The organism is Streptomyces sp. NPDC005374 (genome assembly GCF_042872225.1).
Lineage (GTDB): Bacteria > Actinomycetota > Actinomycetes > Streptomycetales > Streptomycetaceae > Streptomyces.
In genome coordinates this window covers 1-225,470 of sequence record NZ_JBIAKA010000012.1, presented here as the reverse complement: position 1 = coordinate 225,470, position 225,470 = coordinate 1, and the positions used below count along the sequence as shown (strand labels likewise).

210 protein-coding genes and 1 pseudogene (1 of these 211 running past the window's edge) are annotated in these 225,470 nt (G+C 71.2%); 112 read left to right on the top strand and 99 right to left on the bottom strand.

The window, feature by feature from the left end; translation table 11 throughout:
- On the top strand, positions 1-1,204 hold the 3' portion of the coding sequence (locus ACFYRX_RS29770; RefSeq protein ID WP_389106074.1) for a PP2C family protein-serine/threonine phosphatase. 233 nt of this gene lie to the left of the window's left edge; the window shows 1,204 of its 1,437 coding nt (coding positions 234-1,437); its start codon lies off the left edge, out of view; it ends in the stop codon at positions 1,202-1,204.
- Between the two features lies 1 nt (position 1,205).
- Here the strand turns inward: ACFYRX_RS29770 and ACFYRX_RS29765 are convergent, their stop codons facing one another.
- Positions 1,206-1,646 (bottom strand): ATP-binding protein, encoded by a 441-nt coding sequence (locus ACFYRX_RS29765; protein WP_389106071.1) that lies wholly within the window; start codon positions 1,644-1,646, stop codon positions 1,206-1,208.
- Positions 1,647-1,908: 262 nt separating this feature from the next.
- Between ACFYRX_RS29765 and ACFYRX_RS29760 the strand changes: the two genes are divergently transcribed.
- The 3 genes from ACFYRX_RS29760 (at position 1,909) to ACFYRX_RS29750 (ending at position 3,926) form a co-directional block, all read left to right on the top strand.
- Positions 1,909-2,784, top strand: coding sequence for a helix-turn-helix domain-containing protein (locus ACFYRX_RS29760; protein ID WP_389106069.1), 876 nt, complete (start codon positions 1,909-1,911; stop codon positions 2,782-2,784).
- Complete coding sequence (locus ACFYRX_RS29755) at positions 2,781-3,032, top strand: DUF397 domain-containing protein (RefSeq protein ID WP_328744315.1); 252 nt, start codon at positions 2,781-2,783, stop codon at positions 3,030-3,032. Before ACFYRX_RS29760 ends, ACFYRX_RS29755 begins: the two co-directional genes overlap by 4 nt.
- Before the next feature lie 75 nt (positions 3,033-3,107).
- Complete coding sequence (locus ACFYRX_RS29750; RefSeq protein ID WP_389106066.1) at positions 3,108-3,926, top strand: SAM-dependent methyltransferase; 819 nt, start codon at positions 3,108-3,110, stop codon at positions 3,924-3,926.
- A gap of 65 nt (positions 3,927-3,991) precedes the next feature.
- On the opposite strand, the gene ACFYRX_RS29745 is transcribed toward ACFYRX_RS29750, so the two are convergent.
- Positions 3,992-4,537, bottom strand: a complete 546-nt coding sequence (locus tag ACFYRX_RS29745) for a GNAT family N-acetyltransferase (RefSeq protein WP_389106280.1) — start codon at positions 4,535-4,537, stop codon at positions 3,992-3,994.
- Between the two features lie 99 nt (positions 4,538-4,636).
- On the opposite strand from ACFYRX_RS29745, the gene ACFYRX_RS29740 reads away from it, so the two are divergent.
- Positions 4,637-5,377, top strand: a complete 741-nt coding sequence (locus tag ACFYRX_RS29740; RefSeq protein WP_389106063.1) for an SDR family NAD(P)-dependent oxidoreductase — start codon at positions 4,637-4,639, stop codon at positions 5,375-5,377.
- Between the two features lie 18 nt (positions 5,378-5,395).
- Here ACFYRX_RS29740 and ACFYRX_RS29735 read toward each other — a convergent pair whose 3' ends face one another.
- Positions 5,396-6,634, bottom strand: coding sequence for an ROK family protein (locus ACFYRX_RS29735; RefSeq protein ID WP_389106278.1), 1,239 nt, complete (start codon positions 6,632-6,634; stop codon positions 5,396-5,398).
- A gap of 262 nt (positions 6,635-6,896) precedes the next feature.
- Here ACFYRX_RS29735 and ACFYRX_RS29730 point away from each other — a divergent pair, with 262 nt between their 5' ends.
- Genes ACFYRX_RS29730 through ACFYRX_RS29715 form a run of 4 tightly spaced genes read left to right on the top strand, consistent with a single transcriptional unit; the run spans position 6,897 to position 13,214 of the window.
- A complete protein-coding gene (locus ACFYRX_RS29730; RefSeq protein ID WP_389106061.1) occupies positions 6,897-8,276 on the top strand; it encodes an extracellular solute-binding protein in 1,380 nt (459 codons plus the stop codon).
- The gene (locus tag ACFYRX_RS29725) at positions 8,273-9,205 is read left to right on the top strand and encodes a carbohydrate ABC transporter permease (protein ID WP_389106058.1); all 933 of its coding nucleotides are present in this window, start codon (positions 8,273-8,275) and stop codon (positions 9,203-9,205) included. The genes ACFYRX_RS29730 and ACFYRX_RS29725 overlap by 4 nt, the downstream gene beginning before the upstream one ends.
- Entirely contained in the window at positions 9,205-10,098 is an 894-nt protein-coding gene (locus ACFYRX_RS29720; protein WP_389106055.1) for a carbohydrate ABC transporter permease, read from the top strand. The genes ACFYRX_RS29725 and ACFYRX_RS29720 overlap by 1 nt, the downstream gene beginning before the upstream one ends.
- Positions 10,099-10,139: 41 nt before the next feature.
- Positions 10,140-13,214 carry an alpha-mannosidase gene (locus ACFYRX_RS29715; protein WP_389106052.1) on the top strand — a complete coding sequence of 1,025 codons (3,075 nt, stop codon included), beginning with the start codon at positions 10,140-10,142 and terminating at the stop codon, positions 13,212-13,214.
- Between the two features lie 218 nt (positions 13,215-13,432).
- On the opposite strand, the gene ACFYRX_RS29710 is transcribed toward ACFYRX_RS29715, so the two are convergent.
- Together ACFYRX_RS29710 and ACFYRX_RS29705 are read right to left on the bottom strand one after the other, a co-directional pair.
- Complete coding sequence (locus ACFYRX_RS29710) at positions 13,433-14,542, bottom strand: sensor histidine kinase (RefSeq protein WP_389106049.1); 1,110 nt, start codon at positions 14,540-14,542, stop codon at positions 13,433-13,435.
- Positions 14,535-15,230 (bottom strand): response regulator transcription factor, encoded by a 696-nt coding sequence (locus tag ACFYRX_RS29705; RefSeq protein ID WP_389106046.1) that lies wholly within the window; start codon positions 15,228-15,230, stop codon positions 14,535-14,537. Before ACFYRX_RS29705 ends, ACFYRX_RS29710 begins: the two co-directional genes overlap by 8 nt.
- 87 nt (positions 15,231-15,317) lie before the next feature.
- On the opposite strand from ACFYRX_RS29705, the gene ACFYRX_RS29700 reads away from it, so the two are divergent.
- The 4 genes from ACFYRX_RS29700 (at position 15,318) to ACFYRX_RS29685 (ending at position 20,023) form a co-directional block, all read left to right on the top strand.
- Positions 15,318-15,974, top strand: coding sequence for a M15 family metallopeptidase (locus tag ACFYRX_RS29700; RefSeq protein WP_389106044.1), 657 nt, complete (start codon positions 15,318-15,320; stop codon positions 15,972-15,974).
- Between the two features lie 23 nt (positions 15,975-15,997).
- Positions 15,998-17,080 carry an endonuclease/exonuclease/phosphatase family protein gene (locus ACFYRX_RS29695; RefSeq protein ID WP_389106041.1) on the top strand — a complete coding sequence of 361 codons (1,083 nt, stop codon included), beginning with the start codon at positions 15,998-16,000 and terminating at the stop codon, positions 17,078-17,080.
- A gap of 268 nt (positions 17,081-17,348) precedes the next feature.
- A complete protein-coding gene (locus ACFYRX_RS29690; protein WP_389106039.1) occupies positions 17,349-18,470 on the top strand; it encodes an arabinogalactan endo-beta-1,4-galactanase in 1,122 nt (373 codons plus the stop codon).
- Between the two features lie 155 nt (positions 18,471-18,625).
- A complete protein-coding gene (locus tag ACFYRX_RS29685) occupies positions 18,626-20,023 on the top strand; it encodes a cytochrome (RefSeq protein ID WP_389106036.1) in 1,398 nt (465 codons plus the stop codon).
- 81 nt (positions 20,024-20,104) lie between these two features.
- On the opposite strand, the gene ACFYRX_RS29680 is transcribed toward ACFYRX_RS29685, so the two are convergent.
- The 3 genes from ACFYRX_RS29680 to ACFYRX_RS29670 form a co-directional block, all read right to left on the bottom strand.
- Entirely contained in the window at positions 20,105-20,773 is a 669-nt protein-coding gene (locus tag ACFYRX_RS29680; protein ID WP_389106034.1) for a YceI family protein, read from the bottom strand.
- A gap of 106 nt (positions 20,774-20,879) precedes the next feature.
- Complete coding sequence (locus ACFYRX_RS29675; RefSeq protein WP_389106031.1) at positions 20,880-22,472, bottom strand: cation acetate symporter; 1,593 nt, start codon at positions 22,470-22,472, stop codon at positions 20,880-20,882.
- Positions 22,466-22,822: a DUF485 domain-containing protein gene (locus ACFYRX_RS29670; protein WP_389106028.1), complete on the bottom strand. Its 357-nt coding sequence runs from the start codon at positions 22,820-22,822 to the stop codon at positions 22,466-22,468. Before ACFYRX_RS29670 ends, ACFYRX_RS29675 begins: the two co-directional genes overlap by 7 nt.
- A 592-nt stretch (positions 22,823-23,414) precedes the next feature.
- On the opposite strand from ACFYRX_RS29670, the gene ACFYRX_RS29665 reads away from it, so the two are divergent.
- The 6 genes from ACFYRX_RS29665 to ACFYRX_RS29640 all read left to right on the top strand — a co-directional run bounded on the left by ACFYRX_RS29665 (position 23,415) and on the right by ACFYRX_RS29640 (position 33,647).
- Positions 23,415-24,956, top strand: a complete 1,542-nt coding sequence (locus ACFYRX_RS29665) for an acyl-CoA carboxylase subunit beta (protein WP_389106025.1) — start codon at positions 23,415-23,417, stop codon at positions 24,954-24,956.
- A gap of 25 nt (positions 24,957-24,981) precedes the next feature.
- Positions 24,982-26,682 carry a fatty acyl-AMP ligase gene (locus ACFYRX_RS29660; RefSeq protein ID WP_389106023.1) on the top strand — a complete coding sequence of 567 codons (1,701 nt, stop codon included), beginning with the start codon at positions 24,982-24,984 and terminating at the stop codon, positions 26,680-26,682.
- Positions 26,679-30,623, top strand: coding sequence for a beta-ketoacyl synthase N-terminal-like domain-containing protein (locus ACFYRX_RS29655; RefSeq protein ID WP_389106020.1), 3,945 nt, complete (start codon positions 26,679-26,681; stop codon positions 30,621-30,623). The genes ACFYRX_RS29660 and ACFYRX_RS29655 overlap by 4 nt, the downstream gene beginning before the upstream one ends.
- A 22-nt stretch (positions 30,624-30,645) precedes the next feature.
- Positions 30,646-31,569 (top strand): alpha/beta hydrolase, encoded by a 924-nt coding sequence (locus ACFYRX_RS29650; RefSeq protein ID WP_389106017.1) that lies wholly within the window; start codon positions 30,646-30,648, stop codon positions 31,567-31,569.
- Between the two features lie 122 nt (positions 31,570-31,691).
- A complete protein-coding gene (locus ACFYRX_RS29645) occupies positions 31,692-32,924 on the top strand; it encodes a PucR family transcriptional regulator (protein ID WP_389106013.1) in 1,233 nt (410 codons plus the stop codon).
- 81 nt (positions 32,925-33,005) lie between these two features.
- Positions 33,006-33,647 carry a cutinase family protein gene (locus ACFYRX_RS29640; RefSeq protein ID WP_389106010.1) on the top strand — a complete coding sequence of 214 codons (642 nt, stop codon included), beginning with the start codon at positions 33,006-33,008 and terminating at the stop codon, positions 33,645-33,647.
- Between the two features lie 64 nt (positions 33,648-33,711).
- Here ACFYRX_RS29640 and ACFYRX_RS29635 read toward each other — a convergent pair whose 3' ends face one another.
- Together ACFYRX_RS29635 and ACFYRX_RS29630 are read right to left on the bottom strand one after the other, a co-directional pair.
- On the bottom strand, positions 33,712-35,424 hold the full coding sequence (locus ACFYRX_RS29635) for a hypothetical protein (RefSeq protein WP_389106007.1): 1,713 nt from the start codon (positions 35,422-35,424) through the stop codon (positions 33,712-33,714).
- A 96-nt stretch (positions 35,425-35,520) separates the two neighbouring features.
- The gene (locus ACFYRX_RS29630) at positions 35,521-36,480 is read right to left on the bottom strand and encodes a helix-turn-helix transcriptional regulator (RefSeq protein ID WP_389106004.1); all 960 of its coding nucleotides are present in this window, start codon (positions 36,478-36,480) and stop codon (positions 35,521-35,523) included.
- A 209-nt stretch (positions 36,481-36,689) separates the two neighbouring features.
- On the opposite strand from ACFYRX_RS29630, the gene ACFYRX_RS29625 reads away from it, so the two are divergent.
- Positions 36,690-37,061 carry an ANTAR domain-containing protein gene (locus tag ACFYRX_RS29625; protein WP_389106001.1) on the top strand — a complete coding sequence of 124 codons (372 nt, stop codon included), beginning with the start codon at positions 36,690-36,692 and terminating at the stop codon, positions 37,059-37,061.
- Positions 37,062-37,270: 209 nt separating this feature from the next.
- On the top strand, positions 37,271-38,452 hold the full coding sequence (locus ACFYRX_RS29620; protein WP_389105998.1) for an alanine--tRNA ligase-related protein: 1,182 nt from the start codon (positions 37,271-37,273) through the stop codon (positions 38,450-38,452).
- Between the two features lie 3 nt (positions 38,453-38,455).
- On the opposite strand, the gene ACFYRX_RS29615 is transcribed toward ACFYRX_RS29620, so the two are convergent.
- Positions 38,456-40,804 carry an ABC transporter permease gene (locus tag ACFYRX_RS29615; RefSeq protein WP_389105995.1) on the bottom strand — a complete coding sequence of 783 codons (2,349 nt, stop codon included), beginning with the start codon at positions 40,802-40,804 and terminating at the stop codon, positions 38,456-38,458.
- Positions 40,804-41,484, bottom strand: a complete 681-nt coding sequence (locus tag ACFYRX_RS29610) for an ABC transporter ATP-binding protein (protein WP_389105992.1) — start codon at positions 41,482-41,484, stop codon at positions 40,804-40,806. Before ACFYRX_RS29610 ends, ACFYRX_RS29615 begins: the two co-directional genes overlap by 1 nt.
- A gap of 226 nt (positions 41,485-41,710) precedes the next feature.
- On the opposite strand from ACFYRX_RS29610, the gene ACFYRX_RS29605 reads away from it, so the two are divergent.
- Both ACFYRX_RS29605 and ACFYRX_RS29600 read left to right on the top strand, forming a co-directional pair.
- Positions 41,711-43,009, top strand: a complete 1,299-nt coding sequence (locus tag ACFYRX_RS29605) for a sensor histidine kinase (RefSeq protein ID WP_389105990.1) — start codon at positions 41,711-41,713, stop codon at positions 43,007-43,009.
- 84 nt (positions 43,010-43,093) lie between these two features.
- Positions 43,094-43,834 (top strand): response regulator, encoded by a 741-nt coding sequence (locus ACFYRX_RS29600; RefSeq protein WP_389105989.1) that lies wholly within the window; start codon positions 43,094-43,096, stop codon positions 43,832-43,834.
- Here the strand turns inward: ACFYRX_RS29600 and ACFYRX_RS29595 are convergent.
- Entirely contained in the window at positions 43,831-44,292 is a 462-nt protein-coding gene (locus ACFYRX_RS29595) for a flavodoxin family protein (protein ID WP_389105986.1), read from the bottom strand. The two genes, ACFYRX_RS29600 and ACFYRX_RS29595, sit on opposite strands and share 4 nt — an antisense overlap.
- Positions 44,293-44,391: 99 nt before the next feature.
- Here ACFYRX_RS29595 and ACFYRX_RS29590 point away from each other — a divergent pair, with 99 nt between their 5' ends.
- From ACFYRX_RS29590 to ACFYRX_RS29575, 4 genes are all read left to right on the top strand, one after another.
- Positions 44,392-45,030, top strand: coding sequence for a class I SAM-dependent methyltransferase (locus tag ACFYRX_RS29590; protein ID WP_389105983.1), 639 nt, complete (start codon positions 44,392-44,394; stop codon positions 45,028-45,030).
- 85 nt (positions 45,031-45,115) lie between these two features.
- Positions 45,116-45,910: a serine/threonine protein kinase gene (locus tag ACFYRX_RS29585; RefSeq protein ID WP_389105980.1), complete on the top strand. Its 795-nt coding sequence runs from the start codon at positions 45,116-45,118 to the stop codon at positions 45,908-45,910.
- Positions 45,911-46,040: 130 nt separating this feature from the next.
- The gene (locus ACFYRX_RS29580; RefSeq protein WP_389105977.1) at positions 46,041-46,415 is read left to right on the top strand and encodes an SH3 domain-containing protein; all 375 of its coding nucleotides are present in this window, start codon (positions 46,041-46,043) and stop codon (positions 46,413-46,415) included.
- 29 nt (positions 46,416-46,444) lie between these two features.
- A complete protein-coding gene (locus tag ACFYRX_RS29575) occupies positions 46,445-46,828 on the top strand; it encodes a peptidase M23 (RefSeq protein WP_389105974.1) in 384 nt (127 codons plus the stop codon).
- 379 nt (positions 46,829-47,207) lie between these two features.
- Here ACFYRX_RS29575 and ACFYRX_RS29570 read toward each other — a convergent pair whose 3' ends face one another.
- From ACFYRX_RS29570 to ACFYRX_RS29560, 3 genes are all read right to left on the bottom strand, one after another.
- A complete protein-coding gene (locus tag ACFYRX_RS29570) occupies positions 47,208-47,654 on the bottom strand; it encodes a hypothetical protein (protein ID WP_389105971.1) in 447 nt (148 codons plus the stop codon).
- 533 nt (positions 47,655-48,187) lie between these two features.
- Entirely contained in the window at positions 48,188-48,424 is a 237-nt protein-coding gene (locus ACFYRX_RS29565; RefSeq protein ID WP_389105969.1) for a hypothetical protein, read from the bottom strand.
- 280 nt (positions 48,425-48,704) lie between these two features.
- Entirely contained in the window at positions 48,705-50,234 is a 1,530-nt protein-coding gene (locus tag ACFYRX_RS29560) for a helix-turn-helix domain-containing protein (protein WP_389105966.1), read from the bottom strand.
- 238 nt (positions 50,235-50,472) lie between these two features.
- Between ACFYRX_RS29560 and ACFYRX_RS29555 the strand changes: the two genes are divergently transcribed.
- From ACFYRX_RS29555 to ACFYRX_RS29540, 4 genes are all read left to right on the top strand, one after another.
- Positions 50,473-51,093 carry an L-threonylcarbamoyladenylate synthase gene (locus tag ACFYRX_RS29555; protein WP_389105964.1) on the top strand — a complete coding sequence of 207 codons (621 nt, stop codon included), beginning with the start codon at positions 50,473-50,475 and terminating at the stop codon, positions 51,091-51,093.
- Between the two features lie 122 nt (positions 51,094-51,215).
- Positions 51,216-51,971, top strand: a complete 756-nt coding sequence (locus tag ACFYRX_RS29550; RefSeq protein ID WP_389105962.1) for a dienelactone hydrolase family protein — start codon at positions 51,216-51,218, stop codon at positions 51,969-51,971.
- A 241-nt stretch (positions 51,972-52,212) separates the two neighbouring features.
- Positions 52,213-53,604: a DEAD/DEAH box helicase gene (locus tag ACFYRX_RS29545; protein WP_389105960.1), complete on the top strand. Its 1,392-nt coding sequence runs from the start codon at positions 52,213-52,215 to the stop codon at positions 53,602-53,604.
- A 250-nt stretch (positions 53,605-53,854) separates the two neighbouring features.
- On the top strand, positions 53,855-54,670 hold the full coding sequence (locus tag ACFYRX_RS29540) for an SAM-dependent methyltransferase (RefSeq protein ID WP_389105957.1): 816 nt from the start codon (positions 53,855-53,857) through the stop codon (positions 54,668-54,670).
- 133 nt (positions 54,671-54,803) lie between these two features.
- Here the strand turns inward: ACFYRX_RS29540 and ACFYRX_RS29535 are convergent, their stop codons facing one another.
- On the bottom strand, positions 54,804-55,436 hold the full coding sequence (locus ACFYRX_RS29535; protein ID WP_389105955.1) for a TetR/AcrR family transcriptional regulator: 633 nt from the start codon (positions 55,434-55,436) through the stop codon (positions 54,804-54,806).
- 45 nt (positions 55,437-55,481) lie between these two features.
- Between ACFYRX_RS29535 and ACFYRX_RS29530 the strand changes: the two genes are divergently transcribed.
- The 3 genes from ACFYRX_RS29530 to ACFYRX_RS29520 all read left to right on the top strand — a co-directional run bounded on the left by ACFYRX_RS29530 (position 55,482) and on the right by ACFYRX_RS29520 (position 57,981).
- Positions 55,482-56,360: an ABC transporter ATP-binding protein gene (locus ACFYRX_RS29530; RefSeq protein WP_389105952.1), complete on the top strand. Its 879-nt coding sequence runs from the start codon at positions 55,482-55,484 to the stop codon at positions 56,358-56,360.
- Positions 56,347-57,108 (top strand): ABC transporter permease, encoded by a 762-nt coding sequence (locus tag ACFYRX_RS29525; protein ID WP_389105949.1) that lies wholly within the window; start codon positions 56,347-56,349, stop codon positions 57,106-57,108. The genes ACFYRX_RS29530 and ACFYRX_RS29525 overlap by 14 nt, the downstream gene beginning before the upstream one ends.
- A gap of 102 nt (positions 57,109-57,210) precedes the next feature.
- A complete protein-coding gene (locus ACFYRX_RS29520) occupies positions 57,211-57,981 on the top strand; it encodes an alpha/beta fold hydrolase (protein WP_389105947.1) in 771 nt (256 codons plus the stop codon).
- Between the two features lie 50 nt (positions 57,982-58,031).
- Here ACFYRX_RS29520 and ACFYRX_RS29515 read toward each other — a convergent pair whose 3' ends face one another.
- Positions 58,032-58,817, bottom strand: coding sequence for an SDR family oxidoreductase (locus ACFYRX_RS29515; protein WP_389105944.1), 786 nt, complete (start codon positions 58,815-58,817; stop codon positions 58,032-58,034).
- A gap of 275 nt (positions 58,818-59,092) precedes the next feature.
- On the opposite strand from ACFYRX_RS29515, the gene ACFYRX_RS29510 reads away from it, so the two are divergent.
- The 3 genes from ACFYRX_RS29510 to ACFYRX_RS29500 all read left to right on the top strand — a co-directional run bounded on the left by ACFYRX_RS29510 (position 59,093) and on the right by ACFYRX_RS29500 (position 62,715).
- Entirely contained in the window at positions 59,093-59,980 is an 888-nt protein-coding gene (locus ACFYRX_RS29510; protein WP_389105941.1) for an MHYT domain-containing protein, read from the top strand.
- A gap of 104 nt (positions 59,981-60,084) precedes the next feature.
- Positions 60,085-61,587, top strand: a complete 1,503-nt coding sequence (locus ACFYRX_RS29505) for a metallophosphoesterase family protein (protein WP_389105938.1) — start codon at positions 60,085-60,087, stop codon at positions 61,585-61,587.
- 99 nt (positions 61,588-61,686) lie between these two features.
- Positions 61,687-62,715 (top strand): LLM class flavin-dependent oxidoreductase, encoded by a 1,029-nt coding sequence (locus ACFYRX_RS29500; protein ID WP_389105936.1) that lies wholly within the window; start codon positions 61,687-61,689, stop codon positions 62,713-62,715.
- A 74-nt stretch (positions 62,716-62,789) separates the two neighbouring features.
- On the opposite strand, the gene ACFYRX_RS29495 is transcribed toward ACFYRX_RS29500, so the two are convergent.
- Positions 62,790-63,755: a TauD/TfdA dioxygenase family protein gene (locus ACFYRX_RS29495; RefSeq protein ID WP_389105934.1), complete on the bottom strand. Its 966-nt coding sequence runs from the start codon at positions 63,753-63,755 to the stop codon at positions 62,790-62,792.
- Positions 63,756-63,960: 205 nt separating this feature from the next.
- Here ACFYRX_RS29495 and ACFYRX_RS29490 point away from each other — a divergent pair, with 205 nt between their 5' ends.
- Both ACFYRX_RS29490 and ACFYRX_RS29485 read left to right on the top strand, forming a co-directional pair.
- Positions 63,961-64,791, top strand: coding sequence for an aldo/keto reductase (locus ACFYRX_RS29490; protein WP_389105932.1), 831 nt, complete (start codon positions 63,961-63,963; stop codon positions 64,789-64,791).
- Positions 64,792-64,933: 142 nt separating this feature from the next.
- A complete protein-coding gene (locus ACFYRX_RS29485) occupies positions 64,934-65,368 on the top strand; it encodes a cupin domain-containing protein (RefSeq protein ID WP_389105930.1) in 435 nt (144 codons plus the stop codon).
- A 23-nt stretch (positions 65,369-65,391) separates the two neighbouring features.
- Here the strand turns inward: ACFYRX_RS29485 and ACFYRX_RS29480 are convergent, their stop codons facing one another.
- The 11 genes from ACFYRX_RS29480 to ACFYRX_RS29430 all read right to left on the bottom strand — a co-directional run bounded on the left by ACFYRX_RS29480 (position 65,392) and on the right by ACFYRX_RS29430 (position 75,330).
- On the bottom strand, positions 65,392-67,746 hold the full coding sequence (locus ACFYRX_RS29480; RefSeq protein ID WP_389105927.1) for a SpoIIE family protein phosphatase: 2,355 nt from the start codon (positions 67,744-67,746) through the stop codon (positions 65,392-65,394).
- Positions 67,747-67,810: 64 nt separating this feature from the next.
- Entirely contained in the window at positions 67,811-68,278 is a 468-nt protein-coding gene (locus ACFYRX_RS29475) for a peroxiredoxin (protein WP_389105924.1), read from the bottom strand.
- Positions 68,275-68,655, bottom strand: coding sequence for a MauE/DoxX family redox-associated membrane protein (locus tag ACFYRX_RS29470; protein WP_389105921.1), 381 nt, complete (start codon positions 68,653-68,655; stop codon positions 68,275-68,277). The genes ACFYRX_RS29475 and ACFYRX_RS29470 overlap by 4 nt, the downstream gene beginning before the upstream one ends.
- Before the next feature lie 83 nt (positions 68,656-68,738).
- On the bottom strand, positions 68,739-68,885 hold the full coding sequence (locus ACFYRX_RS29465; RefSeq protein WP_389105918.1) for a hypothetical protein: 147 nt from the start codon (positions 68,883-68,885) through the stop codon (positions 68,739-68,741).
- A 181-nt stretch (positions 68,886-69,066) separates the two neighbouring features.
- Positions 69,067-69,582, bottom strand: coding sequence for a MarR family winged helix-turn-helix transcriptional regulator (locus ACFYRX_RS29460; protein WP_389105916.1), 516 nt, complete (start codon positions 69,580-69,582; stop codon positions 69,067-69,069).
- Between the two features lie 150 nt (positions 69,583-69,732).
- Complete coding sequence (locus ACFYRX_RS29455) at positions 69,733-70,920, bottom strand: NAD(P)/FAD-dependent oxidoreductase (protein ID WP_389105913.1); 1,188 nt, start codon at positions 70,918-70,920, stop codon at positions 69,733-69,735.
- A complete protein-coding gene (locus tag ACFYRX_RS29450) occupies positions 70,917-71,111 on the bottom strand; it encodes a ferredoxin (protein WP_389105910.1) in 195 nt (64 codons plus the stop codon). The genes ACFYRX_RS29455 and ACFYRX_RS29450 overlap by 4 nt, the downstream gene beginning before the upstream one ends.
- Before the next feature lie 54 nt (positions 71,112-71,165).
- Positions 71,166-72,398 carry a cytochrome P450 gene (locus tag ACFYRX_RS29445; protein WP_389105907.1) on the bottom strand — a complete coding sequence of 411 codons (1,233 nt, stop codon included), beginning with the start codon at positions 72,396-72,398 and terminating at the stop codon, positions 71,166-71,168.
- A gap of 240 nt (positions 72,399-72,638) precedes the next feature.
- Positions 72,639-73,361, bottom strand: coding sequence for a response regulator transcription factor (locus ACFYRX_RS29440; protein WP_389105904.1), 723 nt, complete (start codon positions 73,359-73,361; stop codon positions 72,639-72,641).
- A 95-nt stretch (positions 73,362-73,456) separates the two neighbouring features.
- Positions 73,457-74,107, bottom strand: coding sequence for a TetR/AcrR family transcriptional regulator (locus ACFYRX_RS29435; RefSeq protein WP_389105902.1), 651 nt, complete (start codon positions 74,105-74,107; stop codon positions 73,457-73,459).
- A gap of 2 nt (positions 74,108-74,109) precedes the next feature.
- A complete protein-coding gene (locus ACFYRX_RS29430) occupies positions 74,110-75,330 on the bottom strand; it encodes a cytochrome P450 (RefSeq protein WP_389105899.1) in 1,221 nt (406 codons plus the stop codon).
- Positions 75,331-75,464: 134 nt separating this feature from the next.
- Here ACFYRX_RS29430 and ACFYRX_RS29425 point away from each other — a divergent pair, with 134 nt between their 5' ends.
- From ACFYRX_RS29425 to ACFYRX_RS29405, 5 genes are all read left to right on the top strand, one after another.
- Positions 75,465-76,949 carry an MFS transporter gene (locus ACFYRX_RS29425; RefSeq protein ID WP_389105897.1) on the top strand — a complete coding sequence of 495 codons (1,485 nt, stop codon included), beginning with the start codon at positions 75,465-75,467 and terminating at the stop codon, positions 76,947-76,949.
- A 374-nt stretch (positions 76,950-77,323) separates the two neighbouring features.
- Positions 77,324-78,007 carry a response regulator gene (locus ACFYRX_RS29420; RefSeq protein WP_389105895.1) on the top strand — a complete coding sequence of 228 codons (684 nt, stop codon included), beginning with the start codon at positions 77,324-77,326 and terminating at the stop codon, positions 78,005-78,007.
- 271 nt (positions 78,008-78,278) lie between these two features.
- Positions 78,279-79,259 (top strand): ATP-dependent DNA ligase, encoded by a 981-nt coding sequence (locus ACFYRX_RS29415; RefSeq protein ID WP_389105892.1) that lies wholly within the window; start codon positions 78,279-78,281, stop codon positions 79,257-79,259.
- 154 nt (positions 79,260-79,413) lie between these two features.
- The gene (locus tag ACFYRX_RS29410; RefSeq protein ID WP_389106275.1) at positions 79,414-80,187 is read left to right on the top strand and encodes an NPP1 family protein; all 774 of its coding nucleotides are present in this window, start codon (positions 79,414-79,416) and stop codon (positions 80,185-80,187) included.
- 101 nt (positions 80,188-80,288) lie between these two features.
- Complete coding sequence (locus ACFYRX_RS29405; protein ID WP_389105889.1) at positions 80,289-81,314, top strand: questin oxidase family protein; 1,026 nt, start codon at positions 80,289-80,291, stop codon at positions 81,312-81,314.
- Here the strand turns inward: ACFYRX_RS29405 and ACFYRX_RS29400 are convergent.
- A complete protein-coding gene (locus ACFYRX_RS29400) occupies positions 81,311-82,315 on the bottom strand; it encodes a DUF5937 family protein (protein WP_389105887.1) in 1,005 nt (334 codons plus the stop codon). The two genes, ACFYRX_RS29405 and ACFYRX_RS29400, sit on opposite strands and share 4 nt — an antisense overlap.
- Before the next feature lie 123 nt (positions 82,316-82,438).
- On the opposite strand from ACFYRX_RS29400, the gene ACFYRX_RS29395 reads away from it, so the two are divergent.
- Together ACFYRX_RS29395 and hemC are read left to right on the top strand one after the other, a co-directional pair.
- Positions 82,439-83,650 carry an MFS transporter gene (locus ACFYRX_RS29395; RefSeq protein WP_389105885.1) on the top strand — a complete coding sequence of 404 codons (1,212 nt, stop codon included), beginning with the start codon at positions 82,439-82,441 and terminating at the stop codon, positions 83,648-83,650.
- A gap of 120 nt (positions 83,651-83,770) precedes the next feature.
- Positions 83,771-84,706 (top strand): hydroxymethylbilane synthase, encoded by a 936-nt coding sequence (gene hemC, locus ACFYRX_RS29390; RefSeq protein ID WP_389105882.1) that lies wholly within the window; start codon positions 83,771-83,773, stop codon positions 84,704-84,706.
- A gap of 12 nt (positions 84,707-84,718) precedes the next feature.
- Here hemC and ACFYRX_RS29385 read toward each other — a convergent pair whose 3' ends face one another.
- The 4 genes from ACFYRX_RS29385 to ACFYRX_RS29370 form a co-directional block, all read right to left on the bottom strand.
- Positions 84,719-85,234 (bottom strand): hypothetical protein, encoded by a 516-nt coding sequence (locus tag ACFYRX_RS29385; protein ID WP_389105880.1) that lies wholly within the window; start codon positions 85,232-85,234, stop codon positions 84,719-84,721.
- Positions 85,235-85,426: 192 nt separating this feature from the next.
- Positions 85,427-86,278 carry an ABC transporter permease gene (locus tag ACFYRX_RS29380; RefSeq protein ID WP_389105877.1) on the bottom strand — a complete coding sequence of 284 codons (852 nt, stop codon included), beginning with the start codon at positions 86,276-86,278 and terminating at the stop codon, positions 85,427-85,429.
- A complete protein-coding gene (locus ACFYRX_RS29375) occupies positions 86,238-87,059 on the bottom strand; it encodes an ABC transporter ATP-binding protein (protein ID WP_389105874.1) in 822 nt (273 codons plus the stop codon). Before ACFYRX_RS29375 ends, ACFYRX_RS29380 begins: the two co-directional genes overlap by 41 nt.
- A complete protein-coding gene (locus ACFYRX_RS29370) occupies positions 87,056-87,511 on the bottom strand; it encodes a MarR family winged helix-turn-helix transcriptional regulator (RefSeq protein ID WP_389105871.1) in 456 nt (151 codons plus the stop codon). The genes ACFYRX_RS29375 and ACFYRX_RS29370 overlap by 4 nt, the downstream gene beginning before the upstream one ends.
- A gap of 257 nt (positions 87,512-87,768) precedes the next feature.
- On the opposite strand from ACFYRX_RS29370, the gene ACFYRX_RS29365 reads away from it, so the two are divergent.
- On the top strand, positions 87,769-88,560 hold the full coding sequence (locus ACFYRX_RS29365; protein WP_389105869.1) for an RNA polymerase sigma factor SigF: 792 nt from the start codon (positions 87,769-87,771) through the stop codon (positions 88,558-88,560).
- Between the two features lie 16 nt (positions 88,561-88,576).
- Here the strand turns inward: ACFYRX_RS29365 and ACFYRX_RS29360 are convergent, their stop codons facing one another.
- Positions 88,577-88,909, bottom strand: a complete 333-nt coding sequence (locus tag ACFYRX_RS29360) for an ANTAR domain-containing protein (protein WP_389105866.1) — start codon at positions 88,907-88,909, stop codon at positions 88,577-88,579.
- A gap of 170 nt (positions 88,910-89,079) precedes the next feature.
- Here ACFYRX_RS29360 and ACFYRX_RS29355 point away from each other — a divergent pair, with 170 nt between their 5' ends.
- Positions 89,080-89,883: a VOC family protein gene (locus tag ACFYRX_RS29355; RefSeq protein ID WP_389105863.1), complete on the top strand. Its 804-nt coding sequence runs from the start codon at positions 89,080-89,082 to the stop codon at positions 89,881-89,883.
- Positions 89,884-89,902: 19 nt separating this feature from the next.
- Here the strand turns inward: ACFYRX_RS29355 and glgX are convergent, their stop codons facing one another.
- Positions 89,903-91,999, bottom strand: a complete 2,097-nt coding sequence (gene glgX / locus ACFYRX_RS29350) for a glycogen debranching protein GlgX (RefSeq protein WP_389106273.1) — start codon at positions 91,997-91,999, stop codon at positions 89,903-89,905.
- Positions 92,000-92,043: 44 nt separating this feature from the next.
- Entirely contained in the window at positions 92,044-92,538 is a 495-nt protein-coding gene (locus ACFYRX_RS29345) for a pep a2 (protein WP_389105861.1), read from the bottom strand.
- 260 nt (positions 92,539-92,798) lie between these two features.
- On the opposite strand from ACFYRX_RS29345, the gene ACFYRX_RS29340 reads away from it, so the two are divergent.
- From ACFYRX_RS29340 to ACFYRX_RS29315, 6 genes are all read left to right on the top strand, one after another.
- Entirely contained in the window at positions 92,799-93,098 is a 300-nt protein-coding gene (locus ACFYRX_RS29340; protein ID WP_389105859.1) for a DUF5133 domain-containing protein, read from the top strand.
- 76 nt (positions 93,099-93,174) lie between these two features.
- On the top strand, positions 93,175-95,151 hold the full coding sequence (locus ACFYRX_RS29335) for an alpha-1,4-glucan--maltose-1-phosphate maltosyltransferase (RefSeq protein ID WP_389105856.1): 1,977 nt from the start codon (positions 93,175-93,177) through the stop codon (positions 95,149-95,151).
- Positions 95,148-96,866: a maltose alpha-D-glucosyltransferase gene (treS, locus tag ACFYRX_RS29330; protein WP_389105854.1), complete on the top strand. Its 1,719-nt coding sequence runs from the start codon at positions 95,148-95,150 to the stop codon at positions 96,864-96,866. Before ACFYRX_RS29335 ends, treS begins: the two co-directional genes overlap by 4 nt.
- Positions 96,867-96,892: 26 nt before the next feature.
- The gene (locus ACFYRX_RS29325; protein WP_389105851.1) at positions 96,893-98,260 is read left to right on the top strand and encodes a maltokinase; all 1,368 of its coding nucleotides are present in this window, start codon (positions 96,893-96,895) and stop codon (positions 98,258-98,260) included.
- 3 nt (positions 98,261-98,263) lie between these two features.
- Positions 98,264-100,471, top strand: a complete 2,208-nt coding sequence (gene glgB / locus ACFYRX_RS29320) for a 1,4-alpha-glucan branching enzyme (protein WP_389105848.1) — start codon at positions 98,264-98,266, stop codon at positions 100,469-100,471.
- Positions 100,472-100,579: 108 nt separating this feature from the next.
- Positions 100,580-101,668 carry a glutamate--cysteine ligase gene (locus ACFYRX_RS29315; RefSeq protein ID WP_389105846.1) on the top strand — a complete coding sequence of 363 codons (1,089 nt, stop codon included), beginning with the start codon at positions 100,580-100,582 and terminating at the stop codon, positions 101,666-101,668.
- 3 nt (positions 101,669-101,671) lie between these two features.
- Here the strand turns inward: ACFYRX_RS29315 and ACFYRX_RS29310 are convergent, their stop codons facing one another.
- Positions 101,672-101,905 carry a DUF6480 family protein gene (locus tag ACFYRX_RS29310; protein WP_389105843.1) on the bottom strand — a complete coding sequence of 78 codons (234 nt, stop codon included), beginning with the start codon at positions 101,903-101,905 and terminating at the stop codon, positions 101,672-101,674.
- Between the two features lie 152 nt (positions 101,906-102,057).
- Here ACFYRX_RS29310 and ACFYRX_RS29305 point away from each other — a divergent pair, with 152 nt between their 5' ends.
- Together ACFYRX_RS29305 and ACFYRX_RS29300 are read left to right on the top strand one after the other, a co-directional pair.
- Complete coding sequence (locus ACFYRX_RS29305) at positions 102,058-103,962, top strand: AMP-dependent synthetase/ligase (protein ID WP_389105840.1); 1,905 nt, start codon at positions 102,058-102,060, stop codon at positions 103,960-103,962.
- A 107-nt stretch (positions 103,963-104,069) separates the two neighbouring features.
- Complete coding sequence (locus ACFYRX_RS29300; RefSeq protein ID WP_389105839.1) at positions 104,070-104,531, top strand: ATP-binding protein; 462 nt, start codon at positions 104,070-104,072, stop codon at positions 104,529-104,531.
- Between the two features lie 15 nt (positions 104,532-104,546).
- Here the strand turns inward: ACFYRX_RS29300 and ACFYRX_RS29295 are convergent, their stop codons facing one another.
- Positions 104,547-104,906, bottom strand: a complete 360-nt coding sequence (locus ACFYRX_RS29295) for a PRC-barrel domain containing protein (protein ID WP_389105836.1) — start codon at positions 104,904-104,906, stop codon at positions 104,547-104,549.
- A 268-nt stretch (positions 104,907-105,174) separates the two neighbouring features.
- Between ACFYRX_RS29295 and ACFYRX_RS29290 the strand changes: the two genes are divergently transcribed.
- From ACFYRX_RS29290 to ACFYRX_RS29280, 3 genes are all read left to right on the top strand, one after another.
- The gene (locus ACFYRX_RS29290; protein ID WP_389105834.1) at positions 105,175-106,551 is read left to right on the top strand and encodes an NAD(P)/FAD-dependent oxidoreductase; all 1,377 of its coding nucleotides are present in this window, start codon (positions 105,175-105,177) and stop codon (positions 106,549-106,551) included.
- 94 nt (positions 106,552-106,645) lie between these two features.
- Positions 106,646-106,858 carry a DUF4287 domain-containing protein gene (locus ACFYRX_RS29285; RefSeq protein WP_389105831.1) on the top strand — a complete coding sequence of 71 codons (213 nt, stop codon included), beginning with the start codon at positions 106,646-106,648 and terminating at the stop codon, positions 106,856-106,858.
- Positions 106,859-106,921: 63 nt separating this feature from the next.
- Positions 106,922-109,153: an FUSC family protein gene (locus ACFYRX_RS29280; RefSeq protein ID WP_389105828.1), complete on the top strand. Its 2,232-nt coding sequence runs from the start codon at positions 106,922-106,924 to the stop codon at positions 109,151-109,153.
- 10 nt (positions 109,154-109,163) lie between these two features.
- On the opposite strand, the gene ACFYRX_RS29275 is transcribed toward ACFYRX_RS29280, so the two are convergent.
- The 5 genes from ACFYRX_RS29275 to ACFYRX_RS29255 all read right to left on the bottom strand — a co-directional run bounded on the left by ACFYRX_RS29275 (position 109,164) and on the right by ACFYRX_RS29255 (position 112,258).
- Positions 109,164-109,595: a hypothetical protein gene (locus tag ACFYRX_RS29275; protein ID WP_389105825.1), complete on the bottom strand. Its 432-nt coding sequence runs from the start codon at positions 109,593-109,595 to the stop codon at positions 109,164-109,166.
- A 28-nt stretch (positions 109,596-109,623) separates the two neighbouring features.
- Entirely contained in the window at positions 109,624-110,457 is an 834-nt protein-coding gene (locus ACFYRX_RS29270; RefSeq protein ID WP_389105822.1) for a DUF1206 domain-containing protein, read from the bottom strand.
- Between the two features lie 53 nt (positions 110,458-110,510).
- Positions 110,511-110,729: a DUF5133 domain-containing protein gene (locus tag ACFYRX_RS29265; RefSeq protein ID WP_389105819.1), complete on the bottom strand. Its 219-nt coding sequence runs from the start codon at positions 110,727-110,729 to the stop codon at positions 110,511-110,513.
- Positions 110,730-110,734: 5 nt separating this feature from the next.
- Complete coding sequence (locus tag ACFYRX_RS29260) at positions 110,735-111,610, bottom strand: SigB/SigF/SigG family RNA polymerase sigma factor (RefSeq protein ID WP_389105817.1); 876 nt, start codon at positions 111,608-111,610, stop codon at positions 110,735-110,737.
- Positions 111,611-111,814: 204 nt separating this feature from the next.
- A complete protein-coding gene (locus ACFYRX_RS29255; RefSeq protein ID WP_389105816.1) occupies positions 111,815-112,258 on the bottom strand; it encodes an ATP-binding protein in 444 nt (147 codons plus the stop codon).
- A 215-nt stretch (positions 112,259-112,473) separates the two neighbouring features.
- Between ACFYRX_RS29255 and ACFYRX_RS29250 the strand changes: the two genes are divergently transcribed.
- The 3 genes from ACFYRX_RS29250 to ACFYRX_RS29240 all read left to right on the top strand — a co-directional run bounded on the left by ACFYRX_RS29250 (position 112,474) and on the right by ACFYRX_RS29240 (position 114,935).
- The gene (locus ACFYRX_RS29250; protein ID WP_389105813.1) at positions 112,474-112,683 is read left to right on the top strand and encodes a hypothetical protein; all 210 of its coding nucleotides are present in this window, start codon (positions 112,474-112,476) and stop codon (positions 112,681-112,683) included.
- A 59-nt stretch (positions 112,684-112,742) separates the two neighbouring features.
- On the top strand, positions 112,743-114,221 hold the full coding sequence (locus ACFYRX_RS29245; protein WP_389105811.1) for an aminotransferase class I/II-fold pyridoxal phosphate-dependent enzyme: 1,479 nt from the start codon (positions 112,743-112,745) through the stop codon (positions 114,219-114,221).
- A gap of 258 nt (positions 114,222-114,479) precedes the next feature.
- Complete coding sequence (locus ACFYRX_RS29240; RefSeq protein WP_389105808.1) at positions 114,480-114,935, top strand: cyclic nucleotide-binding domain-containing protein; 456 nt, start codon at positions 114,480-114,482, stop codon at positions 114,933-114,935.
- A 95-nt stretch (positions 114,936-115,030) separates the two neighbouring features.
- On the opposite strand, the gene ACFYRX_RS29235 is transcribed toward ACFYRX_RS29240, so the two are convergent.
- Both ACFYRX_RS29235 and ACFYRX_RS29230 read right to left on the bottom strand, forming a co-directional pair.
- Positions 115,031-116,329, bottom strand: a complete 1,299-nt coding sequence (locus tag ACFYRX_RS29235; RefSeq protein WP_389105805.1) for an MFS transporter — start codon at positions 116,327-116,329, stop codon at positions 115,031-115,033.
- Positions 116,330-116,439: 110 nt separating this feature from the next.
- Positions 116,440-117,057, bottom strand: coding sequence for a LysE/ArgO family amino acid transporter (locus tag ACFYRX_RS29230; protein WP_389105802.1), 618 nt, complete (start codon positions 117,055-117,057; stop codon positions 116,440-116,442).
- Between the two features lie 69 nt (positions 117,058-117,126).
- Here ACFYRX_RS29230 and ACFYRX_RS29225 point away from each other — a divergent pair, with 69 nt between their 5' ends.
- The gene (locus ACFYRX_RS29225; protein ID WP_389106271.1) at positions 117,127-118,020 is read left to right on the top strand and encodes a LysR family transcriptional regulator ArgP; all 894 of its coding nucleotides are present in this window, start codon (positions 117,127-117,129) and stop codon (positions 118,018-118,020) included.
- A 19-nt stretch (positions 118,021-118,039) separates the two neighbouring features.
- Here the strand turns inward: ACFYRX_RS29225 and ACFYRX_RS29220 are convergent, their stop codons facing one another.
- On the bottom strand, positions 118,040-118,813 hold the full coding sequence (locus tag ACFYRX_RS29220) for a TetR/AcrR family transcriptional regulator (protein ID WP_389105799.1): 774 nt from the start codon (positions 118,811-118,813) through the stop codon (positions 118,040-118,042).
- A gap of 107 nt (positions 118,814-118,920) precedes the next feature.
- Here ACFYRX_RS29220 and ACFYRX_RS29215 point away from each other — a divergent pair, with 107 nt between their 5' ends.
- On the top strand, positions 118,921-120,141 hold the full coding sequence (locus tag ACFYRX_RS29215; protein ID WP_389105796.1) for a saccharopine dehydrogenase family protein: 1,221 nt from the start codon (positions 118,921-118,923) through the stop codon (positions 120,139-120,141).
- 108 nt (positions 120,142-120,249) lie between these two features.
- On the top strand, positions 120,250-120,504 hold the full coding sequence (locus ACFYRX_RS29210; protein ID WP_389105793.1) for a WhiB family transcriptional regulator: 255 nt from the start codon (positions 120,250-120,252) through the stop codon (positions 120,502-120,504).
- A 30-nt stretch (positions 120,505-120,534) separates the two neighbouring features.
- Here ACFYRX_RS29210 and ACFYRX_RS29205 read toward each other — a convergent pair whose 3' ends face one another.
- From ACFYRX_RS29205 to ACFYRX_RS29190, 4 genes are read right to left on the bottom strand one after another with little or no spacing between them, the layout of a single operon-like run.
- Positions 120,535-122,340, bottom strand: coding sequence for a sensor histidine kinase (locus tag ACFYRX_RS29205; protein WP_389105790.1), 1,806 nt, complete (start codon positions 122,338-122,340; stop codon positions 120,535-120,537).
- Positions 122,337-123,044, bottom strand: a complete 708-nt coding sequence (locus ACFYRX_RS29200) for a response regulator transcription factor (RefSeq protein ID WP_389105788.1) — start codon at positions 123,042-123,044, stop codon at positions 122,337-122,339. Before ACFYRX_RS29200 ends, ACFYRX_RS29205 begins: the two co-directional genes overlap by 4 nt.
- Positions 123,045-123,062: 18 nt before the next feature.
- Positions 123,063-123,806 carry a L,D-transpeptidase family protein gene (locus ACFYRX_RS29195; RefSeq protein ID WP_389105786.1) on the bottom strand — a complete coding sequence of 248 codons (744 nt, stop codon included), beginning with the start codon at positions 123,804-123,806 and terminating at the stop codon, positions 123,063-123,065.
- A gap of 41 nt (positions 123,807-123,847) precedes the next feature.
- Positions 123,848-125,224 carry a M1 family metallopeptidase gene (locus ACFYRX_RS29190; protein ID WP_389105783.1) on the bottom strand — a complete coding sequence of 459 codons (1,377 nt, stop codon included), beginning with the start codon at positions 125,222-125,224 and terminating at the stop codon, positions 123,848-123,850.
- A gap of 142 nt (positions 125,225-125,366) precedes the next feature.
- Here ACFYRX_RS29190 and ACFYRX_RS29185 point away from each other — a divergent pair, with 142 nt between their 5' ends.
- On the top strand, positions 125,367-125,717 hold the full coding sequence (locus tag ACFYRX_RS29185; protein ID WP_389105781.1) for a DUF488 domain-containing protein: 351 nt from the start codon (positions 125,367-125,369) through the stop codon (positions 125,715-125,717).
- A gap of 16 nt (positions 125,718-125,733) precedes the next feature.
- On the opposite strand, the gene ACFYRX_RS29180 is transcribed toward ACFYRX_RS29185, so the two are convergent.
- Together ACFYRX_RS29180 and ACFYRX_RS29175 are read right to left on the bottom strand one after the other, a co-directional pair.
- Positions 125,734-127,407 carry an FAD-binding dehydrogenase gene (locus tag ACFYRX_RS29180; RefSeq protein ID WP_389105778.1) on the bottom strand — a complete coding sequence of 558 codons (1,674 nt, stop codon included), beginning with the start codon at positions 127,405-127,407 and terminating at the stop codon, positions 125,734-125,736.
- A 17-nt stretch (positions 127,408-127,424) separates the two neighbouring features.
- On the bottom strand, positions 127,425-128,063 hold the full coding sequence (locus tag ACFYRX_RS29175; protein ID WP_389105775.1) for a TetR/AcrR family transcriptional regulator: 639 nt from the start codon (positions 128,061-128,063) through the stop codon (positions 127,425-127,427).
- Positions 128,064-128,185: 122 nt separating this feature from the next.
- On the opposite strand from ACFYRX_RS29175, the gene ACFYRX_RS29170 reads away from it, so the two are divergent.
- From ACFYRX_RS29170 to ACFYRX_RS29160, 3 genes are all read left to right on the top strand, one after another.
- Entirely contained in the window at positions 128,186-128,815 is a 630-nt protein-coding gene (locus tag ACFYRX_RS29170; protein ID WP_389105771.1) for an alpha-ketoglutarate-dependent dioxygenase AlkB, read from the top strand.
- A 175-nt stretch (positions 128,816-128,990) separates the two neighbouring features.
- Positions 128,991-129,737, top strand: coding sequence for an MBL fold metallo-hydrolase (locus ACFYRX_RS29165; protein ID WP_389105770.1), 747 nt, complete (start codon positions 128,991-128,993; stop codon positions 129,735-129,737).
- Between the two features lie 41 nt (positions 129,738-129,778).
- Positions 129,779-131,020: a DUF4032 domain-containing protein gene (locus tag ACFYRX_RS29160; protein ID WP_389105768.1), complete on the top strand. Its 1,242-nt coding sequence runs from the start codon at positions 129,779-129,781 to the stop codon at positions 131,018-131,020.
- A 1-nt stretch (position 131,021) separates the two neighbouring features.
- Here ACFYRX_RS29160 and ACFYRX_RS29155 read toward each other — a convergent pair whose 3' ends face one another.
- Positions 131,022-131,894: a universal stress protein gene (locus tag ACFYRX_RS29155; protein ID WP_389105765.1), complete on the bottom strand. Its 873-nt coding sequence runs from the start codon at positions 131,892-131,894 to the stop codon at positions 131,022-131,024.
- A gap of 60 nt (positions 131,895-131,954) precedes the next feature.
- Between ACFYRX_RS29155 and ACFYRX_RS29150 the strand changes: the two genes are divergently transcribed.
- The 5 genes from ACFYRX_RS29150 (at position 131,955) to ACFYRX_RS29130 (ending at position 138,965) form a co-directional block, all read left to right on the top strand.
- A complete protein-coding gene (locus ACFYRX_RS29150; RefSeq protein ID WP_389105763.1) occupies positions 131,955-132,308 on the top strand; it encodes a VOC family protein in 354 nt (117 codons plus the stop codon).
- 123 nt (positions 132,309-132,431) lie between these two features.
- Positions 132,432-134,108, top strand: coding sequence for an FAD-dependent oxidoreductase (locus ACFYRX_RS29145; protein WP_389105760.1), 1,677 nt, complete (start codon positions 132,432-132,434; stop codon positions 134,106-134,108).
- Positions 134,105-135,562, top strand: a complete 1,458-nt coding sequence (locus ACFYRX_RS29140; protein ID WP_389105757.1) for an ATP-binding protein — start codon at positions 134,105-134,107, stop codon at positions 135,560-135,562. The genes ACFYRX_RS29145 and ACFYRX_RS29140 overlap by 4 nt, the downstream gene beginning before the upstream one ends.
- Entirely contained in the window at positions 135,559-135,912 is a 354-nt protein-coding gene (locus ACFYRX_RS29135; RefSeq protein ID WP_389105754.1) for a UBP-type zinc finger domain-containing protein, read from the top strand. The genes ACFYRX_RS29140 and ACFYRX_RS29135 overlap by 4 nt, the downstream gene beginning before the upstream one ends.
- Before the next feature lie 113 nt (positions 135,913-136,025).
- Positions 136,026-138,965, top strand: coding sequence for an AAA family ATPase (locus tag ACFYRX_RS29130; protein WP_389105752.1), 2,940 nt, complete (start codon positions 136,026-136,028; stop codon positions 138,963-138,965).
- Positions 138,966-138,972: 7 nt separating this feature from the next.
- On the opposite strand, the gene ACFYRX_RS29125 is transcribed toward ACFYRX_RS29130, so the two are convergent.
- The 4 genes from ACFYRX_RS29125 to ACFYRX_RS29110 are packed head-to-tail and all read right to left on the bottom strand — an operon-like array spanning position 138,973 to position 145,510.
- Positions 138,973-140,178, bottom strand: coding sequence for an SGNH/GDSL hydrolase family protein (locus tag ACFYRX_RS29125; RefSeq protein WP_389105750.1), 1,206 nt, complete (start codon positions 140,176-140,178; stop codon positions 138,973-138,975).
- Positions 140,175-142,508, bottom strand: a complete 2,334-nt coding sequence (locus ACFYRX_RS29120) for a glycoside hydrolase N-terminal domain-containing protein (protein WP_389105748.1) — start codon at positions 142,506-142,508, stop codon at positions 140,175-140,177. Before ACFYRX_RS29120 ends, ACFYRX_RS29125 begins: the two co-directional genes overlap by 4 nt.
- A gap of 20 nt (positions 142,509-142,528) precedes the next feature.
- Entirely contained in the window at positions 142,529-144,307 is a 1,779-nt protein-coding gene (locus ACFYRX_RS29115) for an alpha-galactosidase D (protein WP_389105746.1), read from the bottom strand.
- A 30-nt stretch (positions 144,308-144,337) separates the two neighbouring features.
- A complete protein-coding gene (locus ACFYRX_RS29110) occupies positions 144,338-145,510 on the bottom strand; it encodes an ROK family protein (protein WP_389105744.1) in 1,173 nt (390 codons plus the stop codon).
- Positions 145,511-145,601: 91 nt separating this feature from the next.
- On the opposite strand from ACFYRX_RS29110, the gene ACFYRX_RS29105 reads away from it, so the two are divergent.
- From ACFYRX_RS29105 to ACFYRX_RS29075, 7 genes are all read left to right on the top strand, one after another.
- Positions 145,602-146,795, top strand: a complete 1,194-nt coding sequence (locus tag ACFYRX_RS29105; RefSeq protein WP_389105741.1) for a serine hydrolase domain-containing protein — start codon at positions 145,602-145,604, stop codon at positions 146,793-146,795.
- An 87-nt stretch (positions 146,796-146,882) separates the two neighbouring features.
- Positions 146,883-148,307, top strand: a complete 1,425-nt coding sequence (locus ACFYRX_RS29100) for a CAP domain-containing protein (protein ID WP_389105739.1) — start codon at positions 146,883-146,885, stop codon at positions 148,305-148,307.
- Positions 148,308-148,397: 90 nt separating this feature from the next.
- Positions 148,398-149,075 carry an AIM24 family protein gene (locus ACFYRX_RS29095; protein WP_389105736.1) on the top strand — a complete coding sequence of 226 codons (678 nt, stop codon included), beginning with the start codon at positions 148,398-148,400 and terminating at the stop codon, positions 149,073-149,075.
- A gap of 169 nt (positions 149,076-149,244) precedes the next feature.
- Entirely contained in the window at positions 149,245-150,285 is a 1,041-nt protein-coding gene (locus ACFYRX_RS29090) for a tetratricopeptide repeat protein (protein WP_389105734.1), read from the top strand.
- Positions 150,282-151,271, top strand: a complete 990-nt coding sequence (locus ACFYRX_RS29085; protein ID WP_389105732.1) for a polyprenyl synthetase family protein — start codon at positions 150,282-150,284, stop codon at positions 151,269-151,271. Before ACFYRX_RS29090 ends, ACFYRX_RS29085 begins: the two co-directional genes overlap by 4 nt.
- Before the next feature lie 72 nt (positions 151,272-151,343).
- Positions 151,344-152,303 carry a threonine/serine dehydratase gene (locus ACFYRX_RS29080; protein WP_389105729.1) on the top strand — a complete coding sequence of 320 codons (960 nt, stop codon included), beginning with the start codon at positions 151,344-151,346 and terminating at the stop codon, positions 152,301-152,303.
- A 164-nt stretch (positions 152,304-152,467) separates the two neighbouring features.
- Positions 152,468-154,111 (top strand): serine/threonine protein kinase, encoded by a 1,644-nt coding sequence (locus ACFYRX_RS29075; protein WP_389106269.1) that lies wholly within the window; start codon positions 152,468-152,470, stop codon positions 154,109-154,111.
- Between the two features lie 8 nt (positions 154,112-154,119).
- Here ACFYRX_RS29075 and ACFYRX_RS29070 read toward each other — a convergent pair whose 3' ends face one another.
- The gene (locus ACFYRX_RS29070; protein WP_389105726.1) at positions 154,120-155,547 is read right to left on the bottom strand and encodes a serine hydrolase domain-containing protein; all 1,428 of its coding nucleotides are present in this window, start codon (positions 155,545-155,547) and stop codon (positions 154,120-154,122) included.
- An 87-nt stretch (positions 155,548-155,634) separates the two neighbouring features.
- Between ACFYRX_RS29070 and ACFYRX_RS29065 the strand changes: the two genes are divergently transcribed.
- The 4 genes from ACFYRX_RS29065 to ACFYRX_RS29050 all read left to right on the top strand — a co-directional run bounded on the left by ACFYRX_RS29065 (position 155,635) and on the right by ACFYRX_RS29050 (position 159,085).
- Entirely contained in the window at positions 155,635-156,606 is a 972-nt protein-coding gene (locus ACFYRX_RS29065) for an LLM class F420-dependent oxidoreductase (RefSeq protein WP_389105724.1), read from the top strand.
- A gap of 94 nt (positions 156,607-156,700) precedes the next feature.
- Positions 156,701-157,792 (top strand): hypothetical protein, encoded by a 1,092-nt coding sequence (locus tag ACFYRX_RS29060; protein ID WP_389105721.1) that lies wholly within the window; start codon positions 156,701-156,703, stop codon positions 157,790-157,792.
- 61 nt (positions 157,793-157,853) lie between these two features.
- Positions 157,854-158,291, top strand: a complete 438-nt coding sequence (locus ACFYRX_RS29055; protein WP_389105718.1) for an SsgA family sporulation/cell division regulator — start codon at positions 157,854-157,856, stop codon at positions 158,289-158,291.
- Between the two features lie 110 nt (positions 158,292-158,401).
- On the top strand, positions 158,402-159,085 hold the full coding sequence (locus ACFYRX_RS29050; protein WP_389105716.1) for a DUF2238 domain-containing protein: 684 nt from the start codon (positions 158,402-158,404) through the stop codon (positions 159,083-159,085).
- Here ACFYRX_RS29050 and ACFYRX_RS29045 read toward each other — a convergent pair.
- Both ACFYRX_RS29045 and ACFYRX_RS29040 read right to left on the bottom strand, forming a co-directional pair.
- Positions 159,006-159,491 carry a DUF6328 family protein gene (locus ACFYRX_RS29045; RefSeq protein WP_389105713.1) on the bottom strand — a complete coding sequence of 162 codons (486 nt, stop codon included), beginning with the start codon at positions 159,489-159,491 and terminating at the stop codon, positions 159,006-159,008. The genes ACFYRX_RS29050 and ACFYRX_RS29045 overlap by 80 nt on opposite strands.
- Before the next feature lie 84 nt (positions 159,492-159,575).
- Entirely contained in the window at positions 159,576-160,559 is a 984-nt protein-coding gene (locus ACFYRX_RS29040) for an aldo/keto reductase (RefSeq protein ID WP_389105711.1), read from the bottom strand.
- Positions 160,560-160,761: 202 nt separating this feature from the next.
- Here ACFYRX_RS29040 and ACFYRX_RS29035 point away from each other — a divergent pair, with 202 nt between their 5' ends.
- A complete protein-coding gene (locus ACFYRX_RS29035) occupies positions 160,762-162,408 on the top strand; it encodes a cholesterol oxidase substrate-binding domain-containing protein (RefSeq protein WP_389106267.1) in 1,647 nt (548 codons plus the stop codon).
- Here ACFYRX_RS29035 and ACFYRX_RS29030 read toward each other — a convergent pair.
- From ACFYRX_RS29030 to ACFYRX_RS29020, 3 genes are all read right to left on the bottom strand, one after another.
- A complete protein-coding gene (locus ACFYRX_RS29030) occupies positions 162,405-162,989 on the bottom strand; it encodes a TetR family transcriptional regulator (protein WP_389105710.1) in 585 nt (194 codons plus the stop codon). The two genes, ACFYRX_RS29035 and ACFYRX_RS29030, sit on opposite strands and share 4 nt — an antisense overlap.
- Positions 162,986-164,464, bottom strand: a complete 1,479-nt coding sequence (locus ACFYRX_RS29025; RefSeq protein WP_389105708.1) for an MFS transporter — start codon at positions 164,462-164,464, stop codon at positions 162,986-162,988. The genes ACFYRX_RS29030 and ACFYRX_RS29025 overlap by 4 nt, the downstream gene beginning before the upstream one ends.
- An 85-nt stretch (positions 164,465-164,549) precedes the next feature.
- The gene (locus ACFYRX_RS29020; protein WP_389105706.1) at positions 164,550-165,806 is read right to left on the bottom strand and encodes an FAD-dependent monooxygenase; all 1,257 of its coding nucleotides are present in this window, start codon (positions 165,804-165,806) and stop codon (positions 164,550-164,552) included.
- A 783-nt stretch (positions 165,807-166,589) separates the two neighbouring features.
- Here ACFYRX_RS29020 and ACFYRX_RS29015 point away from each other — a divergent pair.
- A complete protein-coding gene (locus ACFYRX_RS29015) occupies positions 166,590-167,042 on the top strand; it encodes an SRPBCC family protein (RefSeq protein WP_389105704.1) in 453 nt (150 codons plus the stop codon).
- Between the two features lie 33 nt (positions 167,043-167,075).
- Here ACFYRX_RS29015 and ACFYRX_RS29010 read toward each other — a convergent pair whose 3' ends face one another.
- The 3 genes from ACFYRX_RS29010 to ACFYRX_RS29000 all read right to left on the bottom strand — a co-directional run bounded on the left by ACFYRX_RS29010 (position 167,076) and on the right by ACFYRX_RS29000 (position 169,269).
- Entirely contained in the window at positions 167,076-167,771 is a 696-nt protein-coding gene (locus ACFYRX_RS29010) for a ribonuclease H (RefSeq protein ID WP_389105701.1), read from the bottom strand.
- Between the two features lie 202 nt (positions 167,772-167,973).
- Positions 167,974-168,774: a VOC family protein gene (locus ACFYRX_RS29005; RefSeq protein WP_389105699.1), complete on the bottom strand. Its 801-nt coding sequence runs from the start codon at positions 168,772-168,774 to the stop codon at positions 167,974-167,976.
- 87 nt (positions 168,775-168,861) lie between these two features.
- Positions 168,862-169,269 (bottom strand): STAS domain-containing protein, encoded by a 408-nt coding sequence (locus ACFYRX_RS29000; RefSeq protein ID WP_389105697.1) that lies wholly within the window; start codon positions 169,267-169,269, stop codon positions 168,862-168,864.
- A 234-nt stretch (positions 169,270-169,503) separates the two neighbouring features.
- Here ACFYRX_RS29000 and ACFYRX_RS28995 point away from each other — a divergent pair, with 234 nt between their 5' ends.
- From ACFYRX_RS28995 to ACFYRX_RS28985, 3 genes are all read left to right on the top strand, one after another.
- Complete coding sequence (locus ACFYRX_RS28995) at positions 169,504-170,178, top strand: response regulator transcription factor (protein WP_389105694.1); 675 nt, start codon at positions 169,504-169,506, stop codon at positions 170,176-170,178.
- 28 nt (positions 170,179-170,206) lie between these two features.
- Positions 170,207-171,868, top strand: a complete 1,662-nt coding sequence (locus tag ACFYRX_RS28990; RefSeq protein WP_389105691.1) for an ATP-binding protein — start codon at positions 170,207-170,209, stop codon at positions 171,866-171,868.
- A gap of 82 nt (positions 171,869-171,950) precedes the next feature.
- Complete coding sequence (locus ACFYRX_RS28985; RefSeq protein WP_389105688.1) at positions 171,951-172,850, top strand: SGNH/GDSL hydrolase family protein; 900 nt, start codon at positions 171,951-171,953, stop codon at positions 172,848-172,850.
- Positions 172,851-172,867: 17 nt separating this feature from the next.
- Here the strand turns inward: ACFYRX_RS28985 and ACFYRX_RS28980 are convergent, their stop codons facing one another.
- Positions 172,868-173,347 carry a VOC family protein gene (locus tag ACFYRX_RS28980; RefSeq protein WP_389106265.1) on the bottom strand — a complete coding sequence of 160 codons (480 nt, stop codon included), beginning with the start codon at positions 173,345-173,347 and terminating at the stop codon, positions 172,868-172,870.
- 124 nt (positions 173,348-173,471) lie between these two features.
- On the opposite strand from ACFYRX_RS28980, the gene ACFYRX_RS28975 reads away from it, so the two are divergent.
- The 3 genes from ACFYRX_RS28975 (at position 173,472) to ACFYRX_RS28965 (ending at position 176,024) form a co-directional block, all read left to right on the top strand.
- Complete coding sequence (locus ACFYRX_RS28975; RefSeq protein WP_389105685.1) at positions 173,472-174,674, top strand: epoxide hydrolase family protein; 1,203 nt, start codon at positions 173,472-173,474, stop codon at positions 174,672-174,674.
- A 122-nt stretch (positions 174,675-174,796) separates the two neighbouring features.
- Positions 174,797-175,420: an ATP-dependent Clp protease proteolytic subunit gene (locus ACFYRX_RS28970; RefSeq protein WP_389105683.1), complete on the top strand. Its 624-nt coding sequence runs from the start codon at positions 174,797-174,799 to the stop codon at positions 175,418-175,420.
- Position 175,421: 1 nt separating this feature from the next.
- Entirely contained in the window at positions 175,422-176,024 is a 603-nt protein-coding gene (locus ACFYRX_RS28965; RefSeq protein WP_389105680.1) for a ClpP family protease, read from the top strand.
- A 16-nt stretch (positions 176,025-176,040) separates the two neighbouring features.
- Here the strand turns inward: ACFYRX_RS28965 and ACFYRX_RS28960 are convergent, their stop codons facing one another.
- The gene (locus ACFYRX_RS28960) at positions 176,041-176,484 is read right to left on the bottom strand and encodes a helix-turn-helix domain-containing protein (protein ID WP_389105678.1); all 444 of its coding nucleotides are present in this window, start codon (positions 176,482-176,484) and stop codon (positions 176,041-176,043) included.
- A gap of 594 nt (positions 176,485-177,078) precedes the next feature.
- Between ACFYRX_RS28960 and ACFYRX_RS28955 the strand changes: the two genes are divergently transcribed.
- Complete coding sequence (locus ACFYRX_RS28955; RefSeq protein ID WP_389105675.1) at positions 177,079-177,975, top strand: RNA polymerase sigma factor SigF; 897 nt, start codon at positions 177,079-177,081, stop codon at positions 177,973-177,975.
- 82 nt (positions 177,976-178,057) lie between these two features.
- On the opposite strand, the gene ACFYRX_RS28950 is transcribed toward ACFYRX_RS28955, so the two are convergent.
- Together ACFYRX_RS28950 and ACFYRX_RS28945 are read right to left on the bottom strand one after the other, a co-directional pair.
- Entirely contained in the window at positions 178,058-178,516 is a 459-nt protein-coding gene (locus ACFYRX_RS28950) for an ATP-binding protein (protein ID WP_389105672.1), read from the bottom strand.
- Between the two features lie 96 nt (positions 178,517-178,612).
- Positions 178,613-179,860, bottom strand: coding sequence for a DUF6777 domain-containing protein (locus tag ACFYRX_RS28945; protein WP_389105670.1), 1,248 nt, complete (start codon positions 179,858-179,860; stop codon positions 178,613-178,615).
- 171 nt (positions 179,861-180,031) lie between these two features.
- Here ACFYRX_RS28945 and ACFYRX_RS28940 point away from each other — a divergent pair, with 171 nt between their 5' ends.
- Both ACFYRX_RS28940 and ACFYRX_RS28935 read left to right on the top strand, forming a co-directional pair.
- Positions 180,032-181,309: a streptophobe family protein gene (locus ACFYRX_RS28940; protein WP_389105667.1), complete on the top strand. Its 1,278-nt coding sequence runs from the start codon at positions 180,032-180,034 to the stop codon at positions 181,307-181,309.
- Positions 181,310-181,353: 44 nt separating this feature from the next.
- A complete protein-coding gene (locus tag ACFYRX_RS28935) occupies positions 181,354-181,770 on the top strand; it encodes a nuclear transport factor 2 family protein (RefSeq protein WP_389105665.1) in 417 nt (138 codons plus the stop codon).
- A 45-nt stretch (positions 181,771-181,815) separates the two neighbouring features.
- Here the strand turns inward: ACFYRX_RS28935 and ACFYRX_RS28930 are convergent, their stop codons facing one another.
- The 4 genes from ACFYRX_RS28930 to ACFYRX_RS28915 form a co-directional block, all read right to left on the bottom strand.
- Entirely contained in the window at positions 181,816-182,793 is a 978-nt protein-coding gene (locus ACFYRX_RS28930) for a serine/threonine-protein kinase (RefSeq protein WP_389105662.1), read from the bottom strand.
- Positions 182,783-183,328 (bottom strand): hypothetical protein, encoded by a 546-nt coding sequence (locus ACFYRX_RS28925; protein ID WP_389105660.1) that lies wholly within the window; start codon positions 183,326-183,328, stop codon positions 182,783-182,785. Before ACFYRX_RS28925 ends, ACFYRX_RS28930 begins: the two co-directional genes overlap by 11 nt.
- A gap of 6 nt (positions 183,329-183,334) precedes the next feature.
- Positions 183,335-185,668: an FHA domain-containing protein gene (locus ACFYRX_RS28920; protein WP_389105657.1), complete on the bottom strand. Its 2,334-nt coding sequence runs from the start codon at positions 185,666-185,668 to the stop codon at positions 183,335-183,337.
- A gap of 67 nt (positions 185,669-185,735) precedes the next feature.
- Positions 185,736-186,146: a hypothetical protein gene (locus tag ACFYRX_RS28915; RefSeq protein WP_389105654.1), complete on the bottom strand. Its 411-nt coding sequence runs from the start codon at positions 186,144-186,146 to the stop codon at positions 185,736-185,738.
- Positions 186,147-186,476: 330 nt separating this feature from the next.
- Between ACFYRX_RS28915 and ACFYRX_RS28910 the strand changes: the two genes are divergently transcribed.
- Both ACFYRX_RS28910 and ACFYRX_RS28905 read left to right on the top strand, forming a co-directional pair.
- Positions 186,477-186,860, top strand: a complete 384-nt coding sequence (locus tag ACFYRX_RS28910; protein WP_389105651.1) for a nuclear transport factor 2 family protein — start codon at positions 186,477-186,479, stop codon at positions 186,858-186,860.
- A gap of 70 nt (positions 186,861-186,930) precedes the next feature.
- Positions 186,931-187,215: a DUF1905 domain-containing protein gene (locus ACFYRX_RS28905; RefSeq protein WP_389105650.1), complete on the top strand. Its 285-nt coding sequence runs from the start codon at positions 186,931-186,933 to the stop codon at positions 187,213-187,215.
- A gap of 31 nt (positions 187,216-187,246) precedes the next feature.
- Here the strand turns inward: ACFYRX_RS28905 and ACFYRX_RS28900 are convergent, their stop codons facing one another.
- From ACFYRX_RS28900 to mgrA, 3 genes are all read right to left on the bottom strand, one after another.
- Entirely contained in the window at positions 187,247-188,698 is a 1,452-nt protein-coding gene (locus ACFYRX_RS28900; RefSeq protein WP_389106263.1) for an NAD-dependent succinate-semialdehyde dehydrogenase, read from the bottom strand.
- Between the two features lie 2 nt (positions 188,699-188,700).
- Entirely contained in the window at positions 188,701-189,969 is a 1,269-nt protein-coding gene (locus ACFYRX_RS28895) for an aspartate aminotransferase family protein (protein ID WP_389105647.1), read from the bottom strand.
- Between the two features lie 146 nt (positions 189,970-190,115).
- Entirely contained in the window at positions 190,116-191,111 is a 996-nt protein-coding gene (gene mgrA, locus ACFYRX_RS28890) for an L-glyceraldehyde 3-phosphate reductase (RefSeq protein WP_389105644.1), read from the bottom strand.
- Between the two features lie 124 nt (positions 191,112-191,235).
- On the opposite strand from mgrA, the gene ACFYRX_RS28885 reads away from it, so the two are divergent.
- The 3 genes from ACFYRX_RS28885 to ACFYRX_RS28875 all read left to right on the top strand — a co-directional run bounded on the left by ACFYRX_RS28885 (position 191,236) and on the right by ACFYRX_RS28875 (position 194,818).
- Positions 191,236-192,114, top strand: coding sequence for a LysR substrate-binding domain-containing protein (locus ACFYRX_RS28885; protein ID WP_389105641.1), 879 nt, complete (start codon positions 191,236-191,238; stop codon positions 192,112-192,114).
- A 127-nt stretch (positions 192,115-192,241) separates the two neighbouring features.
- On the top strand, positions 192,242-193,747 hold the full coding sequence (locus ACFYRX_RS28880) for a carotenoid oxygenase family protein (protein WP_389105640.1): 1,506 nt from the start codon (positions 192,242-192,244) through the stop codon (positions 193,745-193,747).
- 561 nt (positions 193,748-194,308) lie between these two features.
- The gene (locus ACFYRX_RS28875) at positions 194,309-194,818 is read left to right on the top strand and encodes a DinB family protein (RefSeq protein WP_389105637.1); all 510 of its coding nucleotides are present in this window, start codon (positions 194,309-194,311) and stop codon (positions 194,816-194,818) included.
- On the opposite strand, the gene ACFYRX_RS28870 is transcribed toward ACFYRX_RS28875, so the two are convergent.
- Both ACFYRX_RS28870 and ACFYRX_RS28865 read right to left on the bottom strand, forming a co-directional pair.
- Positions 194,806-195,879 carry an adenosine deaminase gene (locus ACFYRX_RS28870; protein ID WP_389105635.1) on the bottom strand — a complete coding sequence of 358 codons (1,074 nt, stop codon included), beginning with the start codon at positions 195,877-195,879 and terminating at the stop codon, positions 194,806-194,808. The genes ACFYRX_RS28875 and ACFYRX_RS28870 overlap by 13 nt on opposite strands.
- A 36-nt stretch (positions 195,880-195,915) precedes the next feature.
- Complete coding sequence (locus tag ACFYRX_RS28865) at positions 195,916-196,308, bottom strand: VOC family protein (RefSeq protein WP_389105632.1); 393 nt, start codon at positions 196,306-196,308, stop codon at positions 195,916-195,918.
- A gap of 180 nt (positions 196,309-196,488) precedes the next feature.
- Between ACFYRX_RS28865 and ACFYRX_RS28860 the strand changes: the two genes are divergently transcribed.
- The 3 genes from ACFYRX_RS28860 to ACFYRX_RS28850 all read left to right on the top strand — a co-directional run bounded on the left by ACFYRX_RS28860 (position 196,489) and on the right by ACFYRX_RS28850 (position 198,297).
- On the top strand, positions 196,489-197,196 hold the full coding sequence (locus tag ACFYRX_RS28860; RefSeq protein ID WP_389105630.1) for a dienelactone hydrolase family protein: 708 nt from the start codon (positions 196,489-196,491) through the stop codon (positions 197,194-197,196).
- 55 nt (positions 197,197-197,251) lie between these two features.
- Positions 197,252-197,662 carry a hypothetical protein gene (locus tag ACFYRX_RS28855; protein WP_389105628.1) on the top strand — a complete coding sequence of 137 codons (411 nt, stop codon included), beginning with the start codon at positions 197,252-197,254 and terminating at the stop codon, positions 197,660-197,662.
- Between the two features lie 179 nt (positions 197,663-197,841).
- Positions 197,842-198,297 carry a pyridoxamine 5'-phosphate oxidase family protein gene (locus ACFYRX_RS28850; protein WP_389105626.1) on the top strand — a complete coding sequence of 152 codons (456 nt, stop codon included), beginning with the start codon at positions 197,842-197,844 and terminating at the stop codon, positions 198,295-198,297.
- A 4-nt stretch (positions 198,298-198,301) separates the two neighbouring features.
- Here the strand turns inward: ACFYRX_RS28850 and ACFYRX_RS28845 are convergent, their stop codons facing one another.
- Both ACFYRX_RS28845 and ACFYRX_RS28840 read right to left on the bottom strand, forming a co-directional pair.
- Complete coding sequence (locus ACFYRX_RS28845; protein ID WP_389105623.1) at positions 198,302-199,207, bottom strand: aldo/keto reductase; 906 nt, start codon at positions 199,205-199,207, stop codon at positions 198,302-198,304.
- A gap of 82 nt (positions 199,208-199,289) precedes the next feature.
- A complete protein-coding gene (locus ACFYRX_RS28840) occupies positions 199,290-201,077 on the bottom strand; it encodes a bifunctional sugar phosphate isomerase/epimerase/4-hydroxyphenylpyruvate dioxygenase family protein (RefSeq protein ID WP_389105620.1) in 1,788 nt (595 codons plus the stop codon).
- 270 nt (positions 201,078-201,347) lie between these two features.
- Here ACFYRX_RS28840 and ACFYRX_RS28835 point away from each other — a divergent pair, with 270 nt between their 5' ends.
- Positions 201,348-202,124, top strand: a complete 777-nt coding sequence (locus tag ACFYRX_RS28835) for an IclR family transcriptional regulator (RefSeq protein ID WP_389105617.1) — start codon at positions 201,348-201,350, stop codon at positions 202,122-202,124.
- A gap of 178 nt (positions 202,125-202,302) precedes the next feature.
- On the top strand, positions 202,303-204,306 hold the full coding sequence (locus tag ACFYRX_RS28830) for a non-reducing end alpha-L-arabinofuranosidase family hydrolase (protein WP_389105614.1): 2,004 nt from the start codon (positions 202,303-202,305) through the stop codon (positions 204,304-204,306).
- 102 nt (positions 204,307-204,408) lie between these two features.
- On the opposite strand, the gene ACFYRX_RS28825 is transcribed toward ACFYRX_RS28830, so the two are convergent.
- Positions 204,409-205,293 carry an NAD(P)-dependent oxidoreductase gene (locus ACFYRX_RS28825; RefSeq protein WP_389105611.1) on the bottom strand — a complete coding sequence of 295 codons (885 nt, stop codon included), beginning with the start codon at positions 205,291-205,293 and terminating at the stop codon, positions 204,409-204,411.
- A 139-nt stretch (positions 205,294-205,432) separates the two neighbouring features.
- Positions 205,433-206,161: a tRNA-dependent cyclodipeptide synthase gene (locus tag ACFYRX_RS28820; protein ID WP_389105608.1), complete on the bottom strand. Its 729-nt coding sequence runs from the start codon at positions 206,159-206,161 to the stop codon at positions 205,433-205,435.
- 376 nt (positions 206,162-206,537) lie between these two features.
- Between ACFYRX_RS28820 and ACFYRX_RS28815 the strand changes: the two genes are divergently transcribed.
- On the top strand, positions 206,538-207,449 hold the full coding sequence (locus ACFYRX_RS28815) for an amidohydrolase family protein (protein ID WP_389105606.1): 912 nt from the start codon (positions 206,538-206,540) through the stop codon (positions 207,447-207,449).
- Here the strand turns inward: ACFYRX_RS28815 and ACFYRX_RS28810 are convergent.
- The 3 genes from ACFYRX_RS28810 to ACFYRX_RS28800 form a co-directional block, all read right to left on the bottom strand.
- Positions 207,446-208,768 (bottom strand): aldehyde dehydrogenase family protein, encoded by a 1,323-nt coding sequence (locus ACFYRX_RS28810; RefSeq protein WP_389105603.1) that lies wholly within the window; start codon positions 208,766-208,768, stop codon positions 207,446-207,448. The genes ACFYRX_RS28815 and ACFYRX_RS28810 overlap by 4 nt on opposite strands.
- Positions 208,769-208,901: 133 nt before the next feature.
- Positions 208,902-210,077 (bottom strand): RNA polymerase sigma factor, encoded by a 1,176-nt coding sequence (locus ACFYRX_RS28805; RefSeq protein ID WP_389105600.1) that lies wholly within the window; start codon positions 210,075-210,077, stop codon positions 208,902-208,904.
- Positions 210,077-210,433, bottom strand: coding sequence for a YciI family protein (locus tag ACFYRX_RS28800; RefSeq protein ID WP_389105597.1), 357 nt, complete (start codon positions 210,431-210,433; stop codon positions 210,077-210,079). The genes ACFYRX_RS28805 and ACFYRX_RS28800 overlap by 1 nt, the downstream gene beginning before the upstream one ends.
- A gap of 103 nt (positions 210,434-210,536) precedes the next feature.
- Here ACFYRX_RS28800 and ACFYRX_RS28795 point away from each other — a divergent pair, with 103 nt between their 5' ends.
- The gene (locus tag ACFYRX_RS28795) at positions 210,537-211,583 is read left to right on the top strand and encodes an acyl-CoA dehydrogenase family protein (RefSeq protein ID WP_389105594.1); all 1,047 of its coding nucleotides are present in this window, start codon (positions 210,537-210,539) and stop codon (positions 211,581-211,583) included.
- Here ACFYRX_RS28795 and ACFYRX_RS28790 read toward each other — a convergent pair.
- From ACFYRX_RS28790 to ACFYRX_RS28755, 8 genes are all read right to left on the bottom strand, one after another.
- Positions 211,580-212,401 carry an alpha/beta fold hydrolase gene (locus ACFYRX_RS28790; protein WP_389105591.1) on the bottom strand — a complete coding sequence of 274 codons (822 nt, stop codon included), beginning with the start codon at positions 212,399-212,401 and terminating at the stop codon, positions 211,580-211,582. The two genes, ACFYRX_RS28795 and ACFYRX_RS28790, sit on opposite strands and share 4 nt — an antisense overlap.
- 37 nt (positions 212,402-212,438) lie before the next feature.
- Positions 212,439-213,584 carry an LLM class flavin-dependent oxidoreductase gene (locus ACFYRX_RS28785; protein WP_389105589.1) on the bottom strand — a complete coding sequence of 382 codons (1,146 nt, stop codon included), beginning with the start codon at positions 213,582-213,584 and terminating at the stop codon, positions 212,439-212,441.
- A 13-nt stretch (positions 213,585-213,597) separates the two neighbouring features.
- Positions 213,598-214,803 carry an SfnB family sulfur acquisition oxidoreductase gene (locus ACFYRX_RS28780; RefSeq protein ID WP_389105586.1) on the bottom strand — a complete coding sequence of 402 codons (1,206 nt, stop codon included), beginning with the start codon at positions 214,801-214,803 and terminating at the stop codon, positions 213,598-213,600.
- A gap of 20 nt (positions 214,804-214,823) precedes the next feature.
- Entirely contained in the window at positions 214,824-215,378 is a 555-nt protein-coding gene (ssuE, locus tag ACFYRX_RS28775; protein WP_389105583.1) for an NADPH-dependent FMN reductase, read from the bottom strand.
- A gap of 63 nt (positions 215,379-215,441) precedes the next feature.
- Positions 215,442-216,659: an acyl-CoA dehydrogenase family protein gene (locus ACFYRX_RS28770; protein ID WP_389105581.1), complete on the bottom strand. Its 1,218-nt coding sequence runs from the start codon at positions 216,657-216,659 to the stop codon at positions 215,442-215,444.
- Positions 216,660-216,685: 26 nt separating this feature from the next.
- Positions 216,686-217,804: a dimethylsulfone monooxygenase SfnG gene (gene sfnG / locus ACFYRX_RS28765; RefSeq protein ID WP_389105578.1), complete on the bottom strand. Its 1,119-nt coding sequence runs from the start codon at positions 217,802-217,804 to the stop codon at positions 216,686-216,688.
- Between the two features lie 123 nt (positions 217,805-217,927).
- Positions 217,928-218,011: a putative leader peptide gene (locus ACFYRX_RS28760; RefSeq protein ID WP_389106261.1), complete on the bottom strand. Its 84-nt coding sequence runs from the start codon at positions 218,009-218,011 to the stop codon at positions 217,928-217,930.
- Between the two features lie 225 nt (positions 218,012-218,236).
- A complete protein-coding gene (locus tag ACFYRX_RS28755) occupies positions 218,237-218,425 on the bottom strand; it encodes a hypothetical protein (protein ID WP_389105576.1) in 189 nt (62 codons plus the stop codon).
- Between the two features lie 166 nt (positions 218,426-218,591).
- Here ACFYRX_RS28755 and ACFYRX_RS28750 point away from each other — a divergent pair, with 166 nt between their 5' ends.
- Together ACFYRX_RS28750 and ACFYRX_RS28745 are read left to right on the top strand one after the other, a co-directional pair.
- Positions 218,592-220,118, top strand: a complete 1,527-nt coding sequence (locus tag ACFYRX_RS28750) for an SDR family oxidoreductase (RefSeq protein WP_389105574.1) — start codon at positions 218,592-218,594, stop codon at positions 220,116-220,118.
- A gap of 126 nt (positions 220,119-220,244) precedes the next feature.
- Positions 220,245-221,618 carry a cryptochrome/photolyase family protein gene (locus ACFYRX_RS28745; RefSeq protein WP_389105572.1) on the top strand — a complete coding sequence of 458 codons (1,374 nt, stop codon included), beginning with the start codon at positions 220,245-220,247 and terminating at the stop codon, positions 221,616-221,618.
- Here the strand turns inward: ACFYRX_RS28745 and ACFYRX_RS28740 are convergent.
- Complete coding sequence (locus tag ACFYRX_RS28740; RefSeq protein WP_389105569.1) at positions 221,593-222,687, bottom strand: MerR family transcriptional regulator; 1,095 nt, start codon at positions 222,685-222,687, stop codon at positions 221,593-221,595. The two genes, ACFYRX_RS28745 and ACFYRX_RS28740, sit on opposite strands and share 26 nt — an antisense overlap.
- 210 nt (positions 222,688-222,897) lie before the next feature.
- On the opposite strand from ACFYRX_RS28740, the gene ACFYRX_RS28735 reads away from it, so the two are divergent.
- The gene (locus ACFYRX_RS28735) at positions 222,898-223,338 is read left to right on the top strand and encodes an SPW repeat protein (protein ID WP_389105566.1); all 441 of its coding nucleotides are present in this window, start codon (positions 222,898-222,900) and stop codon (positions 223,336-223,338) included.
- A gap of 87 nt (positions 223,339-223,425) precedes the next feature.
- On the opposite strand, the gene ACFYRX_RS28730 is transcribed toward ACFYRX_RS28735, so the two are convergent.
- Positions 223,426-224,163, bottom strand: coding sequence for a phosphotransferase family protein (locus tag ACFYRX_RS28730; protein WP_389105564.1), 738 nt, complete (start codon positions 224,161-224,163; stop codon positions 223,426-223,428).
- Between the two features lie 29 nt (positions 224,164-224,192).
- Between ACFYRX_RS28730 and ACFYRX_RS28725 the strand changes: the two genes are divergently transcribed.
- Positions 224,193-224,744 (top strand): GNAT family N-acetyltransferase, encoded by a 552-nt coding sequence (locus ACFYRX_RS28725; RefSeq protein WP_389105561.1) that lies wholly within the window; start codon positions 224,193-224,195, stop codon positions 224,742-224,744.
- 109 nt (positions 224,745-224,853) lie between these two features.
- Here the strand turns inward: ACFYRX_RS28725 and ACFYRX_RS28720 are convergent.
- Positions 224,854-225,470, bottom strand: a pseudogene (locus ACFYRX_RS28720) (hydrolase); the annotation flags it as partial.

The window sequence follows — 225,470 nt, the reverse complement described above, 5'->3', positions numbered from 1 at the left end:
CGCGGCGTCCGTCTATCTGCTGGAGCGGTGGCGGCGCGAGGAGACCACCTACGCCGGCGCGGATCCCGCCCAGATCGAGGCGCGCCGGCTGGCGCTGCGCGTGGGCACGGACGCACCCGAGTCCTGGGCGGGCACCCTGCCGGTCGGTGAGGTGCTCGTCTTTCCCCGTGAGACGCCGTACGCCCGCGCGCTGGTCGACGGACACGCGCAGCTGCTCGACTCGGTCGACGATCACACGGCCGAGCGGCTCGCCGCCTCCGCCGGTGAGGACGCACGGGTCGGCGAGCTCCTCAAGACGCGTTCGTTCCTCGTGGTGCCGCTGCGGCTGCGGGGCGGGGCTATCGGCTTCGTCGCCTGCTCCCGCGGGCCTGACCGGGGGCCCTTCGTGACCGCGGAGGTCGCGGCCGTGGAGTCGCTGGCCGCGCGGGCCTCGGTCGCCCTGGACAACGCGCGCCGCTACGAGCACGAGCGCCGTACCGCGCTGGCCATCCGGGGCAGTCTGCTGCCGGGCACGATCCAGGAGGTCGAGGGGTGTCGCATCGCCCACGGATCCCTCCCCGCCGGACCGGGATCGATCATCGGCGGAGACTGGTTCGACGTGCTGAGACGGCCGGACGACCGGGTCAGTCTCATCGTCGGGGACGCCATGGGGCACGGTCCGGAGTCCGCGGTGGCGATGATCCAGCTGCGCACCGCCGTCCGCACCCTGGCGAGCCTCGACATCCCCGCCACCGATCTCGTACGACGGCTCGACGCACTCGCCAGTGACACCCCGGGCGCCTCCTTCGCGACCTGTATCTACGCCGAGTGGGACGCCCGGCGCGGCACCTGCACCCTCGTGGGCGCCGGTCACCCTCCCCCGCTGCTGCGCGGCCCGGACGGCCGGACCGCGCCGGTCACGCTGGTCGGCGCGGGCCTGCCGCTGGGACTGGGCGCGGGTGTCTACGAGCCGACCGTGCTGACCATCGACGCCCCGTCCTTGCTCGTGCTCTACAGCGACGGCCTGGTCGAGTCGAGGGAGGCCGACATAGACCAGGAGATCGCCCGGCTGGCCCGCGCCCTGGACACGGCCGCCGTCGAGCCCGCCGACGGCCAGGATCCACTGCCCGCTCTGTGCCGCCGGCTGCTGCACGCCCCCTCCGATCCGGCGAGCGCGGACGACCGCACGCTGCTGCTCGCCGAACTGACGCCCACCATGGGCTAGTTCAGGCCGACAGGTTCGCCCATACGGCGTTGCCGCCGGTGAGCCTTGACCGGTCCACCCCCCAGGAGTCCGCGAGCTGCTCCACGAGGAACAGTCCGCGTCCGCCCTCGTCGTCGAGGCCCGCCCGGCACTGGCGGAGCGTGGGGCCCGAGTCGTCGTGGTCGTGCACCTCCAGCCTCAGGACCCCGTCGGTCACCAGGCCGATGCCGCACAGGATGCGCACACTGAGGGTGTGGCACACGGCGTTGGTGGCCAGTTCGGACAGGAGCAGGACCGCGTCGGCGCACACCTCGCCCGGCAGACTCCAGGACCTGAGCCGGGTTCCGACGGAGCGACGGGCCACGCCGACGCTCGAGCGGTGCGCGGGAAGTTCGATCCAGTGGGTTCGCTCCGGGTCCGCGGCGTCTAACAGCTGGCGGGACGAAGTCGTCTGGGGGGACACGGTGTTGGCCTTCCGTGGGGGCGGCGGCGCGGCCGGGCGAGACGCATCGGGAGTCGGACGGTGCCAACGCACGGGAGGGTAGGGGCGGTTGGCGGACCCGTGCGCGCGTTCGGCGGCCCGGGTCACACAAGTAACTATGCTCGCACCCAAGTTCAACCTGCAACCAGCTCCCTGATAATTTCAAAAAGCCGATATCCGTCTGGTGGCGTCACCAAGCCACTGTCAGACTCGTGCCGGTGACAGACTCTCAGGAGGTCAGGACGTGAGCGAAGGCCGTACGGGCACGGGTGGCACCAGTGCCCCCACCGTTCTGCGCATGATCCTGGGCCGCCGTCTTCAGGAGCGGCGGCAGGACGCGGGAGCCTCTCTCGAGGACGCGGCCAGGGCGCTGCGGGTGACGTCGCTGACGATCCGCCGCCTGGAGAAGGCGGAGGTCGCGCTCAAGCCGCTGTACGTGGAGAAGCTGCTGGAGACGTACGGGGCTGACCGGCAGGAGATCGACGAATTCGTCGCGCTCGCCGAGCGGGCCAACGAGCCCGGCTGGTGGCACATGTACCGCAATGTGCTGCCGAACTGGTTCAGCGCCTACGTCAGCCTGGAGGCCGGTGCCAGGACGCTGCGCACCTACGAGCCCCACTACGTCACAGGCCTGCTGCAGACCCACGCCTACGCGCGGGGAGTGCTGCGCGGCGGCTTCCCCAACGAGGCCGACGCGGACCTCGGACACCGCGTCGACCTGCGGCTGCGCCGCCAGAGCCTGCTGGAGAGACCCGACGCGCCCACGCTGTGGGTGGTGATGGAAGAGGCCGTACTGCACCGCGTTGTCGGCGGCCCCGAGGTGATGCGGGAGCAGATCGAACGGCTCCTGGAGGCCGCGGAACTGGAGCATGTCAGCGTCGACGTCGTGCCGTTCACCGCCGGCGCCCACGTGGGGGCGTGCGCCCCGTTCACCTACTTCCGCTTCGAGGAACCGGAACTGCCGGACGTCGTCTACACGGAGGTCCTCTCCGGCGCGATGTACCTGGATCAGCGCTCCGACGTGTCGGCGCATCTCGAGGCGCACAACCGCATGTCCCTGCTGACCTCGGACACGGACAGCAAGGCGCTCCTTAATCGCATGCGCAAGGAGTACTCATGACCGGCACCGACTGTCACGTCTACAACGGGATGCCCGCCGCCGAACTCGGTGACCAGGGCTGGGAGTCGCCGTGGAGCGGCCCCAACGGGGGTCAGTGCGTGCAGACGAAGCTCCTGGCCGACGGCCGGGTGGCCATGCGGCAGTCGACCGATCCGGCCGGCCCCGCGCTGATCTACACCCCGCAGGAGATCGCCGCGTTCGTCGCGGGCGTCAAGCGGGGCCTCGCCGACCATCTGACGGCCGGCTGAGCCACGACCCGAACCGGACCTGCCCCGGCAGCGACCCGCCCGACACCCCCACGCACACCACTTGAGAGGGACAGGATGACCAACTCGCCCGCCGCGCGGGAGATCGACACCAGTCGGCCCCACTCCGCCCGGATGTACGACTACTACCTCGGCGGCAAGGACCACTTCGACGTCGACAAGCAGGCGGCCGAATCCGTCGCGGCCACCTACCCCGGCATCTTCACGTGCGCCCGCGAGATCCGCTCCTTCATGCACCGCGCGACCCGCGTCCTGGCGCAGGAGTACGGCGTCCGGCAGTGGCTGGACATCGGCACCGGCATCCCCACCGAGCCGAACCTGCACCAGGTGGCCCAGTCCGTGGCCCCCGAGGCACGGGTGGTGTACGCCGACAACGACCCCCTGGTCCTCAAGTACGCCGAGCGTCTGATGAGGAACACGCCCGAGGGCCGAACGGCGTACGTCCAGGGCGACTTCACCGACCCCGAGGCCATCCTGGGCTCCTCCGAACTGGCCAGGACCCTCGACCTGAACCGGCCGGTGGCCCTGTCCCTCAACGCCATCCTGCACTTCGTGCCGGACGACTGGGACCCGTACGGCACCGTCGCCCGCCTCATGGACGCCCTGCCGTCGGGCAGCGCGCTGGCCGTGAGCCACTGCACGGGCGACTTCGCCCCGGAGCTCTGGGAGAAGCTCGTCGGTATCTACGCCGCCGCGGGCACCCGGGCCCAGGTCCGCAGCCAGCAGGAGGTCGCCCGCTTCTTCAAGGGCCTCGACCTGCTCGAACCCGGCGTCGCCCTGACCCACCGCTGGCGCCCCGGCGACCCGCAGGGCTCCGGTCCTGAACTCACGGACGCCGAGGTCAGCGCATGGGCCGGGGTGGGCATCAAGCCGTGACCGGAGACGGGCCGTGCGGGATCCGAGCGACCCGCACGGCCGGTCCGGGCGGCTGACGCGACCGTTCAGCCGGACGGCGTCGGCGGGGACCACACGCCGAACCACTGCTCGGCATCGAAGGCGTGGAACCGCTCGACTTCGGTGAACCCCAGCTTCGCGGCGAGGCGCATCGAGCGTTCGTTGGCGGTCTGGGTGCGCAGCACCACCGCCTCGCCGGGAAGCCCCTCGGCCACCCAGCGGAGCGCCGCAGCGCACGCCTCGGCGGCGTACCCGTGCCCCCATGCCCGCGGCAGGAACAGGTAGCCGAGTTCGGTCCTCCCGACATCGGGACGGATGTGCCCCGGTCGCTGCGCGTGCGGATCGAGCATGACCGTGCCGACCATCGTGCCGTCGAGTTCGACGGCGAACGAGCCGGGGCGTCGCCCGGGTACCTCGGGAACCTCACGTTCGAGCTCGTCGCGCGGTCGTGGGCCGCCGAGGTAGGTGTTCACCTCGGGTGCGGCGAACAGCTCGATGAACGCCGTACGGTCCCGGGCCTCGGTGGCACGGAGTACAAGCCGTCCGGTGCTGATCGGGGCAGGTGGCCAGGCGATGGTTCCGAGTTCGGGCAGAGGCATGGCGGGGAACCTATCGCACCCCTTCACCAGTGGTCAGGTGGGGGCTCTCGGCTGCCTGACCGGTCGCGGTGGACGCGTGGCAAGATCATCGTCATGAGCATCGAGCAAGGGGACCGGCCCGTCGCCCTGGTCACCGGGTCCACGTCGGGGATCGGGGAGGCCGTCGTACGGCGGCTCGCGGCGGACGGGATGCGGGTCGTCGTGCACTCGCGGCACAGCACGGAGGCCGGTCAGGCGCTCGCCGCGGAGCTCGGCGGCAGGTACGTGCGGGCCGATCTGGAGGTCGAGGAGGAGGCCCGGGAGCTGGTCGAGACCGCGCTCGGTCACTTCGGTCGGCTGGACGTGCTGGTGAACAACGCGGGCATCAGTTGGCCCATCCCGCACGCGGACCTGGCGGCGGCGACCGCGGCGGACTGGCGGCGGCTGCTGGAGGTCAATCTCATCGCTCCCTGGGTGCTGTGCACGGCGGCCCTTCCGGCGCTGCGGCGGTCTCCCGGGGGCGGCAGCATCGTGAACATCACCAGCCACGCCGGGGTACGGCCCAAGGGTTCCTCGGTGCCGTACGCGGCGAGCAAGGCGGCGCTGAACCATGTGACCCGGCTGCTCGCGGCAGCGCTCGGGCCGGAGGTCCGGGTGAACGCGGTGGCGCCGGGCCTGGTGGACACGCCGATGACGAAGGATTGGGTCCAGGCGCACGAGCTGTGGCGGGACCGCGCGCCCATGCACCGTCCGGCCCAACCCGCCGACGTGGCCGACCTGGTGGCCTCGGTCATCGGCAGCGGCTATCTGACCGGCGAGGTCATCGTGCTCGACGGCGGCCTCAACCTGACCTGAGGGACGGGGAGACCGGGGTCAGCCCGGGACGTCCGTCAGCATCCGCCACCCCGGCGCGTAGTTCCCGTGCAGGACCAGCGAGGCCGCCCCGACCGCGCCCACCGTCTCGCCGATCACGCTCTGTTCGACGGTGACCGCACGGATCGTACGGGCGACGGAGGTGCGGTTGACGGCGGCCTCGACCTCCTCGCGGATGATCGGCTCGATGCCGCGCAGCGCCTCGCCGCCGAGGACGACCCGGCTGACGTCGAGGAGGCTGGCCGCGCCCCGGGCCGCCTCACCGATACGGCGCGCGGCACGGCGTACGACATCGCAGGCGTCGGGGTCGCCGGCGCGGGCGGCTCGGCGCAGCATCTTCCAGTCGTCGTGCACCGAGTCCGGGGCGCCGGTGAGGCCGATGCGGTCGGCGGCGGCCCGGCCGTGCAGGCGCAGCAGGTCATCGATGATCGCGGCGGGGCTGACGTAGGGGCCCAGACAGTCCATGGCGCCGCAGTGGCAGACGCGGTCGCCGGGTTCCACGGCCATGTGGCCGAACTCGCCGGCGTTGCCCGAATCGCCGTGCAGGACGGTGTTGTTGAGGACGATTCCGGCTCCCACGCCGGTGCCGAGGTAGAGGAACAGGAAGCTGCCGGCGCGGTCGGCGCCGCCGATCCAGCGCTCGCCGATGGCGGCGGCGGTGGCGTCGTTGTCGAGAGCGACGGGCAGGCCGGTGGCCTCGGCGAACATGTCGGCGAGGGGGACGCGGCCCCAGCCGGGGAAGTTCGGCGGGGAGACCACGGCCCCGGTGGTGCCGTCGAGCGGGCCGGGCGCGGCGATGCCGAGGCCGAGCAGGCGGGTGCGGTCCACGGCGCTGCGGTCCAGGAGCCGCCCGGTCGCACGGGCGATGCGGTCCACGACGTCGGCCGCGTCGCCGGGGTCGGTGAGCCGGAGGCGGCGGCTGCCGATGACCTCGCCGGCCAGGTCGACCACCACGATGACCGCCGCGTCGGGGTCGAGGTGGACGCCGACAGCGCAGGCCCCATCGGCCCGCAGGGTCAGCAGGGTGCGGCGTTTGCCGCCGCTGGAGGGGGCCTGGCCGGATTCCGCCACCAGGCCGGCGTCGAGGAGCTTGCGGACGACGTTGGAGACGGTCTGGTTGGTCAGGCCGGTGAGGGCGGCCAGTTCGACCCGGCTCACCTGTCCCGTGGTGCGGATGGCATCCAGCACGACGGCCTGGTTGTAGCCGCCGACTCGCGGCAGGTTCGTCCCGCTGAGCATCGTCACCTGTCGGTCACCTGGTCCCCTCACGTCAGCCCCGCTCCCCCTTCGGAGGGCTTCGACGAGCCCTCCGACGGACGAAAGTTTACATACTCGAAGCATTGACTTCATCCATCAAATGGATTTAGCTGACGCCCATCAAATCAGGCCATCTGGCCAGTCAGCGCAGCGCGGCGCCGAGCGTGGAACCGCCGTCCGACCTGGTCTCCCGGCCCATGAACTCTCGGCTTTCCCTCAGGTTTCGCGTCCCGGAGGAACCACTGTGCGCTCGAGAATCGTCACCGCCGCGGCCCTCACCGCCGCCACCGCCCTGGCCGTCACCGGCTGCGGTTCGGGCTCGTCAGGCAGCTCGGCCAAGTCCATCAAGGTCGTCTACTGGCAGAACCTGGACAGCACGAACAAGCTCCAGGCCACCTTCCTCTCCTCGATGGTGAAGGAGTTCACCAAGGCCAACCCGGGCACCAAAGTGAACGTCGTGCCCGTGGTCGCCTCCGAGAACGACTACTACACCAAGATCCAGCTCATGATGCGCTCCCCCGCGACCGCGCCCGACCTGGTCTACGAGGACACCGCGCTCATCAACTCCGACATCGCGGGCGGCTACCTCAAGCCGCTGGACGCCTACACCGCGAAGTGGGCCGACTGGTCGCAGTACGCCAAAGCCGCGAAGGGCGCGGTGACCGGCGCGTCCGACGGCAAGGTGTACGCCGTACCGGACGACACCGACACCCGCGGTATCTGGTACAACAAGCAGCTCCTCCAGAAGGCCGGGATCCCGGTGCCCTGGCAGCCGAAGACCTGGGCCGACGTGATCGCCGCCGCCAAGAAGATCAAGGCGAAGCTGCCCGACGTGACCCCGCTCAACCTGTACACCGGCCAGGCGGGCGGCGAGGCCTCCTCCATGCAGGGCTTCGAGATGCTGCTGTACGGCACGCCGGCCGCCGACAAGTCGCTCTACGACGCCTCGCAGAAGAAGTGGGTCGTGGGCAGCCAGGGCTTCAAGGACGCGCTGGACTTCGTGCACACCGTGTACAGCCAGGGGCTCGGCCCGGCCAAGGAGCAGGCGCTCGGCGCCAACTTCGGCACCACCGTGGGCACCGAACTCATCCCCGAGGGCAAGCTGGCGATCGACATCGACGGCTCCTGGATGCCCAACAACTGGAGTTCGGCGGCGGCCAAGCCCTGGACCGAGTGGCAGTCGGTGATGGGCACCGCGGCCATGCCGACGCAGAACGGCCAGGCGCCCGGCCGTACCAGCATGTCCGGCGGGTGGGCCTGGTCGATCCCCGCGAAGGCAGCAAACCCCGATCTCGCGTGGAAGTTCGTGTCGACCACACTGCAGACGAAGACCAACGCGGCGAAGTGGAACGCCACCAACGCCAACATCGCGGTGCGCACGGACGTCGCTTCGGACCCGACGTATCTCGCGTCGGTGCCGACGAACAAGTTCTTCACCGAGCTGGTCGCCGACACCCACTACCGTCCCGGGCTGCCCGCCTACAACCAGGTCTCGACCGCGATCCAGAAGGCGATGGAGTCCGTGACGACCGGTCAGGCCTCCGTCGACAAGGCCGCCTCGACCTTCGATAACGATGTCAAGGCGGCGGTGGGCGGCGACAAGACCGTGGAGGGCTCTTCGTGACCGCTCTCGCTCCGGCGCCTCACGGGACCGGCGGTCATCCCCGCCGGTCCCGCGGGACGCCCCCTCCCGCCGTGCGCTCGCTGCTGCGCGGACTACCGACGGTCCCGGCCGTGGTCCTGCTGGCCGTGTTCCTGGCCGGACCGATCGCGTACTGCGTGTACTACGCCTTCACCGACATGCAGCTCACCGGCGCCTCCGGCACCCACTTCGTCGGCGTCGACAACTTCACCAGGGCGTTCGAGGACACCGACTTCCGCAACGCGATGTGGCTGACCCTGGTCTTCGTGGTCGGTTCCGCCGTGATCGGCCAGAACACCCTCGGGCTCGCGCTGGCCGTCCTGATGCAGAAGGCCACCAAGCCGGTACGGGCCCTGGTGAGCGGAGTCGTCATCGCCGCCTGGGTGCTGCCCGAGGTGGTCGCCGGCTATCTGATGTACGCCTTCTTCTACGACCAGGGCTCGCTCAACTCGCTGCTGGACGCACTGCATCTGCCGGACCAGAACTGGCTGTACACGATGCCGATCCTCGCGGTGTGCCTGGCCAACGTGTGGCGCGGCACCGCGTTCTCCCTGATGGTCTTCACCGCCGCCATCAACGACGTCCCGCAGGAGCTGGTGGAGGCCGCGGAGATGGACGGCGCGAACGCCTGGCAGCGGCTGTGGCGGGTGGTCCTGCCGGTCATCAGGCCTTCGATCCTGACCAACCTGATGCTGATCACGCTGCAGACGCTCTCCGTCTTCGGGCTGATCTACACCATGACCCGCGGCGGCCCCGGCAACAAGAGCGAGACCCTGCCGATCTTCATGTACCAACAGGCCTTCCAGAACAGCCTGATCGGCTACGGCACCGCCATCGCCCTCGTCCTGCTGGTGGTCGGCGCCCTGTTCTCCGTCGTGTACATCCGGCTGCTGAAACTGGAGGACGACTGATGGCCGCCGTCGCCATGACTCCGCCCGAGACCGTCACCAAGGTCCCTGCGGCGTCCGGTCGTCCGCGCGGGCGCCGGATCCGTCCGGGGCGGGTCACGGTGAACCTCGTCCTGCTCGCCGTGTCCGTGCTGTACGTCCTGCCCCTGCTGTGGATGGTGCTCGCCTCGGTGAGCGACACCAATTCCTTCCGGCTCACGTGGCCTTCGTCGCTGACCCTCGACAACTTCGACGCGGTCCTGAACGTCGACACCACCTACCGGCCGATGCTCAACAGCCTGCTGCTGTGCGGCTTCGGCACGGCGGTGACCGTGGTGGCGTCGGTGCTCGCCGCGTATCCGCTGTCGCGCTACCGGTCCCGGGTACGGCGGCCTTTCCTGTACACGATCCTGTTCTCCACGGGACTGCCCATCACCGCCGTGATGATCCCGGTCTACAGCATGTTCGTGCAGGTGAACCTGATCGACTCGATGCCCGGTACGACCCTGTTCCTGGCCGCGTCCGCGCTGCCCTTCGGGATCTGGCTGATGAAGAACTTCATGGACGGCGTCCCGATCGTCCTGGAGGAGGCCGCCCGCATCGACGGCGCCAACACCATGCAGGTGCTGTGGCGGGTGGTGCTGCCGCTGATGCGACCCGGCGTCGTCGTGGTCACCATCTTCACGTTCATCGGTATGTGGGGGAACTTCTTCGTCCCCTTCATCCTGCTGCTCTCGCCGGAGAAACTCCCCGCGTCCGTCAGCGTGTTCACCTTCCTCAGCGCCCATGACCAGACGCAGTACGGGCAGTTGTCGGCGTTCTCCCTGATCTACTCCCTGCCCGTCGTGATGCTCTACCTGCTGCTGGCCCGCAAGTTGGGCGGTGGCTTCGCGCTCGGCGGGGCCCTGAAGGGCTGAACTCCCCCCACCTCGCACTTCGCTCCGGAGAAAGACACCTGATGCACAACGACCGTGAAGTCATCGAACAGCGGCTGGCCCGCGTGCTCGACGAGCGGATTCGGCCTGCCGTCCACGCCCGGTCCGTTCCCCTCGACGTGGAGATCTGGAGTGTTCCCGGCGAGCCGGTGCCGGTCCGTGAGGGTCTGGCCGCTCCCTACCGGCCGGCCCGGGTCGGCGAGTGGTGGGGCCCCGCGTGGTCGACGAGCTGGTTCAGGGTCAGCGGGACGATTCCGGCCGAGTGGGCCGGTGCGACCGTCGAGGCCGTGCTGGATCTCGGGTTCTCCACCCATTCCGCGGGCTTCTCCGCCGAGGGGCTGGTCTACCGGGCCGACGGCTCGGCCGTGAAGGCCCTCAACCCGCGTAACACCTGGCTGCCGGTGGCCGAACAGGCCGTGGGCGGCGAGGAGTTCGTGGCCTTCGTCGAGGCCGCCGCGAACCCGGTCGTCATGCACACCGCTCCCGGCGAGCTCACCTTCGGGCCCACGTCGGTGGGCGGCCGGGCACCGTGGCTGGGCGACCCGGCCGCGGACCCCGGGGAGCCCCTGTACCGGCTGCGGCGCCTGGACCTCGCCGTGTTCGACCGGGAGGTTTACGAACTCGTGCAGGACCTGGAGGTGTTGGGGCAGCTGATGCCCGAACTGTCTCCCGACGATCCGCGCCGCTGGCAGATCCTGCGGGCGGTCGAGCGGAGCCTCGACGCGATCGACCTGCAGGACGTCAGCGGCAGCGCGGCGGCAGCGCGGTCCGCTCTCGCTCCCGTACTGGCGTCGCCCGCGCACGCGAGCGCGCACCGGATCTCGGCTGTCGGACACGCGCACATCGACACCGCATGGCTGTGGCCGCTGCGTGAGACCGTCCGCAAGGTGGCCCGCACGGTCTCCAACGTCACCCAACTCATGGACGACCACCCCGAGTTCAGGTTCGTGATGTCCCAGGCGCAGCAGCTCGCCTGGCTGAAGGAACACCGGCCGGAGGTGTACGCGCGGGCGCAGGAGAAGGCGAGGACCGGGCAGTTCCTGCCCACCGGCAGCCTGTGGGTGGAACCCGACACCAACATCAGCGGCGGCGAGGCCCTGGTGCGCCAGTTCGTGCACGGGAAGCGGTTCTTCCTGGAGGAGTTCGGCGTCGAGACCGAGGAGATGTGGCTGCCCGACACCTTCGGCTACAACGCGGCCCTGCCGCAGCTGATGAAACTGGCCGGGGTGAAGTGGTTCCTGACGCAGAAGATGTCCTGGAACACCACCAACAAGTTCCCGCACCACAGCTTCTGGTGGGAGGGCATCGACGGCACCCGGATCTTCAGCCACTTCCCGCCCGTCGACAGCTACAACGGCGAGCTGTCCGGTGCCGACATCGCCCACAGCGTGCGGAACTTCCAGGACAAGGCGGGTGCCAACCACTCCCTGATCCCCTTCGGCTACGGCGACGGCGGTGGCGGCCCCACCCGGGAGATGCTCGCCCGCGCCGAACGGTTCAGGGACCTGGAGGGCTCGGCGCGCGTCGGCGTCGAAGGCCCCGCGGACTTCTTCCGGCGCGCGCACGACGAGTACGAGGCGAACGGCGGCGCCCCCGTGTGGTCCGGGGAGCTCTACCTGGAGTTCCACCGTGGCACCCTCACCAGCCAGCTCGCCACCAAGCAGGGCAACCGGCGCAGCGAACACCTGCTGCGCGAGGCCGAGTTGTGGGCGGCGACCGCGGCCGTACGCCACGGACACCCGTATCCGTACGAGGCACTGGACCGGCTGTGGAAGACGGTGCTGCTGCACCAGTTCCACGACATCCTGCCCGGCACGTCGATCGCGTGGGTGCACCGGGAGGCGGAGGAGACGTATGCGGCCGTGGCCCGGGAACTGGAGGAGCTGATCGGAGCGGCACAGGGGACGCTGGCCGGGGAACCCGGAAGCACGGTCGTCTTCAACTCCGCGCCCCATGCCCGGGGCGGTGTAGCGGCGTTCGGCGCGGGCCCGCGCGCGGAGACCGCCGACGCGCCGGTGACGCCGGTACCGGACGGGGAGGGGTTCGTCCTCGACAACGGTCTGGTGCGGATCGTGGTGAACGCCGACGGTCTGATCACGTCCGCCTACGACCACACGGCCGGCCGGGAGGCCCTGGCGCCCGGGGCGGTCGGCAACCTGCTCCAGCTCCACCAGGACTTCCCCAACCAGTGGGACGCCTGGGACATCGACGTCTTCTACCGCAACACGGTCCGCGATCTCACCGACGCCGAGTCCGTCACGGCGACCGGTGACGCCGTGCGGGTGGTCCGATGGTTCGGCGCGTCGAGGATCGAGCAGACCCTGACCCTCCCGGCCGGTTCACACGGCCTGGTGATCGACACCGTCGTCGACTGGCACGAACGGGAGAAGCTGCTGAAGGTGGCCTTCCCCCTGGACGTCCGGGCCGCCCACTCCACCGCCGAGATCCCCTTCGGACACGTCGAGCGGCCCACCCACACCAACACCAGCTGGGACGCGGCCAAGTTCGAGACATGCGCCCACCGCTTCCTGCACGTCGGCGAGCCCGACTGGGGAGCCGCCCTGGTCAACGACTCCTCCTACGGCCACGACGTCACCCGCGACATCCGCACCGACGGCGGTACGACCACCACGGTCCGCCTCTCCCTGCTGCGCGCCGCCCGCTTCCCCGACCCGGACCAGGACCAGGGCACCCACCGGCTCGGTTACGCGCTGGTGATCGGCGCCGACGTGTCCGACGCGCGGCGCGAGGGGTACCGCTTCAACCTGCCCGAGCGGACGGTGCCCGGCAGCGCGACGGTCGCCCCGCTGGTCTCGGTGGACCACGCCGGGGTCGTCGTGGAGGCGGTCAAGCTCGCCGACGACGGCAGCGGTGACGTGGTCGTGCGCGTCTACGAGTCCCGCGGCACCCGCGCCGCAGCCACTCTCACCACCGGGTTCCCCCTGGCCTCGGCCGTCGTGACCGACCTGCTGGAACGCCCGGTGGACGACCCGTCGAGCCACCGACAGGTGGGCGGAGACGTCCGGTTGACGCTGCGACCGTTCCAGATCCTCACGCTGCGCCTGCGACCTGCCTCTGGCTCCTCGGAGCGCCGATGAGGGAACGCGCGGCGCCGCTCGACGCGGTTGAACTGGATGCGGCCGACGCGTCCGACATGCTCGACCTGGTCACGCGTGCCAGGCCCTTCTGGCTGGCCGCGCACCCATGAACTCGGCACCTACCTCGGCATCCGCGACCACGGGGGCTGGTCGCCATGGCGGGCGAATGGCTCCGGCCTCCGCCAATCTGGCGTCGTACGTCGAGACGGCCGGCTGACTCAGGCGTCGGTTCCCGCAGGGGCCACGGGGAGTTCCACGGTGATACGGATCCCGCCGGCGGAGCGCGGGGTGAGGGTGAGGGTTCCGTCGTGGGCGTGCGTGATGGTCTTGACGATGGCCAGGCCGAGGCCGACGCCGGCGTGGTCGGTGCGGACGCGTTCCGTGCCGCGCTGGAACGGTTCGGTGAGGGTCGAGGCCAGGGCCGGGGTGAGTATCTCCCCGGTGTTCTCCACCGTGAGCACCGCGGCCTCGGGGCGGACGCCGGTGGTGATCCACACGGTGCCCTGGTCGGGCAGGTTGTGGACGATCGCGTTGTGCACGAGGTTCGTGGTCAGCTGTTGCAGGAGCGCCGGCGATCCGGTCGCAGGAGTGATGTCGCCGCGGGTCTCCAGGGTGACGCCGTGCTTTTCCGCGAGGGGGAGAAGTGTCTCGGTGGCCTCTTCCACCATGAGGGACAGGTCGACGGGTTCCCGGGTGAAGGACCGCTGTTCGGCGCGGCTGACCAGGAGCAGTGCCTCGGTGAGGTCGATCGCGCGGGAGTTGACGGCATGGAGGCGCTCGACGAGTTCGCCTGTGTCGTGGCGCGGATCGGCACGGGCCACGTCGAGAAGCGACTTGGAGACCGCCAGCGGGGTGCGCAACTCGTGCGAGGCGTTGGCCGCGAATCTCCGCTGTTCGGCGACGTGGGCCTCGAGCCGGGCGAGCATCGCGTCGAAGGCGTCGGCCAGTTCGCGGAATTCGTCGTTGCGGCCCTGGAGCCGGATCCGGTGGGAGAGCGATCCGTCCGCCGCGGTGCGGGTGGCGTCCTTGATGCGGGTCAGGGGGGCGAGCATGCGGCCGGCGAGGATCCACCCTCCCAGGAGGCCGAAGATCAGCAGGAACGCCATGACCGCGGCCGCCCTCGGAGCGAAGACCTCCAGAAGGACGGACCGGATGGGGAAGACACCCGTCGGTCGGTCATCGGGGTTGATGAGCATCGCGCGGTCGGGGACGTAACGCAGGAGGAAGATCCATACGGCTGCGAGCAGGAGGGCGCCGGCGAGCATGAGGAATCCGGCGTAGCTGAGGGTGAGTTTGAGGCGGACGCTCAACCCGGGCGCTCTATCCACGGCCCCCTCCTGCGTGTTCGGGCTCCGTCTGCGGGTCGATGCGGTAGCCGACGCCCGGCACCGTGGTGATGATCCAGGGTTCACCGAGGCGTTTGCGCAGTGCCGAGACGGTGATGCGCACGGCGTTGGTGAACGGGTCGGCGTTCTCGTCCCAGGCGCGTTCCAGGAGGACTTCGGCGCTGACGACACCCCCCTCGGCGGCGACCAGGACCTCCAGGACGGCGAACTGCTTCCTGGTCAGCGCGACGTAGCGGCCGTCCCGGTAGACCTCTCTGCGGAACGGGTCCAGACGCAGACCCGCGATCTCCCGCACCGGAGGCCTGCTGTGGGCGCGTCTGCGGTCGAGTGCTCTGAGCCGCAGCGCGAGTTCCCGGAGTTCGAAGGGTTTCGTGAGGTAGTCGTCGGCGCCGAGTGCGAATCCGGAGGCCTTGTCGTCGAGACGGTCGGCGGCGGTGAGCATGAGGATCGGCATGCCGCTGCCGGAGGCGACGATGCGTGCGGCGATCTCGTCACCGGAGGGTCCGGGCACGTCTCGGTCGAGGACGGCGATGTCGTAGGCGTTGACGCTCAGCAGTTCCAGCGCGCTGTCGCCGTCGCCGGCGAGGTCGGCCGCGATGGCTTCCAGGCGCAGGCCGTCGCGGATGGCTTCCGCCAGATAAGGCTCGTCCTCGACGATCAGCACACGCATGTCCTTGATGCTACGAGCCGACGGATATCGTCGGCGTATCGAAAACCGCATACGTACCGGCAACACCGGGCCGCCTTGACTGGCGGTATGCCTCAGACCCCGCTCTCAGCACGGGCGACGCCCCGCCGGATCGGCCGGCCCCTGGTCCTCGTTCTCCTGCTTGTCGCGGCGGTGGCCGTCACCGCCGCCCTCGGCTACCGATTACTGAAGCCGCCGGCCACCTCGTCCGCCCCGTCCTCCTCGGCGCCGGCCTCCTTGACCACTCAGCGCCCCGGGCACCTCGGTGCGCTGGGCGAAGCCGATGGTGTCGTCTCCGACGACGTGACGGTCTTCGACGACCGGGTTCCGGCCGTGGCCAACCTCGATCCGGACCTGCTCGAGGCCCTCCGCCGGGCTGCCACGGACGCCGCGGACGACGGCGTCACGTTCTCCCTCAACAGCGGCTGGCGGTCCCCGGCGTACCAGGACGAGCTGCTGCGCAGGGCGGTCTCCCGGTACGGATCCGAGGACGAGGCCGCCCGATGGGTGGCCACCGCGTCGACGTCTCCTCATGTGTCGGGGCACGCGGTCGACCTCGCGCACTCCGATGCGACGGCTTGGCTCTCCGGACACGGCGCCCGGTACGGGCTGTGCCCGATCTACCGGAACGAGCCCTGGCACTACGAACTGCGCCCCGAAGCGATCTTCCACGGCTGCCCGCGGATGTATGCCGACCCGACCCAGGACCCCAGGATGCACAAGTGACCAGCGGTGAACGAGGACAGACGATGACGCAGGTGGACACGGCGGAGCCCGGGCAGCACGACGTCGGCGGACGGGACACCGGATCCGGGGCCCGGCGCGCGGGCATCCGCCGGGTGATCCGCGTCGCCTCCCGGCCGGAGCCGTGGAAACGCGGCCCGGTGCTCGCGGCGCTGGCGCTGCTGCTGGGCCTGCTCATGCTGCTGCACGCGAGGATCACGGACGTCGGGGGCCTCGGCAGCCTGGTGGAGACGTTCCTGCCGTGGTTCGGCCTGTTCGTCCCGGTGCTCCTGGCCGGGGCCCTGTGGCGCCGCTCCGCCTCCGCGGTGGCCGCGCTGCTGCTGCCGGTCCTCGTGTGGCTGAACCTCTTCGGCGGACTGCTCGCCGACAAGTCCCACTCGGGCGGCGACCTCGTCGTGGTCAGCCACAACGTCGGCGCCGACAACCCCGATCCGGCCAGCACGGCTCGCGCCCTCGCCGCCTCCGGCGCGGACCTGCTGGCCCTGGAGGAGATCACCCCGCAGGCCGCGGTCACCTACGCGAAGGAACTGGCGAAGGAGTACCGCTACCACGCGGTCAGGGGCACGGTCGGGCTGTGGAGCAAGCTGCCGCTGTCGGACACCCGGACCGTGGACGTCGCGATGCTGGGCATGGCCGGGCCACTGGCGGCGAACCTCACGGCCGAAGAGAGGGCCGCCACGCCCCGGGCGCTGCGCACCACGGTGGCCACGGACAAGGGGCCGCTGGCGGTGTACGTGGCCCATCTGGGTTCCGTGCGGGTCATGCCGAGGAACGGCTTCTGGACCAGTCAGCGGGACGCGGGCGCCGACGACCTCGGCAAGGCCCTGGCCGCCGAGCGGAACGAGCGGGTGGTGCTGCTCGGCGACCTGAACGGCACCACGGACGACCGCGCGTTCGCCGGTATCACCTCGCGGCTGCGATCGGCCCAGGACGCGGCCGGGGACGGCTTCGGCTTCAGCTGGCCGGCGACGTTCCCGGTGGCGCGGATCGACCAGATCCTGGTCCGCGGTGTGCGGCCGGAAAGCTCCTGGGTACTGCCGTCCACCGGCAGCGACCACCTTCCGGTGGCGGCCGGGATCAGCTGGTGAGCCCGACCGGCGGAGGTCACAGGAGTCCCGGTCGTCGCCACTCCTCTTCCAGGACGTGGTGGTTGCGGCAGTTCGTTTCCAGTATTTCTGTGTACGTACACACTCGACCTGCACAGCCATCAGGCCTCTAACCTCGATGAAATACCGCTGACACGCGTATTTACAGCGTCCATCAGCTCTTCTACTGTGATCGTTCACAGACACACTCCCCCATGCGCATGTCAGGCCCACCGCCGACTTGGCGCCGTCTCGACCAAAGGAGGCCGGGATGACCGTGAACGGTCCGCGCCGCATGATGAAGGCTGCCGTGCTCTTGGCCGCACTCGCCCTGCCCGCATCCCTGCTCACCACGTCCACCAGCGCTTCCGCGGCCGGCTCGCTCACCATGCGCGGTGCCGACGTGTCGACCGCCCAGCGAGCCCTCGACCTCGGCGCCAAGTACTACGACGCGAGCGGCACCGCCAAGGACCCGCTGGACATCCTCAAGGGTCTCGGCGTCAACTACGTCCGCCTGAGGGTGTGGAACAACCCCGCCAGCGGCTACAACAACAAGGCCAAGGTGCTGTCGTACGCGAAGCAGGTGAAGGCCAAGGGGCTGAAGCTGCTGGTCGACTTCCACTACTCCGACACCTGGGCGGACCCGGGCAACCAGAACAAGCCCGCAGCCTGGGCCGGCCACACCATCAGCCAGCTGCAGACCGACGTCTACGACTACACGTACGACGTCTGCAACAGCCTCAAGTCGCAGGGCACCACCCCGGACAGCGTGCAGATCGGCAACGAGATCAACGTCGGCATGCTGTGGAACGAGGGCAAGGTCGTCAACAACGACTTCACCAACCTGAGCCTGCTGCTCAAGTCGGGCTACAACGCGACCAAGGCGTGCAACAGCGGCACCCAGGTGATCATCCACACCGCCGACGCCGACAATGACGCCAACGCGCGCTGGTTCTACGACGGCATCAAGGCCCAGGGCGTCAACTGGGACATCACCGGCCTTTCCTACTACTGCCCGTGGCACGGCACGATCGCCAACATGGGAAGTGTCGAGGCCGACGTGAAGTCCCGTTACGGCAAGGACGTCGTCATCGCCGAGACCGCCTACCCGTTCACCTCGGCCAACGCGGACGGTACCGCCAACTCCATCACGACCGGCTGCTCGGGCTATCCGCTCAGCTGGCAGGGGCAGGCGGACAACTTCACCGCCGTGCAGAACGCGGCGCGCAGCAACGGCGCGATCGGGGTCTTCTACTGGGAGCCGACCTGGTACGCGGTGACCGGGAACGGGTGGAACCCGGCCGACATCAACAACAGCGGCAACGGCTGGGACAACATGGCCGTCTTCAACTGGACCGGCAATGTGAACCCGAACATCAAGTGGACCCCATAACGGGCGACATGGACCAGAACGGCACCGTCCCCGGGCGGTGCCGTTCGCCGTTCCTGTGACGTTGCGGAGGATCGGGCCGGCAATCACCCCCCGCCATGGGAGCACCGCAGCGGGTGACATTACCCTGTGGTACGCCTGACCGAGGGAAGGAAGCCATGGGGGTTCAACTGAACAGCGGGGCGGCAGCCGGACACGAGTCGCTGGAGTCGATGAGCCTCGAGCCGCTCATGACCCGCGACTACGAACGAGATCCGGCGATCGTGTACGAGCGTCTGCGGCGGACCCACGGTCCGGTCGCGCCGGTCGACCTGCTGGGCGTGCCCGTCTGGCTCGTGCTGGGCTACGAGGAGGCGCTGGAGGTTCTCCGCGACGACCACGCGTGGCCGAAGGGGCTGGAGAACTGGCGGGCGCGCAGGGAGGGGCGGCTGCCTGCGGACTGGCCTCTGGCGCCCTCGCTGGACGTCAACCACATCCTGATCCAGGGCGGCGAGGGGTACCGCGGGCTGAAGGTGGCCTGGGACACCGCGCTGCGGCCCTTCCAGGACCCTCGGCACCCTGTCGCCAAGCAGCTCAAGGCGCGCATCACCCGTGACGCCGACGAGCTGATCACCCTGTTCACGCAGGGCGGGCGCACCGGGTGGGCGGATCTGTCGGCGCAGTTCTCACGGCCGTTGCCGCTGATGGTCGCAAGTCATCTGCTCGGTTTCCCGGGTTCGCAGCACGACGACGCGCTGATGGACATGTGGCGGGTGCTGGACGCGGGGCCGGACGCGGGGCCCGCACTCGAGCGGCTGCTGGCGACGCTGTCGGAGCTGGGCGAGTCGAAGATGAAGGAGCCCGGCGAGGACTTCCCCTCCTATCTGCTCGCCGCCCATCCCGGCCTGAGCGTCGAGGAGTTGTCGCGCGAGCTGATGATGCTGCTGGGGATGACGTCGGACCATGTCGGCATCCTGATCTCCAACACCGTCGTGGAGGTCATCACCGGGAACCTCCCCGCGAGCGCCAGTCTTTCGGCGGGGCTGATCAGGGAGACCATGAACCGGGTGGTGATGCAGAAGCCGCCGCTCATCAACTTCGTCCCGAGGTTCCCGGTGGCCGACATGCGGCTCGGCGGCCGCACCATCGCGGCGGGCGATCCGGTGTGGGTGTCGGTCGGCGCCGCGCACGCGGACCCGGCGTTCGCCGAGAAGGTCTGTCCGGAGTCGACCATCAGCACCAGGGCGCATCTGTCCTGGGGCGCCGGTCCGCGGCAGTGTCCGGCCCGGGAACTGGCCGGTGGTGCGGCGGCGATCGGGGTGAGCAGGCTCTTCGAGCGGCTGTCCGAGCTGGAGTTGTCGCTGCCCGTCGACCAACTGCCCTGGCGTTCCTCACCGTTCATGCGCGGCCTGCGGTCGCTCCCGGTGCGTTACACGCTCTCGGGCGCGCCCGCCCTGCCCGTGCCGACTCCCCCGGCCCGGCCTGCCACGGCCGGTTCCGAACCGGTCCACGAGATCTCCGTACGGCCGCGTTCGTCCCTGTGGCGGTATCTGGCAGGGCTGGTGCGCGGGCGGTGACGGACTCCTGGAACGCCCGAGCGGGCCACGGTCCCGGGAGACGTTCGTGGCCCGCTCGGTGCGGCGGTGGGTGGTGGGGTGTCAGCCCAGCGGGGGTGTGCGGATCGCGGCGATGTCGAACTGCAGGCGTACCTTCTCGCTGACCATGGCGCCGCCCTCGGCGAGCTTGGTGCTGTAGGTCAGGCCCCAGTCGGAGCGGTTGATGGTGGTGGTGCCGTCGAAGCCGGCCCGTTGGTAGCCGAAGGGGTCGGTGACATGGCCTATGTAGGTGAGTTCCAGGAGGACGGGGCGCGTGGTCGCCTTGATGGTGAGGTCGCCGGTCATGCGGTACACGTCGGGGCCGGCGGCCTCCACGGCGGTACTGGTGAACCGCATACGGGGGTAGGTCGCGGCGTCCAGGAAGTCACGGCCCACGAGGTGGCCGTCCCGCTGTTCCACGCCGGTGTCGACGCTGCCGGTGGAGATGATGATCTCCGCCTTCGAGCGGGACGGGTCGATGCCGTCGAAGTACAGACGGCTCTGGTACTCCAGGAACGCGCCGCGCACGGTGGTCACCATGGCGTGGCGTACGGAGAATCCGATCCTGCTGTGGGCGGGGTCGATGGCCCATTCCCCGGTCAGGGCCGCCATCCCGGGGTTCGGGAGGACGGCTGTGGCAGTGGTCGGCGACCCGGTGGGGGGCTGGGCGCCGGCGGCGGGTTCCGTGCGGTCGGCGCGACGGAACGGGGTGCCACGGTTGAACAAGTTCATGCATCACCTAATTACTGCACGGGAGTTGTTGCCGCAAGCCATGATCCCCCGTCGACAGAATATCCACGTATTCATCACATGATTCCCGGAAGCTGCGAGAAATCGGCTAGTCGGCCCCGACAAGGCTGCGCACTTCGAAATCCTCGTATGTCTCCTTTGTTTCGGGGCGGCTGAGTACCGAACCGAGCCAGCCGAGGAGGAAGCCGGCCGGGATGGAGACGATTCCGGGATTCTGCAAGGGAAACCAGGCGAAATCGGCGTCCGGGTAGAACGAGGCGGGCGCGGAGGAGACGACCGGGGAGAAGACGACGAGCAGGACGGAGCAGAGGAGGCCACCGCCGAGGCTGAGGAGCGCGCCCTGTGCGGTGAAGCGCCGCCAGAAGAGGCTGTAGACGAGGGTGGGGAGGATCGCGGACGCGGCGATGGCGAAGGCGAGGAAGGCGAGGGTCGCGGAGTTGGCACCCCAGGAGATCAGGGCGAGCAGCATGCCGAGGATGCCGATGACGGCCGCCGCGAGCCGGGCCACGGCCAGCTCTTCCGTCTCGGTGGCCCTGCCCTTGCGGATCACCTCGCCGTAGAGGTCGTGGGCGAGGGAGGAGGCGGCGGCCAGGGTGAGGCCGGCGGCGACCGCGAGGAGGGTGACGAAGGCCAGGCAGGAGAGCAGGGCGGTCAGGATGGCGCCGCCCAGTTCGTGCGCCAGCAGGAGCACGGCGGCGTTGCCCGTGCGGTCCTTCTGCGCGATGGTGTCGCTGCCGAGGGCGGCGGTGGCGCCGAGGCCGAGAACGCCGGCGGCCAGGCAGACGAGGCTGACCAGGCCCATGGCCCACACCACCGAGGTGCGCAGGACGTCGACCGACTTCGGGGCGAGCAGCCTCATCATCACGTGCGGGAGGGCGGCGAGGCCGAGGACGATGGCCAACTGGAGGCTGAAGAAGTCGAGTTTGCTGGTGGCGCTGGCGCCGTAGCGCAGCCCGGGCTCCAGGAACCGCGCTCCGTGTCCGCTGTTGTCCGCGGCTGCGGCGAGCAGGTTCTCGAAGTTCCAGTCGAAGCGGTGGAGCACCATGACGGCGGTCACCGTGACGCCGAAGATGAGCATGACCGCCTTGACGACCTGGATGAAGGTGGCCCCGGGCATGCCTCCGATGGCGGCGTAGACGATCACGATGGTGCCGATGACGATGACGCACAGGGTGCGGGTGGCAACGCTCGGCTCACCGGTGAACTGCGTCAACAGGGCGACACTGCCGACGAGTTGGGCGACGAGGTAGAGCGTCGTGATGACCAGCGTGCACAGTGCCAGGGTGAGGCGGACCGGCCGTCGCATACGGGTGAGGCGGACCGCCACGGTGTCGCCGAGGGTGAACTTGCCGGTGTTGCGCAGGGGTTCGGCGATCAGCAGCAGGACCATCATCCAGGCGACGGCCGTGCCGCACAGGTAGAGCAGCCCGTCGTAGCCGGTCAGGGCCACCAGGCCGGTGCTGCCCAGCAGGGTCGCTGCCGACAGGTAGTCGCCGCACATCGCCAGTCCGTTGCGCAGCGGGGACATGGTGCGGTTGCCGAGGTAGAACTCGCCGATCTCGTCGCGCTGGGGTGCGGTCAGCAGCGCGGTGAACAGGGACACGACGACCACGGACAGGAAGAGCACGAACGTCAGCTGCAGGCTGAGGCGGTCCGTGACGGAGGCGCCGAGCGTCACCACGGGCGGAACTCCTCACCGCGGGGAACCGTCCGTGTCCCGAAGGCCGCGCGGTCGCGGGCCACGGTCTCGTGGTGACGGACCAGGCCGCGCAGACCGCGGACCACCGGGGTGACGTGAGTGCGCATGTGTACGAGGTAGCGCCACACGATCACACCCATCAGCACGAACTGCCCGAGCCCCAGGGCCAGGCCGATCGTGAGGTGGCCGCTCAGCGAGGTGTTCATCAGGCCGGGCAGGAAGCTGGACAGCAGAACATAGAGCAGGAATCCGCCGACGGCCACGCCGGTGGCCCGGACGCCGAACCGGCGGTGGGCCCGGCGGAGCGACTGATATGCCGGATCCCGCGACACTGGTTGCCGGTCCGCAGGTTCGGGGTCTGACGGGTAGGGGGGCGGAGGCCCGCCGAATCCCATGGAGTGCCGTGACACATGCACCTTCTTTACTGCCGCGCCGGTCGTTGCAGCTGAGGCACGCCGGAGTCATGCGCAGAAGCGGACTTGTGGGGAGTTCGCGAATCTGGAATTCGCGCGATTCGAATTTCGTGATCGACGACGAACCCCGCGGGGCGGTCGGCCGGTGGGTCGAGGAGGGGACGACGAGGCCAGGACCGGGATTGTCGCAGCGCCTTCGTTGATCTATCAACCGGCCGGTCGAACCGAATCGGTGAGCTGACTCATTCACACGCTTCGATACATGTACCCGCCATCGCACAGCCTGCGAAAAGGCCAATCCGCGGAATAGGTCTGCACCTTCTCTCCGGCCAGTTTGTCTCAAATGCAGTGCACAGGCGACGCCCTTGCCATAGCCGGACCCTTGTCACCCACGGACGAAGGACGGCCCCGCCGGACTCACCTCACGCAAACAGAACCGCGTTCGGCTCGGCACGCCTCGGGGGCGCTGCCATATTCGAAGGCCACTTCGGAGGTGGTTGTGACATTAGAGGTGACCTCGACACGTCTGCCCGACCGCACCGCCGACCGCGTCCTCGCACTCGAGGCCCGCCGGGTACAGGCCCTGGCCGGCAACGGGGCGAGAAGACGGGGCAGGTTCAGCGCCCGGGAGCGGATCGAGCTGCTGCTGGACACCGGATCGTTCACCGAGACCGGCCTGTTCGTGCGGGCCCGCCCGGCCGGGGACGGTGCCCGCCGCCCCTACGGGGACGGTGTGATCACCGGGTACGGCACGGTCGACGGCCGTCCCGTGTGCGTGTTCGCCCAGGACTCCACGGTCTTCGGCGGCAGCATGGGCGAGGCCTTCGGCGAGAAGACCGTGGCCCTCATGGACCTCGCCATCCGAACGGGGTGCCCGGTCATCGGGCTGAACGACGGCGGCGGCGCCCGCATCCAGGAGGGCGTCGTCTCGCTCGCCCTCTACGCCGAACTGGTGCGCCGCAACGTCCAGGCGTCCGGGGTGATCCCGCAGATCTCCGTCGTCCTCGGCCCCTGCGCGGGCGGCGCCGCCTACTCCCCCGCCATCACCGACTTCACCGTGATGGTGGACGGCGCCTCGCACATGTTCGTCACCGGGCCCGACGTCATCGAGGCGGTCACCGGGGAGCGCACCAGCGCCGAGGACCTGGGCGGCGCCCGCACCAGCAACTCCGTCAACGGCAACGCCCACTTCCTCGCCGCCGACGAGGCGGAGGCCCTGGACACCGTACGGGACCTGCTGTCCTACCTGCCCGTCAACAACCTGGAGCGGCCGCCGCAGTACGCCCCCGTGCCGCCCCCGGCGGACGTGGCGCTGGACGAGATCGTGCCGGACCGGCTCAGCCAGGCGTACGACATGCGGGACATCCTGCGGGCGGTCGTCGACGACGGTGAACTGATGGAGATCCAGGCGCTGTTCGCGCCGAACATCATCTGCGCGCTGGCGCTGGTCGAGGGCGCGCCCGTCGGGGTCGTCGCCAACCAGCCGCTGCACGCGGCCGGGGTGCTGGACATCGACGCCTCCGAGAAGGCCGCGCGGTTCGTACGGTTCTGCGACGCGTTCGGCATTCCCCTGCTGACCTTCGCCGACGTACCCGGCTATCTCTCCGGGGTCCGTCAGGAGCAGGCCGGGATCATCCGGCGCGGCGCCAAGCTGCTGTACGCGTACGCCGAGGCGACCGTGCCGAAGGTGACGGTGGTGGTGCGCAAGGCGTACGGCGGCGGATACGCGGTGATGGGCTCCAAGCACCTGGGCGCCGACATCAACCTCGCCTGGCCCACCGCACGGATCGCGGTGATGGGCGCCGAGGGGGCGGTGGGCGTCCTGCACCGGCGTGAACTGGCCGCCGCCGACGACCCGGAGGCGCTGCGGGCCCGACTCGTCGACGCGTACGAGAGCACCCACGGCACGCCCTATCTCGCCGCCGAACGCGGGTACGTCGACGCCGTCATCGCCCCGCACGACACCCGCGACCACATCTGCCGTGCCCTGCGCACACTGCGCGGCAAGCGCGCCCCGATGCCGGAGCGCCGGCACGGCAACATCCCGCTCTGACCCGTCTCGCGAGGAGACCTGCCTGATGGACAGCCGCCGTCCGCCGCTCGCCCCCGCGTTCCGCACGCTGCCGGAGTATCTGCGGCACTGGGCCGAGACCACGCCCGAGCGACGGGCGTTCACGTTCGTCGACCACCCCGCCCCCGGCTCACGGGGCGTCCACCGCACCCTGACCTGGCGCCGGCTGGACGTACGGGTCCGTGCCGTGGCCGCGCGGCTCGCGGAGGAAGCCGAACCCGGGGCGCGGGTCGCGCTGCTGTGTCCCCAGGGGCTGGAGTACGTCACCGGGTTCCTGGCGGCGCTCACCGCCGGCCTGGTCGCCGTCCCGCTGTATCCGCCCGGGCTGCCCGGACAGGACGACCGGCTCACGGCGGTCCTGGCCGACGCGCGTCCCACCGTCGCCCTGACTACGGGCCGACACCTCGGGCAGGTACGGGAGTTGTGCGACCGGGTGGTGGCGGTGGACGAGGTCCCGGACGCCGCCGCGGGCGGCCTGCGGCCGGTCGACGGGGAGGTCGCCTACCTCCAGTACACCTCCGGGTCCACACGCACCCCGGCGGGCGTGGAGATCGGCCACACCAACGTCGTCGCGAACGCCCGCCAGGCGCTGGGCGCCTACGGTGCCGACGTCCGTCCGGTGACCTGTGTGGGCTGGCTGCCGCTCTACCACGACATGGGGCTCGTCCTGAGTGTCGCCGCCCCGGTCGTGCGGGGGCTGCTGTCGGTGCTCATGGACCCGGTCGCCTTCCTGCACGAACCCGCGCGCTGGCTGCGGCTGTTGAGCGCGCATCCGGGAGCGTTGAGCGCGGCGCCCAACTTCGCCTACGACTACTGCGCCTCGGTGGTGACCGACGCCCAGAAGGCAGATCTGCGACTGGACGGGGTCTTCGCGCTCATCAACGGCAGCGAGCCGGTCCGCCCCACCACGGCCGACCGGTTCCAGGCGGCCTTCCGCGGGCAGGGTCTGGCGGCGGAGACGCACTGTCCGTCGTACGGCCTCGCCGAAGCGACCGTGTTCGTCAGCGCGGCCCGGCCGGGGCAGCCGCTGCGCCGGTTCGCGCTCGACCGGGACGCGCTCGCCGAGGGCAAGGCGCTGCCGGCGCGGCCCGACGATCCCCGGGCCGTCCTGCTGGCGGGCTGCGGTGCCCCGGCCGGGCAGCGGATCCGGATCGCCGATTCCCACTCCCAGGCCGTCCTGTCCGAGGGAGAGATCGGTGAGATCCAGGTGCAGGGCCCCAACGTGGGCCGCGGCTACTGGAACCACGAGGACCAGTCCCGGCGGGTCTTCGGCGCGGACGGCTGGCTGCGCACCGGTGATCTCGGGACGGTCCTGGAGGGCCAGTTGCTCGTCACCGGCCGGCTCAAGGACCTGATCGTCGTCGACGGCCGCAATCACTACCCGCAGGACGTGGAGGCCACCGTCCAGGACACGCACCCGGCGCTGCGGCGCGACCGGCTCGCCGCGTTCGGGGTGGCGGGCGGGGCCGGTGAGCGGGTGGTCGTGGTGGCCGAGCACGCGCGGACCACGAGCCTCGCCGAGATCGACGTACCGGCTCTGGTGCGGGGCGTGCGGGCGGCCGTGTCGGGGCGGCATGGGCTGCGGCTCGCCGACGTCGTCGTAGTACCGCCGGGCACGGTTCCCCGCACGTCGAGCGGCAAGGTGTCCCGGTCGCTGACGCGTGAGCGGTATCTGGCGGGCGCCTACGCGGTGGACGGCGCCGCGTGAGGCCCGTGGACGCGGGCGCGGTGCGCCGGCTGGTCGTGGAGCGGGTCGCCGCGTGGACCGGAACGGCCGCGGCGGAGGTGCCGACGGACCGGCCGTTGGCGGACCTCGGCATGTCCTCGCGGGAGGCCGTCGTGCTGGCGGGTGAGCTGTCCCGGCTGACGGGCCGGGAACTGCCCGCGACCCTGCTGTGGGAGGCGCCCACCGCGGACGCGCTGGTGGCACACCTGTGCCGGACGCCCCCGGGGACCACCCGGGCAACGGCTCCGGCGGCCCCGGCACCGACGGCTCTCGGCGAGCCCGTCGCCGTCATCGGGGTCGGCTGTCGCCTCCCCGGCGGCGTCCACGGACCGTCCGACTACTGGCGGCTGCTCACCGACGGCGTCGACGCGATCCGCCGGGTCCCCGAGGACCGTTGGCGCGACTTCACCCCTTTCCCGCCCGAGGACGCGCTCCCTTACGGCGGCTACCTCGACGACGTCGCCGGGTTCGACGCGGACTTCTTCCGGATCAGCCCGCGCGAGGCGGCCGTGATGGACCCGCAGCAGCGGATCCTCCTGGAGGTCGTCCACGAGACGCTCGCCCATGCCGCCGTCCCGGCCGCCTCCCTCGCGGGCAGCGCCACCGGAGTCTTCGTCGGGGTCTCCGCCCCGGAGTACGGCTCGCTCACCGGCGCCGACCCGGCCGCCGTCGACCCCTGGGCACCGGCGGGCGGGGCGCTGAGCGTGACGGCGGGCCGGCTGTCGTACGTGCTGGACACCCGTGGGCCGAGCATGGCCGTGGACACCGCCTGCTCGTCCTCGCTGGTCGCCGTGCACCACGCCTGCATGAGTCTGCGCACCGGTGAGAGCGACACGGCGATCGCCGCGGGCGTCAACGTGCTGCTCTCCCCCACCGTCACCGTGGCGTTCGGGCGGGCGGGCGCCCTCGCCCCGGACGGACGGTGCAAGCCGTTCTCGCCGGACGCCGACGGCATCGGGCGCGGCGAGGGCTGTGCGGCCGTGCTGCTGAAGCGGCTGTCCGACGCCGAGCGGGACGGTGACCGGGTCCTCGCCGTCATCCGGGCCACCGCCGTCAACTCCGACGGCCGCTCCAACGGCCTCCTGGCGCCCAACCCGGCCGCCCAGCAGGCCCTGTTGACCACCGCCTGCGCGCGGGCCGGGCTCGCCCCCGCCCACATCGACTACGTCGAGGCGCACGGCACCGGCACCCCGCTCGGCGACCCGATCGAGGCGGGCGCGCTCGGCGCGGTGCTCGGCGCGGGCCGCGACCCGGACCAGCCGCTGCTGCTCGGCTCGGTGAAGTCGAACCTCGGGCACCTCGAGTCCGCCGCGGGCATCGCCGGGCTGGTGAAGACGGTGCTCGCCCTGCACCACGACGTCATCCCGCCGTCCCTGCACTGCTCCGAGGGCAGTGCCCTGGACGACGCACGGCTGCGGGTGGTGTCCGAGGCCGAGCCCTGGCCGCGCTACGGCGGTACCGCCACCGCCGGGGTCTCCGGGTTCGGGTTCGGTGGCACCAACGCCCATGCGGTGCTGGAGGAATGGCGGCCCGAGGTCCTGCCCGCGCGTCCGGCCGAGGAGCCCGGCGCCCGGCTTCATCTCCTGTCCGACCTGGACGAGGAGCGGCTGCGGGACACCGCGGCCCGGCTCGCCGACTGGGTCCGCACGGCCGCCGCACATCCCGACGACGTGGCGCGCACCCTGGCCGGCCGCGTCGGTCGCGGGAACGTGCGGGCGGCGGTGGTCGCACGGGACCGGGCCGAACTCGCGGACGGACTGGACGCGTTGGCCCAGGGCCGCCCGCACGCGCGGGTCGTGACCGGCGAACGTGATCTCGCGGGGCGCGGGCCGGTGTGGGTCTTCTCCGGGTACGGCAGCCAGTGGGCCGGGATGGGGCGCCGGTTGCTGGCCGAGGAGCCCGCGTTCGCCGCGGCCGTGGAGAAACTCGACGCGGAATGCGGGCTGTCCCTGTACGACCACCTCGTGTCCGGGAGCGATCTCGACCGGCTGGAGGTCTCCCAGCCGGTGCTGTTCGGACTCCAGGTGGCGCTCGCCGAGTTGTGGCGCTCCTACGGTGTCGAGCCCGCCGCCGTGATCGGCCACTCCCTGGGCGAGGTGGCCGCAGCGGTGTGCGCGGGCGCCCTGGACGTGTCGGACGGCGCCCGGATCGTCACCGTACGGGCCCGGCTGCTCAGCGGGTTGCAGGGCGGGGCGATGGCGGTCGTCGACCTGGACGACGGTGAACTCGACGCGCTGGCCCGGGACTTCCCCGGTGTACACGTCGCCGTCCACTCCTCGCCCGGCCAGAAGGTCGTCACCGGTGAGGAACGCGCGGTGGCGCGACTCGTGCGGTGGCTGGAGCGGGAAGGGCGGGTGGCACGGTCCATGCGGGTCGTCGGCGCCGGGCACTCTCCTCAAGTCGAGCCACTGTTGGCCGAGTTGACCGAATCCTTGGCGGACATCGGAGGCAGACCCGCGCGCGTGCCCGTCTACTCCACCGTCCTGGACGACCCGCGCGGCGACAGTGTCTTCGACGCCGCGCACTGGGCCGCGAACCTGCGGCGGCCCGTACGGCTGGACCGGGCCGTCGCCGCGGCCGCCGCCGACGGCCACACCGCCTTCGTCGAGATCTCGCCCCACCCGGTCCTGGCCCGGGCCATCACCGACACCGCGCCCGGCTCCGTCGCGATCGGCACGCTCCGGCGGGACGCCGACACAGGCGCCGACTTCCTCACCCGGGTGGGGGCGCTGTACTGCGCGGGCGGCCGGCTGCCGCTCCCGGCCGGACGGGTCATCGATCTTCCCGCGCCTCGCTGGAAGCATGTGCGGCACTGGTGGACGGACGGGCGGCCGGCGGTGCCCGCCAGGGGTCGGGGTGAGAAGGCGCAGGCGGGTGAGGACACGTCCGTCGCCGCCCGGGTGTGCCGCCACATCGCCGCCGTCACCGGCCATCCCACCGGCCGTGTCACTCCCGGCACCGCGCTCGCCGACCTCGGCCTGGACTCCCTGATGGCGGTCCGGATCCGTACCGCACTGGAGCGCGAGTTCGCCGTCGAACTTCCCCTGCGCGACCTGCTCGGCGCCCGCACCGTCGAGGAGGTGGCCGGTCTCCTCCGGCCGACTCCGCCCACGGGTGCGACACGCCCTCTCCGCGCCACCGGCTCCCTCCCGCCGCTGTTCCTCGTGCATGCCGCCGGCGGAACGACGGACGTCTACCGGGCGCTCATCGAACGTCTCGGCGGCGAGCGGCCCGTGCACGGTCTCGAACGCCTCGACGACGCCCGCACGGTGACCGAGAAAGCGCGCCGCTACGCCGAGGCCGTCACCGCCGTCCACCCCGACGGGCCCTGCCTGCTGGGAGGTTGGTCGTTCGGCGGCTTCGTCGCCCAGGAGACGGCACGGCACCTCACCGCCGCGGGACGGGACGTGGAACTCGTCGCGCTGATCGACTCCGTACGGCCGCTCCCCCAGCCGGACCGCACACCGGCCGACCGGACCCGCGCCCACTTCGAGGGGTTCGCCCGCCACGTCCACGACGCCTACGGGGTCAGGCTGGAGCTGCCGTACGACGACCTCGTCGCGATGGACGACGACGCCGAGCGCATCGACACCGTGCTGCGGATCCTGCGCGCGACCGCCGACGTGCCGCCCGCCGCCCTCGCGCACCAGCGCGCCTCCTACCTGGACCTGAGGATCGGCGAGGCGCACCGGCCGGGCAGGTATGACGGGCCGGTGGTCCTGTACCGGGCCACGGAGCCCGCTCCGCACACCGTGCGTGATCCCGCCTACGAGCGGGACGACGAGGCACTGGGCTGGGACGAGGTGTGCCCGCGCCTGACCGTCGTACCGGTCACGGGACACCACCTGTCGCTGCTCGATGCGCCACACGTCGACGAGATCGCCGCCCACCTGGGGCGGCGGCTCGCCGAAGGGACCCGCTGAACGTGATCCGAGGAGAGCCGCCATGCACCGTCGCACCACCGCAGTGTCCCGACGTACCGTCACCAAGGCCGCGGCAGGTGCCGGTCTCGCCGTCCTGTTCGGCGCCCGGACCGCCTCGGCGCTCGGGTCCCGCACCATCGACGTGTCCGTGCCCTCCGCCGCCCTGGGCCGCAGCGCGCCGGTACGGCTGATCCTGCCGACGGGGTTCGACACCCAGCCCACGCGCACCTACCCCGTCCTGTATCTGCTGCACGGGGCCCACGACGACTACACGTCCTGGACCCGGGAGACGGACATCGAGGACTTCACCGCGGGCCGCGACCTGATCGTGGCGATGCCCGACGGGGGACCCACCGGAATCCCCACCGCCTGGCGCGGCGGGCCCGACTACGAGACCTTCCAGTTGTCGGAGGTCCCGGCGCTGCTCGCCCGCAGCTACCGGGCCTCCGGGGTACGGGTCGTCGCGGGCGTGTCCACCGGGGGCTACGGCGCCATGGCGCACGCGGCACGGCATCCCGGCATGTTCGCCGCGGCGGCCTCCTACAGCGGGATCCTCGACACCATGGCCCCCGGTGTCCCCACCCTGGTCGACGCCATCGTGGCCCGGGAGAACCTGGTCCCCGCCTCTCTGTGGGGCAATCCGTTCCTGAACCTGCTCACCTGGCGCGACTTCAACCCGCGCGACCGCGCCCAGGGGCTTCGCGGCACCGCCCTGTACGTCTCCAGCGGCAGCGGACTCGCGGGGGGCACGGGCGACTGGCTGCCCGAGGCGCTGGAGAGCACCCTGTGGCCCTCCGCCCACAGCTTCACCGACACGCTCGCGCTGCTGCGCGTCCCGGTCACCACCCACTTCTACTCGGGAGGCGGGCACAGCTGGGCCTACTGGAAGCCGGAGTTCACCGCGTCATGGCCGATGCTCGCCCGTGGGCTGGGGGTGGCGGAGTGATGTCGGTCCCGTCGGGGCACGGAACGCAACGCAGGGGTCGTCCGTCCAACACGGGACTTACCCCTCGTCCCACGGGCACCAGCCCGCGGGTGAGCCGCTTCCGGGTGAAAGGAGGGCCCCCCTTGGCCACCCCCGCCCCGCACGGGACCCCGAAGGGCCTCGGCGCCGCCCCAGTGCCGCCCGACCTGGCCGACCTGCTGCGTTCCCAGCTCGAGGAAGTCGCCGACGAGGTCGAGGAGGAGGTCCGCCGGCAGGTGCCCGAGTACGCCCGGCCGGCCGACGGCACCTTCCGCGAGCACCTCAGAGCCGGTGTGGTGCAGGCGCTGACCCTGTTCGTCGACCACATCGCCGACCCCCGCGGCCGTGGGGACGCGATCGCGGCGACGTACTACGAACTCGGCCGCGGCGAGGCCCTGGAGGGACGCAGCCTGGACGCCCTGCAGTCCGCGTTGCGGGTGGGCGGGCTGCACGCCTGGCGGCTGATGGGCCGCACCGCGGAGGAGGTCGGCCTGGACTCGGCGGCGGTGACGACTCTCGGCGAGCTCGCCTTCCGTACGGTGCACGAGGTCGCGGAGGCGGCCGCCGCCGGATACTCCGAGGCCCGGGCCCACGACACGGACGAGCTGGAACGCCGGCGCAGACGTCTGCTGGACCTGCTGCTCGGCGAGGGACCGGTGGCGCAGGCGGCGGTGCAGGACCTGGCGCACGGTGCCCGGTGGCCGGTACCCGCACAGGTCGCGGTCGTCGCGCTCGCGGCCACCCCCGAGCAGCGGGAGGAGGACTGGCCACTGGTCGCCGCGGGAGCGCTCGTGGACATGGAGTCGCGGCCGCCGCGGATGCTCATCCCGGACCCGGAGGGTTCCGGGCACTTCGGGGGCCGGGCGTTCGGTCTCGCGCTGCGCGGGCGGCCGGCGGCGATCGGGCCGACGGTGCCGCTCACGCAGGCCGCCCGGTCGCTGCACTGGGCCGGCCGGGCCCTGGGGCTGATGGGGCGCGGGATCCTCCCCCGGCAGGGGGTGGTGCGCTGCGCCGACCACCTGTCCACGCTGCTGCTGCACAGTGACGAACCGATGCTCGACCACCTGCGCGCGCGGGCCCTCGCCCCGCTCGAGGCCGTGTCGGAGGGGCAGCGCGAGCGGCTCGCCGAGACCCTGCTGGCATGGCTGCTCAGCGGCAGCAACGTCCCCGATGTGGCCGCCGGTCTCCATGTCCATCCGCAGACCGTGCGCTATCGGCTTCGTCAGCTGGAGAAGGTCTTCGGTGACTCGCTGCATGAGCCCGGTTCCCGTCTGGATCTGATTCTGGCACTCACCACCGCACAAAAGAACGAGGAATTCCTGAATTCCCGTCCATAACACCGGACATGGTCAAGCGAATACGTTCGGGTCATCCTTTCCACAGGCGTTTCACACGCCCCACCCTCAAAGGATCCCCCCATGCGTATTCGCTTGTGCCTCGCCGCGCTCTCGCTGGTCGGCGGAGCTTCGGTGGCCACCGTCGCGGCACCGTCGGCATCAGCCGCGGCCTGCTCGGACATCGACGTCGTCGCTGCTCGCGGCACGTTCGAGCCGGGCGATCTCGGCCTGATCGTCGGCGACCCGGTCTACTCGGCCCTGCAGAGGAAACTCACGGGCCGGAGTGTCACCAGCTACAAGGTGAACTACCCCGCGGACCTTTCCCTCACGTCGGCCGCGCAGGGAAACGCGGATCTGGTGAACCACGTGAACAGCCAGGCGGCCTCGTGTCCGAACCAGCGTTTCGTTCTGGTCGGCTATTCGCAGGGCGCGAACGTCGTCGACAACTCCATCGGCATCAGCAGCGCCGGTGCGGTGGTCGGCAGTCCCATCGTGGCCACCATTCCCGCCGCCCTGCAGTCCCGCGTGGCCGCGGTACTGCTGTTCGGCAACCCGATCCGGGCGATCGGCAAGAGCGTCACCGGCACCTACCAGAGCCGCACCATCGACTTCTGCGCGAAGGGTGACCCCGTCTGCGAGGCGGGCGGCAACGACACGCTGGCCCACCTCGGCTACACGGCGAACGCCGACGCGGCGGCGACGTTCGCCGCGGGCAAGGTCTGAGTGACAGCGTGAGGAAGGGCCCGGGAGGAGTTCTCCTCCCGGGCCCTTCCCCCTTCCGTGGGGGCTATTGAGGTGTGCGGGCGAACTGCGTCAGTGCGGTGGACACCGGCTCGGGCCGGCCGTTGTTCTGGACCGGCGCCGCTGTCAGCACGTCGAGGTGCTGGTAGCCGTCGGCGACCACGGGATGCAGATCGGCGGGGACCCGGCCGGCGAGCAGTCCGTCGCCCGCGAGGACCGTCAGCGTCGGGTTCGCGGTGAGCCCGTCGGGGTGCACCACGAGTCGCTTCACCTGCGGGGAGGTGGCCAGTTCGAGGTCGGTGACCAGCTTGGTCGGGAAGTACTGCTCGGTGAAGTCCAGCGGCTGCCCCGCCATGCTGCGCGCCAACTCCTGGATGTCGGTGACCTCCTTGCCCGCCGCGGTGAACGGCGTCCCGTCCGAGGACCGGTATCCGGGGTCGTCGGGGTCGCCGACACGGTCGTAATCGCGCCACGTGTACAGCGGTCCGTGGGGCACGGCCGGGATGGCCTTGTACTCGGTGCCGAAGAGCCCGGGTTGCTGCGAACTCCCGTTGGCGGCGGGGAAGTTCTTGTCGGTGATCGGCCCTCCGTCGAAGAAGCCCACGCTGCTCTGCAGGAAGGCGAGCGGGACGGACTGGTCGTCCATCAGCGATCCGAGCACCGCCTCGTTGGTGAGCCGGAAGTCCTTCACCGCGGGTGAACCGGTGAGGAAGGTCGCGGTGTCCTTGGAGAACAGGAAGCGGTTGGTGGCCTCGATGTTGGTGTTGGCGGGCAGATAGCTCGGCAGGTCGGCCTCGCCGCCCGGGTTCTGCAGGGCACCGACGCCCGCGATGGCGAGCAGGGTCATGGTCTCGGGGTTGAGCAGGACGGGCGCGGACAGCGAGCGCGGGAGCACTCCGCTGTCGAGTCCGGCCTGGACCACGCCGTAACCGAGGCCCACGTCGGGCAGGTTGGTGTCGCCGGGGACGCTGCCGCTCAGGTCGCCGAGCGAGGTGGAGACGGTGGTGTCGAGGGCGAAGTAGCCGGCGCACTGGTTGTGTCCCGCGTCGGTGGTGGTGGCGGGGTTGCCGTCGAAGTCGGCGGTGGCGAAGTATCCGGTGATGACACCGCCGAGCGAGTGGCCGCCGCACAGCACCTTGTCCCTGCGGACGCCCTGGTCGGGCAACTCGGCTGCGAGCAGGTCGTATTCGTCGCGGACGGTCTGCTCGATGCCGAGCTTCGCCATCCACCCGAGCTGGTCGTTGCCGACGAACCCGGCGAAGGTGCGGCCCGCGACCTGCTTGCCGCGGTAGTAGTAGTCGACGGCGGTGTGCTGGTCGCCGGAGGCTGTTCCGGTGTGGTCCTCAAGGCAGTTGGAGCGCCGGTCCAGGGCCCAGAACTCGATGTCCTGGCCCTGTTCGGCGGCCCGGGTCACGGTGTTGCGGGCGACGCTGTCGAAGGCTCCGGCGCCCTCCAGGATGCCCGGCTGGGCGACGAGGATCCGGTCGGCGTCGGCCGATGCCGCCGGGCCCGCCGAGGACCGGTAGCGCAGATACGACAGCCAGTCGCACGCCGCCGGGCGCGCCCCGAACGAGGCCGGCAGCGGTGCTCTCACCCGCACCACGGTCTCGGTCACACCGGCGCTCTTCGCCACGGCTGTCTCGGTTCGCGCGCTGTCTCCCTGGGCGTCCGGGGACGCCACGGTGAACGCCCCGGTGGTCAGCAGCACCGCCAGCGCCGCGGTGCGCCATGTGCTTCCTCTGCTGCGACTCGTGTTCATGCTGGGACGGTAGGGCGAGGGGCACCGCGCTCTCGGCGGTTGCTCACAAGAACGCAGGGCCTGCCGAACGCTTTGTCACCAGCCGCAGAGCGGACGTCAGCCGTCGTGCAGGGTGCGGCGCGGCGGACGGTCGTAGGAATGCCGGTAGAGGGTGGCGAAGCGGCCCGGATGGTAGAAGCCCCAACGCGCGGCGATGTCCGTGACCGTGGCGCCCTCCTCGGGGTCGGCGGCCGCCAGCTCGTCGTGGGCATGGGACAGGCGGACCTTGCGGAGGTACTCGAGCGGGGTGCTGTCCAGATGCCGGCGGAAGGCGTACTGAAGCGCGCGGACGCTGACGTGGGCCGCCTCCGCGATCTCGGCGACGGTCAGGGGACGGTCCGCGTGGTCGTCGATGTGGGCGAGGGCACGGCGCAGGGCCGAGGGGTGGGCGTCCTGGCGGTCGGCGCCCGTGGGGTCGGCGGACGCGGTGTTGGGGAAGGTGGCCAGGACGGTCGCGGCGAGGTGCTGGGCCGCGGTGGAGGCGACCAGTGGCTGGTCGGCGACGGCCGGATCCGCCAGGACGTGGTCGCGCACATAGCGGATCGTCGTCCGCAGCCGGTCGCCCGCGGCGGGACTGACCGGCCGGTGTCCGGTCAGCCGGACCGGTTCCCCGCGCCCGGTGGCCGGCTCCCCCGCGACCTGCGTGAGCAGCGCGGGGTCCAGCATGGTGATGTTGTAGCGGGCCGCGCGGACACGGCCCGCGTAGGACAGCTCCGGCGGGGCGAACGACACCACGTCGCCAGGACCGAAGGAGTCCGAGACGCCCTGGTAGACGTGGTCCTCGATGGTGCCCTCGTGGACGACGCACAGGCAGATCCGGCCCAGCGGGGTGACCGCGTAGCTCATGTCGAAGTCGAGTTCGAGTTCGTCGACGCTGAGCGCGTCGATCGCGCTGCGGTGGATCCGGGCACGGCTGCTGTCCGAGGTGCCGTTGCCGATGCGCATCCGCGCGTAGGCGTGACTGAGGAACTCCTCGGTGCGGTCCAGGTCGTCGCTGTCGAATGTGAGCGTCTCCATGGCGGCCAGGTCCTTCCACTCGCGGCTCGGCTCCCCTGTGGCACCTACCCGCGATTGTCGTGATGAGCGGGCCGCGTTCGTTTTCTGTCCTGGCAGGTCGCGAGGTGTGCGCCCGGTGGCTCGCGGCGGTGACCTGCGGCGGGCAGGCTGGAGGGGCGGCGGCCGTTGGAGTCGCCGGGCACCAGGGGGAGAGGGATACAGGGCTGTGCATGACAGAACGCGAAGAGCTGGTTGAGAAGATCGAGGAACTCCAGGAGGAAATCGCCCAGCTCAAGCAGGCCCTTGTCTCGCACGCCGTCGTCGATCAGGCGATCGGCGTCGTCACGGCGGTGAGCGGTCTGCACCCCGAGCAGGGGTGGGAGGTCCTGAAGACCGTGTCCCAGCGCACCAACACCAAGCTGCGGGATGTCGCCCTGCACGTCGTGCACTGGCCCGACCTCGGCACTCTGCCCGCGGAGATCCGCCCGGCGCTGCGCATCGCGCTGGCCGAGGCGCACGCGGTCCACGGGGGGCGGGGACTGGTGAGCCAGGAACAGTGGTGCAAGGGCTACAACGGCGTCCTCTCCCGGAAAACCCGGTGACGGGCGGGGAGACCCGCGGATACCGTTGATCGCATGAAGGTCAGCAGCTGTACCCACATCGCAGCCGCGCGAGCGACCAGCTCGCCGGCTGCCGACGCCTGACCTCTCCCATCCCCCGGCGGCCGGAAACGGACCGCCGGTGCAGGACCTCTGGTCGCCGTCTGTTCCCGCGGTCGTTTCCGGTCCCACCAGACCCGAGGACCACTGCCATGGACACGGACCGGACCGTACGCGTCTTCACCGACTTCTACCGCGAGCGCGGACACCACCTGATCACGGGCAGCACGCTGCTGCCGCCGCCCGGGGACCCGGTGCTCTTCACCACCTCGGGCATGCACCCGCTCACGCCCCACCTGGAGGGCCTCCCCCATCCCCGGGGCCGCCGGCTGGTCAATGTGCAGCGCTGTCTGCGGACGACCGACCTCGACGAGATCGGTGACTCCACGCACCTGACGGTGTTCGAAATGCTCGGCTCGTGGTCGCTCGGCGACTACGGCCACCCCCAGAGCCTTCGCTGGGGATACGAGCTGCTGCGCGAGGGTTTCGGCATCCCTCACGAGAAGCTGCACGTCACGGTGTTCGGCGGCGACGGACAGGTCGGCCCCGACCTCGAATCGCAGCGCACCTGGCAGGAGCTGGGCGTGCCGGTCGAACTCACGAGGGAGGACAACTGGTGGTCCAACGGGCCCGTCGGCCCGTGCGGCCCCGACTCGGAGATCTTCGTGTGGACCGGCGGGGTCCCGCCCCGGGGAACCCCCACCACCGACCCGCGCTGGGTGGAGATCTGGAACCACGTCGTCCTGCGCTACCGGCGCCTGGACGACGGCTCGCTCCAGCCCCTGGAGCGTCCGGGCATCGACACCGGCATGGGGCTGGAACGCCTGGCCACCGTCCTCCACGGCTGTGACTCGGTCTACGACACCGACCTGTTCGAGCCATGGATGCGACTGCTGCCGCCGCTCTGGAAGCTCGACGAACCGTCGCTGCGGCTGGTCTGCGACCATCTGCGCTCCGCTGTCGTCGTCATCGGCGACGGGGTACGGCCGTCGAACACCGGGCGCGGATACGTCCTGCGCCGCATCGTGCGTCGGCTGCTCACCGGTCTGCGGCGCGACGACCCGTCCCGCACCCTCGCCGACCTGCCCGTGGAACTCCTCCAGCACACGCTGGACCACTTCAGGACGGCTTCCGGGACAGATCTCGTGCGTGACGTGCTGCTGGAGGAGGAACGCCGGTTCGACCGGCTGCTGGAGCGAGGTCGCCGTCTGCTGTCCGGGCCGCGGTACCGGGGGCCGCTGAGCGAGGAGGACTACGAGTACCTCCACGACACCCACGGCCTGCCCCGCGACCTCGTCGTAGGCCTCGTCGCCGGCCTTCGCGGCGAAGGATGACCCTCACTCCGTGCGCAGAGCCGTGGCCGTGCGCGCCTTCGCCGCCCAGCCGGCCGGGAGCATCGCACCCAGCAGCGCGATGACCAGGCCGGCCAGGCCCAGCAGGAGCAGCTGCGGGGTGTCGTAGACGTCGAGGACGACGGCGGGCAGTTCGGTGCCCGCCGCGCGTCCCATCACCGGCAGCACATAGCCGTGCAGCGCGTATCCGACGGGCACTCCGACGAGGCCCCCGAGTACCCCGATGCCGGTCACCGAGGCGAGGACGAGGCTCACGGTCTGTCGCGGGGACATGCCCAGTGCCTTGCACACGCCCAGGTCGTGGACGCGCTCCCGGGTGTCCAGGACGACGGAGTTGAGCACGCCGAGGCCTGCGACGCAGACGAGCATCAGAGTGAGGAGCGCGGCCATCGTGTTCAGGATGAGCACCAGGTTGTCCTGCTCGGAGGGGGCGTTGGCCCGGGCGTCGGCGCCGAGGGGCTCGATCCGTGCGGCGAGCTTCTCGGCGTACGAGACCGCGGAGACGCCTTTTTTGAGGTCGACCAGGAACACCTGGGGCTTGGCCGCAGGAAAGTCCGCCAGGTTCGCCTGGATCTCCAGTTCGCCGCCCGAGCTCTCGAAGGCCACGCCGACGATCCGCAAGGTGGCCGTTTCCTTCCCGACGGTCACCCGCACCGTGTCGCCGATCTCGGCACCGGTGGTCTCCAGGAACCGGCCGGGTACGACGACCTGGCCCGCGCCGGTGAGCCAGTGCCCGGAGACCATCGCGTAGCCGCCGGCGGTGGAGTCGCCCTGGTAGAGGGTCGCCCGGGCCGTTCCGGAGATCCCGGCCACCGTGGCGTCCTGCCCGCTCATGCCGTAGTACGAGGCGGTGCCCGACTGGGCCCTGATGGCGGCGCTCACCTGCGCGGGGTCGGCCGGCTCGGGCTCCGGGGTGCCCGGTGCTGGGACGTGCTCGCCGCCCGCGATGCTCGGGCCGCCTGCGAAGACGGTGACCGGGGAACGGTTCTCGGGGTCCTGTATCGCACTGACCTCGTTCAGTGAGGGGGTGAGGCCGACGGCGAAGGTCGCCGCGATCGTGCCGAAGGCCACGGCGAGCAGCATCGCGAGGGTGCGGACCGGATGGGCGAAGGGGCTGGCGAGGCCGTAGGTCACGGCTCGGGGCAGCGGCAGCCGTCCCGCCGCGCGGTGGGCCCACTGACCGCGTCCGGTGCGCGGGGCGCGCCCGACAGCGATGGCCTCGACCGTGCGCAGCCGCCCGGCCCGCAGGGCGGGGAAGAAGGCCGCGACCCCGACGACCAGCAGGGCGCCGACGGGGACCACGACGTCCACCCACCAGGCGACGGACAGGGTGGCGGTGCCGTACGCCTGCTCGGTGTCGTCCAGGAGCGGCACGGCCAGCAGGTTGCCGAGGACGACGCCGAGCGCGATGCCCGCGGCTGCCGGGATGAGCGCCTGGGCGACATAGGCGCGGACGACTTCGCGCGGGGTGAAGCCGATGGCCTTGAGGATGCCGATCCTGCGCAGGCTGGTGCCGACCGCGCCGCTGATGACGCTGCCCACGATGATCACCGACATGACGATGCCGAGGACCCCGAACGCGACCAGGAACGGGATGGTCGGCGCGGCGCCCGAGTCGGCGGCGCGCTTGGTGTCGAGGTAGGACCGGGTGCCGAGGAGCGCAGCGGACGGAACGGCGCCCAGGAGCTTCTTGCGGTCAGCGGCGATGTCGCCGTTCGAACCCGCCGAGTCGAAGCGGTAGAGCATCTGGCTGGTGACGGGGTGTTCCTTGGAGGCAAGGGCCCTGACCTGCGAGGGAGTTGCCCACATGTCGGCGGTCTCGCTGGCCGAGGTGGCGAAACCGACGACCGTGAGTGTCGTGCCGGAGGCCGTCAGGGTGTCGCCCACCTTGAAGGCGGGCCCCTCGTAGGAGGAGCTCAGTACGATCTCGCCCGACTTCCTCGCCCACCGGCCCGACGTGAGGTCCAGGTCGTCCACGTCCGCGTGCGGACCGGTGCGTCCGACCAGGGTCATGGCTGGGGGCCGGCGGCCGGACGAGTCCGTCGCCTCGATGACCGTGGAGGGGTACGGCCCCGCGCTCGCGGTGACCGCATCCAACCGCTCGGTGGCCCCGAGCTGCGCCGCGGTGACCTTGGCCGGGTCGAACTCGGCGGTGAGGTGGGCGCCCTTCTGCTGGGCGAAGGCGTGGTCGAAGGGCGCGTTGGAGACGACGATGAGGGAGCCGGCGACCACGGCCGCCGCCACGGCCATCATCGTGGCGACGGCGATGACCACGGTCTGCACACGGCGTCGCCCCACCCCGGACCGGACGACCCGGACGAGCGGTCCGCTCATCACACGGCCTCCGCACGGGAGTCGAGGGCGACATGACCGTCGACGAGGTGGACGGAGCGGCTCGCGCAGGCCTCGGCCAGGGCCGGGTCGTGGGTGACGAGGACGATGGTCTGTCCGCCGCGGTGCAGGTCGACCAGGAGTTCGCGGACGTCCTGGCCCGAGGCGCTGTCGAGGGCGCCGGTCGGTTCGTCGGCGAGCAGCAGCGCGGGCCGGTTCACCAACGCCCGGGCGACGGCGACGCGTTGGCGTTCGCCGCCGGAGAGACGGCCGGGGTAGGCGCGGGCGTGCTTCTGGATGCCCAGGACTTCCATGAGCTCCTGTGTCCGGGCCTCCGACGTGCGCCGGGAGACGCCGGTGAGCTGGGCGGGAAGCCGGATGTTGTCGAAGACGGTGAGGTCGTCGAGGAGGTTGAAGAACTGGAAGACCATGCCGATCCGTTCACGGCGGAACCGGGCCAGGGCGTGCTCGCCGAGCCGCTCGACCTGCTGCCCGGCGACGGTCACGGTGCCCTCGGTCGGCTTGTCGAGTCCGGCGACGAGGTTCAGCAGGGTGGACTTGCCGCTGCCGGAGGGGCCGGTCACGGCGAGGGCCTCGCCCTGGGCGACGGAGAGGTCGAGCGGTCCGAGCGCGGGTGCGCCGGCGTTGTCGTAGCGCTTGGCCACGCCCTTCAGTTCGATCACTTGGTCATGGGAGGTGCCCGTCCTCACGGTTGTCGGGTCGTGTCCTTGCCGGCGTGGCGAAGGTACGGACGGGCGGGCCGGCTGCGCGTCCGCCGGGGCGCCGAGATGCGGCCCTTCGCGCGGAGGACGCGGTGACGGGGTCATCCCTGCGAAGTACGCCCGGCGGACGGGGTGTTGGTCGTGCAGACGGACGCGCCGCGGGCCAGGGGGCCGCGACAATGTGCGCATGGAGACGAGGTACCTGCGGGGATGGCGTCGGCAGGTGCGTGCCGCGCTGCGGCCGGAGGCGAAGGGCGCCGCGCTGTCGCGGCGGTCGGTGTGCTTCGACGTGCTGCTGGCCGTGCTGTTGACGGCGGTCGCTTTGGTGGTGGCGTCGCGCTATCCCGGAGACGGGCCGGTGCAGGTGTCGAGGATCGAGTACGGCGCGCCTGTTCCGCCCCGGCCTCCCGTTCTTCCGGGTGGCCGGATCGAACCGCTGCTCCCCTCGCCGCCCTGGGGACTGGTCGTGCTGTCGGCGCTTCCGCTGGCGGCGCGGCGGCGGTTTCCGCTGACCGTGTTCGCGGTGGTGCTCGGCGCGGCCCTCGCCATCGGCGACGACGCCTCCTGGATCACCGTGCTGACCTGCGTCATCGGCACGTACGGCGCGGTCATGCACAGCCGGCACCGGGTGGGGGCGATGGCAGGCCTCGTCGTCGCGGCCGTGCTGGCCGGTGTGGCCTTCCGGTCGACGGAACCGGTGCTGCCCGGCTGGTCGAGCCCCGGGGTGCTGCTGCTGGTGGCCGGGGTGCTGGCGAGCGTGGTCCGGAGCGGACGGCGGCGGCTCGCGGCCAGCCGGGACCGGTTCGCAGCACTGGAGCGGGCGCACGAGGAGGCGACACGCAGGGCCGTGGAGGAGGAACGGGCGCGGATCGCCGCCGAGTTGCACGACGTCGTGACCCACAATGTGAGCGTGATGGTCATCCAGGCGGGCGCCGCGCGCAAGGTCATGGACGCGTCCCCACAGCGGTCCAAGGCGGCGCTTCTCGCGGTCGAGGCCGGGGGCCGGGCCGCGATGGCCGAACTCCGGCACGTGATGGGCCTGTTGGCGGCCCCGGACACCGGCCGCCCGGACTCCCCCGCCGACGGCCTCGAACCGCAGCCGGGCCTCGGGCAGTTGGGCGCCCTGATCGACCGGGTGCGGGCCGCCGGGACGCCGGTGGGCATCTCGGTGTCACTGCCCCCGGAACCGCTGCCGCCCGGCGTGGACCTCACGGCGTACCGCGTGGTCCAGGAGGCGCTGACCAACACCATCAAGCACGCGCCAGGCGCCGAGGCCGTCGTCACCGTCGGCTGGAACGGTGACCAGCTGGAGATCGAGGTCATGGACACCGGCCCGGTCCGCGACGGCGTCCCGGCGGACGGAAACGGCCGCGGGCTGATCGGGCTGCGCGAGCGCCTCGCGGTCTACGGCGGCGAGCTGGCGGCCGGTCCGACTCTCGCCGGCGGCTTCCGGATCAGGGCGGAGGTGCCGTGGCGAACGGGGTGAGCGGGCACCGGCCCGCACGGAGACTGCTGCGGGGCACGGCGTGAGCGGCGACGGATCGGCGGGGGGACCGGAGTGGAGGACGACGTGAACGGACACCGGGTCGACGAGGAGACCGGGTTGACGGACGGTGCGGGGGAAGACGTGTTGCGGGCCGTCATCGCCGACGACCAGGCCCTGGTGCGGACCGGATTCGGGATGATCCTGACCGCGGACGGCATCGAGGTGACCGCGGAGGCGGCCGACGGGGCGGAGGCGGTCGCCGCGGTCCGGCGGACCCGTCCCGACGTCGTCCTCATGGACATCCGGATGCCGGTGATGGACGGCATCGAGGCCACCCGGCGGATCCTCGCCGACGACACGGCGGGCGAGATCCGCGTGATCATCCTGACCACGTACGACCTCGACCACTACGTCTACGCCGCCCTCACCGCGGGGGCCAGCGGCTTCCTCCTCAAGGACGTCACCCCCGAGCATCTGGTGGCCGCCGTGAAGCTGGTGCGGTCCGGAGACGCCCTGTTGGCGCCCGCGATCACCCGTCGGCTGATCGAGCGCTTCGCCCACCGGGAGGAGGCCCTGTCCTCGACCACTACGCACCATGACCTGTCCGGGCTGACGCCCCGTGAGCTGGAGGTGCTGCGGCTGCTGGCGACCGGGCTGAGCAACGCCGAGCTCGCGGAGCGGCTGGTCCTCAGTCCGACGACGGTGAAGACACACATCGGCCGGATCCTGTCGAAGCTGGAGCTGCGCGACCGCGTCCAGGCGGTCGTCCTCGCCTACGAGAGCGGGCTGATCACGCCGGGCGCCACCGCGGACGGCATCCTCTAGGGCATCTGGGACATCAGGCCGGCCGCGAGCGTCGCGCCCAGTTCCCAGCACGCCTCGATGTCGGCCTTGGCCGGTTCGCCGGTGACGGCCACGGGTTCGGCCGCGCGGCGCCAGCCGAGGCCGGTGGTGATCGACTCGATGCCGCGTAGCGCGCCGGTGACGTCGTTGCCGCCGTGCACGTAGACGCCGTACGGCCGGCCGCGCGTCTCGTCGAGGCAGGGGTAGTACACCTGGTCGAAGAAGTGCTTGAGGGCGCCGGACATGTAGCCGAGGTTGGCCGGGGTGCCGAGCAGGCAGCCGTCCGCCTCCAGCACGTCCGAGGCCGTGGCGGACAGCGCCGCGCGGCGCACGACGCGGACGCCGTCGATCTCCGGCGCCGTCGCACCGGAGACGACGGCCTCGAACATCGCCTGGCAGTGGGGCGAGGGCGTGTGATGCACGATCAGCAAAGTGGCCACGTCCGAACCCTGCCCTGCCTCGGCTTTCGTCCGCAAGCCACGGCGCACCCGGGCGGTGCCGGGCTACGATTCACGGACACCACGAGGGGGGAGCAGGCCGTGGCCGACGAGGAGCACGGGCAGCGGGCGGCAGCGGTGTTCGACGCGCTGGGGCTCACGTACGAGAAGGCGTTCGCCCATTCCGAGGCGCATCTGGCGTCACTGGAGTGGCTGCTCGGCCGGCTCGCGCCCGGCAGCCGTGTCCTGGACGTCGGCAGCGGGACCGGCCGCCCCACGGCGTCGACGCTGGCCGACGCGGGCCACGAGGTGCTGGGGGTGGACGTCTCCCCCGTCATGGTCGACCTGGCGACCCGCCAGGTGCCACGGGCCACGTTCCGCCACGCCGACATCCGTGAAGTGCCGCTGGAGGAGGGGTCGTTCGACGCGGTGTGCGTGTACTTCTCGCTGCTCCAGATGCCGCGCGCGGACCAGTCGGAGGTGCTGACGCGGCTGGCTCGGACGCTGCGGCCGGGAGGCAGTCTGGTGCTCGCGACCGTGCCCGCGGACGTGGAGGACTTCGCGATCGAGTTCATGGGCCGACCCGTCCGGGCCACCAGTTTCGCCGCCGAGGGCGTCGTGGCCCTGGCGCGGGCCGCCGGCCTCGCGGTGGAGTCCGAGCAGCATGTGGAGTTCACCCCGGACCACCCGGACGGCGCCACCGAGCCGCACCTGTTCCTGTACTGCACGCTTCCTGCGTGAACACCGTGACCACGTGACCACGTGACCACCCTGAAACACCGTGAAAGCGACGATCAAGGCTGCAGCGCCACGGGGGAAGAGAAGCATGGACACCGTCATCGTCCAGTTGCCCGACACAACGGGCCCTGGTCGCGCGGCAGTTGACGGCAAACCCCGGCTCCTGCACATGGGCCCGGGGGAAACCAGTGACTTCGGCCGTGGAGCACCGGGCGTCGAACCACCCATCTCGCTCCCCGATCCCGGTGTGTCACGGCATGCGGGACGGATCGAGGCGGCAGGGGACTTCTGGCGGCTGTCGAATTTCAGCGTGACGTCGACCTATGTCGTGGAGAACCTCGAGGGGGCGGGCGAGCATGTCAAGGTCGCGCCGGGACGGCTCGGGGCGCCCGTTCCCTTCGAGTTCTCCCGGGTCGTGCTGCCCGCGCTCGACGGCACCGTCGGCTTCAAGGTGTTCGCGCCCCAGCACGCCTACGCCCAGCCGGGCACCGGCCCCGACCACGGGGAGAAGACCCTCAGCCCCTTCTCCCTCGACCCGACGTCGAAGTACTTCCTCGTCCTGGTCGCTCTGTGCGAGCCGCGGCTGCGCAACGTTTCCGGCGCGGCGCTCCCCGGTGCCGGAGCGATCGTCGAGCGGCTGCGCGACCTGGAGTCGTGCCGCGACCTGACCCGGTCCGCCGTGAACTACCACATCGACTACCTGACCACCGCCAAGCTCCGGCTGCGCACCGACGACACCGACGACGAGGACGGCACGCGGGTGGGGGCCAAACGCGAGGAACTGGTCTCACTCGCCCTGCGCTTCGACCTGGTCCACGAGGAGCACCTGACCCTGCTGCCCCCGCGTTCCGCGCGGCCGTACCGGTCGGCGGCGCGCGCCTGAGGACGCGGCAACTCACGCCTCCCTGACATCTGTCAGGGACACCTCGATCTCATGTCTCCCTACAGTCCTGAGTGCTGTTCAAGACCACGTCGCACAGGTCGATACAGATCGATACAGGGGGAAACACGTCATGCTCACTCGCACCCTCGTCAGAGCCGCGCTCGTCGGTGCCGGGACGCTCGCCGTCCTCGCACCGCTGACCGCCGCGAACGCCGTCGCCGCCACCACCGTCGAGCAGGGCTCCGCGCAGATCCTGGCGGCGCCGTACGCGGTCGTGCCGTACGAGACCGTCAACGTCCGCAAGGGCCCCTCCAGCAAGACCGAGAAGGTCGGCAGCATCGTGGCGAACCAGCCGCGCGGTGCCGACTGCTGGACCTACGGCGAGACCATCGTCGACCACGGCTACACCAACAACATCTGGGTGCACGTCGTCGAGGGCTACGTCAGCGCCGTCTACCTCAAGGGTGACCAGTACGGCGATCTGCCCGCCTCGGCCCAGTGCTGACCCACGACCACCACCTAGGGGGAACACATATGAACAGGCTGATACGTCACTCCGCCACCGCACTCGCCGCGCTCGCCCTCACCACCGGAGCCCTGGCCACGACAGCCTCGGCCGCGCCCGCGGCACCCGCCGGGGCCACCGGCGGCGACCCGACCCTGACCGACGTCTACATCTGGGCGACCGACGTCAACCTGCGGGCCCAGCCGACCAAGGACTCGGGCGTCCTGGCCGTCCGCTCGAAGTACTGGCTGGACGCGGTGTGCCAGAAGCAGGGCCAGTCCGTCACCGACCCCGCCGTCGGCACCAACAACTGGTGGACGGCGGTGCAGGAGTTCTCGGGCAGTGACATCGCCTACGTCAACAACCTGTATCTGCGGGGCGGCGTGAAGATCGCCGGCGTACCGGACTGCTGACCTGCGCCACGCGGGACACGAGGCGCACCCGGTACGGGACGGGTGCGCCCTCCGCAGGTCGCCGCACGGCCGCCTGGACATACGGCACCAGCCGCACCGTGGGCTGTTCGGCTCTGAGCCGGTTGATGAGCGGCGTCGCCACCGCGACCTCGATCGTGTTCTCGCCTCGCCGCAGTGCGGGGCCGAGATCGACGTCGCGTGTGACCGGCGGGGGCACGGCCGGGGTCCTCGTGGTGACGGTACGGCCGCACAGCGTCGGCGTCGGTGCCCTCGACGTGCGGGTTGCTGCCTGCCGGTCGCCGAACCGGCTCGGCCGCCCCAGAGCGACGATCAGCGTCTGCCCGGGCCGGTGCCTGCGCGTCGGTTGGCCCGGCGGAACCTACGAGGTGCCCCGCAGTTGACGTATCGTCCCGCCGAGCTTGTTCCGGGCCGTGTCCAGGTGTTCCGCCTCGGCGCTGACCACCCAGCGCGGGCCCACCAGGTAAGTGCCCCCGTAGACACTGGCCGCGTCGAGCCAGGCCTCCTTGAACTTCTCGGCGGGGAAGGTGGTGATGCGGTAGTCGGCCTGCTCCGAGTGGCACAGCCCTTCACGCAGTTCGTCCGCGTCGATGCGGATGTCGGCCTCGCAGCCTGCCAGACCGGCGATCACCTCGATTCTGGCCGGAGCCACGATGCCGGCGGCGGGCGCGGCCGAACTCTTGGACGCCCGGGCGCCTTTCGCGGTGTCGCTCTCGCCTCCACTGCACGCCGTCACCAGAGCGAGGCCGCCGACAAGGGCGGCCAGTAGTACCCCGGCGATCCGATGGTTGCGTCCTCGTCGCGGCACGAGCCTCTCCGTCTCCAGTCGGCGAACGACTACGCCATGAGGTACGGAAGATCGGATACGGCTGTTCAGCCGCCGGGAGCCTTGCGGGGACGCCCAAGGCTCCTTCACTCCATCGCGACCTGCTCGATGCCCGTCATCGGGCACCCGCCAGGAGGCCGTCGAACGAGTGATCGCTAGGGTCCGGGATCGAGCCCGCCACCGGTCCTGCGGCACCCACGAGAAGGAGCACGTGTGCCGTTCGTGACTTCCCAGTCAGGATCTTCTCAGCGGCACGGTCCTGGCAGCCGCCGATCCACTGAACATCCCGCATGACCACAGTGGCCAGGTTCTGCAGCTCCTGACGCTGCCGGCGAGCTCCGACGACCTGCGAGGAGTTGAGATCCCTCATCGCGGACCACGAGAGTGATGAGTGGCTTGCCGATGAGCGCTCACTCGGACGGCTCCGGCTCGCCCAGGGCTGACTCTTCGCGCCGGCGACTGCGCGCACGGATGGGCCGGGCGCCCGTCCGTCCGGCCCATCCGCACGTGCGGGGTCAGCCGCCGTTCAGTCGTGCGCGCAGCAACTTCTTGCCGATCTCGGCGCCCTTGCGGCTGTCCGCCTGGGCCTTGCGGAACAGGTCGGCGACTTCGGTGTCCTTGCCGCGTTCCGCGTCCTGGATGTAGCTCTCCAGCCGCAGCGCGTTGCTCAGGCACGCCTCCACGTACCAGACCAGGTTGTAGTCCTTGTCCGGCGTGCCGGTCGCGCCGCCGGTCTCCGTGCTGCTGGTCATTCCGGCCTCCTCCAGCGGTAGTCGTTCCGGAGCAGGACGAGTACCCGTCGTAGGCAGGTCAGTCCACACCGATCCCGGTTAATCCGGCTCGCGCACGTGTTGTCCGTGGACCACATGTCATATGTCATAGGAGGACACTGAGCTCGCCATCACAGGGCAGACGCGTCGCAGGGGGTCGACCGGTCCCCCGTTCCGGTCGCTCCCCCCGCGGTGCAACGAACTTACGTCGCCCGCAGGCACTTGTGAATCGTGGCGATGCCCGCTGCGCGGAGCACAGGACTCACCCGTGCACAGGTGCGTCCGGAAGGCCCGGATCGTCCCGGAGCAGGACGGGCTGTTCGAGGGCGCCGGTGGCCAGATGGGCCAGGACGACCTCGTAGAGGCCGCTGCCGGAGGCGACAAGTCGGCGTTCCAGGACGGGTTCGGCGCTGCGGACGTGGTCGCGTACGGTCTGCGCGTGGACGGCCAGCGTCCGCGCGGCCCGCTCCGCGTTGCCGCCGGCCGCGGTCCAGCTGCGCAGGGTGCGGCGCAGGTCGCGGGCGTCGTTGTCCAGGCGCCCCAGCAGCTCCCGCGCCCAGGTCCCGAGGGCCGGCCCGGCCAGCAGGTCGCCCAGCCGGGCGCGCATCCGCCGGGGACCCTCGTCTCCCTGTCCGTCCGCGAGGCTGACCTGGGTGCTCAGGGCCAGGTGGACGGTCGCACGGACGGTGAGATCGGTGAAGTCGGTGCGCAACAGGGACTCGACGCGGTCCATCCGTGCTCGCACGGTGTTGCGGCTGACGCCGAGGATCTTCGCGGCGCTCACCGCGGTGAACTCCAGGCCGAGGCGTGTGGTGACGAGCAGTTCGGCCCGGGTGTGGTGCGGCAGGGTGTCCAGTGGCCGCAGCAGCTCGGCGGTCCACTCACTCAGTGAGACGGGGTCCATCAGGCGCTCGGGACGGTTCCGTTCGGCGTAGACGGCCGCTCTGTCCGGCTGTACGCGCGCCACTGCGAGGGCGCTCACCGCCTGCCCGTAGGCGGTGGCGGTCCGGGCGAGGCTCTGGCGGGTGCTGCCGCCGAGCAGGGTGGCGGGGTTGCGGTCGACGAGCGCGCGCAGGCCCTCGCCCGCCGCGTCCACGGCGGTCACGATGATCACGTGTCCGTCCATGGCCGGGCACCGCACCACGTGTGCCTGGTCGCCGGTCACCCCGAGGCACTCCTCCACGAGCCGGTCGCGTTCCGAGGCGTCGCCTTCGAGGACGTAGACGCATGCCGTGTCCGTGTCGAGCAGACCGGGCCACAGTCCCGCGGCGACGCGGCGGGCCGAGACGGTGTCCTCCACCATGAGCAACTGGAGTATGGCCAGGCGCAGATCGGAGGTGGCCTGCCGCAGCCGCCGTACGGCCTCGGTCGTCTCCCGGGCGCACAGCAGGAGTTCGAGGACCTGGGCGGTGTGCGTGAGGATGTCGGAGGTGCGCCGGTCGAACGGGGCCGGGCGGGCCACCGCGAGCACTGCGGCCGCCGCCGGGTCCGAGTGCTCGACTCTGACCAGGCGCAGGTGGGCGTCCTCGTCCGCCGAGGCCGCGGCGGCGATGCGTCCGGCGAGGATGTCCGCGACCAGCCCCTCGTCCAGCGGTATGGGCGTTCCTGCGACGAGGGTTCCGGTGTCGTCCTGGAGCGAGGCCGTGCCGTCCAGCGTCCTTGCGAGCCAGGCGACGATCCGGCGGACATCACGCCCCGTGGGCCGCAGATGGTCGAGGAGCTCCTGTGCCCAGGCGGGGGTGCCGGCGTCCTCCGCGGTACCCCTGCCGAATCCGCCCTGCCGGCCTGCCACTTCGCCCTTCCCCTCGTGCCTGGCGTCCTTCCTGGCACACCTCTTGGGACGTTACCTCACATATGACCGACGGGCGTTCGACCGTTCGCTCCCCGGTGTGAAGGGGGCATGGGTGAAGGCGCCCGTCGAGCGGAAAGGGGTGTCGGACCCCGGACTGCGCCACCACCCCGGGCTGCGTCGCCGCCCCGCATCGCCGCCCTGCGTCGCCGCCCCGTGGCGACGGGCATAGGCTCGGCGGATGGCGAAGTACTTCGACGTGCACCCCGACAACCCGCAGCCCCGCACCATCTCCCAGGTCGCCGAGAGCGTCCGTTCGGGAGCGCTGATCGCGTATCCGACGGACTCCTGCTACGCGCTGGGATGCCGGCTGGGCAGCCGTGACGGCATCGACCGGATCCGGACCATCCGGCAGCTGGACGACCGGCACCACTTCACCCTGGTCTGCGAGGACTTCGCGCAGCTCGGCCAGTTCGTACGGGTCGACAAGGACGTGTTCCGCGCGATCAAGGCGTCGACGCCGGGCAGCTACACGTTCATCCTCCCGGCGACGAAGGAGGTGCCGCGCATGCTCCAGCACCCGAAGAAGAAGACGGTCGGCGTGCGTATCCCCGACCACGTCGTCACGCAGGCACTGCTCACCGAGCTCGGCGAGCCGCTGCTGTCGAGCACCCTGCTGCTGCCCGACGAGGAGGAACCGATGACCCAGGGCTGGGAGATCAAGGACCGCCTCGACCATGTGCTGGACGGAGTCGTCGACTCCGGGGACTGTGGTACCGAACCGACGACGGTGATCGATTTCTCGGGCGGCGAGGCGGAGATCGTGCGGCACGGGGCGGGCGACACCAGCCGGTTCGAGTAAAGCCGCCCTCAAGTGGGTGGGGGCTGCGACGGCCCCTTCGATGGTGCGTGCAAGCATGTGGCCGCTCCGGTTCCGCCGGGCCGGCGACCTGCTCGCCGTCGTATGCGCAGAGAGGCACGTCCATGACCTCCGTACAGGGAACCGCGGTCGACATCCTCACCGAGGACGGCACCGCCGACGCCTATCTCGTCCACCCCGTCGACGGGCAGCCCCGCCCGGCGGTCCTGCTCTACCAGGACGCGTTCGGACTGCGCCCCCATCTGAGGTCGATGGCCGACCGGCTCGCCGAGGCCGGTTACACGGTCCTCGTTCCCAACCTCTTCTACCGGCACGGTCGCGCGCCGGTCTTCGAGCTGCCCGAGTTCATCGACCCGGCCGCGCGGCCGGAGATATTCGAGAAGATCGTTCCTGTCATGCAGTCGCTGACGCCCGAACTCGCGATGCGGGACGCCGACGCGTATCTGCGCTGGCTGGCGGCCCGCCCGGAGGTCGCCGACGGCCCGGTCGCCCTCACGGGCTACTGCATGGGCGCCCGGCTGGCTCTGCGCACCGCCGGCGCATACCCCGACCGGGTGGCCGCGGCGGCCGGTTTCCACGGCGGCGGCCTGGCGACCGACGCACCGGACAGCCCGCACCTGGCGGCCGAGCACATCACCGCCGAGGTGTACTTCGGTCACGCCGACGAGGACGCCTCGATGCCTCCCGAGCAGATGGAACGTCTCGACGCCGCGTTGACCGCGGCCGGGGTCCGCCACACGTGCGAGGTGTACTCCGGCGCCCGCCACGGTTACACCCAGGCCGACACCTCCGCGTACGACGCCGAGGCTGCCGAGCGGCACTGGGCGGCGCTGCTCGACCTGCTCAAGCGCACGTTCTAGGACGGCCGCCGTATGCCCGGACGGGACGTGAACTCCGTTCGATGCCCGGCCCGGAAGCCTGGTGGGACGCCGACGGGCGGGTGTTCATCCCGTGGAGGGGCCGGCCCCGGCCGGGCCTGAGCGATCTGCACGGCGACAGCGGGCCGTCACTTTGTGTTAGCATCTGATATTTGCGCGCTCATTGGCGTCGTACATTCCTGCCGGGCCTTCCTCGGTACGTCCCCCACGCGGAAGGCCCTTCATGGACCACCCCGATCCCGTCCAGTCGGCGACCGCCGCTCAGGCAGTACCGTCGGCCGGTTCCTTCGCCGACCTGGAGCTGCCGGTCGAGGTGCTGCGGACCCTCACCGCACTCGGCGTGCACGAGCCATTCCCGATCCAGGCGGCCACGCTGCCCGACGCCCTCGCGGGACGCGACGTCCTGGGGCGCGGGCGCACCGGGTCGGGCAAGACGCTCGCCTTCGGTCTGCCGCTGCTCACGCGGACGGCGGGGCAGCGCGCGGAAGCCAAGCAGCCCCTCGCCCTGGTCCTGGTGCCCACACGGGAACTGGCCCAACAGGTCACCGAGGCCCTCGTGCCGTACGCCGAGGCACTGCGGCTGCGGATGGCCACGGTGGTCGGCGGCATGTCGATCGGGCGGCAGATCGCCGCGCTGCGCGAAGGGGCCGAGGTCGTCGTCGCCACCCCCGGCCGGCTGCACGACCTCGTCGAACGCAAGGCCTGCCGTCTGGGCCGGGTGCGGATCACGGTCCTCGACGAGGCCGACCAGATGTGCGACATGGGCTTCCTGCCGCAGGTCACCGAGGTTCTCGACCAGGTACGTCCCGACGGTCAGCGGATGCTGTTCTCGGCCACCCTGGACCGCGACGTCGACCACCTCGTCTCCCAGTACCTCCACGACCCCGTCGTCCACTCGGTGGACCCGTCCGCGAGCGCGGTCACGACGATGGACCACCATGTCCTGGTCGTCCACGGCCCCGACCGGTACGCCGTCACCACGGAGATCGCCGCCCGCGACGGCCGCGTCCTGCTGTTCCTGGACACCAAGCACTCCGTCGACCAGCTCACCCGGCATCTGCGGGCCAGCGGGGTGCACGCCGCGGCGCTGCACAGCGGCAAGTCCCAGCCGCAACGCACCCGCACCCTCGCGCAGTTCAAGGACGGCCAGATCACCGTCCTGGTGGCGACCAACGTCGCGGCGCGTGGCCTGCACATCGACGACCTCGATCTCGTCGTCAACGTCGACCCGCCGACCGACGCCAAGGACTATCTGCACCGCGCGGGCCGCACCGCCCGGGCGGGTGAGTCCGGAAGGGTCGTCACCCTGGTCCTGTCGGGCCAACGCCGCGAGACGAGCCTGCTGATGGCCGAGGCCGGCGTCGAGCCGACCGTCACGAAGGTGCGCTCGGGCGAGGCGGAGCTGAGCCGGATCACCGGCGCCAAGGCCCCCTCCGGCAGGCCGCTCGACAGTGGGCCCGCCGCATCCCGGCCCAAGAACACCAACGCCCCCTTCCGGGGCCTTGGCACCAGCAAGGACGCGTCCGGCGGCACCGGGGGCAAGTCCCGCAAGGCCGGCGAGGCGCGCAAGCTCGCCGAGGCCCGCAAGGCGGCCCGGACGCGTCGCGGCGGCTGAGAGCGGCTGCCCGCCGACGGAGGGACCTCTCCGCGGCTCATGGCGGCTGCCCCGGCGGTTTCCGTCGCGGCCCGGTCCGGGACCGGGTATGTGCAGTGCCGGGCGAGAGGTCGGCGTCGCGCGAAAGCGGAGACGCGAAAGCGGAGATCCGTCCCACCGGAGAACACGAACTAGTGGGCGAGCAGCGGGTGTTCGGACATAGGTTGAGCCATGACTGACCGACGCCCCGGCTGAAGGACGGACTCGCCTCATGACCGACCCCGTGACGACGCCCGGACCAGCGGAGCAGCCGAAGATCGACACCTCGGTGCCGCACTCCGCCCGGATCTGGAACTACTGGCTCGGCGGCAAGGACAACTACCCCGTCGACGAGGCAGCAGGCGACGCCTACACCGCCGTGTTCCCCGGCATCGTCACGATCGCCCGCGGCAGCCGCGCCTTCCTGCGCCGCACCATCACGTACCTGGTGTCCGAGGCGGGCGTCCGGCAGTTCCTGGACGTCGGCACCGGGCTCCCGACAGCGCAGAACACCCACGAGGTCGCGCAGCGGATCGCCCCCGAGGCCCGGATCGTCTACGTGGACAACGACCCGATGGTCCTGTCCCACGCGCGCGCCCTGCTCTACTCCACCCGCGAGGGCGCGACCTCCTACATCGACGCCGACGTGACGGACCCGGACCGCATCCTCGCGGCCGCCGCGCAGACCCTGGACTTCGGGCGCCCCGTCGCCCTCGTCCTCAGCAACATCCTGGGCCATGTCGCCGACCATGATCAGGCCCGCTCCATCGTCACCCGGCTGATGAGCGCCCTGCCGTCGGGCAGTCACCTCTGCGTCAACGACGGATCGCTCGGTATCGACCCTGTCTTCGAGCAGGCCCAGGACGCCTACAACAAGAGCGGCGCCGTCCCGTACATCCTGCGTACGGTCGAGGAGATCACCGGTTTCTTCGACGGCCTGGAACTCGTCGCCCCCGGCGTCGTCCCGGTCACACACTGGCGCCCGGAGCCCGGCTCACCCGCCCCGGACGCCGTCGCCGAGCACGGCGGCCTCGCCCGGAAGCCGTGACGGCCAGCCACGTCGAACACGTCCGACCGACCCCACGAGACCCGGCGAGCAGTCATTGAGCAAAGCCCGCGCAGCGGAGCTGACTTGACCGTGAGTGGGACCGACCCGCTCCACGCACGACCCGGTCTCCGTCTCACCCCTCCCGCCGCGCCGCCCCCAACACCAGTCTCCGGATGTCGGCCAGGTCGGCCTCGAACTCGGCGGTGAGGTCGACGGGAAGGTCCAGCCACGGCCCGAGCCTGCTGTGACCGGGCAGTTCACTGTCCTGGAGCTGACCGCGGCGGCTGCGCGGATCGAGGTCGCCCGGGGCGAAACGTCCCGATGCCTCGGAGGTGGCGAAGCCGATGACGAAGGTGCTGATGAGGCGCTCCAGGCGGGGTACTTCCGGTTCCGGGACCCCGGCCTCGATCAGGGCCAGGTAGATGATGTCCACCGCGCGCACGGCGTCCGGTGTGACGGCGGGGCGGGAGAACAGCAGCTGCGCCGCCCAGGGGTGACGTTGGGTCACCTGTCGGCAGGTGCGCGCGAGCGCGTTCAACCGCTCGTCCCAGGTCTGCTCCTGCTCCGTGTCCGACGGCAGCAGCGCAGACAGCAGGCGACCGACCATGCCGTCGAGCAGGGCCGCCTTGTCTCTGACGTGCCGGTACAGCGCCATCGGCGTGACCCCGACGCGGTCGGCCAGGGCGCGCATCGACACCGCCTCCAGGCCGCGCTCGTCGGCGATGGCCAATGCCGCGTCCAGGATCTCTTCCCGCCTGCCACTCATGGATCTACAGTGTAGACGTATACATCGTAGACATGAGGGGGAAGGATGCTCGTCGCGAACGGGTTGGTGAAGACCTACGGCCGCCATCGCGCACTCGACGGCTTCGACCTGACGGTCCAGCCAGGTGAGATCGTGGGCCTGATCGGTCACAACGGGGCCGGAAAGACGACGTTCGTGGAGATCGTCACCGGACTGGTGCGGCCCGACGCGGGCCGGATCAGCATCGGGGCGTACGACGCGCTGCGTTCCGGACGGGCCGCGCGGCGGCTCGTCGGAGTGGCTCCGCAGGAGCCGGCCCTGTACGGCAGCGTCTCGGTGCGGGAGAACCTGCGGCTGCTCGCCGGGCTGGCGGGACTGCGCGGGCGGCACAGGGACGCCGGAATCACACAGGTCCTGGAGGAACTCCAGCTGTCCGACCTCGCGGACCGGCCCGTGGGCGTCCTGTCTGGCGGGCAGCGCCGCCGGGTACAGGCGGCCACCGCGATGGTCGGCTCGCCACCGCTGCTGTTGCTGGACGAGCCGACCGCCGGGGCCGATCCGGAGACCCGCTCCGCACTGCTGGCCGCCGTCAGGTCCCGTGCCGAGGCAGGTGCCGCCGTCCTTTACACGACGCACTACCTGCCCGAACTCGTAGACCTGGACGCCACGTTGGCACTCGCCCGGGGCGGCCGAGTCATCGCGCGCGGCACCCAGGAGGAACTCACGCGCCATCTGCCCGGCGAGCTCAGGGTCTCCTTCACCGACCCGGCAGAACCCGAACTGCGGCTTCCGACGACGGACCCCGGCGGCGACCTGGCGGCCCTGCTCGCCTCCGGTCGCACCCCCGCCTCCGTCGACGTACACCGCGCGGGACTGGACGACCTGTACCGCTCCCTGGAACACGCGGCGACCGAGAGGACGGAGGCCCGCGATGCCGCCGCGTGAGTCCGCCACCCGCCTGGCCGTCCTCATACGCCACAACGCGCTGCTGATGCTGCGCGAACCCGGGCCGCTGCTGAGCCGGATGATCCTGCCGCTCGTCTTCATGACCCTGCTGCGCCCGCTCTACCTGTCCGCGCAGGGTCGGACGGCCGGTACCGAACAGGCGGTCGTCGCAACGCTGGTCACCTTCTCGCTGCTTGCTCTCAGCATCTCCGGCAACGCGATCCTGACCGAACGGCTCGGCCGCACCTGGGACCGGCTGCGCGGCACGACGCTGCATCCGGCCGAACTGCTCCTCGGCAAGGCCGTCCCCGTCCTCACCGCACTGCTCGCCCAGCAAATCCTGCTCGTCGGCTTCGGAGTGGGCGTGTTCGGGCTGCGCGTTCCGCATCCCTTCCTGCTCCTGGGCGTCCTGCTGAGCTGGAGCTGCACCCTGCTCGGCCTCGGGGCGCTGCTCGGCGTGCTGGTACGCAGCGTGGGCGAGCTCTCGGCCGCCTACGACATCGGCGGCATGCTCCTCAGCAGCGTCGGCGGCGCGTTCGTGCCGCTCGGCGTCCTGCCGGGCTGGGTCGCGGACGTGGCCCCCGTGTCCCCCGGCTACTGGGCCGCGCACGGGCTGCGTGCCGCTCTCGCGGGCGATGTCCGCTCGACTGCGGCGGCCTGCGGCACACTGCTGGGCGTGGCCGTGGTCTGCGCGACCCTGGCCGCGGTCCGCCTTCAGGGCAGCGGCGGGCGGGTGATGGCGCTCTAGGGGGTCTCCACGCCGGTCGGTGACGTGGATTCCGCGCCGCGGCGATGAGTTCCACGCCTCCGCGGGGTCCCCCTCACATACGACTCCCGCAGAACGGATGTGATGACCGTGCCCGACAGCTCCGCCTACGCCAAGGTCAACGGCCTGGAGATGTACTACGAGATCCACGGCTCGGACCACGAGGAGCACCGTCCGCTGGTGCTGCTGCACGGTGGCGGGCTCACCGTGGATCTGGCCTTCGCCGCCGTGCTGCCCACCCTGGCCGCCGACAGGCGTGTCGTGGCTCCCGAACTCCAGGGGCACGGCCACACCGCCGACACCGACCGCGAGCCGACGGTGCCGGTGCTGGCGGATGACGTGGTGGCGCTGCTCGACGAACTCGGCATCCAGCAGGCCGACTTCCTCGGGTACAGCCTGGGCGGGCTGATCGCTCTGGAGATCGCGGTCAGGCACCCGGAACGCGTCGGCCGGATCGCGCTCGCCGCCGCCATGTACACCCAGGACGGTGTCCACGACGACGTACGCGTCCCGGACTACAGCTCCCCCAGGCTGCCCAGCCGGGCGGACTTCCAGGCGATGGCCGACGCCTACGCGGCCACCGCACCGCATCCGGAACACTTCCAGGACTTCCTCGCCAAGGTCTCCGCGACGGCACACGCCCCGCTGCCCTGGACCGCCGACGACCTGCGCGGGCTGCGGGCTCCGACGCTGCTGCTCGTCGGCGACCGCGACTTCGTGCGCGTGGAGCACGCTGCGGAGATGCAACGCCTCATTCCCGAGGCCCAGTTGGCCGTCCTGCCGGCCACCACGCACATGGCCCTCATGCGGCGGACGTCCCTGGTGCTGCCGCTGCTCGGCGAGTTCTTCGCGTGACGCGGCGGCACCACGCGGGTGATCCGGGCCGGCCCGGGCCGGGAGAGGGCTCAGTCCAGCCCGCCGTTGCTCTTGAGCAGTTGGCCGTTGACCCACTGCCCTTCTCGTGAGCACAGGAAGTCCACGAGGTGGGCGGTGTCCTGCGGGGTGCCGAGGCGACCCAGTGGAGTGGCGTCCAGGCATTGCGCTCGGGTCGTGTCGGACATCCAACCGGTGTCGACGGGGCCGGGGTTGACGGCGTTGGCGGTCACGCCGAGGTGGGCGAGTTCGTGTGCGGCGGCCAGGGTGACGCGGTCCATGGCGCCCTTGCTCGCCCCGTAGGGCAGGTTGCCCACGGTGTGATCGCTGGTGAGGCCGATGATCCGGCCGGTGCCCCGTTCCGCGGTGAAGCGGCGGCCGAACTCGCGGATCAGCAGCCAGGTCGCGCGCGTGTTGACGGCGAAGTGCCGGTCGAAGCTCTCGACGGTGGTGTCGAGCAGACCGGAGTCGACGGACTCGCAGTGGCTCATCACGAGCGCGGTGACGGGACCGAGCCGCCGCTCCGCCTCGTCGAAGACCCGGGCCGGAGCGGCGGGATCGGCGAGGTCCGCCTCGATCGCGACAGAGGCGGCTCCTTGCTCGGACAGGAGGCCGGTGATCGCCTCGGTCGCGCCGGCTTCGGCGCCCCAGGCCATGCGGGCGTCGTACGGGTTCCAGTAGGTGAAGGCGATGTCCCACCCCGAGGTCGCGAGCCGCTGCGCGATGCCGGCCCCGATGCCGACAGTGCGGCCCACGCCGGTGATCAGCGCGAGCGGGCGGTCGTCGGGCGTGGCGGAGTGTTCGGTACGTGTCGTCACGGGCGGCGATCGTTCACGAACGACGACGGACGGACAACCGCTTTTTCTCGCTCCGGTCCCGTTGGACGCCGCCTCCAGATTGTTGAAAATTTATCTACTCTCCCACACCCACGAGACCCTGGAGGCCGCTTGGCCGAAACTCGCCCCCTTCTGACTAAAGTTCAACCACGCCGCTGACCAGTTCGGCGTTTACCCGCGGTAATGGCTTGATTTACCGGATCCTCAGCCGTAACTCTTCCTCCACAAGCAGCCAAAGCTCTGGGGGGAGTTGGCTTATGGAAGGCACAGTCGACGGGTTCCGCTACGGAGCGGTGACCCCGGTCGCCGCCTATGTGATGGCGTGTTTAGGAGGGGCTCTGGGGCTGCGCTGCATCGTGCGCACCCTGCCGGGCAACCAGTCATGGAAGGGGGGCTGGCTGGCGCTCGGCGCGGCCTCGATCGGCTGCGGCATCTGGACGATGCACTTCATCGCGATGATCGGTTTCCAGGTCGTGCAGACCCGGATCCGTTACGACGCCGGGCTCACGGTGCTCAGTCTCGCCGTGGCGATCGTCGTCGTAGGCATCGGTGTGTTCATTGTCGGCTATCGCGGCGCCAGCACCCTGAACCTGTCCTTCGCGGGCGTGATCACCGGAGTCGGCGTGGCGGCCATGCACTACCTGGGCATGGCCGCACTGCATCTCGACGGGACGATCCACTACGACCCCGTGATCGTCGCTCTCTCGGTGGTGATCGCGATCGTCGCGGCGACCGCGGCCCTGTGGGCTGCCGTCACGATCCGGGGTTTCCTCACCAGCCTCGGGGCGAGCCTCGTCATGGGTGTCGCCGTCTCCGGTATGCATTACACGGGAATGGCCGCGGTCAGCGTCCATGTGCACGGCAGGACCGGCGGAACATGGGCGGGCGACTCACCCTCCTCTCTGCTGCTGCCGATGCTCGTGGGACCGGTGATCTTCCTCGTACTGGCCGGGGTGGTCGTGATGTTCGACCCCATGCTGGTCCTCGGCGACGGGGACTGGAACCGCCAGGCCGTCCCGGCCGCGCGCACCGCGCCACGGTCCGAGTCGCTCTTCGAGAACCTCGGCAACCAGGAGAACGGGGCAGTCGGCTCCCCCACCCCGCAGGATCCGTACTGGGCGGCACCGCGCAGCCCACAGAGGTGAGACACGGCCCCGGAGCGCCACGGATCAGGTGATTTCCGGGAGGGGCGATGCCGTACGGCACTCCCCCTTCCCGGCCTGTTCCAGACCGTTGTTACGGTGCACCGGTGTCTGACTCCTCACGCGATACCGCCGAAGGCGCCGGCTGGGGCTCCGCCCGACTCGGCGAGTACAAGCGGCTGATGCCGCCCAAGGTCGAGAAGATCTCGTGGCTGAACCCGAAGACGCTGTGGGCCGCCCGCAACGGTGTGGTGGCCTCCTGGTTCGGGGACCCCACGGGCCGTACCCGAAGCCGCTGGGTGGCCCAGCGCGCGGCGGCCGGCGCACCCGCCGACAAGGTGATCCGGCGCGAGGACCCGGAGCGGTTCTCGTTCATGGTCATCGGTGACACGGGTGAGGGCGACGACCCTCAATACGCGGTGGTGCCCGGCTTTCTGAGGATCAGTCAGGACACCCGGTTCGCCGTCGTCGCCAGTGACGTGATCTACCCGGTGGGCAGCGCGGACGACTACGGCACGAAGTTCTACCGGCCGTACCAGGACTACCCCGCGCCGATCTACGCGATACCCGGCAACCACGACTGGTACGAGGATCTCGGCGCGTTCATGCGCGTCTTCTGCGACGACGCCCCGCCCCTCGCAGCCGAGCCCGCCCCACGCCCCCTCACCCGCGCCTGGCTGCGCTCCCTGCTGTGGCACCGGCCGCGCGCCGACGACGGCCAACCCCTGGACAGCGTCCGCGAGTTGCGTGCGGACCCGGCCCAACAGGCCGTCCAACCCGGCCCGTACTGGGCCATGGACACGGGCCCGTTGCGCATCATCGGCATAGACACCGGACTTCTCGGAACCATCGACGCCGAACAGGGCGCCTGGCTGCGCGAGGTCTCCAAGGGCCCCCGCCCGAAGATCCTCGTCACGGGTTCACCCCTGTACGTGGACGGCGAACACCACCCGTGCCCCATCGAGGGCGGCGGCACCGTCGACGACATCGTGCGCGATGCGGAGCACCACTTCGTCGCGGCGATAGGCGGCGACATCCACAACTACCAGCGCTACCCGGTCGAGGTGGACGGCCGGACCATCCAGTACGTCGTCTCGGGCGGCGGCGGAGCGTTCATGCACGCGACGCACACCATCCCGCAGGTCTCGATCGCGAACGTCACCGAGAAGGACTTCCGCTGCTATCCGCTGCGCGGCGACTCGCTGGCCTTCTACAGCAGGCTCTACGGCCGCAGGCTGCGTCTGCGCCACTTCTTCACCCTCACCGAGGCCGAGGCCACCGCGGTGATCGCCGAGCGGCTCGGCATCCCGCCGACCCGGCTCCCGGGCGAGGCGGCGCGCGTGACGTTCCGCACCCGGCTGGTGGCCAGTCTCCTGGGCGCCGGCGGCCGCCCCGACCGCACCTCGCGGTTCCGGCTCCCGGTACGCAAGATCTACACGCAGCTGTTCTCGCCCAGTTCGGCGACCTACAGTCCGCCCTTCTTCAAGTGCTTCCTCCGCCTGGACGTGACCCCGGAGGCGGTGCGTCTGCGCTGTTTCGCGGCCACCGGCAACCTCGCCCAGGAGCTGGACCCGCCGGTCGAGGACGAGGTGACCATTCAGCTGGCCTGACGCGGAGCCCGACAGCCCCGCGGATCGGGAACATCACCTGTGGCGGTCGGGTTGGCACCGTCGTACTACTTGATGCATCAAGCACCCACGGAGGAACCCGTGCCGTCGACCCCACGTCCCTTGCGCAAGCTGGGCTTCCTGACCATCGGCCTGTTCGACGAGACGGATCCGCGGCGCGGCCACGAGTCCACCCTGGAGATCATCGAGCTGGGCGAGCGGCTCGGCTTCGACAGCGCGTGGCTGCGCCACCGCCACCTCCAGTACGGCATCTCGTCCCCCGTCGCCGTGATGGCGGCCGCCTCGCAGCGCACCAGCCGGATCGAGCTCGGCACCGCGGTCATCCCGCTCGGCTGGGAGAACCCACTGCGGCTGGCCGAGGATCTCGCCACCGTGGACATCCTGTCCGGCGGCCGGGTGAACCCGGGCGTGAGCGTGGGCCCGCCGATGCACTTCGACGAGGTCAAGGAAGCGCTGTACCCGGACACGGCCGACGCCGAGGACTTCTCCTACGAGCGGGTACGGCGGCTGCTGGACCTCGTGCGTGGCAAGCCGGCCAGTGACTTCAGCGGAGTGCAGGGGTTCGAGGTGTTCTCGGACCGAGTGCAGCCGCACTCCCCCGGCCTCGGCCGACGTCTCTGGTACGGCGGCGGCAGCCTGGGCTCGGCGCGCTGGGCCGGTGAGCACGGCATGAACTTCCTGACCAGCAGCGTCGTCAAGGCGGAGGCCGCTGAGGGTCCGTACGACTTCGCGGACATCCAGTTCTCGCACATCCGCGCCTTCCGCGCCGCCCACCCGGACGGCGAGGACGCCCGGGTGTCCCAGGGTCTCGTCGTCATCCCCACCGACTCGGCCTCGCCGCAGCAGCGCGCGAAGTACGAGGCGTACGCGGCGAAGCGCACCCCTCGTACCGCGTCACCGCAGGGTCCGGCGCGGCTGATGTTCGCGCCGGACATCGTCGGCACCTCCGCTGAGATCGCCGAACAGCTGCGCGCGCACGCCGCGTTCCGCGAAATGGACGAGGTCGCGTTCGCGCTGCCGTTCTCCTTCGACCACGAGGACTATGTGCAGATCCTCACCGACATCGCGACGAAGCTCGGGCCGGCGCTGGGCTGGAAGCCCGCCGCGTAGGCGCTCGGGCGGGCCGGTCCGGACCTGGGACACCGGTCAGCCGGTGCGGGGGCAATCCGTGCCGTTCTGCCGGGTCACCAGCGCCCCACCTCGGTCCCCGTGACCGGCTCCGACGGCTTGCCGTCCGTCCCCACCGGGACATCCCCCGCGAGCATCACCCGGTGCATGGTGCGGGGGAAACCGAGATGTGCGTTGTCGCTGGGGGCCAGATGAATCGTGGCCCGGTTGTCCCAGAAGGCCACACTGCCCGGCTCCCAGCGGAAACGCACTGTGTACTCGGGCCGTACCGCCTGTTCGAGGAGCATGTCGAGAATCGCCCGGCTCTCGGCACGGGAGAGGCCGGCGATCTGCTCGACGTAGTAGCCGTTGACGTAGAGGATCCGCTCCCCCGTCTCGGGATGGACGCGCACCAGCGGGTGCAGTGAGGCGACCTGGTGGTCCAGGAGGTGCCGGACATAGGAGTCGTCGCCCGGCCGGGGCTGGTAGCCGACACCGAGCCGGTGCTCCGCGCGCAGACCGTCGGTGAACTCCCGCACCGGGCCTGAGAGTCCGGCGTAGGCGGCCGCGAGGTTGGACCAGGTGGTGTCGCCGCCGTACGGCGGGACGGACTCGGCGCGCAGGATGGTCGCGGCGGGCGGGTCGATGCGGGCGCCGTGGTCGCAGTGCCAGCCGCGCAGCAGGGTGTGCCGTCGGCGTTGCAGCCACTCCTCGTGCTCCATGCCGAACTTCCCGCCCAGTTCCAGGCGGTCGGCGGTGGTCTCGATCTCCGGGAAGTCCGCGGGTGAGGCACCGCCCCGCTTGCGCAGCACGACCGGCTCACCGAACCTGCGGGCGAAGGCCACGTGTCCGGTGTGGTCGAGCTTCTGCCCGCGGAAGAAGACCACCTTCCAGCGCAGCACCGCGGCCCGGATCGCGGCGACGACCGGATCGTCGAGGTCGCCGGCCAGGTCGACGCCGGTGATCTCCGCACCGATGTGCCCCGCGACCGGGTTCACCTCGATGCCCGCGTCGCGCTCCGCCGTGCCCTTGTCCGACTCCATGCATGCTCCGTCGATCGCCGCGTCCGTACCTGTCCGAGCGTGACCTGTCCCCGCAGGTCCCGTCACCCAAGCTTCACTGCCCATCGTGACCGCTTCCTCAACTCCACGAAACCGGTGCGTCTGCCTGCCGACCGACTTCCGGTTGGTCACCGCTCGCTCCATCCGTGAGGCTGGGGGGACGACACAGTCAAGGGAAGGTCCGGCAGTGATCAGCATCCCGACGCACACGCTCAACGACGGTACGCACATTCCCGCCCTCGGTCTGGGCACCTGGCCGATGGACGACGCGGAGGCGGAACGGGCGGTCGGCACCGCCCTGGAGAGCGGTTACCGGCTCCTCGACACGGCGACGAACTACCGGAACGAGACCGGCGTCGGACGTGGCGTGGCCGGCGGCGGCGTCCCTCGCGAGGAGATCGTCGTGACGACGAAGCTCCCCGGCCGCCATCACGGCTACGAGGAGACCCTGGCCTCGTTCGAGGAGTCCCGCGCCCGCCTGGGACTGGAGTACGTGGACCTGTTCCTGATCCACTGGCCGCTCCCCCGCGTCGACAAGTACGTCGACTCGTGGAAGGCCATGATCAAGCTGCGCGAGGACGGACTCGTGCGGTCGATCGGCGTCTCCAACTTCGCGGCCGCGCACATCGAGCGGCTGGAGAAGGAGACCGGGGTCCTGCCGTCGGTCAACCAGATCGAGCTGCATCCCTTCTTCCCGCAGGACGAGCTGCGCGCCCTCCACGCCGAGAAGGGCATCGTCACCGAGAGCTGGAGCCCGCTGGGCCGGGGCTCGGACCTCCCGGACGACCCGGCCGTGGCCACCGTCGCCGCGGCCCACGGTGTCACCCCCGGCCAGGCGATCCTGCGCTGGCACATCCAGCTCGGTGCCCTGCCCATCCCGAAGTCCGGCGACCGGGACCGGCAGCGCGCGAACCTCGACGTCTTCGGCTTCGAGCTGAGCGAGGCCGAGGTGGCGGCGATCGGCGATCGTGCGCGCCGGCGCCTGGGCGGGGACCCGGAGGTGCACGAGGAGTTCTGATCCCGGGCCCGGACGACATGGGCGTCCGGGCCCGGGTGATCCACCGAATCCGGCCCCAACTGCCCTTCCGTGCCTCTATGTTCACTGCGACGTTCACTGCGACATGTCGTCGCTCACGCACTAGAGCCAGGAGGCCTTCCGTATGCGCATCGCGCTCAGAACCGCCGTGTCCGGCGCGGTCGTCGCCGCCACCGTTCTCGCCGGCGGCACCGCCCGGGCGACCCCGCCCGGCCCCGGAGTCGTCGGCACACTGATCGCCCAGAAGACCGTGGGCGACACCGACTACGTTCTCAGGGAGATCACCGTTCCGCCGGGGCAGGCAACCGGCTGGCACTACCACGACGGCCCCGTCTACGGGTACGTCAAGCAGGGCACGCTCAGCCACTACCACGCCGACTGCGCCGTCGACGGCGTCTATCCGCAGGGCACGGTCGTGCGGGAGCCGGGCGGCCCGAGCGACATCCACCTCGGCCGCAACGAAGGGAACACCCCGCTGATCCTTGAGGTGCTGTACGTCCTGCCGCACGGCTCGCCTTACTCGGAGGACGTGCCGAACCCCGGCTGCTCCTTCCAGTAACCAGTAACCAGTGACCGCGGGGATCAGAACTCCGGCGGTTCCAGGGACTGTTCGGCCCAGATCGTCTTGCCGCTGCCGGTCTGCCGGCTCCCCCAGCGCTGGGTGAGCTGGGCGACCAGCAGCAGCCCGCGGCCGCCCTCGTCGAACGCGTGGGCGCGCCGCAGGTGGGGTGAGGTGGAACTGCCGTCGGACACCTCGCAGATGAGGGTGCGGTCGCGGATCAGCCGTAGCTGGATGGGGGGTTCGCCGTACCGGATGGCGTTGGTGACGAGTTCGCTGACGACGAGTTCGGTGACGAAGGAGGCCTCCTGAAGTCCCCAGGCGGCCAGTTGCTCGTTGGCGGCCTGCCGGGTGGCGGCGACGTGCGCGGGGTCGGGCTCGACGTCCCAGGTGGCGACCCGGTCCGCGCCGAGGGCTCGGGTGCGGGCCAGCAGCAGGGCCACGTCGTCGCCGGGCTCCTCGGGGAGTACGGCCTTCAGGATCGTGTCGCACAGTTCGTCGAGGGTGTCGGTCCTCGCGGTGAGCGCACGGCACAGTTCGTCGGTGGCGTGATCGATGTCGCGGTCCCGGTCCTCGATGAGACCGTCGGTGTACAGCGCGACGACGGCGCCCTCGGGCAGTTCGATCTCCGTGGCCTCGAAGGGCAGCCCGCCGACACCGAGCGGGGGCCCCGCGCTCAGGGGGACGAGGCGTGTGGTGCCGTCGGGCAGGACGACGGCGGGCGGCGGATGGCCGGCGGCGGCCGCGGTGAGGCGGCGCGAGACCGGGTCGTAGACGGCGTAGAGGCAGGTGGCGCCGAGCTCGGCGACCTCGCCCCCCTCGTCGGGGCGATCGTCGGAGGCGAGGTGGGTGACCAGGTCGTCGAGGTGGGTGAGGAGCTCGTCGGGCGGCAGGTCGACGTCGGCGAGGGTGCGCACGGCCGTGCACAGGCGGCCCATGGTCGCCGAGGACGGGATGCCGTGGCCCACGACGTCGCCGACCACGAGGGCGACGCGGCTGCCGGAGAGCGGGATGACGTCGAACCAGTCGCCGCCGATGCCGGCCAGCGAGCCGCAGGGCAGGTAGCGGTGGGCGACCTCGACCGCGGCCTGTCCGGGCAGGCCGCGCGGCAGGAGGCTGTTCTGCAGGGCCAGGGCGGTGCTGCGCTCCCGGGCGAAGCGGCGGGCGTTGTCGATGCAGACGGCGGCGCGGCTGGCGAGTTCCTCGCCGACGGCGGCGTCGTCGGAGCCGTAGTCGTCGGGATGGGCGATGCGGACGGCGACCACGACGCCCAGGGTGGTGCCGCGGGCCTTGAGCGGCACCGCGAGCATGGAGTGGACGCCCTTGCGGTAGGAGCGGCCTGCGGGTGCGCGGGCGTTGCGTTCGGCGACCCAGCGCATGAAGTCGGGCTCGCCGGCCTGGCTGATGGCCGCCCGGCCCTGTCGCAGTGCCCGCGCGGGCGGGGAGAAGCCGGGGTAGACATCCGTTTCGCCCAGGTGGACGGCGGCTTCCGGAGTGCCTTCGAAGGCGGAGCCGTGGGCGACGCGGCGCAGGACGATGTCGCCTTCCAGCACGGTCGGCGGTTCGTCCGCTCCGAGGACCCATTCCAGGAGGTCGACGCTGGCGAAGTCGGCGTACCGCGGTACGAGGAGTTCGATGAGTTCCTCGGCGGTGCGCACCACGTCCAGGGTGGAGCCGATGCTGGCTGCGGCCTCGTTCAGCAGGGCCAGTCGCTGCCGGGCCCAGTGCTGCTCGCTGCTGTCGAATCCGGCGAGGGCGACCCCGGTCAGCTCCCCGGTGTCGTCGCGCACGGGCCACATGTCGAAGCTCCAAGCATGCTCCCTGTTGCTGGAGGGGGCGCCCGTGAAGCTCTCGTAGCGGACCGGCATGCCCGTCTCGGCCACCTGGCGCAGATGGGCCAGGAAGCCCCGGCTGTGCTCGGCGTCCTCGACGGTGTCCGGGAAGTAGCGGCCGAGCAGTGCGTCCTCCGGCACCCCCATGACCCGGCAGGCCGCGTCGTTGAGGCGCAGATAGTGCTGGCGGGGGTCGAAGACCGACATGGACATGGATGCCTGCTGGAAGGCCCGCCCGGCCAGCGTCGGCTCATCGGGACCGGGCGGCCGACCGGTGATCACATACCCGGCCGGTGTGCCGTCGCCGCTCAGGACGGGGCACGCCTCGACGGCGAGCGTGAGCGGGGAACCGTCGCTGCGCCGCAGTACGACGGTGCCCTTCAGCGCCGCCACGGCCGGGCCCGGCGGGTCCTCGGCGAGCAGCGCCCGTGCCGCCCGCCCCACGACCTCCTCGGCCGTGCGTCCCGTCAGCCGCCGGGCACCCTCGCTCCACCCCGTCACAATGCCTGCGGCATCGGTGACCGCCGTAGCGGAGACGTGCTCCATATAATCCAGGATGGTCCCTTTGTCAGACCGCATCAACCGAAACGGGGCAACTGGGCCCCGCCCGTCACTTCCGGTGTGCGCGCAGGGCCTCGAGAGCGCGGTCGGCGTGCGTGTTCATGCGCAGTTCGCTGCGGACGACGTCCAGCACCGTACGGTCCTCGGCGATGACGAAGGTGGCACGCTTGGTGGGTGCCAGGGAGAAGCCGCGCTTGACGCCGAACAGCTCGCGTACGGCGCCGTCGGCGTCGGACAGCAGGGGCATGCCGAGGGTGTGGCGGCCGGCGAACTCCTGCTGGCGCTCGACGGTGTCGCCGCTGATACCCACGGGCTGCGCGCCGACGGCGGCGAACTCGGCGGCGAGGTCGCGGAAGTGGCAGGCCTCCGCGGTGCAGCCGGCGCTCAGGGCGGCGGGGTAGAAGAAGAGCACGACCGGGCCGTCGGCGAGCAGTTCGGAGAGCCGGCGGCGGGTGCCGGTCTCGTCCGGGAGCTCGAAGTCCTCGATGGTGTCGCCGGTCTCTATCGCCTTGCTCATGCCTGGCCCTCCGTGTTCTTCGCGATACCGCGTGCCCACAGCACGAGCGGCAGTTGCAGCGGCAGCCGTCCGATCGCCGCCGCCTTCTGAGGTGCGGGACGGTGGCGCCAGTCGACGGCCATCTTGACGTTGGCGGGGAAGACCCCGACGAAGAAGGCGGCCGTGGCCAGGGCGGCCGTCCGTCGGGTCCGCGGCAGCGCCAGACCGCCGGCGAGGGCGAGCTCCACGGCGCCGCTGGCATACGTCCAGGTCCGGGGCCTGCCCGGCAGGGCCTGGGGGATGGTCGCGTCGAAGGAACGCGGCGACGCGAAGTGGGCGACGCCCACGGTGGCCAACAGGCCGGCGAGCAGCAGGGGTGAACGTGGGGACCGTGGCACGGTTTCTCCTTCGGGGGGCTGCCGCGCACATTACTGGACGGTACAGGCAGGTCCGACGGGGGCCTGCCCACGCCCTGAAGGCCTTACCGGGAACGGCGGTTGTGGGTGCCCGGGGTATGGCGGAAGGAGTGGTGGGCGACGGTCGTGACGGGGACGTGGTCGGCGAGCACGGGGTGCGGCGGGCGTACGTACTGACCGTGTTCGCCCTGTCCGGCGGTGTGTCTGTTCATCGCCCCGCCCGGTGGGCACGGTGAGTGGGCTGCCCGCGCTGGGCGGCCCGCTGCTACGGCAACTGCGCGAACCTGCGTCCACGGGGCCGGCGCGGGCGCCCCGCATCACGGCGGGGTGAGCCTCCGCGGTCTCGGGGGCGTGTCCGGCATCGGCCTGGAACGGCCCCGGCCCGTGTCGGTCTCAAGCGGTCCCGGCCGGTGTCGGTTCCTCGCTGTCGTCGTCGATGGAGTACGAGAGGAAGTCGTCGACCATGCGGTGGAAAAGGCCGGCGAGCTGCCGCAGCTCCTCGGGCGACCAGTCGGACAGGGCCAGCTGCATGCCCCGGGCGCCGGCGTCACGGATGCGGTCGATGGCCTGCTGACCGGTCCCGGTGAGCTGGATGCGCTGGGCGCGCCGGTCGTCGGGATCGGGGACGCGGGTGACGTAGCCCGACTTCTGGAGCTGCTGGACGGTGCGGGTGACGTGGGAGGCCTCCACCCCCAGCCGGTTGGCCAGTTCCCCCGGACGCATCGGCTCGGTGTCGGCGACCTGCCGGAGCAGGGCCACGGCGGCACGGTCCAGCGGCACCTCGGCCAACGACATCAGCCGGTCGTGCTGCCGGGCGCGGGTGCTCAGGTAGGTGACGCGAGTGAGCGCCCGCTCGATCTCGATGACTTCCGGGGACGCGGGGACGTCGGGGAGCGGCTGTGAGGACATACTCACCAGTTTACCATCTTGTTGCGTAACTCAAGTAATCTACGGCGGAGGTTTAGCGCGAGTACTGCGAACGTACGACAACCGGCCGCCGCCCACGGTCACGGAAGGGGGCGCCGACAGCCGTGACTGCCGACGCCCCCTTCCAGCCGCTCAGGCCTCGGTCGCCGGATTTCCGGTCCGCACGGTCTCCCGCCAGGCCGCTCCCGTCACGATGGCCTGCCGCCACCGGCGCATCATCTTGGGCGGCATGCCCACCGCGAGGGCGCCACTGACCCGGTCCCCCGTGCGGTACGCGGCAACGAACCGGCGTTCGTTCAAGTCGCCTTCCATGACGGCGACTTCGTCGTGTCCGCGCAGGAACCCGTAGGCCTGGACCTTCATGTCGTACTGGTCGGACCAGAAATACGGGACCGGCGCGAACGGCTTCCGCGCCTCCGGAGCGGCGAGCAGGTTACGGGCGGCGGCCATGCCCTGCTCGGCCGCGTTGGTGCGGTGCTCGATCCGCATCGACGTGCCGAACAGCGGGTTGTACCAGCGGGCCACGTCGCCGGCCGCGTACACGTTCCTCGCGGCCTCGCAGTACTCGTCGCACACCACCCCGTCGCCCACCGCGAGCCCGCTGCCGCCGAGCCACTCGGTGTTGGGCAGCGAGGCGACGGCCACGAGCACCTCGTCCGCCTCGACCTCCTCTCCGTCGGCGAGCCGGACACCGTCCTCGGTCACCTCCGTCACAGTGACTCCGCAGCGCAGCTCGACGCCCCGGTCCGCATGCGCCCGGGCCAGCATCTGCCCGACCTCGGCGCCGACCGCGTGTGCCAGCGGTACGGCGGCGGGTTCGAGGAGAGTCACCCGCGCACCCAGACTCCGGGCCACCGCCGCGGCCTCCGCGCCGAGGAACCCGGCGCCCACCACGACCAGACGGCGGCCCGGCGTCAACCGCTCCCGGAGCATGAGGGCGTCGTCGAGGGTGCGCAGTACGTGAGCGCCCTCCCCGGGCAGCCTGCGCGGCCGTACGCCGGTGGCGATGACGAGTCCGTCGTAGGGCACCTCGGAGTCGTCGGCCAGCCGGACGGTGCGGGCGACGAGGTCGAGGCCCGTCGCCGCGATGCCGAGCCGCAGGTCGAGGTCGAGCGCGGCCAGGTCGGCCGGGGCGCGCAGGGCGAGCCGGCCGGGCTGCCACTCCGCGGCCAGGACCTGCTTGGACAACGGGGGACGGTCGTAGGGAGGTTCGGGCTCGTCGCCGACGAGGGTGATGCTCCCGTCGTACCCCTCGCGGCGCAGGGTCTCGGCCGCCGCGAGCCCGGCGGCCGAGGCTCCGACGACGGCGATCCGCCTCACTGCCGGACCAGCCGGATGGCGGCGGCCGGACAGACCGCGACGGCCTCCTTCACGTCGTCGAGCCGGTCGTCGCCGACCTCCTGCGCCAGGAGGACCGCGATGCCGTCGTCGTCCTGGTCGAACACGTCCATGGCGGCGACCACGCACTGCCCCGAGGCGACGCACTTGTCGGCCTCCAGTTCCACCTTCATGGGATTCCCCTCAGTTCTCTCGTGGTTGTCGTTCGTGCGCGGGACGGAGAGCCGTCACCAGGCGACCGGCAGTTCGTGGATGCCGTAGATGAACGCGTCGTGCTTGAACTTCACGTCCTCGAGGGCGCAGGCGAGCTTCAGGGTGGGGATGCGCCGGTAGAGGGTGCCGTAGACGACCTGGAGTTCCATGCGGGCGAGGGGCTGGCCCAGGCACTGGTGGGCGCCGAAGCCGAACGCGACATGGCGGCGGGCGTCGCGGGTGATGTCGAGGCGGTCGGGGTCGTCGAAGACCCGGGGGTCGCGGTTGCCGATCTCGTTGACCATGATGACGCCCTCTCCGGCCTTGATGACCTGCCCGGCGATCTCGATGTCCTCGGTGACCGCGCGCCTGCGTCCCTGGTGGGTGATGTGGAGGTAGCGCAGCAGTTCCTCGACCGCCGAGGCGACCAGCGCGGGGTCGTCCGTCTCGCGCAACAGGGCCAGCTGGTCGGGGTGTTCGAGGAGGGCGGCGGTGCCGAGCGCGATCATGTTCGCGGTGGTCTCGTGTCCCGCGATCAGCAGGAGCAGCGCCATCTCCGTGGCCTGCCCGTGCGTCAGCTCGCCCGCGGCGACGCGTCCGGCGATGCCGGTGAGCAGGTCGTCCCTGGGCTCGGTGAGCCGCTCGGCGAGCTGACCCGCGAGGTAGCCGGCGATCTCCCGGGTGGCCGTACCGCGCTCCTGTGGCGTCGCGGTCGTGCGGACCATCGTCTTGGTGTTCTCCTGGAACAGCTCGTGATCGTCGTAGGGCACGCCGAGCAGTTCGCAGATCACCAGCGAGGGCAGGGGGAGGGCGAACGCCTCGACGAGGTCGGCCGGTTGGGGGCCGGCCAGCAGGTCGTCGATCAGTCCGTCCACGATCCGCTGCACGGCGGGCCTGAGGGCCTCGATCTTCCTGATGGCGAAGGGTGCCGTCACCATCCGGCGCAGCCGGGCGTGTTCGGGGTCGTCCATCATGATGAAGCTCAGCTTGCCCTCCCCGGCCACGGAGTCGGCCTTGGCCGGATAGCCGGGGCGGTCGGTGTCGGCGCTGACCCGGGGGTCGCCCAGGATCGCCCGCTGCTCGGCGTAGCGGGTCACGAGCCAGGGCTCGGTGCCGTCCCACAGGCGGACCTTCGCCAAGGGCCCTTTCTCCTGGAGCTCCTTGAGGGCGGGCGGCGGGTCGAAGGGGCAGCGGGGGGCGCGGGACATGGGGAACTCGGGGGCGGTGCGCGTCACGTCGTGCGCGGGGCCGGCCGGGGTGACGGCCATGGTTCTCCTCGGTGGTGGGGGCTCCGCCGGGCTGGGCGGAACGCCGGGGCGAAGTGGTCGAGGCCTCGATGAGCACATGCGAACAGACGGGCCTGACGCCACCCCGCCAACAACCTGACGGGAAGCTGACGTGACTCACATCACTTCGCCATCAACTTTCCTGAACGGTGAAGGAGTTGAGGATGTCCCGCAGCGGCATGACCGCCGCCGCGGAGATTTCGGCCCCGTTTGCAGCGAACGTCAGGCCCCGGCGTCGGCACGCCCCAGCCAGTAGCCGAAGCCGCGGCGGGTGTGGATGAGTTCGGGAGCGTCCCGGTCCACCTTGCGTCGAAGCCGGGAGACGAGTTGTTCGATCGCGTTGTCGCCGCGGTGGTCGCCCCAGACGTACCGGCCGATCTGTTCCTTGGACAGCACCCGGTGGGCGTTGACGAGGAGATGTCGCAGGAGCCGGTATTCGGCGGGTGTCAGATCGAGGGCGCGCGGTCCGCGCCGGGCCTCGCACAGGCTGTCGTCCAGGACGAGTTCGCGGTAGCTCAGCGCGCCGCCCCGGGCGGCTCCGGCGCCCGTGCCGCGCAGCAGGACCTGCACCCTGGCCAGGAGATCGGCGACCCGGAAGGGCTTGGTGACGTAGTCCCGCTCCCCCAGGCCGAGTTCGGGCACGATCAGGTCCAGGGACCCGTACTCGACCAGCAGGAGGACGGGCGGGCGGCGGGCCAGGGTCGGCCGGGTGCGGCCCAGTTCCGCCACGTCCGGCAGCGTCACGTCGACGACCGCCAGGTCGAACCGTTCACGGCTAAGCCGCGCCAGGCCGTCGGCGGCGGTGGCTGCCGCGACGACCCGGTACCCCGCCAACTCCAGCGTGGTGCAGAGCAGTTCGGCGACATCCGAGTCGCCCGCGACGATCAGGAGACGCTGACCGGCACCGCGGGCGAGTGCCGGCCTCTCGCTGGAGCTGCCGTACATGGGCCAAGACCGTTCGTGGGGGGGCACGCTCCCCCCACCCTAGCGTCTCCTTGCGTAACTCAAGTAACAACCTTCGCGGGGTCCCACGGGAGCCGTCATCGGGTGGTCGTGACCGGGGCCGTCCACATGGCGACCACGACGTCACCGAGACCGGTGGCGGCGTCGCGCCAGCTGGCTCGGGGGGTCGGGGTGTTCTCGGCGAGGGCGCGTTCGCGGTCGGCGGCCATGTGCACGATCAGATGGCGGGCCATCTCGGCCCGCTCGGCACGGACGTCGGCGGGCAGTTCGGGCAGACACCGGTGCAGACCGTCCACGATCTGCTGGAGCGACGGCGAGGCCATGGACTCCTCGACCATGATCTGCTGGAGCACCGGGTCGGTCATGACCTGTGCGCAGAACCTGGCGAACCAGGTGGGGCTGCCCAGCGCGGCGAGATGTTCGGGCACCGGCCGCACCAGACAGTCCACCCAGTCGCGTACGTCCGTGGAGGCGCCGACCCTCCCCAGCAGCCGGGCGCGGATCTCCTCGATGCGGACGTGGTGCTTGCGGGCGATCGCCCGGACCAGGTCGGCCTTGGTGCCGAAGTGGTAGCCGACCGCGGCGTTGTTGCCCTGTCCCGCGGCCTCGCTGACCTGCCGGTTGGACACCGCGAGGACGCCGCGTTCGGCGAAGAGCCGCTCCGCCGCGGTCAGGATCAGCTCCCGGGTCGCGCCGACCTGCTCCTCGCGTACCGTCCTGCCCGCCATGCTCACCACCGCACCGGGACTTCACGGAGCCCTCCGACGGCCAGCCCCTCGAGCCGCCTGAGGTCCGCCGGCGGTGCGGCGAGTTCCAGTGTCGGAAGCCTACGCAAGAGCACGTCGAGGACGGTGCGCAGCACCGCTCGGGCGAGCGCCTGGCCCAGGCAGGACCGGGCTCCGGCGCCGAACGCGAGATGGGGGTTGGGGCTGCGGTCGAGCTCCATCTCCTCGGCGGCCTCGAAAGCGGTCTCGTCGCGGTTGGCGGCGGCCGCGTCGCACAGCACGGTGGTGCCCGGCGGCAGCAGGGTGCCCGCGATCTCGGCCGCCTCGGCGAGGTAGCGCGGCACGCCGAGTCCGGGGTCGGCGTCGTAACGGAGCACCTCCTCGACCGCGCTCGGCACCAGGGAGCGGTCCGCGAGGAGCCGTTCCCAGCGGCGCCGGTCGGCGAGCAGCAGGGCGACCATCTTCGCGAGGACGTTCATGGTGGTCTCGTGTCCGGCGACGAGGAGGGCCTGGCCGGTGAAGACGAGTTCCCGCTCGGAGAGGCGTCGGCCGTCGGTGTCCCGTGCCGTCACGAGCGCGCCGAGCAGATCGTCGGTGGGCTCTGCCTGCCGGGCGTGGACCTGGGCTCCCAGATAGTCGACGAACTCGTCCTGGGCGCACTCGTACTCCTCCTCGGTGCAACGGGTGAGGTTGAGGAGCACGTCGGACCAGCGGGCGAAGCGGTCGCGGTCGCCGGCCGGGACGCCGAGCAGATCGCACATCACCCACACGGGAAGCGGGAAGGCCAGGTGTGCCCGCAGGTCCGCGGGGTGGCCGTACTCCACCATGGCGTCGACGAGCCGCCCGGCCCGCGCCTCGATCCGGGGCGTCAGGGCGGCCACCCGCTCGGCGGTGAGCCACTGCCCGACCAGGCGCCGCCACCGCCGGTGGGCGGCGCCCCCGTCCGGGATGGCCGCCGCCATGTCGCTGCCGAAGACCCCGCCGGACTCGTGGTCCGCGATCCGTGCCGCGTCCCGCGCGGTCAGGCGGCGGGTGAACCGATGGTCGGCGAGCACCTGCCGGACGTCCTCGTAGCGGGTCAGCAGGGCCGCCTCGTCACCGCTCGGCAGGGTCACGCGCGCGACGGGACAGCGCTGCCGCAGTGCCGTCCACTCCTCGGGGGGTTCCAGGACCGGCTCCCGGCGCAGTGGATAGGCCAGTGACGGTTGGCGCTCGCTCCAGGACATGGGTCCTCCTCGGCTCCGGCGATCGCTGTACGGACAGGACAGCCGGGGCCAGTAAGCTAAGTCAAGCACCTGACTTAACTTCGGCCGAGTTCCCGGCCGCCTGCCCTGTCCTGTCCTGCCCTGGAGGCTCCTTCATGTCCGACGCTCCCGCCGGATCCGCCGACGCGGGCCCTGTGGTCCCGCCGCGGCCCAACGCCGTGGTGGCGGTGCTGGCCTTCGCCGGAATCGTCGTGGCGCTGATGCAGACCCTGGTCATCCCGATCGTGCCGGAACTGCCCAAGCTGCTCGACGCCCCTGCCTCGGACACCGCCTGGGCGGTGACCGCCACGCTGCTCGCGGCGGCCGTGGCCACCCCGGTCGTCGGACGGCTCGGCGACATGTTCGGCAAGCGCCGGATGCTGCTGGTCAGCGTGGTGATGCTGGTGGCCGGCTCGGTCGCCTGCGCACTCAGCGACGCCCTGGTCCCGATGATCGTCGGCCGCGCCCTCCAGGGCCTGTCCTCCGGTGTCATCCCGCTCGGCATCAGCATCATGCGCGACGAACTGCCCGCGGAGCGCCTGGCCGGGGCCACCGCGCTGATGAGCGCCTCCCTCGGCGTCGGCGGCGCCCTGGGCCTGCCGACGGCAGCGCTGATCGCGGACAACTTCGACTGGCACTTCCTGTTCTGGAGCTCGGCCGCCATGGGCGTGGTGGCTCTCGTGCTCGTCCTGGCGTTCGTGCCGGAGTCCCGGGTGCGCACCGGCGGCCGCTTCGACGCGGTCGGCGCGGTCGGAATGGCAGTGGGCCTGATCTCGCTCCTGCTGGCCGTCTCCAAGGGCGCCGACTGGGGCTGGACCAGCGGCACCACGCTCGGCCTGTTCGCCGCGGCCGTGATCGTCCTGCTGGCCTGGGGCTTCTTCGAACTGCGCACCACCCAGCCGCTGGTGGACCTGCGCACCACCGCACGCCGCCAGGTGCTGTTCACCAACCTCGCGTCGATCGCGATCGGTTTCTCGATGTTCGCGATGTCGCTGGTCCTGCCGCAGCTGCTCCAGTTGCCCACGCAGACCGGCTACGGCCTGGGCCGGTCCCTGCTGACCGCCGGCCTGGTGATGGCTCCCTCGGGTCTGGTGATGATGGCCCTGGCCCCGGTCTCCGCCGTGGTCTCCAAGGCCAAGGGTCCGAAGGTGACGCTGATGATCGGCGCCCTGATCGTGGCCTGCGGTTACGGCATCAACATCGTGCTGATGTCCCAGGTGTGGCACCTGGTGCTGGTCTCCTGCGTGATCGGTGCCGGCATCGGTTTCACGTACGGTTCGATGCCCGCGCTCATCATGGGCGCCGTGCCCGCCTCGGAGACGGCGGCCGCGAACAGCCTCAACACCCTGATGCGGTCCATCGGTACGTCCTGCGCGAGCGCCGTGGCCGGTGTGGTCCTGGCCCACATGACCATCGACCTCGGCGGCTACGCGCTGCCGTCCGAGAACGCCTTCAAGACCGTCATGGCGATCGGCGCGGGTGCGGCGCTCCTCGCCTTCGCCCTCGCCTCCTTCATCCCGCGTCCGCGCGCCGCGGTCCCGGCGGCGGCCTCGGCGCCGGCCGCCGCGGAGACGTCGGCCGGGACGCCCTCCGGACGCTGACGTTCACCGCCTGACGACCGCCGGCCTGCGGTCGTCAGGCGCTTGTGTCCTGCCCAGGGAGGACACGGTTCCTGGCGCGTACTGCGATCTCAGTAGCGCGCTTGTCGGCCGAGGTACGACGACGGGCGGGAGCGGTCCGGGGAGACTGGGAGCCGTCAGGACCGTCGACGTGGGCCGTGACGTTCACTCGCCGGACGGTCCGCGGCGGCCGTGCCGGCGGGCGTCGGCCACCATGGTTCCAAGGACTAGACCGGAGAGCCGATGAGCCTTGCGTCGCGGCGGGGCGCGGCGTCCCGGCATCGACCCGCCGGACGTGGCGGGTCGCCCCGGCTCCCCCTGTCCCCCGCCGTCACGGAACGCCAAGAACGGACCCCATGACCATCCGCGTACTGCTCGCCGACGACCAGGCCCTGCTGCGGGCCACCTTCCGGATCCTCATCGACTCGTGCGACGACATGGAAGTGGTCGCGGAGGCCACTGACGGCGCTGCGGCGGTCGATCTGGCGCGCATTCACCGCCCCGACGTGATCCTGATGGACATCCGCATGCCGGGGACCGACGGTCTGGCCGCCACGTCCGTGATCTGCGCGGATCCCGAGCTGTCCGACACGCGCGTGCTGATCCTGACCACGTTCGAGATCGACGAGTACGTGGCACAGGCGCTGCGGGCCGGGGCCAGCGGGTTCCTCGGCAAGGACGTCACCGCCGAGGCCCTGCTCGACGGCATCCGGACGGTGGCGGCCGGTGATTCCCTGCTCTCCGCCGGGGCCACCCGCACCCTGATCACCCGCTTCCTCTCGGCCCCGGGGCTGGGCACCCGGCTGGCGGCCGCCGACGACCTGACCGGCCTCACCACCCGGGAACGCGAGGTGATGGCCTGGGTGGCCGAGGGCCACTCCAACGAGGGGATCGCGGAGAAGCTCTTCGTCAGTCCCCTGACGGTCCGTACCCACGTCCACCGTGCGATGACGAAGCTGGGCGCCCGCGACCGCGCCCAACTCGTCGTCATGGCCTACCAGTCGGGACTGGTGCAGGCGCTGCCGCCCGAGGAGCGCTGATCCCTGAGCTTCTCCGGCCCCTCGGACATCGACGACGCCATGTCGTTCCCTGGGACCGACGACGTCCCGGCGCTCGCAGGCTTCTACGCACGGTCGGCAACGCAAGGGGTCCGGGCCCTCAAACCGCCCGCCACCCGGCCCGCCTCCCGGAGCCCGGTCCTCTCACCGTCGCGTGGTCGTCGCCGCACGGCAGCTCCTCGGACGGCGCCCGTTCAGGGGAACCCGGCGCGCGGCGCGCGTGACGGTCGGTGCTCGCGTCGACAACTCACCCGTGACCCTTCCGTTGATCCCGCCCATGCTGGCCACGCCCGGCACCCTGCCACCCGCCTCCCAGGACGCGCGGTGGGCGTACGAGACCAAGCAGGACGGCCAGCGGGTGGTGATCTGCCTCGCCGGGGACGGAAGTGTGGTGCTGCGTGCCCGGTCGGGAGAGGAGATCACCGGCGCCTATCCCGAACTGCGGCCGCTGGGCGGCTCCCTCGGCACCACGCCGGCCGTGCTCGACGGGGAGATCCTGGCCCTTGACGAACAGGGGCGCGCCGACTTCCAGTTGCTGCAGCCGCGGATGCAGCTGGCCCACGCTCCCGGACGGGCGGCACGCCGGGCAGCCGAGGCCCCCGTCCATCTCGTGCTGTTCGACGTGATGCACCTGGGGCGGCGATCCCTCCTCTCCCTCCCCTACGTACAGCGGCGCGCCCTGCTGGAGGGGCTGAACCTGACCGGACCTCACTGGTCGACGCCCGCCGCCCTCGTCGGTCATGGCGAGCAGGCCCTGCGTGCCACGCGTGAGCACGGAATGGAGGGCCTGGTGTGCAAGCGGCTGGACTCGGTGTACGAGCCGGGCGTGCGTTCGCGGGCCTGGATCAAGATTCGCCACATGCGCAGCGAGGACGTCATCGTGGGCGGCTGGCTGCTCGGCAAGGGTCGGCTCACGGGACTTCCGGGCGCTGTGCTGGTGGGACAGCGGGCCGGAGGCCGGCTGTCGTACGTCGGCAATGTGGGCACCGGCTGGAGCGAGCCGGAGCGAGCCGAACTCGCCGCGCTGCTGGCCGCCGCGGCGACTGACGTGTGCCCCTTCGATCCCGTGCCGTCGGTCCCCGGTGCCCGGTGGGTGCTGCCCCGGCTCGTCGGCGAGGTCCGCTACAGCACCCGCACCCGGGCGGGGTTGCTGCGGCAGCCGTCCTGGCTGCGGCTACGACCGGATCTCGCGCCCGAGGAATCCGCGGCCGACCTCCCGGACGCACCACCATGATCCGACATGATCCAAATATTGGTCGGTCCTTAACCGGAGCGACGCGTTCAACCTCTTGGCGCGGACATGAAAAGCCGGGAAGCTGAACTCCCCAGTAACCCCCAGCCGTTCGGCTGCGCCCGGTCCCGAGGAGGACGCAGTGTCGTCACCGTCGATGAAGTCGATGAAGAAGCACCGCACCAGGTGGATCACCGGCCTTGCGGGTGCCGCAGCGCTCGTTCTCGCCTTCCCCGCCGCGGCGTTCGCCGCCCCGCCGGCAGCGCTGCCCAGTAACGCCGAGAGTGCCGAGTACACCTACCAGCCGGCCTTCGACTACGACACGGACGGCTGCTACTCGTCGCCCGCCATCGGCCCCGACGGCACCATCAACGGCGGTCTCAACCCGACGGGTTCGCTCAGCGGCGACTGCCACGACCTCTCGGACCTGAACAACACCAACACGTACTCGCGCTACAAGTGCAACAACGGCTGGTGCGCGTACATGTACGGCCTGTACTTCGAGAAGGACCAGGCCGTGGCGAACAGCAGCATCGGCGGGCACCGGCACGACTGGGAGCACGTCGTGATCTGGGTGCAGAACGGCACGATCCAGTACGTGTCCACGTCCAACCACGGCTCGTTCACGGTGAGCGCGGCCTCCGGTGTCCGCTTCGACGGCACGCACGCGAAGATCGTCTACCACAAGGACGGCATCAGCACGCACTGCTTCCGCCTGGCCAACTCGGGCGACGAGCCGCCGGAGAACGCCAAGGGCACCTGGCAGTACCCGCCGCTGGTCGGCTGGAACGGCTACCCGTCGACGGCTCTCCGGGACAAGCTGAGCGCGTACGACTTCGGCAGCGCCAACTTCGGCCTCAAGGACGCCAACTTCGCGGCACACCTGACGTCGGCGAAGCCGTCGGGGATCACGTTCGACCCCAACGCCTGACCCTGGTGCACGATCGGGCGCGGGACCTAGGACCCGCGTACTCGCGGTCTCCACCCCGCGCCCGATCCGGGCCCGCCGGGCCGCCGCTTAGCGTCTCCGGCATGGAGACCAGCGGCACCACCCACACCGGCGGGCACCTCGAAGAAGCCCTGGAACGCGTCCACGCCTCAGGACCGGAACGAGAGGGCTGGCTGAGCAACCACGCCCCCATGGTCGTCGAGGCGCTCGCCGCGCACGGACAAGCCGGCTCGGTGCACCGGTGGCTGGACCTCTACCGGGACAGACTGGAGGACTTCCCCGCCCGCACGGCGCCCGTCACGGACGCCAACTGGCCCTCGGCGCTGGGCGATCCGCGCCGGATCACGGACTGGACCGACCATTTCTCCCGCACCCTCGCCGAGCGCCCCTGGAAGGACGTCCTCGCCGAATGGTGGCCACGTCTGCTGCCGGGGCTGTACGGCGGTGCCACCCACACGGTCATCCGGGTGGGCCACGCCGTCCGCGCCGTGGCGGCCGAGGAGAACGCGCCCCGGGTCACCGAACTCGCGCACGCTCTGGGCTACTGGGCTGCACGGCACCAGCCGGTGACCGGCCTCGTGGCACTGCCGGGTGCGGTGTCCGCGAGCGCCGCCCTGGACGCGGTACCCGCGATCGGGCCGGGGCACCTGGGATTCCGGAACCGCCTGGACGCCGTACGCGGACTGCCCGTGTGGGCGGATCAGGTCACCGACCCGGACACCGCCAAGGAGCGGCTCATCGAACTCGTCCGCGCCGCGACCCACCGCTACGCCACCCACGGCCACGGCGAGCCCACCATGCTCGTCCACGCGGCGACGGCCCCCAACGCGGTACTGCGGGCGCTGGATTCGCTCCCCCGCGACCAGTGGATACCCAGCCTGCACGCGGCCTGGACGGCGTCGGCGGCGGTCACGGCGATGTACGCGCCCACGGAAGCGTTCGCCTACATCCCGTCCGCCCGCATGGCGCCGGAAGAGGTGGTGGAGCGGGCCCTCGCCCATGGCGACGAACACGTCATCAAACTGACCGACACGGCCCTGGACGTGGGCGACGAGCAGGCCCTCGCCGCCGCCCTCCGATCCATCGAGCTCAGCGAACCGCTCGCCTAGCCGGGTCCGGTCGCGCCACCGGTCACCACGGCGTCGCCCAACGGTGTCCGCCCGTACAGCACGTGGAGGCCCTGTCGCCGCGAGCCGAGCAGACCCGCCTCGCGCAGGGCCGAGAGATGGGCGGAGACGGTTGACGGGGCGAGGCCGTGACGGCGGGCCAGGTCGGTGGTCGAGGCCGGGGCATCGAGCCCGGCCAGGACCGCGGCGCGCTGCCGCCCCAGCAGACGGGCGAGCGGTTTCGGCGAGTGCGGCGCCCCGCCGGTGTGCAGAGCGCCCATGCCGCGGGCGGGATAGATGACCGTCGGTTGCCAGGGCCGGGCGAACCCACTCACCACGTCCGGCCAGACGAACACACTCGGCATGAGCAACACCCCTCGTCCGTCGGCCGGTTGCACCTCCGTCGGATCACCGCGCAGCGGAAGTGTGAGGGCCCCGGCGGTCCAGTCGACGTCCGGATGCAGTCCGGCGAACAGCGCGTCGAGTCCGGCGTCCGCGACCTGCCGGGAACGGTGGGCGATGTCGGCCTCCAGGACGGCACGATGACGTGCCCAGTCCGGTGCGACCAGCACCTGCCAGGCCTGTTCGGTGAGGTCTGCGAGCCGCCGTACGGCCGCGCCCGGGTCGTCCAGGGCGGCCCGGCCCTGCGGTGACCCGGCGAGCCCCGGTGTGCAGGCGAGTGAACGGGTCATCTCCGCGTGGGCCAGGGCGGGGTCGGTGGCGCGCACGCGGTCCAGTTCGTCCTCGAAGCAGGGGTACGGCTCCTCGGGCGGCGGTCCCAGGAAGTCGGGGGTGTAGCCGCCGACCGGCGGGATGAACAGCCACAACGGGGTGAGGTCCAGCCCTGCCACGGTGGACGCCGCGCGGCGCAGCCAGGCCCGGTGGTAGCCGTGCCTGGCGGACCGGCGCAGCATGCGCAGCGCTTCATGGGTCTGGCACAGCGGGGAGACGGCGAACCGGCATCGCCTGAGGTCCTCGTTCCCCAGCCGCAGGGTCAACGGCAACGCGGTCACCCTCCCCGAGCGCGGCAGCGGTGAGTGATTCGTCCTGGACCGAAAGAGTAGAGCCGGGCGCATCGGCGCAGCACGATTGCCGTCCCTCTCCCCCCGTCCCCGGAAGGCACTTGGATGGGCAGCACAGGTCCGGCCCCCTGGCGCAGAGCCGTCATCGTCGCGGCGCTGATGCTGGCGGCGTTCACCTTCAACACCACCGAAAACCTACCGGTGGGCCTCCTGTCCCTCATGGCGGGCGATCTGCGCGTCTCGCTCACGGCGGTGGGCGCACTGGTCAGCGGCTACGGCCTGACGGTGGCCGTCGGTTCGATGCCCCTGGCACACGTCACCCGGTCCGTGCCGCGCCGGTACCTGATGACCGGCCTGCTCACGGTGCTCGCGGTGGCGTGCTGGATCTCCTCGCTCGCCGCCGTGTCGTACGGCCTGTTGCTGGCCGCCCGGGTGGCGACCGCGCTGGCGCAGGCGCTGTTCTGGGCCGTGATGGGGCCGGTGGCCGTCGGACTGTTCCGGCCCGAGCGGCGGGGCCGGATCATCGGACTGCTCTCGGTCGGGGGTTCGCTGGCGACGGTCGCCGGAGTACCGGCCGGGACATGGCTGGGCGGTCACGGTGGCTGGCGGGTGCCGTTCGCGGTGCTCGGAGCGCTCGCCGTCGCGTCCCTGCTCGCGGTCGCCGCCTTCCTCCCCACCTCCCCTCCGCGGGAGAGCCACGCGGCGTACGGCGCCTCCCCCGACCGGCGCCGGTTCGCGGTCGTACTCACCACCACGGCACTGACAGTGACGGGGGCGTTCACCGGGTTCACGTACCTCGTCGCCTTCCTGGACGACGTGAGCGGCTTCGGCCGGGACGGGATGAGCGCCGTGCTGCTGGCGTTCGGGGCGGCCTCGCTCGCCGGGGTCGCGGTGGCGGGACCCCTGCTGGACAGGTATCCGCGGGCCACGCTGACCGTACCGGTGGCGGGGCAGGCGGTGGCCCTGGCCGGGCTGTACGCGGGTGGCGGCAGCCGGGTCGCCACCGTCGTACTGCTCATGCTGCTGGGGGCCTCGGTGGCACCGACGTTCATGGCGACGCAGAGTCAGGTACTGCACGTCGCCCCGGGGCGCACCGAGACGGCCCTCGCGGCCAACTCGGCGGCGTTCAACGTGGGGGTGGCCGCCGGCGCTGTCCTCGGTGGTGCGCTGCTGCCCCTGACCGGGACGCGCGGCACGTTCCTGGTCGGCGCGCTGCTCACCGCGGGGGCACTCGCGGTGCTGGTGTGGCCGTTCACCGCCGTACCGCCGCCGCGGCCCTCCGAAGCGGTGGACGCTTCGGAACCCGGCGTCCGATGAGTGACGTTCCCCGAGTCGGGTGCGCCGCCCTCCCCGAAGTCGCCGAAAGGCGCCTCACCATCTACCCCTTAGTCCCTGAGCGTCAAACACGGACCCTCCGCAGGGTCTATCGTGTCCCGCATGTCCCTCCCGGAACTGATCCGCATCGTCTCCCGTGACTCGCCGATGGCGCTGGCCCAAGTGGAGCGTGTCAGAGGCGAGTTGGCCGCCCTGTACCCCGGCGTGCGCACCGAGGTCGTGCCGGTGAAGACCACCGGTGACAAGTGGATGGGCGACCTGTCGAAGGTCGAGGGCAAGGGCGCGTTCACCAAGGAGGTCGACGCCGCGCTGCTCGCCGGCGAGGCTGATCTCGCGGTGCACTGCGTGAAGGACGTACCCGCCGACCGGCCCCTCCCCGCGGGAACGACGTTCGCGGCGTTCCTGAAGCGGGACGACATCCGTGACGCCCTGATCCACCCGGGCGGCCTCACCCTGGACGAACTGCCGGACGGCACCCGCGTCGGCACCTCCTCGGTGCGCCGCGTGGCCCAGCTGGCCGCGACCCACCCGCATCTGGAGTGCGTGCCGTTCCGCGGCAACGCCAACCGGCGCCTCGCGAAACTGGCCGCCGGTGAGGCCGACGCGCTGCTGCTCGCGGCCGCCGGCCTGGAGCGCATCGGCCGCCCGGATGTGATCAGCGAGATCCTCTCCCCCGAGACGATGATGCCGCCGATCGGCGCGGGCATCCTCGCGCTCCAGTGCCGGGAGGGCGACACCGAACTGATCGACACGGTCAGCGCACTGGGCGACCCGGACACCTTCCGGGAGGCCACCGCCGAGCGCATGTTCCTGCATGTGCTCCAGGGGCACTGCAACAGCCCGATCGCCGGATACGCCCGCGTGGACCACACCGGCGAACTCTCCCTGCGGGCCTGCGTGTTCACCCCGGACGGCAAGACCCGGCTGAACGCCCACGAGTGGGCGGGCCGGCTGGACCCGGCCACGCTCGGCACCTCGGTCGCCGTGGCGCTGCTGCGCCAGGGGGCCCGCGAGATCATCGACGGCATCCCGCACTGAGGCCCCGCGGGATCAGGCAGTGCCCTCTTCGGCCTGGTCCCGCAGGAAGTTGCTCACCTGGCAGGCGAGGCCCTCGCGGCCGACGCCCGTGTGCGCGGTTCCCTCGTCGAGGCCGATGCCGCCGGCCCACAGTCGCCGGTCGGCCCAGTCGTCGTCGACCCGCAGCTGGATCTGCACGTCGATCTGGTTCAGGCTCGCCTCCGGTCCCGCCGCGAACAGCACGGCGGTGACGCGGCGCAGCGGGTAGACGTCGAAGCCCTCGATGAACTGCGAGTTGCGCCAGTCGATGAAGGCGCTCTCGCCGTCGGGCCCGATCCGGACATCGATCTGCCCGTCCTCCAGGTGGACGGTGGGGTGCCGCTCGCCACGGTTCTCGACGGTCACCCGGACACTGAAGTACGTGAGCCCTTCGGCTGCGTCGTCGCGTCCACGCGGCGGCTCGGCCGCCTCCAGACGGTGGACGCGGACACGCAGACCGGCATGCTCGTCGTACTCAAGCCAGTCCCCGACCACGTTGGGCTCGTACACAGTGCACCTCTTCGACCTCAGAGAGCTGCTTCCTATCTGTGTGCTCAATGCACTGTCAAATGAGCAGAATGCGCTGTGGCCAGGGAATTCGCCCCCTTTGATCGCTGATCAAGCCGTGCGCAGGAAGAATCCGCCGGACGGCTGGAAAAACCCTTGCACCGGCGTGCCGCACATCACGTTCCCGACGCATGATCAACGGGCCAGGCGGCCCAGGAGCGAGGAGGCCGCGGTGATGCCGAGCGCGGCGGCCACCGCCAGCACCCCGAAGTCGAGCGCCAGATGGGCGTGCGTGCCCAGAAGGAGGCCGCGCAGGGCGTCGACCTCGTAGCTGAGGGGGTTCACCCTGCTGATCGCCTGGAGCCAGCCCGGCATGATCGACAGCGGGTACAGGGCGTTGGAGCCGAAGAAGAGCGGCATGGTGATGGCCTGCCCGATGCCCATCAGGCGGTCCCTGCTGAGCACGATGCCGGCGATGGTCATCGACAGGCAGGAGAAGAACGCCGAGCCGAGGATCACGATCGCCCCGACTCCGAGGAGTTTGAGCGGGTTCCAGGTCAGGGACACGCCGAGCAGGGCGGCGATGAGGATGACGACGACGGCCTGGATCAGCGACTTCACGCCGGCCGCGAAGGCCTTCCCGGTGGTCAGCGCCGAGCGCGGGGTCGGGGTGACCAGGAGCTTGTTGAGGATGCCCGCGTCCCGCTCCCAGATGATCTGGATGCCGTAGAAGATCGCGATGAACATCGCGGACTGGGCGATGATGCCGGGCGCCAGATAGTCGATGTAGGGGATGCCGCCGGTGGGGATCGCCCTCATGCGGGTGAAGGTCTGGCCGAAGATCAGCAGCCACAGGGCGGGTTGGACGGCGCGGGTGTAGAGCTCGGTGCGGTCGTGACGCAGTTTCTGGAGTTCGACGGCGCACATCGCCACGACCCGGGCGGGCAGCAGCCGCCAGCCCGCCCGGGGCTCCGGTGGGCGGAGCAGCAGGTGTATGGCGCTCGGGTCAGCCGACGCGGTTCGCGGTGCGGCGGGTGCTTCGGACATCGCGGAAATCCCCTCCCTCGTCTTCGAGTCCGCTGCCGGCGACGTCACGGAAGACGTCCTCCAGGGTCGGCAGGGTGTCTGTGCCCCGGCTCTCGGCGAGTCCCCGTCTGAGCTCGAGGGGAGTGCCGAGGGCACGGATGCGGCCCCGGTGCATCAGGCCGACCCGGTCGCAGTACTGGTCGGCCTCGTCCATGTAGTGGGTGGTCACCAGGACGGTCATGCCGGTCGCCTCGCGTACCGCGTTGATGTGCTCCCACACTCCGGTGCGGGCGATCGGGTCGAGGCCGATGGTCGGCTCGTCGAGGATCAGCAGCCGGGGCGCGCTGACCAGGGCCTGGGCCAGCTCCAGTCGGCGGACCATGCCGCCGGAGTAGGTGCCGGCGAGCCGGTCGGCGGCGTCGGTGAGGTCGACCGCGGCCAGGGCCTGGCCGACGCGTTCGGCGCGTTCCTTGCGGGCCACGTCGAAGACCCGGGCGAACAGGGCGACGTTCTCCCGGCCGGTCAGGTTGGCGTCGGCGGACAGCTGCTGCGGGACGTAGCCGAGCAGGCGCCGTACGGCCATCGGGTCGTCGGCGGTGTCGCGGCCGAAGACGCGGACCATGCCCGCCGGGACCGGCAGCAGGGTGGTGATGCAGCGGATGGCGGTGGTCTTGCCGGCGCCGTTGGGGCCGAGCAGTCCGAAGACCTCGCCCTGCGCCACCGCCAGGTCCAGCCCGTCCACGGCGTTGGTGTCACCGAAGGCGTAGGCAAGGCCCGTACAGGAAACAGCTTCGGGTGTCATGACTCCTCGGCCTCCTCGTGCAGATTGACGGCGAGCGCGCGCAGGGCCGGGAGCGCGGCGCGCAGGGCTTCCTGGTCGGCCGGGGCGAGCCGGGCGACCTGTCGTGCGACGAGGGCGATCCGCCGCTGCTTCCAGTCCCGCAGCCGCGTCTCCGCCTTGTCGGTGAGCAGGAGCCGGGCGGCGCGCCGGTCGGCGGGATCGGTCTCGCGGATCAGGTGCCCCTCCTTGACCAGTTGGTTGACCAGGGTCGAGACGGAGTTCCCGGCGAGAAACAGCTCCTTGGCGGCGTCGGAGACGCCGATGCCGGGCCGTGACCCGACCAGGCGCAGCAGTTCGACCTCGGCGCCGCGCAGCCGCGGCACGGTCAGTCCGGCCCGCAGTCTGCGCCTGAGCAGCCGCTGGACGCCGACCAGTGCGTCGGCGAGTTCTTCCGGGAGGGTCTGTTCGTCCACACGAGCGAGATTAACTCTGTGTCAGAGGTAAGTTCCCCCAAGGGCGGGTCAAGCGGCAATCCTCCACAGGCGCATATCTGCACTATTAGCCCTTTTTGTTTTATTTCACCCGGAAGCGGGAATCCGCAAAGAAGTGCTTCGGACAGGAGGCACGTCCGTGGGAGCCCGCCCCGCAGGCCCCGGATGTCTCTGCGCAGGCCCGAGTGCCCCTCCCACGGTGTCTGTCCATCCAGCACCCGCTCAGGGAGGTGCGCGACATGACCGTCGCCACCAGATCGAAGCCTCATCCCCACCACGACGCCCCCGACACGAACGCGGCCTTCGAGCGCCTGGCACAGCTGCCCGAGGGCCCGGCGCGCAAGGCGCTGCGGGACGAGCTGATCGAGCTCTGGCTCCCCATGGCCGAGCGGATCGCCGTCCGGTTCCGGGGCCGCGGCGAGTCCCTGGAAGACCTCTACCAGGTCGCCGCCCTCGGTCTCGTCAAGGCGGTCGACCACTACGACCCGGCACGTGGCAGCGCCTTCGAGGCGTACGCGGTGCCGACGGTCACCGGCGAGATCAAACGGCACTTCCGCGACCACATGTGGACACTGCACGTGCCGCGCCGGGTGCAGGACCTGCGCAACCGGGTCCGGCAGGCCTCCAAGGAACTCTCCCAGACCACCTCCGGCCGGGCCCCCACCACCGCCGAGATCGCCGAGCAGGCACAGCTGACCGAGGACGAGGTGCGCATCGGTTCGGAGGCGCTGGAGTGCTTCTCGGCGCTGTCACTGGAGGCCGAGATGCCGGGCACCGACGGCTACGCCCTGGGCGACGCGCTCGGCGCCCCCGACCCCGGCTACGACGTGATCGTCGACCGGGTGGCCGCCAGGCCCGCTCTCGAAGCCCTCCCCGAGCGCGAGCGGACCATCCTCTACCTGCGCTTCTTCCGGGGCATGACGCAGAGCGGCATCGCCGAGGAGCTCGGCATCTCGCAGATGCACGTCTCCCGGCTGCTCAGCACGTGCTTCGCCCAACTGCGCGAGGAGGTCGTGACCGACCCCGGCTGAGCGCCGCGGGCTGCCGTCACTCCGGCGGCGCCCCCGGAATCTGCGTCGGACCGTGGCGCTCGAGGGCTTCCTGGAGCTCGACACGGATCTCCGGGGGCATCTCTCCCGAGCGTCCCCAGATGAGGATCAGGTCCGCGACGTTGCGCAGCTTGATGTTCGTGTGCTGGGACACGTCCCTCAGCACTTCCCAGCCCTGGTCCGGGGTGACCCTGCCCAGCGCGACGACCATGCCGATGGCCTGGTCCACGACAGCGTGGGAGGCGACGGCCTCCTTCAGCTGGTCGACCTGCTCCTGGAGCTCGAAGACCCGCTGCGACTCGTCGGCGGGCTCGTCCGGTACGGCTGGCACCCCTCCATCCTGTCACTCGGACGGGCCCGCGCCACCGGGCCGGAGAGCACCGGAGCCACCGTTTCGCCGCCACTGCCGGGGTACTCGGCAGGCGCCCGCAGCGGTTCCGGAACGACACTGGTGACAGACCCCCGGTGGCCGCCGGCCGACGAGAGCAGGACGCGACTGCCATGAACCACGACCCGAGACAGCCCACCGTGACCGCCGACGCCGTCTCCACGCACCATGTCTTCGGTGCCCCCTGCTGGGTGAGCCTGACCAGCCGTGACCAACAGACCACGGAGGACTTCTACGGGGCCGTCCTGGGGTGGCAGTGGATGCCGGCGAAGCTCGGGGACCGCTTCCGGATCGCGCTGGCGGACGGCACGCCGGTCGCCGGGATCGCGGCGGTGGCGTCGATGTGGCAGATGGCGGTGGCCTGGACGCCGTACTTCGCGGTGCCCAGCGCGGACGAGGCCGTGGCCCGGGTCCAGGAGCGCGGCGGCACCCTGGCGGTCGGCCCGCTGTCCTTCCCGCCCGGGCGGGCGGCCCTGCTCTCCGACCGTGACGGGGCCACCTTCGGCATCTGGGAGGGCGAGCTGGTCGCGGACTGGGAGGTGTGGCGCCACGCCCAGCCGGCCTTCGTGCGGCTGCACACCCGCGACGCGTTCGACGCCGCGATCTTCTACGGCGAGGTCCTCGACTGGGCCTCGCAGCGGCCCGGCGGCTGCGAGGTCCAGTACGAGGGCGGTGAGGTGGTGCTGCGCAGCGGGGGCGACATCGTGGCGCGCATCGAGTCGGGGGCGCTGGGGTCGGCACCCGATCCCACGATCCGGCCGCACTGGCAGGTCCACTTCGCGGTCACGGACGTGGCGGCGTGCGCCAGGGCCGCGGAGGCCCACGGCGGCAGCGTGCTGTCGAAGGACAGCGGGGAAGCCGTCCTGGGGGACCCGGACGGAGCCCGGTTCACGGTGACCTCGCGCCGCACGCGCTGAAACCCGAGGGCGCTGCCTCTCACCCGCCCGCACGGGAGGGCCGGGACAGCAGCACCAGACTCCGCGCCTCGACGGTCATCTCCGTGCCGGCCTTGTGATCCGACTCGTCGGGGCCCTGCGGTTCGGCCGTGTCGAGCAGGGTGGTCCAGCGTTCGCCGTAGGTGAGGTCCGGGAGCCGGAAGTCGACGGGCTCCCAGTAGCCGTTCAGCAGGAGCAGGAACGAGTCGTCGGTCACCCGGCGCCCGCGCGGGTCGGGTTCGGCGATGGCGTCGCCGTTGAGGAAGACCCCGACCGAGTGCGCGTCCGAGCGCTGCCAGTCCGCCTCCGCCATCTCGCGGGCGTCCGGCAGCAGCCACACCAGGTCGGGCAGGGGCTGTCCCGCGTGGGTCACGGTCTCGCCGCGGAAGAAGCGGCGCCTGCGCAGCACGGGGTGCGCCGAGCGCAGTGCGATGACCTGCCGTGTGAACTCGGCGAGTTCGCGCTGTTCGCCGGTCAACCGCCAGTCGATCCAGGAGAGTTCGTTGTCCTGGCAGTAGGCGTTGTTGTTGCCGCCCTGGGTGCGGCCGAGTTCGTCGCCGTGGCAGAGCATCGGGATGCCCTGCGAAAGCAGCAGCGTGGCGAGGAAGTTGCGCTGTTGACGGGCGCGCAGTTCGAGCACGGCGGGGTCGTCGCTCTCGCCCTCGGCCCCGCAGTTCCAGGAACGGTTGGCGCTCTCGCCGTCACGGCCGCCCTCCCCGTTGGCCTCGTTGTGCTTGTCGTTGTAGGAGACGAGGTCGCGCAGGGTGAAACCGTCGTGCGCGGTCACGAAGTTGACGCTGGCGCGCGGGCGGCGTCGGCTGTGCTGGTACAGGTCGGAGGAGCCGGTGAGCCGAGAGGCGAACTCGCCGAGCGTGTGCGGTTCAGCGCGCCAGAAGTCCCGTACGGCGTCCCGGTACTTGCCGTTCCACTCCGACCACAGCGGCGGGAAGTTGCCGACCTGGTAGCCGCCCTCCCCCACGTCCCACGGCTCGGCGATCAGCTTGACGCGGCTGATCACCGGGTCCTGCTGGATGAGGTCGAAGAAGGCCGACAGCCGGTCCACCTCGTGGAACTGCCGGGCCAGGGTAGCGGCGAGGTCGAAGCGGAAGCCGTCGACGTGCATCTCGGTGACCCAGTACCGCAGCGAGTCCATGATCAGCTGGAGGACGTAGGGGTGCCGCATCAGCAGGCTGTTCCCGGTGCCGGTGGTGTCGTAGTAGTGCCCCCAGTCGCCGTCCACCAGCCGGTAGTAGGAGGCGTTGTCGATGCCCCGGAAGGAGAGCGTAGGGCCCTTCTCGTTGCCCTCGGCCGTGTGGTTGTAGACCACGTCGAGGATGACTTCGAGGCCGGCCGCGTGCAGCGCCTTCACCATCGCCTTGAACTCGGTGACCTGCTGCCCTCGGCTGCCGTGGGCGGCGTATTCGTTGTGGGGCGCGAAGAAGCCGGTCGTGTTGTAGCCCCAGTAGTTGGCGAGGCCACGGTCCTGGAGCACCCCGTCCTGCACGAACTGGTGCACCGGCATCAGCTCCACGGCGGTCACACCGAGCGAGGTCAGGTGGCCGGTCACCGCGGGGTGGGCGAGGCCGGCGTAGGTGCCCCGCAGCTCTGGTGGGACGTCGGGATGGGTGCGGGTGAGGCCCCGGACGTGCGTCTCGTAGATCACGCTGTCGGCGTAGGGCCGTCCGGGCGGTCGGTCGTCACCCCAGTCGAAGGCCGGGTCGGTGACCACGCCGAGCATGGTGTGCCCGGCGCTGTCGGCCCCGGGGGTGCGGAGGGAGAGGTCGTTGTCGGTCCGGCCGTCCACCGCTTTGGCGTACGGGTCCAGCAGGAGTTTCGCCGGATCGCACCGGTGGCCGAGCTCGGGCTGCCAGGGTCCGTGCACGCGATAGCCGTAACGCTGCCCCGGCCCGGTCCCCGGCAGGTAGCCGTGCCACACGAAGCCGTCGGCCTCGGTCAGCGGGACGCCGCTGTGGGCGCCCTTCTCGTCGACCAGCACGAGTTCGACGCGCTCGGCGACCTCGCTGAACAGCGCGAAGTTGGTGCCCTCGCCGTCGAAGTAGGCGCCCAGCGGGTAGGGGCGCCCGCTCCACGCGGGCACCCCTTTGCGCTGCCTGTACGGCTTCTTCCCGGACGCCGGCACGCTCAGCGCCCGCCGTCGACGGCACCGACGGCCAGGGCCGCGACCGGCATCGCGCGCGGCACCTGGAGCACCTCCCGCAGGCTGGGTGCGGGGACCCTCGGCACCCGCGGGACGCGCTCACCGGAACGGGCCCGCTGCGAGAACCAGATGACCTTGCTGCCGGTCTCCGTGGCGCAGCAGCCCCAGCCGTCGCTCATCACGGCGATGCGCTCGAGGCAGGCACGCAGATCCAGGTCCGGGCGCAGGTCGCAGTCGTTCTCGGCGACGGCGGTGATCAGATGCTGGCCGTTCCACCACAGTTCGATCGAGGTGTTCTTGTCCGTCGCGTGCTCGTCGATGGCCTCCAGCAGCAGTACGGCACCGCGGCAGACGGGCTCGACCAGGGTCTCCAGGTCCCAGAGCCGTAGGTGGGCGGCCAGGATGCGCCTGACCTGCCCGACCCGTTCCGGGCTGACCTCCACGTCGAGGTGGTAGTAGCAGGGCACTGCGGTCTTCATCGTCGCTCCTCACGGCGAAGCTCCCGCTCCTCCCGGCCCCCGCGGGGCCGGGCCCCGAACAACGGAGCGTGAGCGCTGATCGCTTCAGAGTGACTCCCAGAGTGGGAGAGCTACGCCATTCGTGCAACACGAGCGACCCGCGAGGTGGTTGAAGCGCCAACAAGACGCTGGGTCGTTGCGCGTGCACCATGAGTGAGGATCCCTCTCGAATCCTGTCGAGTCCTGTCGAGTCCTGTCGCGTACGAAAGGTGAACGGCGCCATGCTGCTACCGGCCAAAGCCGAGGTCGCCCGGCAACTGCGGCGGTATCGCGCCCAGGAGCGCGTGATGCTGGCCTCCCCCGCCGACCTCACCGTCCGGAGCACCTTCGAGGACGCGGGCTACACGCTGTGTGTCCTGATGGGCAAACGCTGTGCCCGCGAGGCGGCCGACGCGGCCGAGCGCTATCTGCGGACCAGCGTGGTGACGTATCTCCAGGAGCAGAGCGACCTCCCGCGTGCGGGCGCCGCCGTCAGACGGGGGCCGCCGAGAGCAGCCGAGCGTTCCCCCGCGGGGAGGTAACCCCCTTCCGGCGCAGCTTCGATCCCCCGGCCGGGCGCATTCAGCGCCCGGCCTCGAGCACGGCGGAGGCGAGAGCATGAGTACCACCCCGGTCATCGGCCGCATCCCGGTACGGGACGTCCGCCCTGCCGTCGAGTGCGGGAGGCGCCCCGCGAAGGCGGTCGTGGGCGAGACATTCGAGGTCACCGCCACGGTGTTCCGCGAGGGCCACGACGCGGTCGCCGCGAACGTCGTTCTCACCGACCCGGAGGGCAGGCACGGTCCGTGGACTCCGATGCGGGAGCCGGTCCCGGGCACCGACCGCTGGAGCGCCGAGGTCACTCCGGACGTCGAGGGGCGCTGGACGTACCGGGTCGAGGCCTGGAGCGATCCGGTGAGCACCTGGCGGCACACCGCTCGCATCAAGGTGCCCGCCGGCCTCGACACCGGCCTGGTACTGGAAGAGGGCGCCGAGCTGTACACCCATGCGGCGGCAGGGGTCCCGGAGGGCCCGCAGCGCGCGGTGCTGCTGGCGGCGGCGAAGACGCTCGCCGACGACTCGCTGCCCGTCGCCACCCGTCTGGCGGGGGCCCTGACCCCGGAAGTCGACGCGGTGCTGACGCGTCATCCGTTGCGGGAGTTGATCACGGCGTCGGAGTCGTTGCCGCTGCTGGTGGAGCGGGAGCGGGCGCTGTTCGGCTCGTGGTACGAGTTCTTCCCGCGCTCCGAGGGCACTGCGGAGCGGCCGCACGGCACGTTCCGTACGGCCGCGCGCAGGCTTCCGGCGATCGCCGCGATGGGCTTCGACGTGGTGTACCTGCCGCCGATCCACCCGATCGGCACGACCTTCCGCAAGGGCCGCAACAACACCCTGTCCGCGGGCCCCGAGGATGTGGGGGTGCCGTGGGCGATCGGCTCGCCGGAGGGCGGCCATGACGCCATCCACCCGGATCTGGGCACCCTGGAGGACTTCGACTGGTTCGTCCAGCAGGCCACTGGTCAGGGTCTGGAGATCGCGCTGGACTTCGCCCTGCAGTGCTCCCCCGACCATCCCTGGGTGCAGAAGCATCCGGAGTGGTTCCATCACCGTCCGGACGGCACCATCGCCTACGCGGAGAACCCGCCCAAGAAGTACCAGGACATCTACCCGATCGCCTTCGACGCCGACCTGGACGGTCTGATCGCCGAGACGGTGCGGGTGCTGCGGCACTGGATGGACCACGGGGTGCGGATCTTCCGGGTGGACAACCCGCACACCAAGCCGGTCCTCTTCTGGGAACGCGTGATCGCCGACATCAACACCACCGACCCGGACGTGATCTTCCTGGCGGAGGCGTTCACCCGGCCGGCGATGATGCACACGCTGGCGCAGATCGGCTTCCAGCAGTCCTACACCTACTTCACCTGGCGCACCACGAAGGAGGAACTCACCGCGTATCTGAGCGAACTCTCGGGTGAGGCGGCCTCCTACATGCGGCCGAACTTCTTCGCCAACACCCCCGACATCCTGCCCGAACACCTGCAGCACGGCGGCCGCCCCGCGTTCGCCCTGCGCGCGGTGCTCGCCGCGACTCTCTCGCCGACCTGGGGCATCTACTCCGGCTACGAACTCGCCGAGAACACCCCGCTGCGGGCCGGCGGCGAGGAATACCTCGACTCGGAGAAGTACCAGCTCAAGACCCGCGACTGGGACCGAGACGACTCCCTCGCCCCCCTCATCACACAGCTCAACACCATCAGGCGCCGCCACCCCGCTCTCCAGCGCCTCAGGAACATCCGCTTCCACGCGACCGACAACGACGCGGTCATCGCGTACAGCAAGCGCACCGGCGACGACACGGTCCTGGTGGTCGTGAACCTCGACCCGCACCACACCCAGGAGGCGACGGTCTCGTTGGACATGCCGCAACTCGGCCTGGAACCGCACGAATCCCTGTCCGTGCACGACGAGCTGACGGGTGAGACCCACCGCTGGGGCAGAAGCAACTATGTGCGCCTGGACCCCGGCCGGGCACCCGCGCACGTGTTCCAGGTCCGCAGGCCGGCACCACAGATCGGAGAGTCCACCGCGTGACTGTCAACCAGCCCGTCCACGACACCTTTGAGGACACCCCGGCCAGGGACCGGAATCCCGACTGGTTCAAACGCGCGGTCTTCTACGAGGTCCTGGTCCGTTCCTTCCAGGACAGCAACGGCGACGGTGTCGGCGACCTCAAGGGGCTGACCGCCAAGCTGGACTACCTCCAGTGGCTCGGTGTCGACTGCCTGTGGCTGCCGCCGTTCTTCAAGTCACCGCTCAGGGACGGCGGTTACGACGTCTCCGACTACACCGCCGTACTGCCGGAGTTCGGCGACCTCGCCGACTTCGTGGAGTTCGTCGACGCCGCCCACCAACGCGGGATGCGCGTCATCATCGACTTCGTCATGAACCACACCAGCGACCAGCACCCGTGGTTCCAGGAGTCCCGCAAGAACCCGGACGGCCCCTACGGCGACTACTACATGTGGGCCGACGACGACAAACAGTACGACGAGGCCCGGATCATCTTCGTCGACACCGAGGTCTCCAACTGGACCCACGACCCGGTCCGCGGCCAGTACTTCTTCCACCGGTTCTTCTCCCACCAGCCGGACCTCAACTACGAGAACCCGGCCGTCCAGGAGGAGATCCTGGCCGCCCTCCGCTTCTGGCTGGACCTCGGCATCGACGGCTTCCGCCTCGACGCCGTGCCCTATCTCTACGCGGCGGAGGGCACCAACTGCGAGAACCTGCCCGCCAGTCACGCGTTCCTGAAGCGGGTGCGCCGCGAGATCGACGCGATGTATCCCGACACCGTGCTGCTGGCGGAGGCGAACCAGTGGCCGGAAGACGTCGTCGACTACTTCGGCGACTACGCCAAGGGCGGCGACGAATGCCACATGGCGTTCCACTTCCCGGTCATGCCCCGCATCTTCATGGCCGTCCGCCGCGAGTCCCGCTACCCGGTCTCCGAAATCCTCGCCAAGACGCCGGCGATCCCCTCCAACTGCCAGTGGGGCATCTTCCTGCGCAACCACGACGAGCTCACCCTCGAAATGGTCACCGACGAGGAACGCGACTACATGTGGGCCGAATACGCCAAGGACCCGCGTATGCGCGCCAACATCGGCATCAGGCGGCGGCTCGCCCCCCTGCTCGACAACGACCGCGACACGATCGAGTTGTTCACCGCCCTGCTCCTGTCCCTGCCCGGCTCGCCGATCCTCTACTACGGCGACGAGATCGGCATGGGCGACAACATCTGGCTCGGCGACCGCGACGCCGTACGCACCCCCATGCAGTGGACACCGGACCGCAACGCGGGCTTCTCCACAGCCGATCCGGGGCAACTCAACCTGCCGATCGTCATGGACCCGGTGTACGGGCATCAGGTCACCAACGTCGAGGCCTCCATGGCCTCGCCGTCCTCCCTGCTGCACTGGACCCGCCGGATGATCGAGATCCGCAAGCAGAACCCGGCCTTCGGGCTCGGGTCCTTCACCGAGCTGCCGTCCTCCAACCCCGCGGTGCTCGCGTTCCTGAGGGAGTACGAGGACGACCTCGTCCTGTGCGTGCACAACTTCTCCCGGTTCGCCCAGCCCACCGAGCTGGATCTGCGCGAGTTCGACGGTCTGCACCCGGTCGAGCTGTTCGGCGGGGTCCGCTTCCCGGCCATCGGGGAACTGCCGTATCTGCTGACCCTCGGCGGGCACGGCTTCTACTGGTTCCGGCTCTCCCGAGTCGCATCCCGCATCGGCCGACGCCAGTGAGCGTGCCGACGAAAGGACGCGTCACCATGCCGAAGACCGTATTCCTCAGCCCCGGACCCGCGCTCGGCACCGATCTGATGGCCTCGCTCGGCGGCCTGCTGCGCCAGTGGCTGCCGCGGCAGCGCTGGTTCGCGGGCAAGGACCGGCCCGTGAACGAACTCGGTCTGCTGTCGATGACCGAGCTGTTCCCGGGCTGTCTGCATCTCCTGGTCCACACCGGCCACGGCGGCGTGCCCGCGCCCGGCGGTGTCACCCCGGCCGGTGACTGCTACCAACTGCTCCTCGGCGTACGCAAGCACCTCTCGCCGCGTCTCGGCCGCGCCCTCATCGGCCGCGCGGAACGGGGTCCACTGGCCGGCCTCACGGTGTACGACGCCCTGCACGACCCGCGCTCGGCGCAGCTGCTGCTGGAGCGGCTGCGGCAGCCCGGCACGGCCGGCCCCCTGCGCTTCGAGCGCGACCCGTCGGTACCGGTGCCCGCCGGGCTGCCGCCGCGGTTGCTGGCGGCCGAGCAGTCGAACTCCTCGCTGGTGTACGGCGACGAGTTCATCCTGAAGGTCTTCCGCCGCATCCAGCCTGGAGTCAATCCCGACCTGGAGGTGCCGGTCGCGCTGGCCGGACAGGGCTGTCGTCGGGTGCCCGCGCCCGTCGCCTGGTGGCGGACCACGCATCCGCAGGAGGCGACGCTGGGCGTCCTGCAGCCGTATCTGCGGGACGCGTCCGACGGCTGGGCGCTGGCCCTGCACGCGCTGGCCTCCGGTGACGACTTCACCGTGCAGGCGCACGAGCTGGGGCGGGCCATGGCCGAGGTGCATCTCGCGCTGGCCGCCGCCTTTCCCGGCGACGTCGGCGCTCACGGCGACAACGACTCCACGGCCGCCACGATGGCCGAGCGCCTGGACTCCGCCGCGCACAGCGTGCCGGCGCTGCGGCCGTTCGTGCCGGGCCTGCGCAACGCCTTCGGCGCGCTGGCCACCTGCGATGCCGGGCCGCCCGCGCAGCGCGTGCACGGTGATCTGCATCTGGGACAGGTGCTGCGGGCGGGCCGTGAGTGGTTCGTCATCGACTTCGAGGGCGAGCCCTCCCGCCCGCTCGCCGAGCGGCGCACCGCGCAGTCCCCGGTGCGGGACATCGCGGGCATGCTCCGCTCCTTCGACTACGCGGCCCGGCAGCGCCGCCCCTGGCGTCCGGAGTGGGCGCGCCGCTGCCGCGAGGCGTTCTGCGGGGGCTATGCCGCCCTCGCCGGCTGGGATCCGCGCAAGAAGCACGGTCTGTTGCGCGCCTACGAGACCGACCGGGCCGTCTACGAGGTCCTGTACGAGGCACGGCACCGCCCCGACTGGCTGCCGGTGCCGATGGCGGCGATCGAACGACTCGCCGTGAGAGGAGACTGAGCCGTGGCCCTGCGTGACACCTCACTGCCCGAACCGTCCGGACCGGCCCGGTGCGACACGGCCCCTCCGCTCGATCCCGCCGAACGGTCCCGGCTGCTGGCCGGTGCCCACCACGACCCGCACGCGCTGCTCGGCGCCCACCCGGTCACGGGCGGGATCGCCTTCCGTGCGCTGCGCCCGTTCGCCCGCGCGGTGAGCGTCGTCGTCGACGGCGAGCCCAGACGGCTGGCCTCGGAGGGCGACGGCCTGTTCACCGGGCTGCTCCCCCTCGCCGAGATCCCCTCCTACACACTGCTGGTGTCGTACCCGGACGGGGAGCAGGAGGTGCACGACCCCTACCGCTTCCTGCCCGCGCTCGGTGAGAGCGACCTGCATCTCATCCGCGAAGGACGCCACGAGCAGCTGTGGAAGGCGCTCGGCGCCGAGCCGATGACCCACGAGGGCGTGACCGGCACCCGGTTCACGGTGTGGGCGCCGAACGCCCAAGGGGTCCGGGTGGCCGGGGAGTTCACGTTCTGGGACGGGCAGGCGTTCCCGATGCGCTCGCTCGGCTCGTCCGGGGTGTGGGAGCTGTTCCTGCCGGGGATCGGCGAGGGCACGCGCTACAAGTTCGAGATCACCTCCCGGCACGGCGACAGGTTCCTGAAGTCCGACCCGATGGCGCGCGGCACCGAGGTACCGCCCGCGACCGCGTCGGTGGTGACCGCCTCGCACTACGAGTGGGGCGACCAGGAGTGGATGACCCGGCGCGGTGAAGTCCCCGTCCACGAGGCGCCGTTCTCCGTCTACGAGATCCATCTGCCGTCCTGGCGCCAGGGCCTGACCTACCGTCAGCTGGCGGACGAGCTGCCCGTGTACGTCAAGGACCTCGGCTTCACCCACGTCGAGCTGATGCCGGTCACCGAGCACCCCTTCGGCGGCTCCTGGGGCTACCAGGTCACCGGCTTCTACGCGCCCACCTCCCGGCTCGGCGGCCCCGACGACTTCAGGTACCTGATCGACGCCCTCCACCGGGCCGGCATCGGCGTGATCATGGACTGGGTGCCGGCCCACTTCCCCAAGGACGACTGGGCGCTGGCCCGCTTCGACGGGGACCCGCTGTACGAGCCGGGAGACCAGCGGCGTGCCGAGCATCCGGACTGGGGGACGTACGAGTTCGACCTCGGGCGGGTCGAGGTGCGCAACTTCCTGGTCGCCAACGCCGTGTACTGGTGCGAGGAGTTCCACATCGACGGCCTGCGGGTCGACGCGGTCGCCTCCATGCTCTACCTCGACTACTCGCGCGACTCCGGACAGTGGTCGCCCAACGTGTTCGGGGGCAGGGAGGACCTCGACGCGGTGGCCTTCCTCCAGGAGATGAACGCGACGGTGTACCGCCGGGCGCCGGGTGTCGTCACGATCGCCGAGGAGTCCACGGCCTGGGAGGGCGTGACCCGGCCGACGGACAGCGGTGGCCTGGGCTTCGGCCTGAAGTGGAACATGGGCTGGATGCACGACTCCCTCGGCTACATCAGCCATGAGCCGGTGCACCGCAAGTACCACCACAACGAGATGACCTTCTCGATGGTGTACGCGTACAGCGAGAACTACGTCCTGCCCATCTCCCACGACGAGGTCGTCCACGGCAAGCAGGCCCTGGTGTCCAAGATGCCGGGCGACTGGTGGCAGCAGCGGGCCGACCATCGCGCGTATCTCGGCTTCATGTGGGCCCATCCCGGCAAGCAACTCCTCTTCATGGGCCAGGAGTTCGCCCAGGGCTCGGAGTGGTCCGAGGCCCACGGCCCGGACTGGTGGCTCCTGGATCCCGCCTACGGGGCGGAGGCCGACCACCGGGGCGTCCGCGACCTGGTGCGGGACCTGAACACCGTGTACGGGACGACCCCCGCCCTGTGGCAGCGCGACACCGACCCCGCAGGATTCCGGTGGGTGGCCGGGGACGCGGCCGAGGACAACGTCTTCGCCTTCCTGAGGTTCGACGCGGCGGGCAGCCCGCTGCTGGCGGTCTCCCACTTCTCCCCCGTCGTGCGCGAGGACTACCGCCTCACGGTCCCGGACGGCTTCGCCCTCTGGCAGGAGTCCCTCAACACCGACGACGCGCGGTACGGCGGAAGTGACCTCGTCCGGCGTGACCCGGTCAAGGCCGAGGACGGGGTGCTGCGGCTCACCCTGCCGCCCCTCGCGACGGTGTGGCTGGTCCCGGTGCCCGGCTGAGGGCCGCGGGCGATGCCGAGGTGTCCGACCGGCCCCGACGGGGCAGTCGGGGTCGTACACGACCGAGCATCCTCGTCGTCGCCGAGGGCCACAGAAAGGCTGCATCACGTGCGCACCGTCGGAGTGGAGGAGGAACTCCTCCTGGTCGATCCGGAGACCGGCGAACCGCAGGCGCTGTCCGCGGCCGTACTCGCGCGCGCCGCGCAGGACGAGCCGGGCCAGGACGTCTTCGAGAAGGAACTGCACAACCAGATGCTGGAGTTCGCCACCCACCCGCAGTCGGGCATGGACGAACTCCGCGCGGAGATCGTGCGCTGCCGCAAGGAGGCCGCCCGGCTGGCCGGCGAGAGCGGCTGTGCCGTCGCCGCCCTGGCCACCTCACCGCTGCCCGTCAGCCCTTCCGTCGGCATCGGGCGCCGCTACCAGTGGATGGCGGAGCAGTACGGCATCGCCACCCGGGAGCAGCTCGTCATGGGCTGCCATGTCCATGTGTCCGTCGAGTCCGACGACGAGGCCGTCGCCGTCGTCGACCGGATCCAGCCCTGGCTGACCGTCCTGGCGGCGCTGAGCGCCAACTCGCCCTTCTGGCAGGGCAAGGACACCGGATACAGCAGCTATCGCAGCCGGGTGTGGCAGCGCTGGCCCTCGGCCGGTCCGACCGAGCCCTTCCGCTCCGCGGAGCGCTATCACCGGCGGGTCGCGGACATGGTGGCGACCGGTGTCATCCTCGACGAGGGAATGATCTACTTCGACGCCCGGCTGTCCCGGAACTATCCGACGGTGGAGATCCGGGTCTCGGACGTCTGTCTGCACGCGGACACCCCGGTGCTCCTTGCGACCCTCGCCCGCGGCCTGGTGGAGACGGCGGCCCGTGAGTGGCGGGAGGGGCGGGAACCGGTGACGCACAGCGTGAGCCTGCTGCGGCTGGCGGCCTGGCGGGCCGCGCGCTCCGGACTCTCGGAGGAACTGCTGCACCCGGCCACGATGCACCGCATGCCCGCGGAGACGGTGGTCCGGGCCCTGCTGGAGTACATCGGGGACGCGCTCGCCGAGAGCGGCGACCTGGACATGGCCCACGAGGCCTGCGAGCGACTGCTGCGGGACGGCAACGGCGCCCGGGTGCAACGGGAGTTGCTGGAGCGCACCGGGAGCCTGCGGGACGTGGTCACCGAGTGCGTGCGCCTGACCCAGACGTAGATCTCACAGGGCCAGCACGATCGCGTACGCCAGGAAGAACGCGGCGACCAGGACGGTCAGGACGAGGATCAGGGTCAGGGGCGCCTTGGCCCAGCCCTTGGGCGGATTGTGCGTCTCGCGGGGTCCGGCCCCGGGCATGCTGCTCTCGGCGGGCGGGGTCTCGCCCTGTGGCACGCCACCGCCCGGTTCCAGGCCGGTGGTGCGCTCGGGTTCGGGATCGGGGTTCGTATGACTCATGTGTTCCGGGTCCCCCGATCACGGCGGGATCACCGTTGACCGTCTACTTCCGTATTCCGGTTACCGTCCGGTCCGACCTGCACTAGATTCGAGCACCGCCGATGACCGAGCTCATCGGCGCAGTCACAGCCCGTACACGTCAGGAGCAGCGCATGCGCGACTTCGCCCTCGCTCCCCGGACCATCTCGCACACCAGTGGTGGTCTGGCGGACAGCGTCTTCCAGAGGGCGGAACTCGACCCCACGCTGCCGGTGCTCGCCCGTCGTCCGGAGGGCTCCTCGGCCGGCTGGCAGGAGGTCACGGCCGTGGAGCTGCGGGACGAGGTGATGGACCTCGCCAAGGGCATGGTGGCGTCCGGGATCTCGCCCGGCCACCGCGTGGCGATCATGGCGCGCACCCGATACGAGTGGACGGTTCTCAGCTACGCGCTGTGGGCGGTCGGCGCGGAGGTCGTGCCGATCTATCCCACGGCCTCGCGCGACCAGGTCGAGTGGATCCTGCGGGACGCGGGCTGTGTGGCGGTGGTGGTGGAGGACGAACAGGCCGTGATGACGGTCGGCTCGGTGTGCGCCTCGCTGCCCCGGCTGCGGCACGTCTGGCAGCTGGACGCGGCCGCGCTGGAGGAACTGACGGAGCGGGGCGAGCAGATCCCCCTCGCCACCGTCGAGTCGTTGCGCCGCATCGTGCTGCCGGACTCCACGGCGGTGGTCGCCTACACCTCCGGCACCACGGGCCGTCCGCTGGGCTGCGCGCTGAGCCACCGCGCCCTCGCGAGCCCCTGCGACACGATCCTGGAGGGCTGGGGCCACACCGCGTCGGCGCCGGGACAGCAGCCGTCCGTCCTCGCCTTCCTGCCCTTCTCCCATGTGTACGGCCTCATGATCCAGGGCGTGTGCATCAGGGGCGGTGTGCTCATGGCCCACGAGCCCGACCTGAGCGAGGAGGTGCTGGCGGCATCCCTGCAGTCCTTCCGCCCCACGTACTTCTATGCCGTTCCCTCGCTCTTCGAGAAGATCTACAAGAACTTCCTGCGCGCGGCCCAGCAGGCGGGCCGCGGTGCCCTGTTCGAGCGGGCCGCCGAGACGGCACGCCATTTCGCCCTGGCCTGCGAGCGGCAGCGGCTGGGCGAGGGCTCCGGTCCCGGTTTCGACCTGCGGCTCCAGCACGCCCTGTACGAGCGGACCGTGTACCGCAGACTGCGGGCCGCGCTGGGCGGCCGGGCCCGCCGTGCCACCTCGGGCGGCTCCACCCTCAACCGTGAGCTCTCCCTGTTCTACGAGGGCATCGGCATCTACGTGCACGACGGGTACGGCCTCACCGAGACCAGCGGCGGGATCACCATGCAGCCACTGGGCCGGGAGAAGTCCGGAACCGTCGGCCGGCCCCTGCCGGGCGTGGACCTGCGGGTGGCGGACGACGGGGAGATCCTCGTGCGCGGACCGTCGGTCTTCCAGGGCTACGTCAACGACGAGGCCGCGTCCCGGGCCGCGCTGTACGGCGGCTGGCTGGCCACCGGGGACCTCGGGCGGATGGACGCCGACGGCTATCTGACGATCACCGGCCGCAAGAAGGACATCCTCGTCACCACCAGCGGCAAGAGCGTGGCCCCGGCCGCCCTGGAGCACCGGCTCAGGATGCATCCGCTCATCCACCAGGCGGTGGTGGTGGGTGACAACCGGCCCTGCGTGGGCGCCCTGCTCACCCTGGACCCGGTGTTCCTGGCCCACTGGCGCCGGGTCCTGGTGGCACAGCAGGACCCTTCGGTGCGGGAGGCCCGGGAGGAGAACGCGCTGCGCGAGGAGATCGCGCGGGCCGTGGCCGCCGCCAACAGCATGGTCTCGCGCTCGGAGTCGATCCGGGTGTTCCGGGTGCTGACGGAGCCGTTCGACCTGGCCAACGGCCTGCTCACGCCGTCGATGAAGCTGCGCCGGGACGAGATCGTGCGCCGGTACGCGTTGGAGATCGACGCGATGTACCAGGCCCGTTCGGCCGGTGCCCGACGCCACCCGTCCGAGGACCTGCTGAGCTGGGACGACCCGGACGACGTGTTCAGGTGATGGTCGCCCGCAGACAGCGTTCCGTGAGGTCAGGACGATTGGGCCGCGCGCCCTCGGGAACACGGCTCAGTGGCGACACGAGAGAAAACAGGACACCCAAGACAGCCGTGCTGACGCCGGGCCACGAGGGCGTCACGGCGACCGAGCCGCGTAGGGACGAGACACTGACTTCCGAGGCGATTCCGAGCCGCACCACCCGTTTCGCGGGCGAACCGCATTGTGTGACGGGTGCGCGGCTCGCTGCCGAGGAATTCCTGTGCGACCTCGGCGAGAGCGTGCCCCCCACGAGCCCCGAGCACTGGGACGACATCCTGCTGGTGGTCACGGAACTCGCCGCCAACGCCGTCCAGTACGCCCCCGGCCCCTTCGCCCTGCGCATGCGGCGGACCTTCGACGGTGTGCACGTGACCCTGCGCGACACCAACACCACGCCGCCCGCCCCCCGTTCCTTCGATCCACGCACCGGTGGCGGGGGCATCGGCTGGCACCTGGTCCAGGCGCTGTGCGACCAGGTCAGTGTGGTGACGGACGAGCGCGGCAAGGATGTGCACGTCTTTCTGCCGTGGTGATGTGCCCCTGGCCGCTCAGGCGGTGGCCGCTAGCCGCAGGTAGTAGGCGCCGACCGCCGTGAGGTACTCGCGGTCCCTGGTCTCGCTGTCGGTCCCGAAGCGGGGGGCCGCCTTCACCTCCGAACCGGTGCAGGCCAGCGTGACCCGGCGGCCGTGGGTGTCGATGCCGGTGACGACGCCCAACGGCACCAGGACGCTCCTGCCGAAGACCCAGACGCCCGTGTCGACGACGAGGTGACCCATCCCGTGGGGAGCGGCCTGCCGGTCCACGTGTCCGATCGTGCCGTCGCTCGCGACGACGCTGAAGCCCGTCAGGTCCTGTCCCTCGACGTATCCGCTGTCCGGCGTGTACGACCAGATTCTGTCGGTGGTCACGCTGCTCCTTCCCTGTTCGAGCACTGCACGGGTCCCGGCGGTCCGTTGCGTCCGGGCCCACAGCACCAAATACCCGTCTGTCGCACGCGCATTCGGCGATGGCCCCCTCACAAGCGGTTTCCCCGGGTCCGGTCCGTGCACCTCCTTCACCTTTCTCCCGGTGCACTTTCAGGCCAGGGCGGGCATGGTGGTCCTCGACGCGTTTCGTCGTGCCCTCGCGGGCAGACGAAGGACGTTCGAGGCAGACCGCCTGGAGCCGCAGAAAGGGATGAAAACCGTGACACGACCCAGGATCCTGGTGGTTGGCGCCGGCTTCGCCGGTGTCGAGTGCGTTCGCCGACTGGAGCGGAAACTCTCCCCGGACGAAGCAGACGTCACCTTGGTGACGCCGTTCGCCTACCAGCTCTATCTCCCGTTGCTGCCCCAGGTCGCCTCCGGCGTGCTCACGCCGCAGTCGATCGCCGTGTCCCTGCGCCGCAGCAGGAAGTACCGCACCCGGATCATCCCGGGCGGTGCGATCGGCGTGGACCTCAAGTCCAAGGTGTGCGTGATCCGCACCATCACCGACCAGATCGTCAACGAGCCGTACGACTACATCGTGCTGGCGCCCGGCAGCATCACCCGCACCTTCGACATCCCGGGCCTCACCGACCACGCGTTCGGCATGAAGAGCCTCGCCGAGGCCGCCTACGTCCGCGACCACGTGATCTCCCAGCTGGACCTCGCCGACGCCAGCCAGGACGAGGCGGAGCGCGCCTCGCGGCTCCAGTTCGTGGTGGTGGGCGGCGGTTACGCCGGTACCGAGACCGCGGCCTGTCTGCAGAAGCTCACCCACGCCGCCGTCAAGCGCTATCCGCGCCTGGACCCGGCGCTCATCAAGTGGCACCTGATCGACATCGCCCCGAAGCTGATGCCCGAACTCGGCGACAAGCTGGGCAGCAGCGCCCAGGAGGTGTTGCGCAAGCGCGGGATCGACATCTCGCTGGGTGTCTCCATCGCGAAGGCGGGCCCCGAGGAGGTCACCTTCACCGACGGGAGGGTCGTCCCCACCCGCACGCTGATCTGGACCGCCGGTGTGGTGGCGAGCCCGCTCATCGCCACGCTCGGCGCGGAGACGGTCCGGGGCCGGCTCGCGGTCGCCGCCGAGATGAACCTCCCGGGCCACGACGGGGTCTTCGCGCTCGGCGACGCCGCGGCGGTGCCCGACAAGGCCAAGGAGCAGCAGGACGCGGTCTGCCCGCCCACCGCGCAGCACGCGATGCGGCAGGGCAAGCACGTCGCCGACAACGTCATCGCCACGCTGCGGGGCAAGTCGCTCACGCCGTACGTCCACAAGGACCTCGGTCTCGTGGTCGACCTCGGCGGCAAGGACGCCGTGTCCAAGCCGCTCGGCATCGAACTGCGGGGCATCCCCGCCCAGGCCGCCGCCCGCGGCTACCACTGGTCGGCACTGCGCACCAATGTCGCCAAGGTCCGCGTGGCGACGAACTGGTTGCTCAACGCGGTCGCGGGCGACGATTTCGTCCGTACCGGTTTCCAGGCCCGCAAGCCCGCCAAGCTGAAGGACTTCGAGTACACCGACGCCTATCTGACGCCGGAACAGGTCAAGGCGCACGTCGACGGGACGCAGCGGCTGGACCAGTAGCGGTGACGCACGTCACTCCGGATCGTCGATCGGTTTCCGGCCGGTCGACGGTCATAGGAGGGACAGCACAACGCCTCCGCGAAAGGACACCACCATGGCCGAGACCGTGAAGGGCCCCGCGAGCTACTTCCCCTCGATCGAGAAGAAGTACGGCCGCCCGATCACCGAGTGGCAGGACCTCATCCGTTCCTCGCCGCTGACCCGGCACATGGAGCTCGTCACGTGGCTGAAGACCGAGCACGGCCTGGGACACGGGCACGCGGGCGCTCTGGTCGCGCACACCCTCGCGGAGACCGGAGGGAAGTGATGTCACTCCGCCGTGCCATGCTGGAAACGGATCATGACGTGACACGGGAGTGAGTACGGCGGAGTGAACACAGCGAGGCTGCGCGATCGGGTCGCGGCGTCGGACCCCGGTCTGCTGCGGCTGGCCGCCGGTCTGCGCACGGTGGGCGCGATCGCGCTCACGCTGGTCGTGCTGGGTCTGCTGGGGGTGAGCGTCCCGCATCTGGTGGCGGGGGCGATCGCGGCGATGGTCGCGACCTTCGCCATCCGCGAGAAGCAGCGCCTCCCGCAGGCCGTGACGCTCGCCCTGGGCCTTCCGGTGGCGCTGGCCTCCATGTCGCTGGGCGCGCTCCTGAGCTCCCGTGTCCTTGCGGGTGACCTCTTCTTCGTCGTACTGATCTTCTGTGCCGTCTACGGGCGCCGCTTCGGCGACCGGGGCACCGCGCTCGGCCTGATCGGCTTCCAGGTCTACTTCGTGTCCCTGTTCGTCGGCGCCACCGTCTCCGGCCTGCCCGAGCTGTACGGCGTCCTCGGCGTCGCCTTCTCGTGCAGTGCGGCGGCACGCTTCCTGCTGGTGCCGGAGACTCCCGCGGGCCTCCTCGAACGCCTGCGGGAGGCCTTCCGGGCCCGGCTGGCCCAGCTGGTGTCCGCGCAGCTGCAGCTGCTGGACGCCGGGCCCGGGGAGATCGACGAGGCGCTGTCGGACGTACGCGAGGGAACCGCGCGGCTGCACGAGACGGCGCTGATGATCCAGGGGCGACTGGAGGAGGGCACCTCCGACGCGGCCACGGCGCGGCTCGTGCAGCGGCGGATCGCGGACGCCGAGATCGCCGCCGAGCGGCTCGGCCTGCTGCTGCTGACGGCCCGCAGCGCCGAGCGGGCGGACACGCTGACCCTGCATCTGCCGGGTGCGCCCGCCCCTCGGGCGGGCCGGATGCCCGGCCGGGACGGGCCGACGGACATGGTCCGCCGGGATCTGGAGGCGCTGCGGCTGCTGGTGCTGCGCCCCGTCGCCGCCAGGACCGGCACCGCCCTGTCCCAGGTCCGCAACCGGCTCCTCGGGTACCGCGAGGAGGAGAACCTGCCGCCCGCGCCGCCCTCGGTCCAGGACGTCCTGCGGGGCATCGGCGAGGCCGCCCGCGCGGTGCTGGGCCTCAGGATCGCCCTGGACGGTCCGCAGGACGAGTCCGACGACTCCCCCGCGACGGCCCGCTCACGCGAGGAGCTGGACGCCGAGGACGCCGTCATCGACGCCGGCGGGGAGGAGGCTGAGGCGCAGGAGGAGCTCCGAGGGCTCAGGCGGCCCACGACCCGGGCCGCGGTGCAGGTCGCCGTGGGTTCGTCGCTCGCCATCGTCGGCGGTGAGTTCCTGTCCAGCCAGCGCTGGTACTGGGCGGTGCTGACCTGCTGGATCGTCTTCATCAACACCGCGTCCACGGGCGAGATCCTGGTCAAGGGCTACCGTCGGCTGGTGGGCACCGTCCTCGGAGTGCTGGCCGGGATCGTGCTGGCGGGGGTGGTCGGGCAGCACACCTGGCCGGCGTTCGCCCTGGTGTTGGTGCTGGTGTTCGCGATGTTCTACACCGCGCCGCTGTCCTACACGCTCATGTCGTTCTTCGTCACCGCCGCACTGGGCCTGCTCTACACCCTGCTGCACACCTACAGCCTCTCGGTGCTGCTGCTGCGCGTGGAGGAGACCGCGCTCGGCGCGGCCTGCGGGGTGATCGCGGCGGCGTTCGTCCTGCCGGTGCGCACGGACCGCCGTACGAACGAACTGCTCGTCACCGTCCTCACACGGCTGGACGAGGTGACCGAGACCGCGGTGGACCAGCTCAGCGGCGGCTCCGCCGTCGACCTGCTCGACCAGGCGCGCGACCTGGACCAGGCGCTGGCCGATCTGCGGGCGGCCACCCAGCCGCTCACGCATCCGATCACGCCGTTGCGGGCCCGGCGTGACACGGCCCGTTATGTCGTGGCGCTGCTGGAGACCTGCGCGTACCACGCGCGTTCGCTGGCGGCCACGGCCGAGTTGCTGCCCACGCATCCCTCGATCGCGGCGGACCCCCGGCTGCGCCGGGCCGGCCGGCGCATCGGGGACAACATCACGGCGATCGCGGCGCATGTCGCGGACGAGCGCTCCACCGCCGAGGTCGAGACCGGGCCGAGCATCGCGTCCCTGCTGGGGGCCGAGGTCCCCGGCAGCGCGCGCTACGGCCGGGTCACCGACCGCGTGCTGCGGCACGTCCAGCGGCTGGACGAGACCCTGGTGGGTCTGGCCCGGCCGCTGAACGTGCCGGTCGCGGCGCCGAAGCGATAGGGCACGGCGCTCACAGATCCGTGGGCAGGTTGCTCACCTCGGCGATGCCGCGCAGTTCCTCGTCGGTCTGCCGGCGCTCACGGATGTAGTCGGCGATCTCGCCGAGGCGCTCCGGATCGGCCGCGGTGTCCGCGTCGGTGACCACCCGGACGGGGCCGGTGTCGTCGACGTGGAGCTCGACCACCTTGTTGTCCAGGCGGCCGGTGACCGCGGTGGCGATGACCAGGGCGGCCTCGTCGCGGATCTCCTGAGGCAGCCCGTCCTCCTGGGCGTCCTCCAGCGCGAAGTCCAGGGCGGGCAGGTGTTGTTCGTCGATGGCCTGCAGGACCGGACGGACCACGCTCAGCAGCAGCTCGTAGTCCTTGGAGGCCATACGGATGCGCAACAGGTCCAGGTAGACGTCCACGGGCCTACCGTCGGGCGGAAGCTCGGGTTGGTTCATGCCCTGCGGGTTCCCCGCCTTGGGCCGGTCAGACCCGTCGCCAGCGGGCCATCGCGAAAGAGAAGATCCCGAACAGCACGAACCCCGCCGCGACACAGACGAGGAGCCACGGCCCCAGCGGGGTTTCGGCGAACGAGCGGAGCGTGTCGTCGAGGCCCTTCGCCTTCTTGGGCTCGTAGTCGACCGCGGCACGAACGGCGAAAGCACCCGCCGTGGCGAACACCGCGCCGCGCGCCACTCCGCCGCCCACCCCTGTCACGTCGACGAGCTTCCTGATCCGCGGGCTCATCTCGCCGAGCTTGAGATCGTCGTGGAAGGACCGGCGGACCGCCTTCACGGCGATCCACACGCCGGCCACCGCGACACCGGCCCCCGCGACGCCCACCAGCCACTGTCCGCCGGGCACGCCCAGGGCCCGGGCGGTGATGTCCTGGGACTGCTTGTCGCTCGATCCACCGCCGCCGGAACCTGCGGCGAAGGACAGCACGGAGTAGGCGACGAACGCGTAGAAGACACAGCGGGCCGCTGAGAGCAGGCGTTTGCCCGCCTTGCGGCCGTCGGGTCCGGCCGCGCCGAACAGGGCCTCGGACAACCGCCACAGCGCCATCCCGACGAGCCCGATGCCCAGCGCCCACAGGACGACCGAACCGAAGGGCTTGTCGGAGAGCGCGGCGAGCGCACCACCGCGGTCGGCCTGGCGCTTGCTGTCACCGAAGGCGACCTGCAGCGCCAGCACACCGACCAGCAGATAGATCACACCGCGGGCGGTGAGTCCGGCGCGGGCGGCGCCCTCCGTCACGGAGCCGCGGGCTGCGCGCCCGGCCCGGATCCGACCGGTCTGTGCCATGGAGCTCGTGTTCATGTCGATCTCCTGAAATCCGGATGCCCGGAGGCCGGGCGCTCACACGGCATACGTCAGTCGGCCAGTCGCGCGCGTTCGGGCATGGCCGCGAGCAGGCGGTGGGCCTTGTCGAGGGCCACCCGCACGTCCCGGGTGCCGGTCGACACACAGAGCGTGTAGGCGAGGTCCCTCGCCCGCGGGCTCGGTTCGGCCGCCGTGGTGGCCTCCTCGGCGCGCAGTTCCTCGTACTCGTCGACGAGGCGGCGCAGGAACGCGGGATCGGGTATCAGCATCTGGCTCACTCCTCGTACGCTCCGGCCGCCGACGGCCCGTCTGCGGTTTGCCGCCTCGACCGGTCCGCCATCGCCTCGTCGCGCACGCGCGCGCAGCTGCGGCTGATGAGCCGGGAGACGTGCATCTGCGAAATGCCGAGCTGGTCGGCGATGTGGCTCTGAGTCATGTCCTCGAAGAAACGCATGTAGAGAATGGCGCGCTCACGCTCGGGCAGCCGGCGCAGGCCCTCCTTGGCGGACTCGCGGTCGATCACGGTGTCGTACGACGTGTCGGGGCCGCCCAGGGTGTCCGCGAGGCTGTAGCCGTCGTCGCCGGCCGAGAGCTCGGCGTCCAGGGACAGGGTGCTGAAGCTTTCCAGGGCCTCCAGGCCGGTGGTGACCTCTTCCTCGGTCAGGCCGGTGTGGGCGGCGAGGTCGGCGGGCGAGGGTTCGTTGGAACCGGGGTTCTGGGTGAGCTCGCGGCGGGCCACCCGCACCTTGTTGCGCAGTTCCTGCACCCGGCGGGGCACCCTCAGGGCCCACATGCGGTCGCGGAAGTGGCGCTTGACCTCTCCGGTGATGGTGGGCACGGCGTAGCTCTCGAAGGCTCCTCGTTCCGGTTCGAACCGGTCGACGGCCTTCACGAGCCCCAGTGCCGCGACCTGCCGCAGGTCCTCGATGGACTCGCCGCGATCGCGGAATCGGCCTGCGATGCGGTGGGCCATGGGCAGCCAGGCCTTGACGAGTTCGTCGCGCAGGACGTCGCGCTCGGGGCCTTCCGCCAGCCCGGCGAGCCGGGCGAACAGGGCCATGGTGTCAGGGGCGTCGTCGTGCCGGCGCCTGCCCTGGGGGGCGGGGCGGTCGTGGGTGGTCGAACGAGTGGTCGACGTGTCGGTGAGCATGCGGATTCGCTCCTGAAGAAACGGGTTCAGGGACTGACCGCGGGACGAACGCTGCCGGACCGCCGAAAAAGGGCCCGCAGCAGCGATACCGCTCCCGCTGGCGCGCCTCCGGTCCGAAGCACGAAACTGCGTCTGCCCTGCTGTATGGCACCCAAACACCGCTGCGGACACTCCGTTTTCGGCGGCTTCCACAGCGGTGCCGGATCAGCTCAGGGGCACCACGGCGGTGATCTGCTTGCCGCCCAAGGGCAGATCGGTCACCCGGACGTCCCGGGCCAGCCGGCACACGATGGGCCAGCCGTGGCCGCCGGGCCGCCACCTGCCTTGCGGGTCGACGGGCTCCTTGGCGACCGGCAGTGCGGCACTGCGGTCGCTGACCGAGACGCACACGCCCCGGCCCTCGACGACGACGTGGAAGTCGGTGATGCCGCCGCCGTGCAGGATCGCGTTGGTGGTGAGTTCCGAGGCGACGAGCAGCGCGTCCGAGAGGGCCTGTGGCTCGCACGGGGTGTGCGTGGCCCGGCATCGTTCGGACACGGCCCGTTCCACGGCCCGGCGCGCCTCGGCCGGCCTGCAGGGCCGTGACCGCGGGCGTCGGTTCGCGACGGAGGTTTCGGGGGCGGCTTCGGTCCTGTGCTCGTCGCACATGACGTAGCTCCTGATCGATGGAACGACTGGTTCTCTGGTCGGTGAAGCGACAGCCGGGCGCGGTTCCCCGGCCCATGGACACGGTGACCGCGTTGTACGGTGCGCGCTCGCCGCGAGCCTCCTTAATCGGCTGACCTCTCCACGTCCGGTCAAACCTCACCGTTCCGGGCGGTGCGCCCGGCCATTCGATCGCGATCCCGGGGTACGCGCACCATATGACGGATGTCGTGGACTCAGACGAACTGCTGCGCCGCATCCGGCGCGCCCGGGACTGCGCGGCCCAGGAGGAGCAGACCTGGCGGGCACGGAGCGACGAACTGCGGCCCGCCGACCCGGAGACCGCCCGGGACGCCGCCGTGCGCACTCTGGCCTACGAGGCGGTGACCCGGGTACTGGACGAGATTCTGCGGCCGGGCAGCCGCTGACCGTTGGCCGGCCCGGTCGGCACTGATTGACGGACGCCCGGTGCGGGCACCCGGGGCCCATGACCGTCGACCACACTCAAGCACCCGTTCTGGAAGCCCTGGCCGACTATCACCGCAGGGGACGCCTGTCCTTCGCGCCTCCGGGCCACAAACAGGCCCGCGGAGCCGACCCCGCGGTGCGGGAGGTACTGGGTGACGCGGTGTTCCTCGGGGACGTGCTGGCCTCGGGCGGCCTGGACGACCGGCTCACCCGGGGAGCGGTGCTGGAGCGGGCCGAGGCGTTGCTGGCCGACGCCGTGCACGCCGAGCACACCTTCTTCACCACGTGCGGCAGTTCCCTCTCCGTCAAGGCGGCGATGCTGTCCGTCGCAGGCCCGCACGAGAAGCTGCTGATCGGGCGGGACGCCCACAAGTCCGTGGTGTCGGGGCTGATCCTGTCCGGGATCGAGCCCGTCTGGGTCGAACCGCGCTGGGACGCGGAGCGCCATCTCGCGCACCCGCCGTCGGCCGCGGAGTTCGAGCAGGCCTTCGAGGCCCATCCCGACGCGAAGGGCGCCCTGGTCGTCAGCCCGACTCCTTACGGCGGTTGCGCGGCCCTCGAGGACATCGCCGCGGTCTGCCACCGGCGTTCGGTTCCGCTGATCGTGGACGAGGCCTGGGGCGCGCACCTGCCCTTCCATCCCGATCTGCCGTCCTGGGCCATGGACGCCGGCGCCGACATCTGTGTGACCAGCATCCACAAGATGGGCAGCGGCCTGGAGCAGGGATCCGTCTTCCATCTCCAGGGCGATCTCGTACCGCCGGATCTGCTGAAGATGCGGGCCGACCTGCTGGGCACGACGAGTCCTTCGGTGCTGCTGTACGCCGGTCTGGACGGCTGGCGCCGGCAGATGGCGCTGCACGGCAAGGAGTTGATGGGCGGGGCGCTGGATCTGGCGGCCCGCGTCCATTCCGTGATCGAGGAGATCGACGGAATGCATGTCAACGACCGCGACGACTTCTGCGGGCCCGGTCTGGCCGACGACCTCGATCCGCTGCCGGGCGTCATCGACATCGAGGAACTCGGGATCACCGGGTTCCAGGCCGCTGACTGGCTGCGCGAGCACCGCGGCATCGACATGCATCTGACGGACCACCGCCGGATCGGGGCGCAGATCACCCATGGCGACGACGAGGAGACCACCGGACAGCTGCTCGCCGCGCTGAAGGATCTCGCGGAGGTCGCGCCGGAGTTGGACCCGGCCCCGCGCGTGGACGTGCCGCCGCCGTCCGAGCTGCGGATGGAGCAGGTCCGTCTCCCCCGGGACGCGTTCTTCGGGCCGGCCGAGAACGTGCCGGTCGCCGAGGCCGCCGGGCGGATCGCCGCGGAGATGATCACGCCGTACCCTCCGGGCATCCCGGCCGTACTGCCCGGTGAACTGCTGACCGAGCCGGTGCTGCGGTATCTGCGCACGGGACTGGCCGCGGGCATGAACCTCCCCGATCCCGCGAACGCGGAGTTGGAGACGATCAGGGTGGTAAACGGGTCCGCCGAGTGAAACCGGTCACTCACCCCGGACGCGAGGGCGCAAAATCGCCATGGATGGTTTACGGTTCACTCATACGTGGTGGCGGGGTCGACACACCGTCCTCCGGACACCACCTCTGACTGCCCTGGCTGGTCTCCCCCGTCCAGCCAGGGCTTTTTCATGCCGTGGGCAGCTTCCTCAGTCCGCCGAGGTGCCCCGAACGGCGGCAGCCGCTGAAATGGGCGTAGGCACAACACCGGAATCCCTCGCCGGCAGGAGCCCCGCGTCATGACCAAAGCGACCAAACTGCTGACCGCTCTGCCGCAGCCGCAGCGCCAGAGCCTGATGACGCTCGCCGAGGAGGTCTCCTTCCCCGAGGACTTCCGCATCTTCGAGGCGGGCGGCACGGCCGACCGGTTCTGGGTCATCCGCTCCGGAGCGGTCACCCTGACCCAGCAGGTGACCGCCCAGCAGCGTGTCACCGTCGCCGGGCTCGGCTCGGGCGACCTGCTCGGCTGGTCCTGGCTGTTCCCGCCCTACCAGTGGGACTTCGGCGCGGAAGCGTTCAGTCCCGTACGTGCCTACGAGTTCGAGGCGGCGGCGGTGCTCCGGCTGTGCGAGGAGGACCAGCAGCTCGGGATGATCCTGGTCCGCACCGTCGCCGAGATCCTCGCCCACCGGCTGGAGACGACGCGGGGCAAGCTCATGGAGCAGTACGGCTCGCACCGACGAGGTGTTCTCTAGGACCTGCCCGGCACGGAGCGCCTCGACCGCGAGTGGCGGCGTCACCGACGACGCCACTGAAGCACCCTGCCCCGAGTACGGGCACACCGGGTGTCTCAGACGCGGTAGCGGCGCAGCGCCGGCACCGCGAGGGCCAGGCTCAGCATGGCGGCGACGACCAGGAGTCCGCCGCCGGCGACCGCGGTGCGCGCGCCGAAGGCCGAGCCGGCGGTGCCGTGCAGGACGTCGGCGAGCCGGGGTCCGCCCGCGACGACGACGGTGAAGACACCCTGCATCCGGCCGCGCATCTCGTCGGTGGCGGCGGAGAGCAGGATCGCCCCGCGGAAGACCATCGAGACCATGTCGGCGATCCCGGCCACGGCGAGGAACACCACGGCGAGCCAGAGACTGCCGCTCAGCCCGAACCCGGTGATGGCCACTCCCCAGGCGACGACCGCGCCGATGACCATCCAGCCGTGCCTGCGGGCCCGGGAGAAGGTGCCCGAGAGCAGTCCGCCGACCACGGCGCCGATCGGGATGGCCGCGAACAGCAGACCCAGCGCGAGGCCCTCGCCGTACGGTGCGTAGGTCTCGGAGGCGAGCTGGGGGAACAGGGCCCGGGGCATGCCGAAGACCATGGCGATGATGTCGGCGAGGAAGGACAGCAGCAGCACCTTGTGCGCGGAGATGTACCGGAATCCCTCGGCGATCTCGCGCACGCCGGCCCGACGGGCCACCGCGCTCGCGAGGGGCGGCAGGGACGGCAGCCGGTATACGGCCCACACCGTGACGCACAGCGCCAGGGCGTCGATGAGGTACAGCTCCGGAAGGCCGATCACCGGGATCAGGACACCGGCGAGCAGCGGGCCGACCACCTGGCCGGTCTGCATCACGGTCGAGCCGAGCGCGTTGGCCGCGGGCAGCTGGTCCTCGGGGACCAGCCGGGCGATGGACGCGTTGCGGGCAGGGGAGTTCAGGCCCCAGAACGCCTGCTGCACCGCGAGCAGGACCATGAGCGCCGCCACCGAGTCCAGTCCGGTGACGGCCTGGAGCCAGAACAGGACCGACGTGACGGCGATACCGGTGTTGGTGATCAGGAGCAGCTTGCGGCGGTCCACGGTGTCGGCGACCGCACCGCCCCACAGCGCGAACACGATCAGCGGCAGCAGTCCGGCCATGCTCGCGGCGCCGACCCAGGCCGAGGAGCCGGTGATGTCGTAGATCTGCTTGGGCACGGCCACGGCGGTGAGCTGACTGCCGACGGCCGTGACGATCGTCGAGCTCCACAGCCGGCGGTAGGCCGGGAGACGCAGCGGGCGGGTGTCCATGGCCCAGCGGCGCCAGCCGCGCCGGGGCGGCGGTGCCCCTTCCACGGCCGGTGTCTGAGGTTCGGTGCTGCTCTCGCCGGTGTCCACGCGCTTCCTGGTTGCTCGTTACATCTAACGGGTCCAGGGCTCACTATCGCAGCACCGGCCAGGAGTTCGGAACGCGATGTCTCAGCTCGCGGACCGTGCGCCCGGGCTCTTCACGCTCCGGCCACCAGTGCTGCGCCGAGTGCGATCATCATGACGGCAACCAGTCCGTCGAGGACCCGCCAGGCGGCCGGCCCGGCCAGGAGACGGCCGAGCAGCCGGGCACCGAACCCGAGCGCGGCGAACCAGCACAGGCTCGCGAGTACGGCTCCGAGCCCGAAGGTCCAGCGCAGCGGGCCCCGGTCGGCGGCGACGGAACCGAGCAGGAACACGGTGTCCAGGTAGACGTGCGGGTTGAGCCAGGTCATCGCCAGACAGGTCAGCACCGCCCGCTTGCGGGAGCCCTCCGCCGCACCCTCCGCCCGCAGGCCCGACTCGCCCGGCCGCACCACGCGCCGGGCGGCCAGCACGCCGTAGCAGAGCAGGAAACCGCCCCCGATCCAGCCGACCAGGGTCAGCGCGCCCGGCCAGGCCACCACCACGGCGCCGACACCGCCGACGCCGAGGGCGATGAGCAGGGCGTCGGACAGAGCACAGATGCCGACGACGGCGAGGACCGCGTCGCGGCGGATCCCCTGGCGCAGGACGAAGGCGTTCTGGGCACCGATGGCGACGATGAGCGAGAGACCGGTGCCGAAACCCGCGGCAGCGGCGGACAGAGAGGCTTGCATGGCTTCGACCGTACGGAGACGATCACGGGGCGTACAGCTAAAGATTCTTACGTATCATTAGTTGACGTGATGATGACCGAGCTGCCCCTGGATCAGGTACGGACTCTGCTCGCGGTTGTCGACGAGGGGACGTTCGACGCCGCGGCGGCAGCACTGCACGTGACCCCGTCCGCGGTGAGCCAGCGGGTGAAGGCGCTGGAGCAGCGCACGGGGCGGGTGCTGCTGGTCCGCACGAAGCCGGTGCGGCCGACCGAGTCCGGCGAGGTGGTGGTGCGGTTCGCCCGGCAGCTGGCCCGGCTGGAGCGGGACGCGCTCGCCGAGCTGGGGATGCCGGGCGAGGGGGAGGTGACGCGTGTCTCCGTCGCGGTCAACGCGGACTCGCTGGCGACCTGGTTCCTGGGGGCGCTCACGCGGGTCCCGCAGCGGGAACGGCTCTGCTTCGAGCTGCGGCGCGAGGACGAGACGCGCACGGCAGAGATGTTGCGGGAGGGGCTGGTGATGGCGGCGGTGACGTCCTCGCCGGATGCGGTGGCGGGATGTTCCGTGCGGCTGCTGGGGCGGATGCGGTATGTGGCGGCGGCGAGTCCAGGGTTTGCGGAGCGCTGTCTCGGAGGGGGGTCCTTGCGGGACGGGCTGGCGGCGGCTCCGGTGGTGACGTTCGACCGCAGTGACGACATCCAGGACGGGTTCCTGCGGAAGCTCCGGCGGGGTGGGGCCGGGTCTGTGCGGCATGCGGTGCCGACGTCGGAGGGGTTCGTCGACGCGGTCGTGCTGGGGCTGGGGTGGGGGATGGTGCCGGAGGTACAGGCCGGGAAGTTGCTGCGTACCGGTCGACTGATCTCACTGGCGCCGGATCAGCCGGTGGATGTTCCTCTGTACTGGCAGCAGTGGAAGCTGGATTCGCCCGCGTTGGCCGCGGTGGCGTCGGCGGTGGTGGACGCTGCGTCGGAAACGCTGCGATAGGTCCCGTCGTTGGTCGGCTTCAGGTCCGTTGTGGCTGGTCACGCCCCGCGGCGGAGCCGCATGTCGATACCGCCCCGCGCCCCTTGTGGGGCGCCTCCTGAACCCATGCCTCCAGGCTGTCCAGGAGCATGTCCAAGGCCGTCTCGTACGCGCTCGTGACCATGCGGGTCGCCAGGAGAGGTGCCGCCTCCGCGATGCGCGGGTAGCTGTCGGCGGGCAGGTGGGCGTATGTCGAGCGCCATCTCGCCTCGTCCTCGTCCAGTGCCTCGCTCGGCAGGGCCAGGGAGGCCGCGTCCAGAGCCGCGAAGGCCAACGTCTGGTCGATGAATGCGTGGTAGATGCGGACCGTCTCCGGGAGCGGGAAACCCGCCGTGCGCAGGATGTCCAGGACCGTCTCGTCCGCCGCCAGTTCGTTCGAGCGACCGGTGACCCTGCTCGTCGTCAGCAGGGCGGCCTGGGGATGGGCGACATACGCGGCGTGGATGCGCAGGCCCACCTCGCGCAGATCCCGCCGCCACTCCCCCGTCCGTTCCCAGCCCTCCAGCGCCTGGCCGATCAGCGCGTCACCGATGGCGAGCGTCAGATCGTCCATGCCGCGGAAGTAGCGGTAGAGGGTGCTCGGGTCGGCGTCCAGGGCCAGGCCGAGACGGCGGGCGGTGAGCCCGGTGCTGCCGTGCTCACGGAGCATGCGCAGGGCGGTCTCGACGATCAGCCCCTCAGACAGCACGGTGCCGCTCCTGGTGGGCCTGCGTCGACGGCGTTTCTCCTCGGGGACAACCGGCTTCGGCGTCATGGGCCTCCTTATGCCAACGCCATTGACCTTAAACGAGGGCACGGCGTTGTATCTCCGCCAGGGGCCCCGCACATCCGCGGGCCGCGGCCCGTGAGGGAGTGTCTGTCATGCGTGTACTGCTCGTGGGCGCCGGAGGCGTCGGTACCGCCATCACCCGGATCGCCGCCCGGCGGCCGTTCTTCGACGCCATGGTCGTCGCCGACTACGACCCTGCTCGCGCCGAGGCCGCGGTGGCCGCGCTCGGCGACAGGGGCGGCCGGTTCCGCGCCGAGCGCGTGGACGCCGGTGACGAGTCGGCCGTGACCGCCCTGCTGGAGCGGCACGCGTGTGACGTCCTCCTCAACGCCACCGACCCGCGCTTCGTGATGCCGCTGTTCCAGGCGGCGCGCTCCGCCGGGGCGGCATATGTCGACATGGCGATGTCCTTGTCGCGGCCGCACCCCGAGCGGCCGTACGAGCAGTGCGGGGTCAAGCTCGGCGACGAGCAGTTCGCGCGGGCCGAGGAGTGGGAGAAGGCGGGCGCGTTGGCGCTCGTCGGGATGGGTGTGGAGCCGGGTCTGTCGGACGTCTTCGCCCGGTACGCGGCCGACGAACTGTTCGACGAGATCGAGGAGATCGGTGTCCGCGACGGCGCGAACCTCACCGTGGACGGCTATGACTTCGCCCCCTCCTTCAGCATCTGGACCACGATCGAGGAGTGCCTGAACCCGCCCGTGGTCTACGAGGCCGACCGCGGCTGGTTCACCACGGAGCCCTTCAGCGAGCCGGAGGTCTTCGACTTCCCGGAGGGCATCGGTCCCGTCGAGTGCGTGAACGTGGAGCACGAGGAGGTGCTGCTCGTGCCCCGCTGGGTCGGCGCGCGCCGGGTCACCTTCAAGTACGGACTGGGCCGCGAGTTCATCGAGACGCTGAGGACGCTGCACCTGCTGGGTCTGGACCGCACCGATCCTGTGACCGTGCCGAGCGCCACCGGGCCGGCCGCGGTCTCGCCCCGGGACGTCGTGGCCGCGTGTCTGCCCGATCCGGCGACGCTGGGCGAGCGCATGCACGGCAAGACCTGCGCGGGCACGTGGGTGAAGGGCGTCAAGGACGGGGCACCGCGCGAGGTGTACGTCTACCACGTGGTCGACAACCAGTGGTCCATGGCGGAGTACGGCTGTCAGGCGGTGGTGTGGCAGACCGCGGTGAACCCGGTCGTGGCCCTCGAACTCCTCGCCACCGGTGCCTGGTCCGGCACCGGCGTCCTCGGCCCGGAGGCCTTCCCGGCCCGCCCTTTCCTGGATCTGCTGACCGCGTACGGCTCCCCGTGGGGCATCCGCGAGCAGTGACCGGGGGTGTCCCACGGGACCCGGTTGTTTCACCGCGCATCGACAGGTGACCCGAAATCCAGTAAGGCTTCCACGAGGGCACGTACGACTCGATCGCAGGTGACATTGATGGACAACTGGCGAGACCATGCCGCGTGCCGCCACGAGGACCCCGACCTCTTCTTCCCGATCGGCACCACCGGCCCCGCACTCGTGCAGACGGAGCAGGCCAAATCGGTCTGCCGACGCTGCCCCTCCCAGGAGCAGTGTCTTCAGTGGGCCCTGGACACCGGGCAGGGCATCGGCGTCTGGGGCGGCACCAGCGAGACGGAACGCCGCGCGCTCGCCCGGCGCGCCGCCGCCGCGCGGAGAAGGTCCGGCTGACCGGTCCCGCGACGGAATTCGCACCTACGGCTACGGCGTCGGTCCCCCGGGAAGCCGCAGGGTGAAGACGCTGCCGGTGCCGGGCTCGCTCGCCGCCTGGGCCGTGCCGGCGTGGGCGGCCACCAGTTGACGGACGATGGCCAGGCCCAGACCCGATCCTCCGGTACGACGGCTGCGTGACTTCTCGGCGCGCCAGAACCGGTCGAAGACGTGGGGCAGGTCGTCGGACGCGATACCCGAGCCGGTGTCGGCGACCTCCAGGAGGACGTCGTCGCCGTCCCGGCGCGCGGACACCGTGACGCAACCGCCGGGCGGGGTGTGGCGCAGCGCGTTGGACACCAGGTTGCCCAGCACCTGCCGCATCCGCACCGGGTCGGCGTCCAGCCACGGCTCGCCGTCGACGTCGGTGCGCAGCCCGACCCCCCTCGCATCGGCCGCGACCCGGTGGGCCGCCGCGACCTGCTGGAGGAGTTCGTCACAGCGGACCGGCTCCCGGTGCAGGCGCAGGGTGCCGGCGTCGGCGTCCGCGAGGTCCTGGAGGTCGTCGATGACACGCTGGAGGACGAGGGCCTCCTCGTGCAGGGAGCCGAGCAGGGCGGGGTCGGGGTCGACGACGCCGTCCCGGGTGACCTCCAGCCAGCCCCTGATGTTGGTGAGCGGGCTGCGCAGTTCGTGCGCGATGTCGCTGACCATCGCCTTGCGCTGGGCTTCCAGGCGCTCGCGGCGCTCGGTGAGGTCGTTGAAGGCGGCGGCGAGGATTCCGGTCTCGTCGCGGGTGGTCACCGGGACGCGCACATGGAGTTCGGGCGGCTGCTGGGCCGCGGCCGTGAGCGCGCGCAGCGGCCTCACCAGCCTGCTGGCGACCAGGGCGGTCGCGGCGACGGTGACGGCGAGCACGAGCCCGGCGGCGCCGATGACCTTGGCCTTGTTGGCCGGGGACATGTCGAACAGCACGGCGGGGGTGTCCCCGGTGCCCAGGAAGAGTTCCGCGGCGGGTGCGACGTAGGGGTCGAGCTGGGTGCGCAGGGCTTCGTCGAAGCAGGGCTGCGCCTGGCGTGCCTCCTTGTCGCCGAGCTTGCCGGTCAGGGTTCGGCGCACGTCCACCGCGCCCGGTCCGCTCCCGAGCAACGCGGCGTACTCGACGGGGAGTCCGGCCTCGGCCAGGCATGCGCGGGCCGGCCCCCGGGCCGCCTTGATCGCCTTCTGCTCCGTCGGGGTGGGGGTGTTGAGCTGTCCGTCGGCGCAGGCGTCGGGCACGTGGTCGGGCGCGGAGTCGCTGTCCGGGTCGGTGATGACCATCCGCCCGCTCGGAATACGGCTCAGGCTGGTCCTGACACCGAACTGGGAGAAGCAGAGCTGTCGTTTGCGGGCCAGCGCGTCGACCTTGACGCGTTCCGCCTCGGTGAGCCGGTACGGGCCCACCGCTCGCGGATCGATGCCGGGGACCTGGGCACCGCGCTCGCTGTCGGTGTCGGTGTGCAGCGGGTCGACGGCGGCGGCCGCGCTCGGCGGCAGGGAGGTGCCCGCCGGCGCGGAGTCGGCGATGACCCGGCGGCCCGAGGTGGTCAGGGCGATACGACGGCCGGTCTTCGCCGACAGCTTCCGTACCGTCTGCGCCACCCCGGACCAGTCGGGGTGGGTCGCCGCATAGCCGCTGAGCTCGGCGAGGACGTCCATGTCGTCGGCGAGCGCCTGACCCTGCTCCTCGCGCAGGGCCTGGGTGGTGGTCGCCACGGCCAGCCAGGCGGTCGCGGCGACCGAGCACACGGCGATGAGTCCCGACGTGATCAGCAGCCGCACCAACAGCCGCTTGTGCAGGGGGATGCGCGCACTCATCCGCGGCCGCCGCTGAGCTTGTAGCCGACGCCGAACACGGTCAGCAGCCGGACCGGGTGGCGCGGATCGGCCTCGGTCTTGCGGCGCAGGTTCATGATGTGCACGTCCACGGCCCGTTCGGTGGAGGACCGGTCGGTGCCTCGGGTGACCTCCAGCAACTGGCGTCGCGAGAACACCCGTTCCGGTTCGGCGGCCATGGCGAGGAGGATCTCGAACTCGGCCGGCGTGCACTCCACCGGCACTCCGTCGCAGCGCACTTCGTGCCGTACGGGATCGACCGCGAGACCGCTCGCGCGGACGACGGGATCCTCACGTCGGCCGGAGGCGTCCGCCCGTCCGCTGCGCCGCAGCACGGTCCGGATGCGGGCCATCAGCTCGCGCGGACTGTAGGGCTTGGTGATGTAGTCGTCGGCGCCCAGCTCCAGGCCCAGCAGGACGTCGTCCTCGGCGGAGCGCGCGGTGAGCATCACGACGGGGATGTCGGGGGTGTCGTCCTGCCGCAGTACCCGGCACACCCCGAACCCGTCGATCACCGGCAACATCAGGTCCAGGACGACGAGATCGGGGGCGAGCCGCCGGGCCGCGTCGAGGGCGGCCCGCCCGTCGTGGACCACGGTGGCGGTGTGGCCCTCCGCGAGCAGGGACCGTCGTATGAGTTCGGCCTGCATCTCGTCGTCCTCGGCCACCAGCACATGTGCGCACACCCGGCGGATCCTAAGCGGTCAGCGTTGCAGGGACTTCGCGTCGCCCATGACGACGACGGGACGCAGGTCCGGGTTCAGGGCGCGGAGCAGGTCCTTCATGTGCTCCTCGGCGATGCTGACACAGCCGTGCGTGGGCCCGCCGTGGTCGACGTGGAGCCATATTCCGCCCCCGCGGCCCGCGCCGAGGGGACGTGTCCAGTCCAGGGGTGAAGTGCCGGGCCGCCGGTTGTAGTTGATGGCGATCACGTAGTCGAAGGACCCGGCCAGCGGTTCGCCCTCGAAGCCGGTGCCGGGTGCGGTGAAGCCGCTGGAGCGGTTGTACGGCAGCTTCGTACCGGGGTCCTTCAGCAGTCCTCCGGCGTCCGTGAGGGTGTAGACGCCGATCGGTGAGTGCAGGTCGCCGGCCAGGTGGTGGTCGGTCCAGCCCCTCAGTGCGTTGTGTGCGGGCCAGCTGCCGCCGGCCTGCCAGCCGGCCGTGGTGCGTTCGTACAGGACGACGGTCGAGTCCGAGGAGTCGCGGCCCTTACCGGTGACGACCACGGCCTGCCGGGTGTCGGCCGGCACCTTGGCCAGGGTCTTCGGGCCGAGGCCGGGTATCTGCTGGGGCGCGACCTCGACGGATATCTCCGGTGAGGGGGTGGGCTCCGGAGTCTCCCGGGACGGCGCGGGTGCGCCCTCCGTACTGGCCACAGCCCCGCCGCCGCATCCCGTCAGGAAGAGGGACGCGGCGAGCAGGGACACATGGGTTCTGCGTGTGATCATGGAACGACTCTTGCCGATACTTATCAGGAACTCGTCAGGATTCAGGGCCTGTTCGGCTTGCCCGGCGCATACACCCAGGTCTGGAACAGGCTGTCGAGCTTCTTCCCCGAAACACGTTCCGCAAGCCGCTCGAACTGTGCGGTGGTTCCGTGTCCGTCGCGGTGCTCGGCCGCCCAGGCACGCAGGATCCGGAAGAACGCCGGGTCGCCGACCGTCGTGCGCAGCACATGCAGGGCCATGGCGCCCCGGGCGTAGACGGGAGTGCCGAAGATGTTGGCGCCGCTGCCGGGATCTCCCGGCGGGAACTCCCACAGACCGTCGCTCGCGGGCTTCGCGTAGAGGTCGTCGAAGGTCTTCTGCGCGCTGTCGCCGCCGTGCTGCTCGGCGTAGAGCCACTCCGTGTAGGTCGCGAAGCCCTCGTTGAGCCAGATGTCCTTCCAGGAGGTGAGCGAGACGGAGTCGCCGAACCACTGGTGGGCGTTCTCGTGGACGAGGGTGCTCAGGTCGGGTGCCCGGTCGTAGACCGGTCGGCTCTGGGTCTCCAGCGCGTAGCCGACGTTCGGCGCGTGGTCCACGATCGATCCGGCGGCGCGGAACGGGTAGGGCCCGAAGAGTTTGGCCTCCCACTCGAGCACGGAGGGCAGTTTCTTCAGGACGGGGGCCGCCGCGGCGGCCTCGCGCGAATCGACGGCGTTGTAGACCCGGATGCCGTCCCTGGTGGTGTACTGCTGCACCGTGAACTTCCCGACGGTCGCGGTGGCCAGGTAGGCGGCCATGGGCTCGCTCTGCCGCCAGCGGAACGTGGTCTTCGCGTGCGCGGTCCGCTCGGAGAGGAGAACGCCGTTGGCGACCGCGGTGTGCCCCTTGGGGACGGTGATCGTGAAGTCGTACGACGACTTGTCCGTGGGGTGGCTGTTCGACGGGAACCAGGTCATCGCGCCCTGCGGTTCCCCGGCGACGAAGGCCCCGTCGTCGGTGGGGATCCAGCCGTCGGGCGAGCCGTCCGGGTCGGTGACGGGGCCGGGCTTGCCCTGGTAGGTGACGGTGACCGTGAATCGTTCCCCCTTGCCCAGGGCGCGCTTCGGGGTGACGACCAGTTCCTGCCCGTCCCGGCGGAAACCGGCCTTGGTGTGATCGACCGTCAGGCCGGTGACGGTCAGTCCCTTGAAGTCGAGGTCGAAGCGGCCGAGGCGCTGCGTGGCGCGGGCGGTGAGCACCGCCTTGCCGTCGAGGTGACCGCTGCCCGGGTCGTAGCGCAGTGTCAGGTCGTAGTGGCCGACGTGGTAGCCGCCGTTGCCGGAGAGCGGGAAGTAGGGGTCGCCCACTCCGGAGGAGCCCGTCGGCGAAGGCGCGGCGGCACCGAGCAGGGCGACGGGGGTGGTGACGAGGACGAAAGTGCGTCTGACGGCCTTCGGCACGTGCACTCCTACAGGTGGGGGGGTGGGCAACGCCTTCACACTAAAGGCCGCCTCCCCGGCAACTCACCCTTGATCAGGTCAAGTCGAGGCGCTCCGCGCAGTACGCTCCCGACGCACTCACCCCTTTGTCGAGAGGCCGCCCGTGAGCATCCGCGTCCGCCGTGTCTACGAACCGCCCGTCCCCGCGGACGGTGTGCGTGTCCTGGTCGACCGGTTGTGGCCGCGCGGCCTGCCCAAGGACGCGGCCCGGGTGGACGAGTGGCCGAAGGCGCTCACCCCGTCGACCGAGCTGCGCCGCTGGTACCACGCGGGCGAGGGCACGTACGAGGAGTTCGCCGGGCGGTACGAGGCGGAACTGGCCGCTCCCGAGGCGGCCGAACTTCTCGACCGTGTCCGGGAGTTGGTGGCCAAGGGGGACGTGACCCTGCTGACGGCGTCGAAGACACCGGAGCAGAGCCACGCCACCGTGCTGGTGCGCCTGTTGGAGTCCTAGCCTGCCGGCCGGTGCCCTAGCCGGTCTGCTTCGCCGCCGCCCGGCCCGCCGCGCGTCCCGAGAAGAGGCAGCCGCCGAGGAAGGTGCCCTCCAGCGCGTTGTAGCCGTGGACACCGCCGCCGCCGAAGCCGGCGACCTCGCCCGCCGCGTACAGGCCCTCCAGGGGTTTGCCGTCGGTGCCCAGCGCCCGCGAGTCGAGGTCGGTCTGGATGCCGCCCAGGGTCTTGCGGGTCAGGATGTGCAGCTTGACGCCGATCAGCGGGCCGGCTGCGGGGTCGAGGATGCGGTGCGGGGTGGCGACCCGGCCGAGGCGGTCGCCGATGTAGCGGCGGGCGTTGCGGATGCCCTGGATCTGGGCGTCCTTGCTGTAGGAGTTGGCGATCTGGAGGTCGCGGGCCTCGATCTGGCGGCGGAGCGAGTCGGCGTCCAGAAGTGCCTTGTCGGTGAGCCCGTTCATCTTCTCGACGAGCTGCTCCAGGTTCGGGGCGGTCACGAAGTCCGCGCCCTTGCGCAGGAACGCGTCGACCGGGCCCGGCGCGCCCTTGCCGAGGATCCGCTCCTTGAGGAAGCCCGCGCGGTCCTTGGCGGTGATGTCGGGGTTCTGCTCGGAGCCTGAGAGCGCGAACTCCTTCTCGATGATCTTCTGGGTGAGGATGAACCAGGAGTGGTCGTGCTCCGCGATGTCCTCGGTGGTGCGCAGGTGTTCGAGGGTGCTGAGGGTGTCGTAGCCGGGCAGACAGGGTTCGGGCAGGCGCCGGCCGAGGGCGTCGAACCACATGGAGGACGGGCCGGGCAGGATGCGGATGCCGTGGCCGGGCCAGATCGGGTCCCAGTTCTGGATGCCCTCGGTGTAGTGCCACATGCGGTCGCGGTTGACCAGGCGGACGCCCGCGTCCGCGCTGATGTCGAGCATGCGGCCGTCGACGTAGGCGGGGACGCCGGTGACCATCTCGGTGGGCGGGTTGCCGAGCCGTTCGGGCCAGTAGCGGCGGACGATGTCGTGGTTGCCGCCGATGCCGCCGGTGGTGACGACGACCGCCCGGGCGATGAGTTCGAAGTCGCCGACGCGGTCACGGTTGGAGGCGACACCGCGCGCGGAGTTGTCCTCGGCGAGGACGGTGCCGCGCACGCCTCGGGCGGTGCCCTCCTCGACGACCAGCTCGTCGACCTGGTGGCGGTGGTAGAAGGTCAGCAGTCCGTCACGCGCGGCCTGCTTGGCGTAGTCGACGAACGGCTCGACCACTCCGGTGCCGGTGCCCCAGGCGACGTGGAAGCGGGGCACGGAGTTGCCGTGTCCGTGGGCGGTGAGGTCGCCGCGCTCGGCCCAGCCGACGGTGGGCAGGAACTTGATGCCGTGTCCCTCCAGCCAGGACCGCTTTTCCCCCGCCGCGAACTCGACGTAGGCGCGCGCCCAGCGCACCGCCCAGGAGTCCTCGTCGTCGACACGGTCGAACTTCGCGCTGCCCTGCCAGTCGCTCCAGGCCAGGTCGAAGGAGTCCTTGATGCCGAGGCGCCGCTGTTCCGGGGAGTCGACGAGGAACAGCCCGCCGAAGGACCAGAAGGCCTGGCCGCCGAGGTTGGCGGCGTTCTCCTGGTCGACCAGCGCGACCCTCTTGCCGCGGCTGGTGAGCTCGTGCGCGGCGACGAGGCCCGCGAGCCCGGCTCCGACGACGATGACGTCGGCGTCCATGGCGACCGTCCCTTCCCTCATGCGGTGGTGTCGCTGCCGTCGGTGAGCAGCGCGGTGAGCAGTTGCTTGAGCCAGACGCGGGCACGCTCCACGTCCGCGTCCAGCAGCAGTTGGACGGTGACCCCGTCGTAGGCGGCGACCACGGCGTGGGCGGCACCTTCGACGTCGGTCAGTACTGCGGGCAGTTCGGCGTCCCCACGCGTGCGTGCCAGCCGGTCGGCGATCGCCCGCCTGAGCCGCGCCCGGTGTCCGAGCAGGGTCTCGGCGACCTCGGGCGCGCGGGCGGCGTGCACCAGGAAGTCGGTCTTCACCAGGAGCCAGTCCCGGTCGAGGAGGAGTACTTCGGTGACCCGGTCGACGGCGGCCGGCACGTCGAGGCCGGGTCCGTCGAGGGCGAGGGCCCCGGAGACCTGCTCCGCGATGAGGTCGGCGCGCTGCTGGTACAGGGCGAAGAAGAGCTCGTCGAGGCTGTCGAAGTTCGAGTAGAAGGCGCCCCGGCTGTAGCCGGCGGCCTCGCAGACCTCCTCGATCGACACGCGCCCGAAGCCCTTGGCGGCGAAGACCGCGAAGGCCGCTTCGAGGAGATTGGCGCGCGTGCGGACCCGGCGCCTGGTCACGCGCCTGGTCGTCTCCTCCACCAACGTGCCCTCCGCCATGTCGGCCCCTCCGCCCTCCGTTCGATACGCGAATGTATCGGATACAGCGATGTATCGAAAGAGTCGAACACTCGAAGGAATTTAATGGGAACAGATTTTCGAATCAGGCGTACGCTGGATCCATGACCGCGCACCTCCAGGGCTCCCTCTTCGACCAGACCGACCAGCTCCGGCTCGGCCCCCTCGACGGGATCCGCCGTACCGTGCTCGGGTTCGGCGCCTGGATCGACGTGCTGCCCGGATGGCTCGGCGGCTCCGACAGCCTCTTCGAACAACTGGCCGCCGAGGTGCCGTGGCGGGCGGAGCGCCGCACCATGTACGACCACGTCGTCGACGTACCGCGCCTGCTCTCCTTCTACGGCGCGGACGACGAACTGCCCCACCCCGTCCTCACCGAGGCCCGCGAGGCGCTCACCGCGCACTACGCCGACGAGCTGGGCGAGCCGTTCGCCACGGCCGGGCTGTGCCACTACCGGGACGGCCGGGACAGCGTCGCCTGGCACGGCGACCGGAGCGGGCGGGGCGCCCGGGAGGACACGATGGTCGCCATCCTCTCCGTGGGCGCGCCCCGGGATCTGCTGCTGCGCCCGGTCCGCGGCGGCCTGGACACGGTCCGGCGGCCGCTGGGACACGGCGACCTGATCGTGATGGGCGGCTCCTGCCAGCGCACCTGGGAGCACGCCGTACCGAAGACCACGCGCGCGACGGGACCGCGCATCAGCGTCCAGTTCCGCCCGCACGGCGTGCGCTGAGGCAGAGAGGCGGCTGCTTCGGCCGCGCGCGGGGGCTGCCTCCGGCGGACGGCGCCGGAGGCAGCCTCGTCTTACGGAAGTTGACGGCTGGAGGACCGGTACCCGCCGCTCCGGTTCGCCTGAGCGTCTGCTTTGCTGTGTGCCGTCGGGCAGGGACTCATCGGGCGGGGCGATCATGAGCGCGGGCGTGCAGCAAGTCGCGGACGGCACCTATCTGGTGCACGGCAGCAACACCAACTGGGTGATCCTGACCGAGGGGGACTCCGCCACGCTGGTCGACACCGGCTATCCGGGCGACCGCGAGCAGGTGCTCGCCTCCCTTGCGGAGGTGGGGAGTTCACCGGAGGCGGTCACGGCCGTACTCATCACGCACGCCCACAACGACCACCTCGGCTCCGCCGAGTACCTGCGCGGGGCCTACGGCACCCCGGTGTATCTGCACGAGGCCGAAGTGCCGCACGCGCGGCGGGAGTTCCTGCACCAGGTGACCGTGGGCACGGTCCTGAAGAACGGCTGGCGGCCCGGTGTGCTGCCATGGGCGGTGCACGCGATCCGCTCGGGCGGCACGGCCCATGTGCCGGTGGCCTCCCCGCAGCCGTTCCCGGCGGAGGGCGCCCTCGATCTGCCGGGCCGGCCCGTGCCCGTGCACACGCCGGGCCACACCGACGGGCACTGCGCCTTCCACCTCCCCGAGCGCGGGGTGGTGATCTCCGGCGACGGCCTGGTGAGCGCCCACCCGACCTCGCGGATCAAGGGACCCCAGCTGCTGCCCGACATGTTCCACCACGAGCGGGCCAGGGCCGTGGCCTCCCTCGACGTGTTCGCGGAACTGGACGGCGAACTGATGCTGCCCGGGCACGGTCCCGCCCACCGCGGTCCGGTCCGTGAGGCGGCACTTCAGGCCAGGGACCGCGCACTCTAAGGTGAGGTGACGATCACCGGCGAGACAAGGACAGATCAGCCATGGCACTGCAGATCAGCGCTACGAACCCGGAGCATCCCGCGCTCCTGCTGGAACTGCCGTGGCACCTGCCGCTGGAGGAGTGGCCGGAAGAGGTCCTGGTCCCGCTGCCGCGCGGCATCTCCCGCCACGTGGTGCGCTACGCCCGGGCCGGCGACGAGGTCATCGCCGTGAAGGAGCTCGCCGAACGCCCGGCGCTGCGCGAGTACGAACTGCTGCGCGACCTGGACCGGCTCGGGATTCCCGCGGTCGACCCGCTGGCCGTGGTCACCGGGCGCACCGACGGCGGCGACGCCCCCCTGGAACCGGTGCTGATCACCCGGCACCTCGGCGGCTCGATGCCGTACCGCTCGATGTTCGAGACGACCATGCGGCCCGCCACCATGCACCGCCTGATGGACGCCCTGGCCGTCCTCCTGGTCCGTCTGCACCTGGCCGGGTTCGCCTGGGGCGACTGCTCCCTGTCCAACACCCTGTTCCGCCGCGACGCGGGCGCCTACGCGGCCTATCTGGTGGACGCCGAGACCGGCGACCTGCATCCGCAGCTCAGCAACGGGCAGCGGGACTACGACCTCGACCTCGCCCGTGTCAACATCAGCGGCGAGCTGCTCGACCTGGAGGCGTCCGGGGCGCTGCACCCCTCCGTGGACGCGATCGAGTTCGGCATGGAGATCTGCTCGCGCTACGCCAGCCTGTGGGAGGAACTGACCCGCAGGTCCGTGTATCCGGCGGGCAAGTACCACTTCATCGAGCGCCGGATCCGGCGTCTGAACGAACTCGGCTTCGACGTGGCCGAGATGCAGATCGAGCACGCGGCGAACGGCGACACGGTCACCTTCGTGCCGAAGGTCGTGGACGCGGGCCACCACCAGCGCCAGCTGCTGCGCCTGACCGGTCTCGACACCGAGGAGAACCAGGCCCGGCGGCTGCTGAGCGACCTGGAGAGCTGGATGGCCACCCAGGACGACTACGCCCCGGGCGACCCCCTCGGCGCCCGTCCCGAGGTCCTCGCGCACCGGTGGGTGCGGGACGTCTTCCGGCCCACCGTGCGGGCCGTACCGCTCGAACTGCGCGGCTCCATGGACGCGGCCGAGATCTACCACGAGCTGCTGGAGCACCGCTGGTACCTGTCGGAGCGTGCCCAGCACGACATCGGGCTGGACACGGCCGTCGACGAGTACATCAACAACATCCTTCCCAAGACACGGGAGACGCTCCAGCCCACCCCCGCCACCGCGGACTGACTCAGACGTGCGGCACCACGGCCACCGGGCAGTCCGCGTGGTGCAGCACGCCATGGGCGACCGAGCCGATCCGGGCGCCCACCGCGGTACGACGAGCCCGGCGGCCGACGACCATCAGCTGGGCGCGCGCGGTCACCGACAGCAGCACCTGCCCGGCACTGCCCATCTCCACGTGCTCGACGACCGGGACGTCCGGGAAGCGTTCCCGCCACGGCTGGAGCGCCGAGGCGAGGGCCTTCTTCTCGTACGGTTCCAGGCCCCCGGCCTCGTCGAGGAGCTTCAGCGAACCGGGGCTGTAGGCGAACACCGGCGGCAGCGTCCAGGCCCGTACGGCACGCACCGTGGCGCCCCGGGCCGCCGCCGTCTCGAAGGCGAACCGCAGGGCGGCGGCGCTGTCCTGCGGGTCGCCCTCCTGGCCCACGACGATCTCGCGGCCCGCGGCCTCGGCTGTGGCCTGGTCACCGGCGCGCACCAGGACGACGGGCCGGGCCGCCTCGGCGATCACCTGCTGCCCCACCGAGCCCAGCAGGAAGCCGACGACGGGCCCGTGTCCGCGGGAGCCCAGGACCATCAGTTCGGCGTCGGCAGCGGCGGCGACCAGCACGTCGACGCTGTCGCCCTCCAGGACGTCGGTGGACACGTCGAGTCCCGGGTGCCGTCCGACGACGGCCCGCACGGCCTCGGCCGTGGCGTCCCCGGCCCAGCCTGCCTGGGTGTCCCGGTCCCCCGCGTCGATCCCCTCGTACGGCTCGAACCGCCACGCGTGCACCACCCGCAACCCGGTCCCTCGCCGGACCGCCTCCCGGGCGGCCCACCCGAGTGCCGCGAGGCTCTCCTCGGTTGCGTCGATGCCTGCGGTGATCGGGCGCGTCATGCGCTGGCCTTCCTGTTCGCGGTCACGTCGGTGGGGCCCAGTCTTCACTACGCTGCCTCCATGGCCTTGGAATGGGAGCAAGTCATCGTGGACTCGGCCGACCCCGTCGCCCTCGGGCGCTGGTGGGCGAAGGCGCTGGAATGGGTGGTGGTCGAGGACACTCCGGACGAGTTCGAGATCCGCCCCGAGAAGGACCGGTTGCCGGGAGTGCTCTTCGTACCGGTGCCGGAGGCGAAGACCGTCAAGAACCGGCTCCATCTCGACTTCCGGCCGGACGACCAGGAAGCCGAGGTCACCCGCCTTCTCGCCCTGGGCGCCCGGCACGCGGACGTGGGGCAGGGCGAGCAGCCCTGGGTGACGCTGATGGATCCGGAGGGGAACGAGTTCTGCGTGCTGGGCGAGCGCCGAGCCTGACCCCGGCAGGGTCAGCCATACCTGCGCGCGCGGCGCATGGATCGAACATACGATGGCCTGGACCGGGCCGGTGACGACGGCGACACCGTGCTCTGAAAGCCGACCGCTCGGGGTGGGAGACGTATGGCACAGGCCGCCGAATCAGCGCGGACCGTCATCCTGACCGTGGACGACGACCCGGGGGTCTCCCGTTCCGTCGCCCGCGATCTGCGGCGGCGTTACGGCGAGTCGTACCGGATCGTGCGCGCGGAGTCCGGTGAGTCCGCGCTGGAGGCGCTGCGGGAACTGAAACTGCGCGGCGACCTCGTAGCCGTGATCCTGGCCGACTACCGCATGCCCCAGATGAACGGCATCGAGTTCCTGGAACAGGCCCTGGACGTGTATCCGGGGGCCCGCCGTGTGCTGCTGACCGCGTACGCGGACACCAGCGCGGCGATCGACGCGATCAACGTCGTCGATCTGGACCACTATCTGCTCAAGCCGTGGGACCCGCCCGAGGAGAAGCTCTACCCGGTCCTGGACGACCTCCTGGAGGCGTGGCGGTGCAGCGACTACCGCCCGGTGCCCGCCACCAAGGTGGTCGGACACCGCTGGTCGGCGCGCTCCTCGGACGTACGCGAGTTCCTGGCCCGCAACCAGGTGCCCTACCGCTGGTACTCGACGGACGAGCCCGAGGGGCAGCGGCTGCTGGCCGCCGCGGGGCAGGACGGGCAGCGGCTGCCGGTGGTGATCACCGCGGACGGCCTGCCCCTGGTCGAGCCGGATGCGCCGGATCTGGCCGCCCACGTGGGCCTCGCCACGACGCCGACCGCGGACTTCTACGACCTCGTCGTCATCGGCGGCGGTCCTGCCGGGCTCGGAGCGGCGGTGTACGGGGCCTCGGAGGGGCTGCGGACCGTCCTCGTGGAGCGCTCGGCGACCGGCGGACAGGCCGGGCAGAGCTCACGCATCGAGAACTACCTGGGCTTCCCCGACGGTGTGTCGGGAGGTCAGCTCACCGACCGGGCCCGGCGCCAGGCGACCAAGTTCGGCGCCGAGATCCTGACCGCCCGCGAGGTGGCGGGCCTGGAGGTCAACGGCGCGGCCCGCACCGTGCGCTTCTCGGACGGGTCGACGGTGTCCGCACACAGCGTGATCCTGGCGACCGGTGTGTCGTACCGGCAGCTGCAGGCGCCCGGCTGCGAGGAACTGACCGGGTGCGGGGTGTTCTACGGCTCGGCGCTCACCGAGGCCGCGTCCTGCCAGGGGCAGGACATCTACATCGTCGGTGGCGCCAACTCCGCGGGACAGGCGGCGATGTACCTGTCCCGGGGCGCCAAGTCGGTGACCCTGCTGGTGCGCGGTCCCGACCTCGCCGCGTCGATGTCGCACTATCTGATCCAGCAGATCGAGGAGGCTCCCAACATCTCGGTACGCGCGCGTACCGTCGTGGAGTCCGCGCACGGCTCCGACCACCTGGAGCAGCTCACCCTGCGCGACATCGAGACCGGGGAGACCGAACTCGTCGACACGCAGTGGTTGTTCGTCTTCATCGGCGCGGCCCCGCTGACCGGCTGGCTGGACGGTACGGTGCTGCGGGACGAGCGCGGGTTCATCCTGGCCGGCCCCGACCTCACCCCCGACGGGCGGCCGCCGGCGCAGTGGGAGCTGGACCGGCCGCCCTACCACCTGGAGACCAACATTCCCGGTGTGTTCGTCGCGGGCGACGCGCGCGCCGAGTCCGCGAAGCGGGTCGCGTCCGCCGTCGGAGAGGGAGCCATGGCCGTGATGCTCGTCCACCGGTATCTGGAGCAGTCATGAGCGGGCAGATGATGCCGTGCAGCCCCGAGGAGATCGGGGCGCTGTTCCTGTTCGAGAAGCTGCCCCCGGAGCAGTTGGGGCAGTTGTGCGCCGCGGGGCGGGTGGAGAGGTTCGAACCCGGCCCCGTCTACACCGAGGGCGAGCCCGCCACCTGCTTCTACGTGATGATCGAGGGCACGGTCGTGCTCTCGCGCCGGGTCGGCGGCGACGACGTCGAGGTCAGCCGTACCTCCCAGCAGGGCGTCTACGCGGGGTCGATGCAGGCGTATCTGGGCGACCGGGTGCCGCAGGTCTACAACAACTCCATGCGGGTCACCGAGCCCACGCGGTTCTTCGTACTGCCGAGTCTGAAGTTCTCGGACTTCATGCAGGAGTGGTACCCGCTGGCGGTCCACCTGCTGGAGGGGCTCTTCTTCGGTTCGAAGAGCACCCAGCGGGCCATCGGGCAGCGTGAACGGCTACTGGCGCTGGGCTCGTTGTCGGCGGGGCTCACGCACGAGCTCAACAACCCCGCCGCGGCGGCCGTACGGGCCACGGCGACGCTGCGGGAGCGGGTCGGCAAGATGCGGCACAAGCTCGCCGTCATCGCCCAGGGGGCCTACAGCCCCGAGGTGATGGCGAACCTCATCGACATCCAGGAGCGCACCGCCGAACGGGTCGCCAAGGCACCCGTGTTGAGCCCGCTGGAGGCGTCCGACCGCGAGGACACCCTCAGTGACTGGCTCGACGACCACGGCATCCAGGACGGCTGGCGGATCGCCCCCACCTTCGTGCAGGCCGGCCTCGACGTGGACTGGCTGGACCAGATCGCGTCGGCCGTGGACGAGGAGATCCTGCCGAACGCGATCGGCTGGCTCAACTACACGGTCGAGACCGAGCTGTTGATGGACGAGATCAACGACTCCACGGCCCGGATCTCCCATCTCGTCGACGCGGCCAAGCAGTACTCGCAGCTGGACCGGGCGCCCTATCAGGTGGCCGACGTGCACGAACTCCTCGACAGCACGCTGCTGATGCTCTCCGGGAAGATCGGGCCGCAGATCAAGGTGGTCAAGGACTACGACCGGACACTGCCGCGGATCCCGGCCTATCCCGCCGAGCTCAACCAGGTGTGGACGAACCTGATCGACAACGCGGTGCAGGCCGTCAACAGCGTGGGCGGGGAAGGCACCTTGACCGTCCGGACCGCTCTCGACCACGACCGGCTGCTGGTGGAGTTCCGGGACACCGGGCCCGGGGTGCCGAAGGACATCCGCGGGCGTATCTTCGATCCGTTCTTCACCACCAAGCCGGTGGGCGAGGGGACGGGGCTCGGGCTCGACATCTCCTGGCGGATCGTGGTCAACAAGCACCACGGATCGCTGCAGGTGGAGTCGTCGCCCGGGGACACCCGATTCCAGGTGCTGCTTCCGCTGACCGCCGCGGACAACGACACGACCGAGGAGCCCGAGTGACCGACATCAAGGGGATCGACCCGAGCGTGGCGCCCAGCGGCGACGGGTGTGTGGAGTGCGATACGGCGGGTGGATGGTGGTTCCATCTGCGACGGTGCGCTCAATGCGGGCACGTGGGGTGTTGCGACTCCTCGCCCGGGCAGCACGCGACCGGGCACTTCCGGGACACGGGCCATCCTCTGGTACAGAGTTTCGAACCGGGCGAGGAGTGGTTCTGGAACTTCGAGACCAGCGACATGTTCGAGGCGGGACCGGAGTTGGCTGCGCCCGCAAGTCATCCGGTGGGGCAGCCTTCGCCCGGGCCGGCGGGGCGAGTGCCGGAGAATTGGGCGCGAGTGCTTCGCCGATGAGCTCGGGGCGGCCTGTCCGCCGGCGGCTGCTGGTGCGTTGTGGCTGGTCGCGCAGTTCCCCGCGCCCCTGAGCGGGTCCACCGGTTGTCAGTGCGAAGTGCCAGGATGTAGTCGTGTCGCAGATCTCCATCAGTACGCCGCTCATCGGGCGCGAAGACGAGCTTGACCGGCTTTCCGGGGTGCTGGAGCGGGCCCGGGGCGGGGAGGCCCGGGCTGTGCTCGTCGCCGGGGACGCCGGGGTGGGCAAGACGCGGTTGCTCGACGAAGTCATGGGACGGGCCGCTGCGGGCGGGATGACCGTGCTCACCGGGCACTGTGTGGATCTCGGGGATGTCGGGCTGCCGTATCTGCCGTTCACCGAGGTGTTGGGTGTGCTGGCCGGTGATGAGCGGTTCTCCGGTGTCGTCTCGTCCCATCCGGTTGTGGAGCGGTTGCTGGGCGGGGGGTCTCCAGGGGACTCCGGTGGGCGGCTTCGGTTGTTCGAGGGGATCGCGGGGCTGCTCGCCGATCTGGCGGACATCACTCCCCTGCTCCTCGTCCTGGAGGATCTGCACTGGGCGGACCAGTCGTCCCGGGATCTGTTGCGGTTCCTGCTCAGCCGGGGGATCTTGCAGCGGGCGGCGGGCGGGGCGCCCACGCATCGGCTGGCGGTGCTCGCCTCCTACCGGGCCGACGACCTGCACCGGCGTCATCCGCTGCGTCCGCTGCTCGCCGAGCTGGTGCGGCTGCCCGCCGTCGAGCGGCTGGAGCTGCGGCCCATGGGCGACGCCGAGGTGGCGCGGCTGGTGCGGGCACTGCGGGAAGGCCCCTTGCCGGACACCACCGTGCGGCGGATCGTCGAGCGTGCCGAGGGCAACGCCTTCTATGCCGAGGAACTGCTCGCGGCCACGGGCAGTGGGGACGGTGGAGTGCCCAGCGGGCTCGCCGACGTGCTGCTGATCCGTTTCGAGCAGCTCTCCGACACCGCTCAGCAGGTGCTGCGTTCTGCGGCCGTGGCCGGGCGGCGCGTCGAGCACGACCTGTTGCGGGACGCCGTACGGCTGCCCGAGGAGGAGTTGGAGGCCGCGCTGAGAGAGGCCATCGGGCGGCAGGTGCTGGTGCCGGGTGACGGGGACACCTATGCGTTCCGGCACGCCCTGGCCCGTGAGGCCGTGTACGCCGATCTGCTGCCCGGTGAGCGGGCGCGGCTGCACGGCGGGTTCGCCCGGCTGCTCGACGGGCGGGGACACCGGGCCGAGAGCGCGGCGGAGCGGGCCCATCACTACCGGGAGAGCCATGATCTGGCTCCCGCGCTCGCCGCCTCGCTGGAGGCCGCCGACCATGCGCTCCGGGTGGGAGCGCCCGCCGAGGAGCTTCGGCATCTGGAGGCGGCCCTCGACCTGTGGTCGGCGGTGCAGGCTTCCGAGCGGCCCACGGGTGAGGGGGTCGACCGGGTACGGCTCATGCTGCGGGCCTCGGGGGCGGCCGCGCACACCGGTGAACTGCACCGGGCGGTGTCGCTCACGCGGGCCGCGCTCGCCGGTGTCGGACAGGGGGCGGACTCCGAACTCGCCGCTCTGGTGCGCTACACGCTCGCCGGGAACCTGATGACCGTCGACAACCTCACCGCGGCCTTCGCCTACAGCAGCGAGGCCCTCGACATGATCCCCGCCGATCCCCCGTCCCGTACCTGGGTGTGGGCCGCGGCGACCCATGTGCTGGCGGCCCGCCATGTCGGGGACAACGAGACCGCGCTGCGGGTCGCGCGGCAGGCCCTCGACAGGGCGGAGGAGCTGGGCGTGATCGACGCCCAGGCGGACCTGTTGGTCTCCCTGGCGGTCCTCGAGGGCGACGGCCGTCGCTCGGTGGAGGGGCGGGAGCGGCTGCGGCGGGCGCTGGAGCTGGCCCGCAGGTCGGGCAACGCGCCGGTGGAGGTGCGCGCCCTGTTCAATCTCGCCATCGGCACCTTCGAGTCCGGGCACCTGGACGAGAGTCTGCCCTGGATCACGGAGGGACTGGACCGCGCCCGCAGGGCCGGGCTGCTGTCCTCGCCGTATCCGATGGAGATGCGTTACCTCCATCTGGTGGTGCTGTACACGCTGGGCCGCTGGGACGACTGCGTCCGGGCGGCGAGCACCGATGCCGAGGTGCTGCCCACGGCCGGTGGGTACAGGGTCGCGCCCGCGCTCTACGTGGCGCTCGCACGCGGCGACTTCACGGCCGCCGACCGGGCCCGGGCACTGCTGGAGGGGCCGTTCGACTGGATGGCCACGCTCGTCGCGGGCATCGCGCTGACCGAGGCGGCGGCGTTGCGGGGCCAGGCGGAGGAGGCCGTGGAGCGGATGCGGTCCACCGTCGCGGCGCTGACCGACGACACGGGCACGCCTCCCCACGTCACCATCCGGCTGGCCGCCCTCGCGTTGTCCGCGGTCGCCGACCGGGCCGGCGATCTGCGTCTCAAGGGAGACCAGGAAGGTGCGCGTCGGTGGGCGGAGACCGCGACCGAGCTGCTGGAGCCGGCCAGGGCCATCGCCGTGCACGGCGGAGTGCCGCAGGGTCCGGAGGGACAGGCGTGGCTGGCCCGGGCCGAGGCGGAGTGGACGCGGGCCGTGTCGGGGCCGGATGTTCAGGCGTGGGCGAAGGCGGTCGCCGCGTTCGACTTCGGTGACGTGTACGAACCGGCGCGCTGCCGGCTGCGGTACGCCGAGGCCCTCCTGGCGGCCGACCGGCGCGAGGAGGCGGCTGCGGAGGCCCGCGGCGCTCGCGAGGTGTTCGCCCGGCTCGGCGCCAAGGTGCTCCTCGAGCAGGCGGACGAGCTGATCCGGCGCGGCCGGCTCGCCGACGCCCCGCCCACCGCGTCCCTGCTGACGGCCCGCGAGCAGGACGTGCTGCGGCTGCTGGCCAGGGGTCGCAGCAACCGCCAGATCGGCGAGGAGCTGTTCATCACCGGCAAGACGGCGAGCGTGCACGTCTCCAACATCCTCGCCAAGCTGGGCGCGGCGAGCCGTACCGAAGCCGTGGCCGTCGCCTATCGAGCGGGGCTGATCGCCCCGGAGACGGCGGCCGACGGCTGACGGCCCGTCAGTGACGTGTGCAGTCGAGGCTGTTCAGGTCGACGGCGTCCGCCATGGCCTGCATGCCCTTGTCGTTGGGGTGGATGTGGTCCCCGCCGTCGAAGAAGGGGAGCATCCGCTCGTGGTCGTAGGGGCTGCGGAGGATGTGGTCGAAGTCGGTGACCGCGTCGAACTCGTCGCCGTGGGTCCTGAGGAAGGCGTTGACCTCCTGGCGTACGGTCTCGGCGGCCGGGTCCCATTCGGGCCAGCCCTTGAAGGGGGCGATGGTGGAGACGACCACGCACTTGCCGGCGCCGTGGGCCCGGTCGACGATCTCGCCGTATCCGTCGATCAGGTCCTGTGCGGTGACGCCGGAGTGGGCCTTGAGGTCGTTGACGCCCTCGAAGAGGAAGACGGTGTGCACGCCCGGTTGGGAGAGCACGTCCCGGTCCAGCCGGTTCAGGGCGCTGGGCCCGGCGCCGTCGGCCAGCACCTTGTTGCCGGAGATCCCCTCGTTGGCCACACCCTTGACTCCCGTGTGCGCTTTCTGGAGGCGGCGGGCGAGGTAGTCGGGCCAGCGGCGGTTGAGGTCGCCGGTGGACTGCCAGCCGTCGGTGATGGAGTCGCCGAGCGCGACCACGGAACCGGTGGCGGCGGCCGTGCGCACCGAGACGGCGTCGAGGTAGAACCACGACCCGACGATGTCGCCCCAGTGTGCACCGCTCTCCTCGGCGGTGTGGTCGCCCTGTGCGGCGTACGAGGTCTGCAGGGCCATCGAGTGCCCGGTGACCGGGCCCGCCGCGTCTGGGGTGTGCAGGCTGACGACCAGGTTCGACCCGGCGGCCAGTGGGCCGGGCAGCGGGTCGCTGTACACGGTGGTGCCCGGCTCCAGGGTGACGGATGACGAGCCGTCGAAGGTGAGCCGCCGGTTGGAGCCGCGCGCCAGCTCGGCACCCTTGAGCTGGAGTCCGGCGTAGACGCTGTCGAAGGTCACCGGCCGGTCCCCGAGGGCGTTGGAGAGCCGGATGCGCGGGTCCCGGCCGCCGACGCTGGTGTGCACGACCATGCGGTAGCCGCGGTCGGCGACCGACTCGCCGATGCGGTAGGCGCTCGCGCCCCAGGTGATGACCCCGTCGGGCGGGCCGACGGCGGCCGGTGCGGGCGTGGCCTGGAACACGGCGGCGACGACCGTGACGGCGATCAGCCGGGCCCTGCGGGCCGTCCGGCGCCTCATCGGTCGAAGCCCCTCAGGGTGACGGTGGCACCCGGCTTCAGTGTCACCGTGCGAGCGCTTCCGGCGTGCGCGACCGTCGTGGTGCGGCCGCCGACGCTCCGGATCCGTGCTTCGGTCGGTTTCCCATCCCGCCAGCGTAGGTCGACGACGAAGCCGCCGCGTGCGTTCGCTCCGGTGAGGGAGCCGGAGGCGGCCCAGGCGTCGGGCAGGGCGGGCAGGAGTTCCAGGTGGCCGGGGCGGGAGTAGAGCAGCATCTCGATCATCGCTGCGGGGGTACCCAGATTCGCGTCGATCTGAAAGATTCCGCGGCCCTTTTCCACCTGGTAGATGTCGAACAGGTTGAAGGCGCTGCCGTTGCTGCCTCCGCTGGAGGGCCGCAGGTTGTTGACCACGAGCTGGTAGGCCTTGTCGGCGTTCTTGAGCCGGGCCCAGCACAGGGCGCGCCAGGCGTTGGCCCAGCCGAAGCTCTCGGTGCCGCGTGCGGTGAGCAGGGCGGTGGCGCCCTTGACGATGTCGGCCGGGGTGGAGCCGTCGGGGCGGATGCGGTCGCCGGGGAAGAGGCCGACGAGCGGGGACAGGTGGCGGTGGGTGGTCTCGCCGAGGTTGTCGGGGGACATCCACTCCTCCAGCCAGCCCGTGGTGGGGCTGACCTCAGGCAGGTACAGGCGTTTGCGGAGACCGGCGATCGTGGCGGCGAACGCCGTGTCCTTCTTCAACTGGACCGCGGCATTGCAGTAGTTGCCGAACAGGGCCCACACGAGTTCCTGAGCGTAGGTGATGCCCTTGGCGTCGAGGGGGCCGTGTTCGGGCGACCAGTCGCTGTCGGCGACGAGGACCTCCCTTGACGTGCCCGGGAGGGTCATGGTCAGCAGCCGGGCCTCCCAGAACTCGCAGGCGCCCTTCAGGAGGGGGTAGATCTTCTCCAGATGGGCCCGCGACGCGGTGAACTCGTAGTGCTCCCACAGGGAGTTGCACAGCCACGCGTTGCCTGCCGGATGCCACCACCAGCCGCCCCCGCCGAAGGGGTTGGTGGAGATGGCGACCGTCCAGCCGGCGTTCTTGCCGGTGGAGTTGCGGTAGCGGTTGCGGGGGTCGTTGAACAGCCTGCGGGTGAGATCGGTCCAGGACGGGAGCTGGGCGACGCAGTAGTCGGTGAAGGTGTCGAAGCACTGCGAGAGGCCGGCGCGGTCGGCCGCCCAGTAGTTCATCTGGATGTTGATGTCGGTGTGGTAGTCGCCCATCCAGTCCGGGTCGTTGCCGTCGAGCCACAGTCCCTGGAGGTTCAGCGGCAGGCTGCCGCGCGATCCCGCGATCATCAGGTAGCGGCCGAACTGGAGGTACTGCGCCTCCAGTTCGGGATCGGGTTCACCGTCCCGGGCACGGGCGCGGATCCGCTCCCAGGTGTCGAGGGCCCGCTGCTCGGCGGAGGAGGTGCCGAGCGAGACGTCGAGCTGTCCGAACAGGGCCCGGTGGTCGGCGGTGTGGGTGCGGAGCAGGGTCTTCGCCGGGTGGCGGGCGGCGTTGCGGACCGTGGTGACCGCGTGCCGTTCGGGGTCGAGGGACGGGTCCCGGAATCCGGCGGCCGCGTCGGGCGCGTAGTCGGTACCGCCGCTCAGCACCACGGTGACGTCCGTGCACCCGGTGAACGTGATGTGCGGCCCGTCCACGCGGACGCGGCCGCCGGTGCCGTAGGCCGTGACGGCGGCGCCGTATCTCAGGCCGTTCGCGAGGGTGGCCCCGAAGGAGACCGCGGGCTCCTCGCCGTGTGTTCCCTCCAGCGTGACCGTGCCGGTGTAGTGGCCTCCCCCGCTCTGGCTGAAGTGCAGGACGATGACGTCGTCGGGGCGGCTGGCGAAGATCTCGCGTCGGTAGGTCACTCCGGAGCGGACGTAGGACGCCCCGTTCACGCCCCTGGCCAGGTCGAGGGTGCGACGGTAGCCGGAGACGGCGGACAGGTCGTGGTCGGGGATGTCCACGGTGAGCCGGGCCAGCAGGGTGAAGGAGCCGAAGTCCTGGCGGCCGTAGGGGAATTGACCGTCGGAGTCGAGGGTGTCGTTGAGACCGCCGGTCCACATCGTGGCGTCGGTGACGAGGAGGAGTTCACGGCCGGGGTCGTTGCTCGCGAGGGCGCCGAGGCGGCCGTTGCCGACCGGGAGTCCCTGTTCGATCATCGAGTGCTCGTCGGCGGGGGCCTGCCACCAGAGTTCATGGCGTGTGTCACCGGAGCGGGCAGGTGTGTCGGCGGCGGCTGTGTACGTCGGCAGGGCGGTGAGGGCACCTGCGGCGGCGGTGGCGGCGAGGACACCGCGTCTGGACGGGGCGGGGGTCATGGCGGCTCCTGGAGGCTCGGTCAGGACTTCGGTACGTCGATCCGGTCGATGTCCGGTGCGTAGCCGGTGCCGCTGTCGAAGGTGATCGTGTTGGTGCCGGCCTTGAGCGTCACGGGCACGTAGACGCTCGCCACGGTCCCCCAGTCACCGGTGGAGGGGAGCTTGTGCCGGGTGGCGCCGCCGCCGTTCGCCGAGACGTCCACCGAGCGGGCGTCACCGCTGATGTAGGAGACCTTGATCTGGTAGGTGCCCGCCTTGGCGACGACGACGTCGCGGAAGGTCAGGGTGCCGCCGAGGTACAAGTTGCCGACCTTCTTTCCGTGGGAGCAGGCGGAGCAGTCGGCGACGGAGGCGTTGCCGCCGAGGGTGTTCGTGGAGGACTCGGCCTCGTAGCCGGTGAGGGCGAGGGCGGTGCCGCGCGGGGTGACCGTGAAGAGACGGGAGCCGTGGGCGGGCAGGGCCTGGGTCACCTTGTTCTTGAAGGTGCCGAGGTTCTCGTGGTTCCACAGGTCCCGGACGGCCGCGTTACCGGTGAAGCCGAGGGTGGACCAGTCGGCGCTGACGGCGGCGGGGGCGTCGGCCAGGTTGAACAGGGCGACGGTGTAGGTGCCGTCGGGGTTCTTCGCTGCCCAGACCTGCTGGGGGTCGGACGGGGTGACGGGGTGTGCGGGCGGGTTGGGGCCCTGGTCGAGGGCGATGACCTCGCGGTTGGTCAGCAGGGAGAGGCCGTAGGAGTCGAGGCGGGTGAGGTCGTCGCCGGTGTAGAGGGGGGACTTGGCGATGGCCCACAGGGTGGCGTAGCTCTGCCGTTCGGCCTTGGTGAGGCCGTCCATGGCGCCGTTGCCGACGTCGAGGGAGTCGAGGTCGTTCCAGCCGCCGGGTCCGGCGTGCCGGGTCCAGGCCGGGGTGTCGTCCCAGCGGTCGTCGACGGAGTTCTCCCAACTGACGAGCGTGTTGCAGTAGCACTCGACGTCGGTGTCGATCCGCCAGCCCTGCGAGTACTTCTTCCAGTCGGCGGCGTGCCCGATGTCGAGGGACCAGGACAGTTCGAGGTGGATCGGGCGTCCGGTGGCGGCGATCGCCTTGTTCCAGGCGGCCACGTCGGCAACGTTGTCGTACTGGTCGCCGCTCTTGCCCGAGCCGGGGCCGACGCCGTCGAGCTTGAGGAAGTCATAGCCCCAGTCGGCGATCAACTGTGCCTGGGAGTCTATGTACTTGGCCGTGCACGGCTTGGAGAAGTCGAGCTTGTACGCGCTGTCCCAGCCGTTGGTGGTGCGCAGGTCGCCGTAGACGACGTCGGCGGTGGTGCAGCCGTCGGCGTTCCAGACCGGTGTCTTCCCGTCGCCGTACGCCGCTTTCTCCAGGCCCGCCGGGAGGTAGATGCCGGCCTTGAGGCCCTTGGCGTGGATGCGGTCGGCGACGGCCTTCATGCCGCTGGGGAAGCGGACCGGGTCGGGCTTCTGGCGGCCGTACTGGTCGAACCCGGACTTCCAGGTCTTGTCCATCCACCAGCCGGCGTCGATGTTGACGTACTCGTAGCCGTACGTCTTCAGCTTGGCGGCCATGGCGTCGGTCTGCTTGAGGACGTTGGCCTCGGTGAGGTAGCTGTAGTCGCCGTCCGGGTTGAGGCCGGGGTACTTGGACGACTGCATGCTCCAACTGGTCCAGCCCATATAGGGCTTGGCGGCGAGGGTGGGGGCGGGGGTGTCGGCGGCGTGGGCCGTGGGGACGGCGACCGCCATGAGGGCCAGCACCAGCAGGGCTCTCGCGGGCAGGGCGAAGTACGAGGATGACCGCACGGGCCTTACCTCCAGGGGGTGTTGGGGTGTTCAGCGGCTCGGGGTGATGAAGGACTGGATGGCGGTGGCGGCGGCTCCGCGCGCCCACTCGTCGAAGGGCAGCGGGCGGGTGCGGACGTCGCACCGGGCGGCGGAGCCGAAGGCGGCCGCGACGAAGGCGTCGCGGATCTGTTCGGCGAACAGGTCGTAGGCGGCGAGCCCCTCGCCGGAGATGATCACGCGTTCGGGGCCGAGGAGGTTGGCGACGGTGGCGATGCCCCGGCCGATCGCCTCGCCCGCGCGCGCGTACACGTCCCGGGCTCCGGCGACGCCTTCGCGGGCGAGGGCCAGGGCCTGGTCGGCGCCGGTGAGTTCGGCTCCGGTGGCCTCACGGATCTGCCGGACGATCGCTGCCTCCCCCGCGATCGCCTCGACGCAGCCGCGGTTGCCGCAGTGACACAGCGGACCGGCCGGGTCGACGGTCACATGCCCGATCTCGCCGGCCACTCCGTGCGCCCCGGCGACCACGCGGCCGTGCACCACCAGGCCGCACCCGATGCCGGCGCCGACGGTCACGACGGCGAAGTCGGACAGCCCCACGCCGGCGCCGAACCACTGCTCGGCGACGGTCAGGGCCCGTACGTCGTTGTCGACGGTGACTGGCAGCCCGGTGGTCATCGCGGCGAGTTCGGCGAGCGGGACGTCACGCCACTCCAGGAAGGGCGAGTAGCGGACCGTACCCTCGCCCCGGTCGACGTCACCGGAGACGGCGATGCCGAGGCCCAGCACCGGGGCCGTGGGACTGTCCGCCTGGTCCAGGAGTTGCTGGACCACGTCCGTGATGCCCGCGAGCACCGTCTTGGGGTCGCGGTCGGCCAGTCGCAGGTGCCGTGCGACGCGGACACGGCAGCACAGGTCGGTGAGGACGCCGATGATCTCGTCACCGGTGACCTTGACGCCGATGAACAGGGCCCGCCCGCCGTCGACCCGGACGAGGTTCGCGGGGCGCCCGAGTGCCGGGCGGGCCTCCTCGTCGGCGCCCTCGACCAGGTATCCGGCCTCGATGAGGGGCCGGACCGCCTTGGTGACGGCGGCCGGTGACAATCCGACACGCCGGGCCACCTCCAGACGGGGGAGGGGGCCCTGGGAGAGGACGGTGGTGAACACCTGTGAGGCGGCGGGTGTGTTGGCGGGGAACGTCTCGGCGCGAGGGGTCTGGCGCATGGCCGCGAACTTAGATGGGTTCTTTTCCGTCGTCAATAAAAAAAGCAGGATTGCTGTGCCGTTGCTGTGTCCAGTCAAGGAGAAGAGCCGGATGAGATCAGCAGGAGTGCTCGGTGGCACGTTGGCGGGGACGGTTCTGCTGTCCCTCCTCGCGACCCCCGCCCAGGCCGCACCCCGGGGACCCGACGTGGATCTGGCAGGGCTGCGCGGGGTGTTGCAGTCGGCGGTGCGGGAGGGCGCGCCGGGTTCGATGGCCCGGATCGACGACCGGGGCGCGGTGTTCAGGGCCGCCGTCGGTGTCGACGACCGGACCACGGGGCGGGCCATGGGCGACGCCGACCGGTTCCGCATCGGCAGCGTCACCAAGGTCTTCACCTCCGTGGTGCTGCTCCAGCTGGTGGACGAGAAGAAGCTGAAGCTGGACGCACCGGTCGACCGCTACCTGCCGGGACTGCTGCCGGACGAGCGGATCACGGTCCGGCACGTGCTGAGTCACCGCAGCGGTCTGTACGACTACACGAACGACATGTTCGCCAAGTCGGTCTCCGGGTTCGAGGCGGTCCGCAAGAAGGTCTTCACCCCCACGGAACTGGTGAACCGCTCGCTGCGGCGACCGCGCACGAACGCGCCGGGCGCGGTGTACTCGTACTCGAACACCAACTTCGTGGTCGCCGGCATGCTGGTCGAGAAGCTGACCGGGAACCCGGTGCGGACCGAGTACCAGAACCGGATCATCGAGCCGCTGAAGCTGCGCGACACGTTCTATGTGCATCCAGGCATGAAGATCCCGGGCCGTCATGCCCGTGGTTACCTCACCCCGGACCAGGCGGGCGCCCCGCTCGTCGACGCGACCGAGCAGACCGTGTCGTGGGCGCAGAGCGCGGGCGCGCTGATCTCCAGCACCCGGGACCTCAACACGTTCCTGTCCGCCCTGCTGGGCGGCCGGCTGACCTCGGCCGCCCAACTGGCGCAGATGGAGCGGTGGGCGCCGTCGGGCACCGGGCAGGCGTACGGACTCGGGCTGCGCCGTCGCGATCTGTCGTGCGGTGTCTCGGTGTACGGCCACACAGGTGCCGTGCAGGGCTTCTACACGTACGCGTTCGCCTCGAAGGACGGCAAGCGCGCTCTCGCCGCGGTCGCCAACACGTCCAACAACGGCACGGTCCTCACCACCATGCTGCGCACCCTGGACTCCGCGTTCTGCGGCAAGGCGGCGAGGGCCCCGCGCGGGAAGGCTCCGGTGGAGCGGCACGAGGACGTGGCGCCGGCGGTCGCGCTGGACTGAGTCCGGGCCGGAGGTTTCGGCCGGGCCGGGAACCCCTGTGACCTGGTGCGCGTTCCTGCCTTTGGACGACGACACCAGGGCGGCACGATGAGCGAGTTGGTCCCCGGAGGCAATCTGCCCCTGCCCGACGGGGCTGTCACCGTGCGGGTTCCCGGCCCCTTCGACGTGTCCGCCCTCGTCCTGGACGAGGGCGGCAAAGTCGGGGGCGACGCCGACTTCGTGTTCTACAACCAGCCGTCCGCTCCCGGCGCCCGGCTCGTCGGCGACACGCTCACCGTCGATCCCCGGCGGCTGCGCGCGGGTGCCGCGCGGGTCACGGTGGTCGTGAGCCCGGCCGACCCCGCCACTCCCCTGGGCCGGCTGCCCGCCCCGGTGCTCCAGGTCACCGGGGCGGGAGGCCGCCCGCTCGCCCGGTTCGCGCCACCGCGGCCACGGCAGGAGACCGTGCTGCTGCTCGCGGAGATCTACCGGCGCGGCGACGGCTGGAAGCTGCGGGCGCTGGGACAGGGGTACGCGGACGGGCTGGCGGGCCTGGCGCGGGACTTCGGGGTGGACGTGGTCGACGACACGCCGACGGCCACGGCGCCTTCCGCGTCGGTCACGGCGCCGGGGCCACGTCAGGCCGCTGTTCCGGCGTTCCCTCGTGCACCGGTTCCCCCGGCCCTCGCGGTGCCGAGCGGGCCCCGACCGGCTGCTCCCGGCCCCTACTCCCCCACGGCGGCAGCGCCCTCCGCCGATCTCGCCGACTTCCTCACCCTGGTCAACTCCGCTCGTAGCAGGGCCGGTTCGGCCCCCGTGTCCCACGATCCCCGGCTCACCGAAGCGGCCCGCGCGCACGCCCGCGCCATGGCCTCCGCCGGTCGCCTCGGCGTCGAGGGCCCGGACGGCGTCTCCGTCTTCCAGCGGGTCACCGCCACCGGATACATGTACATCGCGGTCGGCGAACACCTCGTCTCCGGCCCCCGCGACCCGTCCGAGTTCGTCGAGTACTGCCTGCGCACCGAGCAGCCCCGGCGGACCCTGCAGGACCCGGCCGTCACCGACGTCGGCATGGCGTACGTCGGCGGCGGCCGCTCCGGCGACACGTACTGGACGGCGTTGTGGGCGAGGCCCCTCACGCCCGGCGGCCTGGCCGGGACCGTCGACGAGGTCGTCGCCCTCACCAACCGGGAGCGCGCCGGGGCAGGTCTGCCGCCGCTCGCCGTCGACCCCCTCCTCGCCCGCGCCGCGCAGGCGTACAGCACCGACATGGCCGCCCGCGCCTTCTACTCCCACACCTCGCCCGAAGGCACCCAGCCCTGGGACCGGGCCGCCGCAGCGGGCTCCACCCGGCGTTCGATCGGGGAGAACATCGCCTGCGGCCAGCGCTCCGCCGCCGAGGTCGTGGAAGGCTGGATGAACAGTCCCGGCCACCGCGCCAACATCCTCAAACCCGCCTTCACCCATATCGGCATCGGCTTCGCGGGCGGCGGCCCCGCGGGCACGTACTGGACGCAGTTGTTCGGCGCCTGAGCAGTCCGCGGAAGCGAACGGGCGCGCCCCGAACACGCCATCCGGTACGCGATCTTGGCGGAGGGGTTCCCTCCGGGCCAGGATGCCTCCATGAAGGGTGACCTCTTTTCCAGTGAGCACATGGTCCAGCCCGCCACCGCGCCGGGCATGACGGTCGAGAATGCCAAGTGCATCCGGTACACGGTGAACGGCGAGATGCACGCGCGTCAGGGGGCGATGGTCGCCTACCGGGGCAATCTCGAGTTCGAGCGCAAGGGCCAGGGAGTCGGCGGCATGCTCAAACGGGCCGTCACCGGTGAGGGCCTGCCGCTGATGGCGGTGCGCGGTCAGGGCGAGGCCTGGTTCGCCCACGAGGCCCAGAACTGTTTCGTCGTCGACGTGGAACCGGGCGACGAGTTCACGGTCAACGGGCGCAACGTCCTGTGTTTCGACGCCTCGTTGGCGTACCGGATCGCGACCGTGAAGGGGGCGGGCATCGCCGGCGGCGGCCTGTTCAACAGCGTCTTCACGGGACACGGCAGGCTCGGGCTGGTCTGCGAGGGCAACCCCCTGGTGATCCCGGTGTCCGCGGAGTTTCCGGTGTACGTCGACACGGACGCGGTCGTCGGCTGGACCGCGGGCCTCGCGACCTCACTGCACCGTTCGCAGTCCATCGGGTCGATGCTGCGCGGCGGTTCCGGTGAGGCGGTGCAGCTGATGCTCCAGGGGTCGGGCTACGTCGTCGTCCGGCCGAGTGAGGCGACCCCGCAGAAGGCCCAGCAGCACTGAGACCCCGCGCAGTGATCTGCGCCTCACAGGCAACCCCGCCCGCTCCGTCCACGTCTTGACCGGCAACAGATGACGCCCCGGCCCCGGCCGGGGCTCATTTTCGAGGCACTATGCACAGCATGTATACGTCGCATGTATAGATGTGGTGTATACGGACGGAAAGGCATGCATGTACGGCAAGGCATTCGCCCCGGAGTACCAGGGCGCCCTCACCGCGCTCTCCGTGAACTCCTCGCTGGACGACGTACTGGCCGCCGGTACCGAGCAGTTGAGAGCGGCCGAGCGGGCCGGCCGGCACGGGGAGGCGGCCCGCTCCGGGCTCGCGGTCGCCGAGGCGCAGCGCCGGCTCGGCCGGATCGCCGACGCGGACCTCGCCTGGAAGGCGAGCTACCGGTCCGCCCGGCGGGCCGGGGACACCGGGGCGATGGCCTGGGCGCTGTGGAGCGGTGGCACGCTGGCCCGACAGCGCGGCGGATTCGCCCTCGCCCGGCGGCTGTTGGCGCTCGCGGCCGAGCTCGGCGAGCGGGGCGGCGACGTCGTCGTCCGCGGCTACTCCCTGGCGGGTCTCGCCGAGACCGGCCGCATCCAGGGCGACTACGAGGCCGTGGGCCGGCTGCACGAGCAGCTGCTGGCCGAGGCACGGCGGCGCGGGGAGGCACGGCACACGGTGTGGGCGCTGTCGGGCATCGCGCAGATGCACCGCAACACCGGGTCCTACGACACCGCGTTCGCCATGTTCGAGGAGGCGGCGTCGATCGCCGTGGCCGCCGACGACCGGCGCGGTCACGCCTGGGCGCTGCGCGGGCTCGCCGACCTCGCCTCCGTACGGGACGGCGACACCGAGCGGGCCCTCACCCTGCTGTCGGAGGCGGAGACGATGTGCCGGGCGATGAACCTGTCCAGTGCGCTGGCCTACAACCACAAGATGCGCGGCAACGTCCTCTACCGCGCCGGCCGTTGCTCCGAGGCCCGCGAGCTCTACGAGCAGGCGCTGGCGGAGTTCCGCGTCATGAGTGAACCGCGCGGGGATGCACTGGCGCGGCTGGGGCTGGCCAAGTCCCTGGCCCGGCTGGGCCGCGACCGCGCCGAGACCGCGGCCGAACTGGACGATCTGGCCCGCACGTTGGAGCGGACCGGGTTGCGGCACGCGCGGGAGATGGTGGCGCGCGCCCAGGAGGAGTTCGGTGTGCGGACGGAGTCGGTACGGTGACGACGGTCGTTGTTCCCGATGTCCTCGCCCGTTGCCGCGAGTTGGTGCGACCGGCGCTCCGGGAAGCGGTCGGCACACTGCATCCCTGGGTGGCCGAGATGGCCGCGTACTCCCTGGGCTGGTGCGAGGTCGGCGGCGCCCCGACCGTGGCGTCCGGCGGCAAGGGGGTCCGGCAGGCCCTCGCCGTCCTGGGCGCCGAGGCGTCCGGTGCTCCCGGACGGGCCGGGGTGCCCGCGGCGGTCGCGGTGGAACTGGTGCATGTGTTCTCCCTGCTCCACGACGACATCATGGACGGAGACAAGGCCCGACGTGGCCGCCCCTCGGTGTGGAAGGCCTACGGCACCGGTCCGGCGGTCCTCGCGGGCGACGCCCTGTTCGCCCTTGCTGTCGAGACCCTGACCGTCGAGACCCTGGCCGACACCGGGCCGCCCGCCGTGCGGCGCCTGTCCGTCGCTCTGTCCGACCTGGTGCGCGGGCAGGCGGACGACCTGCTGTTCGCCACGCGTCCCTGGAGGGGGCCGGAGCGGGTGCGCCCGGACGAGTACCGGACCATGGCCGAGCACAAGACCGGCGCGCTGCTGGGCTGCGCCGCGGCACTGGGCGCCCTGCTCGGCGGGGCGCCCCCGGCCACGGTGACCGCGATGGACCTGACTGGGCGGCACCTGGGGATCGCGTTCCAGATCGTCGACGACGTCCTGGGCATCTGGGGCGATCCCCTGGTCACCGGGAAGCCCGTGCACGGCGATCTGCGGGAGCGCAGGAAGACCTTCCCGGTGCTGGCCGCTCTCGACTCGACGGCACCTGCGGCCGCACACCTGGCGCGGCTCCTGGAAGCGGACGGGCCCCTGTCCGAGATCGCGGACCTGATCGAGGAGTGCGGTGGCAGAGCGGCCGCCCTCGCCGAGGCCCGCCGTCACCTCGCGGCCGCCGACCCGGCGCACGAACTGCGGCCACTGCTGGACTACCTCCTGCGCCGCGACCTCTGATGCCGAGTTGACCGGCGCCATCCGTGAGGACAGGGTTCGAGACGACCTCTCTCCTTCGGAAGGACGACCATCTTGATCGGGATCGCGGAGATCGAGCAGCAGGCCGGGCGGATCGCCGGACACGTCGTACGCACGCCCACTCTGCCGAGCCCCGGCCTGTCCGCGCTGCTCGGTGCTCCCGTCACCGTCAAGCTCGAACAGCTCCAGCGCACCGGCTCGTTCAAGGTCCGTGGGGCCACGGCCAAGCTGCTGTCGCTGAGCGAGGCGGAGCGGGCGGCCGGGGTGGTGGCGGTGAGCGGTGGCAACCACGGGATCGCCCTGGCCCACATGGCCGCGGCCCTCCACGTCAAGGCGACGGTGGTGATGCCGCGTTCGGCACCCTCCCGGTCCGTGGAGATCGTGGCGGCGGCCGGTGCGTCGCTACGGCTGACGGACGACATGGACGGTGCGTTCTCGCTGGTGAACCTGCTGCGCGACGAGGGGCTGACGCTGGTCCACCCCTTCGACGACCCGGTGGTGATCGCCGGGCAGGGCACGGTGGGGCTGGAGTTCGCCGATGACGCGGGCGACCTGACCGACGTCCTCGTCAGTGTCGGGGGCGGCGGGCTGATCGCCGGGGTCGCGGCGGCGCTGCGGGCACGTCGTCCGGGTGTCCGGGTCTGGGGTGTGGAGACGGAGGGTGCCGAGGCCATGTCCCGGGCCCTGGTGGCGGGCGGGCCGGTGCCGGTCGCGCTGTCCTCCCTCTCGTCCACGCTGAGCGCCCCGTCCGTCTCGCAGCTGACGTACGACCATGTGGCGGCTCACGTCACCGAGGTCCTCGTGGTCCCGGACCGGGAGGCCGTACAGGGCTGCCTCGACCTCGCCGACCATGCCAAGGTGTGGAGCGAACCGGCGGCCGGCTGCCTTCTGCCCGCTGCCCGGCGGGTGCTGGAGCGGGCCGGGGACGGCTGTCGGCTGGGCCTCGTCGTGTGCGGCGGCAACACGACCACCACGGATGTCATGGCGTGGGCCGAACAGTTCGGGCTGCGCTGAGAAAAATGCTCGGCTTCGATCCTTCACCTGGCCGTTCTACTGACTTGTGAGTCAGAAAGTGAACGGCAGGAAAGCGGATTCCATCGGTTGGGGATTTGATTGAACACTCCCCGCCGCACCCGCCGTACCACTGGGAAAGGTGAGAACCAGTGGTTCAGCGAGGGATGAGCATGGTCAAGGCGCACGTCTCCACACACGAGTTGGTCGCAGGACGGTACCGCCCACTGGACGTCCTGCACCGTGAGACCAACCGGACGTGCTGGTACGGCGAGGACATCTCGACGGAACGCCCCTGCCTGCTCACCGAGATCGGACTTCCGGCCGACACGGACGAGGATGCCTCGCAGCGCACCGCCGCGGGAGTCGTGCGGATGTCCAAGACCATGCGGGTGCTCGCCCCCGGCCGGGTCGCCCCGGTCGTCGACGCCGTCGCGCAGGAAGGCGCCCTGTGGACCGTCACCGAGCCCGTGGACGGCGTCCTGCTGGGCGAACTCCTCACCCAGCAGGGAACCTTCGACCATGTGCGGGCGGCACGCATCGGCCTGGAACTGCTGGAGGTGCTGGAGGCGGCACACGGCGAGGGCATCACCCACGGTGAACTCAGCCCGGGCCAGGTGTTCGTACGCAGTCAGGGCCCGGTCGTCGTCACCGGCTTCGGGCTGGCCGGGGCGACACTCGCGCCGAGGGTCTCGGCACCGTCGTACGCCTCACCCGAGCAGGCCCGTGACGAGCGCATCGGGCCGGCCGCCGACCTGTGGGCGCTCGGCGCGATCCTCTACACGATGGTCGAGGGCCGGCCGCCCTTCCGTGACCGCGACCGGCCCGCGGCCACCCTCAAGGGGGTGGACCGGTTGCCACTGCGGGCGCCGGTGCGGGCCGGGCCGCTCACCCAGACCGTCCAGGGGCTGCTGCGCAAGAGCTCCCAGGAGCGGCTGACCCGCGCGGCCGTGCGCACCGCTCTCGTCCGGATCGTCAGCGAGGACCCCGAGGGGGACCTGCCCGAGGAGCCCAGGTCCCGGCTGCGCGTCATGCACGCTGTGGCCCCGGGACGCAGCAGCCGCCTTCTCGTCGCGGGAACCGCCCTGGCCGTGGTCGCAGTGGCGGCCGTCGTCCTCACGGTCACCAACGCCCTGCCCGGCACCGACTCCGCGACGACCGGCGAGGCTCCCGCTCCCTCGGCGTCCGCGCCCGCCTCCGCTTCCGTATCGGCCCCGGCAACGACGTCACCGTCTCCGTCGGCCACCGCGCCCGGCGAGCGCACCGACCAGAGCCCGCGCCCGCCCGCGACGCCCACCCCCACGCCGACCAGGACGGCGTCCCCCACGGCGGGCACGGGTCTGCCGCCCGGATACAGCGTCTACCGCTCTCCCGAAGGCTTCTCCATCGCCCTCCCCAAGGGCTGGAAGGCGCTGGGCACCCAGCGCCAGGAAGACCTGGCCTACCGCGTCACGTTCGGCGCCCCCGGCGACCCGCGCACCCTCGCCGTCACCTACACCAGGGCCGTGGGCAACGCGGACGCGGTGTCCGTGTGGCGCGACGACGTGGAGCCGGAGCTCGAGGACCACCCGGGTTACCAGCGCCTCGGTGACATCCGCGCGACGACCTACCAGGGCCACAAGGCCGCCGACATGCAGTGGACCGAGCAGGTCGACGGCACCCGGGTGCGCACCTTCGGCCGCGGTTTCCTCATCGGTGACGGCCGCGGCTACTCGCTGCGCTGGACGACCCCGGCGGCCGACTGGAACGACGACGCGAACCAGAAGGCGCTGGACACCTTCCTGAGCACCTTCCGCGTGCCCTCGAACTGAGCGATTCCTCAAGCGGGACGCAGCGCCCGCATCCGCCGCAGTGGTCCGACGTGCAGGGGCTGAGTGCGCCAGCGCGCGGTGAACGTCCGGTCCGCGAGCGAACACGTCACCAGCAGGTGGTGAGGCGTCTCAAGGAACGCCACGTCGACGGCGAGGGTCTCTGCGTCGGTCCAGCCGCCACTCACCGCGACGGGCACGGGCTCGTCCACGACCGTCCAGCCGGCCTCCCCGGCTTCGAGCCTCAGCTCCAGCCGGTCCCCGTCGTCGACCAGCGTGACGCGGCCCTCCGGGCCCACCTCGACCGCGGTCAGAGTCGGCTGGTCGGCGCACCCGCCGCCGTAGGGAGCGAAAACGGTCTCCCGATCCTCCGTTCCGCCCGCCGGGTTCGCCTTGCCTTCGGCGGGCGGCAGCGCGAGCCGGGTCAGCCGGTCGGCGAGGGCCGCGTCCGCCACCTCGTGTCCGGGCAGCGGGCCTGGCGCGAAGGCGGGAAGCAGATGCTCCCAGACCAGGCCCAGGACCTTCTGCATGTCCACGGTCTCCGAGGTGATCGCGAGCACCGCGTCCTGCTCGGGCAGCACCACGCAGAACTGTCCGTACGCCCCGTCCCCGCGGTAACCGTGCCGTGAGACCCAGAACTGGAAGCCGTAGCCCTGCTGCCAGTCCGTCCAGCCGTCCTCCGCGGGGGCGCCGTGCGAGATCTGGACCCGTGTCGCCTCGGCCACCCACGATTCGGGCAGCAGACGCTCGCCCTCCCACACCCCGCCCCGCAGATACAGCAGGCCGAGCCGGGCGATCGCGTCGGTGGTGGCGTGCAGCCCGCTGAAACCCAGCTCACGGCCGCGCCGGTCGTGGATCCACGCCACCTCGCCGATGCCCAGCGGGTCGAACAGCCGGGGTCGCAGGTACTCCGTGAGCTTCTGGCCCGTGACGCGCTGGACGATCGCGGCGAGCGTGTAGGTGGCGGGCTGGTTGTAGGCGAAGACCGTGCCCGGGTCCCGCTCCGGAGGGACCAGCAGGAATCCGCGGACGAGCTCATCGCGGTCCTGGGCGCGCGCACGGTCCAGCGTCTCCTCCAGATGACCACTGGCCATCGACGCCACATGCCGTACGAGCATCGCGCGGCTGCGCGGGTCGGTGACATCGGCGTCGAACTCCGGGAAGTACGAGATCACCGGGTCGTCCAGCCGGATCAGGCCCTCGGCGACGGCGAACCCGGCGGCCGTGGCCGTGAAGCTCTTGCTGAGCGAGTAGAGGAGCTGCGGCCGCTCGACGGCGTACGGCGCCCACCATCCGGAGGCGACGAGCCGGTCGTGGCGCAGCAGCATCAGGCTGTGCGGCTCGATGTGCGGGTCGGATTCGAGGGCGTCGAGGAAGGCCGCTATGCCGGCGGCGTCGACGCCCTGGGCCGCGGGGGTGCTGGTGGGCAGGGAACTCATGGGGGCATCCTCCCTCTTTCACCGGCCTTGATCGAGAGGGCGTCCAAAGGCCCGTTTTCCCGTCCGGTCACCGGGGACCCGGGTCCCATGGTGCAAATCGGATACACGATGATGACCGAGCAGGCCGGCCCGCGTGAGCTGGTCGGGCATGTGGTGAAGGCCGAGGAGGCCGGCTACGACTTCTCGGTGACCTCGGACCACTACTTCCCGTGGCTGCGGTCGCAGGGACACTCGCCGTACGCGTGGAGCGTGCTCGGGGCGGCCGCCCAGGCCACCTCACGCATTCCGCTCATGACCTACGTGACGTGTCCGAGCTTCCGCTACCACCCGGCGGTGGTGGCGCAGAAGGCGGCGACGATGCAGCTGCTCTCCGAGGGCCGGTTCCGGCTGGGGCTCGGCTCGGGCGAGAACCTCAACGAGCATGTGGTGGGCGGCGGCTGGCCGTCGGCCGACGTGCGGCACGAGATGCTGGAAGAGGCGATCGAGATCATCCGCGCGCTGTTCGAGGGCGGACATGTGAACCACCGGGGGGCCCACTTCGACGTGGAGTCGGCCCGGTTGTGGGACCTGCCGGACGAGCCGCCGCAGATCGGCCTGGCCGTCTCCGGCGAGCAGTCCTGCAGGCTCGCGGGCCGGCTCGCCGACCTCGTCATCGCCACGGAGCCCAAGGCGGGTCTGCTGGAGGCGTTCGACCGGCACGGCGGCGAGGGCAAGCCGCGTGTGGGGCAACTGCCCGTCTGCTACGACCCCGACCGGGAGACGGCCGTCAAGCGGGCGCACTCCCAGTTCCGCTGGTTCGGCGGCGGCTGGAAGGTCAACTCCGAACTCCCGCACCCGGACGCGTTCGAGGCGGCCACCCAGTTCGTCACGCCCGACGACGTCGCGGCGGCGATCCCGTGCGGCGACGACCCGGACGACTTCGTCGAGGCCGTGCGGCCGTACGCGGAGGCGGGATTCACCGAAGTCGCCCTGGTGCAGATCGGGGGCGACTCGCAGCCGGAGTTCCTGGACTGGTCGGCGAAGACGCTGCTGCCCGCACTGCGCGACGCGCTGGACTGAGCGGGCCACGCTGCCCGCGCGGCACCTGAGGGTGCCATAGGCTTCCGAGCCGCACATCGTGCGGTCCCGACCAGCCTGCCCAGGAGAAGCGCCCGTGACCCTAGCGATCGACCCGTCCGAGACATCGTCCGAGACACCCGTCGAGACCTCAGCCGAGACCTCCGTGGAAACGTCTGTGGAGACGTCCCCCGTGCCCCTGAGCGACCTTGTCGCGCGTGACGCCCGCGAGTTCGGTGTCTACGCGCGGACCGGCGGATGGGCCTTCGGCCTGATGGTGGCACGCAGTGTGCGGCCCGGCGGCCAGAGCTCGGACGAGACACCGAAGGTCTCCGCGAAGGAGTTCGCCGAGCTCGCCGGCTGTTCGCCCGAGCGCGTCATGCGCTACTACAAGGCGTGGGACCGGGCCGCCGACGACGGCATGGTCCCGCACTTCGAGGCATTGGCGCCCGGCCAGGACGTGGAGCTGCCGGACGCGGACGTGTGGCTCGGCTACTACGTCTCCCGCAGCAGCGCCACCTCCGAGCGCGGCGCGGCCATCGCCGAGGCCGCCGAGGCCGAGGGCATCCGCCCCACCAAGGCCCTGGAGGTGGCCGAGAACCCCACAGCGCTGCGCGCCGCGATCCTCGCCGACCCGTCCACCGCCCGGGCCGCGCGCAGCGCCCTGCTCGACCGGATCAAGGAGGACCCCGACCTCCAGGCCGAGCTGGCCCGGGACGTCGTGCGCACGGACGACCTGAAGAAGGCCGTGGCCACCGAGAGCAGGGCGGCCGACCGGATCGGCTACGTCCGCCAGATCGCCGAGTCCGGCCAGGTGAAGACCCCGGCCGGGCAGACCATCGACGCGCCCGTTGACCTGCGTCAGGAGGCCGAGCGGCATCTGTCCCTCCTCGACGAGCTGGAGGAGGACGAGGACACCGGCGAGTGGGCGGCCGAGGCGTTCGACACGATGAAGTCCCTCGTCGCCGAGGCCGTGGAGGCCGATCCCGAACTCCGGGTCCAGGAGCGGCGGACGAAGTTCTACAGCAGCCTCCAGAAGGCCACGAAGGCGTTCGAGGAGCTGACCTTCGACGACGCGCAGGACTTCTACGAGGACGACATGCTCCAGCGCCTGGAGGAACTCCAGCAGGCCATCGCCTCGTGCCTGACCTCTTTGCGCGGCGCGAAGGGTAATCACCCGGAAGGCTGAGCATCTTGGGCGTGGGAGGGGTACTAGAGGGCTCTACATCGTTCTCCCCGGAGGCCTCCAGGTGAACTCCTTCGCCCACAAGACCGCGCACAAGACTCTCGTCGTGCAACTCCAGACCGGCGGCACGGGCCGTTGCCCCGTGCTCGCCCACCTGGGGTACGACGCGGCGGACCCGTTCGCCGTCACCGCCGTGTTCAGCCATGACGGCCGGGTGCTGGCCCGGTGGCGGCTGGACCGGGAGATGCTGGCCGAGGGGCTGCGCGGTCCTGTCGGGGTCGGGGACGTGCGGCTGAGCCCCTCCTCTACCGGCGTCTGGGAGGAACTGCGCATGGAGTTCTTCGGTGACGCCCGCTCCGACGGGGGCCGCCAGCACGCCGTGGTCTTCGCCTGGGTTCCGGCGCTGGCCTCCTTCCTGCGCGAGACCCGCGAGATCGTCCCACCAGGACAGGAGGAGGTCAGCGTCGACGACTTCCTGGCCTCCGTCATCGCCGGCGGCTGATACGCACGCACGCGGCCGGGCACTGATGCGTACGGGCGTTGAGTAGCCGTACTCATGTCGCGGCCGGCCCCCTGCCCGACGATGAGGACTCCTACGACGAGGAGCACCTCATGACCGCTGTGCGACGGCCCCTGCTCGCCTGCGCCGTGGTCGCCGCGCTGGCCCTGTCCGCCTGGGGCCCGCGCGACCGCACCACCTGGTTCCTGGAGACGGTGTGGGTCCTGGTCGGGCTGCCGCTGATCGTGCTCACCTGGCGCCGCTTCCCCCTGACCGACCTGCTGTGCTGTCTGCTGGCGGTCCACGCGCTCGTGCTCATGGTGGGCGGGAACTACACCTACGCTCAGGTGCCGCTCGGTGACTGGGTGCGCGACACCTTCGGTCTCGACCGCAATCCGTACGACCGTTTCGGCCACCTCATGCAGGGCTTCGTACCGGCGGTCCTGGTGCGGGAGTTGCTCAGCCGTACGTCCCCGCTGCGGGGCAGCCGCTGGCTGGCGCCGCTGACGGTGTGCGCGTGTCTGGCCTTCAGCGCCGTCTTCGAGATGCTGGAGTGGGCGGCCGCGGTGATCGGCGGTCAGGCGGCGGACGCCTTCCTGGCCACGCAGGGCGATGTGTGGGACACGCAGTGGGACATGTTCTGCGCGCTGATCGGCGCCACGGTGTCGGTCCTGGTGCTCTCCCGCCTGCACGACCGGCAGCTGGCCGGACCTGACCTCACCGGGTCGTGTAGCGGCGACGGGTCCACAGCGGCAGCACGAACCAGCACAGCAGGTACCAGCCGACGACTCCCGTGACGAGCCAGGGCACCCAGTCGTCGTGGGTCGCCACCCGCAGGACCAGCAGGAGGGCGGCCGTCATCGTCGCCAGGAGCAGGACGAGGCCCACGAAGGTCAGCCGGGAGGCCCACTGCACGGCCTGGGACTTGATGCGCCGTCCCGAGACGAGACGGTGCAGGGACACCGGCCCTATGAGGGCGCCGGTCGCACAGGCGCCGAGGACGACGGTCACGATGTAGATGACCTGGTCGGTGTGGGCCAGGTCGGCGTACTTCGGTGTGAACACCACGGTGAGCAGGAAGCCGAACAGGATCTGCACGCCCGTCTGCGCGACGCGGACCTCCTGGATGAGCTCGCCCCACATGCGGTCCGCGCGCTCGTCCTCGGTCTCGTCGCGGCCTGTCCGTCTCACCGTGTCGACCATGCGGTCCGTGTATCCGGTGGCTGATCGTTCAAACAGCGGGGCTCCGGGGGCGGCCCGGTGGACCGCTCCCGCAGCCCCGCGGGCTCACCAGCGGTTCTCGACCTGGTCCTTGATCCGGCGGTCGTAGAGGTCGCGGATCGCCGAGAGGGTCTCGTCGGACAGCGGCGGCAGTTTCCCGGCCGCCGCGTTGGCGCGGGCCTGCTCGGGTGAACGGGCGCCGGGGATGACGGTGGTGACGCCGGGCTGCTCGATGATCCAGCGCAGGGCGAGCTGGGCCGGGGTGCAGCCCTCGGGGGCGAGGGCGGAGAACTCGGCCGCGGCTTCCACGCCGGTCGTGTAGTCGACGCCGGAGAAGGTCTCACCGACGTCGAAGGACTCGCCGTGCCGGTTGTAGGCGCGGTGGTCGTTCTCCGGGAAGACGGTGTCCTTGGTGTACTTGCCGGACAGCAGACCCGAGGCCAGCGGGACGCGGGCGATGATGCCGACGCCCGCCTCCCGGGCGGCGGGGAGCACCTCGCGCAGGGGCTTCATGCGGAAGGCGTTGAGGATGATCTGCACGCTCGCCACGCCCGGCCGGGCGATCGCGGTCAGCGCCTCCTGGCAGGTCTCCACGCTGACGCCGTAGTGGGCGATGCGCTCCTCCTCGACCAGGGTGTCGAGGGCGTCGAACACCTCGTCCGTGGAGTAGACGGGTGTCGGCGGGCAGTGCAGCTGGACGAGGTCGATGCGGTCGACGCCGAGGTTGCGGCGGGAACGGTCGTTCCAGGCGCGGAAGTTGTCGAGGACGTAGTTCTCCGGGATCTGGTCGACGCGGCGGCCCATCTTCGTCGCGACCAGCACATGGAGGTCGGGCCGGCTCCGCAGGAACGTGGCGATTGTCTGCTCGCTGCGTCCGTCGCCGTACACGTCGGCGGTGTCGAAGAAGGTGACCCCCGACTCTGCCGCCGCCTCCAGCACCGAGAGGGCTTCCTTGTCGTCGACGTCTCCCCAGTCGGCTCCCAGCTGCCAGGTGCCGAGTCCGACGACGGATGCGTGCTGCTGCGACCTGCCGAATGTGCGCTCGTCCATGGCGTCAGTCTGCCATCCGTCTCCGACCTGCGCGGAACTGGTCGCTCCGGGTCGACGCCCGCCATTTGTTCACTCACATGGGTGACACGCATCGACGTAGGGCATGCACGTGTCAATGGGCGCCTAGCGTGGCCACGTGACTGATCGTTCCGTGAGCAACCACCCGCAGGACGCCCCGTCCTGGTCCCGCCGCGGCTTCCTCATGGGTGCCGCCGCCCTGGCCGCCGTACCGATTCTGCTGCCCGCCGATCCGGCGGCCGCGGCCGAGGAACTGCCGGATTTCCCGGCCGGCGTGGCCCTCTACCGTTCGGCGTACCGGAACTGGGTCGGTGAGATCACCGCCGACGGGTTATGGGCCTGCGCCCCGACCGGCCCCGACCAGGTGGTCGAGGTCGTCAACTGGGCCTGGCGGCACGGCTGGCGGGTCCGCGCCCGGGGCTCCTCGCACGGCTGGTCGCCGCTGACCGTCACCGAGGGCACCGACTCGGACGCGCCCGTCCTCCTCGTCGACACCGCCTCCCACCTCACCGGCCTGTCCCTGGACTCCGCCTCCACCGTGCGCGCCGGCACCGGCGTCACGCTGGAGGCCCTGCTCACCCACCTGGAGGAGCACGGGCTCGGCATCACCGCCGCGCCCGCGCCGGGCGACCTCACCCTGGGCGGGGCGCTGGCGATCGACGCGCACGGCACCGCCGTCCCGGCCGACGGGGAGGAACGGCTGCCGGGGCAGACGTACGGCTCGCTGAGCAATCGGATCGTGTCGCTGACGGCGGTGGTGTGGGACGAGGGCGCTGGGGCGTACGCGCTGCGTGAGTTCAGCCGCACCGAGGCCGACAGCGCCGCGCTGCTCACCCATCTCGGGCGCGCCTTCGTCACGGAGGTCGTGCTGCGGGTCGGCGCCAACAGCAATCTGCGGTGTGTGAGCCGCGTCGACATCTCCGCGGCCGAGCTGTTCGCCGCACCCGGTGGGGACGGGCGGACCTTCGCGAGTTTCCTGGCGGAGGCGGGTCGGGTCGAGGCGATCTGGTTCGCCTTCACCGAGTTCCCCTGGCTGAAGGTGTGGAGCGTGGCGCCGACCAGGCCGCTGACCTCACGGCGGGTGACCTCGCCGTACAACTATCCCTTCTCCGACAACGTGCCGACTCTGGTCGCGGACCTCGCCGGGCGGATGGTGTCGGACGCGGCCTGGTATCTGGCGCCGGTGCTCGGGAACGCACAGCTCGACGCGGCGGCGGTGGGGCTCACGGCGACGCTCTCGGCGGACATCTGGGGCCCGTCGAAGAACACGCTGCTGTACGTCAGGCCGACGACCCTGCGGGTGACCGCGAACGGGTACGCGGTACTGACCGGCCGGGACCAGGTGCAGCGGGTGGTCGCCGAGTTCACGGACTTCTACCGTGAGCGCCTGACCGCCTACGCCGCGCAGGGGCGCTTCCCCGTCAACGGGACGGTCGAGATCCGGGTGACCGGGCTCGACGACCCGGCCGACGTCGGGACTGCGGGTGCGCGGGCTCCGCTGCTCTCGGCGTTGCGGGCCGATCCGGCACATCCCGAGCGGGACACGGCCGTGTGGCTGGACATCCTGACGCTGCCGGGGACGCCGTACGCGGAGGCCTTCCTGCGGGAGATCGAGCAGTTCCTCGTCGACGGCTACGCGGGCACCCGCGTCGAGTGGTCCAAGGGGTGGGCCTATACGGACGATGCCGCGTGGGAGGACGAGGAGATGCTGGGGACGACGATCCCCGGGTCGTTCGGTGAGGCGGTGTGGGGGCAGGCGGCCGGGGTGCTGGACCGGCTCGACCCGCACGGCGTGTTCGGGAACGCCTTCCTGGACCGCCTGTTCCGTTAGGGCGTCAAGTGGGCCTGGACCGTGGGGGCGTACCGGTTCACCACGTCCTCCACCGCGGTCGCCCTCAGGTTGGTACCCCGGGCGATGCCGTACATCACGCCGAGGCCCAACAGGGTGCCCACCGCCAGTTCGGCGCGCAGGCCGGCGTCAGGGCCCTTGAGGCGCTCCGCGAGGCGTTCGACCACCTGGGTACGGAAGTTGACCCGCAGGATGTCGCCGTGTTCGCCCTGGACCGGGGCGAAGGCGATCCGCAGGAGGGGGTCGGCGCCGCGTTCGATCTGGCCGGTGAGGACATGGCGGACCATGTGGCGGCCCAGGTCGTCCAGGGGGGCGTCGAGCAGGGCGGCCGCGTCGGACTCGAAGGACATGACGCGGGCGAGCAGGGCGTCCTTGTTGCCGAAGTACTTCACGATCAACGGCGGGCTGACTCCGGCGCGTTCGGCGACCGCCTTGAGGGTGATGTCGGCGTGGGGGGTGCGGGCCAGGAGGTAGCGGGCCGCCCTCAGGATGGCGGCCTTGGTCGTCTCCGCGTCCCGGCGGGTGGGCGTGGCGGTGGGGGGTGTTGTGCTCACGGCACTCATGCTCCCTCCATCGCCTCGTCCCGCGCCCCCCGGGTGCGGCCCTTGGCCCGGCGGGTCCCCTCGGGCGTGGAGTCGCCGGGGATGGTCAGTGCCGCCGCGCAGGCCGCGAGAGCGACCGCACCCGCCATGGCGAAGGCCAGCAGGTAGCCGTGCAGGGTGGGTACCGGGAGACCGAGGACCGGGCTGGTGTGGTGGACCAGTACGGCCGCGACCGCCGCGCTGGAGACGGCCTGGCCGATGGTGCGCATCAGGACGTTGACGCCGTTGGCGGAGGCCGTCTGCTCGGCCGGGACGGCACGCAGGATCAGGGTGGGCAGGGCCGAGTAGGCGAGGGTGGTGCCCGTGGCCACCACGGTGGCACCCAGGATGATCATCCACAGGTCGCGGCTGTCCGCGATGCGTACCGCGTAGCCGCACGCGATGACCGCGGCGCCGAGCGCGAGCGTGATGCGCGGGCCGCGCGACGCGGAGATCCGGGCCGAGACGGGTGAGAACAGCAGCATGGTGACACCGCCGGGCAGCAGGCACAGGCCGGTGGCCACGATCGACAGGCCCAGCCCGTAGCCGGTTTCCTTGGGAGCCTGCACCAGCTGGGCCGTGACCAGGGAGTTGGCGTAGAAGGCGAATCCGGTGAGCAGGGCGGCCACGTGGGACAGCCCCACCCGCGGCCGGGTGACGAGCCGCAGGTCGACCAGGGGCTGCGCGGTGCGCAGTTGGTGCCACCACCACAGGACGAGGACCGCGGCGGACGTGAGGAACAGCGCCAGCACGCGGGGGCTGCCCCAGCCCCACTGTCCGCCCTGGGACACTCCGAGCAGCAGGCTGATCAGTCCGGCGGCCAGCCCCAGGGCCCCCGGCACGTCGAAGCGGCCGGGCTGCCGTACGGGCGACTCGCGGACCGCCCACGACACGGCGGCCACGCCCAGCGCGCCCAGGCCGCTGGTCAGCCAGAACATGGTGTGCCAGTCGGCGTACTGGACGACCATCGCGGCCAGCGGCAGACCCAGGGCGGCGCCGATGCCGACCGTGGAGCTCATCATCGCGACCGCGGAGCCGCGGCGTTCGGGCGGCAGCTCGTCGCGCAGGATGCTGATCGACAACGGCACCACGGAGGCGGCGGCGCCCTGGAGGGCCCGGGCCGCGATGAGCACGGTGATGTCGGACGACAGCGCGCACATCACCGACCCGACCGTCATCAGGGCGAGGGCTCCGGTCAGGACCCGGCGCTTGCCGTACATGTCACCGGCCCGGCCGAGCACCGGGGTGAGGACGGCTCCGGCGAGCAGGGTCGCGGTGACCATCCAGGAGACGGCGCCGGGCGAGGAATCGGTCAGCCGGGGCAGGTCCGGAAGCAGGGGGACGACCACGGTCTGCATGACGGCCATGAGCACACCGCACATCGCCAGTACCGGCACGGTGAGCCGGGTCCGCAGGCTCGCTCCGCGCGGCGGGGATATGGGGCCCTGCTGGTCCATCTGCGCTCCGGGAAAACAGTGGGTGAATGGCAATTCACTCTAGCGGTGAATCGCCATTCACCCAATACCGTTTCCGGGCGGCGGACTACTTGCGGACGTCCGAGGCGCGGGCGTCCGAGGCGCGGGCGCCCGAGGCCCTGGCCGACAGCTCCCGGGCGTGCACGGTCCGCGCGACCTTCGGGCCGAGCCAGCGCTTGAACCTGCGCAGCGCCTCCAGCTGCCCGGCGGCTTTGTCGATCCGGTAGTACAGCTGTGGCGGGACATAGGGCAGCAGTGGCGAGTGCCGTTGCCCGAGCAGGGCGAACATCTGCTCCGGCGGGAGGTCGATGTAGCGCGTCAGGTTCTCGTACCACTGGGCGCTGTAGCGGGCCGCGCTCTGGATGGAGAGCAGTTCCGACTTGCGCTGCCGTTCGTAGCGGGCGAGGGCCTGCGGGAGTGCGGATTGCTCACGCAGGGCGTCGGCCAGGGCGATGGCGTCCTCCAGGGCGAGCGTGGTGCCCGCGCCGATGGAGTAGTGGGTGGTGTGGGCCGCGTCGCCGAGCAGGACGAGGTTGTCGCGCTGCCAGGTGCGGTTGGTCAGGGTGCGGAAGTTGAGCCACTGGGCGCTGCCCGAGCCTGCGGAGCGGCCGATCAGGGGGTGGCCGTCGAGGATGTCGGCGAACAGCTTCTCCAGCAGGGCGAGCCCGTCGGCCTCGTCCGCCTCGTCCAGGCCGAGGCCGGCCCAGGTCTCCGGTGCGCACTCGACGACGCAGGTGCTGCGCTCGGGGCTGAAGGCGTATCCGTAGCACCAGATCCAGCCGTGGTCGGTCTCGGCGAAGGCGAAGGTGAAGGAGTCGAAGACCTTGCTGGTGCCGAGCCAGATGTAGTGGTTGCGGCCCTCCTTGGTCTCGGCTCCGAAATGGTCGGCGTGCCGGGCGCGCAGGGTGCTGTGGACACCGTCACCGGCCACGAGGAGGTCGGCCTCGGGGAGGTTCTCGTCGGTGATCTCGCGCTCGAACTCCAGCCGTACGCCCAGGGAACGGGCCCGGGCGGCGAGGATCTCCAGCAGACGGTGGCGGCCGATACCGAATCCCTCGTCGCTGGGGCGCCGGGTGACCAGGTCCCGCACCCGGGCTTCGCCCTCGTTCCAGGTGACCGAGGCCTCCTGGATCGCGCGGGCCGACTCGGGGTCGTGTTCGTGGAGTTTGTCGAGCAGTCCGCGCCAGTAGGTGACGCCCCAGCCGTAGGTCGAGCCCTCCGGGTTGCGCTCGTGGACAGTGATGTCGTGGGACGGGTCCTGCCGTTTCAGCAGGATCGAGAGATACAGGCCGGCGGGCCCGCCGCCGACGCAGGCGACCTTCACGCGCACCCCTAGGAATTACCCAAAGCGGTCAATTGGCAACGCAGAGTAGCAGTCCGGGAGGGTGCGCCCCGCACTTCGGATCGCGCCGCTCCCCGCGGGCGAGGCGGGCCGCTGCCTGCGCCTTCACTCGCGGAGGATCACCGAAAATCACGGCCTCGCCGGGAAGTAATTCCTCCGTCCGGGGACCGGAAAGCCCTCCCACGGCAAGATCACCATTGTGCGGTCGTGTACGGCATGTGGGTAATTATCAGGATCAGAGCCGACCGGTCGCGGATGATTTCTCCCGCTCTCGCCGGGGCCGACTGGCATGCGGAGTCGTCAACGCGGGAGATTCACCGCATGGCGGTGCCGCTCCCCCAGCCGCCCCCGCACCGCTGGGGCCACCCACGGACACCACCGCGGGACGCCGGGGTCAGAGACGATCGGCCCGGCGCCGCCGAGGACCAGGGCGGAAAAGAGCGCGAACTGCGGCCCTCCGAGCTCGCCCTCGGCCGCCGGATGCCCCGGCAGCGGGCGTCCTGGATCTCGTCGACGGTGGCCCGTGCCGCGCCGCACGGGATGGCCTCCGGCGACCCGTGGGGGCGCGGGGCGCCCGACGTACGCATCTGCGGTGAGTCGACGAGGGCCTGGAACCACGAAGTCCCGCCGGCCGGCCGGACCGCACCCGCCGCTGCTCCTACGACACCTTCGGCACCGACCGACGATCTCCGCACGGCGGTTTGCCCCGCAGGTCGTGCGGTACCCGCGCCGGACACACCGAGAGCACGAAGGAGGGATTCACCCATGTCGCAGGTCGAGGAATCCATCGAGGTCGGCGTGCCGGTGCACACCGCCTACAACCAGTGGACGCAGTTCGAGACCTTCCCCGAGTTCATGAGCGGGGTGGAGCGCATCGAGCAGCGCACCGACACGCTCACGCACTGGGTGACCAACGTCAACGGGGTGCACAGGGAGTTCGACGCGGAGATCACCGAGCAGATCCCGGACGAGCGGGTCGCGTGGACCACGATCGCCGGCGAGGCCAAGCAGGCCGGTGCGGTCACCTTCCACCGGCTCGACGAGGGCCACACCAAGGTGATGTTCCAGATGGACTTCCATCCGGACACCATCACCGAGAAGGTCGGCGACAAGCTCGGGTTCGTGAAGCGGCAGACCAAGGGCGACCTGGAGCGCTTCAAGACGTTCATCGAGGAGCGCGGCCGGGAGACCGGCCAGTGGCGCGGCGCGGTCATCTGACCGTCCCGGGCCGGCCGGCCGCTTCCCGCGCGGCTAACCGGCCTCTTCCGTACGGCACTCCGGGTGCCCCCAGCCCTGGGCGTTCTTGGCGATGGGCTCGCCCGCCGCGTAGGAGCGTCCGCACAGGCACCGGCCGGCGAACTTGGCCTTGATCGTGCGGGAGGACGAACCACCGCTCCGCTTGGGCGACTTGGCCCGGGCGGGGCGGTCCGTCTTGGGGGTGTCCGGCGACGGCGGCGGCTCGGGGGAACCGAGGGCACTGCTCGCGGGCTCCTGAACGATCGCCGCCTGGCTGGCCGCGCGGTCGGCGAAGTCGTTGAGCTTGTCGCCGCCGACCTGGTGGGCGGGCACGTAACGGAACTCGACGGAACGGCCCCCCAGGAGCTCGTCGATACGGACGACGAGCTCCTGGTTGGCGACGGGCTTTCCCCCGGAGGTCTTCCAGCCGTTGCGCTTCCAGCCGGGCAGCCAGGTGGTGACGGCCTTCATCGCGTACTGCGAGTCCATCCGGATCTCCAGCGGCACGTCCGGGTCGACGGCCGTCAACAGCCGCTCCAGCGCGGTGAGTTCGGCGACGTTGTTGGTGGCCTTGCCGAGTGGCCCGGCCTCCCAGCGGTCCGGCGTCTCCGTCTCGTCGGCAACGACCCAGGCCCAGGCCGCGGGTCCGGGATTTCCCTTCGAAGCGCCGTCGCACGCGGCCACCAGTCGTTCACGCATGCGCCCGATCATGCCATGCGTGGGTGGGCGTCCCGACCTGAACCAGGTTCGCTCCACCGCGACGACCATGGCGACGACCCTGCGGGCCCGTCCGGCCCCGCGACCAGCCGCCGGAGCAGGCGCCCACCTCGGCGGCCATGGGCAGCCGCCCCGCTGCCATGGACTGCTGGACGGGCGCTTCGGCCGCCGCCGTGCTCACGGCCGCACGCACCGCTCAGGGCACGTCGGAGGCCTCGGGCAGGTCGCCCTGGGTCGTCGTCACGTCGATCACCGAGAAGCTCGCGCCCTGCGGGTCGCTCAGCGCGGCGAACCGGCCGAACGGGGAGTCCATCGGCCCGAAGCGCAGGACGCCGCCGAGCTTGGTGGCGCGGGCGACGGCGTCGTCGCAGTTGTCGACGGTGAAGTAGACGTTGATGTACGCCGGTACTTCGGGCGGGAACTCGCTGCCCATCTTCATGCGGCCCAGGACGGTGTTGTCGCCGAGGTTGAACATCCGGAAGTCCATGGCGTCGTCCTGCATCTGCCGGGCGCTGTAGCCGAAGACGGCGGGGAAGAACGCGTCGGACTTCTCCGGCTCGCGGGTGTAGATCTCGGCCCAGCAGAACGCCCCGGGCCGCTCGGGCGGTGCCTCGAAGCCCTCATGGGTGCCGCCCTGCCAGACGCCGAAGACGACCCCGCTCGGGTCGCGGGCCAGGCACATCGTGCCGAAGTCGCCGACCTGCATGGGTTCCATGAGCACTTCGCCGCCGTTGTCACGGATCCTGCCGGCGGTGGCGGCGGCGTCCGGCGACGCGAGGTACAGGCACCACTGCGAGTGGCCCTCCTGCCCCGACATCGGCGGCACGACCGCGGCCACGGCCTTGCCGTCAGCGTAGGCCTGCGTGTAGTTGCCGTACTCCGACGACGACTCGCCGAAGGTCCAGCCGAGGACGTCGCCGTAGAAGCTCTTGGCTCCCTCGACGTCGCCGAACATCGCATCGGCCCAACAGGGGGTTCCCTCAGGTTGTACGGCCATGATCGCGGCCCTTCCCGAATCGGTGGTCGGTCCGCTCCTCACGCTAGCCACGACTGCACCCGACCGCGCGTCGAACCGGCCGTAGTGTTACGAGCCGGTCCGGGCGCGTGGGCACCCCACCGACGTCCCGTCCCGCGGGCCCGCCGCATTGAGCACGTCCAGCGTGCCGTGCGCCCTCAGCAGCCGCCGGGTGTCCTCGGTGCACAGCACGGAGAACGTTCCGCCGGCCTCCAGCACCCGGCGGCGCAGGCGCAGCAGCAGGTTCAGGCCGGCGGAGTCGACGAAGGACACCGGACGAAGGTCGACGACGTACGAGGGGGCGGCCAGTGCGGCGAGGGAGTCGAGCCAGGAGCGCAGGTGGTGGGTGGTCGCGAGGTCTATATCGCCGTGCAGTTCGGCGAGGACCAGTCCGTCGGCGCCGCGCATGAACCCGTGGTCACCGGGTGGCGGCGGCCAGGACGCGGTGAGGACGGGTTCCAGGCTGTTGTCGTGCACGCTGTGCCGTCCCCGCTGTCGTACCCGCGTCCGCGCCGGGCTCCCGCTCCGGCGCGGACGCGTACGGCGGTCGCTTCATCCCCGCGCCGCACGCGTCCGGGCCGGAACTCCCCCGGGCGGCTCCCCCCTTGAACCGTGCCGCCTACTGTTCTACCTTCGCCACATGGTCTGGGCATCAACGCCCGCTCATCAGCGACACAACGGGCGGGTACCCGACGGGCCAGGTGATGCGGAATGCGCCCGCACCTCGCCCTGATCGAGGACGATCCCGACTTCGCACTGATGTGCCGTTCCTATCTGGAGCGGGCCGGATTCACCGTCGCCTGGGCCATGGACGCCCGCGCAGGGAAGTCCGTGCTGCACGAGAGCCGCGTCGACCTCGCGATCCTGGACCTGGGGCTGCCCGACGGCAGCGGGCTCGAACTGCTGCGGGCGCTCAGGTCCACCAGTCGGCTTCCGGTCATCGTGGTCACAGGGCGCGGCGCGGAGGCGGACCGGGTGGCGGGGCTGGAGATCGGCGCGGACGACTACCTGGTCAAGCCGTTCTCCCAGCGCGAGTTGGTGGCGCGCATCCACGCCGTGCTGCGTCGCTCGCAGCCGCCGGACCAGCCGGCGGTGATCCGGGCCGGTTCCCTGCTCGTCGACACGGCCACCCGGCAGGCCTCCGTCGACGGCGTCCTGCTGACCTTGCGCCCCAAGGAGTTCGCCCTCCTGGAGACGCTGGCGGCAACGCCCGGCCGGGTGTTCTCCGCGGAGCAACTCCTCGAGCGGATCTGGGGTTCGTCGTGGCAGCAGCAGGCGACCGTGATCGAGCACGTGTACCGGCTGCGCGGCAAGCTCGCGGAACTGCCCGCCCCCGCACCGCGGATCATCACCGTCCGTGGCTACGGCTACCGCCTCGATCCCTGACACCCCGGCCCGCCCAGGAGGTCCGCCCATGCCCCTGCCCCCGGACTTCCGGCGTCTGTTCGACTCCAATCTGTCCCCGCTGCTCGTCCTCACCCCCGACTTCGTCATCGTCGAGGTCAACCGCGCCTATCGGACGGCCACCCGCACCGGGCGCGACATCATCGGACGGCTGATCTTCGACGTGTTCCCCGACAACCCGGAGGATCCGTCCGCCGACGGTGTGGCCAACCTGCGCCGCTCCCTGGAGACGGTCGTGGCGAGCGGCCGCAAGGACACCATGGCGCTTCAGCGGTACGACATCCCGACGGCCGAGGGGGGTGCGTTCGCCGAGCGGTACTGGAGTCCGGTCAACGCGCCGGTCCTGGACGCCGAGGGGCGCCTCACGCACATCATCCACCGGGTCGAGGACGTCACGGAGTTCGTGCATCTGCGCAAGGTGGGGAAGGAGCAGCAGAGGGCCGTCGCCGACGCCCAGATGCGCGCGGAGGGCATGGAGATCGACCTGTTCGTGCGGGCACGGGAGATCCGCGAGGTGAACGAGCAGCTGAGCCGGGCCAACGCTGAGCTGGACGCGGCCGGGCGCAGGCTCCGGGAGGAGCAGCGGGCCAAGGACCGGTTCATCGCCACGCTCTCGCACGAGCTGCGCAACCCCCTCGCGGCCGCGACCGCGGCCATCGAACTGCTCGCCCTCGACATGCCGCAGGGACACCCGGCACTGGCCGTGCTGGAGCGGCAGCTGGGCACCCTGGCCCGGATGAGCAACGACCTGCTGGACGGCACCCGGGCGGTGACCGGCCGGCTGGAGCTGGTGCGGGAACCGGTCGACGTGCGCACGGTCGTCGAGGGGGCCTGTGCGGACATCCGGGGCCTGTTCGGGCACGAAGGCCGCACGCTGGGCGTACGGCTGCCGGACGCGCCTCTCGTCGTGGACGGAGACCGGCTGCGGCTCGCGCAGGTGCTGACGAACCTGCTGTCGAACGCGCTCAAGTACACCCGCCCCGGCGGGCGCACCGAGGTGGAGCTGTCCGCCGCGGACGGCGCGGCGCGGCTGACGGTGCGGGACGACGGCATCGGCTTCGACCCCGGACAGGCGGAAGAGCTCTTCGGCGTGTTCATGCGAGCGGCGCCCGCCGGCCCCGACACGCCGGAGGGCCTGGGGCTGGGCCTCGCCGTGGTACGGACGATCGTGGATCTGCACCACGGCCGGGTCGGCGCGTACAGCGACGGACCCGGCAAGGGGGCGACGTTCACCGTCGTGCTGCCGACGGCCGACTCGGCCGCCTCGCCGCAGCACCGGCCCCCGGCCGCCCGGACGACATCGCGACGACTGTCCGTCCTGATCGTGGAGGACAACGAGGACCTGGCCGCGACCTGTCACGCCCTGCTGGAGCGACAGGGCCATCGCGTGACGACCGTGCACACGGGGACGGACGCGCTCGCCGCCACCCGGGCAGCGCCCTTCGACGTCGTGCTGTGCGACCTGGGTCTGCCGGACATCGACGGATACACGGTCGCCCGTCAGGTGCGTGCCCGGCCGGGCGGCGAGCGGCTGCGTCTGATCGCGGTCTCGGGCTTCAGTCAGGGCGCCGACCGCGCGCTGTCCCGGGCGGCCGGCTTCGACGTCCATCTGACCAAGCCGCTGGCGCTGACCGATCTGACGGAGCTCCTGGAGCGACCGGGCGGCGGCTGAACCGGGCCGCACGTCTTCCCCCTTGTTCCGGGTTGTGCTTGCCTGGGGAACCGTTTTTCGGCGACCGGGGCGGGAGTCGCGCATGCGCAGGCCGTGGATCGTGGGGCTGCTGGCCGCAGTGCTGCTGCTGGGGGCCTGCGGGGACCCGTCGGACGGGCCCGAGGCGACACCGCCCACCCCGGAGGTCTCCCGTGCGGCCACGACCCATCAGCGGGCCCAGACCTCCCCGAGCGCCTCCTCGAAGGTCCTGGCCCCACGCGTGCTGTATCTCGGCGACTCGCTCGCCATGGAGGCCCAGCAGGTCCTCGGGCAGGAGTTGCGCCGGGAACTGCGGGCCACGTACACGAGCGCGCCGTACTCGGGCACCACCCTGTGCGACTACCTGGAGGGCACCGGGGAGAAGTCGCTGGTGCCCGACCGGGACAAGGCCGCGGCCCTGGTCCGGGCGCTGCACCCGGACTTCGTGGTGCTGCAGTTCTGGGGCAACGCGTGGGACTTCACCTGGTGCATGGACGGGATCAGCCATGCCGCCGCGCCGCAGAAGTACTTCAGCCGCTACCGGGCCGACCTGCGCCGGCTTACCGAGCAGATCGCGGCGGCGGGGGGTGCGCGGCGGCCACGGATCGTGTGGGTGGAGCAGGGTCCGGACCCGATCACCCCCGACCGGGTCCGGCGCGTGAACGAGCTGTACGAGGAGCAGGCGGCCACCTCGGGCGACGTCGTCGCCGACGCCGGTGCCGCGGTGGCGCCCGCCGGCTCCCGCTACTCCTGGGTGCAGTACCTGCCGTGCACCGCCTACGAGCGCGAGCACCCCGACTACTGCACCCAGCCGGGCCGCGACCGTACGGCCCTGCATCTCGACAAGGACTATCTGCACTTCTGTCTGGCGCCCACGACGGCCACACCGAAGCCCTGTCCGGTCCGCTCCCCCGGCATCCTGCGGATCGCCCGGGAGATCACACGGGTGGTCGGTTCGTCCTGACGGGGCCTCCGGAGTGATCAGTGGCCCGCGTAGGCCTTGTCGAGGGCGGCGAGGTCGAACTTGTGCATCGCCATGAACGCGCTGGTCACGCGGGCCACCTTCGCCGGGTCCGGGTCAGTGATCATGGCCTGGAGCCGTTCCGGGACCACCTGCCAGCTGAGCCCGTACTTGTCCTTCAGCCAGCCGCAGGGGCCGGGCTCGCCGCCCTCGGTGAGCTTGGCCCAGTAGTAGTCGATCTCCTCCTGGTCCTCGCAGAAGATCATGAAGGAGGCCGCCTCGGTGAACTTGAACTCAGGGCCGCCGTTGAGCCCGAGGAACCTGTGGCCGTTGGCCGTGAACTCGACGGTCATCACAGACCCCGCGGGCTGGAACGCACCCTCCGGGTACCGGGCGATCGCTCCGATGCTGGAGTTCTTGAAGATGGACACGTAGTGGTGGGCGGCCTCCTCGGCCTGCCCGTCGAACCAGAGACAAGTGGTGAAACCGTCGGTGGCCATGCGTACCTCCTGGATCGTGGGAACGTCCGTCATCCATGTCGACCGGTCCTCGCCACGAAACTCATCGGTCGGACGAGAAACCCATCCAGGTGGCGGGTACACCCACGCGAACTAGCATCCCCGCATGACGTCATCGCGCACCGACCTCGTCCGGCCCTTCCGCCTCGACATTGCGCAGAGCGACCTCGACGACCTGCACGACCGGCTCGACCGCACCCGCTGGCCCGACGACCTCTCGGCGACCGGCTGGGCGTACGGCGTACCGGCCGGCTACCTGCGCGAACTCGCGCATCACTGGCGGCATGCGTACGACTGGCGCGCGGCCGAGGCCCGGTTCAACGAGTGGCCGCAGTTCACGACCGTCATCGACGGGTCGACCGTCCACTTCGCCCATGTCCGCTCCCCCGAACCGGACGCCACCCCGCTGGTCATCACGCACGGCTGGCCGGGCTCGATCGTGGAGTTCCTGGACGTGGTGGGCCCGTTGACCGATCCGGTGGCCCACGGCGGCGACCCGGCGGACGCCTTCCACGTCGTCGTTCCGAGCATCCCCGGCTTCGGGCTGTCCGGTCCCCCCGCGGACACCGGCTGGGAGGCGGGCCGCATCGCCGACGCGTGGGCCGAGCTGATGACGCGGCTCGGCTACGAGAAGTTCGGCGCGCAGGGCGGCGACTGGGGCTCGGCGATCTCCCGGGAGCTGGGCCGCGCCCACCCCGAGCGGATCACCGGCGTCCACCTCAACCTGCTGCCGGGAGCGCAGGCGACCCACGAACCCACCGAGGAGGAGCTCGCCCCGCTCGGCCCAGGGCAACGGGAGCGCGCCCTGGAGTCATGGCGCCGGTGGAGCGACTGGTCCCGTGAGGGCACCGGGTACGCCGTCCTGCACTCCACCCGCCCGCAGACCCTCGCCTACGCGCTCACCGACTCGCCGGTCGGTCAACTCGCCTGGATCGTCGAGAAGTTCCAGGCGTGGACGGACTCCGCGGAGCTGCCCGAGGAGGCAGTGGACCGGGACCGGCTGCTGACCAACGTGATGCTGTACTGGCTGACCGGCACCGCCGGTTCGGCCGCCCGGATCTACTACGAGCGGGCGCACGCCACCGGCGAGCGGGTGGCCCGGCCCACCGAGCCCTCGACCGCGCCGACCGCTCTCGCCGTCTTCCCCGCGGAGATCCAGATCCCGCTCCGGCACAGGGCGGAGCGCACCGAGAACCTCGTGCGCTGGACCGAGCTCGGCCGGGGCGGCCACTTCGCGGCGATGGAGGAACCGGACCTGCTGGTGGACGACGTGCGGGCGTTCTTCCGGCAGCTGCGCGACAAGGGCTGAGCGCACCGGTGGGCCCGCGCTCTGCCGGTGGCGAATCTGCCACCGGCAGAGAAACCGCATCAGGGCATCGTCCGCGGTCAAGAGTGGAGTCGACAGCACCCCCGCGACCACGAGGACCGCCCATGACTTCCATCAGGGCCGAGGAGGGCGACACCCCTCCCACCCGCTTCGACGACCACCTCTCCGCCCAGCTCCTCAACCAGCGCATCGTGTTCCTGGGCACCCAGGTCGACGAGGTCTCCGCCAACCGGATCTGCTCCCAGCTGCTGATCCTCTCCGCGGCGGACCCGCGCACCGACATCAGCCTGTGCATCAACAGTCCGGGCGGCTCGGTCTACGCGGGCCTCGCCATCTACGACACGATGCGACTGATCCCCAACGACGTCTCCACGCTCGCCATGGGTTTCGCGGCCAGCATGGGCCAGTTCCTGCTCTGCGGCGGCGCACCCGGCAAGCGGTACGCGCTGCCGAACGCGCGGATCATGATGCACCAGGGGTCCGCGGGCATCGGCGGCACCACCGCCGACATCGAGATCCAGGCGGAGAACCTGGACCACAGCAAGCGGACCATGGAGCGGCTCCTCGCCGAGAACACGGGCCGGACCCCGGAGACCATCGCCCGGGACGGCGACCGCGACCGCTGGTTCACGGCCGAGGAGGCCAGGGAGTACGGCATGGTGGACCGGGTCCTGGAGTCCCTCGCGGACGTCCGCCCTGCCGCCTCCAAACGACGGATGGGGCTCTGACATGGCGAACTACACGATTCCGTACGTCGTCGAGCGGACCGCGAGCGGTGAGCGGTCGTCCGACGTGTTCAGCCGGCTGCTGTCCGAGCGGATCATCTTCCTCGGCACCGAGATCGACGACGGGGTGGCCAACGTCGTGATCGCACAGCTCCTGCACCTGGAGTCCTCGGCGCCGGAGACCGAGATCTCGATCTACATCAACTCGCCCGGCGGCTCGTTCACTTCGCTGATGGCGATCTACGACACGATGACCTACGTGCAGGCTCCGATCTCCACACTCTGTGTGGGCCAGGCGGCCTCCACGGCGGCCGTCCTGCTGGCCGGAGGGGATCCGGGACGCCGGCTCGTGCTGGAACACGCGCGGGTGCTGCTCGGCCAGCCCGCCTCCGGCGGCAACCGCGGCTCGATCTCCGACCTCGCCCTCCAGGCCAAGGAGATGGTCCGCATCCGCGCCCAGGTGGAGGAGGTGCTGTCCCGGCACACCCACCACGACATCGGGACGCTGCGCGCGGACATGGACCGCGACAAGGTGTTCACCGCCGAGGAGGCGGTGGCGTACGGGCTGGCCGACGAGGTGGTGAGCCGGCGCCTCGTGCAGGTATGAGGCGCCGGCCCCGACGTCAGGCGGCCAGGCACATCCCGTCGTACGACGACCCCGGCGCGGTGCGGCGGCCGCGGGCGGAGTGCCGGGTCAGCTCGCCCTGAGCCAGCGAGAGCAGGTCGCCGAGGCCGAGGCCCAGGGCGTGGGCGGCGGCCGCGAGCACCTCCGAGGAGGCCTCCTTCCGGCCGCGCTCCACCTCGGAGAGGTAGGGCATCGAGATCCGGGCCGCGTCGGACACGTCCTTGAGGGTGCGCTCCTGGGCGAGGCGCTCACGGCGCAGGACGTCTCCGACGAGGTCACGCCACAGGGGTTCTCTGGCTTCCCCGGGTGCGGTCTCGCGCGGCGGGCCCGGACGCGGCGGGGTGGTGGCGGGGCGTTCGGACACTGGGCGGGCGGTTCCCGGGCGCGCGGAGTGCGGGCGCAGGGGGATCACGCGGGCTTGGTTCAACGCTTCGTTGCTCACCGTCTCAGCCTAGATTCCGTGCCCGTCCTGGGAAGGGCCCGGCGTTCCGCCCTGGGTGGAATCGTCGACGGGAGGCGGGGTCCCGGTGCGGCCGCGCCATCGGCACGCCCTGGTCGAGGGGTCGACCAGGGCGAAGGGGCTCCGCCTCCGCAGCCCCGTCGTCGAGGTGGGGCCGCCAGGAACAGCGGGATCCGGCCACTCCGTCCAGGCTGAGACGCCCGTCATGGTCCGGCACTTCCCGCGGCGGCGCCCGTCGCGCGGGCCTTCTGAGCCGTCTCCGGACACTGATCGGGGCACACCACGACGGCCGTATCACCGGGTGTCACCTCCATGAACCCGCCGTCGCGCCCCGTGTCCGGCCCCTCCGTCCCCGGGACCAGCGATTTTGCGCCGTCGGCGAACCCGGCGGGCATGCGTCGTCACTCCTCGGGTACGCGCAAGGTGAGGGAGCTGCGGGCGGTTGGTCGGCCGGTGGCCCGAGGACGCATATGTCGGCGCGTTCCGGGTACCCGGCAGATCGCGCACCATCCGCAGGACCCGAGACAACCAGGCCGAAGAGGCACACGTCGAGCCGTGACTTTCGTGGGAGAGGCAATGCATACCGCCGTCACCGCCGTGAACCGTCCGGAGGCAAAGGCCACCGGGCTCGCAAGCGGGACCAGGACCGGTGGGACACCGCTGCCGGGAGTCGAACAACCGCGGTCCGTCGCACCTCGGGACGCGCGGGAGCTGTCTCGCCAGTTCTTCCAGCGCCTGACGGAACTCGAGGAGGGCACGCACGAGTACCAGTACGCGCGCAACACCCTCATCGAGATGAACATGTCGCTCGTACGGTTCGCGGCCGGAAGGTTCCGGGGCCGCGGCGACGACATGGAGGACATCGTCCAGACCGGCATGATCGGCCTGATCAAGGCGATCGACCGGTTCGAGGTGTCGCGCGAGGTCGAGTTCACGTCGTTCGCGCTCCCCTACATCGTCGGCGAGATCAAGCGGTTCTTCCGTGACACCACCTGGGCGGTACATGTCCCCCGCCGCCTCCAGGAGCTGCGCGTCGAGCTGGCCAAGGCGCGTGAGGAGCTCGCCAGCCGCCTGGACCGCGACCCGTCGGTGGCCGAACTCGCCACCCTGATGAACATCACCGAGCGCGAGGTCGTCGAGGGCCAGATCGCCTCCAACGGCTACAACTCCTCGTCGCTGGACGCCGCCCTGACCGGCGACGGCCCCGAGGGCGGCGAAGCGGTGCTGGCCGACTTCATCGGCGTGGAGGAGGAGGGGCTGCGTCTCGTCGAGGACTTCCAGTCGCTCGCCCCCCTGATGGCCGAGCTCAGCGAACGCGACCGCGAGATCATCCACATGCGGTTCGTGGAGGAGGCCACCCAGTCGGAGATCGGTGAGCGTCTCGGCTGCTCGCAGATGCATGTGTCGCGGCTGATCAAGCGGATCATCACACGGTTGCGCGAGGGCATGCTGGGCGAGCTCGGCTGCGCCTGACACACAGCGCTGCAGAGCGCAACAAAGACATCGAATGGCGGGTGCCGTCCCAGGACGGCACCCGCTGTGCGAGCGGGCAGGCTCACTCCTTGCCGTCGAACCCCAGCACGGCACGTACCCGCTTGCCCACCGGCACGCGTTCCGCCGCCACCTCCCTGGCCAGGACGTGCACGATCTCCAGACCGTGCCGACCGACGCGTTGGGGATCCCGTGGGAACCTGCGGGGCAGGGCGGCGCTGCTGTCGTAGACCGTGACGGCCACGGCGTCGTCGGTGCCCTCCAGCTCGAGGATGTACGGCCCGTTGCTGTGGCGGTCGGCGTTGGTGACGAGTTCGCTCACGACGAGGAGCACCTCGTCCTCGGCACGGTCACCGATCGCCGCGCACCAGTCGGCTCTGAGCCTGCCGAGGAAGTGCGCGGCGAAGGACCGCGCCTCGGCGATACATCCTGGCTCGCCTGTGTAGTGCGCCGCCTGACGTAGCGGTTCCACGGGCACGTCGAAACCAGTCGGTATCACTGCCCCGTCCAGGTGATCGATCATGCGTTTCTCTCTCGGAAGCCGGACTGGCCGGACGCTGCTGCATCAGTGCTCGTACCCCGAGCCTCGCGTCGCAGTCCCGGAGACACGTCACACCGGCTACGTCAGCGGACTGCTGTAGGGCGTGATGTCCGAGGCGAGGGGCGGCGGCGGTGCCGAGGAGTCGGGGGACGCGGGCTCGTCACCCGAGGATTCGCTGGTGGGCGGTGCGGAGGAGGGCGTCAGCAGGCCCGGGGCCGGAGAGGACGGCGCGCTCGAGGTCGGCGGACACGGGCTCGGACTGGGGCTCGCCGACCCGGAGGGGGTTCCGGTCGGGGTTCCGGTCGAGGTGGAGACGCAGGGCGACGGAGAACTGGGGGACGTCGGTGTGCTCGGTGTCGTCGGGGGTGTGGGGGTCGACACGCTCACCGACGGGGAGGGACGGACCGGCGGGTCGGTCCTGTGGTCCTTGTGGCCGGTGTCGCCCCGGTGCCGGGCGATCCAGTAGTCGTGGTCGGGATCGTAGATCACGAAGATGTTGATGACCGTCGTCGAGGGCGCGACCACCACCACGTTCGAGGGGTGGTACGACGACCAGGTGTCGCCGGTGCGCTTCGGCGCGCTCTGCTGGGCGACCGGCGGGGTCAGCGGGTTGCCGCAGGCGCAGCGCGCGCGGGGCACTCCGTGACCGTCGACGAGGACGGCGGTGCCGGCCTGGAGAACGGCCTGGTAGCTGGTGGCGGCGCCGTCGCGGTAGCCGTGGTTGGTGACGCGGGTGTCCATGCGCAGCTGGACGGGTGTGAGCGAGCGCAGGTACGCGGGGACCTGTGCCGGCTGGACGCCGGCGACCGAGGCGAAGGCCCTGTTCTTCGCGGGCGCCGTCCCGAGGGCCTTGATCTGGCTCTCGACGTCGCAGCTGGAGACGTTGCGGGTGCCGCCGTAGAGGCCGGGAGCGGCACCGTCGACGCCTCGTACGGCGTTCGCGGACTCGGCGGGGCCGGTCGGGGAGGCTGCGACGGGCGGGGCCGAGCTGTCCTTGGCGGTCGACTCGGTGAAGGGTTCGGGGCCCGTCTTGGCGGCGGCCTGCAGGAAGACCTCGCCGTTGCCGCTCGCCGACTTCGACGACCCGCCGTCGGAGCGGGTGAAGACGACCGCGAGGACCACGGCGGCCACCACCGCGCAGGCGATCATCGCGACGCGGGGAGCCGATCTCCACCAGGGCCGGCGGGGTTCGGGCGGGGGTGCCCCGCCGCCGCCGCCGCTGCCAGGGGGTTGGGAGGGCGGGCCCGACGGCGGCTGCGAGGGGCCCGACAGCGGGCCGGAGGGCGGTCCTGTGGGGCGGCCTGATGACGGCGGTTCAACGCTCACGAGCTCTTCTTCCCGACGCGGGATCCCTACGGCGTGCGATGCGTTTGCCCCGACTCGGCCGCATTTTTCCGCGACATACCTATTGTTTGCTCCGGTCCGGTGCCGCTCGCAAGCGGACGCGGACGGACCTCCCGGCAGGCGAGCGGTGCCGGGGCTGCTTAGCGTGGCAGGGTGATCCCGCGATACCCCTCCGACCAGGCAGTCCTCGCTCGGCACGGCTGGGTGCAGGCCGTGGCCACGGTCCTTGGCGCGCTGGTCGCCATGGGGGTGGTGGCCGCGCTGGGACTGTGGGCGGCGGGCGCCCTGGACCTTCCGGACGGCGCGTTCCCCCGGGTCGTCACGGCGACCGTCGTCACCGCAGTCGGCGGCACGATCAAACTGTCGGGAAGTGCGGGAGGCCTCGCCGACAGCGAGGCCGGTCTCACCGTGATCCCCCTTTCCGTCACCCTGACCGGTGCCCTGGTCCTCGGTGCGGGCTTCCTGCGGCCGCTACGGCACCGGGCGGTGGCCGGGGGCCGGGAGCTGGCCGGCTGGGCCGCGAGAATCGCCGTCCTGTGGCTGGCCGGGCTCCTGGCACTCGCCTACGCGGCCCGGCAGACGTTCAGACCCTCCCTCGGCGACGACACGCTGAGCGACCTGGGCGATCTCTTCGGCGCCTCCCCCGAGGTCGGCTTCACAGCGGACGTGCCGCAGAGCGTCCTGTTCGGCCTGCTCTGGCTGGCCGGTGTGCTGGTCCTGGCCCTGCTGGTGTCGCGCCGGGCTCCGCTCCCCGCCCGGCTGCTCCCGCTCCAGCAGTCGGTGCGGCCGGCCGCGCACGCCATGGTCGTCCTGCTGCTCGCGTACGTCGTCCTCGGCATCCTCGTGGCCCTGGTCGTCGCCGTGACGCGGGGCCACACCCCGCAGACGCTGGCCGTGATCCTGCTGGGCCTGCCGAACCTGGTGTGGCTCACCCTGACCCTCGGCCTCGGCGCCACCTGGAACGGCCGTGTCGAGGGCCCCTTCGGACTGCCCATGCCGCATGTCCTGGACGAGGTGCTGCGCTCCAAGGACACCGCCGCACTCGATCTGCGCACACTCGCCGAACACGACGGCCGGGTCTGGTGGCTGCTGGTCGTCGACGCGGTTCTGCTGCTGTCCGTGGCGTTCCTGATGGCGGCCTGCTCCCCCACCCGGGTACGCGCCTGGCAGCACGCCCTGCACCTGGCGGTCGCCCTCGCCCTCACGGTGCTGATGATCTGCCTGATCGGCCGGATCTCCGTCCACTACGGCCTCTCGGTGCTCGGCATCGGCGATCTCGGAGGCGGTCTGGGCGGAAAGCTCTTCCTGAAGCCGGAACTGTGGAGCGCCGTCGGACTCGGCGCGCTCTGGGGCCTGGTCACCGGTTTCCTCGGCGCGCTGCTGGCCCGGCCGGTCCACCGCAAAGGGGAGATCAAACCGGCTGACGGGTGACGCGGGGCGTGGCAGGGTGCCCTGAGTCGAGGAAAGGGCACCGCATGACGTTGGCTCTTGAAGACCGCCTGGCCGTCACCGAGTTGATCGCGCTGCACGGCCACCTGGTGGATGCCGGGGAGCTGGACCGGATGGACGAGGTCTTCACCGCGGACATCGTCTACGACCTCTCCGACTTCGGCCAGGGCGAGGTCGTCGGACTCGCCGCGCTCAAGGAAGCGGCGCTCGCACTGGGCGCGGGCAACCCGGTGGCCCACCATGTCACGAACGTGGTGCTCGAGGAGGTGTCCGAAGACCGCGTCCGGGCCCTGTCCAAGGGGCTGGGCGTCATGACGGACGGCTCCTGCGGCTCGGTCACCTACGAGGACACGGTGGTCCGCGTCGGCACTGCCGGCTGGCGCGTCGGCCACCGAAGGCTGCTGGCGCGCAGGGTGCCGCTGAACGGCCGAGGGCAGGGCTGACCAGGGCGTGTTGCCGCCCGGCCGACGGGACTTTGGCAACACGCCCTAGCGGCCCCGGACAACCGGCTCGGCCCAGCGCGGCGGGGGTTTCGGCCGGGTCTCCTCCGGATCTGCGGCGCTGAGGGCGACCTGCGTCGGCGGGTGGGTGCCGGTCACCGCGGAGCGGAGGGCCGCGACGAAGGCGAGGCAGGAGTCGTGGCGGTCGTCGGGGCTCTTGGCGAGGGCCTTGCCGAAGACCGCGTCGAGCTGCGCGGGGAGGCCGGGGCGGGTCTGGGAGAGAGCCGGCGGGGCGTCGTACTGGTGGGCCCACAGCAGAGCCATGTCGTCGTCGCGGCGGAAGGGCGGGTGGCCCGTCAGGGTCTCGTAGACCACGCAGGCGAAGCCGTAGACGTCGCAGCGGCCGTCGACGGGGCGGCCCGAGATCTGCTCGGGTGCCACGTAGTCGAGGGTGCCCACGAACTGGCCGACCGTCGTGAACCCGGTCAGCGACAGGGACTTCTTCGTCAGGCCGAAGTCGGTGAGATAGGTGTGCTCGGGGTGGTCGCTGTCGGTGCCGCGGGCGACCAGGATGTTGCCGGGCTTCACGTCCCGGTGGACCAGCCCGTGTTCGTGGGCCGCGTCGAGTGCGGAGGCGACCTGGGCGGCGATCCGCAGGGCGGTCGGGAGCGGCAACGGTCCCTGACGGTCCAGGAGATGGCGCAGGTCGCTGCCCTCGACGTACCGCATGGCGATGTACAGGACGCCGTCCGTCTCGCCCGCCTCGAAGACGGGGACGATGTGCGGATGGTCGATGGCGGCGGCCACCCGGGACTCGTGGCTGAAACGGTTGCGGAAGGTGTCGTTGCGGACGAGTTCGGGGGCCAGCAGCTTCAGGGCGACCGTACGGTCCAGGCGCAGGTCCCTGGCGCGGTAGACCACGGCCATGCCGCCGCGGCCGATCTCGCGCTCGATGCGGTAGCTCGCGACCTGTCTGCCGACCAGTTCTGAGGGACGGCCGGAGAAGAGGCCTGTCTCATGGGGCATCCGGGGTCACCACCTGGGTGGGGGCGTGCCCGGGGCTGTCGGCGGCGGCGCGGGGGGCGTCGTCGGTGGCGTAGGTGTTCAGGCGGGTGCCGTCCGCGTACACCCAGCGTCCGTGCTGGGGGTCGTACAGCCACACGTGTTCTCCGTCGACGACCACCCCGATCCGCAGTCCCCGTGTGCGGCCGCGGAAGGTTTCTCCGTCGAGGCCGCCGCCTGCCAGTTCCTCGACGGCGGCCCGGTAGCGGGCCAGGGTCTCGTCGGCGCGGGCAAGCAGTGGGCGGGGGTCGGCGGTGCGGGTGAGCGGGCTGTCGGGGGTGGGCGGGTCCGCGGGTACGGCGACCAGGTGGCGGCCGTCGACCCACGCCGACCAGCCGTTGGCGCACAGGACGTGCGCCCAGTCGCCGCGCCGCTCCAGGAGCTGGACCGGGAGGAGCGGGTCGAGGGGGACGGTGGGGCGGGCGGGGTCGGGGGCTTCCCAGGCGGGCATGCCGGGCCCGGGGACCACGTGGGTGGGCCGGAAGCCGGGGGTCGTCATCGGCGCCTACTTCCGCATGACCGCGGGTTCGTGGCGGCGCAGCAGCCGGGAGACGACGTATCCGAAGAGGACGGACAGGACGAGGAGCATGCCGATGTTCAGCAGCCAGACGCCTGTCGCGTGCTTGAACAGCGGGTCGCCGGTGAGATCGCCGGGCACCAGCCGGGCGAGGCCGATGGTGCCGGCCATCGCGCCGAGCGCCCACCGCGAGGGCACCAGCCAGGACAGCTGCTCCAGTCCGGGCACGCCGTCGAGCTTCAGCAGGGCCCCGCAGAAGACGACCTGGACGATCGCGAGCAGCACGAGCAGCGGCATCGTCACCTCCTCCTTGCGCACCAGCGCGGACACCAGCAGGCCGAGCATCATCGCCGTGAACGCCAGCAGGGCGACGGCGATGGTGATCTCGGCGAGGGGCGGCAGGAGCACGCCTTCGCCGCCGGGCGCGTCGAGGTCGACGCCGAGCAGGGCGACCAGGGTCAGCACCACCGCCTGTACGACGGTGATCGCGCCCAGGACGACGACCTTGGACATCAGGTAGGCCGATCTGGACAGGCCGACCGCTCGCTCCCGCTGGTAGATGACCCGTTCCTTCACGAGTTCGCGTACGGCGTTGGCGGCACCGGTGAGGACGCCGCCGACACACAGGATGAGCAGGGCGTTCATCGCGGTTTCCTGCGTGAGGCGGCTGCCCGCGAGGGCCCGGGCCATGGCTCCCATCACGAAGGGCAGGGCGATCATGATGGCGAGGAAGGTGCGGTCGGCGCCGAGGGCCGCGGTGTAGCGGCGGATCAGGGTGCCGAGCTGGGCGCCACGGCTGCGGGGTCTGGGCGGGGGCGCGATGATGACCGGCTCGGAGCGTGGCAGGCGGGGCTGTGCGGTGGCCTCGGCGACGTACTGGTGCTGGAAGGACGAGACGCGGAAGTCGCCGGCCCAGTCCCGGTCCTGGTCCCGCTCGAAGGCCTCGAAGGCCTCGGGCCACTGCTCGAAGCCGAAGTAGGCGAGGGCGTCCTCGGGCGGGCCGTAGTAGGCGATCCTGCCGCCGGGGGCGAGGACGAGGAGGCGGTCGCAGACGTCGAGGCTCAGGACGCTGTGGGTGACGACGATGACCGTGCGGCCGTCGTCGGCGAGGCCGCGCAGCATGTGCATCACCGAGCGGTCCATGCCGGGGTCGAGGCCGGAGGTCGGTTCGTCCAGGAAGAGCAGGGACGGTTTGGTCAGCAGTTCCAGGGCGACGCTCACGCGCTTGCGCTGTCCGCCGGACAGGCTGTGCACGGGCTGGCCCGCGCGTTGTTCCAGGCCGAGTTCACGGATGACCTCGTCGACCCGTTCGCGGCGCTCGGCCTTGGCGGTGTCCTGCGGGAAGCGCAGTTCGGCGGCGTAGGACAGGGCGCTGCGGACGGTCAGCTGGGCGTGCAGGATGTCGTCCTGCGGGACCAGGCCGATGCGCTGGCGCAGTTCGGCGTAGTCGCGGTACAGGTCGCGGCCGTCGTAGAGGACGGTGCCGTGGTCGGCGGGGCGCTGGCCGGTGAGGGCGTTGAGGAGGGTGGACTTCCCGGCGCCGCTCGGGCCGACGACGGCGAGCAGGCACTTCTCCCCCACTGGGAAGGACACGTGGTCGAGCAGGGTCTTGCGGCCGTGGTCGACGGCGACCGTGAGGTCCTGGACGTCGAGGGAGACCTCGCCGGTGTCGACGTACTCCTGGAGTGTGTCGCCGACCAGGCAGAACGCCGAGTGGCCGATGCCCACGATGTCGCCGGGGCCGATCGGGGCACCGGTCACGGGCCGGCCGTTGAGGTAGGTGCCGTTGTGGCTGCCGAGGTCGGCGATCTCGTACGTCCCGTCGGACAGGGCGCGCAGCTCGGCGTGGTGGCGGGAGACGACCAGGTCGTCGATGACGAGGTCGTTGTCGTCGGCGCGGCCGATGCGGACGGTGCGGGTGGGCAGCGGGCGTACGGCGGTGGGCTGCCGGAAGGTGCCGGTCAGGCCGGGCATCGAGACTGCGGAAGGGCGTTCGGTGGTGGGCAGGCCCAGCAGGACCGCGCAGGGGCCGTCGGCGACGCTGCCGAAGCGGATCACGCTGCCGGGGCCGACGTCCCATTCGTGGACGCGGCGGCCGTCGGCGTAGGTGCCGTTGGTGCTGTTCTCGTCCTCGAGGGTCCAGTGGTCGGCCTCGGGTCGCAGCACCGCGTGGTGCCAGGAGACCCGGGCGTCGTCGATGACGATGTCGCACAGCGGGTCGCGCCCGACATGGTAGTCGTGGCCCGGGCTCATCACCGTGGAGCCGGCGTCGGTCTCCAGGACGAGCTCGGGCGCCGTCGGTGCGATCGGTCGCTCCGCCATGCCAGAATTCTACCGATTCACCCCATTGGGCGCCCGGTGGCGGCTTCGACCGGCGGACAGTGCGCGCTCAGGCGACGGGCGTGAAGAGCGTGGAGGCCGTCCGGTGCATGCGCACCGCGTCCACGGATTCGGCGAGCAGTTCGTACTCCGTGGTGTCGTCGTGGACGGCGATCCGGATCAGTCTCCCGGCCGCCAACTCGTCGGCGACCAGATCCTGTTGCTCGGGGTTCGCACACCAGGCCCGCATGACGGTGGGCACGTCGAGCACGGTGTCGCCGACCGGGGCGAGGGCTCCGGCCGGGAAGTGCTCGGCCTCGGGCTGCGGGTCCAGTCGGTCGGCGATCCACAGGGCCCGGTCCCGTAACCACCACAGAGCGAGGGCGAGGGTGGGTGCGCGATAGGTTCCGAGGGGCACACCGATACGCCGCCCGTCGCAGGTGCCGTACCCCGTGACATGACACAGGAATTCGTCGTGCACGATCCACTCCCCCGCTTGCCGTTCCCCTGTGGGCAGGGTCTCGTTCTCCGTGCGGCTCCTATGTGGTGCGCGACTCTCGCTGCTGTACGTGACGGGCCCTTCGCTGGATGTGAAGGCCCTGTCAGACGAGTATGTTCACTACTGAAACACTGTCACCACATCTTTTTGGCCAGTCTCCTGGCATATTCGCCGCCCGTCCTGGCCGAAATCTGACGGGTACACACTCAAACGTCGTTACCCGAGAAGTAATCGACGGTTCCGGGCCGCGCGGGCAGGGTGGTGTCACCAGGTCCCACCAGCACAGACGACCTCGATGGAGGCTGATCGCCCATGCCCGCGCACACGGACCGTTACGAGAATTCCGTCGCCCGGTACTTCGAAGCCTGGAACGCACGGGAGCCGGAAGCACGCGCCAAAGCCGTGGCGGCCGCCTGGGCTGCGGGCGGCGGATACACCGACCCCCTCGCCGACGTGACCGGCCACGAGCAGATCGTCGCGGTGATCGCGGCGGCCCACGAGCAGTTCCCCGGATTCGCCTTCCGGCTGACCGGCGCCGTCGAGGGGCACCACGACACCGCGCGGTTCTCCTGGGAGCTGGTGAGCGAGGCCGACGGTTCGGCGCCCGTCGCCGGATCCGACGTGATCACGCTGGACGACGACGGCAGGATCAGGGCCGTCCTCGGATTCCTGGACCGGGTCCCCGCCGGCCTCTGAGGCCGACCGCGATGAGTTCTCCCCTCGCCGGTGGTCTCTTGAAGGGAAGCCACCGACGAGGGAGAACATCATGACCACCACCGGCAAGGTGGACGCGCGGTTCACCGCGGTCCTGAGCAAGAGCCCGGAGAAGGGCAGCTGGACCTGTGTCCGCTGGCCCGGCTCCGTCCAGTTCTTCGGCACCCGCGGACTGGTGAAGGTCCGCGGGACGATCGACGGACACCCCTTCCAGAGCTCCTTCATGGCCCTCGGGGACGGCACCCACATGCTTCCCGTGAAGGCCGAGGTCAGGAAGGCCATCGGGAAGGAGGCCGGGGACACGGTGACCGTGCGGATCGAGGAGCGGACCGGCTGACCCGCGGCGGCACGGCCCCGGAGCGGAGCACTCACGCCTCCACGACGGGAATGGCGAGGTACTTGTACTCCAGGAACTCGTCGATGCCGACGCGTCCGCCCTCGCGGCCGAGGCCGGACTGCTTGACACCGCCGAAGGGGGCCGCCGGGTTGGAGACCAGGCCGGTGTTGATGCCGACCATGCCGGTCTCCAGCCGCTCCCCCACCCGCAGGGCACGGTCGAGGTCCTGGGTGAACAGATAGCCGACCAGGCCCCACTCGGTGTCGTTGGCGGCGGCCACGACCTCCTCCTCGGTGTCGAAGGTCAGGACTGCGGCGACCGGCCCGAAGATCTCCGCCCGCATCAGCTCCGACTCCGGGCGGACCCCGGTGATGACGGTCGGCGGGTAGAAGTGGCCGGGCCCGTCCGGGACTTCGCCCCCGGTGATCACCTCGGCCCCGCGCCCGACGGCGTCCTGGACCAGACCGTCGGCCTTGGCGCGCCCGGCGGCGTCGATCAACGGGCCCACCTGGCTGGCGGGTTCGGTGCCGGGGCCGACGGTGAGCGCCGCCATGCGCTCGGCGAGCCGCGAGGCGAAGGTGCCGGCGACCGACCGGTGGACGAAGAAGCGGTTCGCGGCGGTGCACGCCTCGCCCATGTTCCGCATCTTCGCGACCATCGCCCCTTCGACCGCCCGGTCCAGGTCGGCGTCCTCGAACACGATGAACGGCGCGTTCCCGCCCAGCTCCATCGAGGTCCGTACGACGGTTTCGGCGCACTGGGCGAGCAGCAGCCGTCCCACCTGCGTGGACCCCGTGAAGGACAGCTTGCGCACCTGCCCGCCCCGCAGCAGGGGCTCGACCACCGCGGCGGCGTCCGTGGTGGGCACGACGTTGAGCACGCCGTCCGGCAGCCCGGCCTCCTTCAGGACTGCGGCGAGGGCGAGGGTGGACAGCGGGGTCTGCGGTGCGGGCTTGAGGACCATCGTGCAGCCGGCCGCGACCGCGGGGCCGATCTTGCGGGTGCCCATGGCGAGCGGGAAGTTCCACGGCGTGATCAGCAGACAGGGGCCGACCGGCTGGCGCATGACCAGGATCCGGTTGGCGCCGTCGGGGGTACGGGTCAGACCGCCGTCGATGCGTACGGCCTCCTCGGAGAACCAGCGGAAGAACTCGGCCGCGTAGGCGACCTCGCCGCGTGCCTCCGCGAGGGGTTTGCCCATCTCCAGGGTCATCAGGAGGGCCAGGTCCTCGCGCCGGTCGAGGAGGATCTCGTAGGCGCGGCGCAGGATTTCGCTGCGTTCGCGGGGTGCGGTGGCCGCCCATGCCTTCTGCGCCCCGACGGCCGCGTCGAGGGCGCGCTGTCCGTCGGCGGGCGAGGCGTCGGCGACCTCGCACAGCCGCTCGCCGGTCGCGGGGTCGTCCACGGGGAAGCGCGCGCCTTCGGCGGCGTCCTCCCAATTGCCTTGGATGAAGAGCTGTTTGGGGACGGAGTCGACGACCATCGTCACGAGGCGCCTCCGGTCGTCGTGGCCGCGGCGACCGCCACCGACCAGGCACGCAGCCCCTCGTCGATCCCGGCCGCGTCGACGATGAGCGGCGGGATCATGCGCACGACGTTCCCCCACGGTCCGCAGGGCAGCAGGAGCAGCCCCTCCTCCACGGCAGCCGCCAGCACCCGGGACGCCGTCGCGGGGTCGGGCTCACCGGTCTCCGTGACGAACTCGCTCGCCAGCATCAGCCCGAGGCCGCGGACGTCCCCAATGGCCGGGGTCTTCGCGGCGACCTCCTCGAGGCCGGTGCGCAGCCGGGCGCCCATGGCGGCCGCGTTGGCGACCAGGCCCTCCTCCTCGACCACGTCGAGCGTGGCGAGGGCGGCCGCGCAGGCGACGGCGTTGCCGCCGTAGGTGCCTCCCTGCGAGCCGGGCCTCGCCCTGCGCATGAGCTCGGCGGACGCGGCGATGCCGGACAGCGGGAAGCCGCTGGCCAGGCCCTTGGCGGTGATGAGGATGTCGGGGCGGACGTCGAAGTGCTCATGGCCCCAGAAACGGCCGGTGCGGCCGACGCCGGTCTGGATCTCGTCGAGGACCAGCAGGATGCCGTGCCGGTCGGCGCGCTCACGGAGCCCTTGCAGGAAGGCCGTGTTGGCGGGCACGTAACCGCCCTCACCGAGGACCGGTTCGACGAAGATCGCGGCGGTGTCGTCGGGGTCGGACACGGTCTGGAGCAGTTGGTCGAACTCGCGCAGCGCGAAGCGGGTCGCCGTCTCCTCGTCCCAGCCGTAGTGGAAGGCGTGCGGGAAGGGGGTGATGACGACCCCGCCCATCAGCGGGCCGAACCCGGTGCGGACCTTGGTGCCCGAGGTGGTCATCGAGGCGGCGGCGACCGTACGGCCGTGGAAGCCGCCGTGGCAGACGACGGCGTTGGGGCGGCCGGTGGCCTGGCGGGCGAGCCGCAGTGCGGCCTCGACCGCCTCGCTGCCGGAGTTGGCGAAGAAGAGGCTGTCCAGGCCCTCCGGCAGGACCGTGCCGAGCCTTTCGGTCAGGCGTTGCAGGGGGCGGTGCATGACCGTCGTGTACTGGCCGTGGATCAGGGTGGCGACCTGTTCCTGGGCCGCGGCCACGACCTTGGGGTGGCAGTGTCCGGTGCTGGTGACGCCGATTCCCGCGGTGAAGTCCAGGTAGCGGCGCCCGTCGGCGCCGTAGAGGTGGACACCTTCACCGCGTTCGACGACGACGGGGGTGGCCTGGCGCAGGTGCTCGGACAGTTGGGTCATACGGCAGCTCTCCCACGGGGGGTGAGGGTGCGGGGGACACCTCTCACCCTGTGGCCACGGGGGCACCAGGGTCAACGGGGCCGGGCACCGGCCTGAAGCCGATGCCCGGTCCGCTCAACTGCCGTGTCCCTCATGATCCCGTCGGATCACGCCTTGACGATCGCGTCGATCCTCGCCAGTTCGTCCGCGTCGAAGTCCAGGTTGGCGATCGTGCCGACGCTGTCCTCGATCTGCTGCGGGCTGCTCGCGCCGACCAGGGCGGAGGTGACGCGGCCCCCGCGCAGGACCCAGGCCAGGGCCATCTGCGCGAGGGTCTGGCCGCGGCCCTTGGCGATGTCGTTCAGCTCGCGGAGCCGGCCGACGAGGTCCTCGGTGAGGGCGTCCGAGTTCAGGAAGGGGCTGTCGCTCGCGGCGCGGGAGTCCTCGGGGATGCCGTCGAGGTAGCGGCCGGTGAGCATGCCCTGCTCCAGCGGGGAGAAGACGATGGAACCGACCTGGAGCTCGTCCAGCGCGTCCAGCAGGCCGCCGTCCTCGGGGCGGCGGTCCAGCATCGAGTAGCGCGGCTGGTGGATGAGGAGCGGGGTGCCCAGCTCACCGAGGATGCGGGCGGCCTCACGGGTCTGCTCGGCCGAGTAGTTCGAGATGCCGACGTAGAGCGCCTTGCCCTGCTGGACCGCGGTGTGCAGGGCGCCCATCGTCTCCTCCAGGGGAGTCTCCGGGTCGGGGCGGTGCGAGTAGAAGATGTCGACGTAGTCCAGGCCCATCCGGGTGAGGCTCTGGTCCAGCGAGGACAGCAGGTACTTGCGGGAGCCCCACTCGCCGTACGGGCCGGGCCACATCAGGTAGCCGGCCTTGGTGGAGATGATCAGCTCGTCGCGGTAGGACGCGAGGTCGGCCTGGAGGGCCTCGCCGAACGCGGACTCGGCGGCGCCGGGCGGCGGGCCGTAGTTGTTGGCGAGGTCGAAGTGGGTGACACCGAGGTCGAAGGCGCGGCGCAGGATGGCCCGCTGGGTCTCGACGGTGCGGTCCGCCGGACCGAAGTTGTGCCACAGGCCGAGCGAGATCGCGGGGAGCTTCAGGCCGCTGCGGCCGGTGCGCCGGTACGGCATGTCCGCGTAGCGGTCGGGGTGTGCGGTGTACAACGCGACTCCAGAGGGGTTGGCACAGGGGGACCAGGGTGTTGAACCTGGTCCCACTCTCGCGCGACCTGGGGGCATTGGTCCAACAGAAGAATCCGATGGAATTCAGCGGATAAGCTTCTCAATCATGGAACTGCGTCATCTCCAGCACTTCGTGGCGGTCGCCGAGGACCAGCACTTCACGCGAGCCGCCGAGCGGCTGCTCGTGTCGCAGTCGGGACTGTCCGCGTCCATCCGGTCGCTGGAGCGGGAGCTGCAGACCCCGCTGTTCGTGCGGACCACCCGCCGGGTGACGCTCACCCCGGCGGGCCGGGCGCTGCTGGGTGAGGCCGAGCGGATCCTCGCCCAGGTGCGGTCGGCGCACGAGGCGGTCGCCGCGGTGCAGGGGGTGCTGCGCGGGATGCTCGCGCTCGGGTCCGAGCAGTGCATCGCCGGGCTGCACGTGGCGGGGCTGCTCGCCGCGTTCCGGCGGCAGCATCCGGATGTCGAGATCTGTCTGCGTCAGGCGGGGTCGGCCGCGCTCGCGGAGGAGGTGGCGGCCGGGCGCCTGGACCTGGCCTTCGCCGTCCGGGCGGCGCAGGAGGACACCGACCAGCTGCGCGTCGTACCGCTGTCGAGCGAGCCCATGACAGTGCTGTGCCATCCCAGCCACCGGCTCGCCGCCGCCGGCGCGGCCGTGACGCCGGAGGATCTGGGCGGCGAGGTCTTCGTCGACTTCCATCCGGACTGGGGCCCGCGCCGGACCACCGACGCCGCCTTCGCCACCGCGGGCCTGCGCCGCAACGTCGCGCTGGAGGTCAACGACGTGCACAGCCTCCTCGATCTCGTGGACGAGAACCTCGGCGTGGCCGTCGTTCCGCAGCACTTCCGGGACAAGCGGTCGTCGCTGACGGCCCTGCCCGTCAAGGGCACCGGCGAGGCCGTGTACGAGACCGTCGCCCTGCTGCCGCCTCCGCAGGCGACCAGTCCGGCGGCGCGGGCGCTGATGGCTCTGCTGGAGAGCTGAACAGCAACGGGAAACAGGGGGTTTGACACCACCCCCAGGACGGGTCCCACCACTCCTGACCAAAGCCGTGCCACGCCACAGACTCTTGACCGTCCCCGAAACACAACTTCGGTCAGGAGCAGGGAAGATGACGAACCACACACGACGGAACGTACTGCGCGGCGCGGCGGCGGTCGCTGCCGCGGGTGGACTGGCCGGCACGGGAGTGGGCGCGGGACCCGCCTCCGCGGTGCCCCGCTCGACGCCGACGCGTCACTTCCCGTTCCTGGAGGGCGCCTTCGAGCCCGTCACCGAGGAACTGACGGCCTTCGACCTGCCGGTCACCGGCCGCATCCCTCGCGAGCTGAACGGCCGCTATCTGCGCAACGGCCCCAATGTGCTGGGCCTGGAGGATCCGCGCGCCCACCACTGGATGCTCGGCGACGGCATGGTCCACGGCGTGCGGCTGCGCGAGGGCCGCGCCGAGTGGTACCGCAACCGCTGGGTGCGCTCCTCGCAGGTGGCGAAGAAGCTCGGCGAGCCCTACCCGGGCCCCGTACCGCCGGACGACTTCCCGTCCAACACCCACGTGATCCCCTACCGCGGACGGATCCTCGCGCTGCAGGAGAGCGGACCGCTGCCGTACGAGCTGGACGACGAGCTGAACACCGTGGGCACGTACGACTTCCGGGGCACCCTGGAGGGCGCGTTCACCGCGCACACCAAGTTCGACGTCCACGCCGGCGAACTGCACGCGATCGCCTACTACCCGACCTGGGACCATGTGCGGCACCTGGTCGTGGACCCGACGGGCCGGGTCTCGCGCAGTACCCGGATCCCGGTGGCGGACGCGCCGATGATCCACGACTTCGCGCTCACCGAGCACCACGTGATCATCCTCGACATGCCGGTCACCTTCGACCCGGCGGGCGCCGAGCGCGGCGACATCGTGCCGTACGTCTGGAACGACCGGCATCCGGCACGGGTCGGTGTGCTGCCCCGGGCGGGGGGTGCGGTCCGCTGGTTCGAGGTCGACCCGGTGTACTACTCGCACACCCTCAACGCGTACGAGGAGGGCCCGGACCTGGTCGTCGACATGACCAACTTCGACGCGCCCTTCCTCGTGGCGGGCAACGGGTCGGGCGGGCCGTACTCGCCGGGCACCCCCCGCCTGGATCGCTGGACGATCGACCTGCGTCAGGGGCGGGTGCGGACCCGGACCCTCGACGACCGCCCGCAGGAATTCCCACGCGTCAACGAGGCGTTGGTGTCCCGCCGGCACCGCTACGGCTACTCGGCGGCGTCCGCGGAGATGGCGGTGGCCTATCAGGCGGTCGACGGCAATCCGCCGCCCGACCGGGCGTTCAGCAACGCGCTCATCAAGCACGACCTGCTGCGCGGCACCTCGCAGGTGCACCGGCTGCCCCGGGGCGCGGCGGCGAGCGAGGCCGTGTTCGTACCGTCCGACCCCTGCGACGACAGGGCCGCCGAGGACGACGGGTACGCGATCTCCTATGTGCACAACCCCGATCGCGGGGCCTCGGACCTGGTGATCCTCGCGGCCCAGGACTTCACAGCCGAGCCGGTGGCCAGGATCCATCTACCGGGACGGGTCCCGCTGGGCTTCCACGGAAGCTGGATCCCCGACGCGTGACGCGGGGGCCGGATGCTCGGCGCATGAAGTGGGGCCAAGGTCCGGAGCGTGACGCGGAACGGGGGTCCCGGGGCGGGACGCGGAGCCAGACCCCCCGGGGCATGCCAGGGAAGCGGGAGTCCGCGCGCATGACGCGAGAGCCGGAATCCCGGCGCGTGACGCGGAGCCGGGACCCCGGGGAGGGGCAGGGAAGCTGGAATGCGCGCGCATGACGCGAAAGCTGCAGTCCCGACGCGGGACGCGGGGCCGGGCCCCCGACGCGTGGCACGCAAGCTGGAATCCCGAAGCGAGACGCGGAAGCTGGAACCCCGGCACATGACACGGAGCCAGGGCCCCTGGGCGGGACAGGGAAGCTGGAATCCCGACGCGTGACACGCAAGCCGCATTCCCGACGCATGACACGACAGCCGGAGTCCCGGCACATGACACGGAGCCAGGGCCCCGACTCGAGTCACGCAAGCCGCAGTCCCGACGCGGGACGCGAAAGCCGCGGTCCCGGCGCATGACGCGGGCGCAGAATTCCCGGCGCGTGACGCGGCGCGATGCGCGAGGGTGGACGTCATGCATGCAAAGGACATCCTCATCGACGGTTTCAACCGCATCCAGGAAGAGGTCCACGCCGCGGTCGAGGGCCTGACCCTCGACGACCTCCACCACCGCCCCGGCCCCGACGCCAACTCCGTCGCCTGGCTGGTCTGGCATCTCACCCGTGTCCAGGACGACCACGTGGCCGGTGCCTTCGGCCTCGACCAGGTCTGGCTGACGCAGGACTGGGAGAAGCGCTTCGGTCTCGTCCTGAAGCCGCGCGACATCGGGTACGGCCACACCTCCGCGCAGGTCGCCCAGGTACGGGTCGACTCGGCCGACCTGTTGACTGGCTACTACGACGCCGTGCACGCCCAGAGCCTGGACGCCCTGCGCGGACTGGCGCCCCAGGACCTGGACCGGGTCGTGGACGAACGGTGGGATCCGCCGGTCACGATGGGCGTCCGGCTGGTCAGCGTCCTGTCCGACGATCTCCAGCACGCCGGACAGGCCGCCTATCTGCGGGGGCTGCTTCAGAGCGCGTAGCCGGGCAGGACGACGTCCTCGATGAGGGCCTTGCGCTCGTCGAAGGGGATGAACGCGCTCTTGAGGGCGTTCACCGTGACGGTGCGCAGGTCCTCGAGGGTCCAGTCCGCCTCCTCGACCAGCAGGGACATCTCCCGGGTCATCGTCGTGCCCGACACCAGCCGGTTGTCGGTGTTGAGGGTGACCCGGAAGCCCAGGTCCTTCAGGGCCGTGATGGGGTGCTCGGCGATCGAGGTGGCCGCGCCGGTCTGGAGGTTGGACGTCGGGCACATCTCCAGGGCGATGCGCCGGTCCCGCACCCAGCCCGCGAGCCGGCCGAGCTTGCCGCCCGCGAGGTCGGGGATGTCGTCGGTGATGCGCACACCGTGGCCGATGCGCTGGGCGCCGCACACCTGCACGGCCTGGTGGATGCTGGGCAGGCCGTGGGCCTCACCGGCGTGGATGGTGAACGGCACGTTCTCGCGGCGCAGGAGTTCGAAGGCGGCCAGGTGGTCGGCGGGCGGGAACCCGTCCTCGGCACCGGCGATGTCGAAGCCGACGACACCGGCGTCCCGGAAGGCGACGGCCAGGTCGGCGGCCTCGCCCACCCGGTCGAACATCCGCATCCCGCACAGCAGGGTGCCGACCCGGACCGGGGTGCCCGCGGCGGCGGCCTTGGCCATACCGGCGGCGAGCCCTTCCTGGACGGTCTCGACGACCTCGGCCATGGTCAGCTCGCCGTTGGTGTTCAGCTCGGGGGCGTAGCGCACCTCGCCGTACACGACCCCATCGGCGGCCAGATCCAGGACGTACTCCTCGGCCGTGCGCAGCAGCCCCTCACGCGTCTGCATGACGGCGAGGGTGTGCTCGAAGGTGGCTATGTAACGCACCAGGTCACCGGAGTTGGCGGCCTCGAAGTACCAGGCGGCGAGCTCGTCGGGGTCGGTGGTGGGCAGGGTGTGGCCGATCTCCCGCGCGAGTTCCACCACGGTGGCCGGGCGCAGGCCGCCGTCGAGATGGTCGTGCAGGACGGCCTTGGGGAGGCGGCGGATCAGGTCGGCGTCTACGCGCGTAGCGGTCATGGCTGGTTCTTTTCTCGAACAGTGGAGGCGGGAGAGTCAGTCGGCGGGCTGGAGCAGGTCCCAGCGGTTTCCGTACAGGTCCTGGAAGACGGCGACCGAGCCGTAGGGCTCGTGGCGCGGCTCCTCGAGGAAGGTCACGCCTGCGGACAGCATCCGGGCGTGGTCGCGGGCGAAGTCGTCGGTGTGCAGGAAGAAGCCGACGCGCCCGCCGGTCTGGTTCCCCACGGTGCCCCGCTGCGCCTCGTCCTTGGCGCGGGCGAGCAGCAGGTCGGTGCCGCCTTCGCGGGCGTCCGGCCGTACGACGACCCAGCGGGAGCCGTCGGGGCGGGGCGCGTCCTCGACGAGACGGAAACCGAGAGCTTCGGTGTAGAAGCGGATCGCCTCGTCGTAGTCGTCGACGACGAGGGTGACCAGGGCGATGCGTCTCATCGGTACCTCTCGGGACGGGTGGTTGACGGGAGAGGTTATACGTAAAACCTGCATGGCGCCAGTCCGGTTTCCCGGGGGCGCCACGACCGGGCCGCGCGCCGCGTGACAGGCTGGTGATCACCGCCGGGGTCACGGCTCCGGCGCCCCCACCACCGGACTGCCGTACAGGAGTCGAGCACCATGACCGAACTGCCGAAGTCGACCGGAGCCCCCGCCCACCAGAACGTCACCTTCCCCAGCGGGGGCACCACCGCGCACGGCTATCTGGCACTGCCGCCCTCGGGGAGCGGCCCGGCCGTCATCGTCATCCAGGAGTGGTGGGGCCTCACCGACCACATCGCCGACGTGGCCGACCGGCTGGCGGCGGAGGGCTTCGTCGCCCTGGCCCCCGACCTGTACGGCGGCAACGTCGCGCACGAGGACGCCGAGGCCTACCGGATGATGCAGGCGCTGCCCGTCTCCCGGGGCGTGGAGCTGCTCTCCGGCGCGGTGGACCACCTGCTGTCGCTGCCCGAGGTCACCTCGCGGAGTGTCGGCGCGGTCGGCTTCTGCATGGGCGGCGGCTTCGTGCTGTACCTGGCCGCGGCCGACCAGCGCGTGAGCGCCGCGGTGCCGTTCTACGGGGTCATCCAGGGCGAGCTGCCCGACTTCTCCGGCCTCAAGGCGGAGATCCTCGGCCACTACGGCGAACTCGACGAGGCCATCCCGGTGGACAGCCTCGACAGCCTGCGCGAGGCGATCAGGGAACAGTCCGGGATCACCGCCGACCTGCGTCTCTACCCGGCGAACCACGCCTTCTTCAACGACGGCCGCCCGGTGTACGACGCCGAGTCCGCCACCAGCGCCTGGGAGAGCACGGTGCCCTTCCTGCGCGAGCGGCTGGGCTAGGACCTGTTGCGAAGGCGGCAGTTGAGCCTGCCGGAGGGTACGGCAGACTCACGTCATGGAGAGCACGTATCGCCTGCGGCGCCAGACGAACCGCTGGGCGCGCTTCGCTGAGGTCGGCGTGCGCGTGGTCCCGGCGACTCGTGCCGAGGTTGTGATCGGTGCAGACGTGTTCGGTCGGCGTCGATCGGCAGCTGTTGACGGCGGACTAAACGTCGATTCGGAGGCTGAGGCGCGCGAGGGTGCCTGGTATGCGCTGAGGCGTCTGCCGGAGCACGCGGGTGACCTCCTGGTGGAGATCACGGCAGTCGTCGTCGCTCCGGCGGACACCGGTCCGGGCGATGTGAAGTTCGCCGCCGCGCATGCCGTATGGCAGGCACTCGGGCACGTGCCGTCGCACCCTCCGTTCACGGGCGGGGACGGGAGTCCGGTGTTCCCCGCCGACGGCGTTCACGATCCAGGTCTGTAGGTCGGCCGGGGGCACGGCATCGCGACCGGCCCCTCTCACGGGGGACCGCGTGCCGAACCCGCCCTGCCGACACAACCCGGACGTGAGGACCCCGGCCTCCCGTGCCCCGGTGTCTCGGTCCGGAGTCGTAGGGCCCCGGACCGAGGCACCGGAGCGGTGCCGCCGGTAGCGTCCCGGGCATGGAGATCACCGAGAGCCGTACCGCCGACCGGCGCAAGCGCGACGTACTGGCCCGTCTGGAGCGGGAGACGGACATCTGGGTCGCCTCGGCGGACGCCGACGGGCTGCCGTGCCTGGTCGCGCTGTGGTTCGTCTGGGACGGCGGGTCCGTCTGGCTGTCCACGCGGATCACCAACCCCACGGGCCGCAATCTGCGCGACGGCGGGCGTGCCCGGCTGGCGTTCGGGGACACCCAGGACGTCGTGCTCATCGACGGAGATGTGCGGACCTACGGCGGGCAGGACGTGCCGGCCGCCGCGATCGACGCCTTCATGGCGAAGACGGGCTGGGATCCACGCGCGGACAGTGCGTCCTACGCCTTCTTCGAGGTGCGCCCGCACGCCGTGCAGGCCCTCAACGGCATCCACGAGATGCGCGGGCGGCACCTCATGACGGACGGTGTGTGGGCCGTGTGACCTCTCAACCGGCTTTCTGATGGACTGAGTTGAGTGTGTCCAGTTCGTCGTCGGTGAGCCGGATCGCGCCCGCCGCGATGTTCTCGGCGAGATGGTCGGGGTTGCCGGTGCCGGGGATGGCGAGGACGTGGGGGCCCTGAGCGAGGGTCCAGGCGAGGCGGATCTGGGCGGGAGTCGCGTCGTGCGCCCGCGCGACGGACAGGACCGCCTCGTCGTGGTCGGTGGTGGCGCCTCGGGCACCGCCGCCGCCCGCGATGGCGAAGAACGGCACGAAGGCGATGCCCTGTTCACCGCAGATCCGCAGGACCTCTTCGGTGGCGGCACTGGCGGAGCCCAGCCCGAACCGGTTCTGCACGGACACCACGGGCGCGATGGCCTGCGCCTCGGCGAGATGGCGGGGCTCGACGTCCGAGACGCCGAGATGCCGGATCAGGCCCTCCTGACGTAGTTCGGCCAGGGCCCCGAAGTGCTCGGCGACGGAGTCCTGGCCCATCCGTCGGAGGTAGACCACGTCAAGGTGGTCGCGGCCGAGCTGGCGGAGGTTCTCCTCGACATGGCCGCGCAGGTCCTCGGGTCGGGCCGGGGTGGCCCACTCCCCCGAGTAGTCGCGGAAGGGGCCCACCTTCACGACGGTGACGAGGTCGTCGGGGTACGGGGACAGCGCGCTGTTGATGATCTCGTTGGCGGAGCGCAGCGAGGAGAAGTAGAAGGCGGCCGTGTCGATGTGGTTCACGCCGAGCTCGACTGCCCTGCGCAGCACGGCCATCGACCGCTGCCGGTCGCTCGGGGTACCGAAGTGGAAGGCCGCGCTGCCCGTCAGCCGCATGGCGCCGAAGCCGATGCGGTTGACGGTGAGATCGCCGAGTGTCCAGGTGCCTGCCGCGTCCGCGGTGATCGTTTCGGAGGTCATCGGCGGATGATGACACACCACCGGCGCGCGTCCGCGGCCTTTTCGCGAACCCCCGTACGGCTCTCACCTGCCGTTCGTCGGATCACCTCCGCTGTGCCGCCAGCCGGATGGGCGCGTTGGCCGCGCCGAACCCCGAGTAGCCGCCGGAGCGTTGCACGAACTCGAAGAAGACATGGCCGACCGTCTCGGTGTAGCAGTGGCGGAACTCGCCGCCCCGCTCGTCACGGTCGTAGAGGATGCCCAGCTCCCGGTAGGTCTCCAACTCCCCCTCCGGGAACTCGAACCGCGCCTCCAGATCGTCGTGGTAGTTGGCCGGAACCTGCAGCAGCGCCGCCCCGGCCGCCCGGAAGCGGCGCACCGCGGCGACGATGTCGTCGACGGCGAACGCCACGTGCCGGGCCCTGATCTCGCCGCCTTCCTCGGGGTTGGGCGCGAGGTTGAGGACCAGTCGGGGCCCCTCGGAGGAGGCGGACAGGGCGCGGCTGCGGAAGAGGCCGTAGGGGTCGGCGAGTTCGACGGTGTCGTGCGGGCTGAGACCCAGCACGGTGCGGTGGAAGAGCACCGACTCGTCGAAGTGGTGCCACGGCTGGGTGAGCGCGAGGTGGTCGATGGCCGTGACGTCGGCCGGACCACTCTCGGATGTGTAGGCGAAGTCGTCGGTCCAGCTGGGGAGTTCGGGTCGGCGGGTGGCGCAGAAGAGGACCTCGGAGCCGTCCGGGGCGGCGATCGACTCCAGCGGAACGTCCTGCGCGGTGCGGCGCTTGGGCAGGGCGGGGGCGAGCAGCGCTTCCGCCCGGCGTGCGGAGGCCGCCGGATCCGCCGTCTCCAGGCCTACGGCGGCCAGGGTGGTGTCGGTACGACGGCCGCCGGCGCCCGCGTTCACCAGGACACGTGCCTCGCCCTGCTCCCAGAGGTCGACCGGCTTGCCGTGATGGCGGGCCGTGCGGGAGAAGCCGACAGCCGTGAGGAGTTCACCGATGGGCTCGGGGTCGCTGGTGACGAGTTCGGCGAAGGCGACCCCGGAGGGGATCACGGGGGCCGGCAGCGGGGAGACTCCGGCGTTCTCCTCGAGGGCGAGCAGTGAGCGCAGTCCGTCCAGGGCGGTGCGGCCCGCGTCGGCCTGGCGGAAGACGTCGTTGAAGACCTCCAGGGACAGGGGTCCCGCGTATCCCGTGTTCAGGACGTGCCGGAGGAAACCTCCGACGTCGAAACCGCCCTGGCCGGGGAAGCAGCGGTAGTGACGGCTCCACTGGAGGACGTCCATGGCCATCAGCGGGGCGTCGGCGAGCTGGAGGAAGAAGATCTTGTCGCCGGGGATGTCCGCGATGCCCTTGAGGTACTCGGGTCCAGAACTCCGGGAGAGGATGTGGAAGCTGTCCAGACAGGTGCCGAGGGCAAAGTGGCCGGCGGCCTCGACGACCCGCCAGGCGTGGTCGTAGGTGCTGATGTGCCGCCCCCACGCCAGCGCCTCGTACGCCACCCGGATGCCGGACTCCTGCGCCAGGTCGGCGAGTCGGCTCAGCTGCTCAGCGGCGAGTGCGTCGTCGTCGACCGCCTGGGGCGAGACGCTGGAGCAGACGAGCACGGTGTCGGCGCCGAGCCTGCGCATCAGCTCGAACTTGTGCCGGGCGCGCCGGAGGTTGCGGGTGAAGACCTCCTCCGGGACGGCCTCGATGTCGCGCATCGGCTGGTACAGGTCGATGCTCAGCCCCAGGTCGGCCGTGCGCGCGGCGATCTCCTCGGGCGTGAGGGGGCTCGCGAGGAGGTCGTTCTCGAAGATCTCGACGCCGTCGAAGCCGGCCCGTGAGGCGGCTGTCAGCTTCTCGGTGAGGGTGCCGCTGAGGCAGACGGTGGCGATGGACTTGCGCATGCTCGCTCCCTGGAACACCGACTCCGGACCGCTAGGTGGCTCACATGGTCCGCTGTGCGGTCAGCCTAGAGTGCGAGGACAGCTCGAACAAGGGCGTGCCGGGCAGAAGAGCCTCGAGGCCGGGCCACATCGGGCCCATCAGGCAGCCGGGGCCGGATCCGCCACCCCGCACGTCGCGGTTTCCTCGGTCCACGCAGCGGACTACCGTCGAGGCATCATGGTCGACGGCCGCATCGGAGAGCCGGGGCGGACGCAGCGGGAAGGCAGTGCGTGAGCGAGGAACAGACACGGGCGGGGGGAGAGGGCGTGCGCAGTGTGCGGCGGGCGTTCGACATCCTCACCCTGCTCAGCGAGGACCGGCCCGTGGTCACCCTGCGGGAGATCACCGAGGCGACCGGGCTCGCGAAGACGACCGTGCTGCGCCTGGTGCAGACCCTGGAGGAGACCGGCCTGCTGGGCTCGCACCCCTCCGGCTACACCGCGGGGCCCGCGCTGTGGCGCTGGGCCCATCTCGCCCGCAGCCAGTGGGAGGTGCCGCAGGAGACCCGGAAGGTGATGCGCGACCTCGCGGACCGGCTCGGCGAGACCGTCAACCTCTTCGTCGCCCGGGGTGTCCACCGCATCTGCGTGGCCCACGAGGAGAGCCCGCACCCGCTGCGCCATGTCGTCGACGTCGGTGACGAGCAGCCCCTGTGGGCCGGCGCCTCCTCGAAGGTCCTGCTGCGGGATGCCTCCGAGGCCCTCCTGCACAGGGTCGCCGCCGCCTCACCGCAGGGCGAAGGCCATGTCGAGCAGCTGCGGGCCCGGGCCCTGGAGGCGTCCGAACGGGGATACGCCGTCAGCAGCAGCGAGTGGGACGAGGGGCTCACCGCCGTGGCGGTGCCGGTCACCGGCCGCACCGGCGAGGTGGTCGCCTCCCTCTCACTCAGCGGCCCCAGCCACCGCTTCCCCTACGAGGCCGTCGAACGTTTCGCCACGGAACTCGCCGAGGGCGCCCGCCTCATCTCCGGCCAGGGCTTCAGCCACCCGCTGAGCAGCAGCATCTGAGCCGAGGGACCCCTCAGGGGGCTCCTGCGCACCGGGGCGGGTGAAAAACCGGGCGGTGCGCGAGGTATTGACGCTTCCCGTGGGGCTCCTATCATCCATCTGGCCTGCCTTGGGAGCGCTCCCACATCGCGCTCCCACATCTGTGATGCTCCCGCCCCCCCACCGTACGAGGAGAGTCATGCACCTTCTCACGCGTATACGGCGGCCCCGTGCCGCTCTCTCAGCGCTGGTGGCCGCCACCGCGCTGGTCGCCACCGGTACCGCCGCCACCGTTCCCGACCCGACCGTCAAAGCCTCCACCCTGGGCGCCCAGGCGGCCCAGTCCGGGCGGTACTTCGGAGCCGCGGTCGCCGCCGGAAAGCTGGGCAACTCGACGTACGCGGCCATCCTGGACCGCGAGTTCAACTCGGTCACACCCGAGAACGAGATGAAGTGGGACACCGTCGAGCCGTCCCGCGGCTCGTTCAATTACGGTCCCGCCGACCAGATCGCGAGCCACGCGTCGGCGCACGGCCAGCGGCTGCGCGGCCACACCCTCGTCTGGCACTCCCAACTGCCCGGCTGGGTCGGCTCGATCACCGACTCGGCCACGCTCGGCAGCGTGATGAACAACCACATCACCCAGGTGATGAACCACTACAAGGGCAGGATCTACGCCTGGGACGTGGTCAACGAGGCCTTCGCCGACGGCAGCGGCGGCGGGCGCCGGGCCACGGTGTTCCAGAACGTGCTGGGCAACGGATACATCGAGCAGGCCTTCCGGACCGCGCGGTCGGCCGACCCGGCGGCCAAGCTCTGTTACAACGACTACAACATCGAGGACTGGAGTGCGGCGAAGACCCAGGGCGTCTACCGCATGGTCCAGGACTTCAAAGCCCGGGGCGTGCCCATCGACTGTGTGGGATTCCAGGCGCACTTCGGCAGCGGCGGACCGCCCTCGAGTTTCCAGACCACGCTGTCGAACTTCGCGGCGCTCGGCGTGGACGTGCAGATCACCGAGCTGGACATCGCGCAGGCTCCCGCGACGGCGTACGCGAACACGGTCCGGGCATGTCTGAACGTCTCGCGCTGCACCGGCATCACGGTGTGGGGCATCCGCGACAGCGACTCCTGGCGGGCCTCGGTGACTCCGTTGCTGTTCGACGCGAACGGCAACAAGAAGGCGGCGTACAACGCGACGCTGACGGCGATGGGCGGCACGCCCGCCGTCGCCAGTGACGCGGCCGCTCTGCCCGGCAGTTACCGCTGGAGTTCCAGCGGTGTGCTGATGTCACCGAAGTCGGACTCGACACACACCATCGCCGGGCTGAAGGATCCGTCGGTCGTCTACTACAACGGCAAGTACCACGTGTTCGCGAGCGTCGCGAGCTCGGCCGGCTACAACCTGGTGTACCTGAGCTTCACCGACTGGTCGCAGGCGGCTTCGGCCACGCACCACTACCTGGACCGCAGCGCCATAGGAGCCGGGTACCGGGCGGCGCCACAGGTGTTCTACTTCGCCCCGCAGAACACCTGGTACCTCGTCTACCAGACCGGCAACGCCTCGTTCTCCACGAACAGCGACATCTCCAACCCCGACGGGTGGAGCGCGCCCCGCACCTTCTACTCGGCCATGCCGGACGTCATCAAGCAGAACATCGGCGGCGGTTACTGGGTCGACATGTGGGTCATCTGCGACAGCGCCGACTGCTATCTGTTCTCGTCCGACGACAACGGACACCTGTACCGGTCGCAGACGACCCGGGCGCAGTTCCCGAACGGGTTCACCAACACGGTCATCGCGGCCCAGGACTCCAACAAGTACGCGCTGTTCGAAGCCGCCAACGTGTACAAGGTGCAGGGAAGCAACCAGTATCTGCTGCTGGTGGAGGCGATCGGGTCCGACGGGCGGCGCTGGTTCCGCTCCTGGACATCCGGCAGCCTCGCCGGTTCGTGGGCCCAGTTGGCCGCGACGGAGGGCAATCCGTTCGCCCGGGCGAACAACGTCACCTTCCCCGCGGGCAGTTGGACGAAGGACATCAGTCACGGCGAGATGATCCGCGCCGGGTACGACCAGACGCTGACGATCCCCGCCTGCAAACTCCAGTACCTGTACCAGGGCAAGGATCCGAACGCGGGCGGCGACTACAACAGCCTGCCGTGGCGCCTGGGGCTCCTCACCCAGACCGACTCAACCTGCTGACAGGCTCCGGGGCGAGGGTGCCGTTCGCGCCCTCGCCCCGGCCCCCCTTCAGCGGGGCTCGGACACGAGGTTCCTCCTCGGCGTCCGGTGTTCCGGTCCCGGTCAGGCGTTCTCGTCGAAGCTCGCGAAGTAGGCCGCGGCCATGTCCTCGTCGCCGTGGCCCTGGGCGGCGGCACGCTCGAAGCGTTCGGCGCTCGCCGCGGCCACGTCCAGGCGGACGCCGCCGCGCTCACCGGCCTCGACGATCAGCCGGGCGTCCTTGGCGGCGGTGGAGACCGCGAACTGGGCCGGTGACAGCCGGTCGTCGAGGACCATGGCCGACTTCGCCCGCAGGTAGCCCATGTCGAGCGGGCCGCCGTCGATGGCGTCGAAGAAACTCTGCGGGTCGACGCCGAGGGCCTTCGCCAGGGCGAGCATCTCCCCGGCCGCGTTGGTCACCGACAGGACCCAGCTGTTGGCGACCAACTTCAGCCGGGTCGCGCTGCCCTCCCCGCCGTCCTCGCCCGTCCACACCGTACGCGCGCCGACCGCGTCGAAGACGGGGGCCACGGCGTCACGGCCGTGGACCGGTCCGGCCGCGAGGACCAGCAGCTGACCGGCCTCGGCCGGCTGGCGGGTGCCCAGAACGGGCGCGTCGAAGAAGACCAGTTCGTGTGTGCGGGCGAAGGCCGCCAGGTCGGCGATCGCCTCGATGCCGGCGGTGGTCGACTGCACCCACGCGGTGCCCGGACTCAGCGCGTCGGCGGCCTGTCGCATGACGTCCAGGGCAGCGGGCCCGTCGTAGAGGATGGTCAGAACGACGTCGGCGCCCCGCACGGCCTCGGCGGGGCTGTCGGCGATCTCCACACCGTCCGCGGCCAGCGGTTGCGCCTTGGCGGCGCTGCGGTTCCAGGCGCGGACGGTGTGCCCGGCGCGGACCAGGTTGCGGGCCATCGCGGCGCCCATGATGCCGGTGCCCAGGACGCTCACGGTGAGCTTGTCGGTCATGACGTCAACTCTCTGCGGGGGTGCGGAAGTACTGTCAGGCGTCGATCTTGCCGGATGCGGCCCGGACCGCCCGTCGGGCCACATCCCTCTTTCACGTGGCTGCCCCGCACGGTGGAGCCCACTCCCCCGGCTGCCGGACTCACGGCGCGGCCAGGAGCGGCTCCACCGTGACGAATCCCTGCGTGTCCGCCGCCGGAAACAGCGCGTCCGGGCCGTAGAGGAAGCCCGCGACGGCCGGGGTGGCGCGGTAGGCGAAGAGGGAGGCCGGTACGCCGAGGATGGCCGGGGTGTCGAGGAGGAACGGGAGTTCACTGTCCAAGTACTCCGCGCCCGCGGCCAGTTGGCCGTCGGTCGGGGTCCAGTCGGCGGGCATCGTGGTGCGCAGGACACCGGTGACCATACGGGTGCAGGTGGCGTGGAACGCCGGCTGCTCCTGGTGCGCGCGGGTGACGCGTTCACGGGCGGCACGGTAGGCGGGGACGTCGTAGAAGTCCGAGAACTGCGCGACCCGCAGCCGGTCCGGGTCCATCCGTGCGGTCGCCACCGCCCGGGAGATGCGGTTGGCCGTCTGGCGTACGTCCCGGTGGGCGCGGGCCCGGGCGTGCCGGGGTTCGTATCCGCGGCCGAGGTAGGTGCAGGCGACGGTGTCGGCGTCGGGGTGGGCCAGCTCGACACGGGTGAAGCGGGCGGCGGCCCAGCGCAGCAGTGCGACGAGCCGGTCCTCGGAGAAGTACCCGTTGCCGGGGCTGATCCCCAGGAACACGTGGTGTCCGGCTTCGACGAGGCCGGCGCAATGCTCGGAGAAGGGAGTGGCGACGAAGCCGTCCCCCCGGTAGGCCACGAGCGAAGGTGCCGATGGCGTCGGCATGGCCCAGTCGTGCATCCGGTGCGGTCCCCCGTCTCTCCGCACGATCGGTGCGGCGCGCTGCTCTCGACGTCGAGACTAGGGCCTGTCCGGCGGATCAGGCCGACTCCAAGGAACGGCGCCGTGTCAGCGCAGGTGAGCGGGGCCATGGGGGTCCCCCCGCGCGAGCGAAGCCGAGCGTGGGGGAGCGTCCAGCTGCAAGGCGGAGGAGGGAGTCGACGCGGAGCGATGGGGGCCCCTCCCGCTCGAGCGAAGTCGAGAGTGGGGGGAGTGACGACAACGCCGCAGATGCGCGGCCCCCTTCGCTGTGACGGATCCCTCAGCGCGTCTCTTCGGAACGGGTCGCTTCATCCCCTGTCCGGGGCGGATGGTGGGCGGCATGAATGATCACGGCATTGCATCCGTCGGCGAGGAGGCCGGTGAGGTCCGGCGTTTCTGGGAGGGCCTCGGGCTTCCGGGTCTGATCGACGTCCACACCCACTTCATGCCCGAGCGTGTCCTGCACAAGGTGTGGGAGTACTTCGACGCCGCAGGGCCGCTGGTCGGCGGGGCGGGATGGCCGATCACGTACCGGAAGGACGAGGCGGAGAGAACGGCCGTACTGCGGGCGTTCGGCGTTCGGGCCTTCACCGCGATGCTGTACCCGCACAAACCCGGCATGGCCCGATGGCTGAACGGATGGGCGGCCGACTTCGCCCGCCGCACCCCCGACTGTCTGCACACCGCCACGCTCTACCCCGAGCCGGATGTCGCGGCCTACGTCCGCGAGGCCGTCGAAGCGGGCGCGCGCGTGTTCAAGGCCCACGTCCAGGTGGGCGGGTACGACCCGGCCGACGAACTCCTCCAGGAGGCGTGGGGGGTGCTCGCCGAGGCCGGAATCCCCGTGGTGATCCACTGCGGCTCCGGGCCCGCGCCCGGCAAGCACACCGGCCCCGGGCCCGTCGCGCAAATCCTGGCGCGGCACCCGAGGCTGCGGCTGATCGTCGCGCACATGGGCATGTCCGAGTACGAGGAGTTCCTCGACCTCGCCGAACGGTTCGACGAGGTGCGGCTGGACACGACGATGGCGTTCACCGACTTCACCGAGGCGTTCATGCCGTACCCGGCCCGGGCCCTGCCCCGCCTCGCCGCACTCGGCGACCGCATCCTGCTCGGCTCCGACTTCCCCAACATCCCCTACCCGTACCTGCACCAGCTCCAGGCCCTGGAAAGGCTGGAGCTGGGCCAGGAGTGGCTGCGGGCCGTGTGCCACGACAACGCGGCGGACCTGTTCGGCAGACCTGCGTCCTAGACGAGCGGCTTCTCCAGGATCGCCTTGCGGTGGCTGAAGGTCTCGATGGAGTACCGGCCGTGGTAGTTGCCCATGCCGCTCTCCCCGACCCCGCCGAACGGCAGGTCGGAGACGGTGAGATGGGCGAGGGGCAGGCCGTAGCCGAGGCCGCCGGAGGAGGTCTCGTCGGCGATGCGGCTCCGGGTCGTGTCGGAGTCGGTGAAGACGTACAGCGCGAGGGGCTTGTCCCGGTCGTTGATGAAGTCGATGGCCTCGTCGAGACCGGGGACGGTGACGATCGGCAGGATCGGGCCGAAGATCTCCTCCTGCATGACCGGCGCCTCGGGCGCCACGTCGGCGAGGACGGTGGGCGCGATGTACTTGGTCGTACGGTCGCTCTTGCCGCCCACGACCGTGCGTCCCGAGTCGAGCAGACCGGCGAGGCGGTCGAAGTGCCGCTCGTTGATGATGCGGCCGTACTCGCCGGAGTCCGCGGGGTCGCTGCCGAACACCTTTTCGACAGCACTCGCGAGCAGCGGCTCCAGGGCGGAGGCGGTGTCCGGGTCGGTCAGGACGTAGTCGGGGGCGACGCAGGTCTGGCCGGCGTTGAGGAACTTCCCGCGGGCGAGCCGGTCCGCGACGACGGTGAGGTCGGCGTCGCGGTCGACGAACGCCGGGGACTTGCCGCCCAGTTCGAGGGTGACCGGCGTGAGGTGCTCGGCTGCGGCGCGCAGGACGATACGGCCGACAGCGCCGTTGCCGGTGTAGAAGATGTGGTCGAAGCGCTCGGCCAGCAGGGCCGTGGTCTCCGGGATGCCGCCCTCGACGACCGCGACGGCGTCGGTGTCCAGGTACGCGGGCAGCAGCCGGGCCAGCGCGGCGGAGGTGGCCGGGGCCATCTCACTGGGCTTGACGACCACCGCGTTGCCCGAGGCGAGGGCGCCGGCCATGGGGGCGAGCAGCAGCTGGGCCGGGTAGTTCCACGGGGCGATGACGAGGACGACACCCAGCGGGTCGTACTGCGTCCAGGCGGTGGCGTCGGTGCCGAGGTGCGCGGGGACGGGGGCGGATTCGGGGCGCAGCCAGTCGGTGAGGTGGTCGAGGGTGTGGTCGACCTCGCGGATCACGAAGTCGATCTCGGTACGGAAGGCCTCGGTGGAGCTCTTGCCCATGTCGGTGTGGAGGGCGGCGGCCAGTTCCGTGCCCTTCTCCGTGAGCATCTCGCGCATCCGGCGCAGCTGGGCCGTACGCCACTCGACGGGCTTGGTGCGGCCGGTGCGGAAGGTGGCGCGCAGCCGGGCCACGATGTCGGCGGGCTGCTCGGAAAGGGGCTGGTTCACGGTGCCTCGCTGGGGGTGCGCGGGCCTTGCGGCCTGGATGTCGACTGTCAGATGTATATACCAACCTTTTGGGTGCCGAAACAATTCCGCGCCGGACGGCACTACTTTCCGTCACACGAAGGCAGCAGAGCGCTCACACCGCGAGCGACCCGCGTCGGCGTCGGAGATAGGCGCGTTCCGCGGGGTTCTCGGCGAGTCCGGCGGCCTTTTCGTAGGCCCGTGCGGCCTCCGTGTCGCGGCCGAGCCGGCGCAGCAGGTCGGCCCGGACGGCGTGCAGGACGTGGTATCCGTCGAGCTCCAGCGCGTCCACCAGGGCCAGAGCCCGCGCCGGTCCGTCGGTCTCGGCCACGGCGACCGCGCGGTTGAGGGCGACGACAGGGCTGGGAGCCACGGCCATGAGCTGGTCGTACAGCCGAAGGACCTGGATCCAGTCGGTCGGCGCGTCGCTGTGCACGGCCTGGATGGCGGCCTGGATCTGGTACGGCCCCGGCCGGTTCCGGCGCAGACACCGCCGTACGAGTGCCTGCCCCTCGGCGATGAGCTGCCGGTCCCAGCGGTCCGGGTCCTGCTCCGACAGCGGGACGAGGTCACCGCTGTCGTCGGTGCGGGCGGCCCGGCGGGACTCGATGAGCAGCATCAGCGCGAGGAGCCCGGTGGCCTCGGGTTCGTCCGGCATCAGGCCGGTCAGCAGACGGCCCAGGCGTACGGCCTCCGCGCACAGCTCGGGTGTGCCGCCGTACCCCTCGTTGAAGATCAGGTAGACGACGGCGAGGACGCCCCGCAGCCGGTCGGGAAGGTCGGCGTCGCGGGGGACGCGGTAGGGGATGCGGGCGTTGCGGATCTTGGCCTTGGCACGGACCAAGCGCTGCGCCATGGTCGGTTCGGGGACCAGGAAGGCGCGGGCGATCTGTGCCGTGGTGAGCCCGCCGAGCAGTCGCAGGGTGAGGGCGACCTGGGCCTGGGGCGCGAGCGCGGGGTGGCAGCAGGTGAAGACGAGGCGGAGCCGTTCGTCGCGCACGGGGCCCTCCTCGGGCGGTGCGTCGGGAGCGTACAGGAGGGCGGCCTCGGCGTGGCGGGCCTCTCTGGTGGACTCGCGGCGCAGCCGGTCGATCGCCCGGTTGCGGGCGGTGGTGATGATCCACCCGGCCGGGCCGGGCGGTACGCCGGTCTGCGGCCAGCGCCGGACGGCCTCGGTGAAGGCGTCCTGGACCGCTTCCTCGGCGAGGTCGATGTCGCCCAGGAAGCGGACGAGGACGGCGACCGCGCGACCGTACTCCTCGCGGAAGACGGCCTCCACGTCAGGGTGCATCAGTCCTCGGCCGCGTGCTGGAAGGGGCGGACCTCGACGGGCAGCGTGGTCGCCAGGGCCGCCTTGCGCCCCCACTCCAGGGCCGCGTCCAGGTCGGGCGCCTTCACGATGCACAGGCCGCCGAGCTGTTCCTTGCCCTCCGCGTACGGGCCGTCGGTGATCAGTACGTCGCCGTCGCGGGGCCGCAGCACGGTCGAGGAGTCGGGGCCGTGCAGTCCGCCGGCGAAGACCCAGGCGCCGGCCTCGCGCAGCTCCTGGTGGAAGGCGTCGAGCCGCTCGCCGATCCCGGCCAGCACCTCGGGGGCGGGCAGTTCGTCCCAGCCGGGCTGCATGACGTTGAGCAGGTAGTGCTGCATGACGGTCTCCTCGGACACTCGATGTGAGCTTCTCTCACCTCCTACACGAACGGCTCACCCCCGGATCGACACCGCGCGCGACGGCATCGGGAGAATCTTTTCCATGACCACCGCAGCGCACCCGCTTCTCGTCACCGCCCGCGCCCTCGCCGACGGCCTCCTCGCCCCGCACGCGGCCCGGGTCGACCAGGAGGGCGTGCCCGCGAGTCACATCGAGGCGGTCAAGCGGTCGGGGCTGCTCGGCGTGAGCGCGCCGAAGGAGTACGGCGGTGCCGGCGCCCCCGACGCGGTGGCCCGGGAGGTCCAGGAGATCCTGGCCGGGGCCTGCTGTTCGACGTGGTTCGTTCAGACCCAGCACCACTCGCCGGTCAGGCTGCTCACCCAGACCGGGCTGCCGGTGCGGGAGCGACTGCTCGGGCCGCTGTCGTCCGGCGAGCTCCTGGCGGGCATCGCGTACGCGCACGTCCGCGCGTTTCCCCGGGTGCCGGTGCGGGTGACGGCCGAGCGGGGCGGCGTTCGCTTCGACGGGAGGGTGCCCTGGTACACCGGCTGGGGGCTGAACGACGTGATGCTGCTGGCCGGGGTGACCGAGGCGGACGAGGTGGTGTTCGCGTTCGCCGAGGCTCGCGAACAGCCGGGGCTGCGCGCCTCGCCGCCGATGCGGCTCGCGGCGCTCTCCGCGGCCCGGACGGTGTCCCTGGAACTGGACGGGCTGTGGCTGCCCGAGGAGTCGGTGGTACTGCGCACCCCGCAGGAGAAGTTCGCTCTGGTCGACCGGCCCCGCGCCACCAACGCCTCCCCCGCCGTCTTCGGCGTGGCGTACGCGGCGCTCGCAGTCGTGGAGGAGGCCGGGGAGCCGAGGACTTCGGCGGCCCTGCGGTGCCACCTGGACGAGGTCCGGCGCCAGGCCTACGACCTCGCCGAGCACCCCGTCCCGCATGAACACGTCGACGAACGGCTGGCACTCAAGGCCCGGTCGTACGACCTCATGCGCGCCGCGACGACCGCGGCTGTGGTGGCGGAGGGCGGCCGGGCCATGGATCTCGCAGGTACGGCCCAACGGCTGTTCCGCGAGGGGATGTTCCTCCTCGTGCAGGGGCAGACGAACGAAGTGCGGCGCGCACATCTGGACGCCCTCGCCGAGGGCTAGGGCCCGTCGAGGAGGGCGGCCAGGAGTTCCGCGGGGGCGTCCTCCTGGACGAGGTGGCCGGCGCCGGGGATGAGTTCGAGACGGGCGTCCGGGATACGGGCGACGAGTTCGTGTCCCTTGGCGACGGGGATCCAGTTGTCGTCCTCGCCCCAGCACACCAGGACCGGGATCGCGATCTCGCCGTACCGGTCCTGGACCTCGTCGGTGTGGCGCTGGTCGGCCTGGGCGATCTGGCGGTAGAAGGCCGCCTGGCCGGGCTCGCCGAGCCAGGGTTCGACGAGCCGGTCGAGCACCGCCGGGTGCAGGCCGGGGCTGCTGGCGGAGCTCACATACTCGCGGACAAGCGCCCGGTGCAGGGCGGACGGCAACTGGTCGAAGACGTCGGAGTGCGCGCCGACGAGCCGGAAGAACGGTGATCCCCAGGGAGCCAGCGCGACCGGGTCGACGAGGGCGAGCGAGCGGTAGCAGGCCCCGTGCAGCAGATGGGCCCGCAGGGACACCGCCCCGCCGAAGTCGTGGGCCACGACCCGGGGTTCGTCCAGGCCCCAGTGCGCGAGGAGTTCGGTGAACACCGTGCTCTGGGCCGCCAGGGAGACGTCCTGGCCCGCCGACATCTCCGAGGAGCCGTAGCCCGGCATGTCCCACACGAACACCTGGTGGTGACGGGCGAGGGCGCGGGCGACGGCACGCCACACATAGGAGGAGAAGGGAGTGCCGTGGAGGAGGACGACCGGGTCCCGGCCCGGTTCTCCGAAGGTCTCCCATCGGACATCACCGGAACTGCTCCGGAAACTCCTGGTCAACGGCCATTCACTCACGTGACGGTCTCCTCTCGGCACCCCCCCGCCGGACCGCTCAGCTCGCGAACGGCACCTGTGCCGAGGGCGCGGGGCGCGCATCGAAGGGGTGCTGCCACAGCCCCTGCCCCGCCAGTCGCGGCAGGACACCCTCTCCGAACCAGTAGGCCTCCTCCAGGTGCGGGTAGCCGGAGAGCACGAACTCGTCGATGCCGAGGGCGTGGTACTCCTTGATCCGCTCGGCGACCTCGTCGTGGCTGCCGACCAGCGCGGTGCCCGCACCGCCGCGCACCAGGCCGATGCCGGCCCAGAGGTTGGGGTAGATCTCCAGTCCGGCGCGGTCGCCGCCGCCGTGCAGGGCGAGCATCCGCTGCTGCCCCTCGGACTCGCTGCGGGCCAGTCCCGCCTGCACCGACCTGACGGTCTCCGGGTCGAAGCCCTTGAGCAGCCGGTCCGCCTCCGCCCAGGCCTGCTCGGAGGTGTCGCGGGTGATGACGTGCAGACGGATCCCGAAGCGCAGGGTGCGGCCCTGCTTCGCCGCGAGCGCCCGGATCCGGGCGATCTTCTCGGCGACCTGCGCGGGCGGCTCGCCCCAGGTGAGGTAGACGTCGACGTACTTGGCGGCGATCTCCCCGGCGATCGGTGAGGACCCGCCGAAGTACACCTCGGGCACCGGGTCGGGCACCCGGGCGAGCTTCGCGTCCTCGACGTGGAGGTGCTCACCGTGCAGGTCGACGGTCTTGCCCTCCCACAACCCCCGTACGATTTCCAGGAATTCTCCGGTACGGCGGTAGCGGGCGTCCTTGTCGAGGAAGTCCCCGTAGGCCCGCTGCTCGTGGCTCTCCCCACCGGTGACCACGTTGAGCAGCAGCCGCCCTCCGGACTGGCGCTGGAAGGTGGACGCCATCTGTGCGGCGAGGGTCGGCGAGACGGAACCGGGCCGGAAGGCGACCAGGAACTTCAGGCGCTCGGTGTTCTGGCTGACCATCGCGGTGGTCAGCCACGCGTCCTCGCACCAGGCACCGGTGGGTGTGAGCGCCCCGACGAAGCCCAGGTCCTCGGCCGCGCGGCCGATCTGGCTCAGGTAGGCGACCGTCGGCGGCCGGTCCCGTCCGGAGACGGTGGCGGGCGTGCCGTGGCCGCCACCGACGACGTGGCGGCTGTCGCCGTTGGTGGGCAGGAACCAGTGGAAAGTGAGGGACACGTGGGGTCTCCGATCAGAGCAGGCCGTGCCGGGGCGGCCGGGTTCCGTTGAGCACGTACCGGCCGATGTGCTGGATCTTCCAGCGGGTCGGATCGTGCAGGGTGTGGGTGCGGGCGTCACGCCAATGCCGGTGCAGGTTCAGGGAGTTGAGCGCCGATCGGGTGCCGGACACCTCGAAGAGCGCGCTCGCCACCTCCACGGACGCCTGGGCCGCCTGCACCTTGGCGGCGGCCACGGCGATGGAGGCCTCGGCCGCGGAGTCGTCGGTGAGATCGGCCTGGGCCGCCTCCACCGCGCGGGCGGCCTCCCGCAGCAGCGCTTCGGACGCCCGTACCTGGAGGGCGAGTTCGCCGAAGCGCTGGATCAGCAGGGGGTCCTCGGCAGCCGCCTCGACGCCGCTCTCGAACCAAGGCCGGCTCTTCGTCCGGACGAACTCGGCCGCCTCCGCGAGCGCTCCCTGGGCGATTCCGGCGTCGATCGCGGCGTGCAGCAACTGGGCGACCGCTCCGTGGAGTTGCGGTCCCTCGAAGGTGAGGTGGTGGGGCAGCACGCGGTCGGCCGGGACCTCGACGCCTTCGAGGCGGACGGTGCCGCTGGCCGTCGTCCGCTGGCCGAGTCCGTCCCAGTCGTCGATCACCGTGAGACCGGGGGCGTTGCTGGGCACGTAGGCGACGTGCAGCTTGTCGTCGTCCGCGCGGGCCAGTACCGGGATCCAGTCGGCGAACAGGGCGCCGGTGGAGTAGTGCTTGACGCCGTCCAGACGGTACGAGCCGTCCGGCCGCGGGTGCAGGCGGGTGCGGATGTCCTGGACGTGCTTGGTGCCGGCCTCGGACTGCGCGTTGCCGAGGCGACGGCCGGCGAGCAGCTCCGCGAAGAAGAACTTCCGCTGCTCGTCGGTGCCCTGACGGCGGATCACGTTCACGTAGGCGAAGTGGCTCTGCGGGATCTGGGAGAGGCTTCCGTCGGCGGAGGCGAGCAGCCGGAAGACCTCGGCCAAGGTCGACGCGCTCACGTCCGCCCCTCCGTGCTCGGCGGGGACGGTGACGGCGAGCAGCCCGGAGGCCGAGAGACGGTCCAACTCCGCGCGGGGCAGCCTGCGTTCGGCGTCCCTGACGGCAGCTCCCGTGCGGAACTCCGCCGCCAGGGACGCGGCGACCGCGAGGGCCTCCGCATCGTCGGCGATCACATGGGCGGGCGCAGGCCCCCTCGTGGTCGCCATCGCGTGCGTGGTCACGGCGCTCAGCTCGCCGCCGCCAGCACCGGCAGCCGGCCCAGCGCGGTCGAGAACTGGTCCACCACCTGGGTGAGCGCCTCCGTCGCGGCCGGCGCGACGGTCAGCGAGCCGTCCTCCCGCACGGTGATGTCCTTGTCGAGGGTGAACCAGCCCTGCACGATATGGGCCGCGCCCATGGAGCTGAGCACCGGACGCAGCGCGTAGTCGATGGCCAGGACGTGGGCGGTGGAGCCGCCGGTGGCCAGGGGCAGCACGGTCTTGCCGGTGAGGGCGTACTGCGGGAGCAGGTCGAGGAGGGCCTTGAGGACTCCTGAGTACGACGCCTTGTAGACGGGGGTTCCGACGACGACCCCGTCGGCGCGTGCGAACAGTTCGGTCGCCTCGACGATCGCCGGGTGCCTGAAGTCGGCGCCGAGCAGGGCCTCCGCGGGGATGGTGCGGACGTCGAGCGGGATCACCTCGTGGCCCTGTGCGGTCAGACGTCCGTCGAGGTGACGCAGCAGTCGATTGGTGCGGGAGGAGGCGGAGGGGCTGCCGGAGACGGACAGGACGGTGGCCATGCGGTCCTCTTTCGGGGAGGCGGGGTGCCCCCTGTTCAGGAAGGGGCACCCCTGGGGGAGCGGTCAGGAGTACCAGGTGGGTTCGGGCAGTTCGCCCTCCAGAACCCAGCGGCCGACCTCGCGCCGCTTGTACGCGACGGGGTCGTGGAGCGTGTGGGTCCGGACATTGCGCCAGAACCGGTCCAGGCCCTCGGAGGTGGCCGTGGAGCGGGCGCCGGTGACCTCGAAGATCCGGTTCGAGATCTCCAGGGACACGTCGGTGGCGCGGGCCTTGACCGCGGCCACCCGGACCTCGAAGTCGCCGCGCGTCTTCTCGGTGACCGCGTCGGGGTCGTCGTGGAGTTTCTGCCCCTCGGCGGCGACGGCGTCGGCGAGGGCCTCGACCGCCCAGAGCTTGGCGGTGAGATCGCCGTAGACGTCGATGACGTACGGCTCGTCGACTGCGCGCTCGAAGCCACCGTGCAGCCAGGAGCGGGACTTCTCGCGGGTGTAGGTGGCGGCGGTCTCCAGAGCGCCGCCCGCGATGCCCAGGTAGAAGTTGACGAAGACCAGCTGGATGGTGGGGACGTTGAGGGTGTTGTAGACGCGCGGCTGGAACACCTTGTCGACATAGCCCGCGGCGGAGGACCACGGTGTGCGGACGCCGTCCAGGGTGACGCCGCCGCTCTCGGTGAGGCGCTGGCCGATGTTGTCCCAGTCGTCGTGGAAGGTCAGGCCCTCGGAGTCGGAGGGGACGATGGCGAAGACATGCTGGTCGGTGCCTTCCAGCACGCCTTCGAGAACGGTGACGTCGGAGACCTTGCTGCCGGTGGAGAAGGTCTTGCGGCCGGTGTAGACGAGGTCGTCGCCGTCCTCGGTCACGACGACGTCCTTGTCGCGCGGGTTGACCGCGCCGCCGAAGAACCAGCGGTTGCGGCTGGCCTCCGCCTCCACGTGCTCCCACTGTTCCCGGGTGCCGACCAGGCGGGCGGCCCAGAACCACAGGTAGTGGTAGCCGAGGAGCTGGCCGACGGAGCCGTCGGCCTTGGAGATCTCGCGGATGACCCGGTAGGCGGTGGGCCAGTCCTGGCCTGCGCCGCCGTGCTCCCTGGGCCCGAGCAGGGTGACGAGGCCGGCGTCCTTGAGGAGCTGGACCTCGGCGTAGGGGGTGGCGCCGGCGCGGTCGCGCTCGGCGGCGTCGGTGGCGAGGACGGCGGCGGCCTCGGCGGCGCGGGCGATCCAGTCCTGGGCGGTTTCCGGGGCGGGGCGGGTCTGCCAGTCGGTGGGCGTGACGGTGCTCATGCGGTTGACCTCTCTCGCAGCCGGGATCAGGCGTGGGCGGATACGGACTCGGGCGCCGTGTCCGGGAGTTGGGCCTCCAGTTCACGTACGAGCGGCAGCACCCGGCTGCCGAAGTACTCGACCTCCTCGTGGTAGTGCAGGAAGCCGAGGAGGAGCAGGTCGACGCCGAGCTTGCGGTACGCCACGATGCGCTCGGCGATCTGCTCGGGTGTGCCGATCAGGCCGGTGCGGAAGCCGTCGTTGTACTGGACGAGGTCCTCGAAGGTGGAGTCCTGCCACATGCCCTTCTTGTCGCCGGTGGACTGTCCGGCCTGCTTCACGGCGGCGCCGAAGCCCTCGATGGCCTCGTGGTCGGCCTTGGCGACGATCTCCCGGAGGGTCTCGCGGGCCTCGGCCTCGGTGTCCCGGGCGATGAGGAAGCCGTTGAGGCCGAACTTCGGTGCGGTGCGCCCGACTTCGGCCGCTGACTTGCGGACGTCGTCGAGCTGCTCGACGACCCCGTCGAAGTCCTTGCCGTTGGAGAAGTACCAGTCGGAGACCCGGCCGGCCATGGCGCGGGCGGCGCTGGAGTTGCCGCCCTGGAAGATCTCCGGGTGCGGCCGCTCCGCGGTGTTGAGCGGCTTGGGCTTGAGGGAGAAGTCACGCAACCGGTAGAAGTCACCGGCGAGTTCGGCGTGGTCCTCGGTCCAGATGCTGCGCAGGGCGGTGATGAACTCCTCGGAGCGGCGGTACCGCTCGTCGTGCTCCAGCCAGGGCTCGCCGAGGGCGGTGAACTCGCCCTTGAACCACCCCGACACGACGTTCACGGCGAAGCGGCCCTTGGACAGGTGGTCGGCGGTGGCGCCGAGCTTGGCAAGGACGCCGGGATGCCACAGACCGGGGTGGACAGCGGCGATCACCTTCAGCCGCTCGGTGGCGAGCAGCAGGGCGAGGCTGAAGCTGGTCGACTCGTGCTGGAACTCGGCGCCGTAGCTGGCCATGTAGCGGACCTGGCTGAGGGCGTACTCGAAGCCGTTGTTCTCGGCGAGGACGGCGAGTTCCCGGTTGTAGTCGTACCCCCAGTCGGTACGCTGCTCGATCCTGCTGGTGACGAGTCCTCCGCTGACGTTGGGGACCCAGTAGGCGAATTTCACGGGCGCGGGCATGCGGAACTCCTGTTGCGGAATGTTTTCGAGCACGCCGAATTCAGAGGCTGCGGTCAAGGGACGCGCGGGCCCATTGAATTCAGGCGGAGAAAGAAGAAAACGCGGCGGATCGCAGTGGGTTGATCAGGCCGCAGAGCAACAGGAGGCGCTGGAGACGCGCGCGAGGTCGACATGGCGTCGCCGCGTGAGGTCCAGTCGCGTGTTCATGGCATCGATCGTGACAGCCGTCGGTGAGAGGCGTCAAGGAAATCCCGGTCGATCTCGTATCGCGGACCGTTGATTTCACGAACGGTGGCAGAGAAAAATTCGAACGGGCCGTGAACAGGCCCGCATTCGATCCCGCCTTGAACGAGAAGTGCGGAACACGCACACACACCACGGCCGGCCGCCCGCGGTGTGCGTGCGCCCGGCCGAGGCCGTTCGTCCGGTCGTTCAGTCCTCGTCGCGCCCGGGGACGACCACGAGGAACGCGTCCGCGTTCAGATCCATCACCACGGTCGCGGGCTCACCCTTGGCGCGGCGCTCCGCCGCGTACTCCTCCGCCGGCCATGATCCGCGAGGAGCTCCCGCTGGAAACCGCTCCAACACCTTCGCGCCCATAGTGGCCGACACCTCCAGCATCGATCTGCGACTCGAACCGTTCTCTCGTATCAGTGCGGCTTCCCGCGATGAGCGTGACCATGTTCCCGCCCTCGCTCTTTCGCCTGTCGACCGCTCGGCGCATCCGAACCGGACCACCGGACGGAAGTGATCGGCAGGGGGAACCGAGACGAGGGACCGAGGGCCGATGGAGCGTGACGACACGCGAGAGGGACTGCACTGCCTGGTGACCGGTGCCACGGGATACATCGGCGGACGGCTCGTCCCCGAGCTCCTCGTCGCGGGACACCGGGTGCGCTGTCTGGCCCGCTCCCCCGACCGGCTGCGCGACCACCCCTGGGCCAACCATGCCGAGGTGCTGGGCGGCGACGTGACCGACGCCGGGTCCGTCGCCCGTGCCCTGGAGGGCGTCGACGTGGCGTACTACCTGGTGCACTCGATGAGCTCCGGAAAGGACTTCGAGGAAACCGACCGCAGGGCCGCGCGGATCTTCGCCGAGCAGGCCCGGGCCGCGGGCGTGCGGCGGATCGTCCACCTCAGCGGACTCACCCCCGCGGGCGTGCCCGAGGACGGGCTCTCCCCGCATCTGCGCTCACGCGCCGAGGTGGCCCGCATTCTGCTCGACTCAGGAGTGCCGGCCACCGTCCTTCGGGCGGCCGTCGTCATCGGCTCGGGATCGGCCTCCTTCGAGATGCTGCGCTACCTGACCGAGCGCCTTCCGGTGATGGTCACGCCGAGCTGGGTGCGCACCCGCATCCAGCCCGTGGCCGTCCGCGACGTGCTCGGGGCCCTCGTCGGCAGTGCGCGGATGCCGTCGCACATCAGCCGGACCTTCGACGTCGGCGGACCGGACGTGCTGACGTACCGGCAGATGATGCTCAGGTACGCGACGGTCGCCGGCCTGCCGCGCCGGGTCGTCCTTTCTCTGCCCTTCCTCACCCCCGGGCTCTCCAGCCACTGGGTGGGACTGGTGACGCCGGTGCCCGCGTCCCTCGCACGGCCGCTCACCGAGTCGCTGCGCCACGAGGTGGTCTGCCACGAGCACGACATCTCCCGCTACGTCGCCGGCCCGCCCGCTGGTCCGACCGGTTTCGACGACGCCGTACGACTGGCTCTGCGAAGGGTGCGGGAGGCGCGGGTCAGCACCCGGTGGTCGTCGGCGTCGGTGCCCGGCGCCCCGAGCGACCCCCTGCCCACCGACCCCGGCTGGGCGGGCGGAAGTCTCTACGACGACCAGCGGGAGCTGGCGGTCGATGCTCCGCCCGGGGCACTGTGGCGGGTCATCGAGGGCATCGGCGGTGACAACGGCTGGTACTCCTTCCCGCTCGCGTGGGCGGTACGGGGATGTCTTGACCGGCTGGCGGGCGGGGTCGGACTGCGCAGGGGGCGCCGGGACGCCGCGCATCTGCGGGTCGGCGACTCGCTGGACTTCTGGCGGGTCGAGGAGATCGAGCCCGGCCGACTGCTGCGGCTGCGGGCCGAGATGCGCCTGCCGGGCCTGGCCTGGCTGGAGATGCGGGTGAGCACCGGCGCGGACGGCCGCACCCGCTACCGGCAGCGTGCCCTGTTCCATCCACGCGGTCTGCTCGGCCAGGCCTACTGGTGGAGCGTCTCCCCCTTCCACGCGATCGTGTTCGGCGGTATGGCCCGCAACATCGCGCGGGCCGCGGCGAGTAAGGCCGCCTGCGCACCGGGTCGCGCTCCGGCCGCCTGAGCCTCCCGCCCCTCAGCCCATCCGTCGGCCCGCCCCACGAGCTGCCCTTCGGTTCGACGGGAAACCGATCACCACCGGATCAAGCGGATCTCCGACGGATCCGCCCCACTGCACGGAGTACGCGTCATGAGCATCTCGGTCGTCCTGTTCACCTGCGACCTGCGCCTGCACGATCATCCGCCGCTCACCGCGGCTCTCGACGGCACCGAGGAGGTCGTCCCGCTGTTCGTGCGGGACCGGGCCGTGGACGTCGCCGGGTTCGCCGTACCGAACCGGCTGGCGTTCCTCGCCGACTGCCTGCGCGATCTCGACGCCGGTCTGCGCGAGCGGGGCGGCCGCCTGGTGGTGCGCCACGGCGACCTCGTCGACCAGGTGTGCAAGGTCGCCGCCGAGGCCGACGCCGACGAGGTCCACATGGCGTCCGACGTCAGCGCCCACGCGCACCGGCGGGAGGAGCGGCTGCGGCGGGCCCTGGAGGCCGAGGGCGTACGGCTGCACGTGCACGACACGGTGACCACGGCTGTCGCTCCGGGTGCGGTGGTCCCGGCCTCCTCGGACCACTTCGCCGTCTTCACGCCCTACTTTCGGCGCTGGTCGCAGGAGCGGGTGCGGGAGCCGCTCGGGGCACCCCGGACCCTGCGGGTCCCCGACGACGTCGGGTCCGAGCCGCTGCCGTCCCGCACCAGCCTGTCCGGACTCTCGGCGGGACTCGCCGAGGGTGGCGAGGGGGAGGGCCGACGGCGGCTGGCGGCCTGGCTGCGCGGCGGTGTGTCCGGGTACGAGGACGGCCACGACGACCTGGCCGGCGACGCGACCTCCCGGCTCTCCCCGCACCTGCATTTCGGCACCCTCTCCCCCGTCGAACTGGTCCACCGCGCCCGCCGGTCGGGCGGTCCGGGTGCCGAGGCCTTCGTACGGCAGCTCGCCTGGCGTGACTTCCACCGGCAGGTGCTGGCGGCCCGCCCCGCCGTGGCCGACGCCGACTACCGCACCCAGCACGACAGTTGGCGCTCCGAGCGGGCCGCGCACGAGGATGTCGAGGCGTGGCGGGAGGGCCGCACCGGCTACCCGGTCGTCGACGCGGCGATGCGTCAACTGCGGCACGAGGGCTGGATGCACAACCGTGGCCGCCTGCTGACGGCGAGTTTCCTCGCCAAGACGCTGTACGTGGACTGGCGCGTGGGCGCCCGGCACTTCCTGGGCCTGCTGGTCGACGGCGACGTCGCCAACAACCAGCTCAACTGGCAGTGGATGGCGGGCACCGGCACCGACAGCAGGCCCAACCGGGTCCTCAACCCGGTCACCCAGGGCAAGCGGTACGACCCCGACGGTGCCTACGTCCGCCGCTGGGTGCCCGAGCTGGCCGCGCTGGAGGGTGCCGCGGTGCACGAGCCGTGGAAGCTGCGGGGGCTGGACCGCGCCGCCGTCGACTACCCGGACCCGATCGTGGAACTGTCCGACGGTCTCGCCCGTTTCAGGCGGGCCCGTGGTCGCGACTGAGGCCGGCCGGGTCCTTGGACGAGGGACCCGCGCGTGACGCGGGCTGCCCGGACGGCTGGACAGGCTCGGCGGCGTACAGACCGGCCAGAGTGTCCAGGGCGTCCCTGAGGACCGTCGGCCGCAACATGCCCTGGCCGGAGTGGCCGAGCCAGCCGGGTCCGCCCAGCATGACCAAGGGGCTCCGGCGCGCTCCCTTCACGCCCCATTGGGCTCCGGCGACGTGCCGGGCCAGCGGCAGGTTCGCCGAGGAGCGGGCCTGGGCCCACAGGACGACGGCCGCCGGGCCGAGCCGGTCCACCGCGGCGGTCAGCGCTTCGGCGGGTACGGCGGCCCCGAACATCCTGGTGGGCAGGCGCAGTTCGCCCAGGCCGGCGTTGAGCGCCTCCAGCGGCAGCGTGTGCTGCTCGCCCGGGACGCACGCCAGCAACAGCGGCCCCGGGCCCAGCGCGTCACCGTGCCGGGCCGGCGGGCGGGTACGGCGGCGCAGTGTGGTGGAGATGTGCCAGGACAGCAGGTGCTCGACCTCGACGTAACGGTCCCCGGACGAGGCCCACTTGCGGCCCACCGCGTGCAGCGTGGGTACCATCACCTCCTGCCAGGCGACGATGAGACCGTGGGTGTCGACGGCCGTGGCCAACTGCTCCTCCACGGCGGGCGCGTCGAGGCGTACGGCGGCGCGGGCGAGCCCGCGGCACTCCTGGCGCACATCGCCCAGAGGGAGGGTGCCGGCCGCCCGTGACCGTGCGTGGGGCGCCGGTTCCGGTGCCCTCGGCGGTGCCGGGGACGCGGAGTCCTTCGCCGCCCGTGCGGCCTCGGCGGGCGGCACGCCCGCCGACGTGAGCCGGCACATCGTCTCCAGTACGGCGACGTCCCGCGGGGTCCACCTGCGGTGCCTGCCGTCGGCGCGGACGGCGGGGCCGATGCCGTAGCGGCGGTCCCAGGAGCGCAGCGTGGTGGGCGACACCCCGAGCCGACGGGCCAGGGACCCGGTGGTGAGGCTCGCCGCGAGACCCCGGGAGGCCCTCTCCGGCCGGGCCTCCCTGTCCTCACCGTCCGGATCGTCAGGCATGGCTCGACTGTACGACGCAGAACCGATGCGAGTTGATGACCATGTCCCGGGGCTCGAACGAGGGCGGCACACCACACGCTCCGCCCGGCACGGACCCAGGGCACTGCCTCCGCTACACATAAAGGGAAAATAAGCGCACACTGTACACAGGCGGCGCTAACCGCAAACCGCACCAGACGCGGTCAGGCCTGTAGTCGAAGGAGACGAATCATGGCCAACGTCTCGCCCACCAGAGGTGACATCACCAGCCACCCTGATGCTTCAGAAATGCGGGAACGCTACGCCCGCATGCTCGGCGGTCGCGATGTGGCGCTCGTGGACGGACCGGTGTTCCTGCTCGGTCTGTACTGCGCCGTATCCCCCTGGATACTCCACTACACGACCAGCCAGCCCGCCCTCGTGACCCACAACCTCATCGTGGGCATAGCGATCGGCCTGCTGGCCCTCGGGTTCACCCAGACCCCCGAGCGCATGTACGGCCTCAGCTGGGCCTTCTGCGCGGTCGGCATCTGGATGATCATCGCCCCCTGGGTCGTCGGTGAGAGCCCCGACGCCGGTGTGGCACTGAACAACATCATCATCGGCGCCCTCGCGCTGGTCCTCGGGATGATGTGCACCGTCACGGCGGCGAAGAGCGTCCCCAAGCCGTAGGAACCCTCTCGACAGGAGACGTGGAGGCCGGCCCGCCCTGCGCGGACCGGCCTCCACGCGCGCTCGTCGGACAGCACAGCGGGCCGGTCAGTCCAGGAAGGCACCCAGCTCGTGCCGCCGGGCGGCGACCCAGGCCCGCGCGGCCCGCACCTCCTCGACGACCCCCTGCTCACGCAGGCCGATCATGGCCGGTTCCCCGCGCAGCGCCCCGGCCTCGATCCCCCTCCAGCACCGGTCCTGCCACCACAGCACCGTGTCCAGCAGTTCCTCGCGCCCGTCGAAACCGTAGGCGTCACAGACCAGCCGGATGCGGTGGGCGGTCTCCCGTACGTCGGTGACGCCGGGTCCCAGGTCGAGGTACTGCCAGCAGACATGGGCGATGTCGTGGACCCGCCGACCCGGGGCGGCCAGGTCCCAGTCGATCAACGCCACGGGCCGCCACACATCGTTCTCCACCGTGTACACGGTGTTCTTCGGCGCGAGGTCGTTGTGGCACACGACGTCCTGGTCACCGGCGAGCGGCGTCCCGTGCGTCAGGTCGTGGAAGGCGCGGACGAGTCGGGCGACCTCCGCGAGAGCGTCGTCGGTACGGACGGCGGCGCGCTCGCGCGCGGTCACGGCGGCCCGCCCCGCGATGTGGCGGAAGACCTCCCGGCCCTGTTCGTCCGTACCGAGGAAGCGGGGCGCGATCTGCCGCCCGTCGCCCTCCAGGAGCGCGAGCAGATGCCCCACGAAGGCCGACCGCTTCGAGGGTGTGCGCCGCACGGTCTCCCCGATCCGGACGACTTCGTTGACCGCGCCGCCGCCGAGCACCCTCTCCGCCACTTGCCGCCTCCCCGGGGCAGGATCGACCCATGGACACCAACAGAACCTTCACCCTGGTCCCGCCGGTAGGCCTCGAAGGCTACGGCGTCCGGCTGCGCGAGTGGGAGGACACCGACCTCGCCGACCTGGTCGCGCTCTACGACGATCCGGAGATGGCCCGCTGGACCCCGGTGGCCTCGCCGTTCGGCCCGGACGCGGCGCGCGCCTATCTCGCCGGAGCGCGGCAAGGCCGGGCCGAGGGGCGCAAGCTCCAGTTGGCCGTCACCGCGGACGGGCTCGTTCCCCTGGGCGAAGTCCTGTTGTTCCGCAGCGGTTCGGACGAACGGGACCTGGAGCTCGCCTACGGAGTCGGCGCCGCCCACCGGGGGCAGGGGCTGGCCAAGAGGGCCGTGAGGTTGGCCGCCGAGTACGCGGTCGCGGAGATACGGCCCAGGCGTGTGCTGCTCCGCATCGACGCCGCCAACGCGGCGAGCGAGGCGGTCGCCCGGTCCTGCGCCTTCGAGCTTACGGACGAGCCGCCGGTCAGGAGGGGGTCGCGGGACCGGGAAGCAGTCCTGCGGACGTGGCGCCTGCGTGTCTGAAACCGCGAGGCACGCGTGCCGGACGAGCGTGCGCCCGCCGGCACGCTGCGCGTGGTGTCCGACGGGCGCACGGTGACCGGCCCCGGGACCGGGTGGGTCCCGGCGCGGTTCAGCTGACGTTCAGCGCCGTGTCGTCGATGACGAACGACGTCTGGAGGGTGGAGCCCTCCGTGCCGGTGAACTTGAGGGTGACGGTCTGCCCGGCGTAGCCCGCCAGGCTGAAGCTGCGCTGTGTGTAGCCGGAGGCCGCGTTGAGGTTCGAGTACGTGGCCAGGGTGCCGAGCACCGTGCCCGAGCTGTTCAGGACCTGCACCTTGAGGGTGTCGTAGGCGGTGCTGGTGGTGGTCTCGGCGGTGTCGACGTGCAGGTAGAAGCTGAGCGTGGCCGTGGTGCACCCGGACGGCACGGTCACCGACTGGGACAACGTGTCGGTGGTCGCGGTGCCGTAGCCGTCGAGCCAGGCATAGTAGGAGCCGGTGCGCGCGGACTCGCTGCTGGAGTTGGTGATCACCCCGCTGCTCGCGGCCCAGGTCGAACTGCCGGACTCGAAGCCGTTGTTGCCGAGGAGTTGGGCGGCCGTGCAGGTGGAACCGCCTCCGCCGCCTCCGCCGCCGCTGCTGCTCCCGCCGGCCAGCCACTCGGTGGCGTTGAGGGCGAGGGCGGCGTTGGTGGCGCCGGTGTCGTTCCAGCCGTCGTAGAGGGTGTTGCCGGACTGGCCGGTGCCGT

Bases quoted from the DNA above. Each gene is read 5' to 3' on its own strand.
- ACFYRX_RS29755 (WP_328744315.1), top strand. From the start codon at position 2,781: ATGACCGGCACCGACTGTCACGTCTACAACGGGATGCCCGCCGCCGAA.
- ACFYRX_RS29750 (WP_389106066.1), top strand. From the start codon at position 3,108: ATGACCAACTCGCCCGCCGCGCGGGAGATCGACACCAGTCGGCCCCAC.
- ACFYRX_RS29740 (WP_389106063.1), top strand. From the start codon at position 4,637: ATGAGCATCGAGCAAGGGGACCGGCCCGTCGCCCTGGTCACCGGGTCC.
- ACFYRX_RS29735 (WP_389106278.1), bottom strand. From the start codon at position 6,634: ATGCTCAGCGGGACGAACCTGCCGCGAGTCGGCGGCTACAACCAGGCC.
- ACFYRX_RS29720 (WP_389106055.1), top strand. From the start codon at position 9,205: ATGGCCGCCGTCGCCATGACTCCGCCCGAGACCGTCACCAAGGTCCCT.
- ACFYRX_RS29715 (WP_389106052.1), top strand. From the start codon at position 10,140: ATGCACAACGACCGTGAAGTCATCGAACAGCGGCTGGCCCGCGTGCTC.
- ACFYRX_RS29705 (WP_389106046.1), bottom strand. From the start codon at position 15,230: ATGCGTGTGCTGATCGTCGAGGACGAGCCTTATCTGGCGGAAGCCATC.
- ACFYRX_RS29700 (WP_389106044.1), top strand. From the start codon at position 15,318: ATGCCTCAGACCCCGCTCTCAGCACGGGCGACGCCCCGCCGGATCGGC.
- ACFYRX_RS29695 (WP_389106041.1), top strand. From the start codon at position 15,998: ATGACGCAGGTGGACACGGCGGAGCCCGGGCAGCACGACGTCGGCGGA.
- ACFYRX_RS29690 (WP_389106039.1), top strand. From the start codon at position 17,349: ATGACCGTGAACGGTCCGCGCCGCATGATGAAGGCTGCCGTGCTCTTG.
- ACFYRX_RS29685 (WP_389106036.1), top strand. From the start codon at position 18,626: ATGGGGGTTCAACTGAACAGCGGGGCGGCAGCCGGACACGAGTCGCTG.
- ACFYRX_RS29680 (WP_389106034.1), bottom strand. From the start codon at position 20,773: ATGAACTTGTTCAACCGTGGCACCCCGTTCCGTCGCGCCGACCGCACG.
- ACFYRX_RS29660 (WP_389106023.1), top strand. From the start codon at position 24,982: ATGGACAGCCGCCGTCCGCCGCTCGCCCCCGCGTTCCGCACGCTGCCG.
- ACFYRX_RS29650 (WP_389106017.1), top strand. From the start codon at position 30,646: ATGCACCGTCGCACCACCGCAGTGTCCCGACGTACCGTCACCAAGGCC.
- ACFYRX_RS29640 (WP_389106010.1), top strand. From the start codon at position 33,006: ATGCGTATTCGCTTGTGCCTCGCCGCGCTCTCGCTGGTCGGCGGAGCT.
- ACFYRX_RS29635 (WP_389106007.1), bottom strand. From the start codon at position 35,424: ATGAACACGAGTCGCAGCAGAGGAAGCACATGGCGCACCGCGGCGCTG.
- ACFYRX_RS29630 (WP_389106004.1), bottom strand. From the start codon at position 36,480: ATGGAGACGCTCACATTCGACAGCGACGACCTGGACCGCACCGAGGAG.
- ACFYRX_RS29625 (WP_389106001.1), top strand. From the start codon at position 36,690: ATGACAGAACGCGAAGAGCTGGTTGAGAAGATCGAGGAACTCCAGGAG.
- ACFYRX_RS29620 (WP_389105998.1), top strand. From the start codon at position 37,271: ATGGACACGGACCGGACCGTACGCGTCTTCACCGACTTCTACCGCGAG.
- ACFYRX_RS29615 (WP_389105995.1), bottom strand. From the start codon at position 40,804: ATGAGCGGACCGCTCGTCCGGGTCGTCCGGTCCGGGGTGGGGCGACGC.
- ACFYRX_RS29605 (WP_389105990.1), top strand. From the start codon at position 41,711: ATGGAGACGAGGTACCTGCGGGGATGGCGTCGGCAGGTGCGTGCCGCG.
- ACFYRX_RS29585 (WP_389105980.1), top strand. From the start codon at position 45,116: ATGGACACCGTCATCGTCCAGTTGCCCGACACAACGGGCCCTGGTCGC.
- ACFYRX_RS29580 (WP_389105977.1), top strand. From the start codon at position 46,041: ATGCTCACTCGCACCCTCGTCAGAGCCGCGCTCGTCGGTGCCGGGACG.
- ACFYRX_RS29575 (WP_389105974.1), top strand. From the start codon at position 46,445: ATGAACAGGCTGATACGTCACTCCGCCACCGCACTCGCCGCGCTCGCC.
- ACFYRX_RS29565 (WP_389105969.1), bottom strand. From the start codon at position 48,424: ATGACCAGCAGCACGGAGACCGGCGGCGCGACCGGCACGCCGGACAAG.
- ACFYRX_RS29555 (WP_389105964.1), top strand. From the start codon at position 50,473: ATGGCGAAGTACTTCGACGTGCACCCCGACAACCCGCAGCCCCGCACC.
- ACFYRX_RS29550 (WP_389105962.1), top strand. From the start codon at position 51,216: ATGACCTCCGTACAGGGAACCGCGGTCGACATCCTCACCGAGGACGGC.
- ACFYRX_RS29545 (WP_389105960.1), top strand. From the start codon at position 52,213: ATGGACCACCCCGATCCCGTCCAGTCGGCGACCGCCGCTCAGGCAGTA.
- ACFYRX_RS29540 (WP_389105957.1), top strand. From the start codon at position 53,855: ATGACCGACCCCGTGACGACGCCCGGACCAGCGGAGCAGCCGAAGATC.
- ACFYRX_RS29535 (WP_389105955.1), bottom strand. From the start codon at position 55,436: ATGAGTGGCAGGCGGGAAGAGATCCTGGACGCGGCATTGGCCATCGCC.
- ACFYRX_RS29530 (WP_389105952.1), top strand. From the start codon at position 55,482: ATGCTCGTCGCGAACGGGTTGGTGAAGACCTACGGCCGCCATCGCGCA.
- ACFYRX_RS29525 (WP_389105949.1), top strand. From the start codon at position 56,347: ATGCCGCCGCGTGAGTCCGCCACCCGCCTGGCCGTCCTCATACGCCAC.
- ACFYRX_RS29520 (WP_389105947.1), top strand. From the start codon at position 57,211: ATGACCGTGCCCGACAGCTCCGCCTACGCCAAGGTCAACGGCCTGGAG.
- ACFYRX_RS29510 (WP_389105941.1), top strand. From the start codon at position 59,093: ATGGAAGGCACAGTCGACGGGTTCCGCTACGGAGCGGTGACCCCGGTC.
- ACFYRX_RS29495 (WP_389105934.1), bottom strand. From the start codon at position 63,755: ATGGAGTCGGACAAGGGCACGGCGGAGCGCGACGCGGGCATCGAGGTG.
- ACFYRX_RS29485 (WP_389105930.1), top strand. From the start codon at position 64,934: ATGCGCATCGCGCTCAGAACCGCCGTGTCCGGCGCGGTCGTCGCCGCC.
- ACFYRX_RS29480 (WP_389105927.1), bottom strand. From the start codon at position 67,746: ATGGAGCACGTCTCCGCTACGGCGGTCACCGATGCCGCAGGCATTGTG.
- ACFYRX_RS29475 (WP_389105924.1), bottom strand. From the start codon at position 68,278: ATGAGCAAGGCGATAGAGACCGGCGACACCATCGAGGACTTCGAGCTC.
- ACFYRX_RS29465 (WP_389105918.1), bottom strand. From the start codon at position 68,885: ATGAACAGACACACCGCCGGACAGGGCGAACACGGTCAGTACGTACGC.
- ACFYRX_RS29460 (WP_389105916.1), bottom strand. From the start codon at position 69,582: ATGTCCTCACAGCCGCTCCCCGACGTCCCCGCGTCCCCGGAAGTCATC.
- ACFYRX_RS29450 (WP_389105910.1), bottom strand. From the start codon at position 71,111: ATGAAGGTGGAACTGGAGGCCGACAAGTGCGTCGCCTCGGGGCAGTGC.
- ACFYRX_RS29445 (WP_389105907.1), bottom strand. From the start codon at position 72,398: ATGGCCGTCACCCCGGCCGGCCCCGCGCACGACGTGACGCGCACCGCC.
- ACFYRX_RS29440 (WP_389105904.1), bottom strand. From the start codon at position 73,361: ATGTACGGCAGCTCCAGCGAGAGGCCGGCACTCGCCCGCGGTGCCGGT.
- ACFYRX_RS29435 (WP_389105902.1), bottom strand. From the start codon at position 74,107: ATGGCGGGCAGGACGGTACGCGAGGAGCAGGTCGGCGCGACCCGGGAG.
- ACFYRX_RS29430 (WP_389105899.1), bottom strand. From the start codon at position 75,330: ATGTCCTGGAGCGAGCGCCAACCGTCACTGGCCTATCCACTGCGCCGG.
- ACFYRX_RS29425 (WP_389105897.1), top strand. From the start codon at position 75,465: ATGTCCGACGCTCCCGCCGGATCCGCCGACGCGGGCCCTGTGGTCCCG.
- ACFYRX_RS29420 (WP_389105895.1), top strand. From the start codon at position 77,324: ATGACCATCCGCGTACTGCTCGCCGACGACCAGGCCCTGCTGCGGGCC.
- ACFYRX_RS29410 (WP_389106275.1), top strand. From the start codon at position 79,414: ATGAAGTCGATGAAGAAGCACCGCACCAGGTGGATCACCGGCCTTGCG.
- ACFYRX_RS29405 (WP_389105889.1), top strand. From the start codon at position 80,289: ATGGAGACCAGCGGCACCACCCACACCGGCGGGCACCTCGAAGAAGCC.
- ACFYRX_RS29395 (WP_389105885.1), top strand. From the start codon at position 82,439: ATGGGCAGCACAGGTCCGGCCCCCTGGCGCAGAGCCGTCATCGTCGCG.
- hemC (WP_389105882.1), top strand. From the start codon at position 83,771: ATGTCCCTCCCGGAACTGATCCGCATCGTCTCCCGTGACTCGCCGATG.
- ACFYRX_RS29380 (WP_389105877.1), bottom strand. From the start codon at position 86,278: ATGTCCGAAGCACCCGCCGCACCGCGAACCGCGTCGGCTGACCCGAGC.
- ACFYRX_RS29375 (WP_389105874.1), bottom strand. From the start codon at position 87,059: ATGACACCCGAAGCTGTTTCCTGTACGGGCCTTGCCTACGCCTTCGGT.
- ACFYRX_RS29365 (WP_389105869.1), top strand. From the start codon at position 87,769: ATGACCGTCGCCACCAGATCGAAGCCTCATCCCCACCACGACGCCCCC.
- ACFYRX_RS29355 (WP_389105863.1), top strand. From the start codon at position 89,080: ATGAACCACGACCCGAGACAGCCCACCGTGACCGCCGACGCCGTCTCC.
- ACFYRX_RS29345 (WP_389105861.1), bottom strand. From the start codon at position 92,538: ATGAAGACCGCAGTGCCCTGCTACTACCACCTCGACGTGGAGGTCAGC.
- ACFYRX_RS29340 (WP_389105859.1), top strand. From the start codon at position 92,799: ATGCTGCTACCGGCCAAAGCCGAGGTCGCCCGGCAACTGCGGCGGTAT.
- ACFYRX_RS29335 (WP_389105856.1), top strand. From the start codon at position 93,175: ATGAGTACCACCCCGGTCATCGGCCGCATCCCGGTACGGGACGTCCGC.
- ACFYRX_RS29325 (WP_389105851.1), top strand. From the start codon at position 96,893: ATGCCGAAGACCGTATTCCTCAGCCCCGGACCCGCGCTCGGCACCGAT.
- ACFYRX_RS29310 (WP_389105843.1), bottom strand. From the start codon at position 101,905: ATGAGTCATACGAACCCCGATCCCGAACCCGAGCGCACCACCGGCCTG.
- ACFYRX_RS29305 (WP_389105840.1), top strand. From the start codon at position 102,058: ATGCGCGACTTCGCCCTCGCTCCCCGGACCATCTCGCACACCAGTGGT.
- ACFYRX_RS29290 (WP_389105834.1), top strand. From the start codon at position 105,175: ATGAAAACCGTGACACGACCCAGGATCCTGGTGGTTGGCGCCGGCTTC.
- ACFYRX_RS29285 (WP_389105831.1), top strand. From the start codon at position 106,646: ATGGCCGAGACCGTGAAGGGCCCCGCGAGCTACTTCCCCTCGATCGAG.
- ACFYRX_RS29275 (WP_389105825.1), bottom strand. From the start codon at position 109,595: ATGAACCAACCCGAGCTTCCGCCCGACGGTAGGCCCGTGGACGTCTAC.
- ACFYRX_RS29270 (WP_389105822.1), bottom strand. From the start codon at position 110,457: ATGAACACGAGCTCCATGGCACAGACCGGTCGGATCCGGGCCGGGCGC.
- ACFYRX_RS29265 (WP_389105819.1), bottom strand. From the start codon at position 110,729: ATGCTGATACCCGATCCCGCGTTCCTGCGCCGCCTCGTCGACGAGTAC.
- ACFYRX_RS29260 (WP_389105817.1), bottom strand. From the start codon at position 111,610: ATGCTCACCGACACGTCGACCACTCGTTCGACCACCCACGACCGCCCC.
- ACFYRX_RS29255 (WP_389105816.1), bottom strand. From the start codon at position 112,258: ATGTGCGACGAGCACAGGACCGAAGCCGCCCCCGAAACCTCCGTCGCG.
- ACFYRX_RS29250 (WP_389105813.1), top strand. From the start codon at position 112,474: ATGACGGATGTCGTGGACTCAGACGAACTGCTGCGCCGCATCCGGCGC.
- ACFYRX_RS29245 (WP_389105811.1), top strand. From the start codon at position 112,743: ATGACCGTCGACCACACTCAAGCACCCGTTCTGGAAGCCCTGGCCGAC.
- ACFYRX_RS29240 (WP_389105808.1), top strand. From the start codon at position 114,480: ATGACCAAAGCGACCAAACTGCTGACCGCTCTGCCGCAGCCGCAGCGC.
- ACFYRX_RS29230 (WP_389105802.1), bottom strand. From the start codon at position 117,057: ATGCAAGCCTCTCTGTCCGCCGCTGCCGCGGGTTTCGGCACCGGTCTC.
- ACFYRX_RS29225 (WP_389106271.1), top strand. From the start codon at position 117,127: ATGATGACCGAGCTGCCCCTGGATCAGGTACGGACTCTGCTCGCGGTT.
- ACFYRX_RS29220 (WP_389105799.1), bottom strand. From the start codon at position 118,813: ATGACGCCGAAGCCGGTTGTCCCCGAGGAGAAACGCCGTCGACGCAGG.
- ACFYRX_RS29215 (WP_389105796.1), top strand. From the start codon at position 118,921: ATGCGTGTACTGCTCGTGGGCGCCGGAGGCGTCGGTACCGCCATCACC.
- ACFYRX_RS29210 (WP_389105793.1), top strand. From the start codon at position 120,250: ATGGACAACTGGCGAGACCATGCCGCGTGCCGCCACGAGGACCCCGAC.
- ACFYRX_RS29205 (WP_389105790.1), bottom strand. From the start codon at position 122,340: ATGAGTGCGCGCATCCCCCTGCACAAGCGGCTGTTGGTGCGGCTGCTG.
- ACFYRX_RS29195 (WP_389105786.1), bottom strand. From the start codon at position 123,806: ATGATCACACGCAGAACCCATGTGTCCCTGCTCGCCGCGTCCCTCTTC.
- ACFYRX_RS29180 (WP_389105778.1), bottom strand. From the start codon at position 127,407: ATGGACGCCGACGTCATCGTCGTCGGAGCCGGGCTCGCGGGCCTCGTC.
- ACFYRX_RS29175 (WP_389105775.1), bottom strand. From the start codon at position 128,063: ATGGCGGAGGGCACGTTGGTGGAGGAGACGACCAGGCGCGTGACCAGG.
- ACFYRX_RS29170 (WP_389105771.1), top strand. From the start codon at position 128,186: ATGACCGCGCACCTCCAGGGCTCCCTCTTCGACCAGACCGACCAGCTC.
- ACFYRX_RS29165 (WP_389105770.1), top strand. From the start codon at position 128,991: ATGAGCGCGGGCGTGCAGCAAGTCGCGGACGGCACCTATCTGGTGCAC.
- ACFYRX_RS29160 (WP_389105768.1), top strand. From the start codon at position 129,779: ATGGCACTGCAGATCAGCGCTACGAACCCGGAGCATCCCGCGCTCCTG.
- ACFYRX_RS29155 (WP_389105765.1), bottom strand. From the start codon at position 131,894: ATGACGCGCCCGATCACCGCAGGCATCGACGCAACCGAGGAGAGCCTC.
- ACFYRX_RS29150 (WP_389105763.1), top strand. From the start codon at position 131,955: ATGGCCTTGGAATGGGAGCAAGTCATCGTGGACTCGGCCGACCCCGTC.
- ACFYRX_RS29145 (WP_389105760.1), top strand. From the start codon at position 132,432: ATGGCACAGGCCGCCGAATCAGCGCGGACCGTCATCCTGACCGTGGAC.
- ACFYRX_RS29140 (WP_389105757.1), top strand. From the start codon at position 134,105: ATGAGCGGGCAGATGATGCCGTGCAGCCCCGAGGAGATCGGGGCGCTG.
- ACFYRX_RS29125 (WP_389105750.1), bottom strand. From the start codon at position 140,178: ATGAGGCGCCGGACGGCCCGCAGGGCCCGGCTGATCGCCGTCACGGTC.
- ACFYRX_RS29120 (WP_389105748.1), bottom strand. From the start codon at position 142,508: ATGACCCCCGCCCCGTCCAGACGCGGTGTCCTCGCCGCCACCGCCGCC.
- ACFYRX_RS29110 (WP_389105744.1), bottom strand. From the start codon at position 145,510: ATGCGCCAGACCCCTCGCGCCGAGACGTTCCCCGCCAACACACCCGCC.
- ACFYRX_RS29105 (WP_389105741.1), top strand. From the start codon at position 145,602: ATGAGATCAGCAGGAGTGCTCGGTGGCACGTTGGCGGGGACGGTTCTG.
- ACFYRX_RS29100 (WP_389105739.1), top strand. From the start codon at position 146,883: ATGAGCGAGTTGGTCCCCGGAGGCAATCTGCCCCTGCCCGACGGGGCT.
- ACFYRX_RS29095 (WP_389105736.1), top strand. From the start codon at position 148,398: ATGAAGGGTGACCTCTTTTCCAGTGAGCACATGGTCCAGCCCGCCACC.
- ACFYRX_RS29090 (WP_389105734.1), top strand. From the start codon at position 149,245: ATGTACGGCAAGGCATTCGCCCCGGAGTACCAGGGCGCCCTCACCGCG.
- ACFYRX_RS29075 (WP_389106269.1), top strand. From the start codon at position 152,468: ATGAGCATGGTCAAGGCGCACGTCTCCACACACGAGTTGGTCGCAGGA.
- ACFYRX_RS29070 (WP_389105726.1), bottom strand. From the start codon at position 155,547: ATGAGTTCCCTGCCCACCAGCACCCCCGCGGCCCAGGGCGTCGACGCC.
- ACFYRX_RS29065 (WP_389105724.1), top strand. From the start codon at position 155,635: ATGGTGCAAATCGGATACACGATGATGACCGAGCAGGCCGGCCCGCGT.
- ACFYRX_RS29050 (WP_389105716.1), top strand. From the start codon at position 158,402: ATGACCGCTGTGCGACGGCCCCTGCTCGCCTGCGCCGTGGTCGCCGCG.
- ACFYRX_RS29045 (WP_389105713.1), bottom strand. From the start codon at position 159,491: ATGGTCGACACGGTGAGACGGACAGGCCGCGACGAGACCGAGGACGAG.
- ACFYRX_RS29040 (WP_389105711.1), bottom strand. From the start codon at position 160,559: ATGGACGAGCGCACATTCGGCAGGTCGCAGCAGCACGCATCCGTCGTC.
- ACFYRX_RS29035 (WP_389106267.1), top strand. From the start codon at position 160,762: ATGGGTGCCGCCGCCCTGGCCGCCGTACCGATTCTGCTGCCCGCCGAT.
- ACFYRX_RS29030 (WP_389105710.1), bottom strand. From the start codon at position 162,989: ATGAGTGCCGTGAGCACAACACCCCCCACCGCCACGCCCACCCGCCGG.
- ACFYRX_RS29025 (WP_389105708.1), bottom strand. From the start codon at position 164,464: ATGGACCAGCAGGGCCCCATATCCCCGCCGCGCGGAGCGAGCCTGCGG.
- ACFYRX_RS29015 (WP_389105704.1), top strand. From the start codon at position 166,590: ATGTCGCAGGTCGAGGAATCCATCGAGGTCGGCGTGCCGGTGCACACC.
- ACFYRX_RS29010 (WP_389105701.1), bottom strand. From the start codon at position 167,771: ATGATCGGGCGCATGCGTGAACGACTGGTGGCCGCGTGCGACGGCGCT.
- ACFYRX_RS29005 (WP_389105699.1), bottom strand. From the start codon at position 168,774: ATGGCCGTACAACCTGAGGGAACCCCCTGTTGGGCCGATGCGATGTTC.
- ACFYRX_RS28995 (WP_389105694.1), top strand. From the start codon at position 169,504: ATGCGCCCGCACCTCGCCCTGATCGAGGACGATCCCGACTTCGCACTG.
- ACFYRX_RS28990 (WP_389105691.1), top strand. From the start codon at position 170,207: ATGCCCCTGCCCCCGGACTTCCGGCGTCTGTTCGACTCCAATCTGTCC.
- ACFYRX_RS28985 (WP_389105688.1), top strand. From the start codon at position 171,951: ATGCGCAGGCCGTGGATCGTGGGGCTGCTGGCCGCAGTGCTGCTGCTG.
- ACFYRX_RS28980 (WP_389106265.1), bottom strand. From the start codon at position 173,347: ATGGCCACCGACGGTTTCACCACTTGTCTCTGGTTCGACGGGCAGGCC.
- ACFYRX_RS28975 (WP_389105685.1), top strand. From the start codon at position 173,472: ATGACGTCATCGCGCACCGACCTCGTCCGGCCCTTCCGCCTCGACATT.
- ACFYRX_RS28970 (WP_389105683.1), top strand. From the start codon at position 174,797: ATGACTTCCATCAGGGCCGAGGAGGGCGACACCCCTCCCACCCGCTTC.
- ACFYRX_RS28965 (WP_389105680.1), top strand. From the start codon at position 175,422: ATGGCGAACTACACGATTCCGTACGTCGTCGAGCGGACCGCGAGCGGT.
- ACFYRX_RS28955 (WP_389105675.1), top strand. From the start codon at position 177,079: ATGCATACCGCCGTCACCGCCGTGAACCGTCCGGAGGCAAAGGCCACC.
- ACFYRX_RS28950 (WP_389105672.1), bottom strand. From the start codon at position 178,516: ATGATCGATCACCTGGACGGGGCAGTGATACCGACTGGTTTCGACGTG.
- ACFYRX_RS28935 (WP_389105665.1), top strand. From the start codon at position 181,354: ATGACGTTGGCTCTTGAAGACCGCCTGGCCGTCACCGAGTTGATCGCG.
- ACFYRX_RS28930 (WP_389105662.1), bottom strand. From the start codon at position 182,793: ATGCCCCATGAGACAGGCCTCTTCTCCGGCCGTCCCTCAGAACTGGTC.
- ACFYRX_RS28925 (WP_389105660.1), bottom strand. From the start codon at position 183,328: ATGACGACCCCCGGCTTCCGGCCCACCCACGTGGTCCCCGGGCCCGGC.
- ACFYRX_RS28920 (WP_389105657.1), bottom strand. From the start codon at position 185,668: ATGGCGGAGCGACCGATCGCACCGACGGCGCCCGAGCTCGTCCTGGAG.
- ACFYRX_RS28910 (WP_389105651.1), top strand. From the start codon at position 186,477: ATGCCCGCGCACACGGACCGTTACGAGAATTCCGTCGCCCGGTACTTC.
- ACFYRX_RS28905 (WP_389105650.1), top strand. From the start codon at position 186,931: ATGACCACCACCGGCAAGGTGGACGCGCGGTTCACCGCGGTCCTGAGC.
- ACFYRX_RS28900 (WP_389106263.1), bottom strand. From the start codon at position 188,698: ATGGTCGTCGACTCCGTCCCCAAACAGCTCTTCATCCAAGGCAATTGG.
- ACFYRX_RS28895 (WP_389105647.1), bottom strand. From the start codon at position 189,969: ATGACCCAACTGTCCGAGCACCTGCGCCAGGCCACCCCCGTCGTCGTC.
- ACFYRX_RS28885 (WP_389105641.1), top strand. From the start codon at position 191,236: ATGGAACTGCGTCATCTCCAGCACTTCGTGGCGGTCGCCGAGGACCAG.
- ACFYRX_RS28880 (WP_389105640.1), top strand. From the start codon at position 192,242: ATGACGAACCACACACGACGGAACGTACTGCGCGGCGCGGCGGCGGTC.
- ACFYRX_RS28875 (WP_389105637.1), top strand. From the start codon at position 194,309: ATGCATGCAAAGGACATCCTCATCGACGGTTTCAACCGCATCCAGGAA.
- ACFYRX_RS28870 (WP_389105635.1), bottom strand. From the start codon at position 195,879: ATGACCGCTACGCGCGTAGACGCCGACCTGATCCGCCGCCTCCCCAAG.
- ACFYRX_RS28865 (WP_389105632.1), bottom strand. From the start codon at position 196,308: ATGAGACGCATCGCCCTGGTCACCCTCGTCGTCGACGACTACGACGAG.
- ACFYRX_RS28860 (WP_389105630.1), top strand. From the start codon at position 196,489: ATGACCGAACTGCCGAAGTCGACCGGAGCCCCCGCCCACCAGAACGTC.
- ACFYRX_RS28855 (WP_389105628.1), top strand. From the start codon at position 197,252: ATGGAGAGCACGTATCGCCTGCGGCGCCAGACGAACCGCTGGGCGCGC.
- ACFYRX_RS28850 (WP_389105626.1), top strand. From the start codon at position 197,842: ATGGAGATCACCGAGAGCCGTACCGCCGACCGGCGCAAGCGCGACGTA.
- ACFYRX_RS28845 (WP_389105623.1), bottom strand. From the start codon at position 199,207: ATGACCTCCGAAACGATCACCGCGGACGCGGCAGGCACCTGGACACTC.
- ACFYRX_RS28840 (WP_389105620.1), bottom strand. From the start codon at position 201,077: ATGCGCAAGTCCATCGCCACCGTCTGCCTCAGCGGCACCCTCACCGAG.
- ACFYRX_RS28830 (WP_389105614.1), top strand. From the start codon at position 202,303: ATGCACCTTCTCACGCGTATACGGCGGCCCCGTGCCGCTCTCTCAGCG.
- ACFYRX_RS28825 (WP_389105611.1), bottom strand. From the start codon at position 205,293: ATGACCGACAAGCTCACCGTGAGCGTCCTGGGCACCGGCATCATGGGC.
- ACFYRX_RS28820 (WP_389105608.1), bottom strand. From the start codon at position 206,161: ATGCCGACGCCATCGGCACCTTCGCTCGTGGCCTACCGGGGGGACGGC.
- ACFYRX_RS28815 (WP_389105606.1), top strand. From the start codon at position 206,538: ATGAATGATCACGGCATTGCATCCGTCGGCGAGGAGGCCGGTGAGGTC.
- ACFYRX_RS28805 (WP_389105600.1), bottom strand. From the start codon at position 210,077: ATGCACCCTGACGTGGAGGCCGTCTTCCGCGAGGAGTACGGTCGCGCG.
- ACFYRX_RS28800 (WP_389105597.1), bottom strand. From the start codon at position 210,433: ATGCAGCACTACCTGCTCAACGTCATGCAGCCCGGCTGGGACGAACTG.
- ACFYRX_RS28795 (WP_389105594.1), top strand. From the start codon at position 210,537: ATGACCACCGCAGCGCACCCGCTTCTCGTCACCGCCCGCGCCCTCGCC.
- ACFYRX_RS28780 (WP_389105586.1), bottom strand. From the start codon at position 214,803: ATGGCGACCACGAGGGGGCCTGCGCCCGCCCATGTGATCGCCGACGAT.
- ssuE (WP_389105583.1), bottom strand. From the start codon at position 215,378: ATGGCCACCGTCCTGTCCGTCTCCGGCAGCCCCTCCGCCTCCTCCCGC.
- ACFYRX_RS28770 (WP_389105581.1), bottom strand. From the start codon at position 216,659: ATGAGCACCGTCACGCCCACCGACTGGCAGACCCGCCCCGCCCCGGAA.
- sfnG (WP_389105578.1), bottom strand. From the start codon at position 217,804: ATGCCCGCGCCCGTGAAATTCGCCTACTGGGTCCCCAACGTCAGCGGA.
- ACFYRX_RS28760 (WP_389106261.1), bottom strand. From the start codon at position 218,011: ATGAACACGCGACTGGACCTCACGCGGCGACGCCATGTCGACCTCGCG.
- ACFYRX_RS28755 (WP_389105576.1), bottom strand. From the start codon at position 218,425: ATGCTGGAGGTGTCGGCCACTATGGGCGCGAAGGTGTTGGAGCGGTTT.
- ACFYRX_RS28750 (WP_389105574.1), top strand. From the start codon at position 218,592: ATGGAGCGTGACGACACGCGAGAGGGACTGCACTGCCTGGTGACCGGT.
- ACFYRX_RS28745 (WP_389105572.1), top strand. From the start codon at position 220,245: ATGAGCATCTCGGTCGTCCTGTTCACCTGCGACCTGCGCCTGCACGAT.
- ACFYRX_RS28740 (WP_389105569.1), bottom strand. From the start codon at position 222,687: ATGCCTGACGATCCGGACGGTGAGGACAGGGAGGCCCGGCCGGAGAGG.
- ACFYRX_RS28735 (WP_389105566.1), top strand. From the start codon at position 222,898: ATGGCCAACGTCTCGCCCACCAGAGGTGACATCACCAGCCACCCTGAT.
- ACFYRX_RS28725 (WP_389105561.1), top strand. From the start codon at position 224,193: ATGGACACCAACAGAACCTTCACCCTGGTCCCGCCGGTAGGCCTCGAA.